Origin of the sequence: Alcaligenes parafaecalis (assembly GCF_026344135.1) — a bacterium.
Taxonomy (GTDB): Bacteria; Pseudomonadota; Gammaproteobacteria; order Burkholderiales; family Burkholderiaceae_B; genus Alcaligenes; species Alcaligenes parafaecalis.
Window position 1 is genome coordinate 230,687 of record NZ_JAPKNA010000004.1, and the last position, 189,236, is coordinate 419,922.

Here is a 189,236-nt window from a genome sequence, read left to right on the forward strand (position 1 = left end):
CTGCAATCGGCTCAAGACTTGCGGGCAGTGCAGGAGCTATTGGGTCACACCAATATTTCTACGACCCAGATCTACACCCGTCTGGATTTCCAGCATCTGGCCCAGGCTTACGATCAGGCCCACCCTCGGGCACAACGCAAAAACCGGGCCAGCGACAAGCCGGATGAATGAATCAGGGCTGCAAGGCTTTGATCAGTTGATCCGTGTTCGAGCGCATCATGCCCAAGTAGGTATCTACACCTGATCCAGGCGCACCCAAGGCGTCGGAATACAGTGTGCCACCGACTTTCGCACCGGTTTCCCGAGCCACCTGCTCCACCAGTTTCGCGCTAACCGTATTTTCTACGAAGATGGCCTGAATCTGCTTGCTGCGCGCTTGCTGGATAATCTGTGCAATATCGCGTGCCGAGGGCTCTGCCTGGCTGGACACGCCGACCAAGGGAATAAAGCGCATGTCATACGCCTTGCCCATATAAGAGAACGCATCGTGCGAGGTAATCACCTTGCGCTTTTCAACGGGCACGGCCTGCAAACGAGTCTTGATGGAATCGTCCAGTTCCTGGATACGCTGTGCGTAATCCTTGGCGCGACGCTGATAGTACTCGGCGTTGGCCGGGTCAGCTTGTTCCAGACCTTTGCTGATGTTGCGAACATAGATCTGTGCCAGGCCCAGACTTTGCCAGGCATGCGGGTCCTGACTGCCATGCTGATGGCTATGGGCGTGGCCACTGTGATCTTTCTCATCCGCGTGTTGATGATCATGAGCGTGATCATGCGCAGGCTCATGGTCGTGATCGTGATCGTGGCCAGCATGGTCGTCATGCCCGCCCTCAAAAGCCAAAGGCGTAATGCCCTCTGTCGCCACAACCTGCGGCCCCGTATAGCCCGCAGCCTGCTGCAAACGTGGCAGCCAACTTTCAAACTCCAGACCATTAATCACCAGCAACTGCGCGCTGGCCAAGGTCTTCGCATCACTAGGGCGAGGTTCAAAAGAGTGGGCATCCCCATTGGCAGGCACGATAGTGCTGGCCATCACCTTATCCCCACCAATCTCCTTGACCATATCGTTCAGGATGGAGAAACTGCTGACCACTCGCAAAGGCTCAGCCTGCACCGACAGGCTGGTCGCCAGCAAGCCCAGGGCCAATACGGTACGGCCTGAATAGATGTCTCGCATTTTCATCAATCGTGCTCCAGGAGAGAGGCCATGCGCCGACGCCGTGCACGCCATTGGGAATAAGCACGCAGCAAACCGCCTTGGGGGCCAAGGGTGATAGAAAGAAAATAGAACGCGCCGGCCGCCAGGATAATCGCGGGCGAGGCTGGCACGTTGTAGTAATACGAGAACAGCAGACCCAGATAGGCGCTGACCATGCCCAGCAAGGCCGCCACCAGCATCTGGCGTCCCACGGAATACACCCAGAACCGGGCCGAGGCGGCAGGCAACATCATGATCCCCACCACCATCAAGGTTCCCAGAACCTGAAAGCCAGCCACCAGCGTGATCACCAGCATGAACAGGAACAGCATGTGAACCACGGAGCCACGCCCACCTTGGGTGCGCAGAAAAATCGGGTCCATGCACTCCAGCACCAAAGGACGGAACACCAGGGCCAGAATAATCAGCGTGACCGTTGTGCTACTGGTGACCAGAAGCAAAGAAGCATCGTCCAGGCCCAGCACCGTGCCAAACAGCACATGGATCAAATCCATATTGGAGCCACGCAACGAAACCAGCAGTACCCCAAGCCCTAATGACACTAGATAGAAGGCCGCAAAACTGGCGTCCTCGCGTTGCGGGGTGAGGCGGGCCACCAGGCCAGCCAGCAAAGCCACAACCAGACCCGTAATCATGCCGCCCAGCGCCATCGCGCTTAGCGACAGACCGGCTGTCAGAAAACCAACCGCCACACCGGGCAAGATGGCGTGGGCCATAGCATCGCCCATCAGGCTCATACGGCGTAAAACCAGAAAAACACCCAAAGGTCCGGCAGCCGCAGCCAAGGCAAACGAGCCTGCCAAGGCACGTTTCATGAATCCAAAATCGATAAAGGGGCCAAACAGGACGTCCATGAGCGACATCATAGGTAGTCCCCCGCACACAAATGGCGGGCCAGATGCAGGTTCTCCGGGGTCAACACAGACTCGGTTTCACCCCAACCCACCACCTGTCCGGCAAGCAGCACCGTTTGCGGAAAACAGCTACGCACCATATCCAGATCATGCAGCACAGCCATCACAGTACGGCCCTGTTTGTGCCAGTCCAGAATCAGGTTCATCAATTCGTCCGAGGTTGCGCGGTCCACCGCAGCAAACGGTTCATCCAGCAGCAAGATCTGGGCATCTTGCATGATCATGCGGGCAAACAAGGCACGCTGTAACTGACCGCCCGACAAGGTTCCAATCGAGCGTCGCGCAAAGTCAGCCAGACCCACCTGCTCCAGCGCATGAGCAATACGTTCATGCTCTGCTTTCGGGAAACCGCCCCAGGCACCCACACGCTTCCAGGCTCCCATTGCGACCAGATCATGCACTGTCACGGGAAAGCTCTTGTCCAGATCGCCCATCTGCGGCAACAAGGCCAGTTGATGCAGAAAGCCGCTATCAACCACAATGCGGCCTTTAAGAGGATTGATTTGCCCAGTCAGCCCCTTGAGCAAGGTAGATTTCCCCGCTCCATTCGGCCCGACAATCGCTGTCAGCGAGCCGCGAGTGAAACAGCCGCTAATATCCCGCAAGGCGATCTTGTCTTTCCAGCCCAGCGCCACATGATCGAGTTCGATCAAGGTCTGATTGTCCGTCATGGGTTTACCACGCGCCCAATGCCCAGGCCGTCATTGCCCACAAGGCGGCGGCCACGCACACAGCGCCCAGTACGCGCTGCCCGGCCGAGGCCAGCAAAAGCGAACGGCGCGGTGCCGGACTACGGGAAGTCGAGGAAAATTGAGAACAGGACATGAAACAGGGATAATGCGGCGAGAGTGGAAATTTATTTTTCCAAAGATGTTATAACATAACAAACCACCTATCAAGCGCCATGCCTGTACATATTCTTACGCCCAACGCCATTGAAGACCAGCTTGCGACCGCAGAACAGCTTTGTCTGGAGCGCGGTAAACGGCTGACTTCAATTCGCCGCCAGGTGCTGGAAATCCTGATTCAGGCCCAGCGCAGCTTGCGCGCCTACGAACTGCTGGATCTGGTTCGTGAGTTCCAGCCAGGTGCCAAGCCCCCAACCGTTTACCGCGCCCTGGACTTTCTGACAGAAGAAGGTCTGATCCACCGCCTGGATGCCGTCAATGCATGGACAGCCTGTGTGGATGCCGGTGGCCACCCCCACGACTTGCTGATTGTCTGCACCCAGTGCGGCACTGTGGTGGAACTGTGTGCTCCGGACTTGAGCCAGAAGCTGGCTGATTGTGTACGTGGGGCAGGCTTTGCCCTGTCTGGCCACGAAACCGAATTGCGCGGTCTGTGCCAACGTTGCGTTGCCGCTAAAAACGAGCGAAAACCCTTATCTGCCCCCTAAAACGTGGTATTTTGCCGCCAATCAGTATATATTCCCCGATCTATTGGCAAACCTCTGTGAATTTTTACAGATCACCGTTTGCCCAACAGGCAAGGCTGTGATGTAATCGCACGTTGTTTTCGTGCGGAGCAGATGGGTGCAGGAAGCCGCGGTTGGAGCCGTGCCTTGTACCTTTCGCCCGCCACTGCGAGGCATGTTTATGAACGCGGCATCAGATCTGAAAAACATGGTTCCAGTCACTGTTCTGACTGGTTTTTTGGGCGCTGGCAAAACCACGCTGCTCAAGCGCATCCTGAGCGAATATCACGGTCGACGCATTGCCGTCATCGAAAACGAATTCGGACCTGAGGGCATCGACAATGAATTGTTGGTGCAAGATTCCCAGGAAGAAATCGTCGAGCTGAGCAACGGCTGCGTCTGCTGCACTGTGCGCGGCGACCTGATGCGCACCCTGAACGATTTGCGCGTTCGCCGCCAGGCGGGCGAACTGAAGTTTGAGCGCGTCATCATCGAGACCACCGGCATGGCTAACCCCGGCCCGGTCTGCCAGACCTTCTTCATGGACGATGATATTGCCGACTACTATCGGCTGGACGCGGTCATTACCGTTGTGGATGCCAAACACGGCATGGCCACACTGGACCAACAAGAAGAAGCCCAGAAACAGGTTGGTTTTGCAGACCGCTTGCTGATCTCCAAAAAAGATCTGGTCAATGATGTGGATTACGAGGCCCTGCGTGCCCGTCTGGTCCGCATCAACCCGCGAGCCACCATTACGCCGGTTCACTTTGGTGAAACCAATATCCAGGAAGTGCTGGAAGTCAGCGGTTTCAACCTGACCTCTATTTTGGACATCGATCCACAATTCCTGGCCGAGCAACATCCCGATGCCGATGATGGCCATGATCACCACCACGATCATGCGCACGGTGACGAAGGCGACTGCGGTCCTGACTGCGGTCACCACCATCATCACCATCACCAGCACGCTGCTCACAATGACGAGATCGGTGCTTTCGTGTTCCGTTCGGATCGTCCTTTCGATCCCGAGCGTCTGGAAGACTTCCTGTCCGGCATTGTCCAAGTATTTGGACCAGATCTGATGCGCTACAAAGGCATTCTGTATCTGAAGGGCATCAATCGCCGTATGCTCTTCCAGGGCGTACACATGATGATGAGCGCCGAGCCTGGCAATGCCTGGCTGGCCAAAGATAAAAAAGGCACCAAGCTGGTCTTTATTGGCCGCAAATTGCCACAAGACATATTCACCCAGGGCTTGGAGAATTGCCTGGTTTGAATTAATTATTCAGTAAATGCGGAGCGATTGCGCGTGACAACAGTTACAGGCTCCCAGACGTCAACAAGAGGTAAGCATCATGGCAACTAAGTCACATGACAGTACTACAACCCTGCTGACCGAGCAGGAGCTTTTGGCGATGCCTGAGTCAGACTACATGAACGCCGCCCAACTGGAGTTTTTCAAGCATCGCTTGCGCCAGCTTGAACAGGAAATTCTGGCTAACGCGGGTGCCACAACGGAAAACCTGCGTGAAACCCAGTTCGTTCCTGACCCGGCAGACCGTGCCACGATCGAAGAAGAACACGCTCTGGAGCTGCGCACCCGCGACCGCGAACGCAAGTTGCTCAAGAAAGTGCAACAGTCCATCGCCCTGATCGATTCGGGCGAATACGGCTGGTGTGAGGAAACGGGCGAGCCCATCGGCCTGCCCCGTTTGCTGGCACGTCCTACGGCTAACCTGTCTCTGGAAGCCCAGGAACGTCGCGAGAAGCGTCAAAAGATGTTTGGGGATTGATAGGCTGCAAAGCCCATCACCCTGATGAAAAGCCCGCCCGATCATTCTGGCGGGCTTTTTTTTGCCATGTAGTCCGGCCACACCGGCCCGTATCAACGCAGCAGCGTGCCCTCCTTCGCCCCGGTTCAGCGCAGCAACAGAGCACCCGACAAAAACTTCGTTCTGTCATGCGCTTGAAATTTCCTGCCCGACCCCCAGATGGGAACCTTAAAGGAAGGAAATCATGGAACAATTTCACGCCACTACTATTGTCTGTGTACGCCGCGGAGATCAGGTCGCCATCGGCGGCGATGGTCAGGTCACACTGGGCAATATTGTCATCAAGGGCACGGCCCGCAAGATTCGCCGTCTGTACAACGACAGCATCCTGGCCGGTTTTGCCGGTGCGACGGCTGACGCCTTCACCTTGCAAGAGCGCTTTGAAGCCAAGCTGGAAAAGCACCAGGGCAACCTGCTGCGCGCCGCCGTCGAACTGACGCGCGACTGGCGTACCGACCGCGTTCTGCGCCGTCTGGAAGCCATGCTGCTGGTGGCGGACAAGGAGCACACGCTGGTACTGACCGGCAATGGCGACGTGCTCGAACCCGAACATGGCTTGGCCGCCATTGGCTCAGGCGGCTCCTATGCCCAGTCTGCCGCCATGGCCTTGCTGCAAAACACCGATATGGCCCCTGCGGACATCGTTAAAAAGTCGTTGGAGATTGCAGGCGATCTGTGCATCTACACCAACCAGAACCATATCGTCGAAACACTCTGACAGCCGGATACCCCACCATGTCTACACCTAATATGACTCCCGGAGAAATCGTCTCCGAACTGGACAAGCATATCGTTGGCCAGGGCAAGGCCAAGCGCTCCGTGGCCGTGGCCCTGCGCAATCGCTGGCGTCGCCAGCAGGTTGCCGAGCCCCTGCGCAGCGAGATCGTCCCCAAGAACATTCTGATGATCGGGCCCACCGGCGTGGGTAAAACCGAAATCGCCCGCCGTCTGGCCAAGCTGGCCAATGCGCCTTTCATCAAGGTCGAAGCCACCAAGTTCACGGAAGTGGGCTATGTAGGCCGCGACGTTGAAACCATCATCCGCGATCTGGTGGACATTTCGGTCAAGCAAACCCGCGAAATCGAAATGCGCCGTGTGCGCACCCAGGCCGAGGAAGCGGCTGAAGACCGCATTCTGGACGTGCTGGTGCCGCCCTCGCGCGATGCCCACGGTCAGCCCCAGCGTGAGGACAACTCCGCACGTCAGGTGTTCCGCAAGCGCCTGCGTGAAGGCAAGCTGGACGATACCGAGATTGAAATCGAGATGGCCCAAGCCATGCCTCGCATGGAAATCATGGCCCCTCCCGGCATGGAAGAGATGACCGAGCAATTGCGCGGCATGTTCTCCGGCATGGGTCAGGAAAAAACCAAGGCTCGCAAGCTGACGGTCAAGGAAGCCTTCAAGCAACTGACCGAAGAAGAAGCGGCCCGTCGCGTCAATGAAGACGATTTGCGCACGGCTGCGGTGGCTAACGCCGAGCAGAACGGCATCGTGTTCCTGGACGAGATCGACAAGATCACCGCACGTGGCGAGAGCCAGGGCAGTGGCGGCGATGTGTCCCGTCAAGGCGTACAGCGAGACCTGCTGCCTTTGGTGGAAGGCACGAATGTCACCACCAAATACGGTGTGGTGCGTACCGACCACATCCTGTTTATTGCCTCCGGCGCTTTCCACCTGTCCCGTCCATCGGATCTGATTCCTGAACTGCAAGGCCGTTTCCCTATCCGTGTGGAACTGGAATCGCTGAGCGCCCAGGATTTTGTACAGATTCTGTCGACCACGGACGCATCTCTGACCAAGCAATACGCTGCCTTGCTGAGCACCGAAGACGTGCAACTGGACTTCCGTCCCGACGGTATCCAGCGTCTGGCCGAGCTGGCTTTCGAGGTCAACGAGCGTACTGAAAACATTGGTGCCCGTCGCCTGTACACCGTCATGGAAAAACTGCTGGAAGAGCTGTCCTACAGCGCTGGCAGCCACGGCGAGCAAAGCGTGGTTATTGATGCGGACTACGTGAACAAGCAGTTGCAAGAAACGGCAGCCAGCCAGGACCTGGCGCGCTACGTGCTGTAAGTTCGACACTAGGTCCAGCGCTTGTTCCGCTTGTTGCCGGACAAAAAAAAGGGGCAGATTTTTCTGCCCCTTTTTCCATTCTTGTTCGGGTAAGAACCAACACCGTCCCCAGCAGGCGACTGCACCCAAGTTTTCAACAAACTCTGACCTGGCAAAACGAATCAAGCTTAGTGATCGTCAGATCGCCCCCCTCCGACCAGAGCAGACTGACGGATCGCCTGCATAGGACATAAAAAAAACCGGGCGAACCCGGTTTTTTATCCACCTGCTGAATCCACCTTATTTGCTGATCTTGGTGACCACGTAATCGCCACCATCACGCTTGGCGGTGAATTTCACCTTGTCGCCCGGTTTGATGTTGGCCAGCAAGGCGGGATCAATTTTGTAGACCAGTGTCATGGCGGGCAACTCCAGGTCGCTGATCTCACCATGCTTGATGGTGATCTTGCCAGCCTCGGCATCCAGTCGGCGCACTTCACCTGATGCACTGGCCTCTTGAGCCTGGGCGACCACGACATAGGCCGAGCCCGCCACTACACCCAGAGTTCCCAGCGCCAAGGCAGCGCTTCGTTTCGTCCATGCCATTTTTAACTCCTGCAAATTGGGCAGAGCCAGACAATTAGCTCATAATGCCTACTTTCGGACGCCTGATGCGTCTGTTTCCGATCAAGCATAACGCTAAACCTTTGCAAAAGCATGAGCGAATTTATTAAAGGGTATGTGCTGCGTCCAGCCACCCCCGCAGACATTCCGGCCGTTTTGGGCCTGATGCGCGATATGGCCGCCTTCGAGAAACTGGAACATATTTTCAAGGCCAGCGTCGAGTCGCTACGCAACAGCTTCTTCTCCGATGAGCCCAGTGCCTACTGCCTGGTCATCACCCCGGAAGATCAGCCCAACGCACCAATTTCTTACATTATGTGGTTTTACAACTACTCCAGTTTTTTAGATCGCCGCGGCATCTATCTGGAGGATTTGTACATAGACCCCGCCCACCGCAAACACGGTTTGGGTGCTGCCGCACTGCGTCACCTGGCTCAGTTGGCCGTCGCTCAAGGCTGTGGTCGTCTGGAATGGGTGGTGCTGGACTGGAACCAGAACGCCATCGACTTTTACAAGTACCAGGGTGCCCAGGTGATGGAAGAGTGGCGCATCGTACGAGTCACGGGCGATGCTCTGAGCAATCTGGCCAATGGCACCCCCCGCCCTATCGAGGCATAAGGCATCATGTCCACTCGACTTTCCATTATCAGCACTCGTACTGGCGATGACGGTACGACGGGCCTGGGCGATGGCAGCCGCCTGCCCAAAACGGCTCCATTGATTCACGCTCTGGGCGATGTGGATGAGCTCAACAGCCATATAGGTGTGTTGCGCAGCATGGCGCTGCCAGAAGATGTGGATACCTTGCTATCCGATATCCAGCACGACTTGTTCGATATGGGCGCCGAGCTCTGCATTCCGGGCCATCAGGTTATAGGCAGCAGCCATGTGGAACGCCTGGACAAGGCGATTCGCCATTACAACGAGCCTTTGGGCATCTTGAAAGAGTTTATTTTGCCCGGCGGCAGTCCGGAAGCAGCACAAGCGCATGTCTTGCGTTGCGTGGCACGTCGTGCGGAACGTAGTGTCGTGGCCGTGCCCTCAGAGTCTTTGCCGCAGGATGGCCCGCGTCTGTACCTGAATCGACTGTCTGATTTGCTGTTTGTATTGGCACGTACGCTGAACCGCCATGCAGGCCGCTCTGACGTGCTCTGGGAACCCAAACGCAACGAGCAAGACAAGAGCTGACAGCGACAGCGACAGCGACAGCGACAGCGACAGCGACAGCGACAGCGACTATAAGAATAGGGCCCTGCCAAGCAGGGCCCTATTTATTTTCAGGCAGGATCAATGCGAGTAATATCCGAAAACTTCAGCGCAGGCTGATCTGTAGGATCTTCGTACACCTGCCATTTCAAGGACAGGCTGCCCACCTGAATATCCACGGTCGCCAAGGTATTTTCCGCGTCACTATCGGCCGGGTCACAACGCCAGATCGGAAACTCCGCATGATGCTGATCTGCCAGGACCTTCAAAGGATCCAGCTCGGCCCCGGCTTGCGCCAGCAATTCATCCCCACGCTCTTGCCGCAGTTCGGACGAACGGGTAATACGCTGCTCAAACCCCTGCATGGACGGATGCAGAGCATGGTTGGCATGCAGACGGTTTTGCTCAATCGTCTGCACGGACACTGCCTCGGCACTGAATTCCACGCTTAGCAAGCGCGGATCACCACGCTGGGCCAGACTCAAGTGGAACGCTCCCGAGCGTGGGTGATCCTGCAAGATACCCACCGCCTGATCCAGATCGGGCTGGTCCAGCATGGCACGAGTCAGAACCATGCGCGGCACGCCAGGGGCCACATGACGGGCACGCACATTATTGACAGTCATGGCCAATCCAGCCTGGGTGACGGCAAAGCTGTGACCGGGCAAGGAAGCGGGGTACAGGAAAGACGCGAAGGACATGCCACTGTCAGGAATGAATTTGGCAACCCCGCAGTAACCTGCAAAGCCGGGATCACCATCCTCGTTATGCACCAGACGCGGTTCGCCCTGGGCGGGCATTTGCACGGTGGTGCAACCATCCGGCGCCATCGCCCACAGGTCGCCTCGGCAGTTCCACAAAAACACGTCTTCAAAAGGGAGCTCCAGGCCTAATGCCAGGCCCTGGAGCTCGGTCCATATTCGGGGGAAATAGCGTTCGGTGTACTGAGCCAGTTGACTGGCTACCGCCGTCCCTTTTTGTTGCATGATGCCTTGCCATGCTGCTGAGCTCAGCAAATAGGCATGCACTGCAGGGGCTCCGAAACGTCCCAAAGAATGGCCAATTTCTTTGGGACCACCACTTAACTCCAGATAGGACAACTTAGCCATTGCGTCTATTTCCAGTAGGCACCTGATTGGTGCAATTGATCTTCAAGCAACTCAATACCGCTGACTGCACGACTGCCCGCCTTGGCCAGAACCTGCTCCAGCAACACCTCCACCAGAGCCTGTGCGGCGACCAAAGAAGGAAAAAAAGACGGACTGTCGGTTCCAAACAATAATGTGGCATCCGCCTGCTGCGCAATAGGGGCAAGCAAGCTGTCGCAAATCGCCAGAATATGTGCATCTGCCTGCTGAGCGGCGCGATGCGCCAGCACGGCTTCCTGGGAATACGGGGCAAAACCGAACAAGACCAGCACATCCCCCTTTTGCAAGGCCCGCAAATCCATATCCAGAGTGCCAGACTCGCCGCGTAGCAAGACAATCGAAGGTCGGAACAGGCGGTACTGGTAATGGAAAGAGAAGGCAGGCGCAAAAGAGGCGCGGAACCCAGCCACAAAAACCCGCTTGGCCTTGGAAAGCAGTTCTACCGCCTGCGGCAGGCGCGCCTCGTTCGCCTCACGCAGTAGCGCCAGATTATCCATTTGCGCCGTCAGGGCCTGCTCCAGCCTGTCCTCTTTGTGTCGATTACGCACGACCACACGGGCCTGATCGGCATAGCGCCGTGCCCCCTGACCATGCAGCGCCTGGGTAAACACCGCTTTGAACTCTGCCCAGCCAGCAAAACCCAGAGACTGCGCAAACCGCAACAAGGTTGCAGGCTGCACCTGGGCTTGAGCAGCTAACTGACGCATGGACAACAAGGGAATCTGATCGGCGTGATCAAGCACATAGCGCGCGCTTTGCTGAAACTGCGGTGACAGAGTGGCAAATGCCGCCTGGATACGCACCGTCAAGGAGCTCAAGGAGTTCATGGGCCAACACGCTTAAAAAGGGATACCAAGTATATATCGGGCGCAAATGCAGTCCAGGCGCAACAGTGAGGCCTTTATCCACCCATCCTTACAAAGCAGAAATGATTTATTTGTTGAAAGTATTATCATATATTCAACATACGTTGAAAATCCTTTTGGGCCTACTTTCTGGATCTGCGCCATGACACACGTTTTTCATCGCAACCCCAAACAAACCTTGCCCTACGCCGTCAAAGGCGATGGCATCCGCATTGTGGACAGCAATGGCAACACCTATATAGATGCCAGTGGTGGCGCGGCTGTGTCCTGCCTGGGCCATAGCCACCCCACGGTGATCGCCGCCATCAAGCAGCAACTGGACCAGATTGCCTATGCCCATACCTCTTTTTTCAGCAGCCAGGCTGCCGAAGATCTGGCTGACTTTCTGACCAGCCGCTCCCCCGGTGATCTGGACCATGTGTACTTTTTGTCTGGCGGCTCCGAAGCGGTAGAGGCCAGCCTGAAGCTGGCACGGCAATACTTTGTGGAAATCGGCCAGCCAGAGCGTCATATCTTCATCGCCCGTCGTCAGAGCTACCACGGCAATACGCTGGGTGCCTTGGCTATCGGTGGCAATGAATGGCGTCGCAAACCTTTTCTGCCTTTACTGGCTCCCGCCCAGCATGTCTCGCCCTGCTACCCCTATCGTGACCAGCGTAGCGATGAAACTGCTGAACACTATGCCGACCGTCTGGCCCAAGAGCTGGATGACATGATTCAAAAGCTGGGGCCGGAAAACGTCGCCGCCTTTGTGGGCGAGACAGTGGTAGGCGCTACCGCAGGTGCCTTGGCTCCCGTGGGTGATTACTGGAAGAAAATCCGCCAGGTCTGCGACAAGCACGGTGTGCTGCTGATTCTGGACGAAGTCATGTCCGGCATGGGCCGCACAGGCTATCTGTTTGCCTGCGAAGAGGATGGTGTGGCGCCAGACATTATGGCGATTGCCAAAGGGCTGGGAGCGGGCTATCAGCCCATTGGTGCCATGCTGGCCAGCGACCGTATCTATCAGGCCATCCTGAATGGCTCAGGCTTTTTTCAGCATGGCCATACTTACATGGGACACGCGACTGCCTGCGCGGGTGCCTTGGCCGTACAAGAGGTGATTGAGCAAGATCAGTTACTGGAAAACGTACGCCAGCGCGGCGAACAGTTACGTCGGGAATTGCACCTGGCTTTGGACAGCCACCCCAATGTGGGCGATATCCGTGGCCGTGGCCTGTTTGTTGGTATCGAGCTGGTACAAGACAAAGCCAGCAAACAGCCTTTGGACCCCGGCCTGAAAACCCATGCCAAGATCAAGCAGCGCGCTTTTTCCCAGGGCCTGATGCTCTACCCGATGGGCGGTACGATAGACGGCGTACAGGGCGACCATATTTTGCTGGCCCCACCTTTTATTTGCACTGAAACTGATATTCACGACATTGTGCAGCGACTGACTCAGACCATCGACGCTATTCTGCCCCGCTGAATCCCATCATGCAAAGTGCCTGAGGGGCCGCGTGCACCAGCTGCCGCTCCTCAAACAGCACTCTGTTGACTGCCCTGCGGCAAGCCAGCCGCAAGACACCCCACTCTATATAAAGGAGAACCATGGCCCGCCTGCCCTATGCCGACCTGACTGCCCCCGAAGCCGCCCCCTTGGTCGAACAGATCATTGCGGAACGTGGCAGCGTATTGCACCTGTACCAAATGCTGCTGCACAGCCCGCCCATTGCCAAAGGCTGGCTGAATCACCTGACCGGTATCCGTCACAACAGCAGCTTGCCGGGTGATGTGCGTGAGCTGGTCATCATGCGCGTCGCCTTGTTGAACCGTGCCCCATACGAAGCCGATCAGCATGCGCCTATCGCGCTGGCAGAGGGCATGACTCAGGCTCAACTGGATGCCCTGCCAGACTGGCAGACCTCGGACCAATTCACGCCCCTCCAATGCGCTGTCCTGGCCTACACCGATGCCATGACGCGCAATGTGCAGGTGGACGACGCCGTATTCAAGGAGATACGTCAGTATTTTGACGAACGCCTGACCATTGAGCTGACCGCCACCATCGCTACCTACAATATGGTGTCGCGCTTTCTGGAAGCCCTGCATATCCATTCGGACGACGCACGCTAAAACGCCGTCGACACGGGCTCCATCCTGCCTCCCCCTAAACGGCCCGCCAGAAACTCCACGAACAAGCGCAGCTTGGGAGGCAGATGGCGGGTAGGCGGATACAGGGCCCACAGCGCGCCACAGTACTGAGTGCGGAACTCCCAATCAGCTAACACGCGCACGATTCTCCCTTCCTGCTCCGGCTCCTTGGCCACAAAACAAGGCAGGCTGCCCACCCCCAAGCCCCGCTCCACGGCATCCAGCCGCACGCCCGTATGGTTAGCCGCATAACGACCGCTAACCGACACATTCAGCACCCGCCCGCCTTTATTGAATCGCCAGCGTGAATCGCTGGGCGCTTCACCCAAATAGATGCAGCTATGTTCACGCAACTGTTGCGGATGCGTGGGCAAGCTATGTTCTGCCAGATAGGCCGGGCTGGCATACAGACCGTGACGGATATCCGTCAGATGCCGCCCCATCAGGCCCGGTGGCGGCTGATCAGTAATACGAATCGCCAGATCCAACTGATCGTCGATCAGATCCGCATAGCGGTCATCCAGGTTCATCAGGACATTCACATTAGGATGCGCCGCCAGAAAATCCGGCATATGGGGATGGATTAAAAAATGTCCCACGGCCTTGGGGACACTCAGCCGAATCTGCCCTTCCGGCTCGGTCTGAAACTGCCCCGAAATCTCCATGGCCGCCTGTGCGCAGGACAACATATCGCGGGCATGCTCGTAAATCGCCTGCCCGCTGTCGCTCAAGCGCAGTTTACGGGTCGTGCGTTGCAGCACCCGTGTCCCCAGCCCTTTCTCCAAACGCGCAATGGAACGGCTCACTGCCGAGGGGGTATAGCCAAGCTGACGAGAGGCCTCGGAAAAACTGCCAGTCTCCACCACTTTGACAAAGACCACCATATCGCTCATCAGGGAAGTCAGATTACTTGTGCTCATAGGGAATAAATTATTTCATTGAATTGCAATTATCGGGACTGCCTACTATGCCTACAATGCCTTAAAACCAACCTACAGGTAATAAAATGCAAGATAAATTATATTTGACTAGCAATAGCCTTACCTGCATAGCGGAAGTCCTGGAGTGTTATCACTCGGAAAATGAACGCTATGCTGTCAGGCTGGATAAAACCTTATTTCATCCCCAAGGCGGTGGCCAACCCTGCGACAAAGGCACCTTGAATGGTCACGAAGTCCTGCATGTCGCTCAGAACCGAGACGGCCACGTATTGCATTACCTGCATGTACGCCTGCCCCTGGGCCCGGTTGAACTGCACGTAGACCGAGCGCACCGCTTGCAGCATGCCCGTCTGCATACCGCTGGCCACATGATTGGTCATCTGGTCGAGCGCACCGGCTGGCAAGCCATCAAGGCCCATCACTGGCGGGGTGAGTCGCGGGTGGTGTTCCTGAATCCCAAAAATGCCCTGCCGCCTTTTCTGGACGATTTGTCTGATCGCTGTGCCGAGCAGATCCAACTGGCACAGCCTATTGGCATCAGTTTTCAGGAAGGCCGACGCCAAGTGACGATTGGCACCCTGGGGCAGTATCCATGTGGCGGCACACATGTTGAAAATACATCTGAATTAAATGGATTGAAAATAATCCGTATAAAAAATAAAAAAGATGAATTAAGCGTTCATTATGAAATGCTGGATTAATCAATAATAAAAATTAAGGTTTTTTATTATTTTTAGCTATGACCGGGAAAGAAAAACAATTCTTTTAAAAACCCCCAAGGGAAGTGAGACATGTATTTAGAAACCGAACGATTACAGACTGAGCATATGCAGTCCTTGCTCAATGGCGAACTCCTGGCTATTCGACTCTCCCAGTTCATTGATGCGCCCACCTCACAAAAGCTGGGCGAGCAAATCATCGACAAGGGCTTTGACCGTTACGTGAACGCCCCCAGCATCGGCCGCATAGGCATGGCTTTTTACGAAGCGGAAAACCAGCCCGAGCGCATAGCGTCTTACTTTGAAGGCGTTTTTGACAATATTGACGAGCTGCGCCGCCGTTGCGCGCCCTACTTGTCCCCCATTGATGTACTGCGCTGCACGCTGGACGAGGTCTGGCCCGCCGGGGCCACGCTGGAGACTTTGTATGGAAAAAAAATGTATGTGGGTTTATCGCGCGTGGTGCAGCCCGATGTCCATTTCCTGGCACACCACGACATTCTGGCGAAAGACGCACCCGGTAATTATCAAGCCATCAGTCTGCAGGGGCAGTTGGCCGCCAATGTGTATTTGAAAATGCCTGAGCAAGGAGGTGAACTGCAAATCTGGCAAACCGAACTAAGTCCCCATGAATTTGATCAGATGCGTGGTGAAAGCTACGGCATCCATCCTGATTTGCTAGGTGCCCCCGAAGTGCAGATACGTCCCGGTCCGGGCGATCTGATTATTTTTAATTCTCGCAAAATGCATGCCGTCACCCCCGGCAAGGGCGATTTGCGTTTGAGCCTGTCTTGCTTTGTGGGATATCGCGGCCCGGCCATGCCGCTGACCTTTTGGAGTTAATGTGTTGCAAACCTATTGGCCCGAGTTCGCTACTCTGGCTTTGATTCATTTTTTGGCCGTTATTGCCCCCGGACCTGATTTCGCTGTCACCATCCGCCAAAGTGTGCGGCTTGGCCGTCAGGCCGGTATTGCCACTGCCATTGGCATTGGTGCCGGGATCTCCGTGCATGTGATCTACACCTTGATGGGCGTCGGTGCCCTGCTCCACTCCACCCCCTGGTTGATGAGTGTGGCTGAAGTCCTGGGCGGTGCTTACTTGCTGTACATAGGCTGGGGTTTTTTACGACAGGCCAGCACACCGATGGAAATAAGCCTGGCCGAATCCGGGAATGGCAAGCCTGCTGCCGTCAGTGTGCGCCAGTCCCTGACGCTAGGCTTCATGACCAATGCCACCAATCCCAAGGCCACGTTGTTCTTCCTGGCCGTGTTCACCACAGTTGTCAGCGCCAGCACACCACTGACGACCCAAATGCTCTATGGCGTGTGGATGTGTCTGGTCAATGCGGGCTGGTTTATTGTGGTCAGCCTGATCTTTACCAATCCCGGCGTGCGTCAACGATTTTTGCGTATGGGAACCTGGTTTGAACGCGTGACGGGGGTACTGCTGCTGGGCTTCTCGCTGCGTTTGCTTGTTCATGCCGGACAACGCATCCTGCTCTAAGCCTGAACCTGCACAGCGCCAAGACTTTGTTTGATCAGATCCTTGGCGATGCCCCAGCATCACAAAAAGTCCCACCCTGCAAAACAGGGCGGGACTTTTACATTTAGATCATGGACTCGCCTGTCTTGCGTGCTCTGCGCCAGTCACGGATCAGATTGCCAACCAGCAAGATCAAGATGATGGCCGACATTACCGGCCAGACCAGGAAGTAAATCGTCATAAGCATAGTGTTCTCCTTTTAACGTCTTCTCTCATGCACTCAAGCACGAGCCGAGGCAGCTTCGCCTTGTTGTGACTCGCGAGCCTTCTGCTTGCTCGACGCTGGCGTGTCGTCGTAGTGAAACGACTGCACGCGCTCGGCCAGCAAAGAGAAATCAAAACGCTCCTGGCTACGCAAGCTGATGGCCACACACACCACAGCGCTGACACCGTAAGCGGTCAAGGAACCCAACAACACAATGTACTCACGCAAGAAGCCGATGAAGTTGGGCAACAGAATCGCTGTGGCAATGACTCCAACTGCAATCGCAATACGGCTGCGGAAGAACGCAAACGCCATCAAACCAGCAACTACGCCCCCACCAATCGAAGCGGTGATCTCGTAGAACACGGCAACCACACCCTCAATAGGAATCAGCTCAAAGCGAACAATCGTGAACAGCACCACGGCGCACAGAACCGACCAGCTAAAGGCCTTGTTGGTGACGCGGTCCCAGTAGAAGCTGACGATCACCGGGAACACAATCGCCCCCCACAGTGCGCCCACAAACACCAGCATCACCAGAATATCCAGACGCAGGCTGGCGAAGATCACCCCCACCATCGTGGCAACCACCATGGTGATACGGCCCCACCACAACATGCGGGCAGGTTTTGGACGACCACGGGCAATGTTCTTGGCGTAGATGTCAGTCATCATGATGGCCGACAAGGCCGCCAGATCCGAGTCCGCCGTGGAGGACAAGGAGCCCACCACCAGGATGAAGAACAAGGCGATACCAAACGGTGGCAAATAGGTCGAGGCCATCTGCGGGATGATGTTGTTCATATTCCCATCCACCGGCTCCAGGCCAGTGAACAAGGCCAGCAGACCCAGCATGCCCAGACCAATCACCACGGCACCATAGCCAATCGTGGCGGTCAGGAAAGTGGGTTTGATCAAGTCCTCTCGCACCGCGAACAGGCGCTGGGCAATGGTCTGATTACCAATGGCATAAGCCAGCACCGCCACAAAGTAAGGCGCACCTTGCTCCAGAATCGCTTTGGTCGAATAGAAGTTGGCTTGCTCGGAGTCCAGACGCCACCAGTTGGCCTGTACCATCTCGGGCCCGCCCGCGTTAAAGAAGATCAGCGGGATAATGACCACGGCCGACAGAATCATGGCAACCAGTTGGGCAAAGTCTGTCATTACCGAGGCACGAAAGCCCGACCATAAGGTATAGGACAGCACACCCAGACCGGCAATCAGCACACCTTGAATAAAGCTCAGAGGGCTAAGAATCGATACCAAAGCACCTGCGGCAGTGAAGTTCACCATCAGGCTGATACAACTACCCACCACGTTGGAAATCGCCATGATCATCTGGCTGGACGAACCGTGCCGGGCATGCAGCACTTCGGCCAAAGTATGTGCCTGGGGTGCCAGCTTGCGGAAGCGCCGCCCAAAGGGGTAGATGAACAGAATCATCAAGGCCCCCCATAGTCCGTAATGCAGGGGACCGGATAGCCCGTATTTGAAACCCGAGGTCGCGCTGGCATAAAACGACGCGGCCCATACCCAGGTGGCGATCATGCTGGCCGCTGACAGGCCAAACCCCACCGCACTGTTGGACACCATGTATCCGTCCACGTTTTCTTTTTTCTGACCAATCATGAGCGACATCAGGAATGTCGCGCCATAAAAGCCGACCAACAACAATATGGCCGTTGTGGTTGAAAGCGTAAAAAACTCCGCCTCTTGCATGTCTTTCCCTTTCTCTTCTGCGCGACGCCCCTGTGCTACGAGGTCATCCTGCGCATGCGTGCCAATTCCGCAGTAACGCGCTGGGCGGCACCGATCCCAGGATCAGAACCGAAGCACCTAAACCGAACGCGCGCACGAACGCCCCCGCCCTTGGCAACGCCAAAGCGAGAAAAAGCAAGACACAGCGCAAAGTGCCTCACATTACGGAGAGTCTGCGGGCCTTACAGCAAATAAACATGGCCAGAGACAAGCCGCTCTGTTGCAGGCCGATGTCATGGGAGACAGTCGGCTGGTTGTTCCGCGACCCAAGGGTCGGGCAAGGTGTTTCGGACTAAAAAGCCGGGTTGTTGTGCAACAACCTGTTGAAGAACGGACCGCCATTTTTTATGCAATTTTGTCGCACCTGAACGGCCTGTTCGAGACGCTGATTCAAGGAACCAGAGGGGTCAATTATACATATTTAAAATTTAAGGGTCTATATCATGCTGTTTCAGCATCGAGAAAGGGCTTTTCAGCCCTTTCCAGATCAGTCGTAGACCTCGTCATTGCTTAAGCTCACGCGTGCCAGCTCCTGACACGCCAGGGGCACTTTGCCCACAAAGGCGTAGCCTTCCCCACGCACGGAGCGGATCGGTAGCTCCTCGCCCATTGCACTTAATTTGCGTTTCAAGCGGCTGATCAAAACGTCCACGGAACGGGCAGTCGCATCGCGCCCTTCTTCCAGCGGAAACAGGCGGTCTCGTTCCACCGTTTGCGGGCTGACGGCAAACAGAACCTGGACAATACGCCGCTCGCCACGGGTCAACATCACCGAATGGCCCTTGGGCGTGCTCATGGTCCAGCCGTTTTCCATCAAATCCCAGAGCTGGGACTCGGGCTCCAGCTCGTGTTTCTGAACGGCAGAGGCCGGTTTTGCTTGCGCTGTGTCCGGGCTGCGCAGGCTGTGTCGCAAGGCATAACCACGCCGTCGCAAGGCCTGTACGCAAGCCACCACCTCGACCGGCAAGGCCTCCTGGTCAAAGCAGGCGTCAGCACCGGCCAGCAGAAAATGGCCACGCTCCAGACCGGCCACTTTGTCGCGCCGCACAACGATCACGCCTGCCGCGGGAAAATCGATGCGCAAACGATTGATATGCAAAAACACATTGTCTGCCTGACACAACAAGGAAAACACCATCTCGGCCCCGCAGGCATGCGCCTGGGACAAGCACTTTTCCATCGTCTCGACCGTCTGAACCCGTACCCCCCACTGCTCAGACTCCAAAGCGATCTGCTGCAAACTGGCCTTGTCGTCATACAACAGAAAAATCTGTTCAACCGTCATAGTCCTCACCCTTGCTGGCCCACTAAGGCACTTTATGTTTTTTTTAACCTTGGACCCGCCTCAACAAACGCTGTGCTGCTGCGTCGTCAGGCATGGACAGATAAATCATCCCTTGCTGTAAAGGCTCCCCGATCCGGGCGACCTGCGCCACCTGATCTTCCATGACCAAAACAAGCAAGGCTCCCACATTACCAGAGCTGACCTCGGCCAACTTACGCGCCCCCAAAGAATTCAATTGAAAGCGTACAAGGTGCCCCCCCTGCTCGGTACGCAAGGTCGCAACACGCGTCAGATCGCTGCGCTGCACAATGACTTGGGGATACAGCCACAGCGGTCCCTGAGGCCCTTCCACTTGCACTAAACCCGCTACGGGCTGAGGCAAACCCACATAGAAATCCACTTGGGGAGCCACTACCGCGCGCTGTGTCTGAGAAGCCAGAAAACTGCGCGTACCATCATCACCTTCCCGCTCGTAATTGCTGGCCAGCGCAGGCGGGCTCAAGTCTGCCGCCTGTGCCTTTCCTCCCGCAGCGGTGGTCTGGCACCCAGCCAGAAAAAGCAGCAGCATGGCTATTGCCGATGTGCGTGCAAGCTGCCCGGTTTGACTACGCTTGATCACCATATTCACTCTCCGCCCTGGCCTGCGCCCGCAAGCGCCAGACCCCTGTTGCGAAGCCGGTCTCTGTCCGGCCCCAAAGGGCCGCGCGCCTATGCTCGCGACCCTCTCCCGTCACTTCGTTACCATTGATAGCCCACGCCGACCGAGCCACCGTAATCGCCACGGGACGAACCCGCGACCGTGCCTTTCAACACCCAGCTACCGCTATCCGTAATGGTGGATAGGCCCATGGCGTAACCACTTTCACCGCGCCATACACCACCGGCCACGGCGAACATGCTCTTGCCAGGGATATAGGCTTGCGGCAAGCCTGCAGTTGCCATCGCAGCCGCCACACCCGCACTTGCCCGGTTCTCCACCTTGTTGATACGGCGATCCAGGTTATTGAACTGGTTGGTGATGTTGGACGTGGCCTGGCTCAACTGACGAACGTTGACCGCATCCTGTGGCGCCTGCCCATCGGCCAGGTTGCTGATGGTTTTGTCGTGCATGTCGATGCCCTGTTTATTCAAGGTTGGGCCATCCACAATTTGCACCTCATTGGTCGTTACGGACTTGGCCACTACGCTGTTGACCTTGATGTCCTGTGCCAGGGCGACCTTCACGTCCGTACCAGAGCGCGAGATTTCTATATTGTCCCCATTGAGGAACTGCACCGTCGCCTTGGGGGCCACATTGCTGGCCGTGTCACCATTGGTCTGGATGTTCCAGCCCGCGCTGGCCAGCTCGGTCACGTTCTCTACCTTGGTATTCAAGCCACCCAAGGCATCGTTCACATTGTTGTAGGTTTTATCACCTACGTTCAACTCCGTAACCAGCTTGCCATTCTCGAACTTGGAGCCACCTCCCATGCCGCTGGCAATACTTTCGCCCATATCGTGAATCTGGCTGCCATTGACAGCATCGGTACTGGTGGCGGAAATGTCACCACGCGCCACATTGGTGATTCCGGTGCCACCCGTGCGGCCGCCGTCGGTAGACTCGGTTCCGGCCATGGTGACCTTGCCGTAGTTAACCGACTGATCTGGATTAAGGTCGTACTTGACGGCACGATCTACCAGATTCTGGGTTTCACCTCGCACCAGATCCAACTGCTCCTCGGTTGCGGCACGGCCGCTCTTGCCGAAGTTGGCCCCCGTCAGGGTACGGTTGCTCAAGCCGGTGATGTCATTGTCGGTTGCCGATACCACCACGTTGCCCGCGCGCAGTCCGGCATTGCTCAAGGCAATGTTCGTCCCGATAGCAAAGCCGATATTGTTCATGACGACATCAGGAGCGCCGCCCGTGCCTTTCACCGTCACGCTCTTGAGTTCCAGGTCGTCATTCAAGGCAATGCTCAAAGTATCGGTGCCATCGCCGGTGGTGCTCAGATTGTTATTGCTGCCCACAATCTTCAGCGTTTCCCCCAGATCGCGATGCACCGTCGTGCCTGCGCTACCCGCGAAGTTCATGCCTTTGGCGGTCAGCCCCTCATCACGGCCTTCAAGCTGGCTGACGTTCACGGCATCCGTCGGGTCAACCCCTTTCGCTACATTCGTGATCTTCTGTGCACCGGCATTAATACCCTGGTCGTTAATCACCACATTGAAAGCAGTCAGACCGGCATTGGTCAGATTGACCTGTCCGATGGTCAGACCCGTATTGCCCAGAACCACATCCGGTTTCCCAGTCGCGCCCTTGACCTTCACACCCGCCGTTGTCATCTCGGTGTCGCCCGTTGTGACGCTGGTCAAATCCAGCTCGTCATTCAAGGCAATCTGCACCGTATCGCTACCCACGGTGGACGTCGCCAAGTTGGCATTGCTGCCCTTGATCGTTACCGTCTGGCCCAGATCCCGATGTACTGCCGTGCCTGTTTGTGCAGCAAAACTCATACCCTTGGTGATCAGGCCACCCTCGGCCTCGGTCAACTGGCTCAGGTTCACCGCATCAGTGCCGGTCGTCCCTTTAGCCACATTGGTGATCTTCTGGCTGCCCATATCAGCCCCCTTGAAGAACGGGGTCTCGGCTATCTGAACCTGCAACTGACCATTCAGAACCTGGGTACGCAGGTTGGCGCCGCTGTAATTACCAGCGGTGGTCGCCCCACCAAGGATCTCCACGCGTTGTCCCAGATTCTTGTGAATCGCTGTATTGCTGTTGCTGCTGCTGAAGTTATTACCACTGTAGTTGGTGCCCAAGGCCGTCAGATCCTGATCCAGCTTGACCAATTGCGCCACGTTGACGGCATCATTGGGATCCTGACCACCAGCCAGATTGGTAATACGGCGTTTGTCTGCGCCGCTACCCACCGACACCACCCCTTGCGTGGCTTCCTGATTCACCGTGCCGGTATAACGAGCGGTCGAGGTGGTATAGGCCGCATTCGTGGTCGAACCTGCCCCCAAAGCCACCGCACCGGCAGCCGACACCGTTGCTCCAGCCCCCAGAGCCAGGCCTTGGACGGCCGTCTCATTGGCAATGGCGCCCTGACCGACGGCAATTGACTTCTCGGCAGAACCCCGAGCATCCTTACCCCAGACCTGTGCCCCGGCCGCCAGAGCCTGAGCGTTGGTGCCCAAAGCGGAGGCATCCAGCGCTTCGGAAATAGCCTTGAAGCCCAGCGCCAGGCCACCATTCTCTTTGGCGTTGGAGCCTGAACCCACGCTCATCGCCCCTTCACCATGCATGATGTATTCGATCAAGCCATTGGGGCCTGTTTTTTCCTCGATCCAGCCTGCCTTGGCCTTGTCACCCACGGCGATAGAGCGATAACCATCGGCCTCAACCCCGGAACCGGCACCAACGGAGTTGCTGGCTCGGGTCTTGCTGCCTTCACCCAGGGCCAGGGAGTTGCTGCCTGCCACAAAGGCCTGATAGCCCAAAGCGACAGACTGAGCACCCGATACAGTAGAACCACTACCCAGCGCCACACTCTGGGACGCACCCCGAGCCACACTGGAGTTAGTGCCAATCGATACGCCATTTATCGCTTGGTCGTAAGCATTACGTCCGAATGCAATACCGCCTTCCTGGGTGACACGAGCACGTTCACCGAAAGCAATCGCACCACGGGTTTGGTTCTGGCCATCCCCCTTCACTTCAGCCTTGTAACCAATGGCTGTGGAGAAGTTAGCGGTATCAGCCACACTAGCCCCATGACCCAAAGCCATGGAGCTTTCCGACTCGGCTGAGGAACCACTACCCACCACCGTCGCGCCCAGAGCCGAAGCCTCGGTATGGGAGCCTAACGACGTGGTGTAGTCAGCCTGTTGCAAACCACCGGCGGAGGAGTTCAAGCCAATGGCCGTTCCACCCACACCAGAAGCACGCGCGACCGCACCGATGGCAATCGCATCGTTCCCGGTTGCGCCGTTATTGTTGACATTCGGGTTCTCGGTCGAGTTCACGCTGACGTAGCGTTGGCGATTGGCGATCAGTGTGGACTCCAGACCATCCAACTGACCTTTGGTGACCGCATCATCCACATCCACCCCTGCTGCCAGGTTGGTAATGCGAACCGGGGCACCGGTGCTGCTGTCCAGATCAATCAAGGTGCGATCCGCATTGGAATAGGTGACGGCGGACAGTCCGCCGATCATCCCGGCTACCCCGGTACGCATGGCCTCAAAGGCAGAACCAATCGAGGTATAGGTATGGTCCGCGCCATTTTCATCTTTGATGACAAAGGACGGGCCCGTAATCACCCCGTCGCTATCCCACTTCAGGTTGCCACCCACAATGGATTCCAGATTGGTATGCAGCACTTTCAACTGACTGACGTTAACCGCATCCGTATCCAGTCGACCCGCTGCCACATTGCTCAAGCGACGCTGGGCATCGACGGTACCAAACGACACACTGGATGAGGCCAAATACGCCCCAGTGGGCGCGCCATAACCCAGGCCCGTCGTTTCAACCGAATGAGCATTGGCACCAATCGCCACACTATTTGCATGCGTGACGCGTGCCTGATCACCCAAAGCAATTCCGCCAGCAGCCGCCTTGGTCGATGTGCCTGCGTAGACCAAGGCTTTATTGCCGATCGCAATACCGCCGATGTCATAGTCCACCACAGTAGCCATCGAACCCATGGCAACGGAACCGGTGGCACCTGAACGAGAACGGTCACCCACCGCCACAGCATTGGAGGCGTGGACAGGTGGGGCGACCGGCGTACCAGAGCCCGTCTCACCTGGCAGATTATTCGCCCCGTAACCGATACTGACTGTGTTATCTCCCACGACACGGCTGCCAGCCTCACGACCGATGGACACCGTATCGTCGCCCGTAATATCGCCACCCGACTTGTAGCCCAGCGCGACGTTATAGCCACCCAGCACACCCCGGCCCGCTTCGCCACCAACAGCGACCTGACCAAAGCGATTGCCAATAACCGGGGTCCCCGCGTTCACACCGGCCCCTTCACCAATCGACACTCCGGACTCCGTATTGCTCAGGGCTCCCGTACCAATGGCGACCGATTTGATGCCATGTGCCTGGGCACCTGCTCCACCGGCAAAAGCAAGGCTCCCCGTGGCCGACGCACCACTACCGACAGCCGTCGAACTGCCGCCCGAGCTATGAGCGCCCGCACCCAATGCGGTCCCCGAGGCGGACATGGAGGTTGCTCCGGAGCCCACCACCGTGGATGATTTCGCGTCTTGCCAAATCGTCGTGCCTTGACCAATAGCGACCGAGTTTTCGGCCAGCAGGCCCACATCTGCGCTGGTTCCCAAGGCAATCGCACCGGAAGCCTTGGCAATCGCCTGGTTGCCGATAGCAATCGTGTCATCGACCTCCAAGGGGTCCACTGCACTGCCCGCCCCATTACCGATAGCCAGATTATTCTTGCCCTCCAGACGCTGGCCCGCACTGTTGCCCATGGCAATCAAATCGCTGCCTTTGCTGGCGGTGCCGGCGTCACTACCAATCGCAATGCCGTTTTCCACGGTATTGTCTTTGCCAGCACGCGCTCCCAGAGCAATTGCTTCCTTACCCGCGGCGGCCGACTCCAAACCAGCCGCAAGTGCTGCTTCGCCTGCCGCCGCCGCTTGTGGCCCAATCGCCGTGGAATCTGTTCCGCTGGCGATCGAATCCGCCTTGGTGGACTTGGTGTGGAAATATTTGACGCCATCGCCCGAGTTCAAGACGCCATACAAGACTTTGCCCGAGACGGCCTCAGTGCTGGTGGCATTCACAGCGGCATCCGCCAGCCCCGTGATCTTGTTGTTATTCACGTTGACAGCACGCAGGCTGCTATTGCCAGTAGCCACCAGGCTAACCGTGTTGACGCCACCTGAAGTGACAGAACCGACCACCGTGGCCGATTTAGCCGCCATATTTCCATCAATGATGGCGCTGGGCGCCGTCAAGGTACCCGTAAACGTACCTGCCCCGGCGGACACACTCCCTGCCGTCAGTTGACCAGTAAATTCGCCACTGGCTCCTTTGACCAGGCCTGAGGCCGTCACGGAGTCCACGTTGAGATCAGGATTCAGAGCAACAGATACAGCCCCATCCGTTTGTGTCAGAGCGATATTGCTGCCAGAGCTTAAGGAAAAAGCGCCACCCGGGATGACATGAAAAGGAGTCGCACCGTCCACGATCAACTCCCAGCCATCAGTAATCTGCGCCATGGCAGGTTGTGTCAATACACCCGCAGCAAGTAAGGCCAAGGCGACGGTACGCAGGCGCAATCCCTGCACCCACTCCAGCACATCCTGGCTGGCGCTAGCGCCGCCGGAGCTGCGCTTACCGCGAGCTTTGGTGTTTTCCGCAACCGCCACAAATGTTGCAGTCTGCTCATTCCAAACCGACTTATAGATTCTGTTCATGATCTCTTCTCTTACAAAAGAAATTAGCCATAAGCCTTCCTAAAACACCTCCGTCTCGCGCTGACGTAACAGAGTTTTCAGGCGCAACAAATCCCCTCGCCCCGTCATGGCGATAATTTGAATTTGTTGTTCAGGAAAGTCTTACCGAACCCTCATCCCTATTCGGATGGTTTTATTTTCTTACCGTTTTTTAATAATTACTTTTGAATTTCTACAGAAGCCGTTTGAATCACTGCAAAACAACATAATTAATAAATTATTTATTTCAATTTTGTTTTAAATATTAGTACCGTTACGCTGTCGATAAACCGACGGCGACAAGCCGCTGTACTGACGAAATGCCGTGGCAAAATTGGCTGGATTCACGTACCCGGATTCGACCGCCACATGGGTTACGGCCATATCGGTTTGCCGCAGCAACTGCATGGCGTAACGCATGCGACTGGAGCGCACGAAATCGTGCACGGTCAAGCCGCAGCTCCCTTTAAAGAGCTCGTTCAGGCGGCGTCCAGTGGTACCAAACATCTCCGCCAAGCTTTCGGCCGTCAAGCAATCCGACAGATTGTCTTTTACGTGCTGCTGCACCGCATCAACCAGATGGTGCTGCGGTGGCGGTGCCGCAAAACCAGTCATAGCGTTGTTTTTGCTTATATTTTCAGCATTTTTCTCAATCTCCCTCAAACCCAGATGCAGGCGAATTCGTTCCATCACTAATTGCACATTGGTTTGGGACGCAATGAAATCGCGAGCTCCACTTCGCAGGGCCATCAACTGACTATCGGCACACGGAATGGCCGACAAGAACACCACCGGGATAGCGGCGGTTTGTGGATTGGCACGCAACATGCGCATGAACGTATCGCCCCGCAAACGAGGCAGGTTGTATTCACTCAAGACAAAATCAGGTTGTAAGGACTGGCATCGTGCCAGGCCCTGCTGGGCATCCAAAGCAAAGCTAATACGAGCAAAACTAGTACGTAATAAAACCAGTAAATCCGCTACTCCAGCCGGTTCTGGCGCAATAACCAGAATATGAGCTTCAGACGAGACACACATAAGCAATCCACCTTTGGAGACAGACAAGTTTGTGTTGTTCCAAGCTGACGGTAATTCTAATAATTAAAATTGCTTATACATTAAGGCTCTATTTTTCTGACACCCCATATTTCCATTTATTTCCACAGCAAAAGTTACATTATTTCAGATCATTTCTTTTAAAACCTATTAAATGCTGCCCAAAACTGCAATGAAGCGAAAACCAGGCTTCATTAAATTCAATTATTTGTCTTTTGTTTCTAATCGGTAAATTAGGAATCAAAACAATACCCAAGTACACAAATAAAAACCCCGCAGCAGCGGGGTTGATCATGTTGAGCCGGGTCAGAACTTAAGGATTAGGCGCGTTGGCATAGCCCGCCCGCGCCAGAACACCCAAAGGACCAATTTGACGTACCAGGTCGATTTGCTCGGGGGTACGGACATAAATGCAGCCTGCATACGAGAGTGCATTAACCGAAATACCGTCGACCAATTCCATACTGCGGGGCACCAATAACAACCAGCCCTGCCCCACCAACATATTGTGTGGTGGCAGCAAGTCATCTTCTGCAGGCACCAGGCCCAATTCATTGCAGGCTATACGGTAAGAGCTCAAAAGACTGACGTTTAATGCTTCTGGGTCATTCGTATCCTGCAAACGCACAAAGCAATGCTCAAAGGCCAGCGCTGGGTGTTTATGCACACTGCCCGCAGCGGCCTGGGCCGGGAGCTTGTCCAGATACAAGGCCAGCGAACCATTGGTGTCTGCCTGGGGAATCCATTGTGTATGTTTGTGGCGCTGGCTGGCTCCGGCCGGGCCACCACCGTTATAAAAGCCCAGGCCACCCTGCACAGCCAGAAAGTCAGCCAGAATTCGAAAATCGATATCGCGCAAGGGGCTGAGCTGTTCGGAAAAGACCTTATCGGCCAGTACCAGATGCAAATCACAGACCGCAAACTTGTTCAGCACAATATTGTGTGTGCCGCTGGCATCGTCCACCGTCAGCGCCGGGGCCGGTGGCAGAAAGGGGTTGAAGTTGGGATCACGCGGCCCGCCTGGAATCGAGACGCTGGCCGCATCCTTAGCCGCCAGAGTGGACACCCAACGCACGAAAAATGTCAGTCCCTGATCCTGCATCAGCTCTTCCTGAGCTTGCACGGGCAACAAATCACCGCTGGCCAGCGCAGCCTGGCTCAGTTGGTCCAGGCGTTGCAAAATTTCCTTGCTCACGTCGTCTCGCTCCTCATTTGAAGTTGTATAGTGACGCCTTATTGTAGGCAAGAGACGCGAATAAACGCGCATTGCTGCCTAGTCCGAATTTTCCACCATCCCTATCAGGAGTACTCCATGTCCGGTATCCGCCGTATTGCCAGCCCACTGCCACTGCCCTTCTCGCGTGCAACCATGGCTGGCGGCTTTCTGTTCTTGTCCGGCCAGATTCCTTACGACGCCCAAGGCGAAGTGGTGCGCGGTTCCATCCAGGACCAGACCCACGCCGTGTTTGACCGCCTGATCGAAGGCCTGGCTCTGGCTGACGCTACCCTGGCTGATGTGGTCAAAGCCACTGTCTGGCTGTCCGATATGGCGCTCTTTGCCGACTTCAACAAAGTCTACGCCGAGCGTTTTGGCGACACCCTGCCTACCCGCTCGCTGGTTGAAGCCAAGCTGGCCAAAAGCGTTGACGTCGAAATCGAAGTGCAGGCCTGGCTGGGCGATCGCGCCTAAGCAGCCTTAAGGCCGACGGGCCGTCACACAAATTAACGCGACCCTGCCATAGCTATGGCACACTGAATTCACCTCATCCAAGGAGAGTTCTGATGCGTTTACTTGCTTCGGCCCGTCCCATCTTGCTGGCTTGTTCTGTATTAGGCCTGGGCATCAGCAGTGCCTACGCGGCAGACCCCGGCAAGACCGCAGAACCGACTGCGATCAAACGCTATCTGGGCGATTCAGACATGCCCTTTTCCCGCGCCGTGCAGGCCGGGGACTTTCTGTTCCTGTCCGGGCAAATCCCGCTGAACGAAAAGGGCGAGATTGTGCGTGGCAGTATTGAAGACCAGACCAATGCCACGCTAGACCGGATTGAAGAGACGCTGAAACTGGCCGGTGCCGACCTCAGCCATGTCGTCAAAGCGACGGTCTATCTGTCCGATATTGCCTTGTACGACCAGTTCAACAAAACCTATAAAGAACGCTTGGGCAGCAACTTCCCGACCCGTTCTCTAGTGCAGGCCAAATTGGCTGGCGGTGTGGATGTTGAAATCGAATTCCAGGCCTGGATGGGCGCTAAAACTAGCCCCGCCAAACACTGATACAGGGCACTTACTATAGCTAATTCGATATAAGCAGCCCGCTTACAGTCCGGCTGCCTTGTATGGCACACTAGCACCCTTGGCCAGACCCTTTACCCGCGCCAGGCTTACCGCCTGGCGTTTTCGTGCCTTTACGGAAAATCTCATGATCTACGCGATTACCGCCCTGTTCGCCTTTCAGTTACTAGGCGAAATCCTGGTGCAGACGCTGTCTCTGCCACTGCCGGGCCCCTTGGCTGGCATGTTGCTGCTGGCCGCTGCCCTGTTTATTCGTGGTGGCGTACCTGCCTCCCTGGAGAGCACCGCCAGCGTCATGTTACAGAACCTGATGTTGCTGTTCATACCGGCAGTTGCCGGAGTGATGTTGTATTTTGATCGGGTCGCCGATGAATGGCAGCCCTTTTTGATCGCCACTCTGGGCGGCACCGTCATCACCATGGTGGTCACGGCTGTGGTACTGAATCGTCTGCTTAAAAACCGCCAGGAAGAAGAATAATGACGGACGGACTTTTTCAAATCTGGGTCTTTCTGTCCAGCTCGCCCCTGCTATGGCTGACCCTAACCTGCTCAATCTATGCAGGCTCAGTGTGGCTTTACCGCAAATCCGGCAGCAGCCCCTTTCTGCTGCCTATTCTGGTTTCGGTCATTGCCATTGTGGCTTTGCTCCTGTTAACACGCACGCCCTACCCCGTCTATTTTGAGGGTGCAAAATTCATCCACTTTCTGATTGGCCCGGCAACAGTGGCCCTGGCCGTGCCGCTCTATAGCCAGTTACGTCAACTGCGCAAGATCTGGAAGCCTCTGACCATTGCCTTGCTGATTGGCTCGGTCACCGCTATTTTCAGCACGGTATTGATTGCCTGGGCCTTGGGTGGTTCGGCAGAAACCATTATGTCCGTCGCCCCGCGTTCAGCCACCATGCCTATTGCCATGGCCTTGGCGGAACAGTTCGGTGGACAGCCTTCTTTGGCTGCCGTAGCCGTTGCTATTACCGGGATTGCAGGCACCATCATGGCGCGCCCGCTATTGAATCTGCTGCGTATTGATCGCCCTGAGGCCCGGGGCTTTGCAGTGGGCGTGACAGCACACGCTATTGGCACCGCCCGCGCCTTGCAGGTTCATGAAACCATTGGCGCGTTCTCTGCGATTGGTCTGAGCCTGAACGGCATCATGACAGCCGTATTGGTGCCCTTCGTGCCCATTGTGTTGCGCTGGTTGGGCGTAGCCTGAGGCTATAAGCAGGAAAGCTGGCTCTAGCGCCACTCGTCACGGTAGACGAAGCGGGGCATCTGCCAATTGCGGTGCAGAGCCAGCATACGGAAGCTCAAACCAATAATCATGGGGCCCAGCAGGGTCACATAAGGGTGCCAATCCAGATGCTGAGCACCAAGATACAGAGCGCCGGTCAGCATGGACACGCTGGCGTACATCTCCTTGCGCAATAACAAGGGGATGTCATTACACAAGATGTCACGCAAGACGCCGCCTGCACAGCCGGTAATCATGCCGCTCAGCAGAACCACGGTAATCGGCAGCTTCATTTCCAGAGCGATCTGACAGCCAATAACGGTAAAGACCACCAAACCCATCGCATCCAGCAACAGGAACAGGCTGTGCAGACGCCGCATGATAGGCGCGATCAACGCCGTCAGAATCGCTGCTCCAGCGGTAATCCACAGATATTCTGGATGTTGAACCCAAGTCAGCGGGTAATGCCCTAAAAGCACGTCCCGCACGGAGCCACCACCCAGGGCGGTGACACAGGCAATGGTGCACACCCCCACCCAGTCCATATCACGGCGACCGGCAGCTAAAGCGGCGGTCATGGCCTCGGCAGTAATGGCAATAATGTAGAGAATAAGTAAGAGCATGATATTTTTTAAGCATCAAGCTGTTGAATAAGACTTCGATAGCAACGCAGCATCAGCAAGCCAGGCACAGCGATAAAGACGGTACAAATAAAGAAACCCGGCCAGCCCAAAGACTCCACCAGCACTGGCGTCAAGGGCCCTGCCAAATAGGTGCGCCCCACGGCCGACAAGGCCGACAACAGTGCAAATTGAGTGGCCGAATAGGTCCGATTACACAAAGCCATCAACAGCGCGACAAACGCCGCTGTACCCAGGCCACCACACAGGTTTTCCAGACCGACCACAAAACCCATCAGCCACATGGAGGGCGCGGGCTCAATCGCGATCAACCAATAGCCCAGGTTGGAGACAGCCTGCAAAATACCGAAAATCATCAAGGCTCGGTAAAGCCCCAGGCGAGCCATGATTGCCCCGCCCATCAAGGCGCCGACCACCGTGGCCGCCAAACCAAACACCTTATTGATCGTGCCAACTTCAGACAGGGTGAAACCGGCGGCCCGAATCAGGAAGGTGGTGGACAAAGCTCCGGCAAAGGCGTCGCCCAACTTGTAGAGCACGATCAGCGCCAGGATGCTCCAGGCACCGGGACGGGAGAAAAAATCCGCCAAAGGCGCGACCACAGCTTCAGACAAACTGCGCGGCGGGCGGCTTTGTTCTTGCGGGTCCGGAGAAATCAAGGTTACCAGCGCACACAGCGCCATGAACCCGCCCATCAAGAAATAGGTATTAGACCAACCCAGCCAGCGGTCAGCCAGAATCAGAGCCAGGCCACCGGACACAATCATGGCAATGCGATAACCCATCACCTTGACTGCGGCCCCCGCGGCCCGCTCGTGCGCCTGCAGCACATCCGTGCAATAGGCATCGAAGGCTATGTCCTGCGTGGCCGACAAGAAGGCCACCCACACCGCCAGCAAGGCCAGCGCCGTCAGATTTACGGAAGGGGAAAACAGACCCATGGCCGCAATAGACGCCGCCAACAATAATTGGGTAACTAGTATCCAGCCGCGCCTGCGTCCCATGAAAGGCGGCGCGTAGCGGTCAATCAAGGGAGCCCAGAGAAACTTGAGTGTGTAGGCCGAGCCGACCAGGGTTAGAAACCCGATCTCGGTCAACGATATATTTTCAACCGTTGCCCAGGCCTGCAACGTGCCTGAAACCAGGGCCAGAGGCAGGCCACTGGCGAACCCCAGAATCAGCAAAGGCAAGACTCGGGGACTGGTATAGACACGGGACACGTCAGGCCTTATTAGCGCTAAGCAGCAAGATGAGGGGATTCAAAACGATACATGGCCAAAGTACTGCGCCAACCCCGCAAAAAGCGCACCGTGCTGCTGCCATTGAAGGCTGCACTATCCAGAATACGAACACCCACAGCCTGGGCCAGATCCTGAAAGTCTTTCATGGTGCACAAATGGATGTTGGGCGTGTTGTACCACTGGTAAGGCATTTCGCCGGTTACCGGCATGCGTCCGCGCAAAATGCTCCAGCCATGCGGCCAATAACCGAAGTTAGGAAACGAGACGATACCATACCGCGCCACCCGGGCCATCTCGCGCAGAATGTGCTCGGTATGGTGCATGGACTGCAATGTCTTGGACAGGACGACGGTATCAAACTGCTGGTCGCTGAACAGCGCCAGCCCTTTTTCCAAGTCCTGCTGGATCACGTTGACGCCACGGCGCACCGAGGCAATCACGAACTGATCATTCAGTTCGACACCCGTTCCGACGACCTGGTGCGTATCACGCAGATGCGCCAGCAAGGTGCCATCGTTACAGCCCAGATCCAGCACTCGCGAACCTGGCTCAATCCATTGCGCAATACGCAGCAAGTCCGGTCTTAACATGGCGGGATCCACCTGAGTCTGCAGCTTAGTCATTCTGCCAACACCCCTGTAGTGCGCGTACGCGCGGGCAAGCCCAAATTAGCGGCGATCTGGTCATAGTATCCCTGCACAACGGCGTGGTAACGCGGGTCTTCCAGCAAGAAGGCATCATGACCATGTGGTGCATCGATTTCGGCGTAGGTCACCTGACGCTGATTGCGCAGCAAGGCCTGCACAATCTCACGCGAACGCTCGGGCGAGAAACGCCAGTCCGTGGTGAAAGACACCAGCAGGAACTTGGCCAGCACTTTTTCCAGCGCCTTGACCAGGTCACCCTGAAACTGACGCGAAGGGTCAAAATAATCCAGCGCCCGCGTAATGATCAGATAAGTATTGGCGTCAAAATAACGCGAAAACTTCTCGCCTTGATAACGCAAATAGGATTCGACCTCGAATTCCACACCGTAGTTGTAGTGGTATTCGCCGCCTTGAGCAGGCGCACGCTGGTTACGGCCAAATTTTTCGGCCATGACGGTATCGGACAAGTAGGTGATGTGACCCACCATGCGGGCAACGCCCAGACCAGCTTTGGGCACTACACCGTGCTCGTAATAATTACCGCCGTGAAACTGCGGGTCAGACAAAATGGCGCTACGGGCCACTTCGTTAAAAGCAATGTTCTGGGCAGACAGGCGCGGTGTGCTGGCAATAACCACGCAGTTTTCCACGCGCTCCGGGCAGCTAATGGCCCAGCTCAAGGCCTGCATGCCACCTAAAGAACCACCCATAACGGCAGCAAACTTGCGGATGCCGAAGTAGTCCGCCAAACGGGCCTGGGCGCGAACCCAGTCTTCCACCGTCAGAACAGGAAACTCGGAGCCCCAGGGCTTGCCAGTAGCAGGATTGGTACTGGACGGGCCGGTAGAGCCAAAGCAGGAGCCAATATTATTGACGCCAATCACAAAAAAGCGATCCGTATCAACGGCTTTGCCCGGGCCGACCATATTGTCCCACCAGCCTATGCTTTTGGGATCGTCGTCGTAATAACCGGCAACGTGATGCGAGGCGTTCAGTGCATGACACACTAGCACCGCATTGCTGCGTTCTTCGTTCAGGGTGCCGTAGGTTTCGACTGCCAGCTCGTAGCTGGGCAGCACTTGCCCGCTGCGCAGGTGCAGGGGTTCGTCAAAGGCGATAAGTTCGGCATGTACAGGGCCCACGGAACCTTCGGGGATCAATCCGCAGGATGGGCTAAGGGCGCCAGCGTTGGCGCTAGGGACGGAATCAGTGGCCATCAGGACCTCTTTAGCTGGATTTATGGAGCGCCCGCAAGCGGATCAGGCAAATCGGCGCAAAACGTATAAGACAAAATTCTAGCATCGCTGCGGCGCGGCGTCCAAATCGACCAGCCGGGATCGATTCAGAACTCTGGACAAAGGTAATGTCAGCGAAAAGACAATGCTTTGATTTACATCATTATTTTCACGCACATCTGTCTGCCAGCTAAGCTAAATTTGAGTACATTGGCCCGACGTCTACCACGAATGCATGAGGAATGGCTTTACCGTGACGCATTTAACTGCACGCGAGCAGTCCTGCCTGAACTGGGCTGCCCATGGCAAGACTAGCTGGGAAATCAGCATCATCCTGGGCATCACTGAACGCACGATCAACTTCCACTTCCAGAACGCCTACGCCAAGCTTGGCGTCTATAGCCGTCAGGCTGCCATTACCCTGGCCTTGCAACAGCACCTGATCAGCGGCGACCCGGCTAGCGAGCTAGGCCGTCAAAGAACACCTTTGCCTGTGCCGCGTCCGGGGCCTTCCCGGAATCCGTCATAACAAAGCCCTGCACCAGCCAGCCCGGCTCGATGCGGATCATGGCTTCCAGCCGCAAGGCCACCCCGCCCACATCGCGCGTCATGTAAAAGATCTGTCCGGGTAGTGGCAGTTGAATCTGGCTTTTCTCGCTGACTTGCCCATCGGGTATGAACTTCTCGCGCAGAGACTCGTGCAAAGCCTCGTACAAGCGTTGACGAGCGGCCTCGTCCTGCTGCAGTTCTGTAGGCAAAATAACGTGGCCTACGGTATAGCTTTGCCCACCGGCCGTGGCAGTAGTCAGGTAAAAATCCAGCTTGTAGTGCTCGAAATCCAACAGTCGGTGACTGGTGGTTGGTTTGCCCGGCAGCATGGCCGACAAGCCCGTTTGCTCAAGCTGAACCTTGCGCCAGTTAAACTCCGGACTGCAGGCTGCCAACATCAAGAAAGCCGCCAGTACCGCGGTAATGCGCCTGATCATCATGGTGCTAATCCCATATCCCGTTTCATGCTTTTCATCGGCTGGCTGAACAGCCGCCTTATACTCGCCCTGCCTGACACGCCTTTTGGCGCAACTTAACAAAGCAAGCCTGGTCGGACTACTATTTATAGACGGGCCTGCGCCCATTGAACAGTCCCGTATCTTGCACCCGATTTCGAAAGTGGGAAACACCACCATGAACACCAGCCACGAACGCCGCCTTGCCCTGCAACAGAATCCCGAGATTTTGAAGGGAATCTTGCGTGGCATCGAAAAAGAAGGACTGCGCGTCGATGCGCTGGGCCAATTGGCAAATACTCCCCACCCCCAAGCGATTGGTTCGGCCCTGACCAACGGTCATATCACCACCGATTACGCCGAAGCCCTGCTGGAGCTGATTACCGAGCCGCAAGACCGGGTCGAGGACGTGCTGCAGGAACTGGCCGATATTCATACCTTTGTAGCGGGCAAGCTAGACCAGGAAATAATCTGGAACCAGTCCATGCCCGCGCTCTTGCCAGCCGAGAAAGACATTGCCATTGCCTGGTACGGTAAATCCAACACCGGCATGCTCAAGCATGTATACCGACGCGGTCTGGCCGAGCGCTATGGCAAGCCCATGCAGTGTATTGCCGGGGTGCATTACAACTTTTCCCTGCCTGATGGCATCTGGCCTCTGTTGAATGTCTGTGGCGACAATCTGCAAGACCAGCGCTCCAACGGTTACCTGGCGCTGATCCGCAATTTCACCCGCTATTCCTGGCTGCTGATGTACCTGTTTGGTGCCTCGCCCGTGCTGGACGCCAACTTCCTGCAAGGTCGCAGCAACAATCTGGACAAGGTCGATGACGATACGCTGACCATGCCTTGGGCTACCAGCCTGCGCATGAGCGATCTGGGCTATCACAACAAGGAAGCCCAGGCTGAGCTTCAGCTTTGCTACAACGACCTGGACACCTTTGTGATGCGCATGTATCACGCTGCCGTGACCCCTTGGCCCGATTACGAAAAACTGGGCACCCACCGCGATGGCGAATGGATTCAGCTCAACACCCATATTCTGCAAATCGAAAACGAGTACTACTCCAGCATTCGCCCCAAGCGCACCACCCAGCGCAGCGAGCGCCCGGCTACGGCCCTGGCCCAGCGTGGCGTGGAGTACATCGAAGTGCGTTGCCTGGACATCGACCCTGAGTCGCCTACCGGCATTTCCGAGCAGACCTGTCGCTTCCTGGACACCTTCCTGCTGTTCTGTACCGTACAAGACAGCCCCTTCTTCCCGGACGGCGGTTACTGCCAGGACAGCAAGAGCAACTTTGCAACTGTCGTGCGCGAAGGCCGTCGCCCCGGCCTGATGCTGACCAATCAGCAAAAGGAAAGCGTCAGCCTGCAAGACTGGGGCCACGAGATTCTGGAATCTCTGCTGCCCTACGCACAAATGCTGGATCAGGCCCTGAATACCCAAGGCCACACCGAAGCGGTACAAGCCCAAATTCGCAAACTGGAAGACCCGGCACTAACGCCTTCGGCCCAGGTACTGAGCCGTTTGCGTGACACAGGCCTGAGCTTTCACGACTACGCCTTGCAACGCAGCCGCGAGCATCACGAAACCTTGTTGGCTCATCCTTTGTCCGCCGACAAACAAGCCGCTTTCGAGCAACAGGCCAAAACCTCTTTGCAGGCCCAGATTGATATCGAAGCCCAGGACCAGGAATCCTTTGAAGATTACGTTCAGCGTTACGAACGCAATCTGATTCCTCCCGAAGTGCAAAACAGCTAAGGCCGCTTAAACAATCCGCTTTTCTGAACCGCCCCAAACGCCTGGATAACGAACTGGCTTTTGGGGCTTGTTCATTAAGGCTCTTTTTTATTTCCAGATGCACCTTGCCATCCTGCACGAACACGCCAGAACAAGCTGTTTGGCCTGAATATCTCTCCATCAGCCCCTTGCTTAGCTGAGCATTGCTTGCTTCGCCCTCTTGAGTGCGCGCTCAATCTCGATCAAACGCTGTTTACGCCACAAACCGCCCCCATAGCCGGTCAGGGAGCCATCAGCACCAATAACGCGATGGCACGGAATCATCAAGGCAATCTGATTCGCCCCATTCGCCCGCGCCACCGCACGCACGGCGGTCGGTCGTCCTATCTGACGGGCGATCTCGGAATAGCTGCGCGTCTCCCCGGCTGGGATGTCTTGCAAGATCCGCCAGACCTCTTGCATAAAGGCACTGCCACTGGTCAAAGCCAAGGGGGTATTGAAGCGATCGGAACGCGCTGCGAAATAATCGGCAAGCTCGGCAGCCGCTTGCTCTGACGGCGGCATCACACCAATGCCAATGCCATCTTTGATCGACGCCTGCAAACGTTTGAGTTCAGCCGGTAGACCCTTGCGATCCACGAATTCCAGCAAATGCAGATGGCTTTGACTGCTGACCGCCATCATGTCCCCCAAGGGGGTGGGAATCCAGGTGGCTCGCAGCAAGCCATCGGTACGCAACACCGCAGGCGCACACCCCAACAAACGGGCAAATGCAGTCCGAAACGCACTGGCCGACTCGAAACTGGCCTGATGCTGCGCGGCAATTACATTGCCGCCCGTGGCCAGCGTCTCGAAACCCTCGCGCAAACGACGCTGTCTGGCCATTTCCAGAAAAGTCATGCCAAAGTGCCGTTTGAAGCTGCGGCGTACCGTCGACAAGTCATAGCCCATGCGCTCCAGATGCCCCTCTGACCAGCGCAAACCCGGCTTGGCGTCCAGCTCTCGCAACAGAGCGGTGATGGTGGGGTCCTCCAAGGCCGCCGCCTGCAGCGGATGGCATCGCTTGCAAGGTCGAAAGCCCGCCTCGATACATTCGCCAATCGTGGCGTGAAAGGAGCAATGCTCGGCTTTGGGCTTTCTGGCCGGGCAAGTCAGGCGACAAAACACGCCCGTGGAGGACACGCAGACGAAGGCCTGACCGTCGTAGCGTTCATCTCGGCTCAGCAGGGCTGTGTATAGCGTCTGGAAATCGGGAAGATCAAATAGCATGTCGGATTTTTACTCCGAAATACGCAAACGGACAGTCGATTTTCAGGCGTCTATTTCAAGATTGTCAGATTTTTTCCATACAGGCCGCGTCCCATCGCGCTTACGCGACCTGCATTATGCAAGCGGGCTATTGACTCACTTGAAGCTGCTTGAGCTTTTTGGAAGCGGTTCCGAACTGACCTAATTGATACACCGCTGCCCCGGCGGGGGAAAAGCTAACGGTCTGGAAGGGCCCGGCCAGCATTTTGTCCAAGTCTGCCTTCAGCGCTACCCCGGTTGTGACCTGCGGTGTGTACTTTTCACCCGATGTCTTGCACCTCGGACTGCGCCAACACCACCAAGCCCCCTCTACTTGAAATGTTTTTTTTATCTAATTAAAAAATTATTGTTATGTTATAACATCTCGAAAATTAACAAACCGGAAGATGAGATGCCTTTCAAGCCACGCCCCTTACCCCTAACCCTGGCCTTACTGCTTTGCGCTTCTGCACACGCTAATGAAATTGAAGATCCTGTCCCCCAGTTGGCCCCTATCCGAATTTCCGCCAGCCCCCTGGCCTTGCGGCAAACAGAACTGGCTACGGCCAGCACGGTCTTGCAAGGCCCCAAACTGGAGCTGCGTCGCAGCGGCACCCTGGGAGAACTGCTGGATGGTGAAGCTGGCATACACGTAGACAGCTTTGGCAGCGGGGCCAGCCGTCCGGTCATCCGTGGCCAGACCGCACCGCGCGTAAAAGTACTTAGTGATGGCGCAGAAGTCATGGATGCCTCGGCTATCTCTCCCGATCACACCATTACGGTAGACACCTGGCAGGCTGAGCGCATTGAGGTCTTGCGTGGTCCCTCTGCCCTGCTCTACGGCGGTGGCGCTATTGGTGGCGTGGTCAATGTGCTGGATCGCAAGATCCCCACAGCCATTCCAGAAAAGGGCTTTGAAGGCACTGTTCGCGCCCAAGGCTCCACCGCAGATCGCGGCAAGATGGGGGCCGTAGAAATGACAGCAGGCGAAGGCAATATCGCCCTGCACGTAGAGGGAGCTTCGCATCGCAGCCGCGACTACCGTGTCCCCAACTGGACGGATACCCACGTCAAAGACTCCAATTCCGGCAGTGACACCGGCAGCGTAGGCCTGTCCTTTATTGGGGATCGAGGCTATATCGGTGCAGCCTACTCCTATCGCGAAGACAGCTACGGTCTGCCCGGCCACAGCCACGAATACGAGGACTGCCACCCGCACGGAGCCACCCTGCACTGCGGCGGCCACAGCCATGACCACGGGCATGACCACGATCATGGACACAGCCACGACCACGGCCATGAGCATGAACACTCGGCGACCGCCCACCTGCGTACCCAACGCTTTGATATCCGAGGCGAACTGCGCGACCCCTTGCCCGGCTTCAAACGTGCCCGCCTGCGCGCTGGCACTACCAACTACCAGCATGTAGAAAAAGACGGTGATATTGCTGGCACCCGCTTCACCAACCGCGGCTACGACACTCGCCTGGAGATGGAACACAATCCCTGGGGCCCCTTTGAAGGGGTAATCGGCTTGCAAACCAGCCAATCTGATTTTGCATCCCGAGACGGCACTGAAAATTTCATCCCACCTACTCGCACTCGCAGCCAAGGCCTGTTCCTGCTGGAGAGCGTGAACTGGGACAATTGGCGTCTAGAGATGGGCGCACGCCAGGAATGGCAAACCGTCACCCCTGACTCGCAAACGCTGGAACGGCGCAAAGGCACCGCCACCTCCTTCTCCCTGGGAACGGTTTGGGACTTTGCACCGGAGTACGCCGCCAGCCTGTCCGTGTCCCGCTCGCAGCGCTTGCCCACGGCACAGGAGCTTTTTGCCAAGGGCGTGCACTTTGCCACCCTCAGCTATGAACGTGGTGACCCGAATCTGGACAAGGAAACCAGCCACAGCGTGGACCTGGGCCTGCAAAAGAACCTGGGGGATCTGCGCTTTGACCTGCGCACCTTCTACACCCGCAGCTCGGGCTATATCTATGGCCGCAGCCTGGACCGTCACGAAGACTTCCAGCTTATCCAGTACAGCCAGGACAAGGCTCAATTCTGGGGCCTGGAAGCCGAAGCCTCCTACCCCGTGACCTCCTGGGCCTCGGTCAGTCTCTACGGCGATCTGGTGCGCGGTAAACTGCGTAATCCTGGCCGCGACTTGCCCCGCATGCCCGCCGCCCGTCTGGGAATCCGGACTGATCTGAACTGGCAAAACTGGTCCGGCTTTGTCGGCTACACCCACACCTTTGCCCAGGACCGTGTGGCCGAACACGAAGAACGTTCGCCGTCTTACGGTTTGTTGAGCATGGGTTTAAGCTACCGCCTGCATCTGGATCAGAACACCTACACCCTGTACTTGCGAGGAAATAACTTGCTGAACAAGCTGGCCTACCGGCACACCTCCTTCATTTCCCGCCAAGCTCCTCTGATGGGACGCAATATCCTGGCTGGCATACAGGTGGAATTTTGAGCAAAACCGCTATACACACGGGTAGCCGCCTCTACCAGATCGTGGCCGACATGCAGGGCGAGCGTCCCTGGGGCAACTTTCTGGATGCAGGCACCGGTAAAGGTTCACTGCGCTGGCTGCTAACGCTGGAGACAGAACGCTGGACGGCCATTACGGCCTCTCCCGGCATGGCCGAGCAAGTCACCCGCGAGCTGGGGGAACAAAAGCGCCCCGAAGACCGCCTGCTGGTGGGTAACTGGAGCGACCCGGAATTTCTGCAAGGTGAGCGTTTTGATACGGTCCTGGCCGACTACCTGCTGGGTGCAATCGACGGTTTTGCACCCTACACCCAGGACCAGTTGTTCAGCCGCCTGCGACCGCTTACCGGCCAGCGTCTCTACATTATTGGTCTGGAGCCCTATGTGCCCTACAGCAGCACGGACCCGGCAGGCAAATTGATTGTGGAGATAGGCCGCTTGCGTGATGCCTGCCTGCTGCTGGCAGGCGAGCGCCCGTATCGCGAGTATCCGATGGACTGGGTACTGCGCCATCTGCGGCAATCCGGCTATCGCTGTGTAGATGCGCAACGCTTTGGAATTCGCTACGGTGATAGCTTCATCCACGGTCAACTGGATATGTGTGATGGGCGCTTGCGTCGCCTGAAGGACCGTAACCTGGCGATGGCTTTGTCCGAGCATGTCCAGGCCTTACGTCAGCAAGCCCTGGCTTTGAATCAGACCCTGGGTGGTCTGCGTCATGGGCATGACTATGTGATTTGTGCTGAAGCTCAATAACCTTTGGCATAACACGTAATCAGACCCAGTCCAGAGCGGAAAAAATGGCAATGCCGGTAAGCAGGGAGCTACTGATAGTTTGCAGCTCTTGCCGCAACACTAACCCATACGGTCGTTTGCACCGGCATTTGTCATCCCTACTCAATATTCAATAATGATGACCGGTCTGTCCTGGTAGCTTCCTACAGGAACATCTGCCTGTGTTTTATTCACACGACCCACGATAGACAGCACCTCTGGCCGACCTGTGCCACGGCCTGGCCGACGATTAAGCGAGTTAATAACAAGATCACTATTGGCGGCATACAACTGATATTGGATATAGCTGTTGCTGGACACGCCACTCACCCCTTTCATTCTTCGCCACGCACCCTGCACATTGTCACCATCACTGATATGAATGTTGTAGGCCGAGCTATTGGTGCACACAAATGCTATATCGGTCTGCACATCCGCTATTTGTGAGACCAAGGGATACGCCCCAAAATCCACACGGGGCTGGCTGGTCCGAAACTCGCAAGCTGCAGCGATACCCAGCGCCAGATTCACCGTGACCGTGGCTGAGCCGTTATATCTAGACAGGCAAAACACCGTTCCAAGGGTGCAAACACTCCATCGATACGTAATAGACAAGGTATCGGTCAACCGGCCAACCGTCAGGTCAGGGGCACCCGCTTGGGTTTGTATATAGAGTTTTCTCCGAGACAAGGCCTCGCTGCCGAAAAAATTTACAGTCGATGAAATCTCTATTTCCTGACCATCGTGCAGCTCCCTGGCCCTGCCTCCATCCAGATAGATTCGATACGCAACACTGCTTGAGTCCGCTTTGCGCAAGCGATAGCCATTAACACTTCTGACCGTAATCCAGAGCTGAGAGCCGGTAAGCAGGCTCAAACTGAAGGTGTTGCATTTGAAGCTGGCATCAAACTCACGCTCAACTCGCTGAGTCGCCGCCTGAATCGAATCCAGTTGCCCAAAATCAACCATGTAAGTTTGACCGCCCGAGCAGTTAGCTCCCGCCGCGGGCTGAGCAAACACGGTTCCCAGTCGGAAACACGCTAACAGCCAAATCAGCATTAACCAGCGCATTCGGCCATGGTGAGAAGGTCGGGTCATTACACTGCCTCCTTATTGACAAGCCACAACACCAAGACGGATCACACCGTCCGTCGGCGGCAATGGAATTGATGCCCGACACTCCTGCCCATCATCTCCACGCACCGCCTGCAGGTTTAGCTGATCAAGTACATTTTCCAGATAAACCTCACCATCCCACCCCACCCAGGCAGTCGCACCAGAGAGCTCGTCCCTGACCTGGCTACCGCGAGGCAAGGCCGCATCATTGCTGTCATGCAAACGCAGCAAAACCGCACGTAGCTTTTTCAGTTTGAAGTCCACGACATAGCCACTGCCCGCACGCACAGCCACCTTGCTCTCCACATTCGGAATTTTTACGTCAGCCGGCAAATCGATGGGGTCAATCTGAATGTGTGTGGGATACCAGGCCGTCATGGACGGGATCAAAAAGTAGCCCTTGCTATCCGTTTTGCCCAGGTACTGGTTTTCATAGCGGATAGGTACGTCTGGATAGCCAGAGGTCGACACCACTGCAAATGCATCATGGACCGTATTGGCCGCATACACCTGCCCTCCCAGCCCGATAAGCGAACCGCTCAACTGCGCCCAACCCGTACTGGCCCGGCGCGTCCCATAAGCACCGCCGCGCACCGTGTACTGGGGCGTTGACCAGGAGGCATCTGCACGCCGATATTGCTCCTGCGCCTGACCATCACTCACCCCAACGCTGTAACCCAGGCCACCACTGGCCGGGGCGGAGTGATGATAATTCAGTTGTCCAGAACGCCGCCCCTCGCTGTCCCTTACAAAAGACGCACTCGTATTTGTGTAATCATCCAAGGGAATGGACAGAGTCAATTGCACACTGACGCCGCGACCTATCTCCCGGTTCAAGCTGGTATAAAGAAACGCGTTATTTCCCACACTGATACTGTGGGACAGGTTAACCAGACGAATCCGCCGCCCCGCCATATCTTGCGAATCCACCCACGCCATCCCCAAGGTGCCACCTTTCCCCAAGGCCACACTCCCTGTCACCACATCTTCTCGTCGACTCAAGGTTGCCGCATTGCGGTATACACCCAAGTTGGCGTATTGCGCGCTGCGCTGGGTCCGCCGGATACTGACGCTAAATCGTGAGGAGCTATAGGAGTATCCGTAAGAAATCTGCTGACCCTGGCCCGGCTCCATCGGCTCCTGCCTGAAGGTGTCACCGTAGTAGGGCCGCCGCTCCAGCCAATACAACCCCCTCCGAATCTGTGCCGAGCCCCGCCCATAGTCGCCCACTTTACTGGTCGCCCACGAGCCTGTCAGAACCCCGAAGTCCCCCAGTTTCGCATTGGCACCTACACCTACGTTATGTAGATCTCGAGCAGCCTCTCCCCACGCGAACATGGTCCATCCCGGCGTCACACCATGACGAACGACCGCGGATAAGGCTGGCTGCCCGTATCGATTGGACTCCAGCCCATACCGCTGCCGCATTACCCCTGCAGACAGGCTGTAATCGGTCAGACCGGGTGCCAACAAATCGTTCGATACATAAAACGACACCTCCTTGCTCAGTTCACGACCCAGCACATCACGAGTTACGACTGTCGCGCTACCCGCTCCATTGATATAAGGCAGAGTCTGCACAGTGAATGGGCCAGGGTTGACCTGATACGAGTCCATCTTGTAGTTATTGATGAACAAATCCACCGTGCTGGGCAGGGCCGCCTGGCCTGCAAAGACGGGTAGGGGGTAAGTCACCAGATCCGGACGAGTGGCAAAATTTCTGCCAATCTGCACGCCTGCCATACGCACCGAACTGGAGGCAGCCAAGGAATCCGTAATAAGGTCCCCAAGCACATACTTGCGCATGGAGTCGGGATCGCTGTAGGACCAACTGGTGTCATAACGCAAATAGCGAGTTTGATCCCGATCTGCCCGTCGGTGAGAACCGGAATACCAGACACCAGTATTGGACAGTATTCCGTATGGACTAAACAGCCGCTGCTCGCTCCAGGCGGCAAGCCGGTTGGTACGCAAACCATACGCGGAACGGGAGCTGGCATAGATGTCGTAATTCATCAGCAGGCCCGTACTGCTTTTAGCGGGCTCGTACTGCCTCTGGCCCTGACTCAGCCATTGTTTGGGCAGCCATTCAGGCGGCAGATCAATAAGCAACTGCTGCCTGGCATTGTCATGGCTCACTGTGACACCTTCCAGTTGATCCACTGCCACCATTGTGTGTTGCCCGGCAACCGATACACCCAGCCCCCGCAAGGTTTCAGCAGGCAGGTAGTAGCGCCCCTGACGATAAGGCACCGCGAGAATCTCCCCTCTGGGCTGACCGTTGACAACCAACTCCAGATACAAGGTTGTATCGGGGAGCTTGAACGCTGTTGATTCGTCACTCGCCCAGGCCATGCCGCCTGTACTAAAAACGGACGCCAGCGTCACAGCCAGTCCATAAGCCATGTTCTGGTATGTATTGTGATTTCGGTGCATGGCATGCGGATCCGGTTATGGGTTACCTAGGAGGAATAACTCGCTCATCCACACTGGCATTCATTTTTGCGCTCAGCACACCACCACTAACTCGCTGGGGCAACCTGAAGCGTGCTTCGGAGCGCGCCAGCACATAACCCAGCAAGCCCGGAACTTCCCATACCGCACGTGTACCCTGCCGATAAAAAACCGAGGACAGGCGTGCATGCACAGGCCCGTCATTGACCAGCACAAGCCACTGATCTCCCTGATGTGACTCCAACCGGAACGTAAGCTGGGGCTGCGTGGCTTTACTCATATCGCGGGGCTTCTGATAGTCCTGTCTTGTCCAAACGCCTTCCCCGCTGACAAACAAGGGCACGGAATAACGCATCTGCAGGGCCAGGCCGATGCGGGAGCCAGGAGAGATAATCCCCGGTGGACCAGAGGCCGCTTCAAACTCCGGTCGGGGGATCTCATCAATCAACACTCGATAGGCGTGCTCTGTATTTGCCGCAACAGCTTGAATGCGCACCAAGCGTAGTAACTGTCGCTGTCCTACCTGAATCTCGGCAGCAGGCGGACTGACAATTACCGACTCCTGCTCCGCGTAAACCTCTTCCCCCGCTTCCTGATGCCAGGCCAGGACACGCGCCTGCACTCGAATCGGCGCGCTGCCATTGTTCTCAAGCCATAAGGCGGTCCCCTTCTGATCGTATTCAATCGTGGGATCTATCGGCCAAATCAATAGAGACGATTGCCCAAACGCCACGGCAGAACCGAACAGGCTACTAAGGAAAACACACAGCACCCGAGCAACGACTCTCATCATGAGAACCCTTAGTAGGAGACAGTCACAATTACAGTATCGGAATACGCACCAGGCCTTGCATCAGCCTTGGCGGCTACATTGATATAAACAGGAAACTCCTCTACCCCACCTTTGGCGGTACCCGATCTGGCTTGCGCACCCTCCCCCCATATCCTGGAATAGGCGACATCCTGATAGAGCTGATAGGTCAAAAATGCCGCCTCGCCAGGCGCGACACTTCTCAATCGACGTTGTCCAGCCACTCCCGAAGGAGACAGACCATCATTAATGGAGATTAGATAATTGGTGCCTGGTGTGCAGTTCATGACGATGGAGCCAGCTCCAGTGCTAGAGGCACGCTGGATAGGCTTTTCCATATTGGCAACCGACCCCAGATCAATATCCCCAAAACTGCCAACATCGGTCTGGGTACTCCCCAATCTGCAGCCTGGAGTAATGGCCGCCACCACCAGCATGGGCAGTTGCCGGGTTTCTGCATGCCCCTGCCCGGATACCAAGAGCATCAAAAGGGCCGGAGCAAAACAAGCCAGGTGCGAACGAAATTGATGCATCACCATTCCACCAAGACCTGGACCGTGTCACGGTACGTACCGGCTGCCGGGGTACGCTGTGGTTTCACCACGGCATACACGGGCAGCAGCTTCTCGCTGCCGGTCCCTTGGACACTTAGCACATGGGTGTCATCCCAGATTCGGGTATAGCCACTATCCTGATACAAGCCGTACTCGATAAGTCCGCCTTGTGGCCCCGCCATTTTGCGTAGCCCACCTCCACTGTTCAGTCCCTTGCCCAAAGAAACCTTGTAACCAACGCCTGGCGCACACTTCACGCGTATCGCACCCGCGCCATTGATCGTCCCACTTGCCTGAACCTGATTAAGCAAGGTTGGAACCGTACCCATGTCCAGCACCCCGAAGCTCAGTGTCGCCCCTGAGGTCCGGCTACCAGCCTCGCAGGCTTGTTCCACGGTCAACTTGATACCAATAACCGCTTGTTTGCTGGCGGCCTGCACTGAACCACCCGCAAACAGCAACATCAAGAGGATGCTCAAGGGCTTGATCATGACAAAGGTTCAGAGAAAGAGAGCCGCCGCTTAAGAAACTTGGCGGTTTACCAGGCGATGGTAACGAGAACGGTGTCGTTATATTGACCTGCAGGAGGTGTCGTGGCGGCCTTGAGAACACGGCCATATACGGTCAAACTAACCGCGGCCCCCGTCCCTGTCCCCGTCAATGGCGCACTTTCATTCCAAGGCCGAACACGTGCCGCATCCTGATAAAGGTCGTACGTGATCAAATTAACGGCCGTGGCATGCTTCATATTGCGTTTATCACCCGCCGCATTTCGTCCTGGACCGAGTGTTACCCGATACGGCACCCCGGTCGTGCAGTTCAACTGAATCTCGCCCGTAGTCATGGATGTCGATTGCGCATCAATCGAGCTGGTGGTCAAAGACGACTGCGTACCGAAATCTATTTTCCCAAATGAGTTCACCCCCGCAGGGGAGGACGAACCATTCATTACTGCACACCCCTCGCCAATCGTCAGTTGAATATCCAGGCTACCCTGGATCTGCCCCGCTGCCAGGCACACAGAACTGCCACCCAACATGGCAATTGTCATAACCATCATCTTTAAAGTTTTCTTCATAATTGCTCCAAATACGTGACTTGAACCAACACAAAACCTGACAGCTACAACAAACGATTATTCCTTTCAGACAAAACAAGAATAAATCTCATTCATTATATAAAAAGAACATACATTCAATAAAAAATTTTTATATTTTCTCGTTATAAAACATCCGTTTACAAAGATTAAATGTCATTTAATCAGTCGCCTATCTACTTGCTGATGAAATTAACTGCTCCTCTTGCCACCCTGCCTGAAAAATATCAGGTCACGTTTTTCGTAGCTTGAGTTTCAGAACAATATCCTTATCAATTTCGCCAAATTGACCTAGGACAAAAAACCCAGATCAATAATTAGGTGCCCTCAACTTGACGATAGGTGCCCCTATCCAAAGCGCGCAGGCACAAAAAAAGCAGCCAGATGGCTGCTTTGCTTGACTGATACTACAGACTGCATACAAGGCCCAGTTTTATTGACGACTGAAAACCTCTGTAAAAACAAGATATTATGGCGCGTCCGACAGGAATCGAACCTGTATCGAGGGCTTCGGAAACCCTAATTCTATCCATTGAACTACGGACGCCAAGCCAACTATTGTAGCGCGAGTTTGGGATTTTTTTCAGCATCAATCAGGCAATTATGCCTGCCCTAAATCAAGAGTCAGATACAAGAGCGATACACTCCGCTATAATCCGGTGTTGCGCAATTTGGGTCGGTGGCTTGGTAGACACGTCCTTGCGCGCACCCATTAGGTAGGCGCAAGCCTTTATTGGTGGCCGTAAAGGCCCTCCCGTCATTTCTTGTACGAACTCGCAGGATCCGATAATGAGCAACACGGAACAAAAAACCGAAGAACACAACGAGGGTCACTCAGCCATGATCAAAACCCCTAAACAATTGCTTGTGACCGTGGCTCTGGCTTTCTTGGTGCCCATCGCGATTATTGTCATGCTGGTCAGCCTGGTGACGTCCACCATGGGTGCTGGTGCTGGCTCCGCCGCCCTTTCCCCTGAAGCCATTGCTGCCCGCATTCAGCCTGTTGCCGGTTTCAAACTGGTTGACGCCAACGCCGTTAAAGAACTGAAAACTGGCCAACAAGTTTACGAAACCACCTGTACCGCCTGTCACGGCGCCGGTGTGGCCGGTGCGCCTAAATTTGGCGATAAAGGTGCTTGGGGCGAGCTGATCAAGCTGGGCCAGGACGAACTGGTCAAAAACGCTATTCACGGTATCCGCGCCATGCCTGCCAAAGGCGGCAACCCATCGCTGGATGATATCGAAGTGGCTCGTGCCGTTGCTTACATGGCTAATGCTGCTGGCGCTGACTTCAAAGAACCTGAGGCTCCTGCTCCGGAAGGCGAAGAAGCTGACGCGGCCAAGACAGAAGCGGCTCCTGCTGCAGATGCCAAGCCAGCCGAAGCGCCTGCCGCAGACGCGCCTAAAGCCACTGAAACCGCTGCTGCAGACGACTCCAAAGTCGACCCAGCCGGTATCAAGCTGTATGACACCATTTGCTTTGCCTGTCACGCTGCCGGTATTGCCGGTGCGCCCAAGTTTGGCGATCAAGCAGCCTGGAAGCCATATATCGAATCCGGTATGGACACTATGGTTCAAAAAGCCATTCACGGTGTAGGCGCCATGCCTCCACGCGGCGGCTCGCAAGCTTCTGACGACGAAATCCGTGCTGCTATTCAGCACATGGTTAACGCCGCCAAGTAAGGTTACGCAAAGGCTCACTGCACAGGACCTCCAAGTAAAAAAGCCCGATGAACACTCATCGGGCTTTTTTTTACGACTTGATAAGTGTGGCCAGACTATGCGGACCTCGGCGCTCCTGTAAGTACAACACCAACCCGCATATCGCCACTACCAACTGCGTCCCAATCAAGACTCCGAAACCAGCAGCGAAACCTGCCCCGCTAGCCGCATTCCCATCTGCAAAGTGAGCAATAACCCACCCCATAAGCGCAGGCATGAGCCCCGCAAACAGACTCCCTACGCCATTCACGACGCCAAAGGCGCTTGCTACATGTTGGGCCTGTGAAAAATACTGCACTGTGCTGGGAATAGCGGGGCTGGCCAAGCCCCAACAAAAGTTGGCAGCAATCAGGCACGTAGCAGCAACATAACGGTCAGACACACTGATCGCCAGCCAGATGAACAGCCCCACTCCGGTAGCGGCCCCCACAAAAATCAAAGGCACACGCTCGCGAGACAAGCGGTCGATAATCATGCCGCCGATAAACACGGCTGCAATCGTGGCGTACTGTGGCAAAGAAGCGATCCAGCCCAGGTCCCGTAAATTGAAACCGCGCGCCTCTTTCAGATAGGTTGGCAGCCAGTTGCTGCTGCCCCACAGATAAGCCAAAAAAGCCGACGTCAGCAAGGTGATCAACAGCAGATGCCGCGTTTGCAAGGAGCCGCGGATAATCTGCCCCACTTGCTGCAAACTTGTCCGTGCGCTGGCAGGCCTGGACTGCTCGCCCCCTGCGGTGGGCATACGCACAAAGGCCAACACGAGCGGAATACCCAGCAAAATATTCATCAAGCCCAAAATATGAAAAGAGCTATCCCAGCTATGGGAACTCAGCAAGAACCCGATAAATGGGTAGCCAATGGCCAAGCCCAGACCCGTACCCATATTGACCAACGAATTGGGTTTGCCATTCTCGCTAGCCTCAAAATGTGCCTTGATATACGCTCCCGCCAAGGCAAATAAAGGGCCCTCAGAAATGCCCAGCAAAACACGGGACATCAACAGCAGCCCGTAACTTTGCATCAAGGGGGAGACATAGGTAACCACACCCCAGAAAATCAGGCCTATGACCAAACTGCGGCGCACACCCAGCAAGGCAGCACAAAATGGTGTCAGCACCACAGAGGACACGCCATATCCCACCATAAATGCAGTCGCCAGCAGACCCTGGCTGAACCTGTCCTGAGGCTCCATCCCCATATGCTGCAAAAAACTCTGGTCGGTAATCAGCACCGCAATATTGATGCGATCGACATACGAAATGGCCACAACAACCAGCAAGGTCATCACGCCATACCAGCGAAAATTCTTCGGCTTCATATTATTTTTTTCCTCTTGTGGGAACGTCGATCAGAAAAATTTCCGGATACCAAACTGATACCCCTGGGAACTTCGGCCGGCACTGCCTGTGGGCCCATCCATATCTCTGAGCCGGATAAATTGCGCAGAGTCAGACTGGTTATGCATATAGGCATAGGAGGCATAGACCTGCGTACTCTTGGAAAGGTTATAGGCGTAGCCCACGCTGAACTTGAGCCAGTCATTCGGGCGTCCCCCACGGTCAGACTCATATTTGCCAACACTGGCGCGAATGAGGTGAGGCCCCATCACGGTAGATACTCCTAGCAGATACGCACTGGCTCGTTCCGAGCCGCGCTTTTCCTGAGCCAGTATCAAGGACGGCTTGATACTGCCAAAGTTATAACTAAGCGCCAGATTGTGCAGAACCAAGTCAGGCTGCACCTTGTCTTGCTGGACGGCGCTTGCCACTGCCACATCCAGCGCCCCTTGCGCGTAGCCTAAGAGGACACCGCGATAGTTACCCGTGCCAGGGCGATGAGTTGGCCCTGAGGCGTGCTGAAACTGACCATAAAACCCACCCAGATCAGGTGGCAGGACATAGCTGACCGCATTGTTGACCGAGATGAGATTGTCCAGCATTGCATAGGAATTAGTGGTGCCCACCCCGTTGGCCGCAAACGGATCGAACAGCAAGGAGTTCAGAAAAGTGACTGAATCGTCCCGCCCTATACGTAGCTCACCATAAGGGCTGAACAAACTGAGCGTTGCAAGACTGAATATCCCGTCTGTATTGACCGTTTTACCCTGATTGGGTATCAAGCCAGCCTCTAAAGTGAATCCAGTAGCGAAACCCGAGCCCAAGCCTTCCCGACCACGAAGACCAAGGCGGGAAAACTCAGATCCACTATGGCCTAAGCCTGTTTGTGTTTGGCCGGCCGTGCGCATATGTGTAACAGCCAGATCCAGGGTGCCATAAAGATCCAGATTGCCGGAGAACGCCGGTGCTGCCCACATCAATCCGCATGCTGCACCCACCACACCATTAAGTTTTTTCATCAGCTTCAACCTTTCTAAAAGTATGCTGACCCGTTTTCTGCGCGCACACGCTGACCTTGCCCAGATCTTGTGAACAAGACCGGCCTATGCCAGAAAACTGAAAATAGAGTGGAAGGCCTAAGCAAAACGGCACAGTTTCATGCTGTACCTCTACCTAAGGTCCTGCCTTGAAAACTAAATATCCAACACCAGCGGACCGCGTTTGCAGCGCGACACGCAGACCATCAAGCTGCGCCCCGCTGCACGCTCTTTTTCGGACAAGACACCATCCCGGTGATCAGCCTCGCCCTCCAGAATGCGGGTCTCGCACGAACCACACACACCGTCCTTGCAACTATGTTCAATACTGATTCCGGCATCCAGCAAGGCATCCAGAATTGACTTGCCGGCTGGAACATGAATCGTCTTGTCGCTCTTGGCCAAACGAAGTTCAAACGCATCATCGACTACATCCTGGCTCACGGGTACTGCCGCAAAGCGCTCAATATGCACGTTCTCATAGCCTAGAGCGTGGCAAGCCGCTTCAAAGGCCGCCAACATGGGCGCCGGTCCGCAGCAGTAGTAATGCGCGTCAGGCCCTCGACCCGCCAAAAGCGTTTGCAATTGTGGGGCCGAGCCCTGCTCTTGATCAAAGTGAAAATGGCAGGGAATATCCCGGCTTTCACACAAGTCCTGAATCTCGGAGACAAAAGCTGCTTCACGGCGATTGCGAGCGCAGTAAAACAGCTCGGTCACCTGCCCTTGCGCGGCCAGTTTCTGCAGCATGCACCAAAGCGGCGTAATACCAATTCCCCCGGCAAGCAGCACCGACTTGGGGGCCTGCTCGATCAGGGCGAAATGATTGCGTGGCGCCGAGATCTCAATCGTTGCCCCCACCCGCAACTGCTCATGCACATAACACGACCCACCACGACTGTTGCGATCATGTAAAACCGCCACCACATAACGCTGCTCATCGGTATGGGAATTGCACAAGGAATAGTTGCGCACCAGGCCATTGGGCAGATACAAGTCAATGTGCGAGCCCGGCTCAAAAGGCGGGAACACCAACTGCTCCGTTGCCGGACGGAACTCGACACTGACGATGCCATCTGCTTCATAACGCATGGCGTAAACGCGCGCCGTGAGCGTGGGGGTAGACATAAGGGAACACCTTGCCCACCATCAACAGCGGGCGATATCGGAAACACCAGCCCGCCACGCGGGCCACCTGCCAGAGAATCAGATACTGGCCTCTACTTGTCCTTGCGCCAGCGAGCGCAGATGCCGACGCAAGCGCACAATGCCCAGATCATGCTGATACAGATTCTCGTAATCACGAGCATCCTGCTCCATGTCCTCCAACAAAACACGATCCTGCTCCAGCACCTGCCAATGACGGGCTTCCAGACGATTGCGATACAGAAAACGCCAGGTATCCCGCTTCCAGCCCTTGGGCAGACGACGGATGCGCCAGAAAAAGACGGAGCACATGAGATCATCAATAGGCGTCACACAGCCCACGATAATGAAGTTGCCACCAGGGCCACCGGTCTTTGGATAGGGAATCTCCAGACGCGTCCAATGCACTCCGGTATCCGCCCATTCAGTCCAGTCGAAGTTCACATCACGCTGGCCGTCCTTCTCGAACACGAAGCCAATATCAGTCTGACGAATGCTGAACTTGGCCTGGATCTCACCTTCGGCCATCGAGTGCGATTGCTTATGTAAAAAAGCGCCGTGCATCGGGTCCATGACGTTCTCAAGCACGTAGCGGTAATCGCTCTTCCATTCGTTGTAGCAAAGGAAGCTGGAATAGGTTTCCTGATCAGCCAATTCTTCAGGCAGGACCAGCTCGGGGGGTTCGTCCACCGGTAGGGCGTCGTTATACAGAAAAATCGTATCGGAGGCCTCTCGGACATGGAAACGGCGACCCGCCTGTGCCCCCTCCAGGGAGCACCCTGGGCTACCCGGAACTCGCGTCACCACTCCATCGCTGCGCACTTCAATGCCGTGATAGGGGCAGGAAATACGGTCCCCCAACACCATCCCTTGTGACAGCGGTGCTCCTCGGTGTGGGCAGCGGTCCAGCAAAGCGTGAACCAGGCCTTTCGTATCGCGCCACAGCACAATCTTGTGCCCTAGACGACGCATGGCAACCGGAGTTTCTTTGATAAAAGAGGCAGGGCAAATCGGATACCACAAGTTCTTCAAACCAATCTTCAGAAGGTGATCAACAGCCTGGTCGGGCGTAGTGTTCATGGAAGTCTCCCCGGGTGGAATAGGTGGATGTCAGCGATCAAGCTTTACTGCGCCAATACGGCAATCGCATCGCTATAGTTTTCTGCTGTCCAGGCATGCCCATCAGGGGTCGCAATACCCTCACGATTGAGCTGTTCGACCAAACTGGCCAGGTCATGGGCACCCTTGGCAAAAGCACGCTCCAGCGCATCACCGAGCAGGTCTTCGTACAAGGTAGGTTCGCGCTCCAGGGCTTGCTGGGGCTGGAGATATCGCACAGACATAATTCCTCCTCAAATACATTTAAAATGCCAAAAATTAGCGGGCTAATCATCTCTCTGGAATCTGCCCGTTGGGCCGCTGCCCAATCCCTGCTATTTTTTCTCAGTTAAAAATGCGCCTTCGGGGGCCTGAGCCGCTTTCTGACGTCGGGTATGGCCATCCAGGCCCCCATCAATGGCCCATTCTGCAAATACAGTAGGGCCAGGCTCAAACTCCCGTGGCTCCCAGTCCGCCGTCAACTGATCTTCGTCAGCGTAATACTCGATCAGGCCACCGGCTGGATTACGGAAATACCAGAAATAGGCGGAAGAGACTGGATGCCGACCGGGACCCAATTGGGTTTCCCAACCACAACGGGAGAAATGCAGCCCACCGCCAAAAACCTCATGAATATCGCGCACCGTAAAGGCCACATGATTGATGCCACGCTTGCCACTAGGTAGCTGCAGCAAAAATAGATCATGGTGTCCTCCATCCAGTGAGCAGCGCAGGAAAGCACCGCGACCGGGATAACGATCCGACGATACAAAACCCAGATGTTCCACATAGAACTGTTCAACGCGCTCAACATCCGCCACAAAAAATACGACATGACCCACTTCAATCGGTGTGGCACGCTCGTAGATGGGAGCAGGCTGGTTCACGCGAGGACGCTCGCCCCAGGTATTCATGGCCGTACTGTCCACCTCCACCTCACGCTTGCGGGTGACCTGCAAAGCAATGGCCAAACCGTTCGGATCCTGGCAGGACACGCGACGCACATCCTGTACCAACGCGTCCGCGAAGCCGGGCTGATCACGCAGCGCAGCAGCGTAACGATCCAGATCAGCCTCATTTTCTACGCCCCACACCACTTGACGCACGGTAGGCCCGTCTTCGATGGCAGCCGGTAATGACACATGCTGCGTATTCACGACCAGAACCGTGCAGCCATTCAGGCATTCAAAGCTCAAGGTATCGGTACTTTCGTGTACCAGGCTCAAGCCCCAGTCCTGAAAGAACTGACGAGACTCGGCCAGTGATTCCACACCGTAGGTAATCTGATCAATGCCTAATATGCTCATCTCCGCTCCATCCACATCCGTGTTTTATGGAATTGATCTTGCTGGGCCAGAAGGCGACCACTGCGCGCGTCCGGCGAGACCAGCAGCCTGATCCCTGCTCACCTGCATCCGGCCTTAGCGCGCCCAGGCGATCGGGTCTTCGTTCGTCCCCCAATACATACTTTTCTGTTCCATGTACTGCAAAATCCCGGCCCGGCCTTTCTCACGTCCCAAGCCCGAGTCTCGCCAGCCACCGAAAGGAGTGGCGACAGAAAACTGCTTGTAGGTATTGATCCAGACCGTCCCGGCTTGTACTTGTCGGCCCAAGCGCCAGGCACGCTTGAAATCCCGGCTCCAGATACCGCAGGCCAAGGCATACACACTGTCATTTGCCTGTTCGATCAAAGACTGCTCATCCTCGAAAGGCATGGCCACTAGTACAGGACCGAAGATTTCCTCCTGGGCCGTACGGGCTTGATTCGTCAGCCCTTCGATAATGGTGGGGGTGTAAAAATAACCGTTGCGCAGGCGACCACTCAAGCCGGCATGGTCAGGGCGTACCCCTCCACTACGAATCACCCCACCCTCAGAAATACCCAGCGCCACATAGCGTTCAATGCTGTCTCGGTGCCGAGCACTGATCAGTGGTCCCATGTGGGTATCCTCACGAGCTGGATCCCCAACCCGCAAGGATTGCGCCCCCGCTGTCAGGCGGCTCAGAAACTTGTCGTAAATCGGGGCTGACACAAACAATCGAGAGCCCGCAATACAGGACTCACCCGAACTACTAAAAATGCCGTACAGCACACCGGCCACGGCGTGATCCAGGTCCGCATCGTCAAGCACAATCGTGGGCGACTTGCCACCCAGCTCCATGGACACTGGCATCATCTTGTCCGCAGCAATACGAGCAATATGCTTGCCGGTACTGGTGCCGCCCGTAAAAGAAACGCGCTTGACCAGAGGGTGACGCGTGATCACATCCCCAATCACCGAGCCTTTGCCAGGCAACACACTAACCATGCCTGCAGGCACCCCGGCCTGCTCGCAAATCCGGGCCAATTCCAACGCCATCAAAGGGGTGGCTTCAGCGGGTTTCACCACTATCGCATTGCCAGCGGCCAAAGCAGGCGCCATTTTTTGTGCTTCGCTGGCAATGGGTGAGTTCCAGGGTGTAATTGCCGCTACCACGCCCATCGGCTCGTACACGCTCATGGACACAAAAGAGCCACGAGAAGGAGTGATCGTTTCCTCCAGCGTTTCGCAGGCGGCTGCAAAGTACTGGAAGGTAGCAGCCGCGCTGGCAACCAAAGCACGGGTTTCAGTAATCGGCTTGCCATTATCCAGACGCTGCTTTTGCGCCAGGTCCTCGGCAGAAATACGAATCAAGGCCGCAATTCTGTGCAAAACTTTTGCGCGTTCATGTGGCAGCTTCTGTGCCCAGCCACTGCGCCGAAAAGCATGATCAGCGCCCTCAATCGCTTCCAGCACATCTTCTTCAGATGCCGCACGCACACGTGCGACAGGTTCCCCCGTCGCCGGGTAAAGGCTTTCATACACCTCGCCATTGCCCTGACGCCACTGCCCTGCCACACAAATATCGAGCACGTTCTGAGAAATCATAAAATCCTCTAATCCTGTTGCTGACTCAAATCGCCAAGGCATCGGCGTAGTTACGCAAAGCACGCACGGCACTAAACACTGTCAATGCCGATGTTTTAGGATTACTGGCCAAAGGCTTGTTGCTCATCGTCAGCGATAACTCGCCAAACGCGCCGCTGGCTTCCACGGTATGTGTATTACGTTTTGCCGCCGGGTCTGCCAACAAGCGCACCTGGGTCTGATCCAGGCCCAGTCCCGCCAGGGAAATGGTTGCCGCTACATTCGCGTTTTTAGGATAAAGACGTGCGGCTTCACGAGCACTACCCTCAAAAATCACCGTGGACACAAGCAGACTATCCAGATCAAAAGCTTGTTCTGCAGGGGTGCCTTGCCAGGCATGAACCGGTTTACGGCCTGTGTACACCACCTTGTCCAGACCACCGATACGGGCAGCGGCAATAGCGTCTACCGCGCCAATGGCACCAGCAATCAACTCCACACGTGTACCACCCATCATGGCAGCCGTTTCCAACTGCTCGACCATATCCAGGAAGGACAGAGCGCCAACAGAGGCCACGATGGCAGGCGTTCCACGGCGTAGGGCGGGCAGCACATGGCCTACAATCGCGGAATGCCCTGCCACTTCAAGCAGCAGGTCAATCCCCTGCTCGGGTACCTGGCTAACAATTTGCGCCTGCGGAGCAAAACGACCCACGATCTCCTGGGCCTGATCGACCCAGCCTGGCGGCACGATCACAGCGGCCACACGCAGGTTTTTGTCATTCTGGATTGTTTGTAGCAGAGCCGCTCCTATGGCCCCGCAACCAATCACTGCAATATTCAGCATCTTGGTCTCCCCTGTTTATGGGTTCCCGACCAAGGCGGGAATCTGGTTCAGGATATTGACGGGGGGACCCGCAAAGCGGCCTTTGAAACTGCCGATGGACACCATGTCAATTTCCAAGATGAAGGGGCCTTGAGTCCTCAGCCCCTGCTCCAGCAACGCAGGCAGATCATCCATTTTCTGCACACACGCGTGGGGCAACTGCAAGGACGCACACAACTGGCTATAGTCAGGCGTGTGCAGGTCTACATAACAGCGGCGGCCACCATATTGCGCATCCTGAATGTTCTTGATAACGCCATAGCCCTGGTCGTTCATCAACACAATCAGCATATTGGCTTTCTCCTGCACAGCCGTGGCCAACTCACCCAGATTCAGGATGAAACCACCATCGCCAGCCAGACACAGGGTTTTACGTCCGGACTGCGTCGCTTGCGCACCGACTGCGGCACCAATTGCCATCGGCATGCCTTGACCAATCCCGCCCCCTGTCGCATGCACCCCGGCATCAGCCTCAAAAATGCGTAGTTCGCGATTGCCCCAGGTACTGTTGGAAATCGTGACATCGCGCACCCAGTTAAAGCTGCGTCCGGCCAACTTTTGCAGTTGTCGCACCAGATCGGTATAGGGGCCCAGACCATCATGAAGGCTGGCGACCGCCGCCTTGCGAGCCAAGGCCAGGTCCTCCAATAACTGGGGATCTGCCTGATAGCCCTGAACTTCCAAACGGTCCGCCAAACCGCTCAACACCCGCTGAGCATCCCCACAAACAAAGTCATCGCTCACATAGCCACGACCTTGCGCTTCGGCATCGACATCGCAGCGATACAAGGGGTGGGGCAACTTCAACTCATACCTTAGGGTTTCGTTGCTGCGCAGGCGTGATCCCACCACCAGCATGGCATCACAGCTCTGGTAGAAATCCTCGACGGGCTTATGAATGTTGTAGGCTCCCAGCGTACCCGCATCGTCCTCAGGCACAATGCCCCGGCCTTGCACTGTGGTAACCACACCAAATCCCAGTTTTTGCAACCGGCGTACGGCTGCTCCTGCCTTGCGTGCGCCGCCCCCCAGCCATAGCAAAGGACGGCGTGCTGTGGCCAAAGACTGCGCCAGACGATCCAGCGCAGCAGCTTGCGGCTCGGCACAAGCAATCGGCAATGGCGACAGATCCAGTGGAACGGGAATCAACGATTGCTGAATATCAATGGGAATTTCCACACTGACCGGTCCCGTCGGTGCCGTCAATGCGCACTGCACCGCCTGCTTGAGTACACCCAACACATTGTCGGCGCTACGGACCCGAAAGGCCGCCTTGGATACCGCTTCCAACATCGTCAACTGATCTGGGGCCTCGTGGATGTAGGCCATTTTCTGATCCAGAAAATGAGTTTCGATCTGGCCGGTAATATGCAGCAAAGGCGAGCCTGCGGTATAGGCCTCAACCAGGCTGCCCGCAATATTGCCTGCAGCGGGACCGGTGCTGGTCAGGCAAACACCCAAGCTGGAGGTCGAGCGCGCGTAAGCATCGGCCATATTGCCCGCACCAGCTTCGCCACGAGCAGGCACAAAACGAATCTGCTCACGCTGGGCAAAGGCATCCAAAATGGGCATGTTATGAATGGAAATAACGCCGAAGGCGGTCTTTACATCACACTGCTCCAAAAACGCCGCTACGACGGCTCCAACCGTAATGAGCGGCTGTGTATGTGGGGCGTTATGCATGACGGGACAAACCTCCAGAAATATCAATGAAGCTACCTGTCGTATAGGAAGCCAGGGGAGAGGAAAGAAAAACAATTGCGTTGGCAGCCTCGTGGGGTTTGCCAAGACGAGCTAAAGGAATCTGCTTGTTGCACGCCAATTGCGTACTCCACTGCCCCCAACTTAGCCCCGCATCTTCACGGCCGTCGAAGCGTCGTCGCCACTGCCCGGATTCCACAAGACCAATCAAAATGCTGTTGACTCGCAATCCATCTGGCGCAAATTCCGTGGCCATGGACCGCACCAGGCTAAGCAAACCCGCCCGCGCAGCCGAGGTCGCCACCATATGCGGTTCCGGCTGGCGCGCCAGAAGGGAGTTGACGCAAACAATCGCTGCATCTCCATGAACAACTCGCTGGGCACGTAACTGCGGCAAATACGCACGGGTGGGGTTCAACACGGAAAAGAACTTCAAATCCAGTTCCGCACGCCAGTCCTCATCACTGGTGCTGGCAAAGGTCGAGACCCGTCCCTGACCCGCGTTATTAACCAATATGGAGGCAGCTCCCAGCGTCTCCTGGCTGGCCTGTGCAAACTGGTTCACCTGTTGCTCATCAAGCACATCGCACACCTGGGTGTACAACTGCACATGGGGTACCGCCTGCTCAAGCAGGTCACGAGCGGCAGCCAGGCGTTGTGCATTGCGACCACAAAATGCCACTGCAGCGCCGGATTGCGCCAGGATACGCACGGTCTCCAGACCTATGCCTGAAGAGCCTCCTGTCACGATAGCCACACGCCCAGCGAGCATATCGCTGGAGAACCCTAGCCCTTGATCAGCCTGCATGGTTTTCTGTCTCCTTCCTCAAGCCCCAGGCTGATCGCTCATCACGACTCAGACCACCTGCAAGGCGTTAACTATGGGGGGAATGCCGAACCAACTCCGAGAGTTCCGCCGCAGCCGACTTGACTTGATCAATCATCTCGTCCAGGCGCTCACCTTCAAAATTTGCAGCCATGGCCGTCACGCCCAAAGCCGCCGTTACCTTGCCTGCCCGATTAAAAACAGGGCCAGCAATGGTTGAAATCGTAGATTCAAAATAGCCTTCGCTCAGTGCGTAGCCCTGTTCCCGTATGGCCTGACACATGTCATACAACTGCGACACTGTGGCCGGGGTATGGGACGTAAAACGCTCCAGCTCCGGCTCGGGATACAACTCTTTGAGCTCGTCCAGGCTGAGCTGGCTCAGTAGCACATGGCCCAGCACTGTGGCATGGGCAGGCAAACGGGTGCCGACCGTGACAGAGCTGACAAACGGTGTGGGTGCCGCAATACGAGACACGTACACAATCGAGCGCAAGTCACGGACGACCAGATTACAGGGCAGGCGAACCTGCTCACAGAGGCGCTCCATCACAGGGCGGCCCAACTCGGTCACATCAAGCGAGGCAACATACTCAAAACCCAGGCGCAACACGCCCACACTCAAACGATAATCTCGACCATTATCGGTACGCTCCACAAAGCCCATCCCTTCCAGCGTAGACAGCAGGCGAAATACAGTGGATCGGGGCAGATCCAGCCTCCGGGCCAGCTCCGGCGCACCCAAGGTGCTTTGGTCCCGGCTGAACTGGGTCAGAATCAACAAACCACGCTCCAGAGCGGGTACGGTATAACGGTCGGCACTACTATCGTTCTTGATTACTTCACTGCTCATGACTACTCCTGGTCGTGGCCACGAAACGCAAGGCTTGCGTCTGGCCCAGCAAATCTTGCAAGGCTTCCAGCATGGCACCAGGTCGTTCGACATAACTGGCATGACCGGCTTGGGGAACCAGACGCAACTGTTGATCACAGACACGGGCTACCCCGGCGCAGGCCTCAGGAGTTGTCACCACATCCACTTCACCGCAACTCACCGCGACAGGCACACTACTGGAAAGAGGCAGGTAGGTTAGCAGGTCTTCCTGGCTCAACATCTGCACAGCTTGCTGATAGCCCGCCAGATGCAAACTGGCCATAATCCACAAAACAAGCTGACGATTTTCGGGTGTGGCCTGCTCCGAGAGCAGGCGATGATGACGTTCCTGGGCCATCACCGCCATATCACTCGACGCGACCTGCGTCATGCGCTGGTCCCAAACAATTTGACGTGCCTGCTCCAAACCAGGTCTGCCATAACCGATGGCAGGACTCATCAATAACAAGGCCTGCATCTGGCCACAATCCAGATGACGGGCATAGGCTGCAGCCATCAAGGCTCCCAGAGAGTGCCCAACCAGCACAAACTCCTTCACATCCAGTACACGCAAGAGCTCATTGAGCTGGCGGGCATAATCCAGCGCCATTGGTTTTTCCATATCAAGTGGCGTAGACAGGCCGTAGCCGGGCGCATCCCAGGCCAATAACCGTAGCCCTGCAGGCAAGTCCTGGGCGACTCGCAGCCAGGAGGCGGAACCTGAGCCAATCCCATGCAAACAGACCACGACCTGTGTTCCTGTCCCTGCGCTGCGCACACCAATTTGCCGCCCCGCACCGATATCCACCGGTATCAGGGGCAAACAGGCCTGCAGCCTGTCTCGCTCCATAGCGGACAAGGTGGGCGCGTACGTAGAGGTCAGGCTCATGATCGGAATGTTCCTCTTTGGGAACTAGCGTTTGATTTTTGCTAGAGGGTGATCTTCCGGATAGGTGGGCGTGACGGGCTTTTTGGAGCCCAGCATCACACACATCAAGGCGTCCTCATCCCCGATATTGATTTCTTCGCGGTACACGCCGGGCGGCACGGACACCAGATCGCGGTCAGTCAGAATGGTCTCAAAGCGCTCCCCGTCTTTTTCAATGATCAGCTTGAGCTTGCCGCGGATCACAAAAAACACTTCTTCCACATCGGTATGCAGGTGGGGTGGGCCTTCATGTCCGGCCGGAATCACCATCGTTGAGAAAGTAAAATTCTCGGCCGCTACCGTATTCATATCCGTTGTCACGCCTGTCCCACCCGTACCGACATAGCGCATTTGCGCACGGCGAAACTTGGGGTCGTAATCGGCCTGGAATTTCAGCGCATTCCAGTCGTATTTCCGGGTGGTGTAACGGGCGATGCGGGTGCTCATCCACTCTTCCAGCGAAGCGCCTTCAGGTCGGCTCCAGCTTGCCACATCCGTCTCCAGAATCTGCTCACTCATCTCCATGCTCCTTTGATTGATAGCCGTAATGCATAGCAACGCCGTCGTTGACAGCCAGAACCTGCCCCGTCTCACCCATACCCGTCGACCCACGAGCCAATCGCGAGTCTGAGCATCCAGCAGCACCCGCAAGGATGCGGGATCGATATGGTGATTCACCATCACGCACTCAAAACCCCGAAGAAACCGATTCAATTCGTAAAATTATTTTGTTTTACTAATGAAGCGTTGGTTTACTAGTGGAATGAATAGAGATTAACGAAAGCCAGAAAACTGGAATATCAGCAAAAACCCTATATAGCCCCATCCGTTGGAAAATTCAGACAACCCGGTCAGTGGCACTTCAAAACGAGGCGGCCAAAACCAACAAGGCCCCGCATTGCGGGGCCTTGTTGGAGGATGACAACTAAGCTGTCTAAACGTCTACTGCGCCTTGCACTGCGCCAAGGCCGTCAGGGACATTCCCAGTTGGACACGGCGTTGCAGCCAGGGGCTGGCACGGTAGCGCATATCGCCCGTCACGGCTTGCAGGGTGTTCAGCACATCCAGCAAATCACGCGCGCCGACGGCATCGCCCATGGACAGTGGGCCGTTATGGGGGTAACCCAGACCCAGGCGCACGGCAGCGTCGATATCGGATGGCGTAGCAATCTGCTGTTGGGCAATATCGCTGGCGATGTTCACGATGGTCGCGACCAAACGCTGGGCTACAAAACCAGCGGAATCCTCGATCACGCTGACAGCCGTACCATCGCTGGCCAACATGGCCCAGGCTTGGTCACGCCATTCTGGTGTCGTCGCTGCCGAGCACATCAGCACACGGCGTCGACCCTGCTCCAGACCAAACAAGGTATCCAACGCCACGGTGCGAGCAGGGTCCAGGCCATGCAAGGACACCAACGTCGCCACGTCTTCACCGTAAGGCGTCAACAGAATCAGGGCATCAGCGGGAGGTTGATCACCTTCCACCACCTTCACGCCCAGCGTGTTCAACAATTGCAGGGCACGAGCCTGGCCTTGCTCGTGGTAGGGCGAGACCCACACCGGAGCAAAAATGCTGACAGCAGGAACAGCAGGCTCTTGAGGAAGCTGTTTCTTGCCATCCTCATACTGGTAAAAACCTTCGCCATTCTTGCGGCCAAACAGCTTGCCCGCGTGACGCACGGCGGTAATGGGCGAAGGACGGAAGCGAGGCTCATCGTAAAACTGACGGTAAATGGATTCCATGACCGGGTGCGAGACGTCCAGCGCGGTCAGATCCAGCAGCTCGAAGGGGCCCATGCGGAAACCGGCTTGCTCACGCATGATGGCGTCGATCTGGTAGAAAGGTGCAACACATTCCTGGGCAATTTTCAGGCCCTCAATGTTCATGCCACGACCGGCGTGGTTCACGATAAAGCCGGGCATATCCTTGGCGCGCACAGGCGTGTGGCCCATATCACGGGATACTTGCATCAGGGCATCACCCACTTCGGGCGAAGTACGCAGGCCATCAATCACCTCAACCACTTTCATCAAGGGAACGGGATTGAAGAAGTGATAGCCAGCCACACGCTCGGGGTGACGGCAAGCCTGGGCAATGGCGGTAATAGACAAGGAAGATGTATTGGAGGCCAGCACACAATCTGCCGACACAATTTCTTCCAGTTGCTGCAGCAAGCCTTGCTTGACGTCCAGACGTTCCACAATGGCTTCCACCACCAGATCAGCGGGAGCCAGGGCCTGCAAATCTGTGGCAATTTGCAGGCAGGCTGTTGCCGATGCGACCTGCTCGGCCGTCATGCGGCCTTTTTCTTGCAAACGACTCCAGACGGCATGTACATCCGCCAAAGCCGCCTTGACCGAGTCCGCATTCAGGTCATATAGCAAGACCTGCTTGCCAGCCTGGGCAGCAATCTGGGCAATGCCCCGTCCCATAGCACCTGCGCCAACAATAGCGATGGTTTGTATCTGTTTCATGATTCACAACCTGATCGAAAAGCAATAAAAATTAAGCCTGTTCGCCCGAGTCTGGCACCAGTGCCTCGACCTCATCAGGCGACAAGTCCAGCACGCGTGCCAGGACCTCGCGAGTATGTTCACCCAAGCGCGGCGGCGCACGGCGATACTGCACGGGCGTGGCCGACAGCCGCAAGGGGCTCACCACCGAAGGCACTGTGCCACCCTGTTCCGTTGGCAAATCCAGACGCAAGCCTCGCGCCACCACCTGCGGGTCCTGATAAACCTGTTCCATCGTATTGATGGGACCCGCCGGAATACCCACTGCTTCCAGCGCCTGCAACCAGCTATCGCGTGTCCGGCTCAACATGGCCTGCGCCAACATGGGCACCAGCTCATCCCTGTGCATGACACGTCCGGCATTGCGCGCAAAACGGGGATCATCAGCCCACTCGGGGTGGCCCAGCTCCTGCGCAAAACTGCGAAACTGGGCATCGTTGCCCACCGCCACAATCAAATGCCCGTCACTGGCCTCAAAGACCTGATACGGCACCAGATTCTGGTGTGCATTACCGGGCCGCTGCGGCGCCTGTCCGGTACACAAGTAATTCATGTTCTGGTTGGCCATCATGGCCACCTGACAATCCAGCAAGGCAATATCCAGATGCTGGCCCAGACCACTGTGATAACGCTCTACTACGGCGGCCAGCACGGCCACCGTGGCATACATGCCGGTCATGACATCAGCCACGGCTACACCCGCTTTTTGCGGTTCGCCACCAGGTTCTCCTGTCAGGGACATCAAACCGCCCAGACCCTGGATCATGAAGTCATATCCTGGCCGACTTGCATAGGGTCCAGTCTGCCCAAATCCGGTAATCGAACAATAAATCAGGGCCGGGTTGATGGCCTGCAGGCTTTCATAGTCCAGCCCGTACTTTTTCAGGCCACCGACTTTGAAGTTTTCCACCAGAATATCGCAGCGGCTGACAAGCTGACGCACCACATCGGCACCTTGTGCAGTGCCAATATCCAGAACAATAGACTCTTTATTACGGTTGGCGGCCCCAAAATAGGCGGCATCTTCCGTGTCCGCTCTGTGACCATCCTGCAAATACGGTGGCCCCCAGCCACGGGTATCGTCTCCGGCACCCGGGCGCTCGACCTTGATGACTTCCGCACCCAGATCAGCCAGGTTTTGTGTACACCAGGGCCCGGCCAGCACGCGCGTCAAGTCCAGAACACGCAATCCCGCCAAGGGCGCTTTTCGTTCAGTCGTGGTCATAGCAGACAAAAATCCTTCAAGTGGCTCATTGTGCACTACGTCTTCTTAGTCCGGTCTACGGACAGAAAAAAGTGCTCAAACAATGGTCATTTTCGAGCCTGGAGAAATTTGTGCAGCGCACCAAGCCGGGCTACGATAAACCATCCTAGAATAGGTGACGATAGATTATCAGCGGCAGATCTTCCTTGCAGGACCCCACCCCATCAAGAGGCGGGGCACATCATTCCATAACAGGAGACCGACCTTATGCCATCGGCATTAACGCAGAAGCTTTATCAATCTATGACCCTGCCTGTGATGGCAGCGCCCATGTTCATTGTCTCGAACCCCGCCCTGGTGATTGCGCAATGCGCCAGCGGCATTATCGGTTCAGTCCCCGCCTTGAATGCCCGCCCTCAGGAAAAGCTCAAGGACTGGTTGGACGAGATCGACAACACCCTGGGTGAATTGCGTGAGCGCCATCCCGAGCGCCGCATCGCCCCCTACGCCATCAACCACATCATCCACCAGTCCAACGACCGCCTGGAACAGGATTTGATGGTGTGTGCGGATCACAAGGTGCCGCTGGTCATTACCAGCCTGCGCGCCCCTCAGGACATCGTGCCGCATGTGCACGCCTGGGGCGGCAAGGTTTTCCATGACGTGACCACCCTGCGCCACGCTGAAAAAGCACTGGAAGCCGGTGTAGACGGCCTGATCGTGGTGGCTGCCGGTGCCGGTGGCCACGCAGGAACGCTCAGCCCCTTTGTGCTGGTCAACGAAATCCGCCAGATTTTTGACGGCCCTATTGCTTTGTCCGGTGCCATGAGCCGTGGGCGCGACATTCTGGCCGCCCAAGCCATGGGCGCGGATATGGCCTATATCGGCACCCGCTTCATTGCCAGTACCGAAGCCAATGCCTCCGACGATTACAAGAACATGATCGTCAAAGGCCGTGCCGCCGATATCGTCTACACGCCGCTATTCACCGGCATCCCCGGCAACTACCTGAAAGACAGCATCCGCGCTGCAGGCCTGGACCCGGACAAGCTGGACGCCGAAAAGAATGCCGACACAGCCTTTGGTTCGGGCATGAGCAAGGCCTGGCGCGATATCTGGGGTGCTGGCCAGGGCATTGGCGGCATTGATTCGATCGAGCCCACAGCCGACATCGTGGCCCGCTTGCATCGCGAATACCAGGAAGCCAAGGCTGCCCTGCTGGCCTCGCCCTTCGCCTGAAACGGGAGCACGCCATGATACGTACCCATGACGCCGGCCATTGGCTGGAAGTCACTCTGGATCGCCCGGAGCGACGCAACGCCCTGACCGGCCCCATGTACGAAGAGCTGGCCGACATCATCGACCAGGCCGATCAGAACCAGAAATATCGTGCCCTGATTCTGAGCGGCGCAGGCGAGCACTTCTGTGCTGGTAACGACATCTCCGAGCTGTCCAATGTGCGCAACAACGACATGCCACCGCCGATCAAGTTCCTGCGCAGTCTGGTCAAAGCCGACATCCCTTTGATCGTGGCCGTAGAAGGCCACGCCGTGGGAATTGGCGTGACCTTGCTGCTGCATGCGGACTTTGTCTACGCGGCCCGCGATGCACGCCTGCGCATGCCCTTCACCGCACTGGGTCTGTGCCCGGAAGGCGCATCCAGCCACCTTCTGGCCCAGTACGTGGGCCAACGCCGTGCCAATGAATGGCTGCTGCTGTCCAAAGCCTTCAGTGCCGAGCAAGCCATGGAAGATGGCCTGCTGACAGAGCTGACCGACCACGGCAACAGTCTGGAAGCAGCACGAGCCTGCGCCCATGCACTGGCCGAACAACCTCCCATTGCCCTGCGCACCAGCAAGCGCCTGCTGCGTGAACCACAACGCGAGGTTTTGCTGGACGTGCTGGAACGCGAGCGCAAGTTGTTTGCTCAACTGCTGGACGGCGAAGAAGCGCTGCAAATCCTGGCGCAAATGAGCCAGAACCGCAGCGGCAAATAACGCCGCTTTCTGGGGGATCGCTGCGCAAAACTGCATGTGCAGCGATCTTGCCACAGTACCCCCTGAACATACGGGGTAATAAGGGGCCTGTCAGTGCAGGCCCCAAATTTTTTTTACCGTATCCGCAAAAATTTCTTGCGTGCAAAAAAAAAATCGCTGTATTTTATTTTTTGCGCTGCAACAAATGCACCGCTTTAACACGTTCTTTGCGGATACGCCCATGACACACTCCTGTCCCCCCCAAGCCCAAGGCTTGTACCTTCCCGCTAACGAACACGACGCCTGTGGCGTCGGATTTATCGCACACATCAAAGGCCAGGCGAGTCACGCCATCATCACCCAAGGCCTCAAAATCCTGGAAAACCTTGATCACCGCGGCGCTGTAGGCGCTGACCCCTTGATGGGCGACGGTGCAGGTATTCTGATCCAGATCCCCGACCAGCTTTACCGCGAAGAAATGGCCGCCCAGGGCGTCACCTTGCCGCCCCCCGGCGAGTACGGCGTGGCAATGGTCTTTCTGCCCAAAGAAACAGCCTCCCGTCTGGCCTGTGAGCAGGAGCTGGAGCGAGCAGTCCGGGCGGAAGGCCAGCACATGCTGGGCTGGCGCGATGTGCCGGTGGACAGCAGCATGCCCATGTCGCCCACGGTCAAGGCCAATGAGCCGGTGATTCGTCAGTTGTTCATCGGTCGCGGTCCCGATGTCATGGTGCCTGATGCGCTGGAGCGCAAGCTGTACGTGATTCGCAAGACTGCCAGCCACGCCATCTACCGCATGGATCTGGCTCATGGCCAGGAGTACTTTGTGACCTCGGCCTCGGTGCGTACCATCGTCTACAAAGGCTTGTTGCTGGCCGATCAGGTTGGCCGCTACTACCGCGATCTGGCTGATCCACGCGCCTGTTCTGCCCTGGCTCTGGTACACCAGCGCTTTTCCACCAACACCTTCCCCGCCTGGCCTCTGGCCCACCCTTACCGCCTGATCGCCCACAACGGCGAGATCAACACGGTACAGGGCAACTTCAACTGGCTGCGTGCCCGTGAAGGCGCCATGGAATCCGCCGTGCTGGGTTCGGACCTGCAAAAGCTCTACCCCATCGTGTACGAAGGTCAGTCCGACACGGCCACCTTCGACAACTGCCTGGAACTGCTGGTGATGGCCGGCTATTCCCTGCCTCACGCCATGATGATCATGATGCCCGAGGCCTGGGAGCAACACGCCGAGATGGACGAGAGCCGTCGTGCCTTCTACGAATACTACGCGGCCCAGATGGAACCCTGGGATGGCCCCGCTGCCATCGCCTTTACCGACGGCCTGCAAATCGGCGCCCTGCTGGACCGCAATGGCCTGCGCCCCGCCCGCTACATCATCACGGACGATGACATGATTGTGCTGGCTTCTGAAGCCGGTACCTTGCCTATTCCCGAGCACCGCATTGTCAAAAAATGGCGTCTGCAACCGGGCAAAATGCTGCTGATCGATCTGGAGCAAGGCCGCATCATTGACGATGCCGAGATCAAATCCCAGTTGGCCAACACCCACCCCTACAAGCAGTGGATTGAACGCCTGCGTTTGCGCCTGGACTCCCTGCCCAGTGTGCCTGGCGTACGCCCGCAACTGGCCTCCCGCGATTTGCTGGATCAGCAACAAGCCTTTGGCTGGACCCAGGAAGACATCAAAGTCGTGCTGCAACCCATGGCCAGCAAAGGCGAAGAAGCCACTGGCTCCATGGGCAACGACGCGCCTCTGGCCGTGCTGTCCGACAAGTCCAAATCCTTTTACAACTACTTCCGCCAACTCTTTGCCCAGGTCACCAATCCGCCTATCGACCCGATCCGGGAACAGATGGTGATGTCGCTGGTGTCCTTCATCGGCCCCAAACCCAATCTGCTGGACATCAATAACGTCAACCCGCCGCTGCGTCTGGAAGTGTCCCAGCCCGTGCTGAGCCCGTCTGACATGAACCAGATCCGGCGCATTGAAGCAGCCAGCAATGGCAAATTCCGCAGCCAGGAACTGGACATCATTTACCCCGGTGCATGGGGCCCTGAAGGCATTGAAGCCAGCGTCGCCGCCCTGTGTGCCCGTGCGGCTGACGCCGTGCGCGACGGCTACAACATCCTGATCCTGACAGATCGCCGTTGCGATGCCGAGCATGTGGCCATCCCCGCCCTGCTGGCGACCTCCGCCATTCATCAGCACTTGATCCGCAACGGCCTGCGTACCCGCACCGGCCTGGTCGTGGAAACCGGCTCGGCCCGCGAGGTGCATCACTTTGCCCTGCTGGGTGCCTATGGTGCCGAAGCCATGCACCCCTGGCTGGCCTTTGAAAGCCTGCAACATCTGGCCCAGGACCCCATCAATCAGATCGATGCGTCTCTGGCCGAGAGCTACTACATCAAAGCCATCAACAAGGGCTTGTACAAGGTCATGTCCAAAATGGGCATCTCCACCTACATGTCCTACACCGGCGCGCAGATTTTCGAGACCATCGGCCTGTCGCATTCGCTGGTGGACAAGTACTTCGTGGGCACCTCCTGCCCGGTTGAAGGGATTGATATCTTCACCGTGGCCGAAGAAGCCTTGCGTCAGCACCGCGCCGCTTATGGCAAAGATCCCGTACTGGAAAACCATCTGGAAGCCGGTGGCGAATATGCGGTGCGCGTCCGTGGTGAAGACCATATGTGGACGGCCGATTCCATCGCCAAGCTGCAACACGCCACCCGCAGCCAGAACTACAGCACCTACAAGGAATACGCCCAGCTCATCAACGACCAAAGCCGCCGTCACATGACACTGCGCGGTCTGTTCGAGCTGCGTCTGGACCCGGTTCAGGCCATTCCTCTGGAAGAAGTGGAACCTGCCAGCGAAATCGTCAAACGCTTTGCGACGGGTGCCATGTCGCTGGGTTCGATTTCTACCGAAGCCCATGCCGTACTGGCCGTGGCCATGAACCGGATTGGCGGCAAGTCCAACACCGGCGAAGGTGGCGAGGACGAGCGGCGTTATCAGCATGAAATGCAGCACGGTAAAAGCGGTATCCGCAAAGGCGACACCTTGGCCAGCGTTTTGGGCCAGGATCGCGTCTATGCCGACATTGAGCTGCAAGAAAACGATTCGCTGCGCTCGCGCATCAAGCAAGTCGCGTCTGGCCGCTTTGGTGTATCCGCCCAATATCTGTGCAGTGCCGATCAAATCCAGATCAAAATGGCGCAGGGTGCCAAACCCGGCGAAGGTGGTCAGCTACCCGGTCACAAAGTATCCGAGTACATCGCCAAGCTGCGTTACTCCGTCCCTGGTGTGGGCCTGATTTCGCCCCCACCACACCACGACATTTACTCCATTGAAGACTTGGCTCAACTGATTCACGACCTGAAAAACGTGAACACCCAGGCCGACATTTCCGTAAAGCTGGTCTCCAAAGTCGGCGTCGGTACGGTGGCTGCCGGAGTAGCCAAAGCCAAAGCCGATCACATTGTGATTGCAGGCCACGATGGCGGTACTGGTGCCTCGCCCCTGTCCTCCATCAAGCATGCCGGTACGCCGTGGGAGCTGGGCCTGGCTGAGACCCAGCAAACCCTGCTGCTGAACCGCCTACGCAGCCGCATCCGCTTGCAAGCAGACGGCCAGATGAAAACCGGCCGCGATGTCGTGATTGGTGCGCTGCTGGGCGCGGATGAATTTGGCTTTGCCACCGCCCCGCTGGTCGTGGAAGGCTGCATCATGATGCGTAAATGCCATCTGAACACCTGTCCTGTGGGTGTTGCCACCCAGGACCCGGTGTTGCGCAGCAAGTTCAAAGGCAAGCCCGAACACGTGGTCAATTACTTCTTCTTCGTTGCTGAAGAAGTGCGCGAGCTGATGGCCAAGCTGGGTGTGCGTCACTTCGACGATCTGATCGGACGCAGCGACTTGCTGGATATGCGCACGGGCATTGAACACTGGAAAGCCCGTGGCCTGGACTTCTCGCGACTGCTACATAAAGTTGAAAACGAAGAATCCCCACGTCAGATCGCTACTCAGGATCATGATCTGGAGCACACGCTGGACCGCCAACTGATCGAACGCAGTGCTGTCACCCTGAATCAGGGCACACCGCTCTCCTTCATCACGCCGGTACGCAATCGCAACCGCAGTGTGGGTGCCATGCTCTCGGGCGTATTCACCAAGAAATACGGCCACCAGGGGCTGCCAGACGACAGCCTGCATATTCAGTGCAAAGGCACGGCAGGCCAGAGTTTTGCTGCCTTCCTGGCACAAGGCATCACCCTGGACCTTGTAGGTGAAGCCAACGACTACGTGGGCAAAGGCCTGTCCGGCGGCCGCATCATCGTGCGCTCGCCCAACGACTTCCGTGGCTACGGCCCCGATCACATCATCGTGGGTAATACCGTGCTTTACGGTGCCCTGGCAGGTGCCGCCTACTTCAATGGCGTGGCCGGTGAGCGTTTCGCTGTGCGTAACTCCGGTGCCAGTGCCGTTGTAGAAGGTGTGGGCGATCACGGTTGCGAATACATGACAGGCGGCACCGTCGTGGTACTGGGCGAAGTGGGCCGCAACTTTGCGGCTGGTATGTCCGGTGGCGTGGCCTATGTCTGGGACCCACAGCGTCGCCTGCAACTGCGCTGCAACCCCGGCATGGTAGATCTGGAGCCCGTCCTGAGCAAGGCCGAGCAAGAGATGAACAGCAGCATGGCCCAGTGGCACAGCCGCACTCCACACGGCGAGCGTCAGACCGACGATGCCATCTTGCAAACCCTGGTTCAGGAACACTTCAAGGCCACCGGCAGCTTCCAGGCCCGTGAGCTCTTGAAAAACTGGGATAGCGCCCGCTCGCAGTTCGTCAAAGTCATTCCACGCGAGTACCGCCGTGCATTGAGCGAACTGTGGCAAGGCCCGCAAGCGAGCAAAGCCGCGCCCAAAAGCAGTAAAACCCGCCGTTCGGCTTCGGCCTGAACCCTTCCCATCACCATCAGGAAACACACATCATGGGAAAGACGACTGGATTTCTTGAGTTTCAACGTCTGCAAGAGGCCGTAGAAGCTCCGTTAAAGCGGGTCAAGCACTGGAAAGAGTTTGTCCAGGTATTGAACGACGAGCAGGCAGGCCAACAGGCCGCCCGCTGCATGGACTGCGGCATCCCCTTCTGCCACAACGGCTGCCCGGTCAACAACATCATTCCCGACTGGAATGACCTGGTTTACCGCCAGCAGTGGAAAGAAGCGCTGGACGTACTGCACTCCACCAATAATTTTCCGGAAATTACCGGCCGCATCTGCCCTGCTCCTTGCGAGGCAGCCTGTACCCTGAACATCGACCGTGCACCGGTGGGCATCAAATCCATCGAGCACGCGATCATCGACAAAGGCTGGGCTGAAGGCTGGGTAGTGCCACAAGTGCCCACCCATAAAACCGGCAAACGTATCGCCGTCATCGGCTCCGGGCCTGCTGGTCTGGCATGCGCACAGCAACTGGCACGCGTGGGCCACGACGTTACCGTATACGAGAAAAGCGACCGCATCGGTGGCCTGATGCGCTACGGCATCCCCGACTTCAAGCTGGACAAACACCTGCTGGACCGCCGTATCGCACAAATGCAGGCCGAGGGCGTGCAATTCAGCCCCTCCACCTACATTGGCCAGGCGCAGGATCAGGCGGCACAAGAACCAGGGCTGACCATCCTGTCCCCCACCGACCTGGAACAACAGTTCGACGCCATCGTGCTAGCCGGAGGTTCCGAAACCCCTAGACTGCTGGAAGCCCCTGGCAGCCAACTGCAAGGCGTACATCCTGCGATGGACTTCTTGCGCATACAGAACCAGCAAGTGGCCGGATCACGCAGCACACCCGCCATCAGCGCCCAAGGCAAGCATGTCGTCGTAATCGGCGGTGGCGATACCGGCTCGGACTGCGTAGGCACCAGCACACGCCAAGGCGCCAAATCAGTGACCCAGTTCGAGCTGATGCCCCGCCCACCCGAGCAGGAAAACACCGAGCTGACCTGGCCCTACTGGCCCTTGAAGCTACGCACATCGTCCTCGCACGACGAAGGTTGCGAGCGCGACTGGGCGATCAACACCGTAGAGCTGGAAGGCAAAAACGGACAAGTCAAAGAACTGCGTGCCGTACGCGTGGACTGGAAAACCGACCCAGCAACAGGCCGCATGAGCATGACGCCCATCGCCGGATCAGAAATGACCTTCCCCGCCGACCTGGTCCTGTTGGCCATGGGCTTCACCGCCCCTGTGCGCCAAGTCCTGGAAGCCTTTGCCGTAGAGGCAGACAACCGGGGCAACATCGCTGCCAACACAGACGTCTACCAAACCAGTCGCGCCAAAGTCTTTGCAGCCGGAGACATGCGACGCGGCCAGTCCCTGATCGTCTGGGCCATCCGCGAAGGCCGCCAGTGCGCCCGTTCCGTAGACGAGTTCCTGATGGGGAGTTCGACGCTTCCCCGCTAAGCCCTCTTGGCAGTACGAGTAAACAAACAGCCAGCCGCGATAAACGGCTGGCTGTTTGTCTTTGGGCGGATGCCCCCCGCCCGTTACCCCACCTGCCGTTTGCCGTCTGCCGTCTGCCGTCTGCCGTCTGCCGTCTGCCGTCTGCCGTCTGCCGTCTGCCGTCTGCCGTCTGCCGTCTGCCGTCTGCAATCAGCCTACAGACTAGCGATTCATAGCCACTAACTCTAACCGTGTAGCAGCGGGTCAAAGACAACAAGGGAGGATGTTGGTTGTGTGGTTGTTGGTTATCACCATTCTGAAGCCCTTGCTGGCTTGAGGCTGGGTTGGAGCATTCAGGGAGCTTGCCGCCGTCTGGGGCTGTTGTAGGGATGCAAGCACCTTGCTGTTTGAGTTCGACGCTTGTGGTTTGTCCGGGGGACAAACCACCGAACGAGTTCAAGGTGCGCCCTACAACAGCCCCAGACAAGGGCACCGGTGCGCAGCACCGGCAAGCTTCCGCTCCGACCCAGCCTCAAGCCAGCAAGGGCTGCCGCAAGGAAGCCATCCCCCACCTAAAACCCGCAAAACCCCACAAACCCCACCCCCATAAGCCTTTGATTTAACTTCCCTTTCCAAAGAACCCTAGGGTTTTCCCCTAAAAACCACAGGCCAATCCGCTCCCTAGGGTTTACCCTTGATTTTCGACTAGGGAAAACCCTATAATGAGGATTCGTAACTTAGACCTTCACCTTAAAGGGAAAGCAAATGTCTACCATGACCACTTACTCGCACTACATTCACTGGAGTGATGCTGTTGAGCGTGGGGTAATGCAGCATGCCCTGGAAAATGGTGAATCCGTGTCTTTAACTGCACTGACCAAAGCAGCGGCCAAACAAGTTTCCAAAGCCGCAAACGTGGTGTTCAAGTACATGGTCGAACTGACCCGTGCCTTGAACGAAGCCCGCATCCGCGATTCCCGCATGTCGGCCAGCTACTGGTAAGCCACGCATCACCGTTGTAACGCTCAAGCAAAACACCGCTTGATGTTGAAAAGCCTGCTGATTTAGCAGGCTTTTGTTTTTTCTGCATTTGCCAATGCAGTGTGTCGACTATGCACCTGGATGCGTAGATCACGATGGGTCTTGGCAACGGACGCTTTTTTCTAGTCATGCAGACATAGAAAAGGCCAGCAAAAGCCGGCCTGTAAAACTACGGTGCCTCAAAACATAAGCAAAGAACTAAATCGTCCTCGGACGAGGCAAACTGCTCAAGACTTGTTCAACAAGTTCTTCAACATATCCAGCCGCTGCTTGGGACTTAACGCCGCCTGAGCCGGATCTTCCTGAGCACCTGGATCTTCGATCTTCATCTCATCAATAAAGCGCGACCGTTCCCGCACCAGATTTTCGCGTGCGCGCCTGCGCTTCTTGCACCAGCTCAAGCGCAAGCTGCGTTGAGCACGCGTAATACCCACGTACATCAGACGCCGCTCTTCCTGAATACGCTGGGCCAGAATATCCGCTTCTTTATCCGGGTCTATATCCTCGTCATCGCGCCCGATGTGCGGCAGCAGCCCTTCCTCCACCCCTACCAAAAACACATGCGGATATTCCAGACCTTTGGACGCATGGAGCGTGGACAACTTGACCGCATCCGGGTCCTCGTCCTCGCCACGCTCCAGCATGGTGATCAGAGCAACGCGTTGCACCAGATCATTCAGACTCAACTGATCGTCTGCCGCTTTGGATTTCAACCAGGTAATCAGCTCCAGCACGTTTTCCCAACGAGTCTGCGCAGGACGCTCATCGAACATATCGTACAGATAGCGTTCGTAATCAATCGCCCTCAACAGCTCGTCCAGCAATTCGCTGACGGCCGTATCGTGCCCTTCCTGATCGCTTTCTACCCGGTCCGCTCTTTGCTGAATGCGACCAATGAATTGGGCAAACACACTCAAGGGCTCCAACTGCCGTGCGGGCAGGCGGTCGGTCAGGGCTATTTGTGAAACGGCGGCATACAAAGACAGCTTTTGTTCTGCTGCAAACTGACCAAGCACCTGCAGAGTCGCTTGCCCAATCCCCCGCCTAGGTGTGGTGGCCGCGCGGATGAAAGCGGGATCATCATCGTCATTAGCAACAATCCGCAGGTACGACAGGATGTCGCGAATCTCTGCCTTGTCGAAGAAACTTTGACCACCCGAGATCGTGTAGGGAATACGCAGATTACGCAGTGCCTGCTCAAAAATCCGGGCCTGATGATTGCCCCGGTACAGCACAGCAAAATCCCGCCATTCGGCCTGTCGCTCAAAGCGCTCTGCCGATATCCGCATGGCGACCGAGTCCGCCTCGTTCTGCTCGTCGTCCGTGACATGAACCTGGATGGGCTCACCAAATCCCAGATCGGACCAGAGCTTCTTGCCAAACACCACAGGATTATTGCCAATGACATTATTGGCGGCCTGCAAAATCCGTTGCACCGAGCGATAGTTCTGCTCCAGTTTCACGACTTTCAAATCCGGATAATCGCTGGGCAATTGCGCCAGATTTTCCACGGTGGCGCCACGCCAGGCGTAAATGGCCTGATCATCGTCCCCCACCACGGTAAACATATTGCGGTGACCTGTCAGAGAGCGCACCAGACGGTATTGGCACAGATTAGTGTCCTGATACTCGTCCACCAGCAAGTATTGCACCCGACGCTGCCAACGCTCACGCACTTCCTCATTGTCTTCCATCAATTGAGCGGGCAGACGGATCAAGTCGTCAAAGTCCACCGACTGATAGGCAATCAGGGTTGCGGCGTAATCGCGATAAATACGCGCGGCTTCAATCTGGCTGGGTGAGTTGGCGGCACGCTCTGCATCGTCCGGCCCCATCAGAGCGTTTTTCCACAGGGAAATTTCCTGCTGGACGGATTTCAGGCGACCTTTATCCGTAGTGGCTAGCAGCTCCTGAATAATCGCCAAGGCATCGTTGGAATCCAGAATGGAAAAGCGCGGTTTCAGGCCTACGTGCTGGGCCTCTTCGCGCAACATGCGCAAGCCCAGAGAGTGGAAGGTGCTGACCGTCAGACCACGCAGCAGCTTGGGGTCTACCAAGGCGCGAATCCGCTCGTTCATTTCACGCGCGGCTTTATTGGTAAAAGTCAGCGCCACCACTTGTCGGCCCGTGTACCCACATTCGCGCAGCAAATAGGCGATTTTCTGCGTGATCACACGTGTCTTGCCACTGCCCGCCCCAGCCAGCACCAGACAAGGTCCGTCCATATACAACACCGCCTGACGCTGCATGGCGTTCAGGTCGGTGGGGACGGTATGGCCTGGGGTATTAACGGAGGTGGACATGGTGTTAACTGGCCTTAAATTTCGAGAGGGTCGACCTCAATCGTAATACGCACTTTATGCTGCTTGGCCAATTGGGCGACCTGCGGCCCCCAGTGTCGTACAAAGGCCTGCAAGGCCGGGCGATGGGCGCTTTCCAGTAGCAATTGGGCGCGCTCCACTTTGGCGACACGCAAAACGCGTAAAGGCACAGGATCGTACAGGAAAACCTGATCCGCGCCGGGAAATTCGTTGGGATATTCTTCGGGCAATCGCCGTGCCTGCGTCAGCAAACGAATGGCATCTGCCAGTTGCGGCGCCTCTGCCGACAACAGCACTTGATAAGCAAAAGGCGGCAAACCTACGGATTCGCGTTCGTTCAAAGCACTTTGGGCAAAGCCGATGTAATCGTGTTTGATCAGGCTTTGATAAACGGCCTGCTCGGGATAGCCTGTCTGGATGATGACATCCGCCCCTTCGGTGTGACGGCCTGCCCGGCCTGCCACCTGCATCAATTGCGCAAACAGGCGCTCGGGCGCACGGAAATCATGGGCAAACAACGTGGCGTCGGCATTCAGTACGCCCACCACGCTCAAACGGGTGAAGTCGTGGCCCTTGGCGACCATCTGTGTTCCCACCATGATGTCCACTTCACCAGCATGTACCTGCTCAAACAATTGCTGTGCGCTCCCCTTCAGGCGCGTGCTGTCCGCATCAATCCGCACCAAACGAGCATTGGGGAAGCGCTCGCCCAGGAACTCTTCAATACGTTGTGTACCCCGGCCCATGGGCTGCAAATCCTGGTCGCCACAATCCGGGCAAGCGCGCGGCACGGGGGCCTGGTATCCGCAGTGGTGGCACTGCAAATTATGCTTGAAGCCATTTTGCCTATGCAGCACGGTATAGACCGTACAGCGTGGACATTGAGACAACCAGCCACAAGAAGCGCAATGCAGCACAGGCGCATAACCGCGCCGGTTTATGAACACCAGGGACTGTTCGCCCCGCTCCAGACACGCTTCCAAAGCATCCAGAAGCTGTGGCGAAAAACCCGACTCCAGCCGCAGATGTCGAGTGTCGACCAGACGCACTCGCGGTAGTGACACGTCGCGGGCCCGCTTGGGCAGACTTAAGAGGCTATAGCGCCCCTGTCGGGCGTGGTTCCAGCTTTCCAGCGAAGGGGTGGCCGAGCCCAGCACCACGGGTACTTTCAGATCATGACCGCGCCAGACTGCCAGGTCTCGGGCGGAGTAGCGCAAACCGTCCTGCTGCTTGTAAGAAGCGTCGTGCTCCTCGTCCACAATAATCAGGCCCAGCTCTGGCATGGGCGTAAAAATGGACAGTCGCGTTCCCAACAGAATGCGGGCCTGACCGCTATTGACGCGCAACCAGGAGCGCAGCCGTTCGCCTTCGGACAGGCCGCTATGCAAGACAGCCAGGACATCGCCCGGCAAGACACGGGCCAGACGCGCACGCAGGACCTGCTCGAACTGAGGCGTCAGATTGATTTCCGGCACCATGAACAAGACCTGGCGCCCCTCTGCCAGCACCTGTTCCAGCACCCGCATATAAACTTCAGTTTTCCCACTGCCCGTGACCCCGTGCAGCAGCATGCAACTGCCCGGCTTGGCGGCCACAATGCCGTCCACCGCCGCCTGTTGCTCGGCGTTCAGAACCGGCAGAACATCGCTATCCACCGGGTCTACTTGCTTTTCCTTGCGCTTGGCCATGCGCAGCACCGGCCCCCCAGCGGACCGCTTGCCCAGATAGGCAGAGGGTTTGCGCAGCGGCCCCGGCAAGGAGGGCATCATGACTTCGCCCAGCGGACGGTGATAGTAGCCAGACGCAAAACGCGCCATACGCAGCCAATCGGTGGGAAATGGCGGCAAGTCGTCCAGCAGCTGATCAATTGCCTTGACCTGCTCGGGCGGATAAGAGGGCTGCTCGGGCAAGGCCACCACAACGCCTATCATTTGCCGCCGTCCAAAATGCACAATGACCCGTTGACCGACGAGTACCGGCTCGTGGTGCTGATAATCAAACACCCCATCCAGAGGCACGTCCAAAGCCACATGCAACCAGAAAGGTCCAGTGCTTGCCGATGCAGAAATAGCGTCAGGAGTGGCGGTCATGGATGGTGATTCAAAAAAGGGCTGGCCGGGCTGAAAGCCTGATAAGTCAAGAGCTTAGCCACCTGTGGATAACTTTGGGGAAAATGGTATGAACAAAAAATACAAAGAAGCAAGCACAGATACAATTTAGTTATCAATCTCTCTGAAATATGAATAAAACGCAGAGAAATCAAATAATTAAAACTGGGTATTGAAATTAAACCTTAAATATAAAGGCCTCAAACCCGGACGTATCTGTGTGCATAACTTTGCGCACAAGCTGCGATAGCCCGTGCGCAAAGAAGATCAAACGCTGTGGTGACGACGGCTGTAGGAATGCACTTCATCGACCAGAATGCCCACGGCTTCCGGGTCGGTGAAACGCGAGATACCGTGACCAAAGTTGAACACGTGACCACCCTGACCCACAGGACCAAAGTCGTCGATAACGCGACGGGCTTCACGACGGATGGCTTCTTCGCCACCGAACATCGTCATGGGGTCCAGATTGCCTTGCAGGGCCAGTTTGTCACCGATACGAGCGCGCGCACGGGACAGATTCACCGTCCAGTCCACACCCATGGCATCAGCGCCACAGCCAGCAATATCTTCCAGCCACATGCCGCCGCCCTTGGTAAAGACGATGACGGGTACGCGCTTGCCGTCGTGTTCACGGATCAGACCGTCGACCACTTTACGGGTGTAAGCCAGGGAGAACTCCTGGAACAGGGAATCGGACAAGACGCCGCCCCAGCTATCGAACAGCATTACAGCCTGTGCACCGGCACGGATCTGCGCGTTCAGGTAGTCCTGGGTGGTCTGGGCATTGATTTCCAGCATGCGGTGCATCAGGTCCGGACGCTGATACATCATGCTTTTCACCAGACGGTAGTCGTCCGAGCCCTGGCCTTCAACCATGTAGCAGGCGATGGTCCAGGGGCTGCCTGCAAAACCGATCAGCGGTACTTTGCCGTCCAGTTCCTTGCGGATCAGGGACACAGCGTCGAACACGTATTGCAGCTTGGACATGTCTGGAGCTTCCAGCGCCATGACGTCGGCTTCGTTACGCACGGGACGGGCAAAACGCGGGCCTTCGCCAGCGACGAAATCCAGACCCAGACCCATAGCGTGTGGCACGGTCAGGATGTCGGAAAACAGAATGGCCGCATCCAGATCGAAGCGACGCAGGGGCTGCAGAGTCACTTCACAAGCAAATTCGGGATTTTGAGCCAATTGCATGAAGGAACCGGCCTGGGCACGGGTGGCATTGTATTCAGGCAAATAACGCCCCGCTTGGCGCATCAGCCAGATGGGGGTGTAAGGCACAGGCTCACGCAACAGCGCGCGCAGGAAAACATCGTTTTTTAATTGAGGTAAAGACACGGCAATCCCTATTGAAAAATGCCTGTTAATTTTAACCATCGTGTTCGTCGTCTGGGTTTGACGCGGATCGAAAGCGTGCAGCATCGATATGGTGTTTGCGCATCAGTGCCCAGAAAGCACGCCGGTGCTTTTGCGCGGAGCGGGCCGCCATGGCGATATTGCCGCTATGGCGATCAAGGGCGGCATGGATATAGGCCTGCTCAAAGCGGGCCACTATCCGTCCCTTGGCGACTTTGAAGGATTCCTGGCTGCTGGCGTAGCGCGAAGCTACCGCAGCGGCATAGGCTTCCAGCGTCGTCCCTTCCTGTTGCAAGATAGTTTGCGACAGATGCTGCTCCGTTGGGCCGGGGTGCAGGACCAGATCCTGGTTTTCCTGCACCCTATAGTGTATCCGACCCGACAGCCCCGGTTCATTCAAAGCGTGGGAAGACGTCTGCAAACGTTGGCGATTGATGCGGGCGCGCAAATCATCCAGGCATAAAGGCTCACGGACGTAGTCGGCCAGACCCAGTTCCAGCAGATCCGTCAAGGCGGCCGCCTTGATGGCTGCGCGCACCAAACCGAATACCGGCACGGGCAACAGGCCCTGGGCAGCGGATAGCGCACGGCGCACATGGATCAAGGTGGCCTCTTCGATGGGAATCAGACAGGCATCAAAACGCAGCAGCAAGGTGGCGGAGCGGCGTAAGAACAGATAGTCCTGATCGGGATGGGGAGAAGGCGGGGCCAGCAGAACTTGTAATTGCAGGCGCTCGCAGGGCGGGATGATGGCCAGCAAATTCTGGGCCCACGAGGGCTGGGTATGCAGCAAAGCGCAATCGAGGTGTAAACGCATCAGACTGTCCTTGAGAAGCCGGGCGAACCACACCGGTCGCCCCAAAATCATGAGCTTCTAGAATAGAAATCCGAGCTGTTTGCGATAAGTCGGAGTTGCGTCTACGTAGCTGTACTTAATCGCCGCAAATGCGGCTGCGACGCCATTCGCTGGGCGATACGCCGTAGCGTCGCCGAAAGGCGTGGCTGAACACGGCGGCATCGGAAAAGCCCATTTGCCAGGCCAGTTCGCTGATCTGCCGACCCGGTTTGCCATCCACCAATAATTGACAAGCACGTTCCAATCGGGCGGCCATGATGTAGTCAGCAGGCGCTTGGCCGGACAGCTCGAAAAGCTTGTAGAGATAACGGCGGGAAATCCGAAACTGCAAGGCCAGGGACTGGGCATTCAAGCCCGTATCCCCCAGATGATCTTGCACGTATTGCTGAATTTGCAGCAACTGGCCACGCCGCACTTCATCCAGGGCGGATTCGGTGGGCACCGGGCGACCATCGGCCAGGCTCAGCGCCATCATGCGGATCACGGTCTGGGACAGCTCGCTCAAGGCCGAGGGCGACAAATGCCCCCGCTCCTGCAAGCCCAAACGCAGCATATCCATAGCAATCCGGGCCGGGCCTGTGGTGGCTGAAAAGGATCGCGCCACCGCATCGCTTAACCAGGGCAGCCAAGGCAGCAAACGCTCTTCCTCGAACTGCAAGACCAGAAAGTGGGATTGATCCTGCACAGACACTTCGTAAGGGCGGGTGGTGTCATAAATCCCCCACTCGCCAGCACGCAAAATACCACTGCGATTGTCTTGTTCGATCTGACTGCTGCCGCTGATCTGCAATGTCACTTTGTACAGGGCGTGTTCAGACTGGCTGGCCAAGGCTTGTGTACGCCGCACGCGCTGAGCGCTGGTACACAGTTCCATGACATCGACTGAGCCCATACGATCGGTGGCTGCACGGTTGGAAAAGCCCCGCAACGACTCAGGCTGGACTTCCAAAGGCACAAAATACGCGCACACCACTTCCTGCCAAGCAGCCAGGCTCTTGAAAGAAGCAGAGGGAGTGCGCAATAACATAGACATTGCCTGGGGCCCTTGCGGCCAACGCTATTGATCGGTGTGGGAGGCATGATACGCCCCCCTTTTCTTATAGCCCTAAAAAATTCAAGCGTCTACGGTCGTTAACCCGCTGTATCAGCGTTCCATGGACCCGTACAGGTAGGGAGCAGGCTCCAGACCCATGCTGTTCATCTGGACGGTTAATTCGTTACGCGCCTTGAGCACATCATCAAAACGATGACGTCGTGACGCCCCGACCTCGGCAGAGGTAAAGGGTCGGAATTCGGGTGTCATTTCTTCGGGGCTGAATTTAGCCACAATCCAGTTCAGCACCCGGGCCAGATCCGCATTATCCAACTGCGATTGCGAAGCACCGGGCACCCGTATCATGTAGTCCCGCCCAGCGGGCAAGCGTGTAAACAAGCCAATGGACTGATTGAAATTGGGGATTCCGCGATGCGTCAGGCCCTGGCCATCGTAGCGATGGCAGCCTGCACATTGCAGCATATAGTCTTTAAAAGCCTGGGAGCTTTGCAGGTAATCGCCCGTTCCGGCCATCTCTTCTTGGGCATGGGCCCAAGGCGTAAACGCCAGGAGTACGGCGCTCAAACAGGCCAGGCGCAAAGATGTCCACACAGTGATGCCTCCTTAAGTGACCGGACCCCATCCAGGCTGTCCGGCACCTTGTTCAACGCCTGGGTCTGCCCGCAGGGCGAAAGAACGTGTCAAGACGACAGGTTCTTGCATCGCCCGGGCAGCCCCGGAGCCTTTTTTAGTTTTTGGCCAAGCCAACCAGCACAGACGTCGTGCAATGGAAGGTGCTGTTCTCGTTCGCCATGCACCAGTTCACGTCATTGTGCAGGAAGAACTCGTAGCCAGGACGTTCGCGGGTTTGCGTATTGCACTGGCAACGGCCGCAAGCGGTCTTGCCGCAGCAATCGTGGTAGCTGATCAGGTAGTCCTTGCCATCATGCGGGTTGTGACACGTACCGATCCAGGAGATGGGCGATGGTGTCGAGCCCGGAGGGCAAGTCGTGGTGGTGCCGCCGCAGCAAGAGCACAGGAACCCGTCCACCGCGCAATGACGCCAGTAGTCGCAGGAGTTCACTTCGTCTTCACTCGCCAGATCGGGATTCAGACTGATGTGATCGGCACCACTGCTACTGCTGCCGCCACCACCGGCAGCGCGAGCCACGGGCAATACGGGCAGCACAAAGGCCGAACCGACCATTAATTTACCCACCGAGCGCAGCACGCTGCGACGCGAGGTCTTGTGAGCCACAGAGCGGGAGAGACTCTCCCCAAATTTATCCAGCCAACGCATTGACGTTCTCCTTTCGTGATACCTGCACTTGCTTCATGCCCGAGTCACCGGCCAAATATTCCTGCGCCGAGGCCACACCCAGGTCTTTGGCGTTGAACAGGCTTTCCAACTGCTCACGCGAATTGACCAGACCCTTGGCACGCACCACACCGCTTTCATCAATCAGCACGGCGTAAGGCAGTTTGCTGATCTGAAAGCCCATGCCCAACTGCGTGGACAAGACGTAAGGGAAATGATCCAACTGTGCTTTCTGGTAGAAAGCCAGATGCTCGGGCATCTCGCCATCACTGGCCAGCACAATATCGACCCACTGACCTTCCGAGCCCTGGATGGACTTCAGAATCGGCAAGAGCTTCTTGCACACCGGGCAGGTAGGCGACATGAAGAAAATCAACTGGCTGCGCGGACCGGCCACACCCACGGAAACGGTGCGACCACGCAGGTCTTGCAGTTCCATGACCGGAGCCGCATCCCCCACTTGCGGGCCTTTATCCATAGTCAAGGCACCCATAGGGGCAACCCGTTCATACAACACGCCAATCTGGCGCGACAGGGCAAGTACAACCAGCACCAGGGCCAGTACGATTACCCATAAAATGACGTTAGAAATCATTAAAGCGGTCATTTAGGTCTCCTAAGAATTCTGCATTTTCTGGAATTTCAGATGGGATTCGATCAACTGGTTAGCCGCGTAGTACAGGCCCAGCAAGGCCAGGGTGGCACCAAAGAAGGTCAAACCATCCATCCAGACCAGTTCACGGGCACTGCTGATGGCCCAGTCACCGCTAGCCACGGCCAGCGCTGCCAACAAGGCATTGCGGGCCACCAGCCACCAGGACAAACCACCCGAAGACTCCCCCAGCCCGGAGCAGCCGCAATCGACATCGCGACGGCCACGCAGCAGGTTCATCACAATGCCACTGGTGGCCACCAACAGCACGCACAGAGCCAGAGCGGCCCCCAGCGAACGGCTGGCTGGCCACAGCAGCAAGGGCGCGCTCAGCGCCTCGGCCGCCACAAACAGCACACTGAACGGTCGTAACAACACTTCCGGCAACAATCGATAACCGCCAACGGCTGCCTCGAACAGGCTGAAGTGACGCAGTTTATCCAGCGCCCCCAGTCCCATCAGCACGGCCAAGCAAGCCAGGCTGGCATAGGTCAGGACCGGGTCCATATCAGACACCCCCAACTGGGTGAAACTGAACTTGCAAGGAAGCTTCTGCGGCGCCTTCAATGGTGCGCAACAACTTGGGTTCAGGCTGGCTAATGTCATAGACGTTCACATTGCCACCGTCCAGTGTCAGCATCAGATTGCGTTGCTGATCAATGGTCATGGACAAGGCATCACGTCCGGGAATGCGGGCTACGCGCTTTTTGGTCTTGGTATCCATGACCCAGATTTCGGCTGCAGGGAACTTGTGTGTGCCCTCTTTGCCATCCGGGTGCATGAACACGTACATGCGGCCGCTGGCACGATGCAGACCCACCAGGTTATAGCCACCAGGCACCCAGCTCTTGGCTTTGTCCTCATCCGTCAGCAAGGACCAGGGACCGTCTACCTTGACTTCGTCTCCGCTGAAATCAGCACTGTAGACATTGCCGTAGTAGGACACGAAGTGAGCCTTATCCTTGTCCAGGGCAGGAGCGATAAAGATCGGGTCGTCCTTGACCGAGAACATCTGCTTGCTGCGCGACTGGCTGGCAACTTTGCCGTCCTCGCCCAGATTGATGCTCAACAAGCCACCATCGCCACAAATGGTCATGAAGCTGCGTGGGCGGTTGGGCTGAGGGATCACGCTCCAGCAACCAGCAGCAGCGGTAACGTCTTCCACATAGTCGCCCTTGGCCACATCCACGATACCGATGGAAGTCGCAGGCGAGGCGTTCTGCAGCACGATGAATTTGCCGTCAGTGGTCTGACGGAACATGCCATCGTAGTTCAGGCCTTGAACACGCTTGGGCGGCAGGGAAATTTCTTTGTCAAAGGTCAGCTTGTCAGCATCCCAGACTTCCACCACGTCCGAGCGCTTACCGCGGGTGACGCGCTCGTGGTAGGTCGTCATGGTGTAGATTTTCTTGCCGTCGTTGGACAACTGCACATGGCCGTTGAACGCGGTAGGCACCATGCCCAGGAATTTGCCGTTGGTGTAGTCATAGACATGCACACGGCTTTCGGTCAGGTGGTTGAACACCGAGTCCATGACATAGATACGGTTTGCCTGGGGGGCAGACACGCTATGGCCACCGGTCAAGACCTCAAGCGGCTTGTCCTGGGCTTGCGCTCCACCGGCCAGAACCATCAACCCCAACATGGCGGCGGCGGTCGTTAATGTAAATTTAGACTTCATTGGATGTCTCTCCTCATGGGCGTCCACGCTGTCAGAACGCATAGGCATAACGGAATTGCAGGCCGCGCATGCGCGGGCCATTCTCGACTTTCAAATCATGGATATACTGCAATTGCACCTGGTGGGCGTCGGTAAGCTGATGCGTAATTTCAGCCGCCAGTTGGTGGTTGCGTGCCCGCGTCACCGTGGTTTTTCCATTAACCCGCTCGCGCCCGCCGGTTTCATAGCGGTAGCGCAGACCCACATAGGTCTTTTCAGTCAGGTTGGTTGAAACCAGGGCCATCAGGCGGATTGCCGTGTCTTTTTTCAGGGTCTGACCGTAGTAGTTCTTGTTATTGCCAAAGAACTCGAACTCCGCCACGCCTTCCACAAAGGAGGATTCGCCAAAGCCTTTCACAATCGCAAAGTCCTGAATGGTGCTCCAGCGGTTCTTGCCCGAGGACACATCCGCGTGCGAGCCGTGGTAACGACCGGTAGGAGCCGTAATAAAGGGCTCCCAGGCAAACCAGAAACGGTTTTCAGGATCGTTATGCAACCAGACGGCGGCACCGGCTGTCACATCGCCAATCCCTGTCATGCGATCACGGTCTTTCCCGGGCACATCCAGCGTATTGCGAAAGCCGGGCACAATCAGCTCGTACTGCACCGTTTTACCGGCCAGCTCGCGAAAATGCATCTGGCGATAAATCATGCCTTGCACATTAAGCTTGGGGCTATCGCCAATACGTGAACCCTTATCATAAAAACCGTGCGACTTCAGGCCCATCATGTAGACGGCCAACACATTGGTCCCTACCGGAGCAGGTATCCAATCCCGAGCACTGGGGTCGCCTGCATGGGCAAGCCCGGCACTGACACCGCTCAAGGCCAAGGCCAGAGCGGTCCGCTGCACTATTGCGTACATTATTTTGTCTCCTCGAAGAAGGCGCGAACGGTATCGTTATTGTGTTCGCGCCCTTGTCCCTAGCTAGGCTGCCGGGTAGGCCATGCAGACCGATTTGGTCTCCAGGTAAGCCTCTACCGCAGCGCGCCCGTGTTCCCGACCCAGGCCAGACTGCTTGTAGCCACCGAAGGGCATGCTGGGGTCCAGCATGTTGTGGGTGTTAACCCACACCGTGCCCGCCTTGATACCGGCGGTCAGACGTTGCACGCGGGCCAGGTCCTGACTCCAGACGCTGGCACCCAGGCCAAAGTCTGTATCGTTGGCCAATGCCAATGCCTGCGCCTCGGTTTCAAACGGAGTCGCAACCACAACGGGGCCAAAGATTTCTTCACGCATGATGCGGGCATCGGGAGCCACGTCGGCAAACACGGTGGGGCGTACAAAGTAGCCCTGCTCGGGGCGTGCGCCCTCGCCTGCCAACATGCGGCCACCTTGCTGGCGACCCACATCAATGTAGTTCTGCACGCGCTGCTGATGGCGTGCCGAGATCAGCGGAGCAATCTGGGTAGATTGCTCAAAACCCGAGCCCAGTGTCATGGAGGAAGCCAGATCGGCCACACCCTGCACCACGCGCTCGTAAATACCTTTTTGTACGAACAGACGCGAACCGGCGGTACACACCTGACCCTGGTTAAAGAAGATGGCGTTGGCCGCACCTTGAATGGCCATGTCCACATCGCAATCGTCCATGATGACCACAGGGGACTTGCCGCCCAGCTCCAAAGACATGCGCTTCATATCGTTGATGGCTTGATGGCCGATCAACTTGCCCACTTCCGTGGAGCCGGTGAAGGAGATCTTGTTCACGCCAGGGTGTGCTGTCAGGGCAGCGCCCGTGCTTTCGCCACGGCCCGTGATCACGTTGATCACACCGGCGGGGAAACCGGCTTCCAGAGCCAGTTCGGCCAGACGGATGGCGGTCAGCGGGGTCTCTTCAGCAGGCTTCAGAACCACGGTGCAACCGGCGGCCATGGCAGGCGCGATTTTCCACACGGCCATCAGCAGCGGGAAGTTCCAGGGCACGATGGCGCCAACCACACCCACAGGCTCTTGGCGGGTGTAGGCGTGGTAATTGATACCGGGAGGGAAGGCGATGGAGGGCGACAGCAATTCACCGCTGATCTTGGTGGCCCAACCGGCCATGTAACGCAGCCATTGTGCGCTGGCGGCCACTTCCAGACCGTAGGAGAAGAACAGCAGTTTGCCGTTGTTCAGAGTTTCCAGACGAGCCAGCTCGTCGGCATTGGCTTCGACCAGATCGGCCAAGCGCAACAGCAGGCGCTCGCGCTGGGCGGGCAGCATCTTGCCCCATTCGCCTTGCTCCAAGGCCTGGCGGGCGGCACGAACAGCACGGTCTACGCCTTGTTCACCAGCCTCGGGCTGGTGCGCAATAACTTGTCCAGTTGCTGGATCGTAGACGGGAATCGTGGGTCCTTGAGAATCACTGACGGGCTTGCCGTCAATAATCATGTGTTCGCGAATCGCGTTGCGCTCGGGTTGTACGTCCTGCCCCATAGTCTGTCTCCACACGGAATAGTTGATTCTTAACGAATCCAGTATAGGGACGAGGACAAGCCCGGACTTGTGATTCTGTGCACGAGGGCTTGTTGATTTGGGTACGGAGTGAGCCCAGGCCTGCGCTAGAACAAGTCCATCTGGGCAGGCATGCTGAGCTGAAAATCGCCAACACCGGTCAAATGCACACGGCGTTCAAAGTCCAGCAGGCTGGCTTTGCGATGCAGGCCAGAGCTAAAGCCGGTGAGCATGCCATTGGCACCTTGCACGCGGTGACAAGGCACGATGATGCTGATGGGGTTCAGGCCGCAAGCCTGGCCCACGGCACGGACCGCTTTAGGGCGGCCCAGATGTTCAGCCATCTGCCCGTAAGTCCAGGTTTGGCCATAAGGGATAGTCTGCAAGGCCTGCCAGACCTGTTGCTGGAACTCGGTGCCTTGCAAACTGAAAGGCAAATCAAACTGTTGCAGCTTGCCGGCAAAGTACGCGTCTAGCTGGGCCTGCACAGGTTCAGCCAAAGCAGGCTCGGGGATCAGCCCGGCCAGTTGCTCAGGCGTCAGGCCGTGCACGGTCTCCTCTTCAAAATCCAGACGCAGCAAAGCGCCTTGGGCATCCACTAACAGACGCATCGCCCCTAAAGGCGTATCAAAGCAGGCAGTACGCAGCCCAACATAGGCAAACATGGCAGTCCAAATCCGAGGGCAGAATGTTTGATCATACTGCGCGACTCTAGCCACTTCAAAAAACCTGGCAACACCCAGGCAACACCCAGGCAGGCTAGAGGCCAACTCCTGGTCAAGAGCTTTTCAGCCGAAAGAGCCACATACCGCCTGGCCCCAGAAGGAGGAAGGACTCATATTTATAGTCATTGTGAGCCGGTCTGGGCCGGGGGGCCGTCCTCTGGGCGATTCAGGCTTCTTGCCGCAGGCGGGCTTGCTATTCGGGGTTCAAGCGTCCTGTTGTTTGAGCGAAATGCTTGTGCCTTGTCCGGGGAACAAGGTACTTTCGCGAGTTCAGGACGCGCCCGAATAGCAAGCCTGACCAGGGTACCGGTGCGCAGCACCGGCAAGGAGCCAAGCCCGGAGGACGGCCCCCGGCCTAGACCGGCGTTTTCACGAGGCACTATCTAAACATGCAGCCACTTTTGCGCTTCTTGTTTCCTTATCTCGCCAGCCTCCTGCTTCGGACACAGCTCCGCTCTACAAGGGCCAAAGAAGAAGAAGAAGAAGAAGAAGAAGAAGAAGAAGAAGAAGAAGAAGAAGAAGCGCAAGCAAAAAAAATGGATAAACATCGAGAATCCTCTCGGTGTTTATCCGGCAAATCCAACAAATGCAGCAATTACTCAAGAACAGCAAGGTTTAAACGGTTTGCACACCCTTGGCGGACAAGTCCAGACCCACACGGCGCACCACGGCCTCGAACTCGTCACGGCTGATGTGATCCAGCGCGGTAGCCGGGTCGCGGGTGGCGTCGCAGGCGATGATGCCACGGCGCATATAGGAATATTTGCGCAACGCCAGCGCCACCAAGGGCTGGAATTCGTAGCGAATCAGCGAGCAATAACGGTCAAAGACACGGGCGGCTTCTTCTTGATCGCCCTGGCGATGCAGCTCATACACTTTCAACAGAATTTCCGGGAAGGAAAAGCCGGTAACCACACCATCTGCCCCCCGTTGCAGCTCCTCCAGAAAATGCATGCCGCCCAGGCCACTCAAGATAGGGAAGGCATCGCCCGACAAGCCCCGCACAGCGGTAATTTTTTGACCTACCGGGGGATCTTCGGAGTTCAGGATAGACACGCCCGCCTCCGCTTTCAGACGCACAGCCAAGGCTGGACTGATGCGAGCCGCAAACAATTCCGGGAAGTCGTGAATGACCACAGGGAGGCGGATAGCCTGCACGATCTGGCGGTAATAGGACACCTGCATCTCGTCGTCTGCTCCGGCCAAAGGAGCGACAAAAATCGCATCGGCGCCCAGATCCTCGGCACTACGAGCCTGTTCCACTGCGGCGGCTGTGCCCAAAGCACGCACGCCCACCCAGACTGGCACCGCGCCCCGCACCGCTGCCACCACAGTTTCAATGACACGACGACGCTCGAAGGTGCTGAGCTTATGCAGCTCGCCCATCACCCCCAAGATTGCCAGTCCGTGAATACCGGCTTCAAGCTGGAAATTCACCAGGCTGACCAGGCTTTGCAAATCCAGCTCACCACCCGGTTTGAAGGGGGTGGGGCAAATGGAAAAGACACCTTTATTTTTCATAATTACGCTTAGGCTCAACGAGGAATAACAAACGGCTTTTGCATACGCGAGATCGCACGTACCAAGGGCCACAGAAGAAGGAAGTAAATCAGCGCAGCAGCGACCAGTGGTGTCTGGCTATAGGTTTCGCCCTGCACGATCTGGGCCGAACGCAGCAACTCGGGCAAGGCCACAGCGGACGCAATCGAGGTCTGCTTGATGGCCTCCAACGTGTTGCTGGCCAGATCCGGAATCACATTGCGTACGCCCTGGGGCACGACCACGTAGGTCATGGCCTGACGGGCACTCAAACCCGTAGAGCGGGCCGCCTCGTTCTGGCCGGGCGACACCGACTCCAGCCCAGCGCGGAAAATCTCCGCAAAGTAGCCACTGCTGTTCAGGACCAAGGCCAGCACCGTGGCCGAAAACTCATTCAGGGGCACGCCCAGAAAGGGCAAACCGTAATAAATGAAGATCAGCAGCACCAAAGGCGGGAAAGCGCGAAAGAAATCCACGTACAGCAGAATCAGGCGGTTCAGCCAGCGATGCTTTTGATAGTGCAAGCAGGCAATCACCAGACCCAGTAAGGCCGCCAGCGGCACGATGATTACAGAGAGCTTCACCGTCAGCCACAAGCCCTGTAACAGCAGCGGCCAGCTAGCGGCAATGATTTTGGGGTTCAAAAAGGTATCGATCAGTTCCATAGTGCATCTCTCCTACGACTTGATCGCATAGCGCCGTTCGAGGACCCGTGTCAGGTAAACGAAGGGGAAGAAAATCAGGCAGAACAAAATGGCCCCCGCCGTAAAAGCCGTAGGGTTGGCGATGTTGGACTGGATGTTGCTGGACACATTAAGCAGCTCGGGCACAGCAATGACTGAGCCCAGCGTGGTGCCTTTGGTAATGCCGATGGCGCGATTGGTTAGCGGTGGAATCGCCAGTCGCACGGCTTGCGGCAGAATGATGGCAAACAGCGTCTGGCTGAATCCCATGCCGGTCGAGCGGCCTGCTTCCCACTGCCCCGTAGGCACTGAAGCAATACCCGACCAGAAAATCTCTTCGGCAAAAGCGGACAGCACAAGACTTAAGGCCAGCACAGTAGCCGGGACCGGTTCGATCACAATGCCCACCGAGGGCAAGGCGAAAAAGACCAGCACAATAATGACCAACTGCGGAATCGCACGGAATACGTCCACATACAGCGTCATCAGAATATTCACGGGACGCCAGCCATAGCAGCGCAACACAGCCAGCGCCAGGCCCAGGACGGTCCCCAGAACCACGGTCATCACGGCCATTTGCAGCGTGACCCAAAAGCCCTGCATGATCTCGGGCAGATGGGGGCTGATCAGCGTCCAGTTAAAGAAGTAATAGAGAATCTGATCCATGGCCGGCCTCAGTGCATGCGGCTCAGAAAATCCTGAATACGCTTGTGACGCGGCTTGCTCAGAATTTCCTCGGGACTGCCTTGATCCAGAATCACGCCCTGGTCCATGAACACAATGCGGTCCCCTACTTCGCGGGCAAACTGCATTTCATGCGTGACAATCACCATGGTCATGCCCGCATCGCGGGTGCGTTTCATCACATTCAGCACTTCACCCACCAGCTCCGGGTCCAGGCCCGAGGTCGGCTCATCAAACAGCATGACTTTGGGTTCCAGCGCCAAAGCGCGGGCAATGCCCACACGCTGCTGCTGACCACCGGATAACTGGCTGGGATAGTGCTCGATACGCTGGGCCAGGCCCACTTGTTCCAGATGATGGCGAGCCAGTTCTTCGGCCTGCGCCTTGGGCACTTTCTTTACCTTGCGCAGCGCCAGCATCACATTGCCCAGCGCCGTCATGTGCGGGTACAGGTGTATGCCTTGAAACACCATGCCGATGTTTTGACGTACCTGATTCAGGTCGGTGCGCGGACAGGTCACATCACTGCCTGCCACCACAATCGTGCCGCTGGTGGGGGTTTCCAGGCGGTTGATGCAGCGCAGGCAGGTACTTTTGCCTGATCCCGAACCGCCAATCATCACCACAACTTCGCCAGTGTTGACGCTCAGGTCTATGCCTTTAAGAATTTCGGCTTGCCCAAACGACTTGCGCAAGCCCTGGATGCGGACAATTTCACTCATGGTCGCTCCTTGTCCGCCTGCCAGTCGGGCAGGCGGGGACCGGCCCCTGCAGGGCCATATAGCTAGAGAAACAGCGCGATGGCGCTTTTACGGACGGGAGCAGTCGGGAGTGTGCTCGGTGGGCTCGTAGCCAGGGAAATCAGGCACGCCGTAGCCGGGGAAAATCACCGTCATGGCTGTACCAGCATTGGGTTCCGTACCAAACCACTTCACATGCAGCTTGGACAGGGAGCCGTCCTGCTTCATGCATTCCAGCACTTCATCCACGCGGTTGCGCAAGGCCGTGTCGTCCTTGCGGAAGGCAAAGGCGTAGTTGGCCTCGGTGGTCATGTCATAGACCGGAGCCAGTGCGGGGGTTTGGGTGGCGATATAACGCGCCAAGGGAGTTTCAGACATATTGGCAAAGGCACGGCCAATGGCCACCGCCTGCACGGCATCCGTGTTCTTGTTGAAACGCTGGATCTTGTAGCCGTATTTTTCCTGGTTATCTTGCAACCAGCGGTCCGAGAAACTGCCGTTGTTGACGGCAATGGTCTTGCCTTTCAGGTCTTCCAGCGAATTGACGGTAGCGCCTTTTTTAGCCAGAAAGCTCAGGCCGCCTGCCATATACGGCTCGGCAAACAACATTTGCTGAGCGCGTTCCAGCGTCGTGTTGGTGGGCGCGGCCACCATGTCGTAGCGGCTGGAAAACAGGCCCGCAAAAATAGCAGAAAACGGGGTGTCGATGACCTCGGCACCGTCATAGCCCATGCGCTGGGCCACTTCCTGAGTCAGGTCGTTGGAAAAACCATCCATCTTGCCATCGGTGCCACGCATGAAAAACGGCACCAGGCCCACGTCAGCAGCTACTTTGAACTTCTTGCCCTGATTGGGATTGTCAGCATGTGCTGGCAGGCTCAAGGCCAGGCCAGCGGCCACGGCAGCCAGCATCAAGCCAGCTTTATGCCCCAAACGGGTATGTCCCAGACGGGCACGTCCCAAACGGGCACGTCCCAGACGGGCAACGCTGTGTTTGCGAGAAACAGCCGCAGCCAACGCGGCGATAGTGTTTACGCCTTGCATAAGGTCTCCTTGCCATCATTTTCTAGTTTGTAGTGCTTTTAATTCTAGGGGTGGCAAAACCTTGATGTCATATGCTTTTTTATTAACTCTTCATAACACAGCGTTAAGCGAATACTCGTGTTCCCTGTACACGGCGGACTTCACGGACGCAGCGTGTTTTCCCGCCCAGGCTCCTCTAAGGGTAAGTCCCCCCTTGGAGAGGCAGCCAGGCAAGACGCAACGCGAGGAACGGTTTACTGATGGGTGATCAACTCAGGCCCAGCCTGCCCGCATACCTCGGGACGCCGTGGAGATCACCACTTCCATGAAGTCATGGGCCAACTGCGAAACCGGCACCACATTGGAATGCAGCATGTGCAAAGGCATGGTGGTGCGGGGATTAATCGGGCGTACCACCACATCGGGCCAGACCCGGCCAGCTACCGCCAGCTCATCCACAATCGCAATGCCTGCTCCGGCCTGCACCATGGCACAAGCAATGTGCGTCAAACGCACTTCCACTGCCAGTTGCGGCACACCCGGACGGTTACCAAATAACTGCTGCACCATCTGCCCATAAGGGGTGTCATTGCCATAACCAATCAGGTCCAGCCCTTCCAGATCGCTGGCATCCAGCTCCTGCTTGTCAGCCAGGGGATGACTGGCTGGCAACACCGCCACCAGATGGTTTTCGTAGATGGATTGGGCATGCAGGCTGGGATGCGTCAGCGGCACAATGGCCACGCCCACTTCGGCCTGTTGGGTGACCAAAGCCTGAACCAGATCACTGGAAATCAGGGTACGCACATAGACCTTCACATCCGGAAATGCTTTGCGAAAACGCGTGACGGCCATGGGGATCAAGGTTTGCCCCAGGCTGGGGCTGACGGCAATGTGCAAGCTGCCGTGGCGCTTCTCGATCAGGTCGGTGGCCACCTCGTTTACCCGCTGCACACTGTTATGGACTTGCTCCACTTCCTGATAGAGCCGACGCGCCTCCGGCGTGGGGTACAGACGCCCCTTGATGCGCTCGAACAGCACCAGACCAATACGCGATTCGGTATAGGACAGAAGGCGGCTGATGGCCGGTTGCGACACGTTCAGCAATTGCGCCGCCTTGCTGATGGAACCGGTCAGCATGATCGCGCGGAAAACCTCGATTTGACGAAGATTGAGCAGCATCCCTTAACGTAGCCTTATGTTTCGAGCACAAATAAGCATAAGACATTTTGATTTGCCTATGTTTCAATTTTTTCAAGCTGCCATCCCGGCGCGCCTTGATCGCAACGGGCTTACAGAGCGGCTTCATAACTACGACACGGAGACAAAATCATGCAAACCCTGCTTGCACGCACCCTTGCGGTGCTGGGCTTGGGACTGGCCGCCGCTGCGCCCACCGCCCATGCCGCTGACAAAGTTCATCTGATGCTGGACTTCATCCCCACCGGCGACTATGCCCCGTATTACTCGGGCATTGCCAACGGAATTTACGAGAAAAACGGCATAGACCTGAAGATCACCCGCGGTACTGGTTCAGGCGATACGGTTCTGAAAGTAGCCGGTGGCGCAGCCGATATTGGCCTGGCCGATATTTCCGCCATTCTGACCTCGCGCCAGAACAGCCAGACGCCCATCAAGGCCATTGCTTCCACCTTCTCGCACTCGGCCCATTCCCTGTTTGTGCGCAAAGACTCGGGCATTACCGACTTCTCCGGCCTGGAAGGCAAGAAAATTGCCGTCTCGCCCGGCAACAGCCACAAACTTTACTTCCCCATGGTGGCGCGCAAAGCCAACACCGATCCCGACAAGATTCAGTGGGTGACCGTGGACGGTTCCTCCATGGCACCACTGCTGATCAACGGCAAAGTGGACGCTGCTCCTTTCCTGGCTACCAACTACTACTACCAGAACAAACAGGCCAAGCGTTTTGGCAAGGAAATCGTGGTGCTGCCCTTTAGCGACCAGGGTTTCAACATCTACGCCCTGTCCGTTTTTGCCACTGAAAAGACCCTGGCTGAACGCCCACAGATGGTGCAGAACTTCCTGAACGCCACCATCGAAGCCTGGGATGCCGCCCGCAAGGACCCGGATACCGCCTGCCAAGCCCATGTCAAAGCCAATCCTGAAATCGATCTGGATGACTGCATGGGCAATCTGAACGCCGTGCTGGGCTACATCTACACCGATTTCAGCGCCGAGCACGGAGTGGGCAGCCTGGAAGAAGGCCGCATGAAAACCACTTACGAGGCGGTTGCAGAAGCGCAGAGCCTGGACCCATCCTGGGACTATCACCAAGCCTACGACACCCAGTTCATCGTCAAGGCCAACGGCACGGCCAAGCCCTGAGCTGAGCTGATTTTCGCGCGCGCACTGGCTGGCCCAGGCGGGTCAGCGCGCGCCTAGGAGCGCATTGTGATACGCATTCAAGACGTCAACCTGATCTACGGTCGTAATACCGAGCGAGAGACTCAGGCGCTGAAACAAATCAATCTGGACATCCAGGACAACGAAATCATTGCCATCGTCGGCGCGTCGGGCTGTGGGAAATCCACCCTGCTGCGCCTGATCGCAGGCTTGCTGATGCCTACGACCGGCACGGTCAGCATTGATGATGAAGTTGTCGCCCACCCCCGCCAGGACACCGGCATTGTGTTCCAGGCCCCGACCCTGGTGCCCTGGGCCAATATTCTGGACAACACCCTCCTGCCTTCGAGCATCATGGGTCGTCTGGACGATCAGGCCCGCAGCCGCGCCACGCGTCTGCTGACCACCGCTGGCCTGGGGAGTTTTCTGCATCACCACCCCAAGCAATTGTCGGGCGGCATGCAACAACGCGTGGCCATTTGCCGCGCCCTGGTCCACAACCCCAAAGTGGTGCTGATGGATGAACCCTTCGGTGCTCTGGACGCGCTGACCCGCGAAACCATGACGCTGGAGCTGCTGCGCCTTTGGTACGAAGACCCCAAAACCATTGTGTTTGTGACGCACTCGATTTCAGAGGCCGTCATGCTGGGCCACCGCATTGTGGTGATGTCGCCGCGCCCCGGCCAGATTACCGAAATCCTGGACGTGAACCTGCCCCGAGAACGAGACTTTTCCCTGGTGGGCACGCCGGAATTCACTCGCTGTGCCGCTGCCGTCCGTGAACTTATTTTCCAACACGAGGTGGCTTGATGAGCGAGCAAACTCAAACCCTGGTCGCCGCGCCCGTGCGCAAGCGACGACTGCGCCTGCGCGATTTCAATGAAATTACCGTCCCGGCCATCACCCTGATTGCCGTGGTCATTCTGTGGGAACTGGCCAGCCGCCTGTTTGATATTCCTGAATACCTGGTGCCCGCCCCCTCGCGCATCTGGGCCGATTCCATGCAAATGAAAGAGGCCATGCTGATGCACACGCTGGTGTCCACGCGCACCATCATGCTGGGCTTTTTGTTGTCCATTGTGATCAGCTTCCCGCTGGCCGTGCTGATTACCTACTCGCGCTTTTTCGAGCAGGCTATCTACCCGCTGCTGATTCTGACTCAGTCCATCCCTAAAGTGGCCCTGGCTCCGATTCTTGTCATCATCTTTGGCCCCACCGAGCTGCCACGCGTCGTCGTCACCTTTCTGGTCGCGTTTTTCCCGCTGGTCATCTCCATGACCGCTGGCCTTCTGGCCGCCCCGCCCGAACTGATCGAGCTGGTCCGTGCCTGCCGCGCCACCCGTTTGCAAGAGTTCTTCCGTATCCGCCTGCCCTTTGCCGTGCCCTTTATTTTCTCGGGCCTGAAAGTGGCCATCACCTTGTCCGTCGTGGGCGCTGTGGTGGGTGAGTTTGTGGCGGCCGACCAAGGTCTGGGCTATCTGATCACCACCTCCACCGCTTTCTTCAAGACACCGGTTGCCTTTGGCGCCATGGCGATCTTGTCGGTGCTGGGCATTGTGTTCTTCCAGGTGATTTCTGCCGCTGAACGCATCCTGTTCCCTTGGGCGATCAAGGACAATCGGAGCTGATCATGACATCACCTTATACCGTCATCCGTGGGGGCCTGGTGCTGGCCCACGCTCACGCCAAAGCCGAGCCTTTGGACATTCTGATCAAGAATGGCGAGATCGAAGCCATGGGCCCGCCCGGCCTGCCCGCACCTGCTGATGCCACAGTCGTGCAAGCGGATGACCAACTGCTGCATCCCGGCCTGATCAATGCGCATACCCACGGCCACGGCACCTATGCCAAGGCCATGGGAGATCGCTGGTCTCTGGAGCTGTTACTGACGGCGGGTCCCTGGATCAATGGCGACCGCCATCTGGAAGACAAGTACCTGAGCACGCAGCTCAATGCCGCAGAAATGCTGCTGAAAGGCTGTACCGCCAGCTACGACCTGTACTCTGAGGTCCCCGTGCCCACGGCGGAAGGCATGAATGCCGTCGCACAGGCCTACGTGGATGCCGGTATGCGGGCCACGGTCGCCCCGATGATGGCGGACCTGTCCTTTTACCAATCCGTACCCGGCCTGATCGAAGCCCTGCCGGAAGAATTGCAGAAGTTTGTGGCTCAACTGGCACCCCAGTCGTTTCGGGCCACGCTATCTGGCCTGACGGACTTTCTGGACCAGCAGCGCAACCCCGACCGCATTCGCGTGGCCCTGGCTCCGACCATTCCCATGCTGTGCTCGGACGAGTTCCTGCAAACCTGCGGTGAAATCAGTGCAGAGCGCAATATCGGCCTGCACAGCCACGTCGGTGAATCCTATGTGCAAGCCCTGACCGGCATGAAGCGTTATGGCACCACCATTGTTCAGCACTTGGACAAGCTGGGCCTGATCTCGCCCCGCTTCACCCTGGCGCACGCCATCTGGCTGGACGAGCGCGATCTGGACATTCTGGCCGTGCGCGGAGCCATGGTGGCCCACAACCCCGGCAGCAATATGCGTTTAGGTAATGGGATTGCCGATGTGAACTCCATGCTGGAACGCGGTATTACCGTGGGTCTGGGCACGGACGGCTCGAACAGCGGCGACAACCAGAACATGTACGAAGCCATGCGTCTGGCCTCCTTCTCGTCCAAGGTGCGTGGCCCTGATACCGAGCGTTGGGTAACAACCGAACAAGCGCTTTACGCAGCCACTGAAGGCAGCGCCCGCTGTCTGGGCATGGGCGAACAGTTAGGCCGTCTGGAGCCGGGTCGCAAGGCCGATATCGTGTTTCTGGATCTGGCCCATATCAACTGGATTCCACATAACAACACGATCAACCAACTGGTGCATCTGGAAGACGGCCTGGCCCTGCGCCATGTAATGGTCGACGGCCAGTTTGCCGTGCGCGACCGACAGTTAACACAAGTGAATATGCCCCGCCTGCGACAGCAAGTGGAGCAGGCCCAGGAACGCATCACACGCAATACCTACGACAAGCGCCACATCACGGAAAAACTGGCCAAAGCCGTAGGTTCTTTCTGCCTGTGCCTGGGCCATGACCGCTATCACGTGCAGCGCTGGGCGCACTCCAAGCAAGACTTAACATGACGTTATGTTTTACCAATAAATAGGCATACGACATTCATGATTAGATTTGCTTCAATCATAGAAACGAACACGATTACGGGCACGCAACATGCGCAGGCCCGAGCCATCCAAGGAGGAAGATAATGAGCGACTTCGATCTGGTAGTACGAGGAAATATTGTTGAGCGCGACCGCATCATCACTGACGGCTGGCTGGCCGTGCGGGAAGGCCGTGTGGCCGCCCGTGGCGTTGGTGCCGCGCCCTCGGCCCGCGAGCACGTAGATGCGCGTGGCATGTGGGTAATGCCCGGCGTGCTGGACGGTCAGGTGCACTCCGGCAGCCAGGCCAATCAGGAAGGTCTGGGCTGGGCTTCGCGTGCGGCCGCCGCCGGTGGCGTGACCACCATGGTGGAAATGCCTTACGACGATCCCGAACCCGTTGCCTCCCGCCCCCAACTGGAAGACAAGATTGCCCGCATTGAAAGCGACTGTCACGTGGACGTGGCCTGCTACGGCACATTGAACGACCAGCATGGTCTGGAAGCGGCAGCGGGCCTGATTGAAGGCGGCGTTTGCGGTTTCAAGTTCTCTACCTTTGAAGCCAGCCCCAACCGCTTCCCGCGCGTGGAAGAAGACATCCTGATGGAAGCCTTCCGCCTGATCGCCCCCTCCGGCCTGGCCTGCGGTGTGCACAACCAGGACCAGGAACTGACACGCAAGAACATCAAACGCATGGTCGAAGCTGGTGATACGGGCTGGGATGCATTCTTGCGCGCCCACACACCACTGATCGAAAACCTGGCCACCAGCGCCATTTATGAAATCGGTGCCCAGACCGGCGCCCGTGCCCACGCCGTGCACGTGTCCCTGTCGCGCGGTTTTGAAATCTGCAATATGTACCGTCAGGCAGGCCACAAGGCCTCGATTGAAACCTGCGTGCAGTACCTGATGCTGAACCACGAAGAGCACACCCGCCGCTTCGGTGCCAAGACCAAGCACTACCCACCCATTCGCCCCAAGGCGGAAATGGATCTGCTCTGGACCCACATCGCCAACGACGAATGTACCTTCGTGTCTTCCGACCACGTGAGCTGGGGCCTGGAGCGCAAGCAGTTTGACAATGTGTTCCAGAACTCCTCCGGTGGTCCTGGTCTGGAAACCTTGCTGCCCGCCTTCTGGACAGGCTGCGCCGAGCACGGCATTTCCCCCACCATGGTCGTCAAGCAATTGTGCTGGGGCCCTGCCCAACACTTCCTGCTAGAACACCGCAAGGGTTCGCTGAATGTGGGCGCAGACGCCGACATCGTGATCGTCAAACCCGAAACTTACCGCTTTGACCCGTCCAACAGCCTGTCCGCCGTGACCTGGAGCTCCTTCGAGGACCGTGAATTCCAGGTGCGTGTGGAAGCCACCTATGTGCGCGGCCAACTGGCCTGGGACGGCAAAACCGTGCGTAACGCGGCGGGCGACGGTCAGTTCATCCGTCCGCACAAGGCAGGCGAACTGTCATGAGTCTGGCCATGCCCTTGTTGAATCAGGAGCGCCTGTGGCGCAGCACCCAGGAGCTGGCCGCGTTCACGCTGCCCGACCAGCCCTGGACACGCCGCGCCTTCTCCGATCTGTTTCTGCAATCGCGTCAGTGGCTGCTGAAACAGTTCGAGGAAGCGGGCCTGAGCGTACGCATGGATGCCGCAGGCAATCTGATCGGCCGCCGCGAAGGGCGCAAGCCCGGCCTGGCACCGATTACCACCGGCTCGCACTGCGACACCGTGATGTATGGCGGGCGCTACGACGGCATCATCGGCGTGCTGGCCGGGCTGGAAGTCGCCCGTTGCCTGAACGAGCAGAACATCCAGCTAGACCATCCCTTTGAAGTGGTGGATTTTCTGTCTGAAGAGCCTAGCGACTATGGCGTGTCCTGCGTAGGCAGCCGCGCCATGGGCGGGGTCCTGTCCGACGCCATGCTGGTCGAACGCAATCCACAGGGTGAAACACTGGCACAAGGCATTGCCCGCATCGGTGGCCGCCCCCAGGAACTGGCCCAGGCCCGTCGCGCCCCAGGCGATACCGCCGCTTTTGTCGAGCTGCATATCGAACAAGGGCCGGTGCTGGAATCGCGCAATCTGCCCATTGGTGTGGTCAGCAATATCGTGGGCATTTGCCGCCACCGCATCATCATCACAGGTCGTCCAGACCATGCAGGCACCACACCGATGGACATCCGCCGTGATGCCCTGGTCGGTGCCAGCCTGATCATCAGTGAAGTAGACCGCAAGGCCCGCCGCGCGCTGGGTGGGCCAGACTATCTGGTCGCCACCATTGGCAACCTGAACCTGACGCCCAACGCCTCCAATGCCGTTCCCGGACGCGTAGAAATGATGGTGGAAGTACGCAGCGACCGTCAGGAACTGATGCAGAACTTCACCGAGGAACTGCTGGTCCAGTTGCGCCCGGAAATCGAGGCCATGGGCCTGGGTCTGGACGCGGCACAAGTCAGCCTGGCCAAGCCCACGGACTGCACGCCGGATGTGATGAACATCATCGAGCAGGCTGCCAGCGCTTTGGGATACCAGAGCATGGTCATGCCTAGCGGAGCCGGTCACGATGCGGTTTACATGGCACCCAGCGGCCCCATGGGCATGATCTTCATTCCTTGCCTGAATGGTCGCAGCCATTGCCCCGAAGAATCCATTACTTCCGAGCAGCTTCTGGACGGTACGCGGGTTCTGTATCAGACCGTTGTCATGTTGGACCAGAGTCTGGAGAACTGACATGGACTGGTCCTGTGATCAGCTCAGCGAACGCGAACGCTACCGCTTGTTGGTCAACACTGTGTTGCCGCGCCCCATTGCCCTGGTCACGACCTGTGACCAGCAGGGGCGCGTGAACACGGCCCCTTTCAGTTTCTTCAATGTGATGGGTTCAGAGCCTGCCGTGCTGGCACTGGGCCTGGAAAACGATGCGCACTCTGCCGATGGCCTGAAGGACACCACCCGCAATATTCTGGCCACCGGCCAGTTTGTGGTGAACCTGATCAGCGCCAAGATGGCACGCGCCATGAATATCTGCGGCATTGCCTACCCGACCGGGCAGGCCGAGCACCTGCAAGCGGGCCTGGATCTGGCCCCCAGCCTGCAAGTGCAACCGCCCCGTATCGCCCAATGCCCGGTGCAGTTTGAATGCCGCTTGCACACTGCGCTGGACCTGGGCCCGCTACGTCATATCGTCATTGGCGAAATCCTGCATTTGCACTGCGACGACGCCATCCTGACGCCTGAAGGGCGCATTGATATAGACGCTTACGACCCTATTGGACGCATGCATGGTTCTGACTGGTATGTCGGCCTGCAGGGCCGCTTTCAGTCAGAAAAACTAAGCCACCAAAATGGGCTACCGCCCACCCAAACATAAAAACATCATGAACCGTCGCCCTCATATCTACGTTCTGAACCCCAATTCCAGCCAGATCGTAACGGATGGCCTGGACCGTGCTGTCCAGCCCTTGCGTCTGGCCGATGGCCCGGCCATCTCCTGCCTGCGCCTGCCCCAAGGCCCGGCGGGTGTACAAAGCCAAACCGATATCGACACCCTGATTCCCCATCTGCGCGCCCAGGCCCTGAGCGTTAAAGAAGACGCCGCTGCTTATGTAGTGGCCTGCTTCAGCGACCCCGGCCTGTACACCCTGCGCGAAGCGGTGGATGTACCTGTATTGGGCATTGCTGAAACCGGCGTGCTGACCGCCCTGTCGCTGGGCCAGCGCTTTGGCGTGCTGTCCATTTTGCAGGCTTCCATTCCGCGTCACCTGCGCTACTTTGGCGCAATGGGTGTGACGGATCGTCTGGCGGCAGATCTGGCCATCAATATGGGCGTGTCGGAACTGGCTGACGAGAAAAAAGCCCTGCAACGTCTGACAGAAGTCGGGCAGCGCTTGCGTGATGAGCACGGTGCCGACGTGGTGGTGCTGGGTTGTGCTGGTATGGCCAATCAGCGCGAGGCACTGGAGCAGGCTTTGGGCATTGCCGTCGTGGAGCCCACGCAGGCCACCGTTGCGGTTGCTTTGGGCCGCTGCTTGTTAGGCTGGTAAGCCTTGATGAACGCCCCTTTGCAACCCGGCTGCCTGGCAACCGCACAGCGGCTGCTTCAGGCTCGCCAAGAGAATCGCCCCATCGAGGACTGGCCCGAGGCGCTGCGCCCTGTGTCTTTTGATCAGGCCTATCGCGTCCAGGCTGCACAAATGGAAACCTTGGGCCCCGTAGGTGGCTGGAAAGTCGGCGCGGCCAATAGCGTGGCCCCGCCTACCTGCGCCCCCCTGCCCCAGCGCTTTCGTTACGCCAGCCCGGATACACCCGCCGGTGAAGATCTGTCCTTGCGCGGCATAGAAGTGGAAATCGGCCTGATTCTGGGCCAGGACTTGCCGCCCGCCCAGGCCCCCTATTCCATGCAGCAAATCTGGCAGGCGGTCAGCCAGGTTTGTGTGGCAGTCGAGATTGTCGAATCCCGTTTTGCCCAGCGTGACACCGTGGGCCGTCTATCCACCTTGGCCGATCTGGCCAGCCACGGCGCGCTGGTCCATCAGGCGCAGGGTATCGCCGCGCAGGACATGACACGGCTACAACCTGAATGGGCGCGCCTGCAGGTGGGACAGCAAGCCTTGCTGCAAGGCCCGAACCAGAATCCAGCCGGTGAACTGACACGGCTGCTGATCTGGCTGGCCAATCAGGGTAGCCATCATCTTGGCGGGCTGCAAAAGGGTCATGTCATCATTACCGGCACTTGCCTGCCTATGCTGTATGCCGCTCCCGGCGACCGGATTCAGGCCGCGATTCAAGGGATCGGTGAGCTGGAGTTTGTCTGCGCATAAAAGCACAAAGCCAGCGCCGTTTTGGACGCTGGCTTTGCTTGGGAACTGCGTGGGAGCTACCTGAGTATCGTCAGAGTATTACTGAGATAACACGTGGGCGCGGCACATCCCGCCAGCGCCCAGGCTCAATAACTTGGCGGCCCTTTATGCGGGCGGCAGAATCACATCCCAATAGCCGTACAGTTCCAGACCTGCACCACGGGCGACGCTGGCCGAGGCCAGGTTATCCCCTTGAAAGCGGTATTGCGGCTCCCAGCCTTGCTGCAAAGCGCAATGGCACATGGCCTGAACCGTAGAACGGGCGTACCCCCGGCCACGCTTGTCGGCACGCGTCAGCACACCAAGATCAGCCAGACCAAACTCGTCCTCGTCCCAGGCATACATGCTGGCCGGGACGCTGCAAGACCATGCCTGCTTCGCCCTCATCCAGGCTGTCGTCAACACGCAGCACCAGCTCTGCACTGCTGCTGTAGGGAATGCCGCGTGCAAAGCGGGTTTCCCAATAGTGGCTGACCTTGGGAGAAAACACGCTTTGTTCGGAAGAAGTGGAAGTAACCATCATTGAACTCACTCAAAAATACGTAGCCCATCAGCCAATTCACGATAGTGAGCTGGCCGATCTTTGATGCGAGGAGAAGCAAGCGGATGGGGTTGACGCACTTGCCCGTCTACACAGACCCGTCGGGTTTAAAAAAACTCATCCAGAAGGCAGAAGAAAGCGATGCGCTCGGCATCCATTTCCACGCCGTACAGAGCAAAGAAAGGCGCCAGCCATTCCTTGCCCAAATTCCGTTCTATGCTGCGCGCCGTCAGCGCCAGATCCTGAAAACGATCCGCCACGCCCAGGCGTCCGCAGTCGATAAAGCCACTGAGCAGCCCTTGATGCACCATGAAGTTGGGCAAACAAGCATCACCATGGGTGACCACCAGATCTTCCTGCGTGGGACGGCTGGCATACAGCTCCTCCAGCAGGCTTTGAACCGGCATGCCCTGGCGTTCATCGTCAAAGTCTTCTTCATCAATCAGGCCCGCTTTCGCTCGTGCACTGGCATCGGCCAGACGGTGCTCCAGGCGGTGATCGAAGGGGCAAGATTCAAGAGGCAAGCGGTGCAGACTTTGCAAGGACGAAGCCAACAACTCCACCGTATGCTGGGGAGACAAGCCTTCTGTACAGGCCAGATCGCGCCCTGGAACAGCGCTCATCAGAAGCCAATGGCGGCCATCTGCGACCAGTGTGTCCAGCACGTCGGGACAAGGCAGACCTTGCGTGTGCATCCAGCGCAAGCGCTCGATTTCATCGGGTAGCTCGGCCAAGGGCAGATCATCCTCTGCCTTCACAAACTGGCAGGAACCATCCGGCCAGTCCAGACGCCAGACGTCAGCCCCGGATTCCCCTATGGTTTGACGTTGCACCTTGGCGGCAGCCAGCCGGGTTTGCCAGGCAGCAGGGAAACTCATACTCAAAAACCTTGCTAAAAACAGTCGCTAAAAGACGGGGGAAAGAATCAAACCGAAAGCCTCAGACCATGCGATGCACATCAGGCCTGATACTGCAGATGAATCAGCGGATAAGGCTTGCCCTGATCATCCACAGGCGAGCGTCCAATACGCTTGAAGCCCATTTTTTCGTAAAAGCCCACGGCTTGCCCATTCTGTTCATTCACATCGGTGGTCATGGTGGGATGCAGGCTCAAGCCGTGCAGCACCAAAGCCTTGCCCACACCCGTTCCCCGGCTGTCCGGGTCCACAAACAAGGCCTGCATATGGCCTTCATCAATCAGCATGAAAGCCAGCGGGTAGTCCGCTTCGTCCACCGCCAGCCACAAGCTGGCCTGAGGCAAAAAGCCACATACCAGTTCATCAATTCCCTGACGATCCTGAGCGGATAAAAAATCGTGCGTGGCATCAACGGCCTTGCGCCAGATTTCAACAGCACGTTGCCCGTCCTCCGGGCGCGAATGGCGAATATTCATCATCTTTCCCTTTTAGGGTTTCACAGGTTTTTTTAGCAGGAGGGTCACTCCCGACAAAGCAGCCTGGAGTTACAGCAGACCTTGGGACTCGAAAATCTTCCGGTAAATATCTCGAACCACTGCCTGCTTTCGCTGGTTGTAGTCCCGTACGCTATCAGCTCCCTCTTTGGCCTGCATTTTGGCCTGGGCATAACGCTGCAAATCCTCAGGATGCGTACTGAGCCAATCCCGAAACAGGATATGGCGAATATGCTCGGGGCAATCCGGACCAAACACATGCAAGTTCACTCGTGGGTCTTCCTGACGCAGCATACGGTGCTGATACCAGGAGCGCTCGCGTATGCTCAACTCATAGCCCAAGGCCTCCAAGGCAGGCACATAGTCGTCTTCCTGCTGCGGGTCGGCCACCAGCACATCAATATCAATGACTGGTTTGGCGGGCAGGCCAATCACGGCGGTCGAACCCACATGTGCAATGGTCAAGGCCTTATTGCCCAGTGCCTCCAGGATTTCCTGGCTCAAGCGCTGATACAACACAGGCCAGTTCGCATCGTAGGCCTGAACCTCGATCAGCTCTGCTTTAGGCTGGCCGGCCACCCAAGGGTTCTCGGCGGGATCACCATCCTCAAAGGTGGTGATTTTGCTTAATGCCGATGCAGACACGGCCATGTACTCGCTGGTCACAAAAGGTCTCCTTGATACTGCTTTGTGTTCACTATTTCCGGCACTTCGGTCACGTGGACTGACCGGACTTCAGGAGCTGGGCGTATACGCCATCCAGTGCGACCAGCTCCTGGTGACTGCCCTGCTCAACCAGCCTGCCTGACTTGAGCACAAACACGCGGTCAGCATGGCGCACGGAGGACAGGCGGTGCGCAATCGAAATAACGGTACGGGTTTCCGCCATCTTGGCCAGCGCGGCTGACATGGCATTTTCCGTCGTGTTATCCAGGGCACTGGTGGCCTCGTCCAGCAACAGGACGGGCGGGTTGCGCAAGATCGTCCGGGCCAGGGCCAGACGTTGCTTTTCGCCCCCTGAAAAACGATACCCTCGCTCGCCCACGGTAGTGGCATAGCCCTGCGGCAAGGACATGATGAAGTCGTGAATCTGCGCGGTTTTAGCCGCCGCCAACAGTTCCTCATCACTAGCCTCAGGCCGTGCAAAACGCAGATTCTCCGCAATGCTGGCATTCAGCAAAAAGGGCTCCTGATTCACCACGCCCAGAACACTGGCCAACTGCTCGAAACTCATCTGGCGCAGATCAATACCATCAATCGTAATACTGCCCTGATTGGGGTCGGCCAAACGCGCCAGCAAATAACCCAAGGTCGTTTTACCCGCTCCCGTCGGTCCCACAATGGCGACATGACTGCCCGCAGGAATATCCATAGTGATGTCGGACAGCGTCGCTGTCTCGGACTGATAGCGGTAGCTAACGCCTTCCAGCCGCACGTGACCACGCGGCCCCGTCGATGGAAAGGGGCTGGGCTGCGCAGGTTCCGTCAATTCAGGACGCGTATCCATGTACTCGAAAATTCGAGTGAACAAGGCACGCGTTGTACGCAGTTGCACCCCGCTTTGCAGCAAATCTTCCAGTGGCCACATCAACTGTTCCTGCAAAGCGATCAAGGCCACCAGGGTACCGATGGTCACCGGAACACCTTGCCCGATCAACCAGCCACCCAGCAACAGGGTCAGGGCTGGCAAGGCACCCAGCAGCAGATAGATCAGGGACCATTGCCATTCCCCAGCCGTATGCGCGCGCACTTCCAGGCGTGCCACTTCGGACGAAACCTGGGCAAAGCGTCGCGTCAGAAAACCGCCTTGCGCCAGGGTGCGCGACAAAATAATGCCCGGGGCCGACAAGGTTTCCTGCACGGTCGCCGCCATATCCGCATGACCGGCTTGCTGATCGTGCGTCAGACGCTCGCGCAGTTCTCCGACCTTATTGCTTAACCAGACCGAAGGAGGCAACACCGCAAAAGAAAACAGGGCCAGTCGCCAGTCCAGCAACAGCATGGCAATAGCCGTCGTTGCCACCACGCTGAAATTGCGCGCCAGGTCCGTGGCTGTGTTGCTGACTACCGCCTGCAAACCACCAATATCATTCGCGATACGGGACTGGATTTCCCCCGTACGGGTACGAATGAAAAAACCCAGCGACAGGCTCTGCAAGTGGCTATACAAACCGACCCGCAAATCGTGCATGATGGCCTGCCCGATCTTGGTGGACAGAACGGTTTGCAGCACACTGATGCACGCGGCCAGAACGCTGATTCCCAGCAGGCCCAGCACCAGCCACACCAGCAAGCCAAAGTCCTGCTGCGGCAAGGCGATGTCGATAATATCGCGCAGCAAAAAGGGCGACACCACCCCGGTCATCGCACCAAAGGCAATCAACAAACCCACCAGCAGCAAGCGCAGGCGCCAAGGTTTGAACAGTCTCAAAATCCGGCCTACGGAGGTATGGCGGGAAGACAGCGTTTTGTAATCGGTATCGATTTCCATCATCAAACAACTAAGAAGTGGGCCGACGCGTTCAGCTTAGGTCAGCCGGGTTTCCAGAAAAAATAAATGCCGTAAATGTTGCTCGGCTTGCTCCGCACTCAAATCCGTCGAGTCCGTCAGCAACATATTGGCCAGACCGTCGTACAGCGCAGACAACCGCAACGCAATGCCGTCCGGGTCGGACGCTTGCCACAGTCCTTGTTCGGCACCTTGGCGCAGATAGCCTGCCATTTGTTCCAGCATTCGGCTTTGCACCCGTGTAATCACCACGGCCAAGGCCGCATCGGTTTTAGCCAGGTCGGTGGCATCCAGCCACAGGAACCAGTAAATGCGATTGCTCTGGTCAAAAGCCGTGCGTAAATAGTTTTCCATCAGGGCCTCTGGCCCCAGAGCCTGCTCGGCATCCTGCTCGATCAGACGATCAAAAATCTCGCCCCAGGCCTCGGCCCGTAATTCGGACCAGCGAAAGTAATGGTTCAACAGCCCACGGCCTACACCAGCCCGTTCCGTCACCATGCGCGTGGTGGCAGCACGCACCCCCACTTCCAGCAGGATCTCGACGGCAGCCTGTCGAATTCGTGTCGCACTGTCTTCTTTTTCACTCATCCCTTTCCCTTTCTATTGACACATTGAGCAAGCGCTCAATATTATGGCATTGAACAAGCGCTCAATCAATAAACATCCATGTCTTCAGCTACTCGCAACTCCTCCATCGACCTGATTCGCACCGCCGCCCTGATCGGTATCTGTGTGGTGAACATCCCCTATCTGGCACTGACAGACAGTGACCCGACGGCGACCTCACCCGCGTATGACCATGCGGCCGCGTTCCTGATCGAATTCCTGTTTCAGGGCAAATTCTTTCTCTTGTTCTCGCTGATTTTTGGCTGGGGCATTGAAATCCAGGCTCGCTCTGCCCAGCGTGCCGGAGTGGCTTTAAGCAGCCGCTATTTTCGACGTCTGACCGGCCTGGCCTTGCTGGGTTGCCTTCACGCGACACTGGTTTTTACCGGTGACATTCTGCTGCTCTACGCGGTCCTGGGCCTGTTGATCTGGCCACTACGAAACCTCTCGCCTCGCGGGTTGCTTAAGGTAGCCTTGTTGATGGTGGTGGTGGAAATACTCAGCATAGCCCTGATCGTTTTCCTCTTGTCCGGCGCCGAAGAAGCTGCCCCTACTTACGCTCTGGGTGGCGCCTTTTCCGAAGCCACCCTGGCCCGCCTGGACGAATGGCCTGAGTCTTTTGCCTTTCTATTCTTGTATCAAGGCCCGCTAGCCTTTGGGGCCATGCTGATGGGCCTGGCGGCTGCCAAAAGCAAATTTTTTGACGCTAATAGCGCTGGACAGCAAAAACTGGGACGCGCCCTGCCCTGGCTCTTGCCGCTGGCTCTGGCCATCAACCTCTTTAGCGCCAGCGTGTCCAACGACGAGAATCTGATGGGCTTGGTGGGTCTTTTCAGCATCGCAATCGGCGCACCCTTGCTGTCGACTGTCTATCTGTACCTGTTGCTGCGTTGCGGACAATGGTTCAGCCTGCCCAATGTGCTGATTGAAGCAGGCCGCAATTCGCTTAGCGCCTACGTCAGCCAGGGCATTTTGGCAGGGCTGATCTTCAGCAGTTATGGTTTGGACTTGTTTGATTCCTTTGGCAATGCGGCGCTGTTGCTGATCGCCATCGCACTGGCCCTATTTGCCATGAGCCTGACAGGCCTGATCGCCCAACAATGGGGCCGTGGCCCGCTGGAAGCCGTGCTCAGACGCATTACCTACGGCCCCAAACGCGCCTGAGCGAGAAACGGAGCCTAGCGTTGCTCAAACAAATCGGAAATCGCCGTGCGCAGCCAACGCACACCTTCATCCTGTCGACTGCGCTCGTGCCAATGAACACGCACATCAAAACTGGGCAAAGCCAGCGGCGTAGGCACAATCCGCAGCGCAGCAGGGGCTTGAAAAGACAGCACAGCCACATTGGGCACGGTCAGCAAATAATTGCTGTTGACCAGAATCTGTTCGGCCGCCAAGTAATGCGGAATGGTCAGGCTGATATTGCGGCGCATATCCAGAGCACGCAGGGCATTTTCCACCAGAGAATGCCCACTGCTGGTGGCATCAATCGCCAAATGATCTGCCGCCACAAAGGCGGCCAGGTCCAGCTCGGTTTTAGCCAGTGGATGTCCTTTGCGCATGGCCGTCACATAGCGCTCGTGCCGAAATGCACGCGAATGCACCCGGCCTTTAATCATGGGCAAAGACCCAATCGCCACATCAATCTCACCCGAACTCAAGCCGCTTTCCAGCGCTTCCCAGCCCAGGTTCTTGACCACCAGACGAATACCCGGCGCATGTTTGGCCACAAAGTTGTTCAGACCGGGCAAAAAGACCAACTGGCCAATGTCCGTCATATGGACTTTAAAAACGCGCGTAGACTGAGCAGGATTGAAGCCCTGGGTCTGGGTCAGCGCAATACCTACCTCTTCCAGCAAGGGTTGCAGCTTTTCCCGCAGGGCAATGGCAATTTGCGTGGGCGCGACGCCATAGCGTGCCCGCACAAACAAAGGGTCGCCCAAAGCCTGCCGCCAACGCTGCACCATCAGGGAAATGGCAGACTGGCTGATCCCGATACGTAGCGCCGCCTGGCTCAGGTTCTGGCACTCACAGATCAGACAGAAAGCGTGCAGCTCGGCCAGCGTCCAGTTATATGTTTTGTAAATATCAGATAGCACGCTGACACCACCTCAAGTCGTTTTTTGCTCTCTATTATGTGTGTTGGAAATAGTACAACGACATACCGAATTGCCACTACGCCGCAACAAAACTAGGAGGGAAGCCCGATGAGTACCAATGAAATAACCTGGTCCAATGGCCAATGGAGCAGCACCAGCGCGCCCCTGATTGGCGCTACCGACCATGCTTTCTGGATGGCCACCACAGTCTTTGACGGCGCTCGTTCCATTCAAGGCCACACCCCGGATCTGGACCTGCACTGTGAGCGTTTGAACCGTTCGGCCGTCACCCTGGGCATGGAGCCGGTGATGACGCCCGAGCAAACCGTAGACCTGGTGCGCGAGGGCCTGAAAAAGCTGTCCCACACCACGGACTACTACATCAAGCTGCTGTATTTCGCACCCGGTGGTTTCATCCAGCCCGATCCATCGACCAGCCAGTTGGCCATTCATATTTTTGAATCCCCCATGCCGGACGACAGCGGATTTAGCGCTACTTTCAGCGAATTTCTGCGCCCGGACCCCTCCATGGCACCTACCGATGCCAAAGCGTCCTGCCTGTATCCCAACACTCAGCGCATTATGCGCGAGGCCAGCGCACGCGGCTTTGATAACGCCATCGTGCTGGATTCCAAAGGCAAGATCGCCGAATTTGCCGTGGCCAATCTGTGGATTGTGCGTGACGGCGTGGTGCTGACGCCCGAGCTGAACGGCACCTTCCTGAACGGCATTACCCGCCGACGCGTCATGCAACTGCTGCGTGACGACGGCATTGAAGTACGTGAAGCCAGCCTGACACCGCAAGACGTGCTGGATGCGGATGAAGTCTTTAGCACCGGCAACTACGGCAAAGTCCTGCACTGCAATCGCATTGACGATCGCCACTACGCACGTGGCCCGATTGAAACCCGTGCCCACGAGCTGTACATGGCTTACACCGAACGCAACTGATTCACGGATATATCGCCATGCCCGCTTACCTGATCGCCCGCGTACACGTCCATGACCCGGATACCTACGCCAACTACACGGCGCTGAGCCCCGCCATCATCAAGGCGCACGGTGGCCGTTTTCTGGCCCGCAGCCAGGCACCCATCACCCTGGAAGGCCCGGCCGACACACGCCGCACCGTCGTGGTGGAGTTTCCTGATGTGCCCCAGGCCCAGGCCTTTTATGAATCGGCCCAGTACCAGGCTGCCAAGGCTATCCGTGAACCTGCCTCGGAGGCGGAGTTCATCATCGTGCCGGGTTTTGAAGGCTAAGCCCTGCTGACCCGCTGTCTGGCCTTGCAAACCCACCGGTTCGCGATGCCAGACAGGGCTCTTTAAGCTATAAACATCAACAAATACGCCGCGACATCAAGGCGCTACCGTCACAACCCCCTGCAGGGTTGCGACAAAGCCCTCGCCCCTTTCCGTACCGCCCTGCTCCAGGCCTGGTTTTTCAGGAATTTCAAGCCGCCGGATACCTCTGTTGCGACTGCCCGCGATTTGTATAATGGGCGCTTCTTGCCACCTCGCTAACATCCTATAGCCCGGAAACGCTCCCCATGTCGCTTGGAAAAGTCATACACGCTGCTCGCAAACGCGCCGGCCTCTCTTTACGAGACCTGGAGAAGGCGACAGGCGTGTCTCTGGCCAAGCTGTCCAAGATCGAGAACGACAAGGCCACACTGCGCCACCCCGAGCTGTTCGCTGTTTCCGAAGCCCTGGCAATTCCTGCCGTTGCTTTACTGGGCGCGCTGAACGGCAGCGAGCAAACCGCCACACTGACGGGCCGACGCGCCATTACTCGTGCCAATGAAGGCCGAGCCTTCGAGCGCTCTGGCCGCAGCTACCGCGTACTGTGCGGAGATATGAGCCAGCCGGACAACCTGTTCTGGCAAGTCACCATCACCGAGAAGGCTCCGGGCACACCGGCCTCCTTTCTGGCCCATCCTGGCGAAGAATTCATCTATGTTCTGAAAGGACAGGTCGAACTGCACTCTGCCCTGTACGAACCCGTCATTCTGGGTCCCGGCGACAGCATGCTGTTTGATGCCAGCGTACCGCATGCCTACTTCGCGGTACGCCGGGAAGCCTCGGTCCTGATGAGCAATTCCACTCCCAAGACCTGAAACCTGCCACCCACAAGCCATGACCGTGGCTTGCGTCGCAATCAAGCGGGAAACTGCCGGATCAGATCCGCCGCCTTTTCACCAATCATGATGGCTGGCGCATTGGTATTGGCACTGGGCAAGCTGGGCATGATGGAGGCATCGGCAACACGCAAACCACGTACTCCGCGCAACCGTAACTGAGGGTCCAGCACCGCGTTTTCATCTCCGTCCGGGCCCATGCGACACGTTCCCACCGGATGGCTGAAACGGATGCAATGGCTACGCAGGAAAGCATCCCACTGTTCGTCCTCTGTTACCTGCGCACCAGGGTGTAGCTCACCTTGCATATAGGGGGCAAAGGCACCGGTATTAAAGAACTGGCGCGCCATTTTGGCCCCATCACGCAGCCTGCGTCGGTCATCCTCCTGGCCTAGCATCACGTGTTCAATACGGGGTAAATCTGCTGGGTCTGCAGAGCGCAAAGTCACTTGCCCACGTGCCAGAGGGCGGCACACATTGACCGCAATCACGACGGCAGGCATAGGGAAAAACAAAGGCCCATCTCCCACCGTGTTGTAGCCGATAGGGGTAAAGGTCAATTGCACATCCGGCTCTGTTTCATCAGGCCGGGTTTTGGCGAAAGCCACGGCATGACCAATAGGCGTAGCACCTGGACCTCGCCCCCGAAACAACCAGTTCATGCCGTGCTTGATCACACTCCACGGGTCTGTTTCCACGTTATAGGTGCGTACATTCACCTCGGCGCTGATCATTACGCCCGGATGCTCTTGCAAGCCTTGGCCCACGCCCGGCAGGTCGCAAACCACGGGGATACCGTGCTGGCGCAGGGTCTGGGCAGGCCCGATACCGGAGAGCATCAAGAGCTTGGGCGACGCCAGGGCACCGGCGCAGAGAATGACTTCCTTGCGCGCCCTGGCACTGAGCACCTCGCCTTTTTTCTGATACTCGATACCGACCGCCTGCCCCTTTTCAATCAAGACCCGGCGTGTCAACGCCCCCGTCAAAATTGTCAGGTTGGTGCGCTTGCGAGCAGGCCATAAATAGGCTTTGGAGGCACTGTGACGCCAACCCCGCTTCTGGGTCGCCTGCAAGGCACCAACACCGAACTGAGACGCGCCATTCACATCCCCATTGAACGGTAAGCCGCACTCCATCGCCGCCTGCGTAAAGGTGCTGACCAGTTGATGCGGTGTACGCACATCCGATACAGACAAGGGCCCTTGCCCACCGTGAAAGCGGCTGGCACCGCGCGTATTGGTCTCGGCCCGTACAAAATACGGCAACACATCCTGGTAAGCCCAGCCCTCATTGCCCTGCGCCGCCCAAGCATCGTAATCGGCTGCACTGCCGCGCAGATAAATCATGCCGTTAATCGAACTGCTGCCACCCAGCACACGTCCGGCAGGCCAGACCTCAGCACGATTATTGCGGCTGGGGTCAGCCTCCACGTGATAGGACCAACTGTATTTCGGGCTGGCAATAGCACGCTCCTCGCCCGCCGGTACCCACAGGTACGGCGACAAGTCCCAACTGCCTGCCTCCACCAGCAACACGCTGACGCCCGGCTCTTGCGACAAGCGACTGGCAATAACGCTGCCAGATGAGCCAGCACCGACCACGATGTAATCCCAGATACCACTGTCTCGCATTTTTTATCCTGTTTGAAAGGCAGTGCCCAGCCTGGTTCTGTCGCGTCAGACAGACACACTTGGCCAATACCTGATGCCTAAAACAATTTCGTTGACAAGTTGGCAGGTTAGCATAAAATTTCCTGAAATGTTTCCAAAATGGAACATAACAGAACTACAGAAACATACAGAATCAGTCTAAACCACAGTCGCTTCAAGGGAAGGCTGTTCAGGAGATGAAATGGATATTCGTTCGATCAAAACCCTGGAAGAAGTACGAGCGCTGATCAATGCTCGCCAGCCTCAGCATGTGAACATTGGCTTTGCCGATATGCAGGGACAGATCCGCGCCAAGTACGTATCGCGTGAAAAGTTTTTGCAGACCATCGACAAGGGCATCCTGTTTCCCCAGGCCACCCTGGCGCTGGACTTTAACGATGTGCTGCGGCCCATGCCCGGCGGTCAGTCCCTGGCCGATGCCAAGTTTGCTGACAATCTATGCCGTCTGGTCCCCGATAGCGGCCGGGAGATTCCCTGGGAAAGCCCCTCCCGCAACCTGTTCTTCCTGTTTGATTACGTCGAAGAAGAAGAGCCCATTTTCCCGCGCAACGTCTACCACCGCGTCGCCAGAAAGGCGGAGCAAATGGGCTATCGGCCTTTTCACTCCTGCGAGTACGAGTTCACCCTGTTCAATGAAAGCTCCCGCTCCATCCGCGAAAAAGACTATCGCAATCTGGATCTGGCAACGCTGGGCAAGTCCTACAACCTGATGTTGCGTCAGGGCGTAGACACGGATTTCTACAACGCCCTGCTGGACTGTTTTGCCTGTCTGGATGTGCCTTTGGAAGGCGTGCACGAGGAGATGGGCGCAGGCTTTATGGAAGCGGCGCTGGGGTATCAGGAAGGGGTGCTGGCTGCTGACAATGCCATCCTGTTCAAGACCTTTGCCAAGATTCTGGCGCAGCGTCATGGCCGCTTGATGACCTTTATGGCGCGCTGGTCCAATGATGCTGACGGACAAAGCGGCCACGTTCATGTGTCCTTGCGCCGCCCCGATGGCGAGTCGGTTTTCCATGACGCCTCCCAGCCCAATGCCATCAGCCAGGAGATGCGGTATTTCATTGGCGGCATGCAAAAACTCCTGCCTGACTTTCTGATCATGTTTGGCCCGACAGTCAATTCTTTCCGCCGTTTTCAGCCCTGGATCTTTGCGCCGATTACCGCTACCTGGGGCTGGGAAAACCGCACCTGCGCCTTGCGGGCCATTGGAGGCTCGCCATCGTCTCAACGTATTGAATGCCGCGCACCCGGCGCAGATACCAACCCGTATCTGGCCCTGGCCTGCGCTCTGGGCATGGGCTTGTGGGGCATTGAGAACAAGATCGAGCCCAGCGAAGAAATGCAGGGCAACGTCTACGAACGAATGTCGGAAATCCCCGCTGAACTGAAGTTCCCCAACTCCTTTGGCGAAGCCATTTACCGCTTTGATCGTTCCCCGGTAGCACGCGAGATTTTCGGCAATGCCTTTGTCGATACTTACGTGGCCAGCAAGTACGCTCAGGAGCAAGAGTTCGCCGCCCTGGTCACCGACGTTGAACGCCAACGCTTTTTTGAGTTTGCATAATGGCTGCCCACCCTACTCCTATTGTTTCCCCTATCGACGGCCAGATTGTGGCTTCCCGCAGCGTTCTGAGTGAAGAACAGGTTCAGGCTGCTGTGCAGCGTGCCAGCCTGGCCTTCAAGGACTGGCGCAAGGTGCCGCTGGAGCAGCGCATCACACAGATTCAAGGCTTTGTAGCGATTCTGGAGCAGCGTCGTCAGGCGCTGGCTGAATTGTTGATGAAGCTGATTGGCCGCCCCGCACAACAATCAGATGAGTTATCGCGCGTATCGGCCGTCACCGAGGACATGATTATGCGGGCCCGCCTGGAGCTGCAAGACATCAGCATGAACTCCACTGCACAAGCACAACGGCTGGTACGGCGAGAGCCCAAGGGCCTTTGTCTGGCAATCAGCGCCTGGAACTACCCGGTCGCCATGGCAGGCGGAATGACTGTCGCGGCACTATTGGCCGGTAATGTCGTGCTGCTTAAACATGCCCACCAAACAGCCCCTATTGCCGACTTTATGGAGCAGGCCTGGTGTGATGCAGGCGGGCATCCCGATGTCTTCCAGGCAGTGCATCTGGACCATGCGGGAACGGAGCAACTGCTGGCCTCCGGACACGTGCATGCGGTCCAGTTCATTGGTTCCGATCAAGGAGGCAAAAGTGTGTACCAAGCAGCGGCTGCCGGGCTGGTCAGCACCGGGCTGGAACTAGGCGGTAAAGACCCTGCCTATGTGCGCGCCGATGCCAATCTGGCCAGCACCATCCCTGCCCTGGTCGCAGGCAGCTTCGACAATGCCGGGCAATCCTGCTGCTCGGTAGAGCGGATTTATGTACACGAATCGGTCTACGAACCCTTTGTAGAGGGCTTTGTCAGCGGCATGAATAAATTGACTGTAGGCCACCCCGACAGCACGCCGGATATAGGCCCGGTCGTGAGCACAGCAGCGGCCCAACGGCTGCGAAAGCTGCTTGTCCAGGCACAGGAAGAAGGGGCAACCGTCATTGCTCACCCGACTGAAGTCGACCCGTCCTCCGCCTACGTAGCGCCTGCTGTACTGCTGAATGTGGCACAAGATTCCAGCTTGATCCAGGATGAGGCCTTTGGGCCGCTTGTTTGCATCACGGCCGTGGCTGACGACCAGCACGCACTACATTTGATGAATGACAGCCGCTACGGTCTGACCGCCTCAATCTGGTCGCAGGACATTGATCAGGCTCTGGCATTAAGCCGTGATGTGGAGGCTGGCCTTTGCTACGTCAACCGCTGCGACCATGCGGATCTGAACCTGCCCTGGGGGGGTGTCAAAGCCTCCGGTCTGGGCAGAACCTACGGCGCCGCTTCCTTTGATGAATACACGGTCCTCAAGGCTTTCCATGTCAATCTCCAATCCTGACTCCAGCCTGCGCCCACACACCGACACATGGCCAGCGGCCACCGTGTTCAATGCCCAGGGACGTACCCCCGTGCTGCTGGTGTGCGAGCACGCATCCAATCAAATGCCACCGGACGCAGATAATCTGGGATGCAGCGCGGCAGATCTGGAGCGCCATATCGCCGTGGACCTGGGGGCAGACGCCTTGACCCGCGCCTTGGCACTGCGTATTGGTGCACCTGCTGTCCTGTGCACCACCTCGCGGCTGTATGTGGACTGCAACCGCTCCAGCCACGATGCGGACTGGATTCCCGAGCGCTCCGACGGCAGCCTGATTCCCGGCAATGTGGGTCTGGATGACGCGGCCCGAGAGCAACGTGCCCTGCGCGTGTTCGAGCCATTTCATCAGCAAGTGGCACAAACTTTACGCGCCTTGCGTGAACATCACTCCACCGTGCTGATCTTGCCTATCCATTCCTTTGCCGCTTCCTTGAACGGACAGGAACGCCCCCATGCCGCCGTCATCTGGGAACAGGAATGGCCTGCCTCCCTGATGCTGCAAGGTCTGTCACGGCATGCCAGTTCGATAGGCAACAACTACCCCTACGACGGGCGCGAATTACGTGGGCATACCTTCTTGCGTCACGCGATTCCTGCCGGTCTACCGCATTTTGCGATTGAAGTCCGGCAGGATTTGCTGGCTCAGCCAGGAGCCACTGAGCGTTGGGCTGGATACCTGGCTGATGCACTTGAGGATGTGCTGGCTGGACTGGAAAAAACGGCAGCCTGAACATCAGCAGCGACTACGTCTATTCTAAAAACACCAAGGGCTGCCCTCGCGCGAATACGAGGGCAGCCCTTGGACAGACTGGCTGAAAGATCAAAGCTCAGGGTCAGATTTCTGTACTGACTCTTGGGCCTGGTCTGGTCCCTGCCCTTGCTCTTGATTCAAGCCACTTTCCTGCTCCGCCTGCGCCTGCTTCATCTGATTGAGCAGGCTGTGCAGCATTTCTGTCGACAAGCCATGCAGTACCAGACGGTAGCCTGCTCGCAAGGTAGACATGGGCACCAGGGGGTGGCCGTTGTTCACCAGAATAAGATGCTCTGGCGCCTGCAAGATCTTGGCCGCATAGATACCGATAGTCTCGTCCAACTGCAAGGAATTGGCCGCACGCCAGAAGTCGTTATCGGTCAGCAGCAGTTGGTACAAGGGTGTAAACAGTTCGATGGCGCTTTGCAGATCCATCTTGTTCATTGGGCCTTGCGGCATATCAACCAGAGCCAAGGGCACGGGCTGGATCATGGAGAAATCCACTCGCTCCGGCGGGCCGATTTCCTGATTATTGTCCCGTAGCGCCTGATTCAGCCGGATCACGAAGTTGAACAAATTCAGATCGTGTTTCACAAAGGTGTGATCATGCAGCTCGTCGATATTCATCGGCGTGAGCGGCGTCGTCGGCACTTTGGTGGGCGAATTGGCAGCAATAAAGGCCAGAACCTGCGAACCCAGGTGGAAGTGACGCAGAATCAGCCAGTTGGCCTGTGGCGAGACAAAGCGCTTCAAGCCCCACACCAGAATGCGATGCAAAAGGCCTGAGTGCGACCACTTGCGCGGCAAGAAGGTTTTGACGATCTGGATCACCACAATCATCAAGCGGGCCAGTGGCCGCAAAAAGGGCAGCAGATACTGGCGCGAGGACGAGCTGGAGTCCGCCAGCCAGGCCTGCTTGACCTCATCGGGCAAAGGCGTGCTGCGATCCAGGTACAAGGCCCGCCAGGGACTGGGGTCCTGGGGGTCATGTGGCTTGCTTAAAAAATCCGGGATTTGATCCATGACTTAAAACTCTTTCGCGTATTGGAACTGCATCAAGTACAGGGCAGCCGTACGGCGTGCGGTTTCAATAATAATCTGTTCGGCACGGCCGGTTTCATCGCAATCCAGCGCCAGCTCGACCGCGACCAGCCAACGAGCCAGATGGTGCTCGTCGTTCATGCCGTGGTAGTGCAGGAAGCGGTACATATTCGGTTCCAGCGACAAGGAAGACTTCAGCAAAGGCAGTAGGGCCGGGACAATGCGTTGACCCGTACCTTCAATAATATAAATGGCGCCCAGCAAACCAATCGGGTCCTGGCTGGCCGCCAGCGCATGCAGGTAGGAATTCAGTGCCTGACCGCCGGGATTGCGCGTCAGTTGTTCGATCTCGGTGGCAGTACCACCGGCGTGCTGATAGTCCTCGAACAAGATCTTGAAGTCGTCCTGTTCTTCGCCTGCGTGCAAACGAATCAGCTCGGCCAGCGGTGCGTAAGCAGGCGACAAGGAGTCGCAGGCTTCGCGCATCCATTTGGCCCCTTCACGCACCTGGGGAATCCAGTCCGCCATCCACTTCTGGTAGTCCTGCATACGCATGGAGCCGTCGTGCAGGCTGCGCAGCAAGGGCGTGCGCCATACTTGCGAGCGGTAATCGTGCCAGATGGGAGCCAATTGCGTCAGCAGATCGCGCAAGCCTTGCGGGGCCGTCGCCGGGTCATGCGGGGGTGCTATATCCACCTGATCCACAGCAGCGGGGGCCGACTGTTTCGCAGAGGGATAAGACAGCGTGGCGGCAGGCGCATCGCAGGATTCCACTTCCAGCAGCATATACGCCGTCATGAAACGGCCCGACTCGGGCACGTAGCACAGGATTTGCTCGCCCGGCGTCAAGGTCCGGTCGCGCATGAACTCGGCCAGCATGATCAAAATGGAGGCCGCGCCCGTATTACCGCGCCAGCGCAGATTGCTATACCAGCGCTCGGCAGGAATCGCCAGCCCAGCTTGTTCCAACAAATCCGCCACCACGGGGATGAATTTCTCGGACGAGTAATGGCACAGGAAATGGCTGATGCGCTCGGGGTCTACCCAGCCATCGCGCACCAGTTTCACGTATTCGTGAATGCCAATGTCGAACAGGTGCGGCAACAAGCGAATGTCCTGGCGCAGGGACAAGGCACCAGCCTGTTCCGCCTCGGCCCAGGAATCGTAATCCAGATGGCTGCGCGTGGAGTCGCGTGCGGCACCTAGCTGCATGCAAACGGGGTAATCACCCGAGAAGGATTTTTGATGAATCCAGCGCAGGCGCAAACGCACTCCGGGCTGCGTGGTGGGCAAGACCTGATCTTTATGGCTGAGCAAAGCCGCACCCGCGCCATCGGAAAGCATCCAGCGCAGGAAGTGCGCATCAAAGTCCGCCTGATAGTCTTGCGAAGCAAAGCGCGAGCGGCGGAACAGACGCGAGGGCATTTCGCTGGCCACCGCCATCCCGTGACGATGCGCACCCAGCTCAATACCTTGGGCGACGGTCTGCAACGCCGTAACACCTGCCGCACAAATCCCGTGTACGGAATGCACTTCCAGCGGAGGAGCACCCAGCTCGCCCTGAATGGCGTTGGCAAAGCCGGGCATCAACAAATCACCACCCGAAGAGCCGCTGGCCAGCAGGCCTATATCACCCATGTCCAAACCGGCTTGCTCCAGGCAGCTACGGATGGCATTGGCCGCCATGGCCGTATTGCTCCAGCGCGTACCGCCATCTTCCGCAATGGCGTAGTAACGCTGCTGAATACCGTTTTCGGCCAGAATGCGCTGTTTGATACGCCCCGAGATACGGTTCAAGGGGGCAATAAAGTTATCCATAGCGGTGTTATCGACCGGCTCGCCGGGCATAAACCACTGGGCCTGATGGATAACGACGTGCTCAAAGGCCACGGGCATAGAAATACTCCTGATTACACGGAATCACGCCGACGCTCGGTCTGGCCCACGGCGTTCAAAGATTGGCTGCGGTAGCGAGGCACAAACAGGCCCAGCACAAAAACACGCAACATATAAGGCACCAGCCCCCCTTCGTTCAAAGCATCCGGGGTGCGGGCTCGGTATTCGGTGTCGTGCAGCCGGGTCAGCTCGGACCAGTGCGCACGCGAATGTTCATGGTGGGCCACATGCAGCCCGATATTGAAGAGCAAGGGATTGACCAGCCCCTCGAAATTGCGGGCATAGGCCAATTGCTCACCCTGTCGGCCTTGCGGGCTGCCATCAGCATGGGCATGTTGCAGATAATTGGTGGTCAGCAGCCAGTGCAAACCATGTAGCTGCGGCAGGATCACGTACAACAGGCCTTTAACCGGGTCCAGGGCCAAAGCCAGTGTCCAGCTCCCCAGCCACAGGCCGTACTGCGCCATGCAATAGGCCCACACACCTGGCCAGTGACGGCGCAAGCTGCCTAACCAGCTAAAAATAGTGGGATACAGGGCGGGGATGGCCTCAAAAGGGTGCATCAACCAGCCCAGGGTGTCGTTGGTGTCGCCCCGCCAGAAACGGTAAGTGCGGGCCACGTCTTTTTCACCATGCTTGTAACGGTGGTGGTTGCGACCATGCGCAGGCCAGAACACACAAGCGGGATGGCCTTGCACCAGGGTCAGCCAGAAGTCCGTCAAACGATTGGGCAGGCGGCCCCGCCACATGCGCAAATGATGGTGATTGTGGTTGATGACGCCGATACCCAGCGTCAGGAACAGCAGCAGGCCGTACAAAATCCAGGAAAAACCGCCGCGCCACAGCGCGACCACCAGGGCAGGGTAGGCAATCAAGTACAGCAGACTTTGCCAATCGCGCGGGTTACGCAAACGCCACGCAGCGCTCATCCCCGCGCCTCCTCGGGGCGATCCGGCAAACGAGTGCCGAACAGACGGTCCATAAAGCTGAATTGAAAACCGTAATTGCCGTTGTACTGTGCGTGATGACGCTGGTGACGACGGCTGGCCGCCAGCCAGTTGCGGCTGGAGACCTTGGGGAAAAAGTCGTAATTGGAGTGGCCGATACTGTTGAAGAACAGGCTGAACAAGGGCACGGACAGCAAGGACCAGAAGCTGAAGTCATGCACGACCATAGGCAACAGGATTACATTGCCCAGCATGATCGACTCCAGCGGGTGAAAGCTGTAGGTCGAAAAGGGCGTCACCACGACAGAAGAATGGTGCGGGCCGTGATAACGGCGCAACCAGCGGGTATGCAAGAGACGGTGGTTTATCCAGAAATGCACGTCGTTCCAGATCACCAGCGCCAGAATTTCCAGGGCAATGCGGGTAGCACTGGCATCCGGCGTCAAATGCGCCCAGCCTAGCTGCAAAAACCCCCAGGGGAAAATCATGCCGGTGCCAAAGATCAGAATGGCGGAACCGGATTGCTTGAGTTCCCGGCGCAGTTGGCCAGGACGCAAGGGACGTGTGTCCAGGGGGCGTCCCCAACCCAAGGCAGGAAAAAGCCAATGTGTCAGCGCCAAAGTCCCCAATGCGAACAGCAGGTAAATGCCGCCGAAAAACAATAAGCCTACGCCCATCACCTGCCAGACGCTCAAGGCCTGAAAAGCCTGCCCCATTCCACTCTCTACGTAACAAAGTGCGCTAATGCTAGCGCGGGTCGAGTACTTACGTTTGTGAATTTGGTTACTAATTGCTCACATTCGTCCAGCCCGCCAAAGCAATACAGTTTTGCAATAGCGGGGGCTAATCATAGCGGGAGTTCGCCCCTATCCTTTAAGGCATGCATTATTGCTGGGCGGCGAACCCATTGATGAGCCCGTCCTGGCCTATGGGTCTTTTGTGATGAATACACAACAAGAAATTAGCCAGGCCATTGCCGACTTTGAGCAAGGCCAATTTGGATACCTGGGCTAAATTCCTCCTCTACCCCTGGCAGCGACCGCGCCCCCCGCCTGCGACGCCAGGCGGTTTGCCACGTACGCAGAACTTGATTTCGCACTTGCCTTGAACTTGCCCGCATACGATATACTGATCCGTCACAGACTTCCCCTAGACACTATGAGACGCTGGTTCGTCGTCGTCTTACTCCTTATCCTTCCCCTGCAGGCTTATAGCTCCCACTACCATGCCACTGTGCAGGGTGGTCAGTCCGCATTATTCGTTCAACACGAAGCTGATGCGGCCGAGCCTGTAGAACACCGCGTCAAATCCGGCACTCATCCTTTGCAGCAGCTCAGCGCCATTCTGGCGCACACGCCCATGCAGCAGTATGCCGATCACGCGGATACCCCTTTGCCCTGCCCGGTTCAGTCTTTCTGGCTGCATGCCTGGCCTTCGGCTTGCCCGTCCTATTCCCTGCCCGCTATTTGCTGCGAATTTGCCCCGGAGCACCGCCCGCCGCGCGTCTGATTTCTGACGCGCAACTGCGCCCCGCCCCCCTGCTTTTTTGCACTTATTTATCTGTCTAACAGGACAACATCATGGAATGGCTACTCGATCCCAGCATCTGGGTCGGCTTATTAACTCTGGTGGTGCTGGAGATTGTTCTCGGCATCGACAACCTGATCTTTATCGCGATCCTGGCCGATAAACTCCCCCCGCATCAGCGCGACCGTGCTCGCCTGATCGGCCTGTCACTGGCGCTGATCATGCGCCTGGGTCTGCTGACGATCGTCTCCTGGCTGGTCACCCTGACCACACCGCTGTTCTCCCTGGGACCGCTGAGCTTTTCCGGCCGCGACCTGATCTTGCTGCTGGGCGGTCTGTTCCTGCTCTTCAAGGCCACGAGCGAACTGCACGAACGCCTGGAAGGCGGCAGCCACCACTCCAGCACCAACAAGGCTTACGCCAGCTTTGGTGTGGTGGTGGCACAAATTGTGGTGCTGGATGCCGTGTTCTCGCTGGACGCGGTGATTACCGCCGTGGGTATGGTGGACGAACTGCCCGTCATGATGACAGCCGTCATCATCTCTATCGGCTTGATGATCTGGGCCTCCAAACCCCTGACCACCTTCGTGAACAACCACCCCACGGTGGTAGTGCTGTGTTTGAGCTTCTTGCTGATGATTGGTCTGACGCTGACCGCCGAAGGCCTGGGCTTCAAGATCCCCAAAGGCTATCTGTATGCGGCCATTGGCTTCTCCATCCTGATCGAATTCTTCAATCAGATTGCCCGCCGCAGCCTGCTGCGCTCGCAATCGCGTCGTCCTTTGCGTGACCGTACGGCAGAAGCCGTGCTGCGCATGCTCAGCAACCGCAAGAACGAAGACAAGGATGACAGCAAGCACGATGCGCAACTGGAACTGGACGAGCAAGGCTTCCGCACCGAAGAACGCAATATGGTCAGCGGTGTACTGAGCCTGGCTGAACGCCCTATCCGCTCGCTGATGACACCGCGTCAGGAGATCACCTGGATCAATATCGAGGACTCGACCGACACCCTGCGCCAGCAATTGCGCTCTACCCCGCACAGCTTCTTGCCAGTGTGTCAGGGCGATCTGGATCAGGTGGTGGGTGTGGCCCGCGCCAAGGACCTGCTGGCAGATCTGGACGATTACCCGCAAGTACAACTGTGGCCGGATTTGCGTGAGCCCATCATCGTGCATGAACACACGGATGTACTTAGCGCCATTGCCATGCTGAAACAGTCCAACGGCCAGTTCGTGCTGGTCACGGATGAGTACGGTGCCATTGAAGGTTTGCTGACGCCTATCGACATTCTGGAAGCCATCGCCGGTGAGTTCCCGGATGAGGACGAGCAAGCTGCCATTCAGCAGATTGGCCCCAATCTGTGGCAGGTGGACGGCGGTATCGACTTGCTGTTGCTGGCCCAGGCCGTTGAAGCGGACGACCTGCTCTTGAAAGACAGCAGCTTTAACTCCGTGGCCGGTTTCTTGCTGGAACGTCTGGACTCCCTGCCCACTGTCGGCACGGTAGTCGAGGCCGATGGCTTGCGCTTTGAAGTCACGGAAGTCAGCCAGCGCCGTATTGCCACCTTGCATGTCAGCCGCTTGCATGTGCCCGAGGCACCGCAGGAGTAAGGCCGGACTAGGCTAAAAACAACGGGCCCTCTCCGGGTCCGCAAGACGATGGATATGCAGCAAATAAAACGGCCAGGGTATTGCTACCCTGGCCGTTTTATTAATCATTGCATACGATTTCTTGCCGTTCTGCGGGCTTTGCTTATCGCAACAACACCCATCAGCCGCCATCTTCTGTCATGTACATCCTGGAGCAGCGGCCAGGCCAAACAAGATCAGGCGCGACTCAACAAAGCAATTCCGCCGGGCAAGCGCAACACATCCAGACCATACAACTGCTGCAAGACATCCAGCGCCTCAGGCAAATTATCCAGGCTGACCGCAAAGCTGACCAGGATATGGCCCAGCGACGCATCACGCAAAATCAGGTGACCGGCCCAGTAGCGATTCAACTCGGCCAGCACCTGCGATAAAGGCTGCTCATGGAAAACCAGACGGCCCTGACGCCAGGACGGGAAATCCTCCACCGCCACTGTCTGCACCGAGCTGATGGCATGGCGTCCATACACAAGCTGCTCGCCCGCCCCCAGCCTGTACCCCTGCCCACCAAAATCCACCTGAGCACTGCCCGACAAACAAGTCACTTGGGTTTTGCCATCCAGATAGCGAATATTGGTACGGCCATTAAAGGTCTGAATAGAACCGGCACCCGCAAACACCGTACACACTGCGGCCGAGCGCTCGGCCTGGCGCACTTCGACCTCGCCTTCCTGCAGAGCCACAATCCGGCCCAAATGCGGGTCGTCCCCGACATTCAGGCGACTGCGGGTATTCATATCCAGCCAGACATGGTCCAGCAACTGCACGCGCCGCTGCTCGCCCGCACCCGTGCGGTAATCAGCGCGCAAATCGGCCAGCGAAGGCCATAACTGCAAGGGAGGTTTCACGACCATATACAGGCCGCCCCCCAGTAGCAGACCACCCAGCAAGGCGCGGCGCAACGGCTGGTGGCCGCGTGTTTTCATCAGCTTGGCTTCACGCAGCCACTCTTCACGATCTTGCGGCATGGCATCCCACATTTCGCGCGCGTGCGCAAAAGCGGATGCGTGAGAAGGACTGCGCCCACACCAGCGGCGCAGCTCCCGAGCCTGACGAGAGGTCAGCGAGGACGTTTTCAGGCGGCTGACCCAGGCTCGTGCCTCCTTATGCAAGGTGTCTTCATCCAGATTCAAGGCATTAGCGGGGTTCATCAACAATTAATCTACAAAGCACTACACAGAGACTGCACCCGGCAGTCCAAATCGTTTTATCCATCCGTTTAAACGGATAAAAGAGGGAATTTAACGGCAAACATAAATTGTCGGAAACTGCAGGCGGTATCGTCAAGCGCCGGGCCGTTATAAAGCGTCAAGCCTCACTTTGACAGCAGGCCATTAACTGCCCTCGCAGCCAGGCATGGGCCGGGTCTGCCTGCCGTCGACTATGCCAAACCTGCTGAAACAAGACCGAAGGAATGGGTAACGGTGGCTGGAAAAAGACTAGCTCAGGGTGCTCGCGCAAAGGTTCGGCACTACGGCTGGAAACCGTCAGAATCAGATCCGTACCAGCCAGCACCTGAGCCGCAGCGCTCCAATGCGGCAAGGACAGGGCGATCTGACGCTTCAGCCCCATTCTGCCCAGCACATTATCTACCTCGCTTTCCCCTCCCGGCCGCATGGAAACCAGCACATGAGGGCGTTGCAACCACTCTTCCAGGCCAGGACCCGAGGGCGTCGCCAGGCTAGCTCGGTCCGCAATGCAGATCAGATGCTCTTCAAACAAGGTCTGCGCCTGCAAGTCTGCCGGGATTTCCGAGAACACTCCCAAGGCCACATCCGTTTCGCCATCCTGCAACTGCGCCAGCATCCCTTCCCGGCTGGCCTGGCTCACGGCCAGAAAAATACCGGGAGCCTGCCGCCGCAAGATGCGCATCAAGGGCGGCAGAACGATCTGGGCCCCGTAGTCGGACATCGCCAAACGAAACTCGCGCTGCTCGCTGGCCGGATCAAAACCGCCTGCATCCAGCAAGCCGTTCAACTGCAACAAGGCCTGCTCCAGGGGACGCTGCAATTGCAGGGCAAGCGCGGTAGGCTCCAGCCGCGACCCTCGGCGTATCAATAAGGGATCGTTGAACACCTGACGCAAATGCGCCAGGGCGTGGCTGACCGCCGGCTGGCTTTTATGCAGTCGGTGGGCCGCGCGGGTGACATGTTGTTCGGTCAACAAGGCATGCAGGCTTAGCAGCAGATTCAGGTCTATACGTCGCAGTTCATCCATAGAACGAATAATGACTGTGCACACTATTAATTTCAATAAGAACGACGAATAGTGCAAGATAGAACTTTGATTTCTATGGAGATACGCATATGCCCGGTACCGCTTTGTTCAGCATGTTGATTGCTGTGTTTGCCGGATCTGCCGTGCCTTTCCAGGCCGCCAGCAATGCCGTTCTGGGTAAAGTGCTGGGACATCCGCTGTGGGCCACGCTGGTCTCGCTCTGTATCAGCGCTGCTCTGGTGTTGCCGACCATCTGGTTGATGCGCGCTCCCGCCCCTCTGACGGCACAACTGGCCCACGCCCCCTGGTGGGTATGGACCGGCGGCATTGGCGGGGTGATTTACATCAGCGCAGCGCTGATTCTGACCCCGCGCATGGGCGCCGCCAGCTTTATCGTGTGTGTGGTGGCCGGTCAAATGCTCAGCTCCATGCTGATCGACCACTATGGCTTGATGGGCCTGACCCCACGCCCCGTGCATATGGGACGGATTGTAGGCGTGCTATTGATTCTGGCAGGCATGGGTCTGGTGCAATGGTTTACCCCTTCCGTGCCCAGCTCGGCGGCTGAAAACAAAAACGCCACTGTGGATCACAATGGCGCTCAAACCAGCATTCAACACATCGCTCAACAAACGGGCGCTGACCACAAGGAAAGCAGTAGCACCCGTTCCTGATCAGGGTCTACGCCTCAACAGATTTAGAGCGGTACTGGCTGCACCACCAGAAACCCGCCGACAAGGCAGCGGCGCACAACATGCCCAATGCCAGCAACAAGCCGCTATCAAATAACAGCGGCGCCACCACACCGGATACCGTGGCGAACAAAAGCATTTGCCACGCACTTTGTACCGACGAGGCCAGGCCGCGCATGGTGGGGAAGGTGCCCAAAGTCACCACCGTCATGCCCGGCAAGGCCATGGACATGCCAAACGCATAGACAAAAATCGGCATGACGGCCCAAGGCACTTCGGCCTGGAACAGCGAGTTATAGATGGTATTGAAGGTTGCGCCAGCCAGCATGATGCACAGGCCCAAACGAATCATGCGGGCCGGGGCCAGCTTCTCCGCAAAGCGCGCGTTCAGAATAGAACCACCCAGCATCCCGCCAATAAAGGGCAGGAACAGCCAGGCAAAGGCCGTTTCTGTCAGGCCCAGGACGCCAATCACAAAGCTGGCGGCGGAAGAAATGTACAAGGCAAAACCGCCAAAGGCACAGGCGATGGCCGAAATGGCCAGCACGAAGCGACCATTGCTCAGCGCGCGAGCGTAATTGGCCAGAATCACCCACAGCTTCAGAGGCTGACGTGACGCGACGGGCAAGGTTTCCGGCAGTTGTCGCCAGCACAGTGCAAGCAGGGCAATACTGACCACTGTCAGCATCCAGAACACAGAACGCCAGCCCGAATAGCTGCTTAGATAGCCGCCCACCACCGGCGCAATCGCCGGGGCCAGACTGAACACCATGGTGATATGGGCAAACAGGCGCTGGGCCGTCACTCCCTGCACACAGTCGCGTGCCAGAGCCTGGCCAACGACTCGTCCGGCACCTGCCGAACAGCCCTGGACCATGCGGAAAAACAAAAGCCAGGAAAAGGTCGGCGCCAACGCGGAACCAATCGAGCCGATCAGGAACAGGATCAACGAAGCCAGGATCACAGGACGTCGCCCGAAGCTGTCGGACAGCATGCCCCAGAACAGGCTCATGAAGGCAAAACCAAACAGATACAGACTTAAGGTCTGCTGAACCATTGACTGGTCAACGGAAAATTCAACACCGATACGGTGAAATGACGGCAAATAGGCATCGGTAGCAAAAGGCCCCAGCATCGCCAACGCCGCCAACACCAAGGTCAGCTTGCGGTAATTCATAGATAGCTTTGGAAAACAGGGAGGGCGCCAGAACTGGCGCAGGGATAGGGGCAGGATACCCCTTAACCGGACCGTACGGACATATCCGCACAGGGCATAGTGTATCAAACGATATAAATCGGATCGAGCCAGCCTATTTCCCTGCAGGCTGATCCGATAGCAACTTGCTTGAAAAAGGGTCAGCGTCTGCCCGGCGACGGTGTACCAAAAGCTTCGCGGCTGGTTTGCCCAAAGCCACTTTGATGCAACAGGCTGCGTTCAATAAAGCGGCTAACTTGCGAGCGCACTTCCGGCAACCACGGTCCTTGGTCAAACACTTGCGGGAATTTCATACTGAACCAGGCATACAAGCTGATTTGCTTGCTTAACAATTCAGCATCCTCCAGACGCGAAGGGCTGGCGGATTTCAGCCAGGACGGGGCCGGAGGCAAGGCCAGGGGCCGCTGCGCTACATACGCCGACAAGCAGCGTTTGAAGTAATCCAGCTCGGTATCTTTATCCACGGACACGGGTGCACATGCAAAGGTGAACTTCTCGCGCAGCTCCAGCTTGGGTGCCAGCCGGTCTACACAAAAGCCCAGCTCAATCGCATCTTTCAGACCCGCTGTCTGGAACAAGGGGCTATCCGAGGCCACTTTTTGCGCAAAATACTGCAGCACGGCACCGATATTGTTGTTATCCAGCAGTGCCGCCAAGGCTTGCACGTGTTCGGGGCTGGGCGCAATGGGCAAGCGTATATCCACGCTGGGGGCATCGCTTTGCAATTGGGTGCGTACGTGGTTCAAGTCTTGCTTGTCCATCGCTCCCACATAGCCTTTGGGATACAAGCCATAGCGGCCTGCACGCCCCGCAATCTGACGCACTTCAGTTGCGTTCAGGGCGCGCATGGAGCGGCCGTCAAACTTGTGAACGGTAGAGAACAAGACGCGACGAATTGGCAGGTTCAAGCCCATGCCAATCGCATCGGTGGCCACCAGCACATCGGCCTCGCCTTGCGAAAAGCGCTCGGACTCGGTGCGACGCACTTCAGGGGCCAAGGCACCGTAAATCGTGGCGACTTTCCAGCCTTGAGCGCGATAACGGGCACTTAGTGTCAGTACATCCTTACGAGTAAAGGCCACGACCGCATCGCCTTTGGAGACACCCTGGGCTTCGCGTTGACGGTCTTTGCGACCCCGCCACGGTGCTTCCTGACGCCCTTGCTTGCCCGTCGCACGCGGCGGTTCAACCGGGTAAGGCATGACTTCCAGCGGCGTTTTACGCTCGGTGAACTCCAGCTCCATCGTCTCTTCCATGGAACGCACCAGACGCTCGCAAGGACGCAAGACCGAGGCATCACCACAGACAAACAGAGTACGGGCTGGAACACCGACCAAGGCTGCCGTCCAGGCCCAGCCGCGCTGCTCGTCTTGCAGCATTTGAATCTCGTCCAGGACGGCCACGCGCACTTCCATCGTGGGGTCCATCATCTCGACCGTGCAGGCGGTATGCTGGGCACCGGGCACCATCACGCGCTCTTCACCCGTCACCAGATTGCAGGGGATACCAGCATTCATCAGACGGTCGCGCACTTCCATGGCCAACAGTCGCAGTGGTGCCAAATACACACCGGAACGGGCTTCCATCAAGGCTTCCAAGGCCTCGTGCGTCTTGCCCGAGTTGGTCGGCCCCAAACGGAATACAAGATGACGCCGTATGCCACGGGCCAGGTTGAACATTTCCGGGAAGTCGCCCAAACGCATCAAATCCTGTGCGCGCTGTTGCTCCACACTTTCCAGAATGCGACGCACCGGGCCATTAAGCAGGCGTTTTTCAAAATCACCCGCTTCAATTTCTTTTTGCTCAATCCCTTCTTCCAGCGCCATGCGCAGAGCTTTGGCCAGCTCCAGGAAGGAAGAGCCATCAATCAAGGGACGCTGGGTTTGCAAAAACGCATCCAGCGAGTCTTCCAGACGTTGGGACAGGCGATTTTGAGCGGCCGTATTGAACAAGACCGTGACACGGGCGGGCAATCGGTCCAGCTCCGAGCCAGTACGCGGCAAAGGCACGGCCGCCTGCATGCGCACATTGGCACGCCAGTGCTGACGCTCCCCCGCTACGGGCACATTCACGGCCAGCCACAAATCCTTATGCCACCACAGGCGCTGCGGATCTTCCGGGTCAATTTCGTAATCGCACTCTTCCTGCTTCTTGATCTGGTTCAGCACTTGTTGCTGACGCCATTGCGTGCGGGCGCGGTCGGCGGCGCGCTGATACTGGGAGCGCTCTCGGGCACTCAGGGTGCTGGCATGCTGCTCGCGCCATTGTTCAATCTGGTTTTGGTCGATGGCAACCAGAAGGTCAGGATGATGGGCGACACGATCACGCCCGGCGGCGGCTCCGCCACGCACTTCCAGCTTGGTGCTGGGCAAACGGCGGTCAGCCAGCCACAACTCGTACTCCTGACGAGTAATACCCAGCAAGGCCATGGTTTCTTCCGAACCGATGCACTCCTGCTCCCAGGCCCAACGCTGCTGGCGTTGCTCGCGCTGGCGCTCCTGACGTTCTGCTTGGGCCTGCAACAGAAACGCCTGCTGTTCGGCGTCCAGCTTGAATTCCTGGGTCAACACCGCCGCACTGGCATTGCGGCCATACACCGTCATGAACCAATGGGCAGGCTCACCCGCTTGCAGGCCCTCAAAGGCCTCCAGGGTGATGCGCTGCGGCTCACAACCCTGCTCTTGCAGCCAGGCGCTCAAGCGTTCCTGGGCTTGATCGAACTTGCGCTGTTTATCGCTGTGTTCTTTTTGACGGGCTTGCTCACGTTCTTTTTGGGCCTGCTCCCAACGCTGGGCGCGTTGATCGCGATCGCGCTGTTCAGCCTGCAACTGCCACAAATAGGTTTGTGCCAAAGGCAAAGACTGCCAGGCCTGCACCAAAGCCAGCAAGCGCGGACTGCGCTCAGCTTCAGGCCAGTTCTCGCTTAACGGCAAAGACTGGGAGGCAATCGCCCCGGCCAATTGGCCGCGCTGTTCAAGTAATTGCTCGCGCAGGACTTCATAAATATCCGCATCCAGCTTGTCGGCACTCATTTGGTAGAGCAGGCGCAGGTTGCGGATGACGACCTCGGGCACCCCTTGGGATTCCAGGCGCTGATCGGCATCCTTCAAGCCCAGCTCGGCCGTGATGATCTGATTGAAAAAGGCTGCGTCCTGCGGCAGGCGCCAGGCTTTCAGCCACAGTCGCCGTATTCCGGCTCGGTCCTGAAAACGCACTTTCTTGGCGACCTGGCGAGCCACACCTTCCAGACGGGGATAGTCCAGCCATTGGGGATGGAGCAGCAAACCCGCTTGAGTGGGGACGGAAGAATCGGAAACAGACGAAGCGCGACGCGCAGCCATAGGGCGGGGACCTGAAAATACGGGAAGAAGAGAACAAGAAAGGCAGAAAAGCCGGTTCAAGCAAGCGTGAGCAGCATTATACGGGTCTGCTCCGGGACGTTCAGAGGATACATGCAATCACCGTGTTGAACGCCTTTGTGGGCAAGAAGACACAGGACTAATCAGCCAGCCATTCCAAACAGCCTTGCGGCAAAGCGGCCAAACCGGACTGACTGTGATTACAGCCCGGTACGATGCGAAAGCGCGGTTCGCCACCTTGTTGCTGCGCCAAAGCCTGCGCCAGTTCGCGGGTGCCATCCACCATGCGGCGCTCCTGCAAACGTAGACGACGCAGCTCGCGCTTGTCCTCGGGCATGGCTTCCTCTGCCGGGCCCAGGCTTTGCTCGTACTCGCCAACGGAAAACTGCACGGGCATCGTCAAGGCAGCGCTGGGAAGGGATTGGGCCAGCAGTCGAGCCAGAAACCCGTCCCCCCACCACACAGAAGGGCTGGATACCACCAGCGCATCAAACAACTCTGGCTGCTGATACAAAAGCTGCAAGGCGAACAAGCCACCCAAGGAATGGCCGCACAGCAAGCGCCGCTGCGGATTCAAAGATGTTTGTGCATAGGCCCAGGGCAGGAATACATCCTGCATCATCGCCAGAAAATCCGGGGCATGGCCCGCTTCTCCGTTGAGCGCAGGCGTAAAGTCCTGATCACGCCAGACCTCCCCGCCATACCCTATTCCCAGCACGGCACAGGCTGGTGAAGCCTGCTGCTCACAGGCATCCAGCACCGCGTCAAATTGCGGTAGATCAAGCACACAGACTAATGGCCAGCCTTCGGCAGGCGCAGCAGTAGTCGGCCACGCCAAAGTCAGACGATACTGTCGGCCCAAAGGGGAAAGAAAATCCAGATGTTCAAGCTGCATGGAAGAATCGCGGTAAGGACGTCAAGGCCGGGGGGGCCTGAGCAGGCAAGAAGCCTGCTCATTCGAGACTGCTTTTAGTGTTAACAGACCCTAGCCAATGAACTATACTTTCTTTCTATGTAAACGGTTATCATTCAGAGACTTAATGTCCACATCTGCTGTTCCGGCCCCCGCGCTGGCCGACTATCAACACATCCTCAGACGTCGCTGGCTCCTGGTAGGAGCCCTGGTTCTTGTGATTTTGGCCTCAATTGTGGCCGACTTCATGTTGGGACCCTCGGGCCTTAGCCTGGGAGAACTGAGCCACGCGCTGTTCAACCCCGAACAGTCCGACCCGACCACACGCGTCATCGTCTGGGAAATCCGCCTGCCTTATGCCCTGATGGCCATGGCCATTGGTTTGGCGCTGGGCCTGTCCGGTGCGGAAATGCAGACCATCCTGAATAACCCGCTGGCCAGCCCCTTTACCTTGGGAATTTCCTCGGCGGCGGCGTTTGGCGCGTCTCTGGCCATTGTGCTGGACCTGTCGATTCCCGGTATCCCGCAAGCCTGGACCATTGCCGCCAACGCCTTTGTTTTCGCGCTGTTGTCCGCCTTGTTGCTGGACGCGGTGGCCCGCTGGGGCGCCATGAGCACCGCCAATCTGGTGCTCTTTGGTATTGCGCTGGTGTTCTCCTTCAACGCACTGGTTTCGCTGGTGCAGTTTGTGGCCAGCGCCGAAGCCCTTCAAGGGCTGGTGTTCTGGACCATGGGCAGCCTGTCGCGCTCCTCCTGGGGCAAGGTCGGCATCATGCTGGCCGTATTTGCACTGATTCTGCCCTTATCCCTGCGTGATACCTGGAAGCTGACCGCCCTGCGTCTGGGTGAAGATCGCGCTACCAGCTTTGGTATCAATGTGTCGCGTCTGCGTCTGGTGTCTTTGCTGCGTATCAGCTTGCTAGCTGCACTGGCCGTGTCCTTTGTGGGCACCATCGGCTTTGTGGGCCTGATTGCCCCGCACATCGCCCGCCGCCTGTTTGGTGAAGATCACCGTTTCTACTTGCCCGGCAGTGCACTGGTGGGCGGGGTGATTCTGTCGCTGGCCTCGATTGCCTCGAAAAACATTGTGCCCGGCATCATTATTCCGGTCGGCATTGTCACCTCGCTGGTGGGTGTGCCCTTCTTCCTGGGCGTTGTGCTGCGACGCCAAATAAAGTGAACCATGCTTGAAGTCCACGATCTCAGCCTGTCTTACGGTAAACGCGAAATCCTGTCCAAGCTGACCATAGAGCCTTTGCAGCCGGGTCAGCTTGTGGCTTTGCTGGGCCCCAATGGCAGCGGCAAATCCACCCTGCTCAAGTCTTTGGCAGGGCTGCTCAAGCCCACAACCGGCAAGATTTTGCTGGATGGTCAGGAACTGAGCGGCGTCAGCTTCGAGCAGCGTGCACAGAAAGTGGTGTACCTGCCCCAGTCGCTGCCCGCCTCGGTCCACCTGCGTGTGTTTGAATCCGTGCTGGTCGCGGCCAATGCGTCTGCCCCCGGCGGCCATGCCCGCGATGTGAATCACGATCACATCATGCACATTCTGCAGCGTCTGGGCATTGCGCACTTGTCCATGCACTATCTGGATCAGCTCTCAGGTGGCCAGAAGCAGTTGGTGGGACTGGCACAGGCCTTGATCCGCAAGCCTACCTTGCTGTTGCTGGATGAGCCCTTGTCTGCCCTGGATCTGAACTATCAATTCCACGTGATGGATTTGCTGGCCCAGGAAACTCACGACAACAATCTGATCACCCTGATCGTCCTGCATGATCTGAATGTGGCCCTGCGCCACAGCGACTATGCGCTGATGATTGAAGGCGGTGGTCTGCTGGCGCAAGGCGAGCCTTCCAAGGTAATTACCCCCAACTCGCTGGCCCAGGCCTATGGTGTCCGTGCCCGCGTGGAAAGCTGCTCGCAAGGCACCTTGCAAATCATTATCGACGGGCTGCAAGAGCCTGTGCTGTGACCTCGGAGAACCCATGAACATCCTGCGCCACCTGCTGTTGTCGCTGACCTTGCTCTTGCCTTTGGGCGTGCAGGCCCAGCCCATCGAAGTTACCGATGCCATGGGTCGTACCGTTACCCTGCCCGGCCCGGCCAAGCGCATTGTGCTGACCCAGGCACGACATTTTCCAGTGCTGGCTTTGGTGCATCCCGAGCCTGCCAACCTGATTGCAGGCTGGTCGGACGAGTTCAAGACATCTTTCTCCAACGAATACGAAACCTATCTGAAGCGCTACCCGCAACTGGCCAACATCCCCGTTGTAGGCCGCCATACGGCAGACACCTTCTCGGTTGAGCAAGCCCTGGCCCTGCGCCCCGATCTGGTGGTACTGACTGCAGCCTTTGCGGGCCTGACTCCCGGTCAGGACACGCGCGACTCGGCACTGATCCAGCGCCTGACTGCCGCCAAAGTGCCCGTCATCGTGATCGACTTCTTTGTGAACCCCTTGGAAAACACCGTACCCAGCCTGCGCGCATTGGGTTACGCCGTGGGCGAGAAAGAACGCACCGACGAATTCATTCAGTTCTACGAAGAACACATGCAAGGCGTAGCCCAGCGACTGGCCGATCTCCCCAAGGAAGATCACCCGCCTGTATTCGTGCACGCCCATGCAGGCAGCACAGACTGCTGCAACTCCCCCGGCGCGGGCACCTTCAACGACATGATCAGCTATGCAGGCGGTCACAATATTGGCGCGGACGTTCTGAAAAGCTCCACCGGCAAGCTGAACTTTGAATACATTCATTCCCGTGCCCCTGTGGTCTATGTAGCCACCGGCACTGGCGCAGGCAAACGCGCCACCTCGGGCGGTCTGCGCATTGGCACAGGCGTGACGCCAGAGCAAGCCCGTGAAAGCTTGCAAGCCATTATCGACGGCAACCGTCTGCAAGCCTTGCCAGCCGTGCGCAGCGGCAATAGCCACGGCATCTGGCACGCCTTTAACGACTCGCCTCTGCACATGATCTTTATCGAAGCACTGGCCACCTGGATTCATCCCGACCGTTTCCAAGGCGTATCGGCCCTGAAAACGCTGGAAGAAGTGAACCAGCGTTTCCTGACCGTGCCGATGGAAGGCACGTACATGATTGATCTGAAGCCCGCGCCCTGAGCCTTCATGTCGCGTCTGATTCCACTGGAGCTGCCGCCTGCGGGCGGCCATCCCCACCACGTATTGCTGCGCCTGCCAGACGGGAAGCCTGAACAAGGCCCCCTGCCTTTGCTGTGCCTGCTTGATGGTCAGTGGACCTTGCCCCTGCTGGAAGAAAGCGGTCATCCCGCCCTGAAACGCTGCGCCATCTTGTCGCTGGGCTATCAAGGCGAACGCGATCAGATCACCCGCTATCGCGCTCTGGATTACACCCCACCCGGTCCGGATGGCGGCTTGTGGGAAGACCCACGTGTTCCTCAGTGGCAAGCCGGTGGCGCCCCAGCCATGATCGAACAAGTACGCATGGCTCTGGCCTTGGCGCAAGGAATGGAGCCTGCACTAGCCCATTCACGCATCAGCCTCTACGGCCACTCCTACGCCGGATTGTTCGTGCTGTACGCCCTTAGCCAGCAAAGCCTGCCCATTCATCATTACCTGTGCGCCAGCCCTTCTTTGTGGTGGCGTGATCCCCTGATCTGGACCTTGCTAGAGCAGTTGGGCAAGCCGGTACAGGTGGATATTCTGGCCGGTGCCTCAGAGGCCTGGTATCCGCTTAGCGCTCAGGCAGCGGGACCGGAAGGCCGCAAGAATGGCATGCCTACCCTGCCCACCATGCAAAAACTGCAAGCGCAATTGCAAGCTCAAGGCATGCAAGCCAACTTGCATGTTCTGCCCGGAGCCGGTCACGGCCACGTGCTGGCTCAAGCTACCCTGCGCGCACTGGAACTGGCTAGCAGCGCGGCTTAGCGGCGTTTTTCCTGCGCGCCCTCTGCGACTTTTCATTCCATATCCAAGTTTTCCCGCCCTAGGGTAACTCCCCCCATTCCTCCTCTTGTTTTAGGCCTCAACATCTTTTAGTCTGTATTTATATGCAAGTGCATAGAAATCAAAAAAAGAGATTGGAGACGAATATGAAGGTAGCGGTATTAGGTGGCGGGCACGGTTGTTACGCGGCAGCGGCAGACTTGAGCGAACAGGGCCACGAAGTACGTTTGTGGCGTCGTGATACGGCTCAGTTGCAGCCCTTGCTGGACCGTCCAGTCATGACACTGAAAGACGAAGCAGGCGAGCGCGACATCCCCATTGCCAAAGTCTGCGCCGATATTGGCGAGGCCATCGCCGGTGCCGATCTGGTACTGATTCCTTCGCCCGCTATTGCACAAACCGATATTGCCCGCGTCATGGCTCCCCACCTGACGGACGGTCAGGTCGTGTTCCTGCCACCGGGCACCTTTGGCTCCTTCATCATGAGCGAAATCGTGCGCGGCACGGGCAACAAGGCCGATGTAAGCTGGGCTGAAACCGGCACCTTGCCCTGGTTGGCCCGCAAGCATGGCGATACCGTCATCAACATCACCACCCGCGCCACCCGCCTGCCTACCGGCGTGTACCCCGCACGCAATACCGATCACGCGCTGGATGTGATTGGCAAAGTTTTCCCCAGCGTGGAGCGCTGCGAAGATGCGCTGTCCGGCGCCCTGATGAATGCTGGCCCCATCATCCACCCACCACTGATCATGATGAACGCAGGCCCGCTGGAACACTTCCCGGCCTGGGACATTCACAACGAAGGCACTCAGCCTTCGGTACGTGCCGTGACCACGCAGTTGGACAATGAGCGCATGCGCATTCGTGAAGCGCTGGGCTACGGTGCCCCGCACTTCCCCCTGTCCGACCACTACGAAAACGACCAGTGGATGTATGGCGACCGTTCCTCGCACTCAAAGCTGGTAAAAAGCGGCGACTGGCGCGAGAAGATCGACTTGCACGAGCACCGCTACATGCGTGAAGACACCATGCTGGGTCTGGCCTTCTTCGCTTCCGTGGCGGACTGGGCCGGTGTAGACGCCCCCGTCACCAAAGGTTTGCTGGCGATTGCCGGTGCCATCGTGGGTGAAGATCTGCGCCAAGGCCAACGCACATTGGCCAGCCTGGGTCTGGACAAGATGAACCGCGAGCAACTGCAAGAGATGCTGCAAGCCGGGAGAGCCTGATGAGCACGCCCGCCCCGATCAAACGTATCGTTGCGGTGGGCGCAGGTCGCATGGGGCGGGGCATTGCCCTGGCCTATGCGCTGCGCGGCCAAGCCGTGACCTTACTGGACTTCAAACCGCGCCCGCCTGCCGATAGCGCCCGTCTGGAAGCCGAGATTCGCCAGGAATTACGCGCCACACTGGAGCAATTGGCCGACCTGGGCATGTTCGCTGCCGAGCAGATCGACGGCTATCTGGCCTGCATCGGTGTTGCCCCTTTAAGTGATGCTGCCCACGTGTTGGGCCAAGCCGATCTGATTTACGAAGGTGTGCCCGAAACCCTTGAGGCCAAGACTGATGCCTTGGGCCGCATCGGTGAACTGGCCCAGCCCGATGCACTGATCGCCTCCACCACCTCCACCATGCTGGCCTCGGATCTAGCCCCCATGTTGAGCCATCCCGAGCGTTTCCTGAACGCCCACTGGCTCAACCCGGCTTTCCTGATTCCACTGGTAGAAATCAGTGCCCACCCCGGCACCAGCGAGCAGACCTTGAGCCGTCTGCAAAGCAATCTGGAGTCCATCGGCAAAGTGCCCGTGGTCTGTGGCTGCCACCCCGGTTTCATCGTTCCGCGTCTGCAAACCCTGATCATGAACGAGGCCGCTCGCATGGTGGAGGAAGGCGTGGCCAGTGCCGCTGATATTGATAAAGCCACCCGCTACGGCTTGGGTTTCCGCTTTGCCAGCATCGGCGTGCTGGAGTTCATCGACTACGGCGGCAACGACATTCTGTACCACGCCGGACAGTATCTGTCGCAGAACCTGGACCCGGAACGCTACGCCGTGCCCGACATCATCACCCGCTATATGGAAAGTGGACGCAACGGTCTGCGTAGCGGACAGGGCTTTCACGAATACCCAGTGGACCAGCAACAGGCATACCGCCGCGATGTGCTGGCCCGCGTACTGGGAATGCTGGATCACATCGGCCTGGCCCCTGCCCGCGCCGAGAACCTTGCCAAGGAGACACAGGAATGAAAAAAGACTCCCACGCTGCGCCTTCGGCTTGCTGCCCTCCAAGAGGGCGCTTTTCATCTTGGGACGGCCCGACGATGAAAAAAACCGCTGCGTTGCTGTTTGCCCTGATGAGCTGTCACAGTCTGAGCCAGGCTCAGGAAATCCCCACCCTGCGGGTAGGCTGGACCATTCCGGGCGAGGAAGCCAAATATCTGATGGCCAAGCGCCCCGAGCTGTTCCCGCAACTGGGCAAGAAATACCAGATCCAGTGGACCCAGTTTCAGGGCACCTCGCCCATGGTGCAAGCCATGCGTGCGGGCGTTCTGGAATGCTCCACCATGGCCCCCATGTCGCTGGCCAATGGCGCTATTGAAAGCGGTCTGGAAGCCTATATCGTGGCCCAGCACGTGCACTCGGATGATGATCACTTCTCCGTCTACTGGGCTGTAAAGGAAGACAGTCCGATCAAGACGGCGGCTGACCTGAAAGGCAAGGTCATTGGCACCAACGCCTATGGGGCCGGTGTGTACTTCGACATGCTGCTGTGGCTGCGCCAGAACGGCATTGACCCGGACAAGGACGTAAAAATCGTTGAAACCGGCTTCCCGCCTGCAGCCGACGCGATTCGCAGTGGCCGCATTGATGCTGGCCCCATGGCCCAGCCCTTTGCCCTGCTGAACGAAAAGAAAGGCGGCTTGCGCAAGCTGTTCTCCCTGTCCGAAGTGGCTAGCCCCTCGGTGCAGATTTTCGAGGCTTGCAGCAAATCCTATAGCGACGCCAACCCCGAGGTGGTGCGCGCCTACGTGCAGGACTTGAAGACGGCCATGGGCATGCTCAGCAAAGACCCGTCGCTGGCCGTGGATGTGACAGCCCAAATTACCCGTGCGCCCAAAGACCTGCTGGCCCAGTACCTGTTCACCGACCAGGACTTTGCACGCGTCCCGGACATGCAGCCCAATCTGGAATCCATTCAGGGCACTTACGACCGCTATCACAAAGCCGGTTTCCTGAAGAAAGCCTTGAACGTGCAGGACTTCTACCGGGCTGATTTACGCGAGGCAACACCATGATTGAACTGGATGGTGTCGGTAAAACCTTTAACACCCGGCAGGGCCGCAGCCATACGGCCCTGCAAGACATCGCCCTGAGCATTCCGGCAGGGCGATTTGTGTCTATTCTGGGACCCAGCGGTTGCGGAAAAAGCACCCTGCTCTATATGTTAGGGGGCTTTGAGTCCTGCTCCAGCGGCCAGATCCGCGTCAAGGGCAAGCCCATTACCGGCCCAGGTCCAGACCGGGGCCCGGTGTTTCAGGAATATGCTCTGTTTCCCTGGAAAACCGTGTTGGGAAACGTGGCCTACGGCATGCGCGAACAAGGCATGCCCAAAGCCCAGGCCGAACAGCGCGCCAGCGAATGGCTGGACAAGGTCAAGCTGGGGCCTTACGCCGCCTTCTATCCGCGTGAACTGTCCGGCGGTATGCGTCAGCGCGCGGCCATTGCCCGCACCCTGGCCTATGAGCCGGACATCCTGCTGATGGACGAGCCCTTCGGGGCGCTGGATGCCCACACGCGCGTCACCCTGCAAACGGAACTGCTCAGCTTGTGGGAGCAGTTGCGCAATACCGTGGTCTTTGTGACGCACGGCGTGGACGAAGCGGTCTTCCTGTCCGATACCGTGATTGTCATGACTGGCTCACCCGGCCGCATCAAGGAGGTGGTGGAGATTGACTTGCCCCGCCCCCGCGTCCGTAGCGAGCTGCTGCGTAATCCGGTTTACCAGGAAACCATTATTCGTCTGGAGCAATCCCTGATGGCGGAGGCCCACCCATGACGCCACAGCACTGGTATGAAAATCGCTGGGCCTCTTTGGTCATGGCGGCCATTCTGGTGCTGCTGGCCTGGGCGGGGCTGGCCCGTTGGGTGGGGCTGGATTCCTTCCCCAGCCCCTGGGCGGCCCTGGGTGAACTGCCCGCCCTGATCAGCGATCCGATGGCCTGGTCGGCCATCCTGCAGTCGGTAGGCCGCATGTTTGCGGGCTATGCCCTGGCGCTGGTCGTGGCCGTGCCGCTGGGTTTGGCCATGGGCCGCAGTCGCCTGGTCTATACCGCCTTCTATCCCTTGGTGGCCCTGGCCTACCCCATGCCCAAAGCGGCATTGATGCCGATCTTGATGCTGTGGTTCGGTCTGGGGGATTTCTCCAAGATTCTGGTCATTGCGCTGGGCGTGTCCCTGCCTTTGCTCTATCACAGCTATCACGGCGCAACCCGTATCGAGCCCAAGCTGATCTGGGTGGCCCAGTCCATGGGCATGGGACCCCTGGCCCGTCTGGGCAAGATCGTGCTGCCCGCCTCTTTGCCGGAAGTCATGATTGGCTGCCGCGTCGGCGTGGTCATGGCTCTGATCGTGATGGTCTCCTCCGAGATGATTGCGCGTCAGGAAGGCATAGGCAATCTGCTGTTCACCTCTATGGATATGGCGCAGTACTCCACGGTGTATGCGGTCATCATGCTGCTGGCGGTCCTGGGCATTGCCTTTGACGCCTTGTTCGAGTTCGTGCGCAAGCGCTGCACGCACTGGCATGACTCCACCCAGAGCCTGATGGACAAAGGATGACGCTATGACCACCAAAACCTTAGCCTCATCGGGACAAGCTATGCGTTCTACTGAAACCCGCCCGGTCAAACGCCGGGATCTATCCGGTCTGTCCTTGTGCATCAGCCCGGCCATCTTGCTGATTATCTGGGAACTGTGCACTCGCTCGGGCTGGGTCAGCCCGCAGTTGCTGCCCGCGCCTTCGTCCATTCTGTTGCGCGTACTGGAGCTGGCCGGTCAAGCCGACTTCTGGCAGAACCTGGGCATTACGGTCTACCGCCTGATCAGCGGCCTGCTGATTGCCTGTGTGGCCGGGGTCGCCCTGGCCCTGATTGCCCAACTGACACGCTGGAGCTCGTTTCTGCTGGATGCACTGATCCGTTTGCTGGCCCCTATCCCCAAGATCGCCCTTTACCCGGCACTGATCCTGATCATGGGGTTTGAAAGCTCATCGAAAATTGCCCTGGTGGTTTCAGACGCCATTTTCCCTGTGCTGATGGCCAGTTGGGTGGCCGCGCAAACGGTGGACCGCAAGCTGATCTGGTCGGCTCGCGCTGCAGGCACGTCCCGCAGTGCCTGCCTGTGGAAAATTATCTTGCCCGCCATCAGCCCGACCGTCCTGGCCGGGGTGCGGGTAGCCGGAGTCATTGCCTGCGTGGTGGTATTTCTGGCCGAGATGATTGCCTCCACCGACGGGCTGGGCCACATGCTGACCGCCGCCGCTCGCAGTTACCGCACGATTGATATGTTTGTACCCCTGGTCTGGATCTGTGTACTGGGCTTCGCACTGAACCTGACCATTGCCGCTTTGCAGCGCAAAGTGGATCATGCAAACTAATTTCTATTCACACTGAACCAGCCACTTGCCCGGTCAACTTGCAGCGCTGACCGGGATTTCGCAGGCTATCTCAATCATCTGGAACGAGTAGCCTGCTTTTTTTCTGCATCAAGGAAGCCGCTTCACTATGGCCAGCCGTCCCCTGACCGACGCCTATACCGGGCACGATACCTTTATTCCCTATCTGCTCAACCGCAGCACCTCGGCCTTAAACGCTGACTTTCAAACCTTGCTGCGCAGCCATGAACTGACTCTGCTGCATTGGCGTGTTCTGGCTTTTCTGAACGAAACCGACGGACTGGGCGTCAGCACCCTGGCGCAATACACCGATGTGGATCAGACCACACTGTCACGCGCTTTGGTCGTCATGGAAAATGCCGGACACCTGTCCCGCCAGCCCGATCCCCTGGACCAGCGCCGGGTCCTGATCCATCTGCATGAGCAGGGTCGCCAACACTTTCTGCACGTTCTGCCCGCCGCGCTGGATATCCATCACCGTGCCATTCAAGGCTTTTCGGCTGAAGAACTGACCCTGCTGCGCCAGTTCCTGAATCGCATCCGGGCCAATATCAATGGGGATGCACGTTAAGCGTCCCGCCCTTCCATCTTTCCTGTAATGCGTCCCATTGGCCGCTTCCACGCGTTTGCCGTCCCTGAACCCGCCCCACATCGGAGCCTGTTGCCCCTGATCGTCCATGCTTGAAATGGACACTCAAGGGCGTTGAGCCTTTATTTACATCAGGAAAGACCATAAAATGATAATGATTAACATTTAGTAGCGCAGCCTCTTGCCTGAGATGTCCTGCCAGGCACCCTTGGCTTTCTTACGGAAATAAGATCTCGTGACTCTCTCCCCTACCCGTGCTGGACGTCGCCAGCTCTTGCTGGCCGCAGCGGCCAGCCCATTGCTATTTGGCGTACCCCGCCTGCTTCGCGCCCAAGACGGTCCCCTGAAAATTGCCTTGCTGACATCCTTGTCCGGCCCCTTCGCCTCCTTGGGCGAAAGCATGCGTGCCGGTCTGGAGTTGATGCTGCAACAGTGCAATTACGAGATGGGCGGGCGCAAGGTTCAATTGCTGGTAGAGGACGACCACGGCAAACCGGACGAAGCCATCCGCAAAGTGCGCAAGCTGATCGAACGCGACAAGATCGACGTTCTGGGCGGCGTTATCAGCGCCAATATCGCGCTGGCGATTCGCGACATCGTGCACGACGCGCAACTGCCTACCTTCATTTCCAATGCCGCGGCCAATGGCCTGGCTCGTGAAGCAGCCAGCCCCTACGTATTCCGTCCCACCAAAACAAGCTGGATGCTAGGTCATACCGGTGCTTTGTGGACCTTCGAGCACATCGAAAAAACCGGCGGCATCACGCTGGGTTCGGACTACACCGCAGGCCGCGAATACATTGAAGACTTCGCCAATACCTATCAGGAACAAGGCGGCGCGCTGGGCGAGCGTATCTGGACTCCACTGGGCACGCCCGACTTTGCCCCTATCCTGATGAACCTGGCCGCCAGCAATCCCAAATTCGTCTACACCTTCCTGGCAGGTGCCGACGCAGTGCGTTTCCACCAGCAAATGCAGGATTACCAACTGCACGGCAAGATCCAGATTGTGGGTCCCGGTGCCCTGTTCGACCAGGAAGACGTGATCACCGCGGTGGGCGATGCTGCTTTGGGTGGCGTCAGCACCTTCCATCAGTCCCCCGGTGCTCCGGCTGCCCAGGACTTTGTGGCGGCCTACCAGGCCAGCCGTGGCCGTTTGCCCGGCGAGGCCAGCACTTCCGGTTACGTGACCGGTCAGGTCATCAAGGCCGGTCTGGATGCGGTGAAAGGCGACCTGTCCAATAAGGCCGCGTTCAAGCAAGCCTTGCTGGACAAACCGATCAACACCGCCTTTGGCCCCATGGCATTTGACCCGCGCAATAACCAGTCCATTCTGGATATTTACGTCAACCGGGTTGAGAAAGACACGCAAGGCCGTCCCTTTAACACCGTGGTTCATACTTACCAGCGTATCCAGGACCCCGGCCCGCGTTCTTGAGCCACACCTTGTCTTACTACCTGCTTCAAATCCTCAATGCCCTGTCCTTCTCAGCACTGCTGATGTTGGCAGGGCTGGGGCTGTCTTTAGTGCTCAGCCTGATGAACTTCATCAACCTGACACACGGCTCTTTTTTCCTGCTGGGCGGCTATATCAGCGTGCAGTGGTTGGCATCCGGCGCCCCCTGGTGGCTGGCCTTCCCTGCGGCATTTACGCTGTGCAGTCTGATGGGTTTTTTGCTGGACCGCTTCCCCTTTCGCCAGTTCTACCAGCGTACCCACTTGATGCAGGTGCTGCTCACGTACGGCCTGTCCGTGATTCTGGCCGATTTGATGCGCTGGGGTTTCAGTGCCGACACGCTCTCGCCCATGTTGCCGCAAGTGCTGCGTGGCGGCGTTTGGATCATGGGCCTGCCCTTCCCCACCTATCGCCTGTTCCTGATCGTCACCGGTCTGACGCTGGCCTTGCTGTTCTGGTTCCTGCTGGATCGCACCCTATGGGGAGCGGCCATTCGCGCTTGTGTGCAGGACGCACAGATTGTCGAAACCCTGGGCCTGAACTCCCGCCGCTTGTTCGCCATTGGTATGGCCCTGGCCGCTGGTCTGGCCGGTTTGGGTGGAGCCCTGGGCGCAGGCATGCTGTCGGTCTACCCCGGCCTGGATGAAGAAATCCTCTTGCTGGCCTTGCTGGTCGTCGTCATTGGTGGCCTGAACTCGGTGCGCGGCACCTTGCTGTGCGCGCTGATCCTGGGTTTCGTCACCACCTTTGCCCGCGTCTGGGTCCCGGCTTTTGCCAATGCCGCTACCCTGGCCGTCATGCTGGGCCTTCTTCTTTGCTGGCCCAATGGTCTGAGCAAATCCGCTACGCGTCAGGTTTAAATGAACAAGCTCAACACCTGCCTGCTACGCACTGGACTTTGGCCCGCTTTGGCCTGCCTGGTCTTGCTCAGCAGCTATTTCTGGGGCGATGCCTTTTTGTGGCGCTTTGGAACCGAAGCCCTGCTGATCGGTTGCGCCGTCCTTAGCATCAATCTCCTGATTGGTTATGGCGGTCTGGTCTCTTTGGGCCACGGTGCCGTTTTTGGCTTTGCGGCTTACGCGACGGCCATCACCAGCCAGTATTGGGGCGCATCCTTGCCCTTGATGCTGCTGGTCGGCATTGCGGCAGGCACCCTGCTCTCCGTGCTGATGGCCTTGATCAGCCTGCGCAGTTCCGAACTCTTTTTCATGGTGGCCACGCTGGTGGCAGGCCAACTGGTCTGGGAAGTGGCATTCCGCTGGCGCGACCTGACGGGCGGGGCAGACGGCCTGCGCGGTTTCCCGCGTCTGAGCCTGGGGGATCTGCCCCTGAGCGCTCCCTATACTCTGATGATTCTGGCTCTGGTGCTGGCGGTAATCTGCTGGTTGCTGCTGCGCTCCTTTAGCCGTGCTCCGATTGGACTGGCGCTGACCGGCCTGCGCGACCAGCCCTTGCGCATGGCGGCCCTGGGTTATCAGGCATGGCGCATTCGCCTCTACACCTTCATGATTGCAGGTGCCGTTGCCGGTGCGGCTGGCGGTCTGTATCCCTTTGCGAATCAGTACGTCAGCCCGCAGCAAGTGCATTGGAGCTTCTCGGCCACCCTCATCATCATGGGTGTGATCGGCGGCATACGTACTTGGCGCGGTGCTTTTATAGGTGCCACTTTTTATCTGTTTGCCCAGACCTACCTGAGCTCCTATACGGATCGCTGGCAGTTGCTGGTCGGTTTGATTTTTGTGCTAACGGTTCTATTCATGCCCAATGGTCTGGCAGAGCGCCGCAAGAGGACCGCATGAGCGTTTTATTAAGCACTCGCGAATTAGCCCTGCACGTGGGCGGCCTGGATATTCTGATGGACGTCAGCCTGGAGCTGCACGCCGGTGAAACCCTGGGGCTGATTGGTCCCAATGGCGCAGGCAAAACCACGCTGTTCAATATCATCAGTGGTTTGGCTACACCCTCCAGCGGGCAGGTATTTCTGGAAGGCAAAGACTTGCGCAGCCTGGGCCCTATTGAACGCGCCCAACAAGGTCTGGTACGCAGCTTTCAGACCAGCCGTATCTTTCCTGAACTGACTCTGCATCAGAATCTGGCCCTGGCCGTGCGCATCAAACACGACTGCGCTTACCACTGGTGGGGCCGCAAAGCAGCCCGGACTGCCAGCCAGAAAGCCGCTGAAGCATTGCTGGAGCACAGCGCTCTGGCCGGTCGTGGTCACTTGCTGGCCCGCTCCCTGTCTTATGGCGAACAACGTATTCTGGATTTGCTGATCGCCCTGGCACAGCAACCGCGCGTGCTCTTGCTGGACGAGCCTACCGCAGGCCTGTCCGAGTCCGAATCCCGTGAGGTAATGGCCCTGGTCCATGCCATGCGCGGCCAATGCGCCGTGCTGCTGATCAGCCACGACATTGATATTGTTTTCCAGGAATGTGATCGCATTGCGGTGCTGTCTTCCGGCACCTTGCTGACCTGCGACACCCCGGACGCCGTGCGCCAGCACGAAGGCGCGCGTCAAGCCTATCTGGGCGAACTGGCTTTGGAGACTGCATGAGCACTGCGCTGAACATCTCTGGCCTGAACGCACGCTACGACCGGGCCGATATTCTGGAAGGCCTCTCGCTGGAGATTCCTGCAGGACAAAGCGTCGCCTTGCTAGGCCGCAACGGCGCTGGCAAAACCAGTCTGCTGCATTGCCTGTTCAATATGGGCCCACAGTGGAGCGGACAGATCACCGTTCACGGCCAAAGCATTGCAGGCTGGCCTACGCACAAAATTGCCCTGCTGGGCATGGCTTTGGTGCCGCAAGGCCGGGGCCGCTTTCCTACCTTGACGGTGCAGGAAAGCCTGCGTCTGGCTGGACTGGCACGTCGCCCTCGTTCGGATGATCGCTGGACGCTGGGCAGTATTTACGAAGCCATGCCGCGTCTGTACGAACGCCGTCAGTCCTCCTGCTCAGCCTTGAGTGGTGGCGAACGGCAGTTGCTGGCACTGGCTCGCGCCCTGCTCACGCAGTCCTCCATTATTGTTCTGGACGAGCCCAGCGAAGGCCTGGCCCCCATGACGATTCAGGACACCTTGCTGCCCCAACTGCAAACCTTGAACGAGCAAGGCATTACCGTGCTGATTGCCGAGCAGAATCTGAGTCTGGCCCTGCAACTGGCGGATCGCGCCTTGCTGCTGGGCAATGGTCAGTTGGTGTACGACGGCCCTGCCGAACAATTGCGCCAGGACGCCGCCCTCTTGCAACGCCATTTGGGACTTTGACATGCTGGCTTTGTACAGCCTGTCTCTTCCCCTGCCACCGAGCCTGGAGTCCTGGTTACGAAACCGGATTCCCGACAGCACCTTGGCTGTTATTGCCCGCCGCCACCGTCAGTCGGACCAGCATTTAAGCCTCCTGGCGCACGGTGCGTTACGCCATTTTCTGGCTCCTTTGCTGGGCTGTACGCCGCTTGCCGTTCCCATCAAGAATCTGGAGCACGGCAAGCCGGTTCTGGACCTGGACGATACGGATCTGCACTTCAGCCTGTCGCACAGCGGTGAGCGCGTGCTGATCGGAATAGCCGACCGCGTCATAGGCGTAGACATAGAAGCCATGCGCCTGCCCGTCAAACCCGGCCTGGTCGAACATTGCAGTGTGGCCTCCGAGCGCATCTGGCTAAAGAACGATCTGGACTTCTATGCACTGTGGTGTGGCAAAGAAGCCGCCCTGAAGCACGCAGGCACGGGTTTTCACATTCAGCCTCAAGAATTATCCTTGGACGGTCACCCAGATCACGGATGCACCGTACAATCCCCCCATCCCATCTTGCAAGATTTGGTGGTGCACAGTCACCGACCGGCAGAAAACTATGCCGCCGCGGTTTGCCTGAACACTGCCTTTGCTCCCCGGAGAGTCAGCTTTTTAGACAGTATTCAACTGCCTGACGCCAAGCTGACCTACCACGAGTAAATCTGACAAGCCTACTTATTTATGTAATAGTTCTCATTACCATGATGAAATCTATTCCTGTTGAACAAATTTGGCCTGACGCTTTTGCCCAGCGATATCGCGATGCTGGACACTGGCAAGGGGAAACATTTGGCGCTTTGCTGCGCACGCGCGCACAAAACCACCCGGAACGCGAAGCCATTGTTGGCGGCACCCAGCGCTGGACCTATGGCGCGCTGGACCAGTACGCCAGCCAGATCGCGGCAGGCCTGCTGCAAGCCGGTCTGCGCAAAGGCGACCGCGTTCTGGTACACCTGCCCAATATCCCTGAATTTGTCAGCGTAATTTTTGGCCTGTTCCGTGCCGGCCTGCTGCCGGTGTACGTACTGCCTGCGCACCGCATTACCGAAGTCGAGCACTTTGCCAATAGCGCGGACGCCCGCGCCTATATTGGTGTGGATACGCACGCCGGTTTTGACTACCTGCCTCTGGTACGCGAGCTGCGTGAACGCTGCCCGCAGGTGGAGCAGGTTTACATCGTGGGTGAAGCGCAAGAATTCACCTCGCTGGCTCAGTTGCAAAGCAGCGCCGCTAATGTAGATGTGCCCGACTCGGCGGCCCAGCCCTCCGAAGTGGCTTTCCTGCAGATTTCCGGCGGCAGTACAGGCCTGTCCAAACTGATTCCCCGCACACACGACGACTACATCTACACCTTGCGCGAAAGCGCCAAGATCGCCGGTCTGGACGAGAACAGCGTGTTTCTGGGCGCTTTGCCCATTGCACACAACTTCCCCATGAGCTCGCCCGGTTTTCTGGGTGCGCTGTATGTCGGCGCCAAAGTGGTGCTGAGCCCTGCGCCCAGCCCGGACGTGTGCTTTGAACTGATCGAGCGCGAAGGCGTCACTGATACCAGTCTGGTCCCCCCGCTGCTGATGCTGTGGATGGATGCCGCCACCAAGACCAATGCCAATCTGAAATCGCTGCAAGTGATTCAGGTGGGCGGTGCCAAGCTGAACTCGGAAGCCGCCAAGCGCGTGCGCCCCACCCTGGGCGTGACCTTGCAGCAGGTGTTTGGCATGGCCGAAGGCCTGGTGAACTACACCCGCCTGGACGATCCCGAAGACACCATCATCAATACCCAGGGCCGCCCTATCAGCCCGGACGATGAAATCCTGATCGTGGACGACAGCGGTGACCCGGTCGCCCCTGGCGAAACCGGCTACCTGCTCACCCGTGGACCGTACACAATCCGCGCGTATCACAACAACCCGTCGGCCAATGCCCGCTCCTTTACCGAGGACGGCTTTTACCGCACAGGCGACGTGGTGCGCATGACGCCCGAAGGCTATTTGATGGTTCAGGGCCGTGCCACTGACCACATCAACCGCGCTGGCGAGAAAATCTCCGCCGAGGAAATCGAAGACCATCTGCTGGCTCACCCGCAGGTCTTTGATGCCGCCGTGGTATCGGTGCCCGACGAATTTCTGGGCGAGCGCAGTTGCGCTTTCATCATCCCCAAGGATGACAAGCCGCGCGCCATTGAGCTGAAGAAATGGATACGCAGCCGTGGTCTGGCCGATTTCAAAGTGCCGGATCAAATCGTGTTTGTGGACCGTTTCATGGAAACAGCGGCCCTGAAGATCAGCCGCAAAGAACTGCGCGCCCAGTTGCGCGAGCAATTAGAAAACACAACGCAAGAATAATCATGAGTACTGCACTTACCCTGGAACGCATGCGGCAAGATATTGCCGCCATGCTGCATGAAGATCCTGAGGACATTCTGGACGATGACAACCTGATCGATCTGGGCCTGGACTCCATGCGCGTCATGACCCTGGCCACCCGCTGGCGCGAAGCCGGTGCTCCTATCGAGTTTTCCGAAATGGCCTCGGTTGTCACCCTGGGCCAATGGTGGTCGCTGATCGAGCGTGCCCAACAAAACGGCCGCTGATTCTCTTACTGCAACACGCTTATGTTTAGCTCTCCTTCCGAACAGCCATTGCGCCCCCTGACCGAAGCACAAGAAGGTCTTTGGTACGCCCAGCGTTTGGACCCGCTTAACCCGATCTTCAATACCGGGCACTGCACGCATATTCACTCTGCGCTGGACACAGCGCTGTTTGCACAAGCCATCACGCTGACGCTGACCGAAGCTGACGCCTTGACCTTGCGCATGGTGGATACTCCCAACGGCCCTGCCCAGTACCTGCGTCCGCAAGAACCCATCCAGCTAGAGATTGTTGACCTGTCCGCGCACGCGGATGGTGCCGAACAAGCGCAAACGCAGCTTATGGCTGACCTGCGCACGCCGCTGGACCCAACCATTGCGCCCTTGGCACGACATATTCTGTTTGTGCTCGGGCCCAAGCACCACCTCTGGTATCAACGCATCCATCACCTGGCCGCTGACGGCTATGGCATGGCGCTGATCGAGACACGTGTGGTCAAGCTCTACAAAGCCTTGTTGAGCGGTCGTGAAGATCATGGTCATGCACTGGAGTCATTCACTCTTTTGCAAGATGACGACCAAAGCTATCGGAATAGCGAGCGCCGCAGCAAGGACAGACAATTCTGGCTGGATACCTTGAGCGATGCAGAACCCGCCCAAAGCCTGAGCGAATCTCAGGCCTTGAGCGACCATCATTTCCTGCTGGCCCGCAGCGCCGTCAAGCCGGAGCTGACCACCAGCCTGCAAGCATTGGCACAAAGCAGCGACATCAGTTGGCCAGACATTCTGACGGGCCTGACCGCCGCCTATGTGCGCCGTCACACCCGCCAGGATGAATGCACCGTCGGTGTGCCGTGGATGGGACGTCTGGGCCACATCAGCGCCCGTATCGTCTCTACCGTCATGAACGTGGCTCCGCTGCGCTTGCAGATCGACGAATCCCAGCCTTTGAATCAGTACCTGATTCAGGTTTCCAAGGCCCTGCGTCAGGCACGTCGCCACGGCCGTTATCGCAGTGAGCAACTGCGTCGTGATCTGGGTTTGCTGGGTGGCATGCGCCGCCTGCACGGCCCCATCATCAACGTCCTGCCTTTCGATGCGCCCTACGAACAAGCAGGCCTGACCGCCAGCCAGACCGTGCTGTGCGCTGGTCCCGTGGAAGATCTGAACTTCACCTTCCGTGCCCAGCCCGATGCCGGTGGCTTGCGTCTGGAAGTAGAAGCCAACCCGCGTCTGTACACCGAAGAGCAGATTCAAACCCATCTGGTCCGTCTGGAGCAGTTCCTGCTGCGCGCTTTGCAGGCCGACACGCTATCTGCTGTGCCTACGCTGACGGAAGCGGAGCATCATCACTGGATTGAAACCGTTAATCAGACAGCGCATCCGGTTCCCGAGACCACGCTATGGGCACTGATTCACGCCCAGTTGCAGGCCCACCCGGAACAAAGTGGTCTGGAGTTTGAAAGCAAAAAGCTCAGCTACGCCCAAATCGACGAGCAAACCGCCAATCTGGCCGCACAACTGCGCCTGGCTGGTGTGCAGACCGGCGATATCGTCGCCGTCGCCTTGCCCCGCTCATTGGAACTGGTGTTGAGCTTGCTGGCCATTCATCGTGCCGGTGCCGCCTACTTGCCACTGGATCTGGACCAGCCCGCCGATCGCCTGAACACCATCTTGCAGGCCGCTCAACCACGCTTGCTGGTCGGCCAGCCCGATTGCACGCTGAACGCCACCCTGCTGGTTCCTCAGCCTGAACAGGCTTGCAGCACAGACGCCTGGACAGCCGCTGGCCCGCATGACCCGTCTTACCTGATCTACACCTCCGGCTCTACCGGCACCCCCAAAGGCGTGCTGGTCAACCACGACGCCATCGTCAACCGTCTGGTGTGGATGCAAACGCATTACGGCATTGGTGCCGGTGATCGCATTCTGCAAAAGACCCCAGCCACCTTTGACGTGTCGGTGTGGGAGTTCTTCCTGCCTTTCCTGTCGGGTGCGACTCTGGTCGTGGCCCCGCCACAAGCGCACCGCGATCCGGCCCATATTGCCCGACTGATGCGCGAACAGAGCATCTCTGTGCTGCACTTTGTGCCCTCCATGCTCAGCGCCTTTCTGGATGAGCCTGCCGCTCGTGGACTGGCGCCGCGTCTGGTGTTTTGTAGCGGAGAAGAACTGTCGGCCGCTACCCGCGACCGCTTCCACTCCCTGCTGAACGCCGAGCTGCACAATCTGTACGGCCCTACCGAAGCCGCCGTGGACGTGTCCTACTGGCCTGCTTCGCGCGACGACAAATCCCAGCCTGTACCTATCGGTTTCCCCGTGTGGAACACCGCCCTGTACATTCTCGACGAACAATTGCAGCCCGTGCCACCCGGTGTAGCCGGTCATCTGTACTTGGCTGGCCGTCAACTGGCCCAAGGTTACTGGGGTCGCCCGGACCTGACCGCCGAACGCTTTGTCCCCGATCCTTACGCCCTACATGGCGACCGCATGTACGCCACCGGCGACGTGGCCCGCTGGCGTGAAGATGGCGCAGTTATTTTCCTGGGTCGCTCCGACCACCAGATCAAGCTGCGTGGCCAGCGTATCGAGCTGGGCGAAATTGAAGCCTTGCTGGCTCGCCACCCCGATGTGGCCCATGTCGCCGTTATTGCCCGTGAAGATGTACCCGGTCAAATGGCCATCGTGGCCTACTGGGTGCCGCAGGCAGACAGCCAATGCACTGACAACACCCTGGCAGCCTATGTAGGCGAGCACTTGCCATCCTATATGGTGCCCAGTGCCTGGATCAGCCTGGACGCACTGCCCGTAACGGCAAACGGCAAGCTGGACCGCAAGGCCCTGCCCGTCCCTGCCTTGCAGGCACGCTCGGCTGGTTTGCCACTGGAAGGCGCCACTCAACACCAAATCGCCGCCGCTTTCGCCACCGTGCTGGAAAGCAGCGACACGTTTTACGCTGACGACGACTTTTTCGCCCTGGGCGGTCATTCGCTGCTGGCCGCCAAACTGGCCCTGATACTGCGCGAAGCCCGCGGCCAAGCCGTGTCAATTGGCACTATTTTTGAATTCCCCACCATTGCCCGTCTGGCCAAACATCTGGATCAGGCAGGCAGTACCGCCGCCGATGGCTTTGGCCCCATCATCACTTTGCGCCCAGGTCAGAACGAACAGCCCGCGCTATTTGTGATTCACCCGGCTGGTGGCTTGTCCTGGTGCTATGGTGCGCTGGCGCGTCATCTGCCCCCTGGCCGTACCGTCTATGGCTTGCAAGCCAGTGTCTTGTCTGATCCTTCGCTGGGTCTGGATGGCAGCCTGGATGCCATGGCCAAAGTCTATGTAGACCGTATCGAACAAGTACAGCCACACGGCCCCTACCATCTGGCAGGCTGGTCGGTGGGCGGCATTATTGCTCAGGCCATGGCGGTCGAGCTGCGCCGTCGCGGTCAATTAGTCGGCATGTTGTCCTTGCTGGACGCCTATCCCAGCGACGCCTGGCGTAACGAACCACCTCCCGAGCCCAACGCTATCTACAAGGCCCTGCTGCATATCGCAGGCCATGACCCGGACAGCTTGCCCGACGTTTCCCTGACCCGTCAGGGTGTGGTGGACTTCCTCAAGCGCAGCGGTCACCCGCTGGCCGAGTTGCCCGACACGCGTCTGGACTGCGTATTCCAGGTGGTCGAGAACAATAACCGCCTGGTGCGTCTGTACGAGCATCACGCGTATGACGGCTCCATGCTGTATTTCCGCGCCGCTCTGGATCACGCAGGTACACAATTGCATCCCGATTTGTGGAAGCCCTATGCAGGGCAGTTGGACGTGCACGATATTGCCTCCCTGCACGCGCATTTGACCGGTACTGAAGCTGTGGCCATCATGGCCCCGCTAATGGACTCGGCCATGGCTTTCGCCGAACAGGCACAAGCCCAACCTGAACTCGATGTATAAGCCATGTCTGTAAGACGTTTCTTTCTGGATATCTCACCGCTGATCGAAAGCCGGGCATTCCGCTTTGCCTACTTCGCTCGGGCCGCAACCGTGCTGGTCACCGGCATGTTGATGGTGGCCGCCAGTGTGCAGTTGTATGAGCTGACCAAATCCAGTGTGGCCGTTGCCTTCCTGAACGTGTCTATGGCCACACCGATGGTGCTGGCGCTGATTGTGGGCGGTGTCTTGTCCGACCGTGTGGACAGACGCAGCTTGATGGTCTGGTCGCGCAGCGTCTATATCATCAGCGTGGTGCTGTTCCTGCTCAATACCCTGCTGCCCACGCCCCAGGTCTGGCTGATTTATGTAGCTGCAGCCATTGGTGGCGCGGCAGGCGGGATCAGCGTTCCCGCCATGATGTCAGCAACACCGGCGCTGGTCGGTCGCGACAAGCTGGCTGCAGCGGCTGCCCTGTCCGGTCTGGCCATGCAGTTGGGCGGCATTATTGGCCCTGCGCTGGCTGGCGTTCTGATTGCTGGCCCTGGCCTGGTGTTCTGCTACGTGATCGTGCTGTGCGGTGTCATCGTCACCCCATTGCTCTTGCGAGCCCTGCCGCCTTTGCCTCCACAAGCCGGTAAGCAGCCACAGAAAAACGCCTTCCAGTCCCTGCGCGATGGGCTGGCCTTTGTTGCCAGCCACCCCTTGCTACGCGCCCTGCTGCTGATTGATCTGGCCGCCCTGATTCTGGCGACGCCCCTGGCTTTGATGCCCGAATGGGGCGACACCATTTTGAAGATGGGTGCCACTGCCACCGGCTACCTTTACGCCGCTCCGGCTGTAGGTGCCACGCTGGCCGCTCTGTCCAGCGGCTGGTGCCGCCAAGTCTCCCGTCCCGGTGCGGCCATTGTGATTGCCGTGCTGATCTGGGGTCTGGCCGTGGCCGCCCTGTCCTTGCAACCGACCTTATGGTGGGCCCTGATTTGCCTGGCCATCATGGGTGCCGCCGATACAATCTCCAAAATCATGCGCATGGCGCTGGTTCAGCACCACACTCCCGACTACCTGCTGGGCCGTGTCTCCAGCCTGTGGATGACGCAGTACTCCCTGGGTCAGGCGCTGGGCAATATGCAGATGGGCTATCTGTCTCGCCTGCTCAGTCCGGCCGTCGCCGTTGCGGTAGGGGGCTTGGCCTGTGCCGCGGTAGCGGGTGGTTTCGGAATTTTCAATCAAGGCCTGCGTTCGGCCAGCAAACAGGATGGCCCTCCCAATGCCTGACATCTCGATTTTGTTCTACCCACGCCTGCTGCACGCCTGTAGAAAGAGCTCCTACATGGACCGTCTTGTCGACCGAACCTTTATTTAGGATTAAAAGATGCTAATCAATGTCAATTGCATTCGCCGTACCCCTGCTGCACTGCTGCGCAAGGCCGGCCTGAGCGCCGCCGTCCTGTCCTTGTCCCTGGCCAATGCCTTTGCCGCTCCCGCCTTTGACCAGCCTGATACTGACTTCCGTGGCTCCATGAATGCCGCTGGCGTGGTCTACGCAGGCAGCGAAGCCCAACTGGCAGGCCGTGGTTTCACCCCCGGTCAGGAAGTCATCCTGCTGCAAAACGGTCATGCCCTGACCCCTGCCGCCCTGGTCGCCGATAAAGACGGCAATTTGAGCACCACCGTTGCCATTCCTGCTGACGCCGCCGTTGGCGTGCACCCAGTGGTCATGCAGGTCAGCAAGCCATCCACAGCCGAAGTCTTCAACCTGAAGGTTTCCCCTAAAGTTGAGCTGAGCGGCCAGGACAAGTTCGAGCTGCAATCCCAGCACCTGGTGCCCGGTTTGTACCAAAGCGCCTACAGCCCCAAGAACAAAGTGCTGTTCGTGACGTCCGCCGTGGGCCGCCCACCAGTCAAGCAATCCCAACTGGTTAAAGTCAACGCCAAGACCCTGGCCGTTGAAGCCAGCGTGACACCTGCCGCCCAAAAAGGCCGTGACGATGGTCAGGTTCAAGCCGTATACGGCGTGGACGTGGACGACAAGCAAGGCAATGTCTGGGTTACCAACACCCGCAGCAGCTCCGTCGCTGTTTACAGCCAGAAAGACCTGAAACTGGTCAAACAGTTTGAAGACGGCGTCGTCAGCCACCCACGTGATGTGGTTGTGGACGAAAAAACCAACCGTGCTTACGTGTCCTCGCCCGGCGCTGACACCCTGGCCGTGTTCGACACCAAAAAGCTGACTCAGTTGGACCCGATCGAACTGCAATCGAAAACCCGCAACAAGCCCGGCAGCATGAGCCTGATCCTGGACGCTGAAAAAGACCGTCTGTACACCGTCAGCGCCAGCACCAATGAGCTGATCATTGTGGATCTGAAAAACGGCAATGCTCAGACCGTGTTCCCCATTCCTGGCGCACGTGGCCTGGCTGGCGTATCGGTAGACAGCAAGAATGACCAAGTCTATGTAGCCGCCCAAGGCAGCGACAACCTGCTGATCATCAACGCCAAAGACGGTGCTATTCAGCACGACATCAAGATTGGCGCTGGCGCCTTGAACGTGGTCTTTGATCCCAAGACATCGCTGGCTTACGTGGCCTCTCGCGGTGCTGGCACCGTGACCGTTGTTAACGGTAAAGGCGAAATCGTTGCCAACCTGGACGGCGGCAGCTTCCCCAACCACGTCTCGCTGGATGGCGAAGGCAATGCCTACCTGGTCAACAAATCCAAAGGTAAGGATGACCAGACGGCTGACCGCATTACGCGTCTTCACCTGAAGTAATCGCCCGACGCGCCCCTGCTGTCGCAAGGGGCGCAAAGGCAAAACCCTTGCCCTTGAAAAGGACTCCTATGACAAGCCGTATCGACGACCAAGTCCGCCACGCCACCATTGAAGAATGGTTAAGGCAGTACCAGGCCGACAGCAGCGTATTTGCCTCTCCCACCATCAGTTTGATGGCACACGGCACGGCATTGGAGCGGCATACCTCGAATGCCCAAGGACAATTATTGAAGGATGCTCAAACCTTGCTGGCGCAAGCCGCCCAGCAAGGTTTGGACGCCCCCATGCTGCTAGGTGTGATCCCTTTTAATCCGGCACGCGAAGCCTATTTGCGCGTTCCCAAAGAATACCAGCGCGATCCCGTCTTGCTGCGTCCCGTCCAGCGCCCACCGCTGGCCAAATCCGGCAACACCATTGCCAGCCAGAGTCTGCTGCCCGATGGCGAAGGCTACGAAGACAGCGTCAGCTGCATTCTGGCGACGATGCGCGAACAGAACATTTCCAAAACCGTGATGGCCCGTACCGTGACCATCACGCTGAACGAAGCCCTGGATCGTCAGACTGTGTTGAGCAATATGCTCCACAGCAATCCGGCTGGCTATACCTATGCCCTGCCCCTGCCGGGCGGCGACTCACAAGATCCGGACCTGTTTTTTGGGGCCAGCCCCGAACTGCTGGTGCGTCGTCAAGGCGATCTGGTCACCGTGAATCCACTGGCAGGCACAGCACCCCGCTTTGCCGATCCGCAGCGCGATCAGGCCAGTGCCGAAGGCTTGATGGCCTCCAGCAAAGACCTGCGTGAACATGCGTATGTGATCGAAGACGTGGTGCGCATCCTGTCCCAATTCTGCGACTCCATGGAAGTGCCCGACGGCCCCAGCCTGACCAGCACCGCTAACCTGTGGCACCTGTCCACGCGTATCAGTGGCCGCTTGCGCGACCCATCAGTCACCTCTTTGGAACTGGCCCTGGCCATGCATCCCACACCAGCGGTATGCGGCCTGCCAACCCAGCCTGCCATGCAGGCCATCGAAGTCACTGAAGTCTTTGATCGCGGCTACTTCGCAGGTGCAATAGGCTGGAACGACCACGAAGGTAACGGCGAATGGGCCGTCGCCATCCGCTGCGGACACTACACCCAACAAGGCCTGACCCTATCGGCTGGCGCGGGCATCGTGGACGGTTCCGTCCCCGCCCTGGAACGCCAGGAAACCGGCAATAAACTCATGACCCTGATCAACTCATTGGGTCTGGCGCAAAACATAACACTTTAACGGAGACACGACCCATGACCATTCACGCGCTGCCCAGCTACGAGCTGCCACAAACCCCCGTAGCCAACCGCGTCAATTGGCGTCCACAGGCAAATCGTGCCGCCCTGCTCATCCACGACATGCAGACCTACTTTCTGCAGAAATACGATATGAGCCAGGCCCCTATTCCCATGCTGATCGAACGCATCGCCGCCCTGCGCGACGTCTGCCACAAGCTGGGGATTCCCGTGTTCTACACCGCCCAGCCTACCGAACAGCCCGAGAAAGACCGTGCCTTGCTGAATGACTTCTGGGGTCCAGGCCTGACCGCCACCGAATTTCATGAACAACAAGCCGTCGTGCCCGAGCTGACACCCGCCGACACCGACATCATGCTGACCAAATGGCGCTACAGCGCCTTCCAGCGCTCCGACCTGCGAGAGCAACTGCGTAATCTGGGCCGTGACCAACTGATCATCACCGGCGTCTACGCCCACATCGGCTGCATGACCACCGCACTGGAAGCCTTCATGCAAGACGTTCAGCCCTTCCTGGCAATTGACGGCGTTGCCGACTTCTCGCTGGAAGAACATCATCAGGCCATCCGCCACGTCTCGCAACGCTGCGGCGTCAGCCTGACCTGCGCCGAAATCCAGAACAGCCTGCAAGCCTGAACAGGAAGCACACATGAGCACTAGCACACAAGAATTTGCAGGCGAATGCGTCGCCGTCACGGGCGCAGCCCGTGGCATCGGCGCTGCCGTGACCAAACTGCTGCTGGAACGAGGCGCACGCGTCATCGCCCTGGACCTGGACGTAGAAGGCCTGACCCAACTGAGCCAGTCCAGCTACAGCGAGCGCGTCTCCTGCCACCTGGTCGACATCAGCCAAGCCGATGCCGTCGATGAGGCACTGGCCCAAGGCCAGGAAAAACTGGGCCCCATCCAGCGCCTGGCCTGTGTCGCAGGCGTCCTGCAAATGGGCCGCATCACCGAGCTGAGCAACGAGCAATGGGATCGCACCTTTGCCATCAACACCACCGGCGTCTTCAACGTCTGCCGTAACGTGGCCAAAGGCATGATCGAACGCAAACAAGGCGCCATCGTCAACGTCAGCTCCAACTCTGCCGCCACCCCACGCATCGCCATGGGCGCCTACGCCGCCTCCAAAGCCGCCGTCACCCAACTGAGCCGCTGCCTGGGCCTGGAACTGGCCCCACACGGCATCCGGGTGAACATCATCTCCCCCGGCTCCACCGACACCCCCATGCAACAAGCCATGTGGGCACAAGGCAGCTCGCGCGAAACCGTCATCGCGGGTTCCGGCGAAAACTACCGCCTGGGCATCCCCCTGCAGAAAATCGCCACCCCCGAAGAAATCGCCGAAGCCGTCCTGTTCCTGCTCTCGGACCGCGCCAGCCACATCACCCTGTCCGACCTGCGGGTAGACGGCGGTGCCACACTGGACCAAGGCTAAACAGCCAAACGCAAAAAAGGGCGGAATCTCCGCCCTTTTTTATTGCTCATCGGAACGAGTCCGGACACAAGCATACGCACATCCCTACTAGTGACAGTGCCGATAAGGACTGACCACCTATTGCCAAGCTAAGGAAGAATACGAGCGAACCGAAACATCGTGAATGCGGCTCAATGAAGGCAGACTCTGTCAGAGCAGAGCAGGTCCACTCAGGAGCACTACTGCCATGCTGTTCGGATCGGGGCAGGCTCAGGCGGGGCGGATCAGAGTGCTTGCCGCGGGCATGAGATTGCGTAGGGATGCAAGGGGCCTGCTGTTTGAGCCGGACGCTTGTACTTGGTCCGGGGGACCAAGTACCCGGCGAGTTCAGGCCCCGCCCGTAGCAATCTTATGCCAAGGGTACTGGTGCGCAGCACCAGCAAGCGCTCAGCCCCGCCTGAGCCTGCCCCGACCCGAACAGCCCCCCGGTCCAGTCTCCTGAGCCTGTCTGTAGCCCGTACCTCACAACCAAAGTCCAGCTACAGCTACTTCTTCTCCTCAGCCGGAGCCTCTGCATGCTCAACCCCGAATAAATGCTCCAGCCCCAACGCCAAAGCATCCCTCCAAGCCACAAAATCATGCGCCGTCGCGCTTTCCACGTAACGCACGTCATACCCCCGCGCCCGCAGCACATCATCCAGATGACGATTCGCCTGCACCAGGCTGACATCCCGACTTGAGCCCGAAGACTCAAACACCCCGGCGCTCATATAAACCTTCACCGGCACAGCAGGCGAATCCGCCATCTGGCGCGTCAACCACTGCCCACGCGCATCACCCGTCGGAGCCCACCAGAACGACCCCGACATGCTCAAGACATTGCCAAACAACTGCGGCAGACGCCAGGCCGCATTCATGGCCGCCAAGCCCCCATAGCTGGAACCACCAATCGCCGTCTTGTCCGCTGCCGACTGCACGCCCTGGGCATTCAACCAAGGCATCAGTTCCTTATCCAGAAACTTGATATACGCCTCATTCGGCGGCAACTCCCGCGCCCGTTCCGCCATGCCCGGATTGTCCACCAGGACCAGCCACATAGGCGCAACACGCCCCTGGGCAATCAAGGTATCCAACATGGCAGGCGCTCGCGCCAAATCCCGATAGTCGCGACCATCAAACAAAATCAAAGTGTGATCAATATCCTGTGCCCGAGTGCCAGCAGGCTGATAAATCTGCACCTGCCGTTCCACACCCAAAGCCTCGCTGGGCACGCGCTCCGTGCGCCACTGCCCTTGCCCCAATTGCTGCGGCTCCAAAGCCACCGCCTCGGCAGGCGCCTGCGTCAAACGCAAGACCGAATCACCATCAAACAGATCCTTGCTGTTTTCTGGCAAAGCCTGGGGATTGTTCGGATCACGCTGCAAAGCCGCACGCAACACCTCGCGCGCCAACTCCGGGCCTACATAAGGCACATCCGGCGCGATGCGATAGGTAAAACGGGCATCACGCGGCAAATCGTAAGTGATGTACCAGATATCGGACTCGCCCAAGCGATGCATGCGATCGCTATACGCAAACGGCCCACCATGCAGACGCACCCCTTGCTGGGCACCGCGCCACACAAACGTGACGCGATCATGCGTATTGCTGTAACGCTCCACCAAAGGAGAGCCCACGCGCTGCACATAGTCCCAGAAACCACGAGACGGCTCACCAGCGCGCAAACGCATGCTCCACTGGCGGATCACATCACCTTGCAAAGGCTCGGCCTGAGCAGGCGCCTGAGGAGCCGTGACCGACTTGACCTGCCACTGATACTCGCCCTGACCCAATACACGCAAACGGTACTCGCCCGCGGTGCTCGCAATAAAACCAAAAGGGCCGCCCTGTGCAGGCGCATCCGCCCAATGACGAATTGCCTTGCCATCCGGGCCGAACAATTCCAGCGCCACATCACCACTGTGCTGCCAACTGCCTTGCACCAGATCATTCTGCTGCAAGCTCAGTATTCGTTCATGATGTTCGTGCGCCTGAACTTCACCCTGGGCCGAAGGCAGCGTAGCCGCCCAAGCCGACCCAACCATTCCCACCATCAATACCGCTACAACAGGTGCGCGCAACATACATCCTCCTAAATGCCGGTCTGCCGCAGGACAAGCCCAGTACCAAGGAGCAGTATACGATCAAAAATAATCGGCGCACCCCTTGGCTGGCGCGAGGCAGCGCCTTTTATCACCCCAGACGGAAGGCTTGAATCAAACGATCCAGCTCCTGCACCTGATCCTGCAATTCGCTGGAAGTGTGCGCCACCTGATTCACCATCTCCGCGTTTTGCTGCGTCGCCGAATCCAACTGCCCCACCGCCACGTTGATCTGCTCGATACCAATGGTTTGTTCGCGGGTAGAGGCCGCGATCTCGTGAACAATCGTCATGACCTGCGAGCTGCCCGTGACCATCTCGTCAATCACATTGCCCACCTGCCCCATCAACTGCACGCCTTCGCGGGTGCTGTTGGAGGACGCTTCCACCAATTGGGCAATCTCCTGAGCCGATGCCGTCGTACGCTGCGCAAGGGCGCGTACCTCACCCGCCACAACCGCAAAACCACGGCCTTGCTCCCCGGCTCGCGCCGCTTCCACAGCCGCATTCAGGGCCAGAATATTAGTCTGGAACGCAATCGAGTTGATAACCGTAGTAATGTCGGCCACCTTGCCGCTGGTGTCACGAATAGCACCCATGCGGTCCACCAGCTCGCTGACCATCTGACCGCCATGTTGAGCTGTCTTCTGTACCTGGCTGGAGACCTCTTCGGCACGCATCGCGTTTTCTTCGCTCATACGGACCGTACCCGTCATCTCTTCCATGGCCGATGCCGTTTCCTGCAAGGCCGCCGCCTGTTGAGTTGTGCGGCTGGACAGCTCTAGGTTGCCCACAGACAATTGCGAAGTATCGTCCGCAATCACACCACTGCTGTGCTGCAAGGTGCGCATGACATCGTTCAGCTTCAAGCGCATCTGCTCGATGGACGCCATCACGCTATTGTCTGGAATCGAGCGCAAGGAATGAGCAACACGCAAATCACCATTGGCAATCGCCTGAGCCGCATCATGCAAGATCGTGGGTTCGGCACCCAGTTCGACAAAAATCTGGCGAGCCAGAAACACCGTCACGGCCGACACCAGCACGATGATCAGCAAGAACACCACCGAGGAGCTAAGCAGATTGCTGAAAAAACGCGCCTTGATATTGTCGATATACACCCCGGAGGTCAGTACCCAATCCCACTGAGTCACCCCTTTACCAAAGGCCAGTTTGGGCGCGTTGGATTTGTCAGTCAGTTTGGGCCAATGGTATTCCAGAAAGCCTTCTCCGCCGTTGCGGCCAATACGGCTCATCTCGGCAAAAGGATGGACGCCATTGCTGTCGACCACCGCGCTGACATCCTTGCCATCCAGTTCAGGGCGGCTGGGATTCATGATGGAGATGACATTGGTCGAGAGCACCGACACATAGCCTTCCTGCCCAAAACGGATACTGCCGATGCGTTGCAGCGCCTGCTTTTGCGCCTCTTCCTGGCTAAGTACGCCTTTGCTGACCAGTTGCTGGTAGTCCTGCGTAATATTTACCGCGATATTGACGATGTGCTGCAAACTATTTTTTCGCTCCTCCATCTGTGCCTGATAGAGCTGATAGTTCACAAACGTAAATACCGCCACCAATGCCATCAAACACAAGATCAATGGCAACCACAACTTCTGTTTCAAGCCCAAACGCATCATATTCCCCGAGCAACGCTGAAAAGACAGGTCCCAGGTACGCAAAAACCGACCGTGTCAGCACGGTCGGCCTGCTAAGAGGCCCCATCGAACAAGCTGGGTAACGGCCTCGGGCTTGAATACTTAATTAAAGTTACATATCGAGATGATTGGATGCTAAGGCGGCTTACAAAACACTACTACTCAAACGGCGCGACGAGTCATGACTTTGCCCAAAAGAAGGCTCGCTGCTGGCCAGGGTCAGCAAGAAACCATCCTCGGACATCAGCTCGGACGTCAGGCGACCTTGGTAATGGCCCAACTCCAGATTCAACGCCAGGTCGCGTTGCTCCAGGTTATCCACCCCTTTGATTACCAGCTCAAAGCCTTGCTCGCTCAACAAGTGGCAAGCTGTTTCCAGCAAAGCCTTGAAAGTAGCCTCGCGGCATGCGCGCTGAATCACCTCAGCTTCCAGCTTGACGCCACTGATGGGCCAGCCACGCAGGTGATTGAGCTTATTGTTTTCAATCTCCGTGCTGGTCAGCCAGACCTGGATGTCATGGTCTTGCAGATATTGCAAAGCCTGGATCAGCTCCGGTGTTTCTTCCAGATCCTCGTCGCTGAACAAATCCAGTTCCAGACAGCAGGGCTGCAGCTCAAACTGACGCAACAAGCTGGGCATGCGTTTGTAGATAGGCAACAGCATATCGATAGGCAACTTCAGCCCGATATGGCTGGCTCGCAAGGAATACTCCTGCCACCAACGACGTACATCCGCCAGCAAGGTACGCAACATCCATTCGCACAAGGCCTGACGGTGAATCGGGTCCGGCATGTGGCGCAAGACTAATTCCGAAGACAGGCGCAGACCCGTGGGCGACGTCCAGAACACCTGGGCATCCACGCCACTGTATTGCCCCGTGCTGGTTGCCACCCGCAACTGGTAAGAGAAAGACAGGGCTTCGCTGGCCTGCGGATCAAGCACGTCCAGTGTTTCCAAGGCATGCAATAGCTCCAGCGGGGTAGGCTGAGGCGATTCCAATTCGTCACGAGGCGTATAAAACTCCATGACCTCAGAATCCAAGGATTCTTGCTGGGCCAGCAGCTTACCCGTAAAGGTATATCCCCAACCATGCACAGACTTGATCGGCAAGGCTACACCCGCCTGGCTGGCCTTGCGGCGCAAACGACTGATCAAAGAATCCACAGCACGACTATCACTGGCTGCCAGTCCCTTGTCGCGCATCAGATCTTCACGGCTGAAACGGGCATCCGCATGCCGGACAAAGGCATCCATCAATTGGCGCTCGCTATGAGTCAGCTCCAGGCCTACGCCATTGGGTGCCACCAGGGTCCAGCCTTTATCGCGCAGTACCCATTCCTGCTGCCCACCATGATCCTGCACCTCTTCCACGGCCTGGATGCTGCCCACAGCAGCATAGACATTACGACGGCGCACGGCATGACACCAGGCCATCAGCTCGGGAACTTGTACATCCAGTGCCAAGCAGGCATCCGCCCCCGTCAGCAAGAGCTGTACGCGTGCGCTGGCCGACAAGCCAGACTGCACCGCGACAATCCCCAAGGAGCCGAAATCATTACGCAGCTTGGCGACCATCAAAGGGACATAGCCCGCTTCGACAGGAAACAGCAACATATCCGCCTGGGTTTGCCTTGCATCGGCCACCTTCTCCAGGGATCTGACCACGCTTGTCTTGGTGCCGAAAACCCGCAGTTGTTCCTGCCAGTAGTGCAAGCCTTCGCCTTCTTCCAACACAATCAACACGCAACGTGCATGTTCCATAAGCGCCTACTATTTAATTATTGTCAGCCCTGCGACGAACCCAGCGCGGGCCGACAATACTATTTTTATCAATAGTTAGAATTATCACGTCAAGAATACGGAGTACAAAGTAAAGAATGGTCAAATGTGGCGTTTGAAATTTTTTGTCTTCAAAATAACGTCAGCCTTACTCCCGGCACCCTCCCGGGTTTATTTTTCAATTGCGATTCTATTAAAACCATGAATCATAAATAATTATAGTTTTCATAACGCTGAGACGTAAAAAACCCGCTCGTAAGCGGGTTGCTCTAGCTCAAGACAGGCCGAAATACTTACTGGGCCGCGGCCTCCAGGCGGGATTGCAGTTGGGCAGCAGGGAGCCAGCCATCGGCACGACTGCCATCGGCAAAGTAAATGGCCGGGGTACCTTGAATACGCAATTTTTGGCCTACCGCCAATAACTGATCCAATGGATGTTCACACGACGCTTTCTCGGGTCGTGCTCCGCCTCCCATCCAATCACTCAAGGTTTTCGCGGGGTTTTGAGCGCACCAGATGTCTTCAGCTTTACGGCGGCTGTCCGGTCCCAGGATAGGAAACATCAGGCTATAAACCGTAACATTGTCGATCTCCTGCAACGTTGTATGTAGACGTTTGCAATAACCGCAATTGGGATCTTCAAACACCACCATTTGGCGGCTGCCGTCGCCTTTCACCAACTTGATCGCTTTATCCAGGGGCAAGTCGTTCAGGGACACCCGGTTGAGCTCCTGCATACGCTGCTCGGTCAGGTCTACGCGGGTCTTGCTGTCCAGCAAGGAACCCTGCAGCACAAAGCTGGCCTGCGGGTCGGTATACAGCAAGGTGCCGCCCACTTCCACTTCCAGCAAATTGGCAAACGGTGTGGCGCGAATGCCTTCTACCGTCACACCGGGAAAAGCGGCTTCAAACGCCTGGCGTGTGGTCTCGAAACGGCTGTCTACTTTGGCGGGGCTGGCTGCCTGAGCCAGGCTACACAGCGACAAGAGCGCCAGAGCCAATACAGAACGAAGGTGCAACATCATGACGTACTTCCTTTGCTAATCGACAAGACTCTATCGGCCTTAGAACAAGAGAGAACCGGGGCTGACTCCGGCGGCATGCGCAATCAGGCGGCGTTTGACCCACGGCAAACGATCCACCACCTGCATGCCTGCATTACGCAGCATGGAAGCAGGCGCTCCCGGTGCGGCGAACAAGCGATACAAGCCATCGGTTGCTGCACGCATGGCCGCAATCGGTTCGGCGCGCGCGCGTTTGTAGCGATTAAGCACACGCATATCCCCCACCGAATAATGTGGGCCGCGTTCCAACAAGACCTTGATCAAAGCCTCGATATCGCCCAAGCCCAGATTCAAGCCTTGACCCGCCAATGGATGGACTCGATGCGCCGCATCGCCCACCAAAGCCACACCAGGCGACACCAGGCCGCTGCGCTCGAAGGTCAAGGGAAAGCCGTGTACGGGACCACGCAGCGTCAACTGCCCCACACGGCCATTCGATAAGGAGAACAAGCTGTTCTGCAGATACTGGGCCTGCTCATCAGACGGCATTGCCAGCACCTTGTCCGCCTGCGCTTGCGGCACAGACCAAACCATAGATACTTGCGGCTTGCCATCCACATCCGGCATAGGCAACAGGGCCAGAATCGAGTCGCCCGTAAACCACTGCAAAGCAACTTGCTGATGCGGCCGCTCTACATTGAAGTGGGCCACCAAACCGGCATCGCCATATTCACGTCCGTGGTGCTCAATTCCGGCTGCGGTACGCAGTCCCGATCGAGCCCCATCCGCGCCTACAAACAAGTCCGCAGTAATCCGTTTTTGCCCGGCAGTCACAATGGTATTGCCTTCCAGACGCTCGAAACGGTCTTCAATCCAGGGCACACCAAAAACCTGCAAAGCCTGATACAGCGCCTGTTCCATCTGGCCGGATTCCACAATCCAGGCCAAATAATCCTGCGCGTCCTGCCAGGCATGCAGGTTCAGACTACCACCGCCATCCCCATGCACTTCCATCGCCTGCACGGGAGAAATACGCTGGGCGGACATCAAATTCCAGGCACCCAACTGCGCCAAAAAGCGCTGACTGGCAACCGAGACGGCATACACACGGGGGTGATATTGTCCGTCTGCCAGTTGCATAGGCTTATAGGCGGGCGACAAGATGCTGACGTCAAACCCGGCCTTGCGTAAGCCCAGGGCGCTGGCCATACCGGCCAAGGCCCCGCCACACACCACAATTCGTTCTTTCTTCATCGTGCGCTCGGTGCTCCTGCCTGACGTGGCCACAGCAGCCACATTTGACCTTGCTGCTTCATGCGTCCTGCCTGTGCGCCTGCCTGATCGCCCGTGCCCCAGTACAAGTCGGTACGAGCGGCACCTTTAATAGCCGCGCCCGTGTCCTGAGCAAAGACCAGTCGCTGCAAAGGCTGGTTCGTCGCAGGCTGCGAGGTGGCCAGATATACAGGCGTACCCAAAGGCACGTAAGTGGGATCAATGGCAACGGAACGCAAACCGATCAAAGGAATGCCGTAAGCACCCTTGGGGCCCAGGTCCTGATCCACAATGGCCTCTTCGCGGAAGAAGACCATGGCGGTATTTACATTCATCATTTCCTGAACACGATGCGGATTGCGCTTGGCCCAGGCTTTGATGTTTTGCATGGAGGTCTGCGCCAAGGGCATTTCGCCCTGCTTGGCCAGCCACTGACCGACCGAGGCGTATGGGCGGCCATTGTGATCGGCATAAGCCAGACGCACCGCACTGCCATCGGGCAAAATGGCACGACCAGAACCCTGAATCTGCAAGAAGAAACCTTCGATCGGATCTTCCGCATACACAATCACCGGAGGCTGACGCTCTGGCTTGGCCATGATCTGCTCGCGGGTATCGTAAGGAACAACTCGTTTGCCCTGCTGCTTGCCACGAATACGTTTGCCCGCCAGCTCGGGATACAGGCTACCCAGATCAATGGTCAGCAAATCATCCGGTGCAGCAAACAGCGGCCACTGGTAGGCAGAACTGCGTGTGCGCGACGCTTTAAGCAAGGGTTCGTAATAGCCGGTGACGGTGTTTTGAGCCACGGCACCATCCCCGGTCAGCAAGCGCCAGGGCTGCAACTGTTCCTGCAGGAAATTGCGTACGGCTGCGGTATCTTTGGTGTCGGCATTCAAGCCTGCGGAAGCTGCGGCCTGACACACAGGCTGCCAGGCGCGGGGATTGGCGCGGGCAGGCATGGCCAGCGAACCGCTGACCGGGCGCATCAGGCCCTTGCAGTTATTGATGAAACCTTTCCAGACGTGATCCATCGAATCCGCCTGCCAACCCGGCAAGGTAGACCAGTTCACCGCCTGGTATCGACCCGCCAGCGCCCGCGCCGGGGTTTCCGGCAATGCCGACAGAGACGGCACGCGCAAAGGCTGCAGAGCGATATCAGGACCGCCTTCTGCTGTACCCGGAGCCGTTGACGAAGAACCCTGATCCACAGAAACAGTGGAACAGGCACTCAATGCCAGCAATACGGCTGGCACGCAATAAATTATCTTCATGGCTGGGTGTGGCCCTTAGTGCAAGGTACGAGGAGAGGAAAGGATGAATTCCTGGATGGCCACCTCAAAGGGCACGCCATTTTCACCAACACATTGATAGCTGCCGCGCATGGTGCCAAACGGCGTGTTCAGAGGACAGCCACTGGTGTACTCAAAGGTCTCACCTGGAGCCAGCACCGGCTGTTGCCCCACAACGCCCAGGCCACGCACTTCCTGAACCTGCTGATTGTCATCCGTAATGATCCAGTGACGACTGATAATCTGGGCCGTCTGCTGTCCATTGTTGGTAATCCGGACGGTATAGGCAAAGACATATTGATTGCTGTCGGGCTCGGATTGCTCAGGCAGGTACTGGGGCGTGATCTGCACCTCAATATCGTCAGGCTTCATAATGGATTCCAGGTTACGGCTGTACAAATACGAGGCGCTGCACAGCTCCCCGCTTGAAACTATAATGATGACATATGGTCACGATTTTCGTGATGTCTAATCTTTACGGCACCTATTATGTCCCAAGCCAGCTCCACACGTATCGCTCCCAGTATTTTATCGGCCGACTTCGCCCGCCTGGGTGAAGAAGTCCGCAATGTGATTGCCGCCGGAGCCGACTGGGTTCACTGCGATGTCATGGACAACCACTTTGTCCCTAATCTGACCTTTGGCCCCATGGTCTGTGCCGCGCTGCGCCCGCACACCACCGCTCCCATTGACGTGCACCTGATGGTGGAGCCGGTTGATGCCCTGATCCCCGCCTTTGCCAAAGCCGGTGCCGATTACATCAGCTTTCACCCTGAAGCCTCGCGCCACGTGGATCGCACCCTGTCGCTGATCCGCGAACATGGCTGTAAGGCCGGCCTGGTTTTCAACCCGGCCACCTCGCTGAACTGGATGGATCACCTGATGGACAAGCTGGACCTGGTCTTGCTGATGTCCGTGAACCCCGGTTTCGGGGGCCAGGCCTTTATCCCCAGCGCCATGGACAAACTGCGCCAGGCCCGCGCCCGCATTGATGCCTGGACAGCAGAAGGCGGTCAGCCCATCCTGCTGCAAATTGACGGTGGCGTGAAAGTGGACAATATCGGCGCTATCCGTGCTGCCGGTGCTGACACCTTTGTGGCCGGTTCGGCTATTTTTGGTCAGCCCGACTACGCACAAGTGATCAGCGACATGCGCGCCCAGATTGCCTTGGCCGAACAAGCCTAAGCACCGCGCACGGCCTGCCTGAAGGCAGGCCTACTGCAGTACCCTGTTGCGGTTATAACTGCCTTGCCGTACCGGATTGTCCGGCCGACGGCGCTCCACAAACAGGGCATTGCCCTGCACCCGCTTGGCTTGAGCCTTGGCAGAACTGGCCAGCTCCGCAATCAACGAGCCCGAATACAATTCGGGCTCATTAACGGTAACCACACCTAAAGACAGGCTCACTAGCGGGTGAAACACCTGCACGCCCTGACGGTTCTCAGCCAGATACCCCCCAGCTTGCCGGTGCTCCAGGCGATACAGGGACTCCAGCTCTTTTTCCAGTTCGTCCAAAATGCTTTGGCAGCGCTCGGCCCAATCGGGGCTGGTGAACACCAGAATAAAATCGTCGCCCCCCACATGGCCTACAAAATCCATGCGCGACACCGCATAACGGGTAAAAAGCTCGGCCATCGACCGCAGTAACTCATCACCTTTGCGATAGCCGTACAAATCGTTATAGGGCTTGAAGTGATCCAGGTCGGCATAGCACACGGCAAAGTTCTGACGATTACGCAGCAAACCATCAATATGCTCATCAATCGGCACATTACCCGGCAATTGCGTCAGCGGATTGGCGTAGCGGGCGGTCATGATCTGGATCTGCGTAATTTCGCGCATCAGCTCCACACTGGAGCCCAAACCCAAATATTCACCCGCGCCGGTAATGACGAAGCCATCGCTTAACGCGTCACCTGCCCCTTGCGTCATCAAAGTCCCCAGCTCCAGCAGGCTGGTTTCACAATCCACAATCAGGGGTGGGGCCTCAATAAACAAAGAGCAGGGCTTATTGCCATACAGCTCACGGTGATACGGCCGCGCAAGCTGATCATAAAGCTGGCTGCGGCGCAAAATGCCCGTAGGCCTGTCTCCGCGCAGCAAAGCCACCGCACTTAAATCAGGGTGACTTTGAAACAGCTCATAAACACGATTCGTCGGGGTGTGATCGGGCACGGCCGGTGCTGCACGCAACAGACGCCGCACGCTCATGGAGTCCCGACCCTGAACTTGGCGCTGCGAGCGCGTATGGGAGGGGCCGAACAAGGCGGCCTGCGCCGGTTCCAATTGAGCAGGAGGATGGGGTTGAGGCCGACACAGCAAATAGCCCTGACCACAAGCCACCCCCAGGTAGCGCAAGGTGCGCAGTTCCGCGCCGGTCTCAATGCCTTCGGCAATAACAACAGAGTGGGCATGGCTGGCGATATCGCAAATAGAGCGCACCAATTGCTGCTTGAGCACATCGGTATCAATATCGCGCACAAAATATTTGTCGATCTTGACATACTCGGGCCGCAACTCGGACCACAAGCGCAGCGAGGCATAGCCTTCGCCCAGATCATCAATGGCAAACTGCAGGCCTTCCTTGCGATACAGCTCAATGGCCTGATTCAAATAATCGTAGCTGTCGGTACGCTCGGACTCGGTCAGCTCGACCACCACCCGGCTCCAATCAATTCCCTCCAGCTGCGGCATACCGGTGCGCGGCTCAATACGGGCCGACGGCAACATACGCATCACCACATCCGGACTGGAGTTCAAAAACAGTTTGCCCGCCAAACCCTGCTGATTAAAACTGCCGACCAGCGTATGGCAACACAGCTCTTCCAGATCCCATAAGCGCCCACACTGCCGGGCAGCGTCAAACAAGGCTAATGGCGAATAAAAGCTGGTGTCCTTCGGCCCTCGAATCAGACCCTCGTAACCTAAAATAAAGCCAGACTGCAAATCCACAATGGGCTGAAAGACTGGCGTAACTTGTTTTTCTACGAGAATCTGATGAAATGTATCGAGCATCATACTTCCGCTCCTAGGGCCTTTCTGAACGGACAATCGAAAGCCAATCTTGTACCAAAATACGGTTTGCTCACTAAATTGATAAGCCCAGGTGCAGTAAGGAGCTTTAACATGATGAATCAAACGAAATGAAAACCCGATGTTCGGAAAACTTTTTCTGCTCGACCTTAACAGGAATTTGACAATATTTTGTCACAAGTTCGCTACAAAAAGATGAATATTTTCTCTGTACTGTTTGATTTGGATGGCACCCTTCTGGACACCATTCCTGATCTGGCCTCTGCCTGCAATGCCATGCGTATTGATCTCGGTCTGCCTGCGCTTCCAGAGGAGCGTATCGCTACTTTCGTGGGGAAAGGATCGGAAAATCTGGTGCGACGCGCCCTGACCGATCTGCCAAATCCTCCTGCCGACTACACCCAGGCATTGGAATCATTTTATTACCATTACCAATTATGTAATGGCCAACACAGCCGCCTGTATCCCGGTGTACTAGAAGGATTGGACGACTTTAAAAGCCAGGGATTGCGTCTGGCCGTGGTCACCAACAAGCCCGAACAATTTGCGCGCCCCCTGTTGGAACAAACTGACCTGGCCTCGTATTTCGAGCTGATTGTGGGCGGCGATACCTGCCCGCGTAAAAAACCCGACCCCATGCCTTTTGTCTACGCCTGCGAACAAATGAACCTGGCCCCGGAGCAGTCCTTGGTAGTCGGGGATTCCATGAATGACGCCCAGGCTGCCCGTGCCGCCCATATTCCGGTTCTGTTGGTTCCATATGGCTATAACGAAGGGATGGATGTGCAAAGCTTGGATTCCGATGGTATAGTTGCCTCTATTGCCGACGCGGCCATCTGGCTGCGCAACAAACGCAACACCATATTTACGTCATAAAATTCATGTCTACTCGCACTTATGCAACCTCCATCTACGGCGCTTATTGGCGCTGGTGGCGTTCGTGTATCGGGTAGATATAACCTTGAAGTCTGGCGTCCCTGCAAAGTAGTACACAGCGGACCGCCTCCAGGAAAATAAGCCCGGTAATCACAACGACCGGGCTTTTTTGTTTCTGTCCGGCTCGTCGTACCCACTGACCCTCGAGATCCCAATGACAGAAATAGAATTCAATGCCCTAGCAGCAGAAGGCTTTAACCGCATTCCCCTGATTGCGGAAACCTATGCCGACCTGGATACGCCCCTGTCGATTTATCTGAAACTGGCACATAACGGCCCCGAAGGTGGACGTTACAGCTGCCTGATGGAATCGGTTGTGGGCGGCGAACAGTTCGGTCGCTACTCCTTTATTGGCCTGCCTGCCCGCACGGTGATCCGCAGCTACGGCCGTCATACCCAAGTGCTGCACGATGGCAAGACTGTCGAGACTGCCGAAGGCGATCCGCTGGAGTTCATCGAACAATTCCAGGCACGCTTCAAAGTCGCCCTGCGTCCTGGCCTGCCCCGCTTTGCAGGTGGTCTGGCCGGATACTTCGGCTACGACACCGTGCGACACATCGAACCGTCTCTGGGCATGAACCGCAAACCCTTCCCGGCTGATCAGGAAGAGGGCGTGCCCGACATCATGCTGCTGCAAATTGATGAGCTGGTGATTGTGGACAATCTGGCTGGTCGCACCTACCTGCTGGTCTACGCCGACCCCGCCCAGCCCGAAGCCTACGTACTGGCCAAACGCCGCCTGAAAGAGCTGCGCGAAAAACTGCGCTCACCAGTCGTGATCCCTTACGCCTACGCCAGCATGCAAACCGAATGCGAGCGCGACTTCGACAAAGAGGATTACCTGAAGGCCGTAGGCCGCGCCAAAGACTACATTGCTGCCGGTGATCTGATGCAGGTACAGATCGGCCAGGTCATCACCAAGCCTTTCCGCGACTCGCCCCTGTCCCTGTACCGCGCCCTACGTTCGCTGAACCCATCGCCCTACATGTACTTCTGGAACTTCGATGACTTCCAGGTCGTGGGTGCATCGCCAGAAATTCTGGTGCGTCAGGAAGAACACCGTCAGGATGGCCGCAACATGGAACGCGTCACCATTCGCCCACTGGCTGGCACCCGCAAGCGCGGTGCTACACCTGAAGCCGATGCTGCCCTGGCCGCCGAGCTGAAGTCCGATCCCAAAGAACGCGCCGAACACCTGATGCTGATCGACCTGGCCCGCAACGACATTGGCCGCATCGCCAAAACCGGCACGGTACAAGTCACGGACACCATGGCGATTGAACGCTACTCGCATGTCCAGCACCTGGTCTCCAATGTCTGCGGTGAACTGCAAGACGGCATGAGCCAGATGGACGTGCTGCGCGCCTCCTTCCCCGCCGGCACCCTGACCGGTGCCCCAAAAGTGCGTGCAATGGAAGTGATTGATGAACTGGAGCCCGTACGCCGTGGTGTTTACGGTGGTGCTGCTGGTTACCTGAGCTACTCGGGCGAAATGGACCTGGCTATTGCCATTCGCACCGGCGTCATCAAGGACGGCATGCTGTATGTGCAAGCCGCTGCCGGTATCGTGGCCGACTCCGATCCTGAAAAAGAATGGCAAGAGACCGAAGCCAAGGCACGCGCCGTCATCCGCGCTGCCGAACAAGTGCAATTCGGTCTGGACGAACCCATCTAATCGCCTGACTGCCATCCCTTTTTTGCCGGAGTATTCCCATGCTGTTCATGCTCGATAACTATGACTCCTTTACCTACAACTTGGTCCAGTACTTCGGAGAACTGGGCCAGGAGGTAGTGGTACGACGCAACGATCAAGTCACGCTTGAAGAAATTGAAGCCCTGAATCCCAGCCATCTGTGCGTGTCGCCCGGCCCCAAATCCCCAGCGGACGCGGGTCTGTCGGTTGCACTGATCCAGCACTTTGCGGGCAAGCTGCCGATTCTGGGCGTCTGCCTGGGTCATCAAGCCATCGGGCATGCTTTTGGTGCGCGCATTATCCGTGCGCAACAAATCATGCATGGGAAAGTCTCCCCTATTACCCATCAGGGCACAGACGTCTTCAGCAACTTGCCCTCGCCCTTTAACGTCACCCGCTACCACTCCCTGTCCATCGAGCGCGACAGCCTGCCCGACTGCCTGGAAGTGACCGCGCAAACTGAAGACGGCGAAATCATGGGTGTCCGTCACCGCGAACTGCCTATCTATGGCGTGCAGTTTCACCCCGAATCGGTGCTAAGCGAACATGGCCACGCCTTACTGAAGAACTTTCTGGATCTTTAATATCATGAACACCATCACTCCTACCGAAGCACTGGTGCGCTGTATCGAACACCGGGAAATCTTCCACGACGAAATGCTGCATCTGATGCGCATGCTGATGCGTGGCGAAATGTCGCCGCAAATTGCGGCTGCCTTGCTGATGGGCCTGCGGGTCAAAAAAGAAAGCGTGGGTGAAATTTCTGCTGCCGCCCAGGTGATGCGCGAATTTGCTACGCCGGTTATTACCCCCAACCCAGACGAGCTGCTGGATATGTGCGGTACAGGTGGCGACGGCTCCAATACCTTCAATATCTCCACCGCCGCCATGTTTGTAGCTGCCTCGGTCGGTGTGAAAGTGGCTAAACACGGTAACCGCAGTGCTTCTTCCTCGTCCGGCAGTGCAGACGTGCTGGAAGCATTGGGCGTCAACCTGACCTTCTCACCCGAGCAAGTGGCACAAAGCATTGCCGAAACCAATATCGGCTTCATGTTCGCCCCCGCTCACCACGGTGCCATGAAAAACGTGGCGGCCGTTCGTAAAGAGCTGGGCGTGCGTACCATTTTCAATATTCTGGGCCCGCTGACCAACCCGGCCGGGGCAACCAACCAATTGATGGGCGTATTCCACGCTGACTTGGTCGGGATTCAGGTTCGTGTGATGCAACGCCTGGGTGCCAAGCACGTGCTGATCGTGCACGGCAAGGACGGCATGGATGAAGCCTCTCTGGGTGCTGCCACCCTGGTAGGCGAACTGAAAGACGGCCAGGTACGTGAATACGAAATTCACCCTGAAGACTTTGGGATGGCCATGACCTCGAACCGCAGTATTCGCGTCGCCAGCAAAGAGGAATCCGCGGTAATGATTATGGAAGCCCTCAATAACCAAGAGGGCACGGCTCGTGATATTGTTGGCCTCAATGCTGGTTTGGCCATCTATGCGGCCAACCACGCCGACTCCATTGAACAAGGCCTGCGCATGGCGTTTGAAGCCATTGCCAACGGTGCCGCACGCGAAAAACTCGAACAATTCCGCGCTTATACAAGGAAGTTAAACCCATGAACGACATTCTGGCCAAGATCCTCGACACCAAAAGAGCTGAAGTCGTTACCGCCCGCCAACTGCGCAGCGAGTCCGATCTGCTGCGCGAAGCGAAGAACCGGAACGACCTGCGCGGCTTTGCCAGCGCGATTGAAGACAAGATTGCTCAGGGCAAGCCCGCCATTATCGCGGAAGTCAAAAAGGCCTCCCCTTCCAAGGGTGTGATCCGCGCCGACTTCAACCCGACTGAAATTGCCTCCAGCTACGCTGCACACGGTGCAGCCTGCTTGTCCGTGTTGACGGATATTCAGTATTTCCAAGGTTCCTACGACCACTTGCGCCAGGCCCGTGCCGTTTGCGCACTGCCTGTGCTGCGCAAAGATTTCATCATCGACCCCTATCAAATCATCCATGCCCGTGCCATGGGTGCCGACTGCATCTTGCTGATCGTCGCCGCACTGGAGCAGGACCAACTGATGGAATACGAAGACATGGCCCACGAGCTGGGCATGGACGTCTTGGTCGAGGTGCATGACCGCGCCGAGCTGGATATTGCCTTGCAGATGAAAACCAGCCTGTTGGGCATCAATAACCGCAATCTGCGTACCTTTGAAACCAGCACCCAGAACACCCTGGATCTGCTGCCCTTCATCCCCAGCGAAAAACGGGTTGTCACCGAAAGCGGTATTCACACCATTGAAGACGTCGCCCTGATGCGTGAAAACCAGGTCCAGGCTTTCCTGGTAGGCGAAGCGTTCATGCGCGAACCTGATCCTGGCGTGGCCCTGCAAAACCTGTTCTTCGGCCAGCCTGCATGAGCACCAACGCTTGCCCCCTGTGCGCCTTGAAGCCCGAGCAGTTACTGTGGTCAGGCGCAGGCATACAGGTCTTGGCCGTTACAGACAGCCCATTTCCCGGCTATACGCGGATTATCTGGCACGATCACGTGGCTGAAATGACCGATCTGTCTGAAGAACAGCGGCAGCACATCATGGCGGCAGTCTACGTGGTCGAGCAAACCCAACGCGAACAGTTGGGCACCACCAAGATCAATCTGGCTCAATTCGGGAACCAGGTGCCGCATCTGCACTGGCACATCATCCCGCGCTGGAAGGAAGACCCCTTCTTCCCAGACTCCGCCTGGTCACCAGCCCCCGAGCGCACTGCTGAACAAAAACAACGCTGGGCCTCCCACGAAGAGCGCCTGCTTGAACAGCTCGGCGAGTATCAGCAAGCACTATGTACGGCGCTGCAAGCACGGTTTAGCCACTGAACCCGCTATCCACTACACAAGAAATACCCGCTGGCCAGTGAAAAGTCAGCGGCGTATTGCTACGCCCCCAAGAAAAATACGGTGCACACTCACTGATAAGCACGTCGCTTATCACCGAAGCAAGCTGATACGCTATCCAGCCTGAAAAAGAGTCGGTTCTAGCGCTATGTATGCGCCCTCACCCAAGCAGCTTGCTTCCACAACATCGCCATAAGCTCCCTCTGTGCGCTTGAACACACGACCTTCTCACCTCCACAAACTCTCCAAATCAGAGTAATACGGCTAGCCAACGCCCTGAAGCCTCTCCCCAGCCAAACCATCGAATGTATGGCTATGAACACGGAATTAACCTAGATCAAGCCTAGGCGACAATCGTCTAGCCTCATCAAAAACCACCATATATAGTGTCTCGAATCCTAAAAATCACTATATATAGGTTTTGGTGAAAAACATGGCTACCCAGGAAAGCACACAGCGTCCGGCTGCTCAGCTCGACATCATTCGTTCCATCGCGGAGTATCTGGACCGCCAGGACTGGCGCGTACAGGCCAATGCCAACCAGGGCTACTCATTGGGTGGTTTGATTCTCAATAGCTCGGGCAAGATGATTGCCAACTACTGGCTCAGCCATGTTTACCCCGAAGCCATCGGCCAGGCGCACCGTCATGCCGATCTGCATATCCATGATCTGGACATGCTTTCTGGCTACTGCGCAGGCTGGTCCTTGCGCACCTTCTTGAATGAAGGGCTGAACGGCGTGCCCGGCAAAATCGAATCCGGCCCACCCCAGCACCTGAGCAGCGCCGTAGGACAGGTCGTCAATTTCCTGGGCACGTTGCAAAATGAATGGGCGGGCGCTCAAGCCTTCAGCTCTTTTGACACCTATATGGCGCCCTACGTACGTAAAGACGCCTTGAACTACACGCAAGTGCGTCAATGCATGCAGGAGTTGATCTACAACCTGAATGTGCCTTCACGCTGGGGCACACAAACGCCCTTTACCAATCTGACCTTTGATTGGGTCTGCCCCGAAGATTTACGCCAGCAAGTCCCGCAAATCGGCGGCAAGGAAATGCCGTTCTGCTACGGCGACCTGCAAATCGAGATGGACATGATCAACCGTGCTTACATCGAGATCATGAGCGAAGGCGATGCCCGCGGTCGCGCCTTTACCTTCCCTATTCCCACCTACAACATCACCCGCGATTTTGACTGGCATAGCGCCAATGCCGAACGCCTGTTTGCCATGACGGCCAAATACGGGCTGCCCTACTTTCAGAACTTCATTAACTCTGAACTGGAGCCCAATATGATCCGCTCCATGTGCTGCCGCTTGCAATTGGACCTGCGTGAACTGCTCAAACGCGGTAATGGTTTATTTGGCTCGGCCGAGCAAACCGGCTCCCTGGGCGTCGTCACCCTGAACTGCGCGCGCCTGGGCTATTTGTATCAAGGCGACGAGGCCGGTCTATTTGCACGTCTGGATGAATTGCTGGAAATGGGCCGCGACAGTCTGGAAATCAAACGCAAAGTCATCCAGCAGCATATGGACCAAGGGCTGTTTCCCTATACACGCCGTTACCTTGGCACCTTGCGCAATCATTTCTCCACGCTGGGCGTTAACGGCATTAACGAGATGATCCGCAACTTTACCCAGGACAAGCAGAATCTGTGCACGCCGTGGGGCCACCGCTTTGCGCTGCGTTTGCTGGATCACATTCGGGACCGCATGGTGGAGTTTCAGGAAAGTACCGGCCATTTGTACAACCTGGAAGCCACGCCTGCCGAGGGCACCACCTACCGTTTCGCCAAAGAAGATCGCGCCCGCTGGCCCGACATTCTGCAGGCCGGTACCGAGCACATGCCCTACTACACCAACTCGTCGCAACTGCCGGTAGGCTTTACCGAAGATCCTTTTGAAGCCCTGGAACGGCAGGACGAGTTGCAAGGCAAGTACACCGGCGGCACGGTCTTGCATCTGTACATGACGGAATCACTGTCCAGCACCGATGCCTGCCGCAATCTGGTGCGTCGAGCATTGAACCGCTTTTCCTTACCCTACATCACCGTTACCCCCACCTTCTCGATCTGCCCCACACACGGCTATTTGTCTGGCAAACATGAGTTCTGCCCCCATTGCGACAGCGAATTGCTGGCACGTAAAAAGGCAGCAGCATCTATGGCGGCAGCCTGACCCTCAAGCTTGCCTCTTGGCACACCCAGCCAGTCACCCAGCGCTTCTTGCCCCATGCGGACTGGTCACTTTTTTATCAAGGGAGTTTTTTATGAATACCGACACCATCACCCTTACCGATGCCGAACGCCAACCCTGCGAAATCTGGACCCGTGTCATGGGCTATCACCGCCCCTTGTCCTCGTTCAATATCGGCAAACAAGGCGAGTTTCATGAGCGACGCTACTTCACCGAAGCCAGCGCCTCCTTGAACAACACGGTTCCCAAGCTCTAAACATCATGAGTCACGCCACACGCCATCTTTATCCAGCCGCATCCGCCCACAAAGTGGGATTGAAAGTAGGCGGATGCGCCCCTTTCTCGGCCACAGACTACCCCGGCCAACTGGCCGCGGTGATTTTTGTGCAAGGCTGTCCGTGGCGCTGTGGCTATTGTCATAACCCTCACCTGCAAGAACGCAGCCCAAACAGCGCCATTGATTGGAACGACTTGCTGGACTTCTTGAATCGTCGTGTCGGCTTACTGGATGCCGTGGTATTTAGCGGCGGTGAACCCACATTGGACCCTGCCCTGGGTTCCGCCATAAGGGCAGTACGCAGACTAGGTTTCAAGATTGGCTTACACACCGCCGGAACCCATCCGGCCAGATTGCTGGAAGTTCTACCCTGGGTGGACTGGATAGGTTTGGACATCAAAGCTGAATTCAGCCAGTACGATGCGATTACTCAACGCAGCAATAGCGCGGCTGCCCCCTTACGCAGTTTGCAATTACTGCTGAACGAAGACGTCCTGTTTGAGTGCCGCAGCACCCTGCATCCACAGTTGCATAGCCCGGCTTCCGTCCAGGCCTTGGGACAACATTTGCATGAGCTGGGTGTACAGCGCTATGCCGTACAGATTTTCCGCACACAAGGCTGCAATGACGACTTCCTGAACAAAACTGGGCAGGCTTTACAGGCCTACCCAGGAGAGGATGTTCTGCAGAATCTCCAGAAGCTATTCCCACACTTTGAAGTGCGGCGCTCCTGAGGTTTTTTACGAAGCAGGTGCGCGGATCGGGCGCCGCAGCACTTCTTGCAAGGCGGCCTTCCCTTGCTTGAGCACAGCACGCGGATGCAAGATATCAGGATCAAGAGCATCCAGCGTGTTCTTGACCATCAGCCCCAACTCCGTATCCCCTTCAATAGACAGACGCCGGTTAAAGAACAAGGTGTCTGGGTCTTCTTGCCGCTGTAAAAGCTGATAAAAAGCCCACAGATCGGCTTTCAGGATCAGGTCCGGGCTTTGTGCTTTGGCCGTCAAGGGGTAAAACGCCGTTTGACGCCAGGTGTAGTCAAACGCCAAACCGGCGTCTGCCACTTGTATGCGTAAAGCCCGGCCTTCCAGCCGCTCCGCAATATCAGCCGGTAAATGTGGACGCATCAGCACATTCAAGCCCGTACAAAACAAACGCGAACCGGGCCAAGGGGGCAAGCGGCTTAAAACACCCGCTACCGCAGCAGGCAAACGAGGAGTAGTGCTTGTCATGTCATTCACACCTGAATCCATCCCTTAAAAACGCTCTGACACCGGCGCGACCCATTCCAAACCGGGGCGGCCATGCCAGAAACCATTGCATGCTTTGGCGGGCAACAAAGGCAGTAAATCTTCGTGTGCGTCAGTAGCCTGGATGCGCCCCTGAGCTACATCCTTGAACAGATGCACGACGGCATCCATATGTTGGGACTGAGGGCTCAAGCGCAGCATATCCACACCCAGCTCGCGCAAATCCTGTATTTGCTCCAGCAAGGTATATACCCAGGCAGACTGGGTCTGGATGCCATTGATGGTCAAGAAGCCTTGTCCTTCACGGGTTTCCAGCAAAAGCCCATCAGGATAGTCCATGCATACATACTGGCAATTGTCCTTGGGTAAATTACGATTACGAGCCGCAAAGCAGCGAGCCGAGAAAGCCAGAGGCAAGCGCCCAAAGGCAAAAACCTCTGTCTCCAAGCCAGCAGGCCTGTCTTGCTGCAACTGAGCCAAGCCTGTGCGGCCCATTTCCAAGGGCATCACCCAGCGCAGCGCACCCTGAGACGCAATCAGGTCCAGTACTGGCCCGTTATAAATATTCAAAAAAGGGCCGGCGACAAAGTCCCGGCCCTGCATCAAACGTACCGCACCCATATCGTTGGCTTCGACCAGATAATCCGCCTGCTCGGTGACTTTACGCAGCGTATTCACGTCTCGGCCCGATTCCAGCAAAACCTGGCTGGACAAGACGGGCACCTTGCCTGCCTGGGCCAACATCTGAGCAATATCCAGCCAATCATCCAGGCGTAACTCGTGGCGACGCGAACATACGGTTTCACCCAGATAAACCACATCGACCGGCCAATCGCAGGCCGACTCATAAAACTGCAGGGTGGCGACGCGCGACCAGTAGTACTGCAAGGGGCCTAAAGATAATTTCATGTTTGAGCCTCCCATGCTCTACTTCCAGGGCCGAGAATAGGCACCCAGCGTATGTTGCTGCCCTTCGGCCAATTTATTCAAAGCCCCCATCCATGCCGGATGCACTGAATAACGGGCTGGTGTCGATTTGGCCGAATCAATTGCCTGACGCCAAACCTGGGTAACTTGAGCCACATACGCCGGGCTGCGCTGACGACCTTCAATCTTGATCGCGCTGACACCGGCCGCCAGAAGCTGTGGCAGCAAGGACAAGGTATTCAAGCTGGTGGGCTCTTCCAGGGCGTAATAGTTTTCACCCGCCACATCAAAACGGCCTTTGCACAAAGTAGGATAGGCGGCGTTTTCACCGTCCTGATAACGGTCAATCAACACCCCATTCAGGCGCGATTCCAGGCCCTGATCGGTTTGCTCCCAGCGCACATGCCCCGCAGGCGAACAGACACCGTGTGTATTTGGGGACTCGCCGGTGGCATAGGAAGACAAGGCGCAGCGGCCTTCCACCATTACGCACAAACTGCCAAAACCAAAGACTTCGACCTGTACCGGCACTTGCTCGCAGACCTGCTCGACCTGAGTCATGGACAGCACCCGCGGCAACACGACACGCTGGATGCCAAAATTCTCGTGGTAATACTTGATCGCTTCCGGATTGGTCGCAGACCCCTGCACCGACAGGTGCAGACGCAAATTGGGGTGCTGCTGACTGGCATAGGCCATCAAGCCAGGATCCGCCACAATGACCGCATCCACCTTGGCCTCGGCCGCCCGGTCTACCGCTTCGCGCCACTGTTGCCAGGCGTTAGGTTGCGGGTAGGTATTGAGCGCCAGCAAAACCTTGCGGCCACGCTGGTGCGCGTAATCAATCCCTTGTGCAATCGCCTTGGCATCAAAATTAAGCCCGGCAAAGTTCCGGGCATTGGTCGCATCGCGAAATCCCAGATAGACACTATCGGCCCCGTTATCTATCGCCGCTTTCAAGGCAGGCAAGCTGCCCGCTGGACAGACCAGCTCCATCTGCGGACTTTCGGACGCGGCTAAGGCCGTGGACGCTGTATTCATGACACTCCCCGATCAGCAATCTGGCCAGGGTGGGTCCTGGCTCCACAAGACCACCACTATGCCTGCTCTGAAATTAAGGGGCCTTAACGCATATCAAATTCTTCCCACCTCCTGACCGACGGCAAACAAGTCCTATCTAGCCTTCACCATAAGCAGACGGAATGGTCCACAATGCCTGCCAAGCCTTTCGTGCTGGAGCCCTGATGACACATACCGAGATCACGCTGGATACTCGCGGTTTGCCCGCGCCCGAGCCTTTGGAGCATTGTCTGGAAGCGCTGGCCGAGCTGGGGTCGGAACAAGCTTTGATCATGTGGCTGGATAGAGAACCCTATCCTCTGTATGACATCCTGCGTCGCAGTGGCTTCACCTATCAGGGCACCATGCTAGAAAACGGCTTTCAGCTCATCATCCGCAGGAACTAAGTCTATGCAACGCGCTTTATCGCTGGATCAGTCCCCCTCTTTGTCACTGACCCTGCCTCTGTTTGCAAACGTCCCCTTTTTTGGACTACTGGCCGCCATTCTGGCCTTCTACAGCGGTCCCGAACTATTCAACTCCCGCTGGCATCCCGCTACTTTGGCGTTGACTCACGCCTGGACTCTGGGCATCGTGGGCAGCGCCATGTTTGCATCACTAGCCCATATTCTGGCGGTCGCCTGTAATGTGCGCATCCAGGTCTCCCGACGTCGAGCTCTCAGTTTCTGGAGCTTGTTCAGCACGGGTACGCTCTTGCTGATCACTGGTTTTATCAGTTGGCAAAGCTGGGCATACAAGCTGGCAGGCCTTTGTCTGGTCCTTTCCCTGGGCGGCTATTTGCTGACCGTTATGCTGGCCTTGTGGCGTTCTCGACGTGATGTTTTTCGAGGAGCCAAAGAAATTGTGGCCCCGATACGCCTTGCGCTGCTGGGTCTGCTGCTAACCGTCTCAACAGGGCTGGCGATGTTGATCGCCTTGGCCACCGACCAGGCCATCCCTAATCTGTTGAACCTGCACATGATGATGGGGCTGGCGGCCTGGGCGGGCTTGCTGCTGATCGCCATGTCTTTCCAGCTACTGCCTATTTTTCAGATTACCGAACTCTATCCTGCGCCTTTGGTACGCTGGCTGCCGTGGGGAATAGGTGCCTTGCTGATTGCTCAATGGACCCTAGCGCCATTGCCTGGGTCCTGGCTGCCTGTACGTGACTTGGTCACTTACCTGATTTTTCTGGCTTATGGCTTGTGGGCCGTTGTTAGCTGGGCACGACTCTGGAAACGAAAACGCCCAACAAAGGGGGCCAGCACTCTATTCTGGTACAGCTCGCTCAGCAGCCTGCTACTGGGTGTCATCCTGAATTTCTGGGCACATACCCCTTCAGGCTTCAATAGTGAATTGGCAATTGGAGTTCTACTTATCATGGGCGCTTTAGGTTCAGTGGTCTGTGGAATGCTCTATACCATCGTGCCATTTCTACTCTGGCGCGAGGCGCAGGAGCACGTCAGCATGGATGCCGACAATACCGAGCACACCCGGGCTCTTCTGCGTTTGATCCCCAAAACCGCCAATTACATCCCCGCTTCGACAGCTCGGGTACATTGGGCCTTGCATAGCTTGAGCATTCTTATCTGGACAGGGGCAAGCCTGGGTATCGAGTTTTTTGCCTGGATAGCCGCCCCTGCATTGCTTTTATCCTTTGCTACCTTGGCTTGGAATCTCTGGACGGCCTGGCAGCGTTACCGACTGAGCCTGTCTGCTATGTGCGCATATCAGGCAGAGCACCATATTGACGCAAGGCCGCACTGTCCAAAATCGTGAAATTACGGCGCTGAACTCGAATCAGCCCCCGGTCAATCAAGTCGCGCAAGGTCCGCGACAAATGCTCCGGGGTCAGATTCAAGCGGGACGCAATCACAGACTTGCCTATGTCTATCCGAAAAGGCGTTCCCTCTTCCCCCGGCCATTCCTGCAATAAATAGCTGACCAAGCGCTGCACCCCGTTTTGCAAGGTGTAGGCTTCAAGCTCTCCCATCAATCGATATAAGCGCTCACTCAGTCCGGCCAGCATCAAGCGGGCTACATCACTCCCTTTCTCCAACTGCTCCATCAGGGTGTCTCGGTTGATGTGCAATAGCAAAGAATCCACCAAGGTCTGGGCCGTCACAATATAGTTGCGGCCCATAAACATCAGCGCCTCACCAAATCCTTCACCTGGTCCAACCAAACGCACAACGCGCTCCAGGCCTGAGGAGGACACAAACACCAATTTCACCCGACCATAGACCAGCATGTGAAAACCCAGGCAAGGGTCACCACTGTGGAACAAAGTCGTCCCCCGCAGAGCATGGACTTCCTGAGTCCCCTGAGCAATAGGCTCAAGCTGCTCCGGAGGCAACTCCTTGAATATAGGTAAATGAGCTAGCTGCGCCTGGATGCGCTTCAAACGTCCAGGGCCTTCTCCAGCTAACAGCCGCGTATCCGCCAAACCTTCATTGCCCGATTGCTCGGCAGTGTCATGAGCCACCATTTTCATTCCCTGAACGCAAACAGAACCATAGCTAGACTGACACACTCCCTACCCATCGGAGCAAACTAGCTCGGCGCCTGATTGATACAAGTCAAACGGATAAATAGGCACGCAAAAGGGAAAGTAAAAAGAGAGTCAGAACTGACAGTTCAGCATGACTTAGGCACAGATCCAAGCAAGAAGCGGTCAAATTTGACCATGTTAGAGGTAGGGGATATGAAGGAAGAGTGAAGCTACCGTTGAGTGGATGCCTTACTCAAAAGCAGATTGAAAAATGGCTACGCTAGTCTTAGCTGACAGACTTGAGATTTGAGATTTGAAGATCGTCAGCAACTAACGCTAAGCGCGTCAGGGTCGAACGACCACCATGCAGGTGGAAAATGTGGCGGATCAAGCACCAACCTGACCTTGGCTGAAGGATGCAATCAATATAAGAATTAATAAAGCCTGGAGTACAAGCTGCTGGTGATCCATCCTAGACGAAGCCGAAGAGGCCGCGTACAGCCATACATCAGCAATAAACACTGTAAACACCAAGCATGGCTAACGCGTCATGCACAACCATCAACTTCAGAGTAGAGCTACCACCATGTAGATAGCCGCAGCGAGGGGGATCTGTACAGAAGGGAGGATAAGCCTGCCCGGAGCAAGCGTAGAGATGTGGTCTGCTGGGTGCAGAGTTGGGCTATCGGGTATCAATGGGAGATAAATCCGCCCAGAACGGGCGTAGCGGGACGGCGTGGGCCTGCCCTGATCGGCCCAGGGGAGCTTAAGCCTGTGCTACAGACAGAGCACAGTAGCCGAGCCACCACCTTGCAGGCAGCAGATGGTGCCTCTACGATTTGTCCGCGCATAAAACAAAACCCCCGCAAGCGGGTAGCTTGCGGGGGTTTTGAGGAATAAGAGCTTGACGATGACCTACTTTCACAGACGTCCGTCCACTATCATCGGCGCAAAGGCGTTTCACAATCCTGTTCGGGATGGGAAGGTGTGGGACCACCTCGCTATGGTCGTCAAGCGTAAACTGGTTGCCGAGTCGTCTTT

Annotated in this window: 177 protein-coding genes, 1 tRNA gene, 1 rRNA gene and 1 riboswitch (1 of these 180 cut by a window edge); of the genes, 84 read left to right on the forward strand and 95 right to left on the reverse strand. The window is 57.3% G+C overall.

Annotation, left to right across the window (positions count from 1 at the left end; translation table 11 throughout):
* Window positions 1–171: the 3' end of a tyrosine recombinase XerC gene (locus OSH09_RS13960; protein ID WP_376912329.1), read on the forward strand. Its footprint begins 867 nt before the window's first position; only the last 171 of its 1,038 coding nucleotides appear in the window; its start codon lies beyond the left edge, outside the window; it ends in the stop codon at window positions 169–171.
* A gap of 1 nt (window position 172) precedes the next feature.
* Here OSH09_RS13960 and OSH09_RS13965 read toward each other — a convergent pair whose 3' ends face one another.
* The 4 genes from OSH09_RS13965 to OSH09_RS13980 are packed head-to-tail and all read right to left on the reverse strand — an operon-like array spanning window position 173 to window position 2,958.
* On the reverse strand, window positions 173–1,183 hold the full coding sequence (locus OSH09_RS13965; RefSeq protein WP_266121310.1) for a metal ABC transporter substrate-binding protein: 1,011 nt from the start codon (window positions 1,181–1,183) through the stop codon (window positions 173–175).
* Window positions 1,183–2,082: a metal ABC transporter permease gene (locus OSH09_RS13970; RefSeq protein WP_266121422.1), complete on the reverse strand. Its 900-nt coding sequence runs from the start codon at window positions 2,080–2,082 to the stop codon at window positions 1,183–1,185. Before OSH09_RS13970 ends, OSH09_RS13965 begins: the two co-directional genes overlap by 1 nt.
* Window positions 2,082–2,804: a metal ABC transporter ATP-binding protein gene (locus OSH09_RS13975; RefSeq protein WP_266121311.1), complete on the reverse strand. Its 723-nt coding sequence runs from the start codon at window positions 2,802–2,804 to the stop codon at window positions 2,082–2,084. The genes OSH09_RS13970 and OSH09_RS13975 overlap by 1 nt, the downstream gene beginning before the upstream one ends.
* Before the next feature lie 4 nt (window positions 2,805–2,808).
* Window positions 2,809–2,958, reverse strand: coding sequence for a hypothetical protein (locus OSH09_RS13980; RefSeq protein WP_207873100.1), 150 nt, complete (start codon window positions 2,956–2,958; stop codon window positions 2,809–2,811).
* A 79-nt stretch (window positions 2,959–3,037) separates the two neighbouring features.
* Between OSH09_RS13980 and OSH09_RS13985 the strand changes: the two genes are divergently transcribed.
* The 5 genes from OSH09_RS13985 (at window position 3,038) to hslU (ending at window position 7,455) form a co-directional block, all read left to right on the forward strand.
* Window positions 3,038–3,529 carry a Fur family transcriptional regulator gene (locus OSH09_RS13985; protein WP_207873099.1) on the forward strand — a complete coding sequence of 164 codons (492 nt, stop codon included), beginning with the start codon at window positions 3,038–3,040 and terminating at the stop codon, window positions 3,527–3,529.
* Window positions 3,530–3,728: 199 nt separating this feature from the next.
* Complete coding sequence (locus tag OSH09_RS13990; protein WP_207873098.1) at window positions 3,729–4,826, forward strand: CobW family GTP-binding protein; 1,098 nt, start codon at window positions 3,729–3,731, stop codon at window positions 4,824–4,826.
* 79 nt (window positions 4,827–4,905) lie between these two features.
* Window positions 4,906–5,343: an RNA polymerase-binding protein DksA gene (gene dksA, locus OSH09_RS13995; RefSeq protein ID WP_042488105.1), complete on the forward strand. Its 438-nt coding sequence runs from the start codon at window positions 4,906–4,908 to the stop codon at window positions 5,341–5,343.
* A gap of 223 nt (window positions 5,344–5,566) precedes the next feature.
* Window positions 5,567–6,100: an ATP-dependent protease subunit HslV gene (gene hslV, locus OSH09_RS14000; protein WP_009462614.1), complete on the forward strand. Its 534-nt coding sequence runs from the start codon at window positions 5,567–5,569 to the stop codon at window positions 6,098–6,100.
* Between the two features lie 17 nt (window positions 6,101–6,117).
* A complete protein-coding gene (hslU, locus tag OSH09_RS14005; protein ID WP_266121312.1) occupies window positions 6,118–7,455 on the forward strand; it encodes an ATP-dependent protease ATPase subunit HslU in 1,338 nt (445 codons plus the stop codon).
* Window positions 7,456–7,734: 279 nt separating this feature from the next.
* Here the strand turns inward: hslU and OSH09_RS14010 are convergent, their stop codons facing one another.
* Window positions 7,735–8,040, reverse strand: a complete 306-nt coding sequence (locus OSH09_RS14010; RefSeq protein ID WP_207873096.1) for a copper-binding protein — start codon at window positions 8,038–8,040, stop codon at window positions 7,735–7,737.
* A gap of 111 nt (window positions 8,041–8,151) precedes the next feature.
* Between OSH09_RS14010 and OSH09_RS14015 the strand changes: the two genes are divergently transcribed.
* Both OSH09_RS14015 and OSH09_RS14020 read left to right on the forward strand, forming a co-directional pair.
* Window positions 8,152–8,676 (forward strand): GNAT family N-acetyltransferase, encoded by a 525-nt coding sequence (locus OSH09_RS14015; RefSeq protein WP_266121313.1) that lies wholly within the window; start codon window positions 8,152–8,154, stop codon window positions 8,674–8,676.
* Between the two features lie 6 nt (window positions 8,677–8,682).
* Window positions 8,683–9,246, forward strand: coding sequence for a cob(I)yrinic acid a,c-diamide adenosyltransferase (locus OSH09_RS14020; RefSeq protein WP_207873094.1), 564 nt, complete (start codon window positions 8,683–8,685; stop codon window positions 9,244–9,246).
* Between the two features lie 89 nt (window positions 9,247–9,335).
* Here OSH09_RS14020 and OSH09_RS14025 read toward each other — a convergent pair whose 3' ends face one another.
* Complete coding sequence (locus tag OSH09_RS14025) at window positions 9,336–10,373, reverse strand: C45 family autoproteolytic acyltransferase/hydolase (protein ID WP_266121314.1); 1,038 nt, start codon at window positions 10,371–10,373, stop codon at window positions 9,336–9,338.
* A gap of 5 nt (window positions 10,374–10,378) precedes the next feature.
* Window positions 10,379–11,239 (reverse strand): MurR/RpiR family transcriptional regulator, encoded by an 861-nt coding sequence (locus OSH09_RS14030; RefSeq protein WP_266121315.1) that lies wholly within the window; start codon window positions 11,237–11,239, stop codon window positions 10,379–10,381.
* Between the two features lie 181 nt (window positions 11,240–11,420).
* Between OSH09_RS14030 and OSH09_RS14035 the strand changes: the two genes are divergently transcribed.
* Together OSH09_RS14035 and OSH09_RS14040 are read left to right on the forward strand one after the other, a co-directional pair.
* Window positions 11,421–12,746 carry an aspartate aminotransferase family protein gene (locus tag OSH09_RS14035; RefSeq protein ID WP_266121316.1) on the forward strand — a complete coding sequence of 442 codons (1,326 nt, stop codon included), beginning with the start codon at window positions 11,421–11,423 and terminating at the stop codon, window positions 12,744–12,746.
* Between the two features lie 122 nt (window positions 12,747–12,868).
* Window positions 12,869–13,393, forward strand: a complete 525-nt coding sequence (locus tag OSH09_RS14040) for a carboxymuconolactone decarboxylase family protein (RefSeq protein ID WP_266121317.1) — start codon at window positions 12,869–12,871, stop codon at window positions 13,391–13,393.
* Here OSH09_RS14040 and OSH09_RS14045 read toward each other — a convergent pair.
* Together OSH09_RS14045 and OSH09_RS14050 are read right to left on the reverse strand one after the other, a co-directional pair.
* A complete protein-coding gene (locus tag OSH09_RS14045; RefSeq protein WP_207873089.1) occupies window positions 13,390–14,331 on the reverse strand; it encodes a LysR family transcriptional regulator in 942 nt (313 codons plus the stop codon). The genes OSH09_RS14040 and OSH09_RS14045 overlap by 4 nt on opposite strands.
* A gap of 194 nt (window positions 14,332–14,525) precedes the next feature.
* Window positions 14,526–14,732 (reverse strand): hypothetical protein, encoded by a 207-nt coding sequence (locus OSH09_RS14050; protein WP_266121318.1) that lies wholly within the window; start codon window positions 14,730–14,732, stop codon window positions 14,526–14,528.
* Between OSH09_RS14050 and OSH09_RS14055 the strand changes: the two genes are divergently transcribed.
* The 3 genes from OSH09_RS14055 (at window position 14,721) to OSH09_RS14065 (ending at window position 16,575) form a co-directional block, all read left to right on the forward strand.
* The gene (locus OSH09_RS14055; RefSeq protein WP_266121319.1) at window positions 14,721–15,053 is read left to right on the forward strand and encodes an alanine-tRNA synthetase second additional domain-containing protein; all 333 of its coding nucleotides are present in this window, start codon (window positions 14,721–14,723) and stop codon (window positions 15,051–15,053) included. The two genes, OSH09_RS14050 and OSH09_RS14055, sit on opposite strands and share 12 nt — an antisense overlap.
* 90 nt (window positions 15,054–15,143) lie before the next feature.
* Window positions 15,144–15,914 carry a 2OG-Fe(II)-dependent halogenase WelO5 family protein gene (locus OSH09_RS14060; protein ID WP_243430198.1) on the forward strand — a complete coding sequence of 257 codons (771 nt, stop codon included), beginning with the start codon at window positions 15,144–15,146 and terminating at the stop codon, window positions 15,912–15,914.
* 1 nt (window position 15,915) lies between these two features.
* Window positions 15,916–16,575 carry a LysE family translocator gene (locus OSH09_RS14065; RefSeq protein WP_323178767.1) on the forward strand — a complete coding sequence of 220 codons (660 nt, stop codon included), beginning with the start codon at window positions 15,916–15,918 and terminating at the stop codon, window positions 16,573–16,575.
* A gap of 103 nt (window positions 16,576–16,678) precedes the next feature.
* Here the strand turns inward: OSH09_RS14065 and OSH09_RS14070 are convergent, their stop codons facing one another.
* The 7 genes from OSH09_RS14070 to OSH09_RS14100 all read right to left on the reverse strand — a co-directional run bounded on the left by OSH09_RS14070 (window position 16,679) and on the right by OSH09_RS14100 (window position 28,566).
* Window positions 16,679–16,801 carry a putative transporter small subunit gene (locus tag OSH09_RS14070; protein ID WP_221080497.1) on the reverse strand — a complete coding sequence of 41 codons (123 nt, stop codon included), beginning with the start codon at window positions 16,799–16,801 and terminating at the stop codon, window positions 16,679–16,681.
* Window positions 16,802–16,834: 33 nt separating this feature from the next.
* A complete protein-coding gene (locus tag OSH09_RS14075) occupies window positions 16,835–18,538 on the reverse strand; it encodes a sodium:solute symporter family protein (RefSeq protein WP_266121320.1) in 1,704 nt (567 codons plus the stop codon).
* Between the two features lie 526 nt (window positions 18,539–19,064).
* On the reverse strand, window positions 19,065–19,862 hold the full coding sequence (locus OSH09_RS14080; protein ID WP_266121321.1) for a winged helix-turn-helix domain-containing protein: 798 nt from the start codon (window positions 19,860–19,862) through the stop codon (window positions 19,065–19,067).
* A gap of 43 nt (window positions 19,863–19,905) precedes the next feature.
* Window positions 19,906–20,484 (reverse strand): SecDF P1 head subdomain-containing protein, encoded by a 579-nt coding sequence (locus tag OSH09_RS14085; RefSeq protein ID WP_266121322.1) that lies wholly within the window; start codon window positions 20,482–20,484, stop codon window positions 19,906–19,908.
* Window positions 20,485–20,600: 116 nt separating this feature from the next.
* Complete coding sequence (locus tag OSH09_RS14090; RefSeq protein ID WP_266121323.1) at window positions 20,601–26,297, reverse strand: YadA-like family protein; 5,697 nt, start codon at window positions 26,295–26,297, stop codon at window positions 20,601–20,603.
* Window positions 26,298–26,573: 276 nt separating this feature from the next.
* Window positions 26,574–27,353 carry a response regulator transcription factor gene (locus OSH09_RS14095; protein ID WP_266121324.1) on the reverse strand — a complete coding sequence of 260 codons (780 nt, stop codon included), beginning with the start codon at window positions 27,351–27,353 and terminating at the stop codon, window positions 26,574–26,576.
* Between the two features lie 331 nt (window positions 27,354–27,684).
* The gene (locus OSH09_RS14100) at window positions 27,685–28,566 is read right to left on the reverse strand and encodes an ATP adenylyltransferase family protein (protein ID WP_266121325.1); all 882 of its coding nucleotides are present in this window, start codon (window positions 28,564–28,566) and stop codon (window positions 27,685–27,687) included.
* Window positions 28,567–28,683: 117 nt separating this feature from the next.
* Between OSH09_RS14100 and OSH09_RS14105 the strand changes: the two genes are divergently transcribed.
* From OSH09_RS14105 to OSH09_RS14120, 4 genes are all read left to right on the forward strand, one after another.
* Entirely contained in the window at window positions 28,684–29,061 is a 378-nt protein-coding gene (locus OSH09_RS14105; RefSeq protein WP_094195448.1) for a RidA family protein, read from the forward strand.
* Window positions 29,062–29,153: 92 nt separating this feature from the next.
* Window positions 29,154–29,648: a RidA family protein gene (locus OSH09_RS14110; protein WP_207873081.1), complete on the forward strand. Its 495-nt coding sequence runs from the start codon at window positions 29,154–29,156 to the stop codon at window positions 29,646–29,648.
* Window positions 29,649–29,793: 145 nt separating this feature from the next.
* Window positions 29,794–30,144: a CidA/LrgA family protein gene (locus OSH09_RS14115; RefSeq protein ID WP_207873080.1), complete on the forward strand. Its 351-nt coding sequence runs from the start codon at window positions 29,794–29,796 to the stop codon at window positions 30,142–30,144.
* Entirely contained in the window at window positions 30,144–30,878 is a 735-nt protein-coding gene (locus tag OSH09_RS14120) for an LrgB family protein (RefSeq protein ID WP_207873079.1), read from the forward strand. Before OSH09_RS14115 ends, OSH09_RS14120 begins: the two co-directional genes overlap by 1 nt.
* A 23-nt stretch (window positions 30,879–30,901) precedes the next feature.
* Here OSH09_RS14120 and OSH09_RS14125 read toward each other — a convergent pair whose 3' ends face one another.
* The 4 genes from OSH09_RS14125 to metX form a co-directional block, all read right to left on the reverse strand.
* A complete protein-coding gene (locus tag OSH09_RS14125; RefSeq protein WP_207873078.1) occupies window positions 30,902–31,519 on the reverse strand; it encodes a trimeric intracellular cation channel family protein in 618 nt (205 codons plus the stop codon).
* 8 nt (window positions 31,520–31,527) lie between these two features.
* Window positions 31,528–32,757: a muropeptide transporter gene (locus OSH09_RS14130; protein WP_266121326.1), complete on the reverse strand. Its 1,230-nt coding sequence runs from the start codon at window positions 32,755–32,757 to the stop codon at window positions 31,528–31,530.
* Window positions 32,758–32,774: 17 nt separating this feature from the next.
* Complete coding sequence (metW, locus tag OSH09_RS14135) at window positions 32,775–33,401, reverse strand: methionine biosynthesis protein MetW (RefSeq protein WP_266121327.1); 627 nt, start codon at window positions 33,399–33,401, stop codon at window positions 32,775–32,777.
* Window positions 33,398–34,642, reverse strand: coding sequence for a homoserine O-succinyltransferase MetX (metX, locus tag OSH09_RS14140; RefSeq protein ID WP_266121328.1), 1,245 nt, complete (start codon window positions 34,640–34,642; stop codon window positions 33,398–33,400). Before metX ends, metW begins: the two co-directional genes overlap by 4 nt.
* Window positions 34,632–34,710: riboswitch (SAM riboswitch) on the reverse strand. It overlaps the preceding gene by 11 nt.
* Before the next feature lie 203 nt (window positions 34,711–34,913).
* On the opposite strand from metX, the gene OSH09_RS14145 reads away from it, so the two are divergent.
* Entirely contained in the window at window positions 34,914–35,189 is a 276-nt protein-coding gene (locus OSH09_RS14145; protein WP_207873074.1) for a response regulator transcription factor, read from the forward strand.
* On the opposite strand, the gene OSH09_RS14150 is transcribed toward OSH09_RS14145, so the two are convergent.
* On the reverse strand, window positions 35,119–35,649 hold the full coding sequence (locus OSH09_RS14150) for a hypothetical protein (protein ID WP_207873073.1): 531 nt from the start codon (window positions 35,647–35,649) through the stop codon (window positions 35,119–35,121). The two genes, OSH09_RS14145 and OSH09_RS14150, sit on opposite strands and share 71 nt — an antisense overlap.
* Before the next feature lie 193 nt (window positions 35,650–35,842).
* Here OSH09_RS14150 and gshA point away from each other — a divergent pair, with 193 nt between their 5' ends.
* Window positions 35,843–37,426: a glutamate--cysteine ligase gene (gene gshA / locus OSH09_RS14155; protein ID WP_266121329.1), complete on the forward strand. Its 1,584-nt coding sequence runs from the start codon at window positions 35,843–35,845 to the stop codon at window positions 37,424–37,426.
* 171 nt (window positions 37,427–37,597) lie between these two features.
* Here the strand turns inward: gshA and OSH09_RS18300 are convergent, their stop codons facing one another.
* Window positions 37,598–38,674 (reverse strand): bifunctional transcriptional activator/DNA repair enzyme AdaA, encoded by a 1,077-nt coding sequence (locus tag OSH09_RS18300; RefSeq protein WP_323178768.1) that lies wholly within the window; start codon window positions 38,672–38,674, stop codon window positions 37,598–37,600.
* 430 nt (window positions 38,675–39,104) lie between these two features.
* On the opposite strand from OSH09_RS18300, the gene OSH09_RS14170 reads away from it, so the two are divergent.
* The gene (locus OSH09_RS14170; RefSeq protein WP_266121330.1) at window positions 39,105–41,165 is read left to right on the forward strand and encodes a TonB-dependent receptor domain-containing protein; all 2,061 of its coding nucleotides are present in this window, start codon (window positions 39,105–39,107) and stop codon (window positions 41,163–41,165) included.
* Window positions 41,162–41,938, forward strand: a complete 777-nt coding sequence (locus tag OSH09_RS14175) for a class I SAM-dependent methyltransferase (RefSeq protein WP_266121331.1) — start codon at window positions 41,162–41,164, stop codon at window positions 41,936–41,938. The genes OSH09_RS14170 and OSH09_RS14175 overlap by 4 nt, the downstream gene beginning before the upstream one ends.
* Before the next feature lie 141 nt (window positions 41,939–42,079).
* On the opposite strand, the gene OSH09_RS14180 is transcribed toward OSH09_RS14175, so the two are convergent.
* The 7 genes from OSH09_RS14180 to OSH09_RS14210 all read right to left on the reverse strand — a co-directional run bounded on the left by OSH09_RS14180 (window position 42,080) and on the right by OSH09_RS14210 (window position 48,534).
* A complete protein-coding gene (locus OSH09_RS14180; RefSeq protein WP_266121332.1) occupies window positions 42,080–43,054 on the reverse strand; it encodes a Csu type fimbrial protein in 975 nt (324 codons plus the stop codon).
* Window positions 43,055–43,066: 12 nt separating this feature from the next.
* Window positions 43,067–45,508 (reverse strand): fimbria/pilus outer membrane usher protein, encoded by a 2,442-nt coding sequence (locus OSH09_RS14185; RefSeq protein WP_266121333.1) that lies wholly within the window; start codon window positions 45,506–45,508, stop codon window positions 43,067–43,069.
* A gap of 22 nt (window positions 45,509–45,530) precedes the next feature.
* The gene (locus OSH09_RS14190) at window positions 45,531–46,319 is read right to left on the reverse strand and encodes a fimbrial biogenesis chaperone (RefSeq protein ID WP_266121334.1); all 789 of its coding nucleotides are present in this window, start codon (window positions 46,317–46,319) and stop codon (window positions 45,531–45,533) included.
* Between the two features lie 8 nt (window positions 46,320–46,327).
* On the reverse strand, window positions 46,328–46,870 hold the full coding sequence (locus tag OSH09_RS14195) for a Csu type fimbrial protein (RefSeq protein WP_266121335.1): 543 nt from the start codon (window positions 46,868–46,870) through the stop codon (window positions 46,328–46,330).
* Entirely contained in the window at window positions 46,870–47,382 is a 513-nt protein-coding gene (locus OSH09_RS14200; RefSeq protein ID WP_266121336.1) for a Csu type fimbrial protein, read from the reverse strand. Before OSH09_RS14200 ends, OSH09_RS14195 begins: the two co-directional genes overlap by 1 nt.
* 47 nt (window positions 47,383–47,429) lie before the next feature.
* On the reverse strand, window positions 47,430–47,951 hold the full coding sequence (locus OSH09_RS14205; protein WP_266121337.1) for a Csu type fimbrial protein: 522 nt from the start codon (window positions 47,949–47,951) through the stop codon (window positions 47,430–47,432).
* A 508-nt stretch (window positions 47,952–48,459) separates the two neighbouring features.
* Window positions 48,460–48,534, reverse strand: a tRNA-Arg gene (locus OSH09_RS14210).
* 242 nt (window positions 48,535–48,776) lie between these two features.
* On the opposite strand from OSH09_RS14210, the gene OSH09_RS14215 reads away from it, so the two are divergent.
* Window positions 48,777–49,670: a c-type cytochrome gene (locus OSH09_RS14215; protein WP_266121338.1), complete on the forward strand. Its 894-nt coding sequence runs from the start codon at window positions 48,777–48,779 to the stop codon at window positions 49,668–49,670.
* A gap of 70 nt (window positions 49,671–49,740) precedes the next feature.
* Here OSH09_RS14215 and OSH09_RS14220 read toward each other — a convergent pair whose 3' ends face one another.
* From OSH09_RS14220 to OSH09_RS14290, 15 genes are all read right to left on the reverse strand, one after another.
* A complete protein-coding gene (locus tag OSH09_RS14220) occupies window positions 49,741–51,027 on the reverse strand; it encodes an MFS transporter (protein WP_266121339.1) in 1,287 nt (428 codons plus the stop codon).
* Window positions 51,028–51,057: 30 nt separating this feature from the next.
* Window positions 51,058–52,065: a porin gene (locus OSH09_RS14225; RefSeq protein WP_266121340.1), complete on the reverse strand. Its 1,008-nt coding sequence runs from the start codon at window positions 52,063–52,065 to the stop codon at window positions 51,058–51,060.
* 174 nt (window positions 52,066–52,239) lie between these two features.
* Window positions 52,240–53,208, reverse strand: a complete 969-nt coding sequence (locus OSH09_RS14230) for a PDR/VanB family oxidoreductase (RefSeq protein WP_266121341.1) — start codon at window positions 53,206–53,208, stop codon at window positions 52,240–52,242.
* 78 nt (window positions 53,209–53,286) lie between these two features.
* Window positions 53,287–54,306, reverse strand: a complete 1,020-nt coding sequence (locus OSH09_RS14235) for an aromatic ring-hydroxylating oxygenase subunit alpha (RefSeq protein WP_266121342.1) — start codon at window positions 54,304–54,306, stop codon at window positions 53,287–53,289.
* A gap of 44 nt (window positions 54,307–54,350) precedes the next feature.
* A complete protein-coding gene (locus tag OSH09_RS14240; protein ID WP_266121343.1) occupies window positions 54,351–54,569 on the reverse strand; it encodes a recombinase-like helix-turn-helix domain-containing protein in 219 nt (72 codons plus the stop codon).
* A gap of 90 nt (window positions 54,570–54,659) precedes the next feature.
* The gene (locus OSH09_RS14245) at window positions 54,660–55,631 is read right to left on the reverse strand and encodes a VOC family protein (protein ID WP_266121344.1); all 972 of its coding nucleotides are present in this window, start codon (window positions 55,629–55,631) and stop codon (window positions 54,660–54,662) included.
* A 114-nt stretch (window positions 55,632–55,745) separates the two neighbouring features.
* Window positions 55,746–57,233, reverse strand: coding sequence for an aldehyde dehydrogenase (locus OSH09_RS14250; protein ID WP_266121345.1), 1,488 nt, complete (start codon window positions 57,231–57,233; stop codon window positions 55,746–55,748).
* A 25-nt stretch (window positions 57,234–57,258) separates the two neighbouring features.
* Entirely contained in the window at window positions 57,259–58,059 is an 801-nt protein-coding gene (locus tag OSH09_RS14255; RefSeq protein WP_266121346.1) for an aspartate dehydrogenase, read from the reverse strand.
* Between the two features lie 15 nt (window positions 58,060–58,074).
* Complete coding sequence (locus tag OSH09_RS14260) at window positions 58,075–59,781, reverse strand: thiamine pyrophosphate-binding protein (protein WP_266121347.1); 1,707 nt, start codon at window positions 59,779–59,781, stop codon at window positions 58,075–58,077.
* Window positions 59,774–60,607, reverse strand: a complete 834-nt coding sequence (locus tag OSH09_RS14265) for an SDR family oxidoreductase (protein WP_266121348.1) — start codon at window positions 60,605–60,607, stop codon at window positions 59,774–59,776. Before OSH09_RS14265 ends, OSH09_RS14260 begins: the two co-directional genes overlap by 8 nt.
* Before the next feature lie 67 nt (window positions 60,608–60,674).
* Entirely contained in the window at window positions 60,675–61,478 is an 804-nt protein-coding gene (locus OSH09_RS14270) for an IclR family transcriptional regulator (RefSeq protein WP_266121349.1), read from the reverse strand.
* Complete coding sequence (locus OSH09_RS14275) at window positions 61,468–62,388, reverse strand: alpha/beta fold hydrolase (RefSeq protein WP_266121350.1); 921 nt, start codon at window positions 62,386–62,388, stop codon at window positions 61,468–61,470. Before OSH09_RS14275 ends, OSH09_RS14270 begins: the two co-directional genes overlap by 11 nt.
* Before the next feature lie 24 nt (window positions 62,389–62,412).
* Window positions 62,413–62,946 (reverse strand): cupin domain-containing protein, encoded by a 534-nt coding sequence (locus OSH09_RS14280; RefSeq protein ID WP_266121351.1) that lies wholly within the window; start codon window positions 62,944–62,946, stop codon window positions 62,413–62,415.
* A gap of 423 nt (window positions 62,947–63,369) precedes the next feature.
* Entirely contained in the window at window positions 63,370–64,905 is a 1,536-nt protein-coding gene (locus OSH09_RS14285; protein ID WP_266121352.1) for a 3-hydroxyacyl-CoA dehydrogenase, read from the reverse strand.
* A 31-nt stretch (window positions 64,906–64,936) separates the two neighbouring features.
* Entirely contained in the window at window positions 64,937–66,169 is a 1,233-nt protein-coding gene (locus OSH09_RS14290; protein ID WP_266121353.1) for a CaiB/BaiF CoA transferase family protein, read from the reverse strand.
* 246 nt (window positions 66,170–66,415) lie between these two features.
* On the opposite strand from OSH09_RS14290, the gene OSH09_RS14295 reads away from it, so the two are divergent.
* The 5 genes from OSH09_RS14295 to OSH09_RS14315 all read left to right on the forward strand — a co-directional run bounded on the left by OSH09_RS14295 (window position 66,416) and on the right by OSH09_RS14315 (window position 75,585).
* A complete protein-coding gene (locus tag OSH09_RS14295; RefSeq protein WP_207873064.1) occupies window positions 66,416–67,387 on the forward strand; it encodes an NAD(P)H-dependent flavin oxidoreductase in 972 nt (323 codons plus the stop codon).
* A gap of 14 nt (window positions 67,388–67,401) precedes the next feature.
* Window positions 67,402–68,145 (forward strand): enoyl-CoA hydratase/isomerase family protein, encoded by a 744-nt coding sequence (locus OSH09_RS14300; protein WP_266121354.1) that lies wholly within the window; start codon window positions 67,402–67,404, stop codon window positions 68,143–68,145.
* A gap of 220 nt (window positions 68,146–68,365) precedes the next feature.
* On the forward strand, window positions 68,366–73,099 hold the full coding sequence (locus OSH09_RS14305) for a glutamate synthase-related protein (protein WP_266121355.1): 4,734 nt from the start codon (window positions 68,366–68,368) through the stop codon (window positions 73,097–73,099).
* 32 nt (window positions 73,100–73,131) lie between these two features.
* A complete protein-coding gene (locus tag OSH09_RS14310; protein WP_266121356.1) occupies window positions 73,132–74,604 on the forward strand; it encodes a glutamate synthase subunit beta in 1,473 nt (490 codons plus the stop codon).
* 744 nt (window positions 74,605–75,348) lie between these two features.
* Entirely contained in the window at window positions 75,349–75,585 is a 237-nt protein-coding gene (locus OSH09_RS14315) for a hypothetical protein (protein ID WP_022983381.1), read from the forward strand.
* A gap of 266 nt (window positions 75,586–75,851) precedes the next feature.
* Here the strand turns inward: OSH09_RS14315 and OSH09_RS14320 are convergent, their stop codons facing one another.
* From OSH09_RS14320 to OSH09_RS14415, 20 genes are all read right to left on the reverse strand, one after another.
* The gene (locus OSH09_RS14320; protein ID WP_266121357.1) at window positions 75,852–77,927 is read right to left on the reverse strand and encodes a UvrD-helicase domain-containing protein; all 2,076 of its coding nucleotides are present in this window, start codon (window positions 77,925–77,927) and stop codon (window positions 75,852–75,854) included.
* 14 nt (window positions 77,928–77,941) lie between these two features.
* Window positions 77,942–80,035 (reverse strand): primosomal protein N', encoded by a 2,094-nt coding sequence (locus OSH09_RS14325; protein WP_207873059.1) that lies wholly within the window; start codon window positions 80,033–80,035, stop codon window positions 77,942–77,944.
* A 285-nt stretch (window positions 80,036–80,320) separates the two neighbouring features.
* The gene (gene hemE, locus OSH09_RS14330; RefSeq protein ID WP_207873058.1) at window positions 80,321–81,397 is read right to left on the reverse strand and encodes a uroporphyrinogen decarboxylase; all 1,077 of its coding nucleotides are present in this window, start codon (window positions 81,395–81,397) and stop codon (window positions 80,321–80,323) included.
* 31 nt (window positions 81,398–81,428) lie between these two features.
* Window positions 81,429–82,232 carry a hypothetical protein gene (locus OSH09_RS14335; protein ID WP_207873057.1) on the reverse strand — a complete coding sequence of 268 codons (804 nt, stop codon included), beginning with the start codon at window positions 82,230–82,232 and terminating at the stop codon, window positions 81,429–81,431.
* 115 nt (window positions 82,233–82,347) lie between these two features.
* Window positions 82,348–83,298 (reverse strand): AraC-like ligand-binding domain-containing protein, encoded by a 951-nt coding sequence (locus OSH09_RS14340; RefSeq protein WP_207873056.1) that lies wholly within the window; start codon window positions 83,296–83,298, stop codon window positions 82,348–82,350.
* Window positions 83,299–83,415: 117 nt separating this feature from the next.
* On the reverse strand, window positions 83,416–83,916 hold the full coding sequence (locus OSH09_RS14345) for a cytochrome c family protein (RefSeq protein ID WP_207873055.1): 501 nt from the start codon (window positions 83,914–83,916) through the stop codon (window positions 83,416–83,418).
* A gap of 136 nt (window positions 83,917–84,052) precedes the next feature.
* Window positions 84,053–84,604, reverse strand: a complete 552-nt coding sequence (locus OSH09_RS14350; RefSeq protein WP_108728244.1) for a methylamine dehydrogenase light chain — start codon at window positions 84,602–84,604, stop codon at window positions 84,053–84,055.
* Window positions 84,588–85,229 (reverse strand): methylamine dehydrogenase accessory protein MauD, encoded by a 642-nt coding sequence (mauD, locus tag OSH09_RS14355; RefSeq protein ID WP_207873054.1) that lies wholly within the window; start codon window positions 85,227–85,229, stop codon window positions 84,588–84,590. Before mauD ends, OSH09_RS14350 begins: the two co-directional genes overlap by 17 nt.
* 9 nt (window positions 85,230–85,238) lie before the next feature.
* Entirely contained in the window at window positions 85,239–85,781 is a 543-nt protein-coding gene (locus tag OSH09_RS14360; RefSeq protein ID WP_207873053.1) for a MauE/DoxX family redox-associated membrane protein, read from the reverse strand.
* 1 nt (window position 85,782) lies between these two features.
* On the reverse strand, window positions 85,783–86,955 hold the full coding sequence (locus tag OSH09_RS14365; RefSeq protein WP_266121358.1) for an amine dehydrogenase large subunit: 1,173 nt from the start codon (window positions 86,953–86,955) through the stop codon (window positions 85,783–85,785).
* Window positions 86,956–86,986: 31 nt separating this feature from the next.
* Window positions 86,987–87,859 (reverse strand): transporter, encoded by an 873-nt coding sequence (locus OSH09_RS14370; RefSeq protein WP_266121359.1) that lies wholly within the window; start codon window positions 87,857–87,859, stop codon window positions 86,987–86,989.
* A 63-nt stretch (window positions 87,860–87,922) separates the two neighbouring features.
* Complete coding sequence (locus OSH09_RS14375) at window positions 87,923–89,413, reverse strand: aldehyde dehydrogenase family protein (protein WP_266121360.1); 1,491 nt, start codon at window positions 89,411–89,413, stop codon at window positions 87,923–87,925.
* Window positions 89,414–89,538: 125 nt separating this feature from the next.
* Window positions 89,539–90,096, reverse strand: coding sequence for a methylated-DNA--[protein]-cysteine S-methyltransferase (locus OSH09_RS14380; RefSeq protein ID WP_266121361.1), 558 nt, complete (start codon window positions 90,094–90,096; stop codon window positions 89,539–89,541).
* A gap of 443 nt (window positions 90,097–90,539) precedes the next feature.
* The gene (locus OSH09_RS14385; RefSeq protein ID WP_266121362.1) at window positions 90,540–90,704 is read right to left on the reverse strand and encodes a hypothetical protein; all 165 of its coding nucleotides are present in this window, start codon (window positions 90,702–90,704) and stop codon (window positions 90,540–90,542) included.
* Between the two features lie 67 nt (window positions 90,705–90,771).
* Complete coding sequence (locus tag OSH09_RS14390) at window positions 90,772–91,677, reverse strand: dihydrodipicolinate synthase family protein (protein ID WP_207873048.1); 906 nt, start codon at window positions 91,675–91,677, stop codon at window positions 90,772–90,774.
* A 14-nt stretch (window positions 91,678–91,691) separates the two neighbouring features.
* Entirely contained in the window at window positions 91,692–92,360 is a 669-nt protein-coding gene (locus OSH09_RS14395; RefSeq protein WP_207873047.1) for an amino acid ABC transporter permease, read from the reverse strand.
* A 12-nt stretch (window positions 92,361–92,372) separates the two neighbouring features.
* Window positions 92,373–93,044 (reverse strand): amino acid ABC transporter permease, encoded by a 672-nt coding sequence (locus OSH09_RS14400; protein WP_207873046.1) that lies wholly within the window; start codon window positions 93,042–93,044, stop codon window positions 92,373–92,375.
* Window positions 93,045–93,052: 8 nt separating this feature from the next.
* Entirely contained in the window at window positions 93,053–93,784 is a 732-nt protein-coding gene (locus OSH09_RS14405; RefSeq protein ID WP_323178769.1) for an amino acid ABC transporter ATP-binding protein, read from the reverse strand.
* A gap of 87 nt (window positions 93,785–93,871) precedes the next feature.
* Window positions 93,872–94,846, reverse strand: coding sequence for a substrate-binding periplasmic protein (locus OSH09_RS14410; RefSeq protein ID WP_266121363.1), 975 nt, complete (start codon window positions 94,844–94,846; stop codon window positions 93,872–93,874).
* Window positions 94,847–95,098: 252 nt separating this feature from the next.
* Entirely contained in the window at window positions 95,099–96,007 is a 909-nt protein-coding gene (locus OSH09_RS14415) for a LysR substrate-binding domain-containing protein (RefSeq protein WP_207873044.1), read from the reverse strand.
* Window positions 96,008–96,157: 150 nt separating this feature from the next.
* Here OSH09_RS14415 and OSH09_RS14420 point away from each other — a divergent pair, with 150 nt between their 5' ends.
* From OSH09_RS14420 to OSH09_RS14460, 9 genes are all read left to right on the forward strand, one after another.
* Window positions 96,158–97,171, forward strand: a complete 1,014-nt coding sequence (locus OSH09_RS14420) for an ABC transporter substrate-binding protein (protein WP_207873042.1) — start codon at window positions 96,158–96,160, stop codon at window positions 97,169–97,171.
* Window positions 97,172–97,237: 66 nt separating this feature from the next.
* Window positions 97,238–97,999 (forward strand): ABC transporter ATP-binding protein, encoded by a 762-nt coding sequence (locus tag OSH09_RS14425; RefSeq protein ID WP_266121364.1) that lies wholly within the window; start codon window positions 97,238–97,240, stop codon window positions 97,997–97,999.
* Window positions 97,999–98,817: an ABC transporter permease gene (locus tag OSH09_RS14430; RefSeq protein WP_266121365.1), complete on the forward strand. Its 819-nt coding sequence runs from the start codon at window positions 97,999–98,001 to the stop codon at window positions 98,815–98,817. The genes OSH09_RS14425 and OSH09_RS14430 overlap by 1 nt, the downstream gene beginning before the upstream one ends.
* A 2-nt stretch (window positions 98,818–98,819) precedes the next feature.
* Window positions 98,820–100,328 carry an amidohydrolase family protein gene (locus OSH09_RS14435; RefSeq protein WP_266121366.1) on the forward strand — a complete coding sequence of 503 codons (1,509 nt, stop codon included), beginning with the start codon at window positions 98,820–98,822 and terminating at the stop codon, window positions 100,326–100,328.
* Window positions 100,329–100,450: 122 nt separating this feature from the next.
* Entirely contained in the window at window positions 100,451–101,818 is a 1,368-nt protein-coding gene (locus OSH09_RS14440) for a dihydroorotase (RefSeq protein ID WP_108728256.1), read from the forward strand.
* A complete protein-coding gene (locus tag OSH09_RS14445; RefSeq protein WP_266121367.1) occupies window positions 101,815–103,077 on the forward strand; it encodes a Zn-dependent hydrolase in 1,263 nt (420 codons plus the stop codon). Before OSH09_RS14440 ends, OSH09_RS14445 begins: the two co-directional genes overlap by 4 nt.
* 1 nt (window position 103,078) lies before the next feature.
* Window positions 103,079–103,717, forward strand: coding sequence for a flavin reductase family protein (locus tag OSH09_RS14450; RefSeq protein WP_266121368.1), 639 nt, complete (start codon window positions 103,079–103,081; stop codon window positions 103,715–103,717).
* A 7-nt stretch (window positions 103,718–103,724) separates the two neighbouring features.
* Window positions 103,725–104,390: an aspartate/glutamate racemase family protein gene (locus tag OSH09_RS14455; RefSeq protein WP_009462753.1), complete on the forward strand. Its 666-nt coding sequence runs from the start codon at window positions 103,725–103,727 to the stop codon at window positions 104,388–104,390.
* A 6-nt stretch (window positions 104,391–104,396) separates the two neighbouring features.
* A complete protein-coding gene (locus OSH09_RS14460; protein WP_266121369.1) occupies window positions 104,397–105,167 on the forward strand; it encodes a fumarylacetoacetate hydrolase family protein in 771 nt (256 codons plus the stop codon).
* Window positions 105,168–105,311: 144 nt separating this feature from the next.
* Here the strand turns inward: OSH09_RS14460 and OSH09_RS14465 are convergent, their stop codons facing one another.
* From OSH09_RS14465 to OSH09_RS14495, 7 genes are all read right to left on the reverse strand, one after another.
* On the reverse strand, window positions 105,312–105,551 hold the full coding sequence (locus OSH09_RS14465) for a GNAT family N-acetyltransferase (RefSeq protein WP_266121370.1): 240 nt from the start codon (window positions 105,549–105,551) through the stop codon (window positions 105,312–105,314).
* Complete coding sequence (locus tag OSH09_RS14470; RefSeq protein WP_266121371.1) at window positions 105,514–105,729, reverse strand: hypothetical protein; 216 nt, start codon at window positions 105,727–105,729, stop codon at window positions 105,514–105,516. The genes OSH09_RS14465 and OSH09_RS14470 overlap by 38 nt, the downstream gene beginning before the upstream one ends.
* Before the next feature lie 125 nt (window positions 105,730–105,854).
* Window positions 105,855–106,625: an APH(3')-II family aminoglycoside O-phosphotransferase gene (locus OSH09_RS14475; RefSeq protein ID WP_266121372.1), complete on the reverse strand. Its 771-nt coding sequence runs from the start codon at window positions 106,623–106,625 to the stop codon at window positions 105,855–105,857.
* A gap of 80 nt (window positions 106,626–106,705) precedes the next feature.
* Window positions 106,706–107,143 (reverse strand): acetyltransferase, encoded by a 438-nt coding sequence (locus OSH09_RS14480; RefSeq protein ID WP_266121373.1) that lies wholly within the window; start codon window positions 107,141–107,143, stop codon window positions 106,706–106,708.
* 66 nt (window positions 107,144–107,209) lie between these two features.
* Entirely contained in the window at window positions 107,210–107,824 is a 615-nt protein-coding gene (locus OSH09_RS14485) for a GrpB family protein (RefSeq protein ID WP_243430196.1), read from the reverse strand.
* Between the two features lie 49 nt (window positions 107,825–107,873).
* Window positions 107,874–109,652: an ABC transporter ATP-binding protein gene (locus OSH09_RS14490; protein ID WP_266121374.1), complete on the reverse strand. Its 1,779-nt coding sequence runs from the start codon at window positions 109,650–109,652 to the stop codon at window positions 107,874–107,876.
* A 33-nt stretch (window positions 109,653–109,685) separates the two neighbouring features.
* On the reverse strand, window positions 109,686–110,255 hold the full coding sequence (locus OSH09_RS14495; protein WP_266121375.1) for a TetR/AcrR family transcriptional regulator: 570 nt from the start codon (window positions 110,253–110,255) through the stop codon (window positions 109,686–109,688).
* Window positions 110,256–110,333: 78 nt separating this feature from the next.
* Here OSH09_RS14495 and OSH09_RS14500 point away from each other — a divergent pair, with 78 nt between their 5' ends.
* On the forward strand, window positions 110,334–111,437 hold the full coding sequence (locus OSH09_RS14500; protein ID WP_266121376.1) for a DUF418 domain-containing protein: 1,104 nt from the start codon (window positions 110,334–110,336) through the stop codon (window positions 111,435–111,437).
* A gap of 14 nt (window positions 111,438–111,451) precedes the next feature.
* Here the strand turns inward: OSH09_RS14500 and OSH09_RS14505 are convergent, their stop codons facing one another.
* Complete coding sequence (locus OSH09_RS14505) at window positions 111,452–112,372, reverse strand: LysR family transcriptional regulator (RefSeq protein ID WP_266121377.1); 921 nt, start codon at window positions 112,370–112,372, stop codon at window positions 111,452–111,454.
* 108 nt (window positions 112,373–112,480) lie between these two features.
* Here OSH09_RS14505 and OSH09_RS14510 point away from each other — a divergent pair, with 108 nt between their 5' ends.
* The 3 genes from OSH09_RS14510 to OSH09_RS14520 all read left to right on the forward strand — a co-directional run bounded on the left by OSH09_RS14510 (window position 112,481) and on the right by OSH09_RS14520 (window position 114,488).
* The gene (locus tag OSH09_RS14510; RefSeq protein ID WP_207873027.1) at window positions 112,481–113,323 is read left to right on the forward strand and encodes a branched-chain amino acid aminotransferase; all 843 of its coding nucleotides are present in this window, start codon (window positions 112,481–112,483) and stop codon (window positions 113,321–113,323) included.
* A gap of 17 nt (window positions 113,324–113,340) precedes the next feature.
* The gene (locus OSH09_RS14515) at window positions 113,341–113,634 is read left to right on the forward strand and encodes a DUF1330 domain-containing protein (protein WP_207873026.1); all 294 of its coding nucleotides are present in this window, start codon (window positions 113,341–113,343) and stop codon (window positions 113,632–113,634) included.
* Between the two features lie 287 nt (window positions 113,635–113,921).
* The gene (locus OSH09_RS14520) at window positions 113,922–114,488 is read left to right on the forward strand and encodes a helix-turn-helix domain-containing protein (RefSeq protein ID WP_266121378.1); all 567 of its coding nucleotides are present in this window, start codon (window positions 113,922–113,924) and stop codon (window positions 114,486–114,488) included.
* A 41-nt stretch (window positions 114,489–114,529) separates the two neighbouring features.
* Here OSH09_RS14520 and OSH09_RS14525 read toward each other — a convergent pair whose 3' ends face one another.
* Window positions 114,530–116,140, reverse strand: a complete 1,611-nt coding sequence (locus tag OSH09_RS14525) for a GMC family oxidoreductase (RefSeq protein WP_266121379.1) — start codon at window positions 116,138–116,140, stop codon at window positions 114,530–114,532.
* Between the two features lie 220 nt (window positions 116,141–116,360).
* Here OSH09_RS14525 and OSH09_RS14530 point away from each other — a divergent pair, with 220 nt between their 5' ends.
* Genes OSH09_RS14530 through OSH09_RS14540 form a run of 3 tightly spaced genes read left to right on the forward strand, consistent with a single transcriptional unit; the run spans window position 116,361 to window position 119,891 of the window.
* The gene (locus OSH09_RS14530) at window positions 116,361–117,743 is read left to right on the forward strand and encodes a glutamine synthetase family protein (RefSeq protein ID WP_207873023.1); all 1,383 of its coding nucleotides are present in this window, start codon (window positions 116,361–116,363) and stop codon (window positions 117,741–117,743) included.
* Window positions 117,743–119,122 carry an aldehyde dehydrogenase family protein gene (locus OSH09_RS14535; protein WP_266121380.1) on the forward strand — a complete coding sequence of 460 codons (1,380 nt, stop codon included), beginning with the start codon at window positions 117,743–117,745 and terminating at the stop codon, window positions 119,120–119,122. The genes OSH09_RS14530 and OSH09_RS14535 overlap by 1 nt, the downstream gene beginning before the upstream one ends.
* Window positions 119,103–119,891 (forward strand): N-formylglutamate amidohydrolase, encoded by a 789-nt coding sequence (locus OSH09_RS14540; RefSeq protein ID WP_266121381.1) that lies wholly within the window; start codon window positions 119,103–119,105, stop codon window positions 119,889–119,891. Before OSH09_RS14535 ends, OSH09_RS14540 begins: the two co-directional genes overlap by 20 nt.
* 90 nt (window positions 119,892–119,981) lie before the next feature.
* Here the strand turns inward: OSH09_RS14540 and OSH09_RS14545 are convergent, their stop codons facing one another.
* Genes OSH09_RS14545 through OSH09_RS14560 form a run of 4 tightly spaced genes read right to left on the reverse strand, consistent with a single transcriptional unit; the run spans window position 119,982 to window position 124,512 of the window.
* Window positions 119,982–120,935 (reverse strand): DUF6999 family protein, encoded by a 954-nt coding sequence (locus OSH09_RS14545; protein ID WP_266121382.1) that lies wholly within the window; start codon window positions 120,933–120,935, stop codon window positions 119,982–119,984.
* A 3-nt stretch (window positions 120,936–120,938) separates the two neighbouring features.
* Window positions 120,939–122,849 (reverse strand): beta-ketoacyl-ACP synthase III, encoded by a 1,911-nt coding sequence (locus tag OSH09_RS14550; protein ID WP_266121383.1) that lies wholly within the window; start codon window positions 122,847–122,849, stop codon window positions 120,939–120,941.
* 14 nt (window positions 122,850–122,863) lie between these two features.
* Window positions 122,864–123,778, reverse strand: coding sequence for a fatty acid desaturase (locus OSH09_RS14555; protein ID WP_207873019.1), 915 nt, complete (start codon window positions 123,776–123,778; stop codon window positions 122,864–122,866).
* Window positions 123,775–124,512 carry a sterol desaturase family protein gene (locus tag OSH09_RS14560; protein ID WP_266121384.1) on the reverse strand — a complete coding sequence of 246 codons (738 nt, stop codon included), beginning with the start codon at window positions 124,510–124,512 and terminating at the stop codon, window positions 123,775–123,777. Before OSH09_RS14560 ends, OSH09_RS14555 begins: the two co-directional genes overlap by 4 nt.
* A 172-nt stretch (window positions 124,513–124,684) precedes the next feature.
* On the opposite strand from OSH09_RS14560, the gene OSH09_RS14565 reads away from it, so the two are divergent.
* From OSH09_RS14565 to OSH09_RS14575, 3 genes are all read left to right on the forward strand, one after another.
* Window positions 124,685–124,810, forward strand: a complete 126-nt coding sequence (locus OSH09_RS14565; protein ID WP_376912336.1) for a pirin-like C-terminal cupin domain-containing protein — start codon at window positions 124,685–124,687, stop codon at window positions 124,808–124,810.
* Between the two features lie 144 nt (window positions 124,811–124,954).
* Window positions 124,955–125,305, forward strand: a complete 351-nt coding sequence (locus tag OSH09_RS14570; protein ID WP_207873016.1) for a hypothetical protein — start codon at window positions 124,955–124,957, stop codon at window positions 125,303–125,305.
* 71 nt (window positions 125,306–125,376) lie between these two features.
* Window positions 125,377–126,936, forward strand: coding sequence for a TerC family protein (locus tag OSH09_RS14575; protein WP_207873015.1), 1,560 nt, complete (start codon window positions 125,377–125,379; stop codon window positions 126,934–126,936).
* Window positions 126,937–127,151: 215 nt separating this feature from the next.
* Here the strand turns inward: OSH09_RS14575 and OSH09_RS14580 are convergent, their stop codons facing one another.
* On the reverse strand, window positions 127,152–128,126 hold the full coding sequence (locus OSH09_RS14580) for a FecR family protein (RefSeq protein WP_266121385.1): 975 nt from the start codon (window positions 128,124–128,126) through the stop codon (window positions 127,152–127,154).
* A 157-nt stretch (window positions 128,127–128,283) separates the two neighbouring features.
* Complete coding sequence (locus tag OSH09_RS14585; RefSeq protein WP_266121424.1) at window positions 128,284–129,192, reverse strand: LysR family transcriptional regulator; 909 nt, start codon at window positions 129,190–129,192, stop codon at window positions 128,284–128,286.
* A gap of 89 nt (window positions 129,193–129,281) precedes the next feature.
* Here OSH09_RS14585 and OSH09_RS14590 point away from each other — a divergent pair, with 89 nt between their 5' ends.
* Window positions 129,282–129,866 carry a DMT family transporter gene (locus OSH09_RS14590; RefSeq protein WP_266121386.1) on the forward strand — a complete coding sequence of 195 codons (585 nt, stop codon included), beginning with the start codon at window positions 129,282–129,284 and terminating at the stop codon, window positions 129,864–129,866.
* Between the two features lie 7 nt (window positions 129,867–129,873).
* Here OSH09_RS14590 and OSH09_RS14595 read toward each other — a convergent pair whose 3' ends face one another.
* From OSH09_RS14595 to OSH09_RS14605, 3 genes are all read right to left on the reverse strand, one after another.
* Window positions 129,874–131,061 carry a multidrug effflux MFS transporter gene (locus OSH09_RS14595; protein ID WP_266121387.1) on the reverse strand — a complete coding sequence of 396 codons (1,188 nt, stop codon included), beginning with the start codon at window positions 131,059–131,061 and terminating at the stop codon, window positions 129,874–129,876.
* A 179-nt stretch (window positions 131,062–131,240) separates the two neighbouring features.
* The gene (locus OSH09_RS14600) at window positions 131,241–134,441 is read right to left on the reverse strand and encodes an SUV3 family DEAD/DEAH box RNA helicase (RefSeq protein WP_266121388.1); all 3,201 of its coding nucleotides are present in this window, start codon (window positions 134,439–134,441) and stop codon (window positions 131,241–131,243) included.
* Window positions 134,442–134,598: 157 nt separating this feature from the next.
* Complete coding sequence (locus tag OSH09_RS14605; protein WP_207873010.1) at window positions 134,599–135,354, reverse strand: alpha/beta hydrolase; 756 nt, start codon at window positions 135,352–135,354, stop codon at window positions 134,599–134,601.
* Window positions 135,355–135,499: 145 nt separating this feature from the next.
* On the opposite strand from OSH09_RS14605, the gene OSH09_RS14610 reads away from it, so the two are divergent.
* The 25 genes from OSH09_RS14610 (at window position 135,500) to OSH09_RS14730 (ending at window position 162,317) form a co-directional block, all read left to right on the forward strand.
* Complete coding sequence (locus OSH09_RS14610; protein WP_207873009.1) at window positions 135,500–136,552, forward strand: FecCD family ABC transporter permease; 1,053 nt, start codon at window positions 135,500–135,502, stop codon at window positions 136,550–136,552.
* Window positions 136,553–136,555: 3 nt separating this feature from the next.
* The gene (locus tag OSH09_RS14615) at window positions 136,556–137,341 is read left to right on the forward strand and encodes an ABC transporter ATP-binding protein (RefSeq protein ID WP_266121389.1); all 786 of its coding nucleotides are present in this window, start codon (window positions 136,556–136,558) and stop codon (window positions 137,339–137,341) included.
* A gap of 13 nt (window positions 137,342–137,354) precedes the next feature.
* Window positions 137,355–138,488, forward strand: coding sequence for an ABC transporter substrate-binding protein (locus tag OSH09_RS14620; protein ID WP_207873008.1), 1,134 nt, complete (start codon window positions 137,355–137,357; stop codon window positions 138,486–138,488).
* A gap of 6 nt (window positions 138,489–138,494) precedes the next feature.
* On the forward strand, window positions 138,495–139,274 hold the full coding sequence (locus OSH09_RS14625; protein WP_207873007.1) for an alpha/beta hydrolase: 780 nt from the start codon (window positions 138,495–138,497) through the stop codon (window positions 139,272–139,274).
* Window positions 139,275–139,438: 164 nt separating this feature from the next.
* Complete coding sequence (locus OSH09_RS14630) at window positions 139,439–140,521, forward strand: NAD/NADP-dependent octopine/nopaline dehydrogenase family protein (protein ID WP_207873006.1); 1,083 nt, start codon at window positions 139,439–139,441, stop codon at window positions 140,519–140,521.
* Complete coding sequence (locus OSH09_RS14635) at window positions 140,521–141,537, forward strand: 3-hydroxybutyryl-CoA dehydrogenase (RefSeq protein ID WP_207873005.1); 1,017 nt, start codon at window positions 140,521–140,523, stop codon at window positions 141,535–141,537. Before OSH09_RS14630 ends, OSH09_RS14635 begins: the two co-directional genes overlap by 1 nt.
* Window positions 141,538–141,611: 74 nt before the next feature.
* The gene (locus OSH09_RS14640) at window positions 141,612–142,586 is read left to right on the forward strand and encodes an ABC transporter substrate-binding protein (protein ID WP_266121390.1); all 975 of its coding nucleotides are present in this window, start codon (window positions 141,612–141,614) and stop codon (window positions 142,584–142,586) included.
* Entirely contained in the window at window positions 142,583–143,347 is a 765-nt protein-coding gene (locus OSH09_RS14645; RefSeq protein ID WP_207873003.1) for an ABC transporter ATP-binding protein, read from the forward strand. The genes OSH09_RS14640 and OSH09_RS14645 overlap by 4 nt, the downstream gene beginning before the upstream one ends.
* On the forward strand, window positions 143,344–144,129 hold the full coding sequence (locus OSH09_RS14650; protein WP_222667929.1) for an ABC transporter permease: 786 nt from the start codon (window positions 143,344–143,346) through the stop codon (window positions 144,127–144,129). The genes OSH09_RS14645 and OSH09_RS14650 overlap by 4 nt, the downstream gene beginning before the upstream one ends.
* A gap of 40 nt (window positions 144,130–144,169) precedes the next feature.
* Window positions 144,170–144,946 carry an ABC transporter permease gene (locus OSH09_RS14655; RefSeq protein WP_266121391.1) on the forward strand — a complete coding sequence of 259 codons (777 nt, stop codon included), beginning with the start codon at window positions 144,170–144,172 and terminating at the stop codon, window positions 144,944–144,946.
* A 127-nt stretch (window positions 144,947–145,073) separates the two neighbouring features.
* The gene (locus OSH09_RS14660; protein WP_222667931.1) at window positions 145,074–145,535 is read left to right on the forward strand and encodes a MarR family winged helix-turn-helix transcriptional regulator; all 462 of its coding nucleotides are present in this window, start codon (window positions 145,074–145,076) and stop codon (window positions 145,533–145,535) included.
* Between the two features lie 253 nt (window positions 145,536–145,788).
* Window positions 145,789–146,991, forward strand: coding sequence for an ABC transporter substrate-binding protein (locus OSH09_RS14665; protein ID WP_266121392.1), 1,203 nt, complete (start codon window positions 145,789–145,791; stop codon window positions 146,989–146,991).
* Window positions 146,988–147,869 (forward strand): branched-chain amino acid ABC transporter permease, encoded by an 882-nt coding sequence (locus OSH09_RS14670; protein WP_266121393.1) that lies wholly within the window; start codon window positions 146,988–146,990, stop codon window positions 147,867–147,869. Before OSH09_RS14665 ends, OSH09_RS14670 begins: the two co-directional genes overlap by 4 nt.
* Window positions 147,870–148,808 (forward strand): branched-chain amino acid ABC transporter permease, encoded by a 939-nt coding sequence (locus OSH09_RS14675; protein ID WP_207873000.1) that lies wholly within the window; start codon window positions 147,870–147,872, stop codon window positions 148,806–148,808. It abuts the gene before it with no gap.
* Window positions 148,805–149,563 (forward strand): ABC transporter ATP-binding protein, encoded by a 759-nt coding sequence (locus OSH09_RS14680; RefSeq protein ID WP_266121394.1) that lies wholly within the window; start codon window positions 148,805–148,807, stop codon window positions 149,561–149,563. The genes OSH09_RS14675 and OSH09_RS14680 overlap by 4 nt, the downstream gene beginning before the upstream one ends.
* Window positions 149,560–150,276: an ABC transporter ATP-binding protein gene (locus OSH09_RS14685; RefSeq protein ID WP_207872998.1), complete on the forward strand. Its 717-nt coding sequence runs from the start codon at window positions 149,560–149,562 to the stop codon at window positions 150,274–150,276. Before OSH09_RS14680 ends, OSH09_RS14685 begins: the two co-directional genes overlap by 4 nt.
* Window position 150,277: 1 nt before the next feature.
* The gene (locus OSH09_RS14690; protein WP_266121395.1) at window positions 150,278–150,964 is read left to right on the forward strand and encodes a 4'-phosphopantetheinyl transferase family protein; all 687 of its coding nucleotides are present in this window, start codon (window positions 150,278–150,280) and stop codon (window positions 150,962–150,964) included.
* A gap of 41 nt (window positions 150,965–151,005) precedes the next feature.
* On the forward strand, window positions 151,006–152,646 hold the full coding sequence (locus OSH09_RS14695) for a (2,3-dihydroxybenzoyl)adenylate synthase (RefSeq protein ID WP_266121396.1): 1,641 nt from the start codon (window positions 151,006–151,008) through the stop codon (window positions 152,644–152,646).
* A 2-nt stretch (window positions 152,647–152,648) separates the two neighbouring features.
* Window positions 152,649–152,894, forward strand: coding sequence for a phosphopantetheine-binding protein (locus tag OSH09_RS14700; RefSeq protein ID WP_207872995.1), 246 nt, complete (start codon window positions 152,649–152,651; stop codon window positions 152,892–152,894).
* 21 nt (window positions 152,895–152,915) lie between these two features.
* Window positions 152,916–156,839, forward strand: coding sequence for an amino acid adenylation domain-containing protein (locus OSH09_RS14705; RefSeq protein ID WP_266121397.1), 3,924 nt, complete (start codon window positions 152,916–152,918; stop codon window positions 156,837–156,839).
* A 3-nt stretch (window positions 156,840–156,842) separates the two neighbouring features.
* Window positions 156,843–158,093 (forward strand): enterobactin transporter EntS, encoded by a 1,251-nt coding sequence (gene entS, locus OSH09_RS14710; protein WP_266121398.1) that lies wholly within the window; start codon window positions 156,843–156,845, stop codon window positions 158,091–158,093.
* A 97-nt stretch (window positions 158,094–158,190) separates the two neighbouring features.
* Window positions 158,191–159,588, forward strand: coding sequence for a Vgb family protein (locus tag OSH09_RS14715; RefSeq protein WP_266121399.1), 1,398 nt, complete (start codon window positions 158,191–158,193; stop codon window positions 159,586–159,588).
* A gap of 68 nt (window positions 159,589–159,656) precedes the next feature.
* Window positions 159,657–160,862 (forward strand): isochorismate synthase, encoded by a 1,206-nt coding sequence (locus tag OSH09_RS14720; RefSeq protein ID WP_266121400.1) that lies wholly within the window; start codon window positions 159,657–159,659, stop codon window positions 160,860–160,862.
* Between the two features lie 14 nt (window positions 160,863–160,876).
* Complete coding sequence (locus OSH09_RS14725; RefSeq protein ID WP_207872990.1) at window positions 160,877–161,515, forward strand: isochorismatase family protein; 639 nt, start codon at window positions 160,877–160,879, stop codon at window positions 161,513–161,515.
* Window positions 161,516–161,528: 13 nt separating this feature from the next.
* Complete coding sequence (locus OSH09_RS14730; protein WP_266121401.1) at window positions 161,529–162,317, forward strand: 2,3-dihydro-2,3-dihydroxybenzoate dehydrogenase; 789 nt, start codon at window positions 161,529–161,531, stop codon at window positions 162,315–162,317.
* A 524-nt stretch (window positions 162,318–162,841) separates the two neighbouring features.
* Here the strand turns inward: OSH09_RS14730 and OSH09_RS14735 are convergent.
* The 7 genes from OSH09_RS14735 to apaG form a co-directional block, all read right to left on the reverse strand.
* Window positions 162,842–164,419, reverse strand: coding sequence for an alpha/beta hydrolase (locus OSH09_RS14735; protein WP_266121402.1), 1,578 nt, complete (start codon window positions 164,417–164,419; stop codon window positions 162,842–162,844).
* A 109-nt stretch (window positions 164,420–164,528) separates the two neighbouring features.
* On the reverse strand, window positions 164,529–166,061 hold the full coding sequence (locus OSH09_RS14740) for a methyl-accepting chemotaxis protein (protein WP_266121403.1): 1,533 nt from the start codon (window positions 166,059–166,061) through the stop codon (window positions 164,529–164,531).
* A gap of 178 nt (window positions 166,062–166,239) precedes the next feature.
* Window positions 166,240–167,856 (reverse strand): EAL domain-containing protein, encoded by a 1,617-nt coding sequence (locus tag OSH09_RS14745; protein ID WP_266121404.1) that lies wholly within the window; start codon window positions 167,854–167,856, stop codon window positions 166,240–166,242.
* A gap of 311 nt (window positions 167,857–168,167) precedes the next feature.
* Window positions 168,168–168,899: a DsbC family protein gene (locus tag OSH09_RS14750; protein WP_207872985.1), complete on the reverse strand. Its 732-nt coding sequence runs from the start codon at window positions 168,897–168,899 to the stop codon at window positions 168,168–168,170.
* Window positions 168,900–168,938: 39 nt separating this feature from the next.
* On the reverse strand, window positions 168,939–170,132 hold the full coding sequence (locus OSH09_RS14755; protein ID WP_266121405.1) for an FAD-dependent monooxygenase: 1,194 nt from the start codon (window positions 170,130–170,132) through the stop codon (window positions 168,939–168,941).
* Window positions 170,129–171,424: a murein transglycosylase A gene (gene mltA / locus OSH09_RS14760; protein ID WP_266121406.1), complete on the reverse strand. Its 1,296-nt coding sequence runs from the start codon at window positions 171,422–171,424 to the stop codon at window positions 170,129–170,131. Before mltA ends, OSH09_RS14755 begins: the two co-directional genes overlap by 4 nt.
* A gap of 15 nt (window positions 171,425–171,439) precedes the next feature.
* Window positions 171,440–171,814, reverse strand: a complete 375-nt coding sequence (gene apaG / locus OSH09_RS14765; RefSeq protein ID WP_021447080.1) for a Co2+/Mg2+ efflux protein ApaG — start codon at window positions 171,812–171,814, stop codon at window positions 171,440–171,442.
* 117 nt (window positions 171,815–171,931) lie between these two features.
* On the opposite strand from apaG, the gene rpe reads away from it, so the two are divergent.
* Window positions 171,932–172,627 (forward strand): ribulose-phosphate 3-epimerase, encoded by a 696-nt coding sequence (rpe, locus tag OSH09_RS14770; RefSeq protein WP_207872982.1) that lies wholly within the window; start codon window positions 171,932–171,934, stop codon window positions 172,625–172,627.
* A 30-nt stretch (window positions 172,628–172,657) separates the two neighbouring features.
* Here the strand turns inward: rpe and OSH09_RS14775 are convergent, their stop codons facing one another.
* Window positions 172,658–174,460 (reverse strand): GGDEF domain-containing protein, encoded by a 1,803-nt coding sequence (locus OSH09_RS14775; protein ID WP_207872981.1) that lies wholly within the window; start codon window positions 174,458–174,460, stop codon window positions 172,658–172,660.
* A gap of 210 nt (window positions 174,461–174,670) precedes the next feature.
* Here OSH09_RS14775 and OSH09_RS14780 point away from each other — a divergent pair, with 210 nt between their 5' ends.
* The 9 genes from OSH09_RS14780 (at window position 174,671) to OSH09_RS14820 (ending at window position 183,202) form a co-directional block, all read left to right on the forward strand.
* On the forward strand, window positions 174,671–175,351 hold the full coding sequence (locus OSH09_RS14780) for a phosphoglycolate phosphatase (RefSeq protein WP_266121407.1): 681 nt from the start codon (window positions 174,671–174,673) through the stop codon (window positions 175,349–175,351).
* 214 nt (window positions 175,352–175,565) lie between these two features.
* Window positions 175,566–177,086 (forward strand): anthranilate synthase component I, encoded by a 1,521-nt coding sequence (gene trpE, locus OSH09_RS14785; RefSeq protein WP_266121408.1) that lies wholly within the window; start codon window positions 175,566–175,568, stop codon window positions 177,084–177,086.
* Between the two features lie 38 nt (window positions 177,087–177,124).
* The gene (locus OSH09_RS14790) at window positions 177,125–177,688 is read left to right on the forward strand and encodes an anthranilate synthase component II (RefSeq protein WP_266121409.1); all 564 of its coding nucleotides are present in this window, start codon (window positions 177,125–177,127) and stop codon (window positions 177,686–177,688) included.
* Window positions 177,689–177,692: 4 nt separating this feature from the next.
* On the forward strand, window positions 177,693–178,727 hold the full coding sequence (gene trpD, locus OSH09_RS14795; protein WP_222667955.1) for an anthranilate phosphoribosyltransferase: 1,035 nt from the start codon (window positions 177,693–177,695) through the stop codon (window positions 178,725–178,727).
* Window positions 178,724–179,524: an indole-3-glycerol phosphate synthase TrpC gene (gene trpC / locus OSH09_RS14800; protein ID WP_207872977.1), complete on the forward strand. Its 801-nt coding sequence runs from the start codon at window positions 178,724–178,726 to the stop codon at window positions 179,522–179,524. Before trpD ends, trpC begins: the two co-directional genes overlap by 4 nt.
* Complete coding sequence (locus OSH09_RS14805; protein WP_266121410.1) at window positions 179,521–179,979, forward strand: HIT family protein; 459 nt, start codon at window positions 179,521–179,523, stop codon at window positions 179,977–179,979. Before trpC ends, OSH09_RS14805 begins: the two co-directional genes overlap by 4 nt.
* Window positions 179,980–180,430: 451 nt before the next feature.
* Window positions 180,431–182,173, forward strand: coding sequence for a ribonucleoside triphosphate reductase (locus OSH09_RS14810; protein ID WP_266121411.1), 1,743 nt, complete (start codon window positions 180,431–180,433; stop codon window positions 182,171–182,173).
* Window positions 182,174–182,264: 91 nt separating this feature from the next.
* On the forward strand, window positions 182,265–182,447 hold the full coding sequence (gene nrdD, locus OSH09_RS14815) for an anaerobic ribonucleoside-triphosphate reductase (protein ID WP_207872974.1): 183 nt from the start codon (window positions 182,265–182,267) through the stop codon (window positions 182,445–182,447).
* A gap of 5 nt (window positions 182,448–182,452) precedes the next feature.
* Window positions 182,453–183,202: an anaerobic ribonucleoside-triphosphate reductase activating protein gene (locus OSH09_RS14820; RefSeq protein ID WP_266121412.1), complete on the forward strand. Its 750-nt coding sequence runs from the start codon at window positions 182,453–182,455 to the stop codon at window positions 183,200–183,202.
* Window positions 183,203–183,208: 6 nt separating this feature from the next.
* Here OSH09_RS14820 and ubiT read toward each other — a convergent pair whose 3' ends face one another.
* From ubiT to ubiU, 3 genes are read right to left on the reverse strand one after another with little or no spacing between them, the layout of a single operon-like run.
* A complete protein-coding gene (gene ubiT, locus OSH09_RS14825) occupies window positions 183,209–183,700 on the reverse strand; it encodes a ubiquinone anaerobic biosynthesis accessory factor UbiT (protein WP_222667959.1) in 492 nt (163 codons plus the stop codon).
* A 24-nt stretch (window positions 183,701–183,724) separates the two neighbouring features.
* Window positions 183,725–184,627 carry a ubiquinone anaerobic biosynthesis protein UbiV gene (ubiV, locus tag OSH09_RS14830; protein WP_207872972.1) on the reverse strand — a complete coding sequence of 301 codons (903 nt, stop codon included), beginning with the start codon at window positions 184,625–184,627 and terminating at the stop codon, window positions 183,725–183,727.
* Window positions 184,628–184,645: 18 nt separating this feature from the next.
* Complete coding sequence (gene ubiU / locus OSH09_RS14835; protein WP_222668000.1) at window positions 184,646–185,641, reverse strand: ubiquinone anaerobic biosynthesis protein UbiU; 996 nt, start codon at window positions 185,639–185,641, stop codon at window positions 184,646–184,648.
* A gap of 248 nt (window positions 185,642–185,889) precedes the next feature.
* On the opposite strand from ubiU, the gene OSH09_RS14840 reads away from it, so the two are divergent.
* Together OSH09_RS14840 and OSH09_RS14845 are read left to right on the forward strand one after the other, a co-directional pair.
* A complete protein-coding gene (locus tag OSH09_RS14840; protein ID WP_266121413.1) occupies window positions 185,890–186,111 on the forward strand; it encodes a DUF2249 domain-containing protein in 222 nt (73 codons plus the stop codon).
* Window positions 186,112–186,115: 4 nt separating this feature from the next.
* The gene (locus OSH09_RS14845; protein WP_266121414.1) at window positions 186,116–187,483 is read left to right on the forward strand and encodes a hypothetical protein; all 1,368 of its coding nucleotides are present in this window, start codon (window positions 186,116–186,118) and stop codon (window positions 187,481–187,483) included.
* On the opposite strand, the gene OSH09_RS14850 is transcribed toward OSH09_RS14845, so the two are convergent.
* Window positions 187,422–188,192, reverse strand: a complete 771-nt coding sequence (locus tag OSH09_RS14850) for a Crp/Fnr family transcriptional regulator (protein ID WP_266121415.1) — start codon at window positions 188,190–188,192, stop codon at window positions 187,422–187,424. The genes OSH09_RS14845 and OSH09_RS14850 overlap by 62 nt on opposite strands.
* A gap of 905 nt (window positions 188,193–189,097) precedes the next feature.
* Window positions 189,098–189,210, reverse strand: a 5S ribosomal RNA gene (gene rrf / locus OSH09_RS14855).
* Window positions 189,211–189,236: the final 26 nt, after the last annotated feature.

Coding starts and splice junctions, on each gene's coding strand:
- OSH09_RS13965 (WP_266121310.1), bottom strand. CDS start 1,183: ATGAAAATGCGAGACATCTATTCAGGCCGTACCGTATTGGCCCTGGGC.
- OSH09_RS13970 (WP_266121422.1), bottom strand. CDS start 2,082: ATGTCGCTCATGGACGTCCTGTTTGGCCCCTTTATCGATTTTGGATTC.
- OSH09_RS13975 (WP_266121311.1), bottom strand. CDS start 2,804: ATGACGGACAATCAGACCTTGATCGAACTCGATCATGTGGCGCTGGGC.
- OSH09_RS13980 (WP_207873100.1), bottom strand. CDS start 2,958: ATGTCCTGTTCTCAATTTTCCTCGACTTCCCGTAGTCCGGCACCGCGC.
- OSH09_RS13985 (WP_207873099.1), top strand. CDS start 3,038: ATGCCTGTACATATTCTTACGCCCAACGCCATTGAAGACCAGCTTGCG.
- OSH09_RS13990 (WP_207873098.1), top strand. CDS start 3,729: ATGAACGCGGCATCAGATCTGAAAAACATGGTTCCAGTCACTGTTCTG.
- dksA (WP_042488105.1), top strand. CDS start 4,906: ATGGCAACTAAGTCACATGACAGTACTACAACCCTGCTGACCGAGCAG.
- hslV (WP_009462614.1), top strand. CDS start 5,567: ATGGAACAATTTCACGCCACTACTATTGTCTGTGTACGCCGCGGAGAT.
- hslU (WP_266121312.1), top strand. CDS start 6,118: ATGTCTACACCTAATATGACTCCCGGAGAAATCGTCTCCGAACTGGAC.
- OSH09_RS14010 (WP_207873096.1), bottom strand. CDS start 8,040: ATGGCATGGACGAAACGAAGCGCTGCCTTGGCGCTGGGAACTCTGGGT.
- OSH09_RS14015 (WP_266121313.1), top strand. CDS start 8,152: ATGAGCGAATTTATTAAAGGGTATGTGCTGCGTCCAGCCACCCCCGCA.
- OSH09_RS14020 (WP_207873094.1), top strand. CDS start 8,683: ATGTCCACTCGACTTTCCATTATCAGCACTCGTACTGGCGATGACGGT.
- OSH09_RS14025 (WP_266121314.1), bottom strand. CDS start 10,373: ATGGCTAAGTTGTCCTATCTGGAGTTAAGTGGTGGTCCCAAAGAAATT.
- OSH09_RS14030 (WP_266121315.1), bottom strand. CDS start 11,239: ATGAACTCCTTGAGCTCCTTGACGGTGCGTATCCAGGCGGCATTTGCC.
- OSH09_RS14035 (WP_266121316.1), top strand. CDS start 11,421: ATGACACACGTTTTTCATCGCAACCCCAAACAAACCTTGCCCTACGCC.
- OSH09_RS14040 (WP_266121317.1), top strand. CDS start 12,869: ATGGCCCGCCTGCCCTATGCCGACCTGACTGCCCCCGAAGCCGCCCCC.
- OSH09_RS14045 (WP_207873089.1), bottom strand. CDS start 14,331: ATGAGCACAAGTAATCTGACTTCCCTGATGAGCGATATGGTGGTCTTT.
- OSH09_RS14055 (WP_266121319.1), top strand. CDS start 14,721: ATGATTGGTCATCTGGTCGAGCGCACCGGCTGGCAAGCCATCAAGGCC.
- OSH09_RS14050 (WP_266121318.1), bottom strand. CDS start 14,732: ATGACCAATCATGTGGCCAGCGGTATGCAGACGGGCATGCTGCAAGCG.
- OSH09_RS14060 (WP_243430198.1), top strand. CDS start 15,144: ATGTATTTAGAAACCGAACGATTACAGACTGAGCATATGCAGTCCTTG.
- OSH09_RS14070 (WP_221080497.1), bottom strand. CDS start 16,801: ATGCTTATGACGATTTACTTCCTGGTCTGGCCGGTAATGTCGGCCATC.
- OSH09_RS14075 (WP_266121320.1), bottom strand. CDS start 18,538: ATGCAAGAGGCGGAGTTTTTTACGCTTTCAACCACAACGGCCATATTG.
- OSH09_RS14080 (WP_266121321.1), bottom strand. CDS start 19,862: ATGACGGTTGAACAGATTTTTCTGTTGTATGACGACAAGGCCAGTTTG.
- OSH09_RS14085 (WP_266121322.1), bottom strand. CDS start 20,484: ATGGTGATCAAGCGTAGTCAAACCGGGCAGCTTGCACGCACATCGGCA.
- OSH09_RS14090 (WP_266121323.1), bottom strand. CDS start 26,297: ATGAACAGAATCTATAAGTCGGTTTGGAATGAGCAGACTGCAACATTT.
- OSH09_RS14095 (WP_266121324.1), bottom strand. CDS start 27,353: ATGTGTGTCTCGTCTGAAGCTCATATTCTGGTTATTGCGCCAGAACCG.
- OSH09_RS14105 (WP_094195448.1), top strand. CDS start 28,684: ATGTCCGGTATCCGCCGTATTGCCAGCCCACTGCCACTGCCCTTCTCG.
- OSH09_RS14110 (WP_207873081.1), top strand. CDS start 29,154: ATGCGTTTACTTGCTTCGGCCCGTCCCATCTTGCTGGCTTGTTCTGTA.
- OSH09_RS14115 (WP_207873080.1), top strand. CDS start 29,794: ATGATCTACGCGATTACCGCCCTGTTCGCCTTTCAGTTACTAGGCGAA.
- OSH09_RS14120 (WP_207873079.1), top strand. CDS start 30,144: ATGACGGACGGACTTTTTCAAATCTGGGTCTTTCTGTCCAGCTCGCCC.
- OSH09_RS14125 (WP_207873078.1), bottom strand. CDS start 31,519: ATGCTCTTACTTATTCTCTACATTATTGCCATTACTGCCGAGGCCATG.
- metW (WP_266121327.1), bottom strand. CDS start 33,401: ATGACTAAGCTGCAGACTCAGGTGGATCCCGCCATGTTAAGACCGGAC.
- metX (WP_266121328.1), bottom strand. CDS start 34,642: ATGGCCACTGATTCCGTCCCTAGCGCCAACGCTGGCGCCCTTAGCCCA.
- OSH09_RS14150 (WP_207873073.1), bottom strand. CDS start 35,649: ATGATGATCAGGCGCATTACCGCGGTACTGGCGGCTTTCTTGATGTTG.
- gshA (WP_266121329.1), top strand. CDS start 35,843: ATGAACACCAGCCACGAACGCCGCCTTGCCCTGCAACAGAATCCCGAG.
- OSH09_RS18300 (WP_323178768.1), bottom strand. CDS start 38,674: ATGCTATTTGATCTTCCCGATTTCCAGACGCTATACACAGCCCTGCTG.
- OSH09_RS14170 (WP_266121330.1), top strand. CDS start 39,105: ATGCCTTTCAAGCCACGCCCCTTACCCCTAACCCTGGCCTTACTGCTT.
- OSH09_RS14180 (WP_266121332.1), bottom strand. CDS start 43,054: ATGACCCGACCTTCTCACCATGGCCGAATGCGCTGGTTAATGCTGATT.
- OSH09_RS14185 (WP_266121333.1), bottom strand. CDS start 45,508: ATGCACCGAAATCACAATACATACCAGAACATGGCTTATGGACTGGCT.
- OSH09_RS14190 (WP_266121334.1), bottom strand. CDS start 46,319: ATGATGAGAGTCGTTGCTCGGGTGCTGTGTGTTTTCCTTAGTAGCCTG.
- OSH09_RS14195 (WP_266121335.1), bottom strand. CDS start 46,870: ATGCATCAATTTCGTTCGCACCTGGCTTGTTTTGCTCCGGCCCTTTTG.
- OSH09_RS14200 (WP_266121336.1), bottom strand. CDS start 47,382: ATGATCAAGCCCTTGAGCATCCTCTTGATGTTGCTGTTTGCGGGTGGT.
- OSH09_RS14205 (WP_266121337.1), bottom strand. CDS start 47,951: ATGATGGTTATGACAATTGCCATGTTGGGTGGCAGTTCTGTGTGCCTG.
- OSH09_RS14215 (WP_266121338.1), top strand. CDS start 48,777: ATGAGCAACACGGAACAAAAAACCGAAGAACACAACGAGGGTCACTCA.
- OSH09_RS14220 (WP_266121339.1), bottom strand. CDS start 51,027: ATGAAGCCGAAGAATTTTCGCTGGTATGGCGTGATGACCTTGCTGGTT.
- OSH09_RS14225 (WP_266121340.1), bottom strand. CDS start 52,065: ATGAAAAAACTTAATGGTGTGGTGGGTGCAGCATGCGGATTGATGTGG.
- OSH09_RS14230 (WP_266121341.1), bottom strand. CDS start 53,208: ATGTCTACCCCCACGCTCACGGCGCGCGTTTACGCCATGCGTTATGAA.
- OSH09_RS14235 (WP_266121342.1), bottom strand. CDS start 54,306: ATGAACACTACGCCCGACCAGGCTGTTGATCACCTTCTGAAGATTGGT.
- OSH09_RS14240 (WP_266121343.1), bottom strand. CDS start 54,569: ATGTCTGTGCGATATCTCCAGCCCCAGCAAGCCCTGGAGCGCGAACCT.
- OSH09_RS14245 (WP_266121344.1), bottom strand. CDS start 55,631: ATGAGCATATTAGGCATTGATCAGATTACCTACGGTGTGGAATCACTG.
- OSH09_RS14250 (WP_266121345.1), bottom strand. CDS start 57,233: ATGATTTCTCAGAACGTGCTCGATATTTGTGTGGCAGGGCAGTGGCGT.
- OSH09_RS14255 (WP_266121346.1), bottom strand. CDS start 58,059: ATGCTGAATATTGCAGTGATTGGTTGCGGGGCCATAGGAGCGGCTCTG.
- OSH09_RS14260 (WP_266121347.1), bottom strand. CDS start 59,781: ATGCATAACGCCCCACATACACAGCCGCTCATTACGGTTGGAGCCGTC.
- OSH09_RS14265 (WP_266121348.1), bottom strand. CDS start 60,607: ATGCAGGCTGATCAAGGGCTAGGGTTCTCCAGCGATATGCTCGCTGGG.
- OSH09_RS14270 (WP_266121349.1), bottom strand. CDS start 61,478: ATGAGCAGTGAAGTAATCAAGAACGATAGTAGTGCCGACCGTTATACC.
- OSH09_RS14275 (WP_266121350.1), bottom strand. CDS start 62,388: ATGAGCCTGACCTCTACGTACGCGCCCACCTTGTCCGCTATGGAGCGA.
- OSH09_RS14280 (WP_266121351.1), bottom strand. CDS start 62,946: ATGAGTGAGCAGATTCTGGAGACGGATGTGGCAAGCTGGAGCCGACCT.
- OSH09_RS14285 (WP_266121352.1), bottom strand. CDS start 64,905: ATGAAACAGATACAAACCATCGCTATTGTTGGCGCAGGTGCTATGGGA.
- OSH09_RS14290 (WP_266121353.1), bottom strand. CDS start 66,169: ATGACCACGACTGAACGAAAAGCGCCCTTGGCGGGATTGCGTGTTCTG.
- OSH09_RS14295 (WP_207873064.1), top strand. CDS start 66,416: ATGCCATCGGCATTAACGCAGAAGCTTTATCAATCTATGACCCTGCCT.
- OSH09_RS14300 (WP_266121354.1), top strand. CDS start 67,402: ATGATACGTACCCATGACGCCGGCCATTGGCTGGAAGTCACTCTGGAT.
- OSH09_RS14305 (WP_266121355.1), top strand. CDS start 68,366: ATGACACACTCCTGTCCCCCCCAAGCCCAAGGCTTGTACCTTCCCGCT.
- OSH09_RS14310 (WP_266121356.1), top strand. CDS start 73,132: ATGGGAAAGACGACTGGATTTCTTGAGTTTCAACGTCTGCAAGAGGCC.
- OSH09_RS14315 (WP_022983381.1), top strand. CDS start 75,349: ATGTCTACCATGACCACTTACTCGCACTACATTCACTGGAGTGATGCT.
- OSH09_RS14320 (WP_266121357.1), bottom strand. CDS start 77,927: ATGTCCACCTCCGTTAATACCCCAGGCCATACCGTCCCCACCGACCTG.
- OSH09_RS14325 (WP_207873059.1), bottom strand. CDS start 80,035: ATGACCGCCACTCCTGACGCTATTTCTGCATCGGCAAGCACTGGACCT.
- OSH09_RS14335 (WP_207873057.1), bottom strand. CDS start 82,232: ATGCGTTTACACCTCGATTGCGCTTTGCTGCATACCCAGCCCTCGTGG.
- OSH09_RS14340 (WP_207873056.1), bottom strand. CDS start 83,298: ATGTTATTGCGCACTCCCTCTGCTTCTTTCAAGAGCCTGGCTGCTTGG.
- OSH09_RS14350 (WP_108728244.1), bottom strand. CDS start 84,604: ATGCGTTGGCTGGATAAATTTGGGGAGAGTCTCTCCCGCTCTGTGGCT.
- mauD (WP_207873054.1), bottom strand. CDS start 85,229: ATGACCGCTTTAATGATTTCTAACGTCATTTTATGGGTAATCGTACTG.
- OSH09_RS14360 (WP_207873053.1), bottom strand. CDS start 85,781: ATGGACCCGGTCCTGACCTATGCCAGCCTGGCTTGCTTGGCCGTGCTG.
- OSH09_RS14365 (WP_266121358.1), bottom strand. CDS start 86,955: ATGAAGTCTAAATTTACATTAACGACCGCCGCCGCCATGTTGGGGTTG.
- OSH09_RS14370 (WP_266121359.1), bottom strand. CDS start 87,859: ATGTACGCAATAGTGCAGCGGACCGCTCTGGCCTTGGCCTTGAGCGGT.
- OSH09_RS14375 (WP_266121360.1), bottom strand. CDS start 89,413: ATGGGGCAGGACGTACAACCCGAGCGCAACGCGATTCGCGAACACATG.
- OSH09_RS14380 (WP_266121361.1), bottom strand. CDS start 90,096: ATGTTTGCCTATGTTGGGCTGCGTACTGCCTGCTTTGATACGCCTTTA.
- OSH09_RS14385 (WP_266121362.1), bottom strand. CDS start 90,704: ATGTTTATCCATTTTTTTTGCTTGCGCTTCTTCTTCTTCTTCTTCTTC.
- OSH09_RS14390 (WP_207873048.1), bottom strand. CDS start 91,677: ATGAAAAATAAAGGTGTCTTTTCCATTTGCCCCACCCCCTTCAAACCG.
- OSH09_RS14395 (WP_207873047.1), bottom strand. CDS start 92,360: ATGGAACTGATCGATACCTTTTTGAACCCCAAAATCATTGCCGCTAGC.
- OSH09_RS14400 (WP_207873046.1), bottom strand. CDS start 93,044: ATGGATCAGATTCTCTATTACTTCTTTAACTGGACGCTGATCAGCCCC.
- OSH09_RS14405 (WP_323178769.1), bottom strand. CDS start 93,784: ATGAGTGAAATTGTCCGCATCCAGGGCTTGCGCAAGTCGTTTGGGCAA.
- OSH09_RS14410 (WP_266121363.1), bottom strand. CDS start 94,846: ATGCAAGGCGTAAACACTATCGCCGCGTTGGCTGCGGCTGTTTCTCGC.
- OSH09_RS14415 (WP_207873044.1), bottom strand. CDS start 96,007: ATGCTGCTCAATCTTCGTCAAATCGAGGTTTTCCGCGCGATCATGCTG.
- OSH09_RS14420 (WP_207873042.1), top strand. CDS start 96,158: ATGCAAACCCTGCTTGCACGCACCCTTGCGGTGCTGGGCTTGGGACTG.
- OSH09_RS14430 (WP_266121365.1), top strand. CDS start 97,999: ATGAGCGAGCAAACTCAAACCCTGGTCGCCGCGCCCGTGCGCAAGCGA.
- OSH09_RS14435 (WP_266121366.1), top strand. CDS start 98,820: ATGACATCACCTTATACCGTCATCCGTGGGGGCCTGGTGCTGGCCCAC.
- OSH09_RS14440 (WP_108728256.1), top strand. CDS start 100,451: ATGAGCGACTTCGATCTGGTAGTACGAGGAAATATTGTTGAGCGCGAC.
- OSH09_RS14445 (WP_266121367.1), top strand. CDS start 101,815: ATGAGTCTGGCCATGCCCTTGTTGAATCAGGAGCGCCTGTGGCGCAGC.
- OSH09_RS14450 (WP_266121368.1), top strand. CDS start 103,079: ATGGACTGGTCCTGTGATCAGCTCAGCGAACGCGAACGCTACCGCTTG.
- OSH09_RS14455 (WP_009462753.1), top strand. CDS start 103,725: ATGAACCGTCGCCCTCATATCTACGTTCTGAACCCCAATTCCAGCCAG.
- OSH09_RS14460 (WP_266121369.1), top strand. CDS start 104,397: ATGAACGCCCCTTTGCAACCCGGCTGCCTGGCAACCGCACAGCGGCTG.
- OSH09_RS14465 (WP_266121370.1), bottom strand. CDS start 105,551: ATGTATGCCTGGGACGAGGACGAGTTTGGTCTGGCTGATCTTGGTGTG.
- OSH09_RS14470 (WP_266121371.1), bottom strand. CDS start 105,729: ATGATGGTTACTTCCACTTCTTCCGAACAAAGCGTGTTTTCTCCCAAG.
- OSH09_RS14475 (WP_266121372.1), bottom strand. CDS start 106,625: ATGAGTTTCCCTGCTGCCTGGCAAACCCGGCTGGCTGCCGCCAAGGTG.
- OSH09_RS14480 (WP_266121373.1), bottom strand. CDS start 107,143: ATGATGAATATTCGCCATTCGCGCCCGGAGGACGGGCAACGTGCTGTT.
- OSH09_RS14490 (WP_266121374.1), bottom strand. CDS start 109,652: ATGATGGAAATCGATACCGATTACAAAACGCTGTCTTCCCGCCATACC.
- OSH09_RS14495 (WP_266121375.1), bottom strand. CDS start 110,255: ATGAGTGAAAAAGAAGACAGTGCGACACGAATTCGACAGGCTGCCGTC.
- OSH09_RS14500 (WP_266121376.1), top strand. CDS start 110,334: ATGTCTTCAGCTACTCGCAACTCCTCCATCGACCTGATTCGCACCGCC.
- OSH09_RS14510 (WP_207873027.1), top strand. CDS start 112,481: ATGAGTACCAATGAAATAACCTGGTCCAATGGCCAATGGAGCAGCACC.
- OSH09_RS14515 (WP_207873026.1), top strand. CDS start 113,341: ATGCCCGCTTACCTGATCGCCCGCGTACACGTCCATGACCCGGATACC.
- OSH09_RS14520 (WP_266121378.1), top strand. CDS start 113,922: ATGTCGCTTGGAAAAGTCATACACGCTGCTCGCAAACGCGCCGGCCTC.
- OSH09_RS14525 (WP_266121379.1), bottom strand. CDS start 116,140: ATGCGAGACAGTGGTATCTGGGATTACATCGTGGTCGGTGCTGGCTCA.
- OSH09_RS14530 (WP_207873023.1), top strand. CDS start 116,361: ATGGATATTCGTTCGATCAAAACCCTGGAAGAAGTACGAGCGCTGATC.
- OSH09_RS14535 (WP_266121380.1), top strand. CDS start 117,743: ATGGCTGCCCACCCTACTCCTATTGTTTCCCCTATCGACGGCCAGATT.
- OSH09_RS14540 (WP_266121381.1), top strand. CDS start 119,103: ATGTCAATCTCCAATCCTGACTCCAGCCTGCGCCCACACACCGACACA.
- OSH09_RS14545 (WP_266121382.1), bottom strand. CDS start 120,935: ATGGATCAAATCCCGGATTTTTTAAGCAAGCCACATGACCCCCAGGAC.
- OSH09_RS14550 (WP_266121383.1), bottom strand. CDS start 122,849: ATGCCCGTGGCCTTTGAGCACGTCGTTATCCATCAGGCCCAGTGGTTT.
- OSH09_RS14555 (WP_207873019.1), bottom strand. CDS start 123,778: ATGAGCGCTGCGTGGCGTTTGCGTAACCCGCGCGATTGGCAAAGTCTG.
- OSH09_RS14560 (WP_266121384.1), bottom strand. CDS start 124,512: ATGGGGCAGGCTTTTCAGGCCTTGAGCGTCTGGCAGGTGATGGGCGTA.
- OSH09_RS14570 (WP_207873016.1), top strand. CDS start 124,955: ATGAGACGCTGGTTCGTCGTCGTCTTACTCCTTATCCTTCCCCTGCAG.
- OSH09_RS14575 (WP_207873015.1), top strand. CDS start 125,377: ATGGAATGGCTACTCGATCCCAGCATCTGGGTCGGCTTATTAACTCTG.
- OSH09_RS14580 (WP_266121385.1), bottom strand. CDS start 128,126: ATGAACCCCGCTAATGCCTTGAATCTGGATGAAGACACCTTGCATAAG.
- OSH09_RS14585 (WP_266121424.1), bottom strand. CDS start 129,192: ATGGATGAACTGCGACGTATAGACCTGAATCTGCTGCTAAGCCTGCAT.
- OSH09_RS14590 (WP_266121386.1), top strand. CDS start 129,282: ATGCCCGGTACCGCTTTGTTCAGCATGTTGATTGCTGTGTTTGCCGGA.
- OSH09_RS14595 (WP_266121387.1), bottom strand. CDS start 131,061: ATGAATTACCGCAAGCTGACCTTGGTGTTGGCGGCGTTGGCGATGCTG.
- OSH09_RS14600 (WP_266121388.1), bottom strand. CDS start 134,441: ATGGCTGCGCGTCGCGCTTCGTCTGTTTCCGATTCTTCCGTCCCCACT.
- OSH09_RS14605 (WP_207873010.1), bottom strand. CDS start 135,354: ATGCAGCTTGAACATCTGGATTTTCTTTCCCCTTTGGGCCGACAGTAT.
- OSH09_RS14610 (WP_207873009.1), top strand. CDS start 135,500: ATGTCCACATCTGCTGTTCCGGCCCCCGCGCTGGCCGACTATCAACAC.
- OSH09_RS14615 (WP_266121389.1), top strand. CDS start 136,556: ATGCTTGAAGTCCACGATCTCAGCCTGTCTTACGGTAAACGCGAAATC.
- OSH09_RS14620 (WP_207873008.1), top strand. CDS start 137,355: ATGAACATCCTGCGCCACCTGCTGTTGTCGCTGACCTTGCTCTTGCCT.
- OSH09_RS14625 (WP_207873007.1), top strand. CDS start 138,495: ATGTCGCGTCTGATTCCACTGGAGCTGCCGCCTGCGGGCGGCCATCCC.
- OSH09_RS14630 (WP_207873006.1), top strand. CDS start 139,439: ATGAAGGTAGCGGTATTAGGTGGCGGGCACGGTTGTTACGCGGCAGCG.
- OSH09_RS14635 (WP_207873005.1), top strand. CDS start 140,521: ATGAGCACGCCCGCCCCGATCAAACGTATCGTTGCGGTGGGCGCAGGT.
- OSH09_RS14640 (WP_266121390.1), top strand. CDS start 141,612: ATGAAAAAAACCGCTGCGTTGCTGTTTGCCCTGATGAGCTGTCACAGT.
- OSH09_RS14645 (WP_207873003.1), top strand. CDS start 142,583: ATGATTGAACTGGATGGTGTCGGTAAAACCTTTAACACCCGGCAGGGC.
- OSH09_RS14650 (WP_222667929.1), top strand. CDS start 143,344: ATGACGCCACAGCACTGGTATGAAAATCGCTGGGCCTCTTTGGTCATG.
- OSH09_RS14655 (WP_266121391.1), top strand. CDS start 144,170: ATGCGTTCTACTGAAACCCGCCCGGTCAAACGCCGGGATCTATCCGGT.
- OSH09_RS14660 (WP_222667931.1), top strand. CDS start 145,074: ATGGCCAGCCGTCCCCTGACCGACGCCTATACCGGGCACGATACCTTT.
- OSH09_RS14675 (WP_207873000.1), top strand. CDS start 147,870: ATGAACAAGCTCAACACCTGCCTGCTACGCACTGGACTTTGGCCCGCT.
- OSH09_RS14680 (WP_266121394.1), top strand. CDS start 148,805: ATGAGCGTTTTATTAAGCACTCGCGAATTAGCCCTGCACGTGGGCGGC.
- OSH09_RS14685 (WP_207872998.1), top strand. CDS start 149,560: ATGAGCACTGCGCTGAACATCTCTGGCCTGAACGCACGCTACGACCGG.
- OSH09_RS14690 (WP_266121395.1), top strand. CDS start 150,278: ATGCTGGCTTTGTACAGCCTGTCTCTTCCCCTGCCACCGAGCCTGGAG.
- OSH09_RS14695 (WP_266121396.1), top strand. CDS start 151,006: ATGATGAAATCTATTCCTGTTGAACAAATTTGGCCTGACGCTTTTGCC.
- OSH09_RS14700 (WP_207872995.1), top strand. CDS start 152,649: ATGAGTACTGCACTTACCCTGGAACGCATGCGGCAAGATATTGCCGCC.
- OSH09_RS14705 (WP_266121397.1), top strand. CDS start 152,916: ATGTTTAGCTCTCCTTCCGAACAGCCATTGCGCCCCCTGACCGAAGCA.
- entS (WP_266121398.1), top strand. CDS start 156,843: ATGTCTGTAAGACGTTTCTTTCTGGATATCTCACCGCTGATCGAAAGC.
- OSH09_RS14715 (WP_266121399.1), top strand. CDS start 158,191: ATGCTAATCAATGTCAATTGCATTCGCCGTACCCCTGCTGCACTGCTG.
- OSH09_RS14720 (WP_266121400.1), top strand. CDS start 159,657: ATGACAAGCCGTATCGACGACCAAGTCCGCCACGCCACCATTGAAGAA.
- OSH09_RS14725 (WP_207872990.1), top strand. CDS start 160,877: ATGACCATTCACGCGCTGCCCAGCTACGAGCTGCCACAAACCCCCGTA.
- OSH09_RS14730 (WP_266121401.1), top strand. CDS start 161,529: ATGAGCACTAGCACACAAGAATTTGCAGGCGAATGCGTCGCCGTCACG.
- OSH09_RS14735 (WP_266121402.1), bottom strand. CDS start 164,419: ATGTTGCGCGCACCTGTTGTAGCGGTATTGATGGTGGGAATGGTTGGG.
- OSH09_RS14745 (WP_266121404.1), bottom strand. CDS start 167,856: ATGGAACATGCACGTTGCGTGTTGATTGTGTTGGAAGAAGGCGAAGGC.
- OSH09_RS14750 (WP_207872985.1), bottom strand. CDS start 168,899: ATGATGTTGCACCTTCGTTCTGTATTGGCTCTGGCGCTCTTGTCGCTG.
- OSH09_RS14755 (WP_266121405.1), bottom strand. CDS start 170,132: ATGAAGAAAGAACGAATTGTGGTGTGTGGCGGGGCCTTGGCCGGTATG.
- mltA (WP_266121406.1), bottom strand. CDS start 171,424: ATGAAGATAATTTATTGCGTGCCAGCCGTATTGCTGGCATTGAGTGCC.
- apaG (WP_021447080.1), bottom strand. CDS start 171,814: ATGAAGCCTGACGATATTGAGGTGCAGATCACGCCCCAGTACCTGCCT.
- rpe (WP_207872982.1), top strand. CDS start 171,932: ATGTCCCAAGCCAGCTCCACACGTATCGCTCCCAGTATTTTATCGGCC.
- OSH09_RS14775 (WP_207872981.1), bottom strand. CDS start 174,460: ATGATGCTCGATACATTTCATCAGATTCTCGTAGAAAAACAAGTTACG.
- OSH09_RS14780 (WP_266121407.1), top strand. CDS start 174,671: ATGAATATTTTCTCTGTACTGTTTGATTTGGATGGCACCCTTCTGGAC.
- trpE (WP_266121408.1), top strand. CDS start 175,566: ATGACAGAAATAGAATTCAATGCCCTAGCAGCAGAAGGCTTTAACCGC.
- OSH09_RS14790 (WP_266121409.1), top strand. CDS start 177,125: ATGCTGTTCATGCTCGATAACTATGACTCCTTTACCTACAACTTGGTC.
- trpD (WP_222667955.1), top strand. CDS start 177,693: ATGAACACCATCACTCCTACCGAAGCACTGGTGCGCTGTATCGAACAC.
- trpC (WP_207872977.1), top strand. CDS start 178,724: ATGAACGACATTCTGGCCAAGATCCTCGACACCAAAAGAGCTGAAGTC.
- OSH09_RS14805 (WP_266121410.1), top strand. CDS start 179,521: ATGAGCACCAACGCTTGCCCCCTGTGCGCCTTGAAGCCCGAGCAGTTA.
- OSH09_RS14810 (WP_266121411.1), top strand. CDS start 180,431: ATGGCTACCCAGGAAAGCACACAGCGTCCGGCTGCTCAGCTCGACATC.
- nrdD (WP_207872974.1), top strand. CDS start 182,265: ATGAATACCGACACCATCACCCTTACCGATGCCGAACGCCAACCCTGC.
- OSH09_RS14820 (WP_266121412.1), top strand. CDS start 182,453: ATGAGTCACGCCACACGCCATCTTTATCCAGCCGCATCCGCCCACAAA.
- ubiT (WP_222667959.1), bottom strand. CDS start 183,700: ATGACAAGCACTACTCCTCGTTTGCCTGCTGCGGTAGCGGGTGTTTTA.
- ubiV (WP_207872972.1), bottom strand. CDS start 184,627: ATGAAATTATCTTTAGGCCCCTTGCAGTACTACTGGTCGCGCGTCGCC.
- ubiU (WP_222668000.1), bottom strand. CDS start 185,641: ATGGAGCTGGTCTGTCCAGCGGGCAGCTTGCCTGCCTTGAAAGCGGCG.
- OSH09_RS14840 (WP_266121413.1), top strand. CDS start 185,890: ATGACACATACCGAGATCACGCTGGATACTCGCGGTTTGCCCGCGCCC.
- OSH09_RS14845 (WP_266121414.1), top strand. CDS start 186,116: ATGCAACGCGCTTTATCGCTGGATCAGTCCCCCTCTTTGTCACTGACC.
- OSH09_RS14850 (WP_266121415.1), bottom strand. CDS start 188,192: ATGGTGGCTCATGACACTGCCGAGCAATCGGGCAATGAAGGTTTGGCG.